Below are 230686 nucleotides of genomic sequence, written 5' to 3'. Positions count from 1 at the left end.
ATAAAGGGAAGAAGTCCCGTCTTCCCAGGGATGTTGCAAGTCCGTACGAATCCAGTCAATCACCGGCATGAAGTTGTAGCATACCGTCCGGATGCCTGCCTTGCCAAGATTGGCAAGGCTTATCTTATAGTTCTCTATCAATCGGTCACGCTCACTCCCCGCATATTTGACAGCCTCGCACACCGGCAGACTTTCTACTACAGACCAGCGCAATCCGAAGGATTCAATATAATCCCTCAAATCTTCAATGGCTTCCAACGTCCATATTTCACCGTTGGGAACTTCATGCAAGGCAGTGACAACGCCTTCCACTCCTATCTGTTGCAACATGGCAAGGGTTATCTTGTCTTTCTTGCCAAACCATCTCCAAGTCTTTTCCATTCTTTATTATTAATTTTCTTGTTTTTCAGGCGTTCAAACGACCCGTTACCTTTTTGCAAAAGTAAGAAAGAATATGAGAACTGTCCATTCTGAATGGATAGATTTGTTTGTTCGCAATGAAAACAATATCTTAGCACTTCATTACATATATTAATTACGCTTATGCAAGACATAACAAACGGACGTTGCGGCTGGTGCGGAACCGACGAGCTGTATATGAAATACCACGATGAAGAGTGGGGAAAAACGGTAACAGACGACAAGACACTATTCGAGTTTCTTGTATTGGAAAGTGCCCAGGCGGGACTGAGCTGGATAACCATCCTCAAAAAGCGGGAAGGCTACCGCAAAGCCTTTTGCAATTTCGATGCCACGCAAGTGGCGCAAATGACCGACGAAGACGTGGAACGGCTGATGCACTTTGACGGCATCGTGAAAAACCGTCTGAAAATCAAGTCGACCATCACCAATGCAAAGCTGTTTCTTGCCATACAGAAAGAATTCGGCAGCTTTTACAACTATACGCTATCCTTCTTCCCCAACCGGAACCCCATTATCAATCATTTTCAGTCATTGAGTGAGATTCCGGTATCATCTCCCGAATCAGATGCCATGAGCAAAGACATGAAAAAACGGGGATTCAAGTTCTTCGGCTCTACCATTTGCTATGCCCATCTGCAAGCTTCGGGGTTTATCAACGACCATCTGACGGATTGCATTTGCCGGAAAGGGTAAGATAAGGCATCCCCTCTTCATCAAACCGGACCGGAATCCAGAGATATCCCGAATACATTAGGCTCTTGGGCCGCCAAATATCGGCCATGAAAAGGTAGCGGTTGCCGGGAAGCTGCAAAATGTAAGTGCTTTGACCGCCGAAAGTCCGCTCACTTCCCTCGCCCTGGCAGGGATTGGGATGCTGTTTCCACGGTCCCCAGATGGAAGGAGCCGAGAACAGACGCGCCGCATTGGGCGCCCAGCCGGTACAACCGGAAGTTATCATCCAGTAAGTGCCGTCTTTCTTGAAGATAGCCGGTGCCTCATTGTGTCCCCCCGGAAAGAGACGGACATATTTTCCGGAATGTCCTTGATAGTCATCTGTCAGTTCGGCTATTTGCAAGGTCAGATTCTCTTCCGAAGAGTAGATATGATAAGCTATCCCATCATCGTCAACATACAATGTCATGTCACGGGACATCTGTCCGCCCTCCAAGTCACGCTTCACGAACAACCCCTTATTTACAGCCTCTCTCCACTCGGGTGTCCACCATTCTTCAAACTGTTCCATATTCCACTGTATGTCCCGTTCTTCCTCCGTCATATTCAGCGGAAATATTCCAGGGCAAACACGACTCGAAGAAACAAAACAATAAGGTCCCGTCGGAGAATCACTGACAGCCACTCCCGCACGGGCAGCCTCATAGCCTTTACCCTTCAGCTCCAAATGAAACCACATGACAAATTTCTTCGTCCTTTTGTTGTAAATCACCTTGGGACGTTCCATAATACAGCCTTTCTCTATTTCATTGCCCGCTTCTTCCGATACAGACAAGGCCACCCCCTCGTATCTCCAGTTACATAAATCGGTAGAAGAGTAGCAAGTTACTCCCACTTCCGTAGAGAATCCCTTTGCCGGACGGTGTTCACCGAACCAATAATATTTACTGTCAAATAACAGTATACCACCACCGTGTGCATTAATATACTCCCCGTTTACATCGTTCCACACTCCGGCCGGAACCATTTCGTCCTTTCCCTTTAAGGTGAAATCATTTTGTGCCTGTAGGCCGGTGATTGACGCTACGATAACCAACCATGCCCCTAAAAACTTGAAATTAAAATTAGTCATACTCTGTCTTGTTTCTATTTATAAAGAAGGGAGCAGGACGCCTTCTCACCGGAAAGTGTATCCTACCCCCTAAATCAAATACCTATTGAAAAATGCCTTTATTTCTCAGCCGGCTGGTCAGCTACCACCGGCCAATAAGGATTCTGGTAAAGAATGGAAGTCGATACATCCGCTCCCGAAGTGGCTGTCAACTGGAATTGCTTGATCATGATAGGATTCAAATAGTGTGCCATTTTCCAAGTACAGCCGTTATAGGCAGACTGGTTGCTGCTTCTCTCGAACGGACGGAGATACTCACTCTTGTCTTTCGATGAGACATTAGCCTTGTCTGTCCCGTCAGCAACCAAAATGGATTTTCCATTATCATCCAGATACCAGTCCTCCATCGGAGTATTCCACAAATGCATACCTTCCAGATGGCTGGGAGCAGTCATCAGTTGGTCCATAGAACGCCAACGGCACAAGTCCATGTAGCGAAGACCTTCAGCCAGGAACTCGCAACGACGTTCACGACGGATATTATACAGAGTCTTGTCAGAGATGACACTTCCACCCGTATAGGCTCCCCAATCATTTTCAGCCTCCTTGCTCATGTCCGTTGCAGCGATAGTCTTGTCAAAATCAGTACTGATGCCGGCACGTTGACGAAGTACAGTCCAATATTCACGAGCCGTAGCATCCAGCGTTCCATTGAGCAGATAACTTGCTTCCATATAATTCAGCAGAGCCTCAGCCGCACGGAAACATACAGCTGCCGTATAACCACCGCCATTGGCATAATACTTACGGTTGAATGAACCACCCTTGCGCAATGCATAGCCGGTAGCATAGCCACGCTCACCGTCACCACTCGTAATGGCCGGATAGGGCTCTTCCATCACAACTTCCGTACCTTCATTATTATCAACTTCAAAAAGGATGTTCTTCTGTCCCGGTTCTTTCAGGAAGATACTGAGACGCGGGTCACGGTTTACACGTACATCAGCAACCGTCTTGTCGCCCATATAATAGCCGTCACCATCCGCATAAGAACCGTGAGCATAAACCGGAGTACCATCCTTCATCAGGAAATTCTGTACGAATCCACGGGTCAGACCGATACGGTAATTACCACGTCCGGCAGCGGCATTGATGTTATGAGTAGAGAGTCCGCGGGCATACTGGCGCCACAACAGTACTTCCTTCACATCCGAAAGGTCTTCTTGTGCAAACATATCAAAGTAAGGATTTGACGGGTCATCAGCTGATTGTTGCAACACACCGGTATTCTCCGTCAAACTCCCTTTGTATTTATCTGCTACAAGTTTGGAAGCCTCTACGGCCTGTTCCAAGAAGTACTTCACTTCATTATCAATGTTTCCGCTCGGATACTGATAATTGTTGTGAAGAGATGCCCCCGGCCAGCCTTCTCCACCAGGTACGAATGCCGTACCCTTGAAATTCTGCAACCAAGTAGCCTCGAACAGTGCCACACGTGACTTAACCAGCATCGCAACATCCTTATTGATACGGGTCGTCGCCATATCGACATCACTCATATAGGCATAAGCCTTGTCAAGATCGGAAATGATGAAACGTGCCACTTCATTACGCGGAAAACGTTTGCTGGCTTCACGGAGAGCTTCCATCTCATCGGCAAGCGGTTGGTTGATAATCGGGAAGTCGCCGAACAACTGGAGCTTCTTAAAGTACTCGTAAGCACGCAGGAAGTACATTTCTCCGATATAGTGCTTGATGGTGGCTACACTCCCGGAAATTGTATTTTGTGAACCGCTCATGTCCTCACCGAATTTGGGAAGTGCTTCAGACAAAAAGAAATTAATACGATAGATGCGTTCGAACTTCCAATTGTCACTTTCGCTATGAGGTACTTTCCAGCGATCCTGGGTATAGCGGTCATTGGCATTCACCTCTATCTGGTTATCGGTTCCTTTGTCTTCACCGAAGATGCCATAAGTCCACTGGCCGAATGACGGAAGGACATTGGGATATTCATCATTCAGATTGGCTTCCAACTGGGCCGCAGTGGAGTAATAGGTTTCGGGAGAAATGCTTGACATCGGCTCTCTGTCCAGAAAATCATCGCAGGAAGTCGTTCCGGCAATCACTGCCATTGCCATGAACGCTTTTACAATATATCTATAATTCGATTTCATAATATTCTTCATTATTTATGGGATTAAAGTGATACGCTAAGTCCAAAAGACCAAGTTCTTGAAAGCGGGTATGCATTACCGGCACTCTTGATAGGTGCAGAAGCATTGCTGTCCGTGTTACCACCGCTGATGGTTTCGGGATCGAACAACTTGCTCAGTTTGGTTCCCGTCCACAGATTCTCGCCCGATACGAAGATGCGGCAGTTGGTGATACCGATTTTGCGAATCATGGAAGCAGGCAATGTGTAGCCAAGCTGGAAGTTCTTCAAACGGATATAAGACGCATCCTGCAGATAGCGGGTTTGGGTTTCCTGGTTCTGGGTACTGTCAAATCTCGGACGCGCATAGTATGAATTGACATTGGCGGCAATCTCATGACCGGCCAGCCCGACGGGTTCATCACGGAAGTAATCTTCGTGTTCCTTCAAACCGGTTGACCACCACATACCCCATTGGCCAACGCCCCAGAAGATATTGGAACCCTGCCAGTAGTCACGCTTCATCACTCCCTGGAAGAAGAGGCGAACATCAAATCCCTTGTAATTGGCATTCAAGTCAAGACCGAAATGATAACGGGGAGTATTGTTGCCTATCACCTTCAAGTCACCGTGGTCCTCCAAAGTCTGTGCACCTTTGGTGATGCCCGGTTTGCCATCCTGGTCGGCATACATGATGTCACCGGCAGTCCAAACGCCGGAACCGATGGCACTTTGTCCGCCCACTTTATTCAGATGCGCCTGCATCTCATCATCTGTCTTGGCAATTCCCACGGTTTCAAAGCCCCAGATTTCACCAATCTCGCGGCCTGCGATATAAGTATTGATTGAGTTTGTCGGGTTACCCGGGTATCTGTCTATATAAGTACGTGCATCAGAAACATTGAACTTAATGCCATAGCCCATACCGAAGTTGGTGCGGTCCTGCCATCCGATGGTAAGTTCCCAACCCTTCGTCTTCAAGTCACAGTTATTGGTCTTGGGAGTCGCAATACCCAATGTAGCGGGCAACTCTACAGACGGACCTACCATATTGTCCGTATAACGGATATAAGCATCGAATGACCCGGTCAGACGGTTGTTGAACAGCCCCCAGTCAAGACCGATATTCCAGGTACGCACTTTCTCCCAAGTCAAGGCTGTACTGATAAGGTCGCCTACATAAGCAGTGTTTGGTTTCAGTCCATTCTGCAGCCAGCTTCCGTTTGCCTGCTTCAATGTCATGGCACGATAAGTAGGATACCAGCCGTTTGTATTCATATTCCCCAGTTCACCATAAGAGAAACGGAACTTCAACTGATTGCAAACATCCGCAAAATCTTCCCAGAAGTTTTCCTGGGCAATGTTCCAACCCAAAGAGAAGGAGGGAGACAACTGCCAACGATTGCCACGGCGGAAGCGGGAGGTACCATCATAGCGCAAATTGGCCTCTGCCAGATAACGACCTTTATAATCATAGTTCAAGCGGCCAAAGAAACCCGCTGTGGCCCACTCATTACGATAGCCACCCACCTCGGGCACCTTATCCTTACCGGCGCCGTCAATATTCGAAATCAAGTCCAGTTCCGGAAGGTCTTCCACCTGCAAACCATATCCTTTGGCACTAAAAAACTTCTGGCGCATTTCTTCGGACTGAAAACCACCCATTACCTTAAAATTATGATCATCATTGATAGCAAGAGAATAAGTGGAGTAAATATTCCAGTTCATGTAGCTCTCTTTCTTGTAGTCTTGATAGAGACTTGAGGTTCCTTGCGTATCCACAATATTTCCACTCACATCGTGGTTATAGTAAGGAAGTCCGGTTTCACGTGTATCTATAGAATTGGTACTATAGTTGAACTCAACATTGGTAATCCAATTCTTCACGGGTTCGAATACCAAGCTTGCTTGATGATAAACCTTATCTGTCTGCACATCGCGCTCACCACCCAATGCAAGTGACATCGCCGGCGTATCGGCATTACCATTAAAATAATAGCCGTTTTCATCATAAACCGGAAGATTAGGCCAAGTCTGACGGCCGATTCTCTCATACAAACCGCCACCAAAATTGGTAGGACGGCCAAGGTCTTGACGGACATAACGCAAGCTGTAATTGAACTTCAACCATTTGGTCAGCTCGGCACCAAATTTGGCAGTAGCATTATAGCGCTTCAAGTCATCGGAACCATGACGGAGCAAACCATTCTGATCCAGATAGCCCAATGAAGCATAATAATTGAACTTGTCACCACCACCGCTTACACTGAAATTATGTTCTTGCGAGAAGGAAGAGCCCTTGTAGATTTCGGAAAACCAGTCAGTATTGGCATACGCCGTAGTAAACGGGTCGCCTGCCGGTTTACCCCATACATTGCCATCAGTAGGCAAACCGCCACGATTAGTACCTCCCGCAGCCTGGAAGTCAAGCATCTGCTGCATCACTGTATCAGAGAACTGGGCATTGTCCTGACCGTTGCGTGCAGCCTCATTGAAGTAGTTGGCAAAGGTATAGGAGTCCATCATCTCCGGCAGATTCACCGGACTGTTGAAGCGGAAGCTGTTGTTGTAGTTGATAGTCGGCTTGCCCGATTTGCCTTTCTTGGTAGTCACCAAGATAACACCGAACGGTGCACGCGACCCATAAATAGAGGAAGCGGCAGCATCCTTCAATACAGAAATATTCTCGATGTCCTGCGGATTCACCGTATTGATGTCACCTTCCATACCGTCAATCAAAATCAGCGGACTTCCGCTTGAGCCGTCACCGATGGTACCGTTGCCACGGATATTGATGGACATATTCTTGTCCAGTTCACCGGTATTGGTCGTAATCTGCAAGCCCGGTACCAAGCCCTGCAATGCCTGCGTGGCATTCGCTACCGGACGTGCTTCAATTTCCTTCGCCGTAGCCAGCCCCACAGAACCTGTCAGGTTCACCTTCTTCTGCGTGCCGAAACCTACCACTACCACCTCGTCCAGCATTTCGCTGTCTTCTTTCAGAGTCACAGTAAAGGATGTTTTTCCAGCCACCGGCAGCTCTACCGTCTTATAACCGATAAAGCTGATTGTCAAAGTGGCATCCGAAGGGACTTTCAAAGAGAAATTACCGTCAATGTCGGTAATTGTTCCATTCGTCGCATTCCCTTTCTCCACTACACTGGCGCCAATCACCGGTCCCATCGCATCATTAACCACACCTTTTACATTGATTGTCGAACTCTGTGCGTTCAAGAACTGAACATTCAACAGAAGGGCCATACAAATGGCCAAAGTGACATACACTTTCAGCCCGAGTCCTTCAAAGAATCTCTGTCTTTTCATTGTATAAACTTTAAGATTAAACATTAATTGTTTCACTTTCACTCTTCATTTTAACCGTGAAAACAATGGCAAATGTAAGCGAATGCTGATAGGAAGACCTCCAATAATGCTTCTACGAGGTAGAATTTTAGTTATTCGACCTAATTGACCTAAATTCCGCAGCATTTTAGTTTAACTTATTTTATAAGTACCTGAGCAACAAAAAGTTGCTCAGGATTTTGCCATGTCAGATTTTTCACCTATCTTAGTGTTGCAAATCAAAATATGTATCAAACCCGACAGACATGGCAAAGGTAGCAATAAAATCTGAGAAACTCTCTCCTTTTGGAGGAATTTTTTCAATAATGGAGCAATTTGACTCCAATCTCTCATCTGTAATCGACTCAACCCTCGGTATGAGATGTAGGCTGTATGGTTATCAATACAGCGAAATCATCCGTTCGCTTATGAGCGTTTATTTCTGTGGCGGCTCATGCATAGAGGATGTCACCACTCATCTGATGTATCACCTCTCGCTTCATCCGACACTTCGCACATGCAGTGCCGACACGATTCTCAGAGCCATAAAGGAACTGACCCAGGATAACATTTCCTACACATCCGACACTGGCAAGACCTACGACTTAAACACGGCAGACATGCTGAATACACTGCTCCTCAATTGCCTATTGTCCACAGGGCAGCTGAAAGATGGCGAGGGGTATGACGTTGACTTCGACCACCAGTTCATAGAGGCTGAGAAGTTTGATGCGAAACCCACATACAAGAAGTTTCTCGGATACCGTCCTGGCGTGGCGGTTATTGGCGACTTGATTGTCGGCATTGAGAACAGCGACGGCAACACAAATGTCCGTTTCCACCAGAAGGACACGCTGAAGAGGTTCTTTGAAAGGTTTGAAAAGAACAAGCTTATGATCAACCGTTTCAGAGCTGATTGCGGCTCGTGTTCTGAAGAGATAGTGGAAGAGATTGCTAAACACTGCAAGACCTTCTATATCCGTGCCAACCGATGCAGTTCGCTCTACAATGACATCTTTGCCCTCAGAGGTTGGAAGAAAGTGGAATTGGGCGGCATTGAGTTTGAGCTGGCCTCCATTCTCATCGAGAAATGGAAAGGGAAGGCATACCGTCTTGTGATTCAAAGACAGAAGCGGATAGACGGCGAACTCGACCTGTGGGAAGGAGAATACACCTACCGCTGCATCCTTACAAATGACTACGAGTCTTCCGAGAAAGAGATTGTCGAATTCTATAACCTCCGTGGAGGGAAGGAACGCATCTTCGATGACATGAATAACGGATTCGGCTGGAACAGGCTTCCAAAATCCTTCATGGGAGAAAACACGGTGTTTCTTCTGCTTACGGCACTCATACGCAACTTCTATAAATTCATCATGGCGAGGCTTGACGTGAAGAGGTTCGGACTCAAAGCAACAAGCCGCATCAAGGCGTTTGTCTTCAAGTTCATCTCTGTGCCAGCCAAATGGGTCAGGACATCAAGGCAGTATGTGCTGAATATCTATTCATGCAACAACGCTTATGCTGATGTGTTCCAGAATGACTTTGGATGACACCGACAACTTATGGTCGTGATTTTGCGTATTGCCTCAAGTCGCATGGTGGGGTAAGGGGATTTAATGCGTCTTTGTGGCGATTTTTGCTGCGTTGCACCCTCTTTTGCCACAGTGTCGCTACCTTTTTGACCTCTGTGTCATCTTATGAGGGCGGTTGCGGATTTGAGGATTATAAAGAAGCAGATAGCTTAGCGATTAAACTAGGTAGTAATCTTCTTAGAATGAGGGTAAATGGAGAGTTTTCAGCATATTATACGCAGTTAGGCATGTATAAAGAGGCTTATAAATGTTTACAATGGGCTTTTCTGCAATTTAATTCGGATGATAGAGCTCCTGCTTATAGTACTGTTGCTCATTATTATTTAAACATCAATCAGTTAGACTCGGCCTTAATCTATTTTACTAAACTTTTGAAGATGGATGATTATCTTTATTTGCAATCAGCTTACAAAGGTTTAGGAGAAATTGCAACTAAGCGTGGTAATTATGCGGAAGCTTGTTCTTATTGGGCTTTGTATGAAATGTATAGAGACTCAGTACAAAGTATAACACAGACTGAAACTGTTCGCAAAATCAATGCACTCTACAATTATCAGTTACGGGAAGAGGAAAACAATCGGTTGCAAATGCAGAACAGGCAACAGAAAAATTATATTGTCTGGATTACAGCAAGCATGGTGGTGGTGGTTGCATTGTTTTTTGCCTATCGGCAGAATCGGAAACGAAAGGAAGAAGGCAGAATCAATCAATTGCAGAAATTAAAAGCCTTGGAAGAACAGAAGTATCGACAGAGTCAGGAGTTTATAGAAGAAAATAAAAAGCGGATAGCCGAACTGGAAAAAGAACTTCAGGCTTCGAAGATCGTGCAAAACCAGCCCCAACAAGAATTGCTCCATGCCCGGAAACAGTCTTTGGAGAAAGACAACGAACAGGTTGAGGCTTATAGAAGGTTGGAAGCGGAAGCTGTAAAAGCACTGGAAACTTCCGACATATTCCGCAAATGTCATGAAGTGGACGGTAATTTATCTGCAGAAGATTGGCAGACCTTAACAGCAGCCATTGACTCTACCTATTCACAATTTACCCATCGTTTGAAAGATTTGTATCCCGTAAGTGAGGTTGAATTGCAGGTTTGCTTATTACTTAAAATAGGAATCTCTTCTACCCGTATCGCCCAGCTTGTACTCCGCAGTAAGCAGGCTGTAACGTCCATTCGTAAACGCCTGTACAAGAAAGTGTTTAGTCAGGAAGGTACACCGGACGAGTGGGATAAATTTATCCGTAATTATTAAGTTTTTTGTGTTGTACGCAGGAGTACGCAGGCATTTGCGTACTCTTTGCGTACTAATTATTTAGGGAAAAATTAATTTGTAGACTTACATTTGCAACAAAAATCAAATAAACGAAAAATATAATGAGACGGTTAATAGTTGCAATTTGTTTATTAGTATTTCCTTTATATCCGGAATTATATGCAAAAAAAATTATTCATTTAAGACATGAATATAAGGTTGTGAAAGATGATTGGCAGCAAAGTGAGCGAATGCCGGTTTCTGCTCTTTTTGTTACTTATGAGAATAGTACAATCTTTATTGAGGCAGAGAAAAGTCTTGGTCTTTTTCAAATATCTGTTATAGATAAGGAAGGAAATGTCGCTTTTTTTACTGTAAATTCTTTAGGGAAAGATGTATTTTCTTTTTCAATAAAAGATATTCCGAAAGGAGAATATTGTATTGAATTATTATCTGATATAGATTATTATTATGGTTATTTCGAAATAGCACAATAATTAGTTTTATTCAAAATTCTACTTAAAAACAATTACTATGAACAAATTCCATTTGGCGATTTCGTTCATCATGTGCAGATCGCCTGTGCTGGGTATATAAATAGCCTCATTTTCATAATAAAATACGGAAATTAATTTATAGAATATTCTTTTTTAACAGCTTGAATGAGTCTCAAAAAAGAATTTCTATATAATATTTTACAGTCATAAGAGTTTAATAATATATTTTTTGAATGTTGTAAATAGTGATAAAATGAATACGAAAATTATTTTTGTTTTTATGTTAGTTTGTTCCATTTGTTTTTTCTCATGCTCTTCAGAAGAAACACAGGAAAATCAGCAAACTGTTGATATACAAACAGCTTATAAAGAATTGAATGAAAGTTTAGCTCGTTATAATACAAGTTTTATGCATGAAACTTGTATTGTTCAGACAAGGAAAGGAAAATTCTTGAAAAAATTGGCTAAGTTTTTGTGTGCTGATGCATCTGGTGCTTTAATTGGTGGCAGTGTTGGTGGTGGCGTTGGTGCTATATTTGGAGCTGTTCTTAATTCTGCTTTGGTCGGTCCAGCTATGGCGGCTGAAACTCGTGCGGTTCTATCTGTTGTAGATGTAAATTCTTTTGTTACTGTTTCAGATGGAGGAATTGGTTATTTGCACAATACTATTTTAAGCGAAATAGAAGCAGAGCACCCTGGAATTTATAATGAAAATGTGGACGCAAATTATTTGGCTAGTTTGATCGTTGAAAAGATGGAGAAATATGGTTACTATATTTCGACATCAGAACAAACAGTGTTAATCAATAAGGCTTTATCAATTGTTCCTAAAGTTGAATTTGAAACAATAGATCAGTTGACTTCGCATTATCAACAAGTATTACCGCAATTCTCTAATGAAATGAATGTTATTCAAGATTTTGTGGTTAATGTGGAAGATATTTCGGATGATATAGAATTAGTAAAGGCATATACAGAAGGTTATCAGAAAGTTGTTGCTGTATCAAATTTACCAGAACCTAAAAAATTAGAGTTAAAATCTAGTTTAGATGTTGCTGCTAATAGTGCAGTTTTATGGGAAGTTGATTAATTTATGAAATAAAAAAGTAGTTGTTCTGGTATATTTATTGAGAATGACTACTTTTGTTTTTAATACTATTAAATTTAATTTATGATGAAACGCTTCATTCTTTTATTCGTTCTGCTCTCAGCAGTCAGCTTTGCTTCTTTTGCACAGTCTTCTTCCGAAGGCAAGTTTACCTTGTCTGCCGAATTTGGTGCGGGGCATTTGTTAGGCAACTCCAACCTGTCGCCCTACGGTGTCAGCTATCGCGATGCTTACGATAAAGCTTTCAGCAGCAACGTCGAAGTTTTCTGGCTTTTGGACGAGCTGTGGCAGGTGGGCTTGAAGTACAACTTCTTCACTGCTTCCGAGAACTACGAGGTAGACGGTGTCGGCATGCTGGCCGAGAATGTGAACCTGAACTACATTGCGCCACAAGTGGGGCTGCGGCGGATGATTACCCCGCGGCTGTGCATGGAGTATACCATCGGAGCAGGTTATATGCACTACCGTGCCGAAGGTTTTGCCGATGACAAGGAACAACCGACTTATTCGACCGGCTTTCTGGGTGCTAACATGGACTTGGGCTTCAGCTACCGCCTGTATAAGGGATTTTACATGGGCGCGGGTGCTTCGTTGATCGGTGGAAACAGTTCGTCGCTGGATGTAGACGACGACGGAGTGGAAGGAACGGTCGATTTGAGCAAATGGAACAAGATACGGGTGTTGCGTGCCGACTTTCATCTGTCGTTCAAAGCAGTGTTCTGAAAGTTGACGTCTTAAGGTAGTGTGCTCGATAAACAGAAGGCTTACAGAGAAGATGGAAAAGAAGATTGCTTGTGCATGACATAAAAATCTTTATCTTTGTAACAGATATTATCTCTGGTTCATTGGTAAGTAAATCCTGATGCATTATGAAAAGAAACTATCCGGTAGGCATACAGAACTTTGAAAAGATACGTAGCGGAAACTACTGCTATATCGATAAAACAGAACTGATTTACAAATTGGTGAAATCAGGGCAGTATTATTTCCTAAGTCGTCCCCGTCGCTTCGGAAAGAGTCTGCTTATTTCGACCCTGGAAGCATACTTTCAGGGGAAAAAGGAACTTTTCGAAGGACTTGCCATGGAGACGTTGGAGACGGAATGGACCGAATATCCCATCTTGCACTTGGATTTGAACGCCCAGAAATATGATACACCGGAAAGTCTGTACAGCATTCTCAACGATGCTTTGTGTGCCTGGGAGGCGATGTACGAAACCCGTCCCAGTGAGACGACTCTGTCCTTACGCTTCCAAGGGGTGATACAGCGTGCGGCAGAGAAGTGGGGGCGCAACGTGGTCATCCTCATTGACGAATATGATAAACCCATGCTTCAGGCCATCGGCAACGAAGCGTTGCTGACCGACTACCGCAACACGCTGAAAGCCTTCTATGGCGTGATGAAGAGTTGCGACCGCTACATTAAGTTCGCTCTGTTGACCGGAGTAACCAAGTTCAGCAAGGTTAGCGTGTTCAGCGATCTGAACAACCTGAGAGATATCTCCATGTCCAACCATTTCGCCAATCTGTGCGGCATCACCGAAGAAGAACTGTACAGTAACTTCCAGGAAGACATCATTGAATTAGGTCGGCAGAACAAGCTGACTGAAGAGGAAACCAAGGCTGCACTGAAAGAAATGTACGATGGTTATCATTTCACCGACGAGAGCGAAGATATTTATAATCCCTTTAGCTTGCTCAATACATTTGCAGAAATGCGGTTCGGAAGCTACTGGTTCGAAACCGGTACACCCACTTTCTTGGTCGAACTGCTGAAGCACAGTCGTTACGACCTGCACCGCCTGACCGAAGAAATGGCTTCTGCCGACTCGTTGGGAGGCATTGATACGATGCACACCAATCCGGTACCCATCCTGTATCAAAGCGGTTACCTGACTATCAAGGGGTACGACCGTGAGTTCCAAGTTTATTATTTAGGATTCCCCAATAAAGAAGTAGAAGAAGGCTTTACCAAATTCCTGCTACCCCGTTATGCCCATTTGGAGACGGGCAACCCGTCGTTCGAGATTATGAGTTTCGTCAAGGACGTGCGTCAGGGCGATGCGGATGCTTTCCTCCGACGGCTTCAGAGTTTCTTTGCCGACAGCCCTTACGAACTGGCACGCGACCTGGAACTGCACTATCAGAATGTGCTTTTCATTGTGTTCAAACTGCTGGGTTTCTATACACAAGCCGAGTATCACACTTCCAGCGGACGCATCGATATGGTGGTAAAGACAGATAAGTACATTTATGTCATGGAGTTCAAGCTGGACGGTACCGCCGAAGAAGCACTACAACAGATTAACGACAAGCAGTATGCCCTGCCCTTTGCCTCCGACTCACGGAAACTGTTTAAGGTAGGCGTGAACTTCAGCAAGGAGATACGGGGGATAGAGGGATGGTTGATAGAAGATTAATATTTAATTCGAGTGCATTATGAAAAGAAACTATCCGGTAGGCATACAGAACTTTGAAGAAATCCGTAAGGGAAATTATCTCTACATTGACAAGACGGCTTTAATCTACAGACTTGTGGAAAGCGGTAAATACTATTTCCTGAGCCGCCCCCGTCGGTTCGGGAAGAGCCTGCTTATCTCTACCTTAGAGGCATATTTCCAGGGACGGAAGGATTTGTTTGAAGGACTTGCCATGGAAACGTTGGAGACGGAATGGACGGAATACCCCATCCTGCATCTCGATCTCAATACCAAGAAATACGAGAACCATTCTTCGCTTAATGAAATCCTGAATCAGCACCTCGAAAAATGGGAAGCTGTCTACGGTGACGAAAAAAAGGAACGTTCGCCCGAGGAGCGTTTTTCTTATATGATAGAAAAAATCAGTACGGTTACGGGGCACAACGTGGTCATCCTCATTGACGAATATGATAAGCCCATGCTTCAGGCCATCGGCAACGAAGCGTTGCTGACCGACTACCGCAACACGCTGAAAGCCTTCTACGGCGTGATGAAGAGCTGCGACCGTTACATCAAGTTCGCCCTACTGACCGGAGTAACCAAGTTCAGCAAGGTGAGCGTGTTCAGCGACCTGAACAACCTGATGGACATCTCCATGTCCAACCGTTTCGCCAATCTGTGCGGCATCACCGAAGAAGAACTGTACAGTAACTTTCAGGAAGACATCATTGAATTAGGTCGGCAGAACAAGCTGACTGAAGAGGAAACCAAGGCTGCACTGAAAGAAATGTACGATGGCTACCACTTCACCGAGGAGAGCGAAGATATTTATAATCCCTTTAGCTTGCTCAACACATTTGCAGAAATGCGGTTCGGAAGCTACTGGTTCGAAACCGGTACACCCACTTTCTTGGTCGAACTGCTGAAGCACAGTCGTTACGACCTGCACCGCCTGACCGAAGAAATGGCTTCTGTCGACTCGTTGGGAGGTATTGATACGATGCACACCAATCCGGTGCCCATCTTGTATCAAAGCGGTTACCTGACTATCAAGGGGTACGATCGCGAGTTTCAAGTATATTATTTAGGATTCCCCAATAAAGAAGTAGAAGAAGGCTTTACCAAATTCCTGCTACCCCGTTATGCCCATTTGGAGACGGGCAACCCGTCGTTCGAGATTATGAGTTTCGTCAAGGACGTGCGTCAGGGCGATGCGGATGCTTTCCTCCGACGGCTTCAGAGTTTCTTTGCCGACAGCCCTTACGAATTGGCGCGCGATCTGGAACTGCATTATCAGAATGTGCTTTTCATCGTCTTCAAGCTGCTGGGCTTCTATACGCAAGCCGAATATCACACAGCCAGCGGACGCATCGACATGGTGGTGAAGACAGACAAATACATTTATGTCATGGAGTTCAAGCTGGACGGTACCGCCGAAGAAGCGTTGCAACAGATTAACGACAAGCAGTATGCCCTGCCCTTTGCCTCCGACTCACGGAAACTGTTTAAGGTAGGCGTGAACTTCAGCAAGGAAACGCGAGGGATAGAGGGGTGGCTGATAGAAGATTAATATTTTATTTTCGATGCGGCTACCAATGTGAAATTCCCGAAGTGAAGGAAGAAAATACTGTAACTGCCAGATTACGCGGAGACTCACGGATATTTTCCGGCGTCTTTCCGTGTAATCCGTGCCTGAAAAATGATTAATATATCCTTTATTTACTTCTTTATCACTGCCCTCACCACGAACCAGGCATGATGAACCACGGTACTTAGCCAGCCGTAATGCTTCGTCATGATGCGGAAACGTTCGTGCAGCGAAGCCTTGTGGTTGCGGGTGGTCATGCCTTCCTCTAAATAATCGATCAGAGTGAGGTGCGTATTGTGCAAAACCTTTGACTTTTTCATGATGCGGATGCACCAGTCGAAGTCGGCCGAAAAGCGGTAGCTGAGGTCGTAGGGCTCGGTCAGCGTGCGCTTGGCGAAGAATGCCTGATGGCACACCAACATCCCATGTCGGAAGCTGCGCCACGTCAGATGTTCGGGCGCTTGAAGACGGCGCATGCGTACAAAGTGTCCTTCGGCATCGACCAGTTCCGTTTCGCCATAGAGTACGTCGGGCAGTTCGGTCAGTTCGCGCAGGGTGTGTACCATCTGTTGCAGGGTGTCGTCCTCGTGGAAGCTGTCGCCCGCGTTGAGGAAGCAGACGTAGTCGCCCGTGGCAAGGCGGAGGCCTTTGTTCATGGCGTCGTACAGTCCCTTGTCAGGTTCGCTTACGACGGTGGCGATGCGGTCGCGATAGCGGTTGATGATGGACAGGGTACGGTCCTTCGAGGCGCCGTCCACGATGATGTACTCCACGTGGTGGTAGGTCTGTGCAATGACGCTTTGGATGGTATCTTCGATGGTAGCCTGGGCGTTGTAGCAGACGGTAATGACGCTGAACTTCGGTGTGAGGTGATTATGCATTGCTTCCGGTGACTTTGTTGTAGAGATCGGTGAACTTCTTGGCGATGACCTGTTCCGAATAGTGTGTCACTACTTTCCGGTAGGCTTCTTCGGACAGGCTGTTGTAGCCCGGGTCGGTCAGGGTCCAGTAGATGCCGTTGGCTAAGTCTTCCGACGATTTGTACTGTGCCACGTAGCCGTTGTGCAGGTGGTCTATCATCTCCGGTATGCCGCCTACGTTGAAGCCTACGCAGGGGATGCCGCATGCCATGGCTTCCATGATGGTGTTGGGCAGATTGTCCTGCAACGAGGGAGTGACGTAGATGTCAACCGAATTGTAGATGTTGACCAACTGGTGCTCGTCGTGTACGAAGTCCAGCGGATAGACTTTGAAGGGCAACAGGTTCTCCAATTGCTTCGACTGGTTGCCGAAAGCCACGATGCCCAGTTCCTTTACCAGTTCGGGATGCTTTCCGGCCAGCAGTTTGCACGATTCAATCAGGTATTGCATGCCTTTGCGTGGGTCGGTGATTTTCACCGAGCCGAACAGTATCAGTTTGATGTCCTGCGGCAGCATGCACCGGCTTCGCGCTTCCTGCTTGCTGCGTGGCTTGAAGAGGTTGGTATTGATGGCGTTGGGGATGCTGATGATGTTCTGTCCCGTCAGCAACGCACTTTTCCGTGCCATGCCTTCGAGCCAGTGGCTGCATGCCACGAACGTGACGGGGTGGTTGCGGTAGAGCTCGCGTTTCTTGCGGAACACGCGGTTGGAAAGGTCTTTACGGCTTCCGCCGCCGTAGAGTTGGGGACAGTGGTGACACTCTTCTTCGTAGAGGCTGCAATCGCCGGCGTAGTGGCAGATGCCGGTTGCGGGCCACATGTCGTGCATGGTCCACACGATGGGCTTCCCCGAATCGAATATCTTTTTCAGGTTCTTCAGCGAGAGCATTCCCTGATTGATCCAATGCAGGTGGATGACGTCGGCCTGCTGGAATTCGGGCAGTGAGGTGATGTCCGTACCGGTGTTGGCAATGTCGATGGCGAACAGGTTGTGCTTCTTGAAGCGGTTGGCCTGCCAGATGCGGATGCGTTCCCACACGAATTTCCATACTAACCGCCAGCTGCGGTCGAGCGACACGACGGTGATCTGTTCGGTCTGCTTGTCGCGCACCAGCATTTTGGCCTTGATGCCGTTGTTCTTCAGGGCTTCCATCAGCCGGCTACAGGCTATGGCGGCACCACCGATACGTTCGGATGTATTGATCAATAGTACTCTCATCTTTTTGAATGGTCAATTGAAAAATAGAGAATAGACAATGAAATGCCCGTTATTTGCTGCAAAAGTAGTGGTTTTCGGCGAGAAACGGTGCAAAGTCACACATATTATTTGTACTTTTGCCCGTGTTATGACTCAACTTTGGCAAGCTTAAGTTGCAGTTGACGAGTTGACAAGTTGACGAGTTGAAAAGGCGTTGGCGACGGGTCGTTTCGAGCAGCACTCTGTCAGGCAGGGCATTCCAGCCTTGTAAACTTGTTGACTGAAGCCTTGTCAACGATTAAGTTGGGCACTTGCGAAACTTAAATTATGACAAAGAACTAAATATATATTCTGTATGAAGAAGGTTGTATTTGTAGGATTGGGGTACATCGGCCTGCCCACCGCGGCTGTAGCAGCCCATCATGGTTATCAGGTGGTGGGAGTAGATGTCAATCCCTCGGTAGTGGAAACCGTCAATCAGGGAAAAGTACATATCGTGGAGCCCGACCTGGAGCGGGTGGTGCGCGAAGCGGTGCAGAGCGGAAGCCTGCGTGCTGTCGCCAAACCCGAAGAGGCCGACGCCTTTTTCATCGTGGTTCCGACGCCCTTCAAGCAGAACCACCGTGCGGACATCACGTACGTAGAGGCGGCTACCCGTTCGGTCATCCCCTGCCTGAAGCCCGGCAACCTGTTTGTCATCGAATCGACTTCGCCCGTGTTCACCACCGAGCGGATGGCCGAACTTATCTTCAGCCAGCGTCCCGAACTGAAGGGACAGATCTTCATCGCTTACTGCCCCGAGCGTGTGTTGCCCGGCAATACCCTCTACGAATTGGTGCACAACGACCGTGTGATAGGCGGCATCGATGAGGCTTCGACCGACAAGGCCATCGAGTTCTACTCCGCCTTCGTGCAGGGCAAGCTGCACCGTACCAATGCCCGTACGGCCGAGATGTGCAAGCTGACGGAGAACTCCAGCCGCGATGCGCAGATAGCTTTTGCCAACGAGCTGTCCATCATCTGCGACCATGCCGGCATCAACGTGTGGGAGCTCATCGAACTGGCCAACAAGCATCCGCGTGTCAACATCCTGCAACCCGGTTGTGGCGTGGGCGGACACTGCATCGCCGTTGACCCGTGGTTCATCGTGTCGGACTATCCCGAGCAGGCACAGTTCATCAAGCGTGCCCGCGAAACCAACGATTACAAGGCCGACTGGTGTGCCAACAAGGTGCTGGAAGCCTGCCGTAAGTTTGTCGAAGAGCAGGGACGCGAGCCGGTAGTAGCCTGCATGGGCCTGGCTTTCAAGCCCAACATCGACGACCTGCGCGAGTCGCCCGCCAAGTATATTGCCTCGCGTGTGGTTTCGGAGAGCCGTGCCGACGTGCTGATTGTGGAGCCCAACATCGAAACCCATCCCAGCTTCCACCTGACCGGCTATGAGGAGGCTTACCGTCGGGCCGACATCGTGGCGTGGTTAGTGCGCCATACGCCCTTCCTCAGCATCCCTAAGGACAACTCGAAGATAGAGCTGGACTTCTGCGGGGTAAGAAAATGAAATAAAAACAGACCGACCCATGAAAAAGATACTGCTTGTTTTCGGTACCCGCCCCGAAGCCATCAAGATGGCACCGTTGGTGAAAGCCCTGCAAGGCGACCGTGAGGCTTTTGAAACCCGTGTTTGCGTCACTGCCCAGCACCGCCAGATGCTGGATCAGGTGCTCGAAGTGTTTGACATCGTGCCCGAGTACGACCTGAACATCATGGCGCCCAATCAGGACCTGTACGACATCACTTCACGTGTGCTGCTGGGCTTGCGCGACGTACTGAAGGACTTCCGTCCCGACGTGGTACTGGTTCACGGCGACACCACGACCTCTATGGCCGCTTCGCTGGCTGCCTTCTACATGCAGATACCCGTAGGACACGTGGAAGCAGGACTGCGCACGTACAACATGCTGTCGCCCTGGCCCGAGGAGATGAACCGTCAGGTGACCGACCGCATCACTTCGCTCTACTTTGCTCCTACCGATCAGTCGCGGCAGAACCTGCTGCGCGAGGGCGTGGCCGACGAAAAGATATTCGTTACCGGAAACACAGTTATCGACGCCCTGCTGATGGCAGTGGACATCATCGACCACAAGCCGGGCATGAAGGAAAAGGTACATGCCGAACTCCTGTCCAAGGGTTACGAGGTGGGCCGTCGTCCCTACATCCTTGTCACCGGACACCGTCGCGAGAACTTCGGCGAAGGCTTCCGGCACATCTGCCGTGCCATCCGCGAGATTGCCTGTCGTCATCCGGAGATGGACATTGTCTATCCCGTCCATCTGAATCCCAACGTGCAGAAGCCTGTCTATGAACTGCTGTCGGGCCTGGACAACGTACGCCTGATTGCCCCGCTGGACTATCTGCCTTTTGTTTACGCCATGCGTCACTCCACCCTGCTGCTGACCGACAGCGGTGGCGTGCAGGAAGAGGCTCCTTCGTTGGGCAAGCCGGTACTGGTGATGCGCGACACCACCGAGCGTCCCGAAGCCGTAGAGGCAGGAACGGTGAAGTTAGTGGGTACGGATGCCGATGCCATCGTGGCCAACGTGTCCGAACTGCTGACGGATGCGGATATGTATCGCCGCATGTCCGAGACTCACAATCCTTACGGCGACGGCCGTGCCTGCGAACGGATTGTAAAGGCGCTGACCGAGGCCGTACGCTGAGGCTTCCGGTTGGCTTTGGGCTGGGACGGCTGTGGCCGCCAGCCTGTTTTCTGATGCTATTTCCCTGGTGATATGGTTGCTGCACGTCCGCTGCACTGTCTGTGCACGCCCGCTGCAGAGTTACTGCACGCCCGCTGCAGAGTTACTGCACGCTCGTTGCAGAGCCACTGCACGCCCGTTGCAGTGTCACTGCACGCTTGTTGCAGTGTCACTGCACGCCTGTTTGCAGCGTCACTGCACACCTGTTTGCAGTGCGACTGCAACCTGTGTGCAGCACGAACGGCACCTGTATTCGGGCCGGCAGACGTCAGCGACGGAGGAAATCGGCGAAGGCTTTCAGGTAGCGTTCGCTGACGGTGTCGATGTTGATTTGCTCGCGGATGATGCGTTCCGACTCCTGTCCCATGCGGCGGCACTCCTGGGGCGAGGCCAGCAGTTGAAGAATCTTTTCGGTCAGACTGTCGGCATCGCCGTCGCGGAAGAAGAGGCCGTTCCGTCCGTCGGTCACCAGGTCGCGCTCGGTACTGTCGCACACGGAGCAGACCACGGGCAGGGCGTAGGTCATGGCGTCGTTGATGGACAGTCCGCCCATGCCGGCCAGCACATAGACGGTTGCCTCGTTCATGTAAGCTCCCAGTTCCTTCGGGTCGTAAACGGCGCCGATGAAGCGCACGCAGCCACGCCCGTCAACCCCGTTCTCTTCCTTGCTGCGGAGGGGCAAGCCTAAGGCAGTGGCTTGCTTCTTCAGGTTGTCCAGTTCGGGACCGTTGCCCACGATGACTAATTCGGCATCGGGATATTGGGTCAGCGTCCGGGCGAAGGCTTCGATGAGCAGGTCCACCCGTTTCCACTTCACCAACCGCCCGATGTGGAGCAGCCGCCTTTCCGACGGAGGCAACAGGGCAGGGGCAGCCAGCACGGCTGCCTTCTCGCGCCACAGGGCTTCGGTGTCTGTCGAGTTATAGGTGACATGAATCTGTTCGCGCTTCACGCCGTACGAAGGCAGGATGTCGTAGGCCGCCGTGGAGTAGTTGAGGGTACCTGCGACGCGGGCATAGCAGTACTTGCGGATGCGGGCCGTCAGCCACTGGCGCAGGTAGAAGGCTTTGCCCGTGCTGAGCAGGCGCATGCCTTCGTCGTACATGGGGTGTTGGCGGAAGTAATCGCGTATCTGTCCGTAGGGCGGTGTCTGGAAGGGAATCTCGCGAATCACCAACCGGGCGCCGCAACGCTTCAGGGCACGGCGCAGCGACGGCTGAAAGAAGACCTGCAGAAAGTAGGGCCAGCCCAGCACAACGATGTCGGGGCGTTCGTCGGCAATGATGTCGGGCAGGGCGGGGAATCCGCTTTTGCCGTAATACATCTTCTTTTCCTGTGTATTGAGGTGGCGGTAAGCACCCTCTTCCACCATCTTGACGCCTTTGCCGATGGTGGCATTTCCTTTCCGGGGGCTGACGACGGTGATGTCGGCTCCCTTGGCCTGGAGTTTCTCTAACATGGCGTTCAGGTAGTGGGGCATTCCGCCGAAGGTGAATAGTACTTTCATGATGGTTAATGATAAATGGTTAATGGTGAAGGGTTCAGGTATAGCTTTTCAGGATGGGGACCAGACGTTGCAGGCTGTGCTGTGCGGCGTAGGCGGCCGGTCCTTCGGGGCGGGGCACACCGTCGCGGCAGAGGCGGACGATGGCTTCGTGGCAGGCCCGGGTATCGTCTTCGGCAATGGCAATGCCTGTGCCGTAGTGTTCTACGCGCCGACCCATGCACTGTCCGCTGCTTACCACGATGGGACGGCCGAAAGCGGCGGCCTTGGTCAGCAGGTTGCTGCTGCCGCTGAAGTGGCGGTAGGCGGCAAAGACTACGTCGCTGGCAGCTATCAGGGCGTTGAAGCAGGCTTCGTCGGGAATGCGTTCCAGGGCAAACAGACAGTTGGCGTGGGCGGCTTCGAAGGCCTTGACCCGGCGGGTCTGCTCTTCGGTCAGCCACGACTTTCCTGCCATCAGGAAGAAGTATTCGTCCGCGGGCAGGGTGGGAATGACGCTCAGCAGCAGGTCGATACCCTTGCGGGTGCCGATGGAACCTGTCAACGAAACGATTTTCCGTCCGGCGGCCCGTTCGTGTAGCGTGTGCAGCAGGGGATAACTCTCGTCGGGTTGCGACAGGTCGGCAAAGTCGGGCAGGCAGTCGATGCGGGTTTGGAATCTCTTCAGACTGTCTGTGGAGAACTCGTTCAGCACACCTATTCCCCGGCAATGACGGCTGCGCAGGAAGGGACGGACGTCGGGCTGTCCCGGACGGTAGGCAGGCAGCATGGACTGTACCAGCAGTCCGCTCCACGGATAGGGCATCAGGCGGTCGAACAGGGCGAGAGGCCCCAGCGTGGGCAGCAGGTCGTCCAAGCAGGGAAAGTAAACTAAGTCGGGATGGAAATCGCCGATTTGTCTGTTGATGGCGGACAGGTTTTGCAGACGGATGCAGGCGTTGTGCAGCACCGTCAGTTTCTTGCGGATGGGTTGGCCGGCGGGCAGCGGACGCAGCGGACGGGTGTCGATGGGCACGAAGGTGGCTGCTTGTTCGGTACCCGATGCCCGTGGGGCGCACAGCAGGACATCGTGTCCCAGACTGGCCCAGGCAAGGGTAAATTCTTTATAGTAAGTCTCGCGGTGACCGGAGACGGAGCAATCGATGACGGCTATCTTCATTTCTTCTTTCTGTTCGTTTCGGTGTTGGGATTGATGGGGTGTTTGTCTGCTGGCGGTCCTCGTCAGGCCTGTCCGGATTTGTCCGAGGCAGAGGTTTGCGGTGCGGTCTGCAGAGCTGCTTCATAGACGGCTTTTAGCTTCTGTCCCGCCAGGCCGAAGTCGAAGCGTTCGGCAATGGAACGGCGGATGGCAGCCTGGTCGAAGGTCTCGTAGCGGTCGTACAGCAGTTTCATCTTCTCGGCCAGCAGTCCGACGTCGCCGGGCGGTATCAGGTAACCGCTTTCGGGCGTGATGATGTCCTCCGGGCCGCCACAGACGGTGCCGATGGCAGGCATTCCGGTGGCCATGGCTTCGATGAACACAATGCCGAAGGTCTCGGCGTGCGAAGCCAGTACAAAGGCATCGCAGCGGGCCAACAGGCGGGCCACTTCTTCGCGGGGCAACCGCCCTGTCAGGGTGACTTGCCGCTCTAGGTGCAGTTGTTGAATCAGGGCTTGCAGATGAGGCTGCTCCTCGCCGTCGCCGGCAATGACGAGCGACACGTGCGGCATCTGGCCAAAGCTGCGGCGGAAGGCTTCAATCAGTTCGGCAAATCCTTTCCGCGGATTCAGGTTGCCCACGCTGACAAAGGTAAAGCTGCGTTCCTTGTCCGTATGGCGGTCGCCGGGGCGGAAGGTGGAGATGTCTACAAAGTTGGGAATCACGGTGGCCTGGTCGGGGCGGACCAGGTAAGGCGTCAGGTTCTTCCGGAGCAATGAACCTACACAGATCACCTTGCGAGCCTGGCTGTAGGCAGTGCGCAACGTGGCGGCCTGGGTAGGCGTCACGTGCCCGTGGTTGATGGACGAAGCGTGCTCGGTGACCACGTAGGGAATGCCGTAGCGGCGGCAGGCCAGACGGGCGGCATAGCCGGCCCAGGTGCCGAAGTGGGCATGTATCAGGTCGGGCTTTCCGTAGTGGCGGATGTAGTTGCGCACGGCCAGCAGGGTCAGGTTGGCCCATATCAGTCCTCCGATGCGGGTAGACAGTTTGGGATTCCAGGCATGAAGGCGCAGGGTGACGAACGTGCCGTTGTCTTCACGGGTAATCTGGAAGTGGCTTTCGTGGCAGAACCGCTTCCAGGTGAAGTCCTTGCGCAGCCGCTGTTCGGTATAGACCAGCCCGACGCGGCATCCGGCACGGGCTATCTGCATGGCCTGTTCGTGGAACATGTATCCGCGATGGGCAGGAGCTCCCGGCTCGGGATAGTACATGGGAAGAATCAGTATGTGCATGAGCTTGGGTTTTGAGGTGAAAGACGGAGGTTGTCGATGGCTTGCGCCAGTGCGTCGGAAGTGCCGCTTATCACTTTCCGGCAGAACATCTTGCCCGATTGAGTCAGCTTCGGCAGGTCGTCGGCGGTCAGTGCCTTGATGGCTTTGCCGTATTCGATGTAGTGCAACGGGGTCAGACCCGACAGGCCGGGATAGTCTCCCCGGTGCAGCAGGGCGTGTGCCCCGAACGGGGAGTTGAAGACGAGGGTCTGGACGCACAGTTCGCTGGGTACGAAGCTGGTGCGGAAGTAGCTTACCAGTTGCTTCTCGGTGCAGAGCCGTTCATATACATAGCGTGCGCAGGGCAGGGTCAGTGCCCAGTAGTCGGAGCCGAAATAGACTTCCGCTTTCTTTCCTTTTATATAGGTATAAGGCGGTTTGCGGACGGGGAGCAGTTTCATCAGGTGGCGCGAGGCTACGATGAACTTGTTTTTCCACCATTGGCTCTTCCACTCCAGGTCGCGGAAGAAGTGGTAGCAGATTATTTTGTTCCGCTGATAGGCAACGTGGCATTGCGACAGGTTCATGCCCATGATGAATTCCGTGTCAGCATATTCGTCGAAGTAGCGGTGAATCTCCACATTGCTCCACAGCGGATAGTCCTGTCCGCTCAGGCATACCACGCGGCCGTAGTCCACTCCGCTGCGGATGACAGCGGCCAGCAGTTCCTTCTGGTATTCCACCTGTTCCCAGCCACCCCAGCTCACCCAGTGTGAGGGGACGAAGGTGACTTTTCCTTCGAGCAACTGTCGGAAGGGGCGGTCGTCGGCTTTGCGGTCGATGTGGACGTAGAAGTCGGCATCGTCGTCCAGCGCGGCTATTAAGCGTGCCAGGTGGGGCGCATCTTTGTAGGCGGAAAGAATATAGGCTATGCGGCTCATACGATCTTTTTCTTTAAGAGGAATTGAATGCTTTCCTTGAAGATGACGGACTTCAACCGCCACAGAATCAGGGCATACAGTGCGGCTACGGTGACTATCTTCGTCCCCATGGACAGGTAGAGGTTGTCGATGTTACGGGTCAGGTAGTGCGTACCGATGGTCAGCAGGGCCGAAAGACCCAGATAGGGCGCGATGTCTTTCAGCATGTCTTTCAGCATAAGGCCGATTTCGAGATGGACGAAGCGGAACCATACGAAGAGCCAGCCGATGTTGATCACCACAAAGGCACGCAGCATCCATTGCATGCCAAAGGGGTACAGGGCGCAGGCGGTGAGCAGTTGCAGCAGGCAGATGCCGATGGTGTTCCACATGTATATGGACGAATGCCCCCGGCTGATGACTAAGTTGGAGAACAGGCTGCTGATGGGAATGAACGCCCCCCAGATGCAGAGCAGTTGCAGGATGTAGGCACTGGACAGCCACTTCTCGGTGATGGTGATGACAATCAGTTCACGGGCTATCAGGCTGAGCCCGAACATGGCGGGGAAAGAGATGAATGCCGTAAAGCGCAGCAACTTGCGGAACACGGCCAGTTGACGCTCGCGGTCGTCGGAGATGCTGGTAAAGACGGGCTGTGCAATGCCGTTTATCATGTTGGTGATGAGCGTATGACCCATGCCGTTCCATTTGTTGGCTTGCGTAAAGTCGCCGACTTCGTGGGCAGAGTAGAACTTACCCAGTATCATCGAGAACAGGTTGTTGTTGACGATGTTGACGATGTTGGTCACAATCAGCTTGCTGCTGAAACCTATCATGCTGCGGATGGGGCGCAGGTCGATGCTCAGGCTGGGACGCCAGCGGGCAAAGTAGAAGTTGAGCAGTGTGACCACGCTGACGAATGACAGCGACTGAACAGCCAGACCCCAGTAGGCGAATCCGTTGGCAGCCAGCGTAATGCCCACAACGCCCGACACGCACAGGGCGGAAATGGAGATGATGGTGGTTTCCTTAATCTTGAGATGCTTGAACAGATAAGCCCGTGGCGCAATGCTCAGGCTGGAAATGACAAACCCCAGAAACAACAGACGCGACAGGGGAATAAGTTCGGGAATCCGGTAGAAATCTGCAATCAGCGGCGCGGCAAAGAACAGAATGAGGTAGAATGTAATGCTGCATAGCGTACTGAACCAGAAGACTGCATTGTAGTCGCGGTGTTCGGCCTGCTTCTTGTTGGTCAGTGCCGAGATGAATCCTCCTTCCTGCAAGGCTGAGGCAACGGCCGAAAAGACCGTAAGCAGTCCCACCATACCGTAGTCGGAACGGTCGAGCAGGCGTGCCAGAAAAATTCCGAAGACAAGGTTCAGCAGCTGTTGTATGCCGTTGCTGAATCCTCCCCAGAACAGGCCGCGGGCGGTTTTCTCTTTCAGTGAAGATTCTTTCATTTTGTTTTCTGCAGGTGTATTCCCTTCTTATTTACTTGTATGTCAAAAACTTAATAGGTTCGTTGCTCTTAAATTGCTCTTAAATTGCTCTTAAATTGCTCTTAAATTGCTCACTCTTTCAAGTACCATTCGGAATGTATGCCTCTTGAACGGTTCACAATCTTGTCTTGTTTCCTTAGCTTGGTTAGCAGATTGCCAATCTTGGAGCGTTTCTGATCTTCATTGAGTATATCAGGCAACTTCTTCCACAATAGTTTGGTTATTTCCTGCTTGCTCAAGGAATGATGTTCGGCCAGTGCTTTTAATATCAGGTCGCAATAGTAACTGTCTTCAAATCCCTTATTGTTGGAATAATCGGCTTTTTGGTTCAACTGCTGTGCCACATGTTTGGCAATGAGCAGATTCGGCTTTCTTCCTTCGATTAGCCGTTTTTTGCGTAGCCAGGCTATTTCTTTGTCACTTACCGGATGCCCCAGTTGAACCCTGTTTAATGCTTCCACTTCCATCAGCGTCAGTTTTTTGTGGTTGGCCAGTATGTTGGCATATTCCATATTGATAATTTTTCCGATAATGGTCACCTGTACGTGGTTGTTTTGCAGATTATAGTCGGGTAAAGGGAATAATCGCTGGCGCTGGAAGTTGAACATTTTCCGAATGCCACTGCCAATTGTGTCGACCATTCGCAAATCTACCATGGCTCTTGCCAGAAAGGCATTGCGATAAACTTCTTCGGGAGCATCATTTTCGAGCACATTGCTGATGCTTTGCGGAATGAAGCTACCTTTATTGGAAAAGACTAATTTATCTTCGTATTCTACCACATTGATTTGTCCTCCCAACGTATAATCCTGATGTGCAATGGCATTATTGAGCGCTTCACGTATGACATAGGGTTCGTACGTATCGACTTCCTCGGGAAACAACGTTCGAAACTCCGGATTGATGTATCTGTATTTCAGATTCCTTATTTTCTTGAAAATTGCTTCCGCATTCAGGATAAAGGGGCATCCCCTTATTTCGTAATCACGTTCATTCCCCTGCGAATCTTTCAGAATCCAGCGTATCTGTGCGACGGCAGGCGAAAGAAGGGCACCACTTTCTTCCTTGCCTAACAAAACAATGGCAGCGTGGGTAATCTTTCCCTTGACAGTTATTTTGGCTTTATTCAGGAAAGTCATGTCGTCCCAGCTTTCTGCTTCCTGCACCTTTTCCTTGTGCTTGGAGGCATACAGTTCCCTGGCTTTCCGGATGGCCAGCGGATCGAGGTCATCGATAGTGGCATTATCTACGATTTGGGCACTCCAGTCGGGGCGGGGAATTCGCCGTTGGAGCAAATCATGATACAGAGGTTGGGGCATGACGGATGTGCAACTTTCAATCCTCCGATATGGTTTTCCGTCGAATAAATAGGGCTTTCGGCCAAGTTGGTCTATAAAATGGATTACGATGACCTGGCGCGAAGAGGAAGGCAACGAGACGTATTGTATGTGAGGAGTATAGGCTGGTTCAAATTTCCGGATGGCTGTTGCAATATCCCGTCGGGTACTGTCCGTCACTTCTTGTCCGCGTATGATACCCTTGTCTGTCACGCCAAACAGAAGATATCCTCCCCCCTCTGAGTTTAGAAAGGCACATCCAGTTTCCATTCCCCGATTCAGTTGCCCGGTTGTTTCTTTAAATTCCAGCGAGTCGGACTCTTCGGCTGATATCAGTTGTTGTATGTCTTCAATCGTAAAGGACATGATAGGTGAAGAATCTTTTGTAGTTGACAAGGAACAAGTTGACAAAGGCATGAAGTCCTTGTCAACTTGTCTGCTTATTCCTTTATTTCACTTCGCTTCCCGGCTTAACCTCGCGCAGTACGGAAGTAACAGCCAAAGAACCGTCGTAGTTCTCGGCAGAGAGAATCATACCTTCGCTGACGAGGCCGTTCTTGAACTGGCGCGGAGCCAGATTGGCGATGAACAATACTTGCTTGCCTACCAGCTCTTCGGGTTTGTAGTGTTGGGCGATGCCGCTTACGATGGTGCGGTTCTCCAGACCGTCGGCAATCTTGAACTGGAGCAGCTTCTTCATCTTGGGTACGGCCGAACATTCGAGTACGGTACCTACACGGATATCGAGCTTCTCGAACTCTTCGAACGAGATGACGGGCTTCACAGGGTTTGCCTTGTAGTTGGCTGCTTCGTTGGCCTTCTTGGTAGCCAGCAGCTTGTCTACCTGTGCCTGAATGGCTTCGTCGTCAATCTTCTCGAACAGCAGTTCGGGTGTGCCCAGTTGATGTCCGGCGGGCAGCAGGTCGGTGCGTCCCAGGTTGGCCCAGTCGAAGCTTTCCATGTTCAGCATGTGGCGCAGGCGTTCGCTGCTGAAGGGCAGGAAGGGTTCGAAGGCAATGGCCAGGTTGGCTGTCAGTTGCAGAGCGATGTGCAGGATGGTCTGTACGCGGTTCATGTCGGTCTTTGCCAGCTTCCACGGTTCGGTGTCGGCCAGGTACTTGTTACCGATGCGGGCCAGGTTCATGGCTTCCTTCTGTGCATCGCGGAACTTGAATACGTCGAGCAGCTTCTCTACTTCGGTCTTCACGTCGGCAAATTCCTTCAGTGTTTCGCGGTCGTAGTCGGTCAGTTCGCCACAGGCGGGCACTATGCCGTCGAAGTATTTCTTGGTAAGCTGCAGGGCACGGTTTACGAAGTTGCCATAGACGGCTACCAGTTCGTTGTTGTTGCGTGCCTGGAAGTCTTTCCAGGTGAAGTCGTTGTCTTTCGTCTCGGGAGCGTTGGCGGTGAGCACGTAGCGCAGTACGTCCTGTTTGCCGGGGAAGTCCTGCAGATATTCGTGCAACCAAACGGCCCAGTTACGCGAAGTGGATATCTTGTCGCCTTCGAGATTGAGGAATTCGTTCGAGGGCACATTGTCAGGCAGAATGTATGAGCCTTCGGCCTTCAGCATGGCAGGGAAGACAATGCAGTGGAACACGATGTTGTCCTTGCCGATGAAGTGGACGAGGCGTGTTTCGGGGTCTTTCCACCACTTCTCCCACGAGTCGGGCAGCAGTTCCTTGGTGTTGCTGATGTAGCCGATGGGAGCGTCGAACCATACGTAGAGCACTTTGCCCTCGGCCCCTTCTACGGGTACGGGGATACCCCAGTCGAGGTCGCGGCTCACGGCACGCGGCTGCAATCCCATGTCGAGCCACGACTTGCACTGACCGTAGACGTTGGGACGCCATTCCTTGTGGTCTTCGAGAATCCATTGGCGCAACCAGCCTTCATGCTTGTCCAGCGGGAGGTACCAGTGTTTGGTTTCCTTCATGACAGGCGCGCTGCCGCTGATAGCACTCTTGGGGTTGATGAGCTCGGTGGGGCTCAGTGTCGAGCCGCACTTCTCGCACTGGTCGCCATAGGCACCTTCGGCATGGCAGCGGGGGCACTCGCCGGTGATGTAGCGGTCGGCCAGGAAAGTCTTGGCTTCCTCATCATAATATTGCATGGAGGTCTTTTCGATGAATTCGCCCTTGTCATAGAGCTTGCGGAAGAAGTCGGAAGCAGTCTTGTGGTGCACTTCCGAAGAGGTACGTCCGTAGACGTCGAACGAGATGCCGAACTCCTTGAACGAGTCGCGTATCAGGGTGTGATAACGGTCAACGATGTCCTGCGGTGTGCAGCCTTCCTTCTTGGCGCGGATGGTGATGGGCACTCCGTGCTCGTCGCTTCCGCCGATAAAGATGACGTCTTCCTTCTTGAGTCGCAGGTAGCGGACGTAGATGTCGGCCGGTACATAGACGCCGGCCAGGTGTCCGATATGAACAGGTCCGTTGGCATAGGGCAGTGCCGATGTCACGGTGGTACGTTTGAATTTCTTTTCCATATCTGTATGTATCTCTTTTGTTATGAACGCTTTTGGAAATAAATATGTGCAAAGATAGCGGTTTTCTGCCAATTTGGTATATACTTCCAGAATCTTTCCAGATTTAGCCCTCATCTTTGCAGCAAACAAATGAGTATGATTAACTAAAAAAGAAAGGAAATGATTATGAAACTGAAGATGTTTTTTATGTTGCTGGCAGCTGGCCTGTTGAGTCTGAACCTGCAAAGTTGTGACGACGATGATGACAAAGGTATTGCCGTATCGGCCGAATTGCAAAATGCCTTTGCCGAGAAATATCCTAATACACAGGTGGTGAAGTGGGAGACGGAAGGTGCCCACTACGTAGCCGAATTCTATAATGACCGGTACGAGGCCGATGCCTGGTTTACCCCCGACGGCATCTGGCAGATGACCGAGACCGACCTGCCTTACGATGCACTGCCTGCAGCGGTGAGAAGCGCTTTCCAAAGCAGCCAGTACGCCCAGTGGAAGGTAGAAGACGTGGACATGGTAGAACGCAGAGCGATGGAGACAGTCTACGTGATTGAAGTAGAGTCGGGTAATCAGGAAATGGATCTGCACTACAACGTTGACGGTATTCTCGTAAAGGAAGTGCCCGATACGGACGGTGGCGCCGGCAGCTACTTGCCTTCCGACCTGACAGATGCCATGCGTACCTTTATCGAAAAGAACTATCCCGGTGCCAGCATTGTAGAGACTGACTACGAGGCCAACTGGGTAGAGGTAGACATCATTCACGAACGCATGGCGAAAGAAGTACGCTTCACTACTGCCGGTGAGTGGGTTTCCACTTCGTGGGACATACGTTTGACCGATGTTCCGCAGGTTGTAAAAGACGCAGCCCTGGCCGCCCATGCCGGTTTCGTGATGGACGATGCCGACTACGTGCAGACTCCTGCCGGCGATTACTACCTGATCGAACTGGAGAAAGGCGAACAGGATGTATATGTAAAGGTGCAGGCGGACGGGACGGTGCTGCAATAAATAAAAAAAAATTTTTAGATAGTAGGGAGAAATCTTTTTCTTCTAAAGTCAGATAATGTAGTTTCTGTACAGAATAAAATTGGGTGTATGGAAATTACATTATCTGTTTTTATATATTGTTGATAATGTGAACCGCAGTTGGTTTATGTAAAAGTTTGTGGAAAGTTTTTATATTTTGACTTGTATGTTCTGTTGATATAGACTTTTGGGTATTGGGGATAAGAAAACTTTGTGTGACAGTGGAATTTATTTTGTATTCAAGGATACCCTGTTCTCGTGCCGATTTTTTGCTTTCGGCTTGAATGGCGTTTATTAGTAAGGGCTCTTTATGAAAGAGCCTTTTTTCGTTCAGTAAGAGATGGCATGTTACAAGTCTATGGGATGTATTTAGTGAAGTAATAGATTGTTTTTGTTTGTTATTCATATTATAAGGTGCTATGAATAATTAGATTAACTCGATATTTAAAAGTTATCGCTGGTTATTGGAATCTTTTTGTTGAGACTATATTTCTATTTATTGAGAAGATTTTCCTGTAAAATACGGGCTATTTAGTATATATTTGAAATCAGATTTTAAGAAAGGTGTGTATGAAAAGGCTTATTCTTGTTTGGATGTGTTTCCTTTCCTCTATTTTGGGGTTTACGAATGAAAAATACTATTTCAGGACGCTCAGTGTACAAGATGGGTTGTCACAAAATAAATAGATGTAAAACCTAATGTACTTTTTATTTGTATTGATGATTTACGACAAGAATTAGGGTGTTATGGATCTGAAGTGAAGACCCCTAATTTGGATAGCTTGGCAAGAGAAGGTAGCCTGTTCTTTCATCACTATGTGCAGGTTCCTACTAGTGGCGCTTCAAGATCTTGTATGTTGACTGGAAAACTGCCTAGAAAAGTCTCTGATTTATCTAATGAGGCTTGCAAACAAAATCTGTCGAATCTGGCAGAATTAGAACATCCAGAGACTCTGTTTCATCAATTGCGACGTAATGGTTACTATACAGTAGGCATTGGAAAGATTAGTCATTATGCTGATGGTTATTTGTATGGTTATGAGAAGCCTAAAAGTACAAAGTTGGAATTGCCTTACAGTTGGGATGAAATGCTTTTTAATCCAGGAAAATGGGGTACCGGATGGAATGCTTTTTTTGGATATTCAGATGGCACTAATCGACAGAGTCGAAATAAACAAGTGCCACCATATGAATGTGCTGATGTACCTGACGAGGGATATCCAGATGGTTTGACTGCTAATTTGGCTATCGATAAATTAAAGGAGTTGTCTCAAAAAGGGAAAAACTTTTGTTTGGCTGTAGGTTTCTTTAAACCTCATTTGCCATTTGTTGCTCCTAAAAAATATTGGGATTTGTATGAAGAAAATGCAATATCTTTGCCTTCAGTTCCTCAGATTCCCAAGGGAACTCATCGTTTTGCTTTGCATAATAGTAATGAATTTAATGGATATTTGAAGGGAGATGAAAAAGTGTCTTTGGATCAAAGCGCTTCTGATGCTTATTCCAGGAAATTGCGTCATGCGTATTTTGCTTGCGTTAGTTATGTAGATGCACAGGTCGGAAAAATATTAAATGAATTAAAAAAACTTGGACAGGCAGATAATACTATTGTTATTGTGTGGGGGGATCATGGTTGGCATTTAGGTGAACATCGGGTGTGGGGTAAACATACTTTGATGGAGGCCTCCTTACATAGTACCTTAATAATAAAAGCTCCGAAAACCAAGAAAAATGTTAAAAATCGGCGTATTGTTAGTTCAATAGATATATACCCTACATTGATGGACTTATGTAATCTGCCTATTCCAGAGGGATTAGATGGTCATAGTTTTGCTGATTTATTAAATCATCCAAATAATAGTTCTTGGACAGATTTAGCATATAGCTATTTTAATAATGGTATTAGTGTAAGGGTGCCTAAATATCGTTTTACATCTTATAAGTATAAGGGAGAAGAATTTAAAGAATTATATCGTTTTCGGAAGAATAGATTTGAAATTCAAAATATCTTTGATCCCAAAGATTATAAGAAAGTAAATAGATTTGCAGATCTTGTTGAAAAAGGGCGTACTTTTATTTATGAATAATACCTGCCGGGAGGGCACCGTTTCTTGCTATTATGACGAGTTCGTGAGCGGTGTTTGTAGGGTTCATGAGCGACACTTGTGTGGCTTATAAGCCCTATTTGTAATACGCATGGGAGTTGCAGGCAATACTCGTGGGTTGTGTATGCAACACCCGATGGGACTGTTTGTGAAATTCGGCGGTATTGCTTGTTATGTTGGCTAACCACCAATGTTACGCGGCTAAAGTCGGTAGTTATGAGCGTCAAGTAGGTAGTTAAGAATGAAAAGCGAATGATTAGAAATGAAAAAACGGGTGAAAGATGGATACATAGACGAATCGGAGGGAACGGACGAACACGGATAAAAAGAAGAAAAAGGGAAATTGAGTTCATGCTTTCAATACGGATTTTTTTCATTGATATACAGTAAGATATGGTGAAAAATAATGCTTCACGTAGGTTCAATGAGAAATTAAATCCGCGTTCATCCACCTCGTCCGTCCGCTGCCACCCACCTGTTTTTTTCTAGTTAGGAAAAAATTTTTTCCTAACTGGGCAGTGATTTTTTCCTAACTGGGAAAAAATCATCACAAGATTAATATCAACTTTCACCCCTTTGTAGAAATCCGTTCCGCTCGTATTTAAAATTAAAAACCGTGTTCGTCCGCCCTCTCCGCGTCGTCCGCATATCCATCTTTCACCACAAACAACTCATCTTCTGAATATTACGATGAAACTTCACTCTGTAAACTGCTAAAAACTCTCTATCCTTGTGTGGTGATTGAAAAAGAAGTTGATTATGGTTGATTATTTCACACCCACCCACTTGACAAAGGGCTTTTGATGTTGTATCTTTGGGGACAAAAACCTAAACCTATGAATCTGATTACAAACCTGAGAAACTGGTTCCTTCCTTGGAACAATGCACACAAGAGTCCCACAACCGGTACGCCGGCAGCCAGCCCCGCTGCTCCGTACGAACAACTGCTTACCGACCTGCAACATGTCTGCCACCGCCTGCCCGGAGGAGAAATCTTCGTAGTGATGGGCGGCGGAGAATTCAGTGTCCGCATGACGTGGACGTCCGATGACCTCGCCAAGAACGAACAAAGACGTATGTTCAGCCTGAACGGCGGGAACGAAATCATCGAATGGGTGGATGCACAACCCGAAGAAGCCGACGAAGCACGCATCCGGACAATGGAGCAACAACCTGTCATTGAAAAGGATACGGTGAAAGATGCGCTAAAAAATACGCCCAAAGAAGAGGGCGCTGCACCTGCTGAAGAATCTTCTGCCCAACCCGAAAAGCCCTCGCGCCAGCAACAGATGATGCAACGCCTGACGCGCTACCTGAAGCTGCACTACGCCTTCCGCTACAACCTGCTGACGGAACGCACGGAGTGCGCCCGTGTGAATAACAACCTCACAAGCGATCCGCACCACCTTATCTATACCCCCGTGGATAGCCGCACGCTGAACGGCATCGCCCTCGACGCCATCGACAACGGCGTGGACTGTTGGGATCGCGATATAAAGCGCTACGTGGAGTCTGACCACGTGCAGGCTTATCACCCGTTCGACCTTTACTTCAAGCACCTTCCCACATGGGACGGCACCGACCGGGTGACAGAACTGGCCAAGCGGGTGTCCGACACCGAACTCTGGACACGTGCTTTCCACCGCTGGATGCTGGCCGTCACCGCCCAGTGGACAGGTCGTGGCGGAGAGGGACGACGTGCCAACAGTGTGGCGCCGCTACTGGTCAGCACGGCACAGGGTTTGGGAAAATCCACTTTCTGCCGCCTACTGCTCCCGCCCCAGCTACGCGACTACTTCACCGAAAGCTTCGACCTGACCAACGCCACGGCGGCGGAGAACAAACTGGCCTCGTACGGACTCATCAACCTGGACGAGTTCGACCGCCTGCCCGCCAGCCGGGTGCCCCAGCTGAAGAACCTGATGCAGATGGAAGCCTTGCGCGTACGCCGTGCCTACCGCCGCACGGCAGAGCCGCTGCCCCGCATCGCCTCGTTCATCGGCACCAGCAACCGCCGAGACTTGTTGACTGACCTTTCGGGCAGCCGTCGTTTCATCTGTGTAGAGGTGGAACGCCCCATTGACTGCAACACGCCGGTGGATTATGAACAGCTCTACGCCCAGCTGCTGCACGAACTGGAGAATGGCGAACGCTGCTGGTTCAGCAAGGAAGAGGAAGTCGAAATCCAGCAGGCCAATCGCCCGTTCTATCGCGTCACGCCTGCCGAAGAACTGGTCAGTACGTGTTTCCGCTTTGCCGAGCCGGGCGAGCAAGGTGCCCGCCTGATGTCTGCTGCCGAAATCTATGCCACAGTGAAGCGCAAGAATCCTGCTGCTCTGAAGGACTGTTCGTGTACGTCGTTCGCCCGCCTGTTGGCGCAGTTGGGGCGCAGGGTGCATACGAAATATGGGAACGGGTACTGGGTGAAAGTGTTGGATGATTGAAGTTTAAAAATATGATTCGTATCAGGAGTTGAAGTTTTGCTTTATATTTATGACCTGAAAGTCTATAACTTTAACATAAAAATGTATAGTAGAATATTTGTGTTGTGCTATAAATATATAAAATGTTGATTACTTCTTTAGGGCGCTTCTATTGTTCCTTTGCATAAAAAGAGTATATTTGTGCAACATAAACGTATTAATCGAGTAGCTATGATTACAACCCAATTACTGCATCCTGCCAGCATCGTCGTGGTGGGGGCTTCGAATAATGTACACAAGCCGGGAGGGGCTATACTGAGAAACTTGATCAGCGGCGGATATGCCGGTGAGTTGCGTGCCGTCAATCCGAAAGAGGCGGAAGTACAGGGCGTCAAGGCTTATGCCGACGTGAAGGACCTTCCCGAAACCAATCTCGCTATACTTGCCATTCCGGCTCCGATGTGTCCCGATGTAGTAGATGTGCTGGCTGCCGAGAAACAGGTCAGGGCATTCATCATTCTGTCGGCGGGCTTCGGTGAGGAGACGCACGAAGGAGCCTTGCTCGAAGACCGCATACTGGCTACGGTGAACCAATACGGTGCCTCCCTTATTGGCCCCAATTGTATCGGCTACATGAATGCATGGCATCACAGTGTTTTCAGCCAGCCCATTCCGCAGTTGCATCCACAGGGTGTGGACCTCATCTCCAGTTCGGGTGCCACGGCTGTCTTCATTCTGGAAAGTGCCGTGACTAAAGGCTTGCAATTTAATTCCGTATGGTCGGTGGGTAATGCCAAGCAGATTGGAGTGGAAGACGTGTTGCAATACATGGACGAGCATTTCGACCCCGACCGTGACTCACACATCAAGCTGCTCTATATCGAAAGCATAGGCGACCCCGACCGTCTGCTTTTCCACGCCTCTTCGCTCATCAAGAAGGGTTGTAAGATAGCTGCCATCAAGGCCGGAAGCAGCGAGAGTGGAAGCCGTGCGGCCAGTTCGCACACGGGGGCCATTGCCAGCAGCGATTCGGCTGTCGAAGCTCTTTTCCGTAAGGCAGGCATCGTGCGCTGCTATTCGCGCGAGGAGCTGACCACCGTAGGCTGTATCTTTACCCTGCCCGAACTCCGTGGAAAGAACTTTGCCATCATCACCCATGCCGGAGGTCCGGGCGTGATGCTGACCGATGCGCTGAGTAAGGGCGGACTGAACGTACCGAAGCTCGAAGGTCCCCTGGCCGAGGAACTGAAAGCGCAACTCTATCCCGGTGCGGCGGTGGGCAACCCCATCGACATCCTGGCTACCGGTACACCCCAGCACCTGAAACTTTGTCTGGACTATTGTGAAAACAAGTTCGACAACATCGACGCCGTGATGGCTATCTTCGGTACGCCGGGTCTGGTGACGATGTTCGAGATGTACGACGTGCTGCACGAAGCCATGCAGACCTGCCGTAAACCGATTTTCCCCATTCTGCCTTCCATCAATACGGCCGGAGCCGAGGTGGCCGACTTCCTGAAGAAAGGCCACGTGAACTTTGCCGACGAGGTGACACTGGGTACTGCCCTGACCCGCATCATGAATGCTCCGCGTCCAGCCGCCAACGAAATCGAATTGTTTGGCGTCGACGTGCCCCGCATCCGTCGCATCATCGACTCCATCGATACCGACGGCTACATTGCCCCCAATCAGGTACAGGCCTTGCTCCATTCGGCAGGCATACCGTTGGTCGACGAGTTTGTGTCGCCCAAGAAAGAAGAAGTACTGGCTTTTGCCCGCCGTGCAGGGTTCCCTGTTGTGGCGAAGGTGGTAGGTCCTGTCCATAAGTCCGATGTAGGTGGCGTGGTGCTCAACATCAAGACCGAGCAGCACCTGGCGCTGGAGTTCGACCGTATGATGCAGCTGCCCGAAGTGACTGCTGTCATGGTACAGCCCATGCTGAAGGGTACGGAACTATTCATCGGTGCCAAGTACGAGGAGAAGTTTGGCCACGTCGTGCTGTGCGGCTTGGGAGGCATCTTTGTCGAAGTGCTGAAAGACGTGTCATCGGGTCTCGCTCCGTTGTCCTACGAAGAAGCTTACTCCATGATCCACTCCCTCCGTGCTTATAAGATAATCAAGGGTACACGTGGCCAGAAGGGCGTCAACGAAGACAAGTTTGCCGAAATTATTGTCCGCCTCTCCACCCTTCTTCGCTTTGCTACGGAGATCAAAGAAATGGACATCAATCCTTTGCTGGCTACCGAAAAGAATGTGATTGCGGTGGATGCGCGCATCCGTATCGAGAAGTAGTCGTCGCAGGCAATCATTTTTTTCTCCAGTTAGGAAAAAATTATTCCCCAGTTGGCCGGAAGAGGGAGGCTAACTGGGGAATAATTTGCAGGTCAGTGGGATAGTTAGAAATTTACAATTTTGCAGTCTTCAATCTTTTTATCTGTTACAGCTTGTTTGACATCTATAGCTTTTGACAGTGGATCAGAAGAAGGTACATAAACATGGGATATAATATGATCTGGTGATGATGCCAATGCTACATTAATGCCTAAAACATGAAGTTCTTCTTTAGAAATCGTTTTCATTTTTAGGTGTTGTATCCGTACAGTTGACATATCTAATGCTTTTTTGTCATAGAGAAATATACCTACTATGGAAAGTAGTTTATAGTTGGGGAGTAGGAATGTGATTCCTTTCCCGTCATAGACAGTGACATTCCCTTTCATGGAAAAACCTGTATCTCGTTTGAAAACATTACCAGGTATGAATTCGATTTCCTGATAACTGCCATTAGCTCGTTGATTGTCAAAAGCTGCAAGGTTGTATTGGCATGGTAAAAGGAAAACCTGTTTTCCTGCTTCAGTCTTGAATGTTACTAAACACCCATTTTCTGTATTTTCGACCTTGCAACTTGTTGGGTGCGTTAAAAGAATAACAGTATTTTCTTCGGCTGTAATACATATAGTTTCAGCTGAATTATCGTTGTTCTCAGAAGAATCAGATTTTGATTTAGAACCATTACCGCAGGCTAAAAGTAGAAATGCTGTGGTGCAGCAAAATAAAAAAGAGTTAATATTTTTCATGCTTGCAAATTTGTTAATAGTGGAACATGTAGTTTTATAAAGAATAGTATGAATCATTTTTTATTAGATAGTTTCAGGCATCCCGTTGCCAACTGGACTGACTGGGAATGCGATAAGTCAATGTTATTTTGAAGATTATAATTCAATTAACATTGATAAATAATTACCCTCTAATAAATCGCCAGGCAATAAGCACTGTTTGTTTATTATAGGTATTACCAAAGTGCTCTCTGTATCCGCTAACGTTACCCCTTCTTTCTTATAAACAAAGTAAACCAATTCTGTGCAGTACATTTGAGTTGTATCAGATAGGTCATATTGATGGTCGAACAGGGTATTCTGCTGAAATATATTTAAGGCATGGGTTGCTGCCCGAGCGGCTTTGGCAGAATCTACGTTCACTCGCATTACAGCTCCGCATATGGCTTTCCCATTTCCGAAAAAATTATCTATATGTTCCAGTTTTACCCTGTCGACATCCCCTTTGAAATCAGGCTCACCGGGTACTGCGTGGATGACCAGACAATCTCCGTTCTTATCACGTAACACAATTCCCACATGCGAATATATCCCATTTTTGTCTGCCTTTTGTACAATGCGGCTTGTCAGTCCTGAGCCTTGCCGGAAAACAATATCGCCCGAACGCAAAGTTTCTTTGGGTATTGTGGGTAAAAAGCCGGTTTTGTTATGGGGAGTGGAGGAACATCCCCATAACAAAACTGCCACAATAATAAATTCTAAGAGCAAATGAGTATTTATTATTGTATTCTTTCTTTTCATTTCATGCGGCTGATTATAAAGTTGCTGCGATAATAAGAATTATATCTTTTATAATCTTCTGATATAAAGAGTTTGTATATATACTATTTTCTCATGTCAATAAACCATTTATCATCTTTCTTGATCATCTTTTGGCTTTGTTTTTCTTCTTCTCCGTTGCCGAAGGTTTGTTTATATTCCACGACTGCAGATTTGCCGTCTTCCGAAATGGTTTCTGATAAAATCTCGATGCTCTTCACTCCTCCTTTTTTCTCATATTCTTTGGCTCCTTTCTCTTTGATTATTGCTAACAGCTGAGCTTCATCCTTCTTTTTACGTTGTTCATCCATATCTTCTGGGAAATATACGCCTTTTATAAAAGACTCATAATTCTCATTTTTCAGATCTGTCAAATAGGATTTCAATGCCTTTCCAGGACTACTTGGTGAACACGAAATAAAGCTCAAAACGGCTACTACAAGGAAACCTAAAGTGATTAATTTTTTCATGACATTTTGTTTTTATTGATTGTTGTTATTATTTTCTGTCGGAGAAAGGATAAAGCTATACCCTTCTTGTTTTACAGTTATCGTATGTTCATTGGAATTATAAAGCAAAACACGATCATTTTTGTCTTCAGGACTTCCATAACGCCAACTGTATACTTTTACATTGGCAGAATCTTTTGTAATATTCGTTACTTCATCAATAATCCAATAATCGGCGGCAAATTCGTTTTCGGTTTGCAGATATCCGAAGCAGGAACCGCTTTCGTCAGGTAGCTTTACCGTTTTCTCATACAGGTCTATTCTCAGTAAATTGAGTTCTTCGGCTGTTTCTTGTTTCCATTCACCTTTAAATGGTGATGATTGCTTGGAAGTGGAGGTACAGCCCACTACCACACAGAGTAGAATGAATAAAAGTTTCTTCATAATTTTTAGTTTTACAAATTAGTTTGTGATCATAACATTCTTTACACTCATCTTCCATGACTTGAATTCGTGAGGAGGCGCCGGACGGCAATATCCAAAATTGATACGAGGTAGAAGAGATACTTTTTCTTCCACTCCTGGGATAAATAAACTGAAGCGGATTGGAACTTCCGAAGGCAATAATGCCTTTGGGGTCATGTTGGCGGTATTATTGTCATTTCCGAAACGTCCAACAATACCTTTAGAATATTGATTGCCAAATTCGTCGTATACTGATATACGGTCTGCATTTACTAAGCTGAAACTCAGTGTATAGTCTTTCTTCGATACATTGCAAAGTAGCATATCCACCACTACATAGTCACCCTCCCGGTATGCTTTAATGACTTTAGCTTCTAATGATTTGTCCGGAGTTGTCACTTGTGTCCTTTGTTGTAGTTCTTCAGCCATTAAGGGCAAGGAAAAACAACAGATACACATCCATAGAATACTCCAATAATAAGCATTTTTTTTCATGAGTATATAATCTTCTTATTTTGTTGAATTTGAATAATATGTAACAAATTCCAAAGATTGGTGAGCGTTAATGTTTGGTGAAAAGAGCTAAACCTATCATTCATGTTTTTGTATGAAAATTGGTTTAGCTCTTTTTAGTTTAATACCAGCAAAGTTTTGTTTAGTTAAAATTGAGAGCTTGCATAATTGATATACATCAGGCTATATCCTCAAATGCGTCCTCATCCGCATCTTTTGCATTGGCATTTTCTTGCTTTGCTTTTTCAAGTTCTTGTGCTAATTCTTCGGAGGGTTTTGTGATAGTAGGTACATCATTCAGATTGACACCTTCCAAATTAGAAACATCTGCTTGAGGATCGATTAATTCACCGGATTCTGTAAAACTGTTTTTGTAAGCACGAATAGCTTTTGCTTGTGTTCTACATTTACTTACGATTTCTTTTATTTCTACAGCACCATCTTTGGCCATAATGGGACCTGCCTTCAGATACTTCCCGTAAGAAAGTGCTTTCAGACCTAATGAAGGAAGGGCTGTAGTGGCGGTTGCTGTAAGTACAGTTATGTTTGCCATGTCTAAAATGATACTTGTGCCACTCAGAATCATATCCGCATACTGGAATATCGCTTCTTTTGAACCCCGAATGTGATTTTCATTATCTACTACGGCATAAATTTCTTTGGGTTTTCCGTTTTCGTCCATTATGACATTGCCATTAGCATCTGTCTCTTGGATTTTCTTCACTTCATAAAAGACAATGCTGTCACAATATGCGCGAATTCGGTTGTTTAGCGTATCGCAGGTAAGGAGATATTTGTCGAAATCCTTGTTTTTAGTAAGTTCTGGCAGTTCCCAGACAAACTCTTTCTTTGCCTTTTTTTCTTTTTTTTCTTTTTTCTTTTGGGCTTGCATAGAAGTAGGTGCAGCCACTGCTATTGCAAGAACCAATAGCATTAAATTAATTAAACGTTTCATTTTTGTAGATATTTAGTTAGACAATTGTTATTCTTTTATTCTTACTTTTGTTTTCAGGTGTTTTCGTTCATGAAGTGAAACCCAAGTATTATTTTTACCATCATCAGGCACAAATAGGAGGCCGGCATAAACATATCGGTCTACTTGTACGTGGAAATTTCCTTTTGCGTCCACTCTACCTATATATGTTCCGTGTTTTCCTTTTCTCATGTCTTTATTAAACCCGCTTGTGCATGCGTAAATGGATACGTCCGTAGCTGGTTCTTCAAGCAAACGCCCTTGTTTCATGTCGGTTTTGACAACGTTACCTTCTATAACTAACCCAAGTCTGTCTAATGCATTTTTCAATACGGTGGCTCGTCTTTGGAATTCTTCATCGTTTCGTATTTTGTATAGAGATTCATAGTTAGCTATGGCTACTTCATAACATTCTTCAATCATTCCATAATCGGCTCTACCTCCCTGTCCTTGAAGTTCTTTAAGTTTCTTCAAGACTTGGTTGGCCATGTTCCAATAACCTGCACATTCTTTCATTTCCAAGGCTTTGGCTCGACATGCAGACTTTTCTTCTTCGGTTGCATCAGTGGCATTTGCTCCTTGTTCGTAAAATTCCTGTGCTGTGTTGAATTTTCGGCTTTTCTCAGCTTGTTGTGCGCTGCCTACATATTGATCATAACTACGGTTATAGATTTCAACTTTTTCGAGCAATGGAAGAATACCGTATAATAATTTCTGCTTTACAGATAAATCTCTGATTGATACGGTTAGGTAGTTAGAATTATCAGTGTATACTGTGAGTGAGGAGATTGAATTGAAAGCAACATCGGCCGCATCTGCTTTTTTCTGTAGCTCATCAAGCTTTTGCCATTCTGTTTCGGGAATTTCTATTCCTTTTTCTCCCATTTTTTGGATCTTTTCATCTTGTGTGTTATATTCTTCAGTTGCTTTGTTCATGGCATTGCGGAGCTTATCAAAAACGACCATGTCTATAATAACCGATGTAACATAAGCACCAGCTTCCGATTTAGAATGTTGGATGGTGCAAGGTAGTCCTTGAGGATGTTTCACCTTTAAATTTTCTATTGCTGTTGTAAACTCTACGCATGCTTTGCCATCAACCAGATAAGCTTCTGCTCTACCACCCTGCTCATTCAAAATGATAGGATTGGCTACGGCTTCAACCTTAAAATAATAGCGTTGGTTCTTTTTAGTAAATATTTTCTTTACTTCTGCAGTTAATGCAGTATTTTTACGCATAACCTTGAAAGTTCTATCACCATCTGAAATATCAATCTGAGTTTCGTATTCATACATTTGGCCGTTTTTCTTTTGTGTAAACTTATCTTCCTTTTTGTTTGATACGATGACCAAGTCCTCCATAGAAGATACGAATACAGCAGATGCTTTGCCTCCAAGGTCTATGTAACGTTGCAATTCAGTTTGCTCATCTATTGTCATGAACACATTTTGAGCTTGAATGGTGGGAAGTGAAAAAAGAACAAGCCCCCAAATGATCAATATTAGTTTATTTTTCATTATTATTTGCATTGTTGTTATAAATCGAAATCACTTAAAGAAAATATATCGTTTTCTGGGAGTTTCTGTCCGCCTACCCATTCTGGTTGCCAAGTGCGGACATGGATAACCGGTGCATCTTCATCTGTGAAATCCCATAGCAAGAACACGTAACCTTCGTCGCTATAATTGCTTGAACGCCATTCCTGACGTAGGCGCACTCCGTACATATTGGGATTTTCGGTAGAGCGTGTAATGGCATCCGGTCCACCGGTCTCTCCTTTTTCTCCAATTTGGAAGAATTTGACATCTATCCATTTGTTGCGTAGGAAAGCTCGTTTAAGATTGGCCAGATATTGCTGTTTGTTCTGTTTCTTGTACAGGACTTTTTCTCCTCCAATTCCCATTTCGTTCGGTTTGGTTTTTACTACTGTTCCTGTAATGATCAATGCATCATCACTGAAAATCTGGTTCAGGAAGTTCAAGTCTTTAGTGTTATAAGCTGTTCGGAAGCGTTCGCAATAACTGAGAATCTTCATTCGTCTTTCGGTTTCTACTACACCGTTTCCACCTTTTTCCATACTTTCACCCAATTGTGCATCCAAAGCAAAACGGAAGTCGGAGATGGTTCCTGACGGTGTGAATTCTACGATTGCCTCCTGATAAGTACCGCTTCCGAATTCTTCACCTTCGGGGGTGATGATGAGTGGGATACGGCGAAGCAAGTAGCCATTAGTTAATGGCCAGCATCTTTCTACAACTTCCTCGTCATCGCAATAGAAATGGATGTTTGCCCAAAGCATAGATAATGAGTTGGCTGCAAATTCATTTAGAGGCATTCCTACTAAGTTCAGTGGGCGATTTTCTTTTTGTGCACGATTGATTTCAGTTAAAACTCGACCTAAATTGTTTTCCAACTTTTCAATCATTGCTGGGTTATCAAAGCTTGAGTCTGTAGTAAGAGTAACTGTTACTGTTTGGGCATCTATTTGGATGCCGCAGTACAAGCAGAGTAAATAGAATAGTATTAAAAACTTCTTCATGTACTAAATTGATATAATAGTTGAATATTAAAATTTAAATCCAATGGCACCTCTTCCTTTGTAATTGCTAATACTGTCGGTACCTTTAGTTTTCAGATTTGTACGGGTATCCTTTCCTGGTGCCAAAACTGCCTCTATTATTCCTTGTCGGTTATATATGATAAGGTAATAGTTAGCAGGTTGCGTGAGGGAGGAGTATTTTCCGTACTCTTTTATTTTCCCTTCTCGTTTTAAAGAAGTCAGGCAATCTTTTAATTGGTTAAAATCTGTTAGCTTTAGAATAATTTCCAAAGCCGTTTCCTGAGTTGATGTCAGTTCGCTTTTTGAGGGAACTTTGTTGGTATTGGGAGTACTGGCTTCTGTGTGTGAATTGTTAGGAGTATTTTCAGTAGCTACCACCGTTACATTATCCGATGGGATGATATCACTCTTTTTCACGTAAACAAAAGCACGGTGCATGTTTCCTCTGGGCAGTGTCATCTGCTGGGAAACTTCGTTGATATTTTTAATTACAACATTATTGGATTCGCGGAGTTTTTTCTTTTCTTGAATCCAAGCGTCGATTTCTTCTCTTAATATTTCATTGGCCAATTTTATGGCATCTTCCGTGGATGCCAACGTTGCTTCTCCATACAGGTATGAAGAACTTTTTTTTATTTTATTGATTTGAGCCTTTGCTTCTGCATTGCTTGTTTGTGCAATGCACGGAAAGGCAATCAATAATGACCACAAAAAGCAAAATACATATTTCATTCTTTTACAGTTATTTTAGAGTGTCAACATTAGGTACTTTTGTGTAGAACTGGAAATAATCGTCCGATACATTGTGTAAAGGAATATAGGCATACAAGCGCGAATGAATATCTCCTTTACGATGAGCGATGATATCTTTGTCCAATTCGATTGTGAGCATGTGGTTATACCCCATTTTCTCATTAACCATAAATACTGTACCGGTTATCTTTTTATCTTGATGAGACTTAATCCCTACATATGCTTTACATCCTTGTTCAAGGCAGAAAGCAATCCATTTCTTTAAAGGTATAGTCAATCCTGTCTGGTGGTACCCGTACAGGTCGACTACCATATCAAGGTTGCATTGGTGCTCAATGTTTGTAGATAACATCAGGTTGAACGTGCTCCATATGGGATGAGAAATATCGCAAACTAAGCTCCATGCTTCCTTTTCCTTTCTTTCGTAATACAATGTATGGCGAATCTCGTCCAAAATATAGCTTCCTTTGTCTACTTGCCAAAACTTGTTTCCGGTTGCATCTGCTTCCGGCAGATCGACAGTTGGATCATGTATCTCTTGCTGGCGATAGCGTCGGAGTTCGCGTATCAATTTCTTCTCAGCTTCAATCGCATTACATCCTGATAGAAGCTGATAGTCCATATCAAAAGTAATCGTTAATATATTGCGATCATCTTTCAACCATGATACCTGATACCTTTTCAAACTGAGCATATCCACTTGCAGTTTCTCCGTTCCGTCAAGCGTGTGGATGATTTCCGGAGTCTTTACATTCAGCTGTACTTTGTCAAGTGCCAGACGCATGGATTTGTCAATATCCTTTAGCAAGTCAAGTTCAAGGAAGTATCTTTCCAGAAAGTCGTAAACGGGAGAAGGACTGCTTTTGCGAATGTCTGTCGGGAACAGCTTATATCCGATGTGCGTTACTTCATTCCATTCATTTACGTAAATTGTCAATGGATGGCCTGAATACGTAAAACCATTGTTTTCCCCATAGACCAATTTGCTCCAGTCAACAGGCAGTAGTTGCGCCATTGATTGCAAGCGTGCGGTTGCATACTGTACTTGTCCCCATGCTACTGTATGTAGTATGAGGAACAAGTATATGAAACAAAAACCAGTCTTTCTCATCGTATCGTTGATAAATAATCTCTTATTTATGTTTTACGACTACTCGGTTGCCGTTCTTCTGGTACAAAGTGCCCATATTGATTTCGCCGTCACGGAAAGCACCGATGACCTGCTCGCCTGCTTCGGCATAGCTGTCTTTGGTGCCGGGGATGAGGTGCCTGGACTTGAACATCAGGGTACCATTGCCATGCGGCTTCCCGTTTTTCGTGTCGCCCTGGTAAGAAGCGTAGCCTAAGTTGATACCTGTCGATGTGGTACCTCCTCCTTCGCCATCTTTTCCTTCGTCAGAATCTTTTTCCTTTTTGGTGACTGTATAGGTACAAACGTCAGTCAGCCCCTCTGCGCCTGTCACTTGTACACTTACTTGGGCTTTACCCTCAGCAAGTGCTTTCACTACACCGTTCTCGACACTTACGATGTTTACGTCGCTCGATGTCCATTCCAGTTGTGCTGTTGCTTCTTCGGGAGTCACTGTCGCTTGCAAGGTGTCTGCTTGACCTACATTTAGTTCCGATGCCGACTTCGTTAGCGTAATTTGTTCCGGCTGTGGAGTGGTGTCGCCAGAAGACAGGAAATAGTAGGCTCCACCTCCTCCGATAACAGCTAAGCCCGCGATGGCTGCCAGAATAATTTTGATGGGTGGTGGCGGTGGTGTCTTACCACATTCTGTTAACGGTTTTCCACACTCTTCGCACACAAAGTTCGTGCTGTCAGCCTCTTGTACTACAGGCGGTTTGGTGTCAGCTATATCACATTCACCGTAGTTTTTGCATATGCCTTTTTTAATTGCCATATTGTTTCGTTTTAAGTGAGTTAATTATAGATCTTGTAATTTTTCCGTAATGATTTCCATTGCCAAGTTGCGGAACTTCGTATAGTTCGGGTTGAACTGGTTGTTCTCGCAAAGCGAACTTGGCAGAATCTTGGTCTGGACAACCTGACCGATGGCCTTGCGAAGAACGGCCTTCTGGTCGTTGCTGCGTGCCTGCTTCGTCAGTTCGATATCTACCTGCTTTTTCAACAATTGTGCCAACTTGAAATCTTGTCCTAATGCGTTCCACGATTCCACGAATCCTTTCCCCATGGGTTTCCAAGTGTCTCCAAAGGTCTCGTCGGGAATGCGGATGGCATCAAACTTGGCTTGTGTGACAGGATCCTGTTGCTCGGCAACGATACCTAAGGCATAGGCTAACATAAGAGGTTTTACCATCTTATTCCGACGTGGTTCGGGACCTTCTTCATAGAGGTCGGGCAGCTCTTCTTTGAAACTTTCCGTGTGCAGAACCATCGTATTCAGCTGATGTTTCTCGTTCTGTCTGGTTACCAAAGCATCGTATTTTTCCTTGGCAGTCTTGACATTGGCCAAAAAGCGAAGTGGGAAACCGGAGTTGGCAGAAACGACTACAATTTGATTGTCTTTGTAGTTGACTGCTACATCTTGTTTGGGGTCAAATCCTGTTACTTCTTTTCTGAAAGCATCAATCAGTTTCTGGCGGAAATCACTTGTACGTTCATCAGCTTCCGGCAAAGCTAACTGGACCATTGGCATCATGGCTCCAACGTTTCCAGGTATAACCATGGCGCGTTCGGTGGGATCGAACTGGACGTATGTACGCGATGTCTGGGTGACGAGTTTGACAAACTGCTCCATCTTTTCCTCTGTGTTCAGCTCCGATTTCAGTTTCTCCAAGATGTTGACTCCCACCATTTTGTTGAGTGGGTCGCTCTTGGCAGCATTCTCCATGTTGCGTAGTGCATTTTCTTGGCAAACATCCAACACAATGTCAATGGCTGATTCATAATCGGTTTTGTCGTAAAGATTGGCAAATGTACGCTCTCCATCTTCTCCCAGATTAGCTACCATACGTGTACGGATAGTAGCCGCATTCGAAGACATTTCTTCTTTATTGCTGATAAATTGACGGCAAATATTGCGGACGGTTTCCGGATTGTATTTCTTAATATCTGTATCTTTCTGTTCTTCGTTTGTCTGACATTTGCTGGATGCCTGTTTCAACACTTCTTCGTTGATAGCGTTTAGTTCATCTTTGAAAGCTAAAATGCCGTCCAGCATTCGTTCCAGCTCCTCTATGATGTCTTGAAGTAATTCTTTGGCGTAGCCGTATGCAACTACTCGGGTGGCAGCTGCATAATATTCGCTCTTGGTTGCTTTGTATTGTGAAAAGACTTCCTGGTGTTTGTTCATCAGACCTCTTAAGAATCCTATACCGCCCCAGTTTTGATTAATCTCGTTGATTTGCTGACTCAGGTTTTCCTGCTCTTCTTCTAATCTTGCCTTTTGTGTGTCAAATTCGGCTACACGGCTGCTACAGTTTTCTATTAAGAGACGGGTGTATTTTTCAATTTCCAGGATACTTTTACTGTTTTCCGCACCGCTGATCCATTCGTCGAACAGTTTTTTTTCAATGTGGCGACGGATGGTGCGGGCATAACCTTTACGTTCTTGTTGCTGTATCTTGTAGAACTCAATTACTCCATGTTGGCGGAATTGGTGGTTAAAGAATTCTTCGCAACGGGTTGAAAAATTGGTCAGCCATTGTTTTTTGTCCACAGTGGCCATAACATCATCGGCTTCAGCCTGGGTACGTGCTTCCCAAGTTTCGTCAAACAGCTTCCATTTTTTTGTTGCCGGGCTTTCCACAATCGGTTTGGCTAAAGTCAAGTAATTGTTGCTTAGCATCAGGCCTTCCCGGTTTTTCTTGTTTTGAATTTCATCTGCAAAGCCTATACCGACTTCTTCCATGGTGCGTTCTCCGTAGCCGATTCCATCTTGCCACATGTTATATGTAAGCTGGCGTGCGGCTTGCAGTGCATAGCTATAGGTCATGAATTCACGAATTTCCGCTTCGGGAAATTCTACCCGTGTGATGCCGAATGAAAGGAACCTACGGCTGTGGGCTATTTCGCCTGCCTGGTTTTTTTCGGGACCTGCACCATCATTCTCGCAGCGCACCAAACGGGTCAGTTGTCCGTTAGTTCCACCCATTTCGCTGGCAATGGTGGTCTGAAAGATAAAGTCTGCTACTGCGGCAGGCAGTCCTTGCGACAAATCCAATACCTTTCCCTGCTCATTGACATTGGTGTAAATATAGGCTACTTCGAAAGCTTCCTGGTTTTCGAGTAACCGGCGAATTTCACCGGAAAAGAGATCTTTTTCTCCTTTGACATCCGTGGGATGATATTTGCCGATGCTCAACGCATTCAGCTCTGTCAGGGCCGCATAACCGTTGGCCTGATAGAAACCCGCATCATGCTTGGCACTGACTAAGGTTCGTTCCGGTGTGTAAAGGAACAGACGGATTTTGAACGCATGTGTATCTTGCTGGTAAGGGAACCATGTTCTTATTTGGGCGATTGCGTCGATAATGGAGCCGGATCCCGTTCCTCCTGCCAGACCTGCACAAATGTGGAAAGTGGTGTCTTCGTTGCCGCTGGCTTGCTGGATCCGCTGTACGGCACCACGGACTACTTGTTCGAAATTGCCAGGATTGTTTTTGTCGAATATGTTATTCGCCATCAGCGTTCGTCCCAATCGGCGGCGTTGTCCACCTATGCCCGCACTGATCAAGGCTCCCATCTCTTGTTGCATCAATTGCAGGTCGGTAGGGTTGAGGAATCCCTTCAACCCCGGATACAGGTTGATATTGCCAAGCACGCTTGTACCGATACCGTTGATGTTGACTTTCTGTGCCGTGCCTAAATGTACGCTTTTACCTAATACGCTCCAGCCGGTGCGGTCTTCCAAATCCGATGGAGAAGAGTCTACATATACATAGTCCAAAAAGACTCCATTACCGGGGTCATTGCCGTGGAACTCTTCATACACTCGTTTTCTTAACTCACGCAGCACTTTGCCTCCGGTGCCGCCAAGTCCGATGATAAGATGGTTTGCCATATTTGTTGATTTTTATATTGTTATTTGTTTATCCGATGTATAAATCTGTGCATCGTCAGGATGCTGTTCATTCACTATGCTCTTTGTTTCGTCCGATACCAAGGCTTCATATTTTTCCTTGGCGAACTTGACATCAGTCAGAAAGCGGGGCGGGAAGCCATACTTGGCAGAAATGACCATAATCTGATCGTCCTTGTAATTGACTGTTACATCCGACTTGGGGTCAAATTCTGGAACTTCTTTCCTAAAGGTGTCAATTAGTCTTTGGCGGAAATTGTTTGTCCGTTCATCTGCTTCCGGCAAGACCAACTGTACCATCGGCATCATGGGTTCAATGTTTCCCGGTATGACCTTGGCATATTCGGTAGGGTTGAACCGGACGTATGTACGCGATGCCTGAACCATGTATTTGACAAATTGTTCCAGCTTCTCCTTCGTGTCCAACTCCGATTCCAGCTTTTCTAAGATATTGACTCCTATCATTTTGTTGCGAGGATCGTTTTTAGCGACATTTTCCATGTCACGCAATGCATTTTCCTGACAAATGTCCAGTATGGTATGGAGGGTCAATTCATAATTGCTCTTGTTGCAAAGATTGGCAAATGTACGTTCTCCATCTTCTACCAGATTAGCTACCATACGTGTACGGATAGTAGCCGCATTCATGTCCATTTTATCTTTGTTGCTGACCAACTGTTGGCAAATATTTTGCACTACCCACGGATCGTATATTTTGATATACCACTTCCGTTGAGCTTCATCCGTTGGCCATCTGTCTGTGACTTGTTGCTGCAACTGATTATCGATTCCCCGAAACATGACTTCAAAGGTTATAATGTCACCTAACATGTGTTCCAGTTCCTCTATGGTGTCTTGAAGCAATTCTTGGGCATATCCATAAGCTACGATAAGGGTAGCTGCCGTATAGTATTCGCTCGTCATAGTCCGGAACAACCAGAACATCTTTTGTGGCTTATTCATTACCATATCCAAGAAGCCCATCTTCGACCAATCATAGTTGATATCGTCAATTTTGCAGCGCAGGTTTGCCTTTTTTTCTTCTTGTTTTGCCTTTAAAACATCGAATCCTGCCATGCGGCTTTTACTATCTTCTATCAATAGCCGGGTGTAGCTTTCGATTTCTAATATGCTTTGGCTATTTCCCGTTTCATAAAGCCATTTATCGAACAGTTTTTTTTCGATGTGGCGACGGATGGTATGCGCATAGCTTTTACGTTGCACCTGTTGTGACTTGTAGAACTCGGCTACTCCGCATTGGCGGAAGTGATGGTTAAAGCACTCTTCGCATCGAGCAGAGAAGTTTGTTAACCATTGTTTTTTGTCAACAGTAGCCATCATATCGTCAGCTTCTGCTTGTGTACACGTTTCCCATGTCTCTTCAAACAGTCGCCATTTTTGGGTTGCCGGACTGTCAATGATTGGACGTTCCAAAGTCAAATACCTGTCGCTTAGCATCAGCCATTCCTGATTCTTCTTATCCCGGATTTCATCTGCAAAGCTTACGCCAGCCTTTTCAAGGGGCCATATGATATATCCGATGTCCTCTTGCCATTTGTTGCAGAGGAGTTGATGTACGGCCTGCAAAGCATAACTGTACGTTATGAATTCCCGGATTTCCATTTCAGGAAATGCGACCTTTGCGATACCGAACGATCCGAAGTTACGACTGTGAACGATTATACCATCCTGCTTTTCGGGGATATTAGGCCAGCAAATTTCTGTCATTCGAGCCTGCTTACACCAAATCTCCCTATTAGCGATGGTCACTAGGAAAATGAATTCAGCTACTGCGGCAGGTAATTCGTGTATCTCATCCAGTACGATTTCCTGTTCGTTTATGTTGGTATAAATATAGGTATAAATAAGGCTTGAATCAAAAGCATCTTCAACCTCCGTTGGGTGGTACAGGCCTATAAGTAATGCGTTCAATTCTAACAAAGCGGCATAACTCCTGGCTTGGGCAATTGTTCCGGCATCGCTCGGCATCTGTCCGGGCAGATGAAGGTAAAGGTAGATTCTTCTATATATACCCATCTGGGGTAATGAAGGAAACCGCTTCCTTATTTGGGTTATGGCATCAATGATACAACCAGCACCTTCTGACAGACTGGTACAAATATGAAACGATACTTCCTCATCACCATGTAACTTTAGCATGACTTCATGCAAGGTCTGCACGAAATCATCCGAGGTACACTCTTGCAAGATAACGTGTTCAAGGTCATTGATGCGAAATTCTTCGTATATTCGTTTCCTTAGATTACGCAGAACTTTGCTTCCGTTATCTTCAAGTCCGATGATGAGTTGATTTGTCATATCTTTAATTTTATTATTGTTCTCTCTCTTTCATTTATGTCAGTTAAGAATATCAGAAATCGTCGAAATTCTTCCGGGGATTTGTTCGGACTCCTTTAGTTCCCCTTTTGCTTTTACCATTGCTACGGTTACCTTCTCCTTTGTCGAAATACAAGGCTATAAGCATGGCGGCTACGATGAATCCTAATGACCAAAGCAATCTGTTCCATATCATGCTGTTCATTTCTTCATTAATTACCTCGTAAAATACCTGTGGTAATTCTTCTATTGGGTGTCCACTCATGTCGAATAGGTTGAGGAAGCATCCGGATAAAGGGAATTGTTCGTTCAGCATGTCGCCCACTTGTTGACTGGATTGAAGATCAGCTGTTCCGTGGATGCCGTCAAGTCGCTGCGTCAGCCACAGGCGCATGGATTCTGTTTCACTCTTTACTGTAAAGGCTCCAACCGAAAGGGTCATATTGACCATGAGTAGTAATGCCAAAATAGGTCCGGTTACAAAAAACGGGATGGAACGGACAGTACCTTTGCTCAAAGTGGAAAGGATGAAATAGAGCGTGGCCATGATGAAAGCTGTGATTACAATGCCATAGAAAAGGCAGGTGATGCCTTCGCTCAAAATAGAAAAGAAAATGCCCATTGCTGTGAAACTATTTTAGAAGGTTCACACTATTCTTTCTTACAAGGGCTTTGGCGTAGTGGCTGATATTGGACGAATATCCAAATTCTACAGGATTCACATTACAAGGTGTGTTCATATCTTATTCATTTTTAGTACCGTAAAAAGGTTAAATACGGACATAAAAAAGCGTGGAATCGTCCTGTTGTCCATTCCACGTATCGAGGCTCTCGCATTGCCTATTGTAGTCGAACAGACAACGTCAGAGCCCACGCCGATATGAATATACGTTAGCCACACGGTACAATCATATATAAACACACTTGCATGCCAAAAGGATGCAATACATGCTTATACGATATACCATGGGCCGTGATATAATCACACCCGGGGCATCTACCGTTGCTAAGTTCAAGACTACAATACCGTAATTTGCGAGATTTCGATACGTCAAGAACAGAGCGTCAAGTAAACGCCTTCATATGTCTGTTCTCATTGACCCTCCCAATACCGCATCACATAGATTTTCGCTTCTCTATATGTTGCTTCGGCGTGGGGGTCATTCCTTTGCTATTTTAACAAAAGCAAAAGGAATTTCACATGAGAACATGGCAAATGTAATGATTCTTTTTTTATTAGTATAAAATCATGAAAGATTAAGTCTTTTATTAACATTATTTAGCGCTACTATTCTGCAGCTGTTTCATCTTAACTATTTTTCCTAACGAAACATTATTCTTTAATTGATTTCTTGTGATATGTATTGTATGTATTATTAGTTAAATATAATGAGGTAATATTTTGCTCTTTCTCTCTTTTTTAGATAGCTTCTTGCATAACTTAATATTTCACGTTTTAGATAGTGTGAACCTTCATCCTCTATAACTCTTCTCCGTGACGTTTCACAGTAAGTACTTAATAAATAGCGAGTTGCTGTGAAACGTGAATCTTAAATCTTTTTGTTGAAACGTGTTTGTGCGTGGATTTTGTGTTTCACGTATTGGTCGGTAGGGAGATGATGGGGTAAGGGAAGTATCGAAGAATTGTTGTATAAGGGCTAGTTGTCGTCAAAATGAATTGGGGCGTTTGGCGCTGGAAAAAGTTGCCTTTTCGTAAAGTCCTTTTGGGGACGGTTGTCAATCATTGCTTGCACCATTTTCTGGATCGCAAGTGTCGTTCATGAGCCATGCAAGTGTGGCTCGTGAACGGCACAAGTGTCTCTCGCGAGCCGCACTTGTACGGCTCGAAGGAGGCGGAAATCAAAGCTGTTTCACCTCACCAAGTCCTTCCAGGAAAGCCCAGGTGGTGCGGAACGAACGCTCGGCCATCGTGGCCCAGAAGTCGCGGTACTGCGAGAAGTTGTCGTCGTGTGCGCCCGGCGTGTCGCTGATGATGCGGAAGCTAAGGAAAGGCACACCATAGACGAAGCACGTCTGTGCAATGGCGGCCGACTCCATGTCAACGGCCAGCCCTTCGGGGAAGTGGCTCTTGATGTCAGCCAGTTCGGCGGCGGCTTCCACAAAACGGTCGCCCGTACAGATAAGTCCGCCGTGTATGCGGCTTTCCAGTCCGGCGCCGTCGTTCAGGTTCAGGGCGTGTTGCAGCAGCGGGGCGCTGGCTTCGTAGTACAGGGGCATGCCCTGCACCTGTCCGTAACTGGTTCCGTCGTTGCCGCAATAGACGTCGTGATACACCAGACGGTCGCTGGCCACCACGTCGCCCACCCGCAGGCGGGTATCGATGCCTCCCGCCACACCGGTGCTGACAATGCAGTCGGGACGATGGCGACGTATCAGTTCGGCCGCCCCCACAGCGGCGTTCACCTTGCCGATGCCGCACTGCGTCAGTACCACGTCGTTCTGGCCCAGCAGGCCTTCTACATAACGGAAACGGCCCTCGCCGCTCTCTTTCTTCTCCGACAGACGGTCCGCCAGCTGGCGGTGCTCGCTGTCCATTGCGCTGATAATACCTATTTTCATTGTTTCTATACAGTCTTTATGGGTAAGCAATTCTTTGCATAAGCCAAGCCTCAGCCCCACAGCTCATCGCTTGCCGCCCGCGGCTTGTGGCTCATCGCTCCGGCAAAAGTACGACATTTCAGCGAAATACGTCGGCACGATATGTGGAAAATACGAGGGGATGCGTTATCTTTGCACGGATTATCAATCAAGAAGAAGATTATGACACTGAAGAAAATTCTACCCGACGTGATTGCCATCGTGGCCTTCATCCTGATATCGTTTGCCTACTTCTTTCCGGCCGACGTAGAAGACCGCGTGCTTTTCCAACACGACACCGTGGCCGGAGTAGGCGCAAGCCAGGAAGCCACCGAGTATTATAACCAGACCGGCGAACGCACCCGCTGGACCAACTCCATCTTCGGCGGTATGCCTACCTACCAGATAACGCCTGCCTACGACTCGGCACAGCCGCTGCAATGGATTCAGAAAGTCTATCGGCTGTTTCTGCCCAACTACGTCTATCTGACGTTCATCCTGATGCTGGGCTTCTATATTCTGCTACGAGCCTTCGGCATCCCCGTCTGGCTGGCCGGCTTAGGGGGCGTGATGTGGGCTTTCTCGTCCTATTTCTTCATTCTTATTTCGGCGGGGCACATCTGGAAGTTTGTCACGTTGGCCTATATTCCGCCCACGCTGGCGGGCATCGTGCTGGCCTATCGGGGCCGGTTGCTGGCCGGAGGCATCCTGGCTGCCATCTTTGTGGCACTGCAGGTATCGTCCAACCACGTACAGATGTCCTACTACTTCCTGTTCGTCATCCTGTTCATCGTAGGCGCTTACTTCGAGAAGGCGTGGCGCGAAAAGACCCTGCCCCAGTTCTTCAAGGCAAGCGCCGTGCTGGTAGTGGCCGCACTGATAGGCGTCGCCACCAACCTGTCGAACCTGTATCATACCTATACTTATAGTAAAGAAACCATGCGCGGCAAGAGCGAGCTGGTGCAGACGGGCGATGCCGCCAAGCAGACCAGCAGCGGATTGGACCGCGACTACATCACGCAATGGAGCTACGGCATCGGTGAGACGTGGACGTTGCTTGTCCCCAACTTCAAAGGCGGCGCTTCGGTACCCCTGTCGATGAGTGAGACAGCCATGTCGAAAGCCAACCCCATGTACAGTGGCCTCTATGGCAGCCTGACGCAGTACTTCGGCGACCAGCCCATGACGTCGGGTCCTGTCTATGTAGGCGCTTTCGTGCTGTTCCTCTTCCTGTTGGGTTGCTTCATCGTGAAAGGCCCACTGAAGTGGGCGCTCATCGGAGCCACCCTGTTCTCCATCGTGCTGTCGTGGGGTAAGAACTTCATGCCGCTGACCGACTTCTTCATCGACTACATACCGATGTACAACAAGTTCCGCGCCGTGTCGTCCATCCTCGTCATAGCCGAATTCACCATTCCTCTGCTGGCCGTCTTCGCCCTGAAGAAGATACTGGAAGAGCCCACCGTGCTGCGCGCCAACCTGAAGGCCCTGGGCATCAGCCTGCTGCTGACGGCCGGCGTGGCCCTGTGGTATGCCATACCCTCGTCGGGCGGTTCCTACGTGCCTGCCCAGGAGGCGCAGATGCTGCAACAGGCCGTCGACGGAGGCATGATTCCGGCCAGTGAGCTGAACGGCATCCTGGCCAATCTGGGCGAGATGCGCGCCGCCCTGGTACAGGCCGACGCCCTGCGCAGCTTCCTCATCATCGCCATCGGCCTGCTGCTGCTCATGCTCTACACCACGGGCAAGCTGCGGCAGTCGTTCACCGTGGCCGGCATCGCCGTGCTCTGCCTGGTGGACATGTGGAGCGTCAACAAGCGCTACCTGAACGACGAACAGTTCGTGTCCCGCTCCATCCGCACCGAGAGCTTCAGCAAGACGCCGGCCGACGAACAGATCCTGCAGGACAAGGACGCCGACTACCGCGTGCTGAACCTCGCCTCGAACACCTTCAACGAGAACAACACCTCCTACTGGCACAAGAGCGTGGGCGGATACCACGCTGCCAAGCTTCGCCGCTATCAGGAAATGATAGACCACCACATCAGCGGTGAAATGCAGGCCGCCTACCGCGAGTTTGCCACTTCGGCCGGAGAGGTAGACAGCATCGACCCAAGCAAATTCCGCGTACTGAACATGCTGAACACCCGTTACTTCATCTTCCCCGCCGGACAGAAAGGCGAAACTATGCCCATGCGCAACCCCTTTGCCTACGGAAATGCCTGGTTTGTGAACAACGTACAGTATGTGGACAATGCCAATCAGGAAATAGATGCCTTGCACGACATTTTGCCCACCGAAACAGCCGTTGTGGACAAACGCTTCAAGGACGCACTGAAAGGCATGACCGATGCCCATAAGGACAGCCTGTCCGCCATCCGCCTGACTAGCTACGCGCCCAACCGCCTGACGTACGAAACCGAAAACAGCGGCGACGGCATCGCAGTATTCTCCGAAATATACTATCCCGACGGCTGGCAGGTGACCATCGACGGCCAGAAAGCCGAACTGAGCCGTGCCGACTACATCCTGCGTACCCTGTACGTGCCCGCCGGCAAGCACACCATCGAGATGCGCTTCGACCCGCAGAGCCTGCACGTGACCGAAGGCATCGCCTACGGAGCCTTCATCCTGCTGCTGATAGGAGTGATCGTCGTCGTATGGATGGAACGTAGAAAGTGCGTAAAGGAAGCTTAAATCATAATAGACAGAAAACCGCCCCTACCTTCACAGGTAAGGGCGGCCGAAGTCAATAATACATGAAAAAACGCTATTTAGAGAGAGTCTCTTCTTTTTGTTTCAAATAGATTACAAGATTCAGATTTTATCTTTCTGAGGAGCCTCAGCATTGTTGTGCGGTCTACGAGGCGGTTTCTGTTCATCCCGCATTCTCTGCCACTTGGCAAACTGCTCTTCAGTCAGAATTTTCTTCAGTTTCTTTTCTTTGCTGGCAGCAGCTTTCTGCAATTCTTCAGCAGAATCTTTAGCCATGTGAGGCATTCTCGGACCGCCCATCGGTGGACGGCCACCACCCATACCAGGCATCATTCCACCTTCGCCCATCGGCATTGGCGGACGTTCGCCGTTCATATCGGGCATAGCTCCCATTGGCGGACGCATTCCTGCCAGCCGGGTCGAAAAGATTTTTTTCTGCTCCTTCAGGTTCAGTTTATACACCTTCTTATATTGTTTGTCGGTCAGTTGCAGTTCTTTCTGCATTTGATCTGTAATCCGTTGAGCAGCCTTTTCAGGTGAGGGAACTTCGCGCGGAAGTTCTTTTTGTTCTGCTCTCGGTTCGGGCTCTTGTGCCTGTAACTGAACTGCACCGCATGTTAGGCAAACAGTCAGTAACCATAATGAAGCATATCTTTTCATAAGCTTTTCGTTTTAATCCGATGCAAATGTAAATGATTCAACGAGACTGCAAAAATCGAATCTACTAATTGGCGAGTTTTATCGACTAATTGAATAATCTTGTGTCCTGAAACAACATTCGTATGAAGAGAAATTTCTGATTCTACACCTTCTTATATTAAGAAACACACAGCCTGTCACTACAAACATGAACCTGCTTTCCCGACGAAGGCCGGCTGCTATCAGAGCAATATTAAGGAAATCCGCAGTTTATCTTAAGGTTATTCCATGAAAATTCCGTAACTTTGCTTTCTAATCTACAAAAAAGAATCAATCGTAAAGAATACATATATGGAAACTACTCGTCAGAATAAAATAGCCCGACTGCTGCAAAAGGAACTGAGTGATATCTTCCTGTTGCAGACCAAGTCTATGCACGGTACGCTGGTTTCGGTCAGCACCGTACGTATCAGCCCGGATATGAGCGTGGCACGTGCCTACCTCAGCGTATTTCCTTCGGAAAAGGCCGATGAAATAGTCAAGAACATCAATGCAAATATGAAGTCCATCCGCTATGAACTGGGTACACGTGTGCGCCACCAGCTACGTATCATTCCGGAACTGAAGTTCTTCATTGACGATTCATTGGACTATCTGGAAAGAATAGACGAACTCCTGAAACAGTGAACCTGCCCTTCTACATAGCCCGTCGCTACCTCTTCTCGAAGAAGAAGCACAATGCCATCAACATCATTTCTGCTGTGTCGGTATGTGGAGTGGCATTGGCCACTTTGGCATTGGTATGCACCCTGTCCGTCTTCAATGGGTTTCAGGACATGGTAGCGGGATTCTTCACCGCTTTCGATCCGGAACTGAAAATTACCGTCCGCGAAGGCAAAGTGTTCGATCCGCATGAATCGCGTGTGGCACAGATACATGCTATGCCCGAAATAGAAGTATGGACCGAAACACTGGAAGAGAATGCCATGGTGCAATACAAGGACCGGCAGACAATGGCCGTCATCAAGGGAGTGGAAGACAACTTCGAGCAACTGACTGCTATTGACAGTCTGTTGTATGGTACCGGAAAATTCGTACTGAACGATTCGGTGGTCGATTATGGCATTCTGGGTGTGGAACTGATGTCCGAACTGGGTACCGGCATCCAGTTTGTAGACCCGTTGCAAGTATATGCTCCCAAACGGAATGCACGAGTCAACATGGCCAATCCTGCCGCCTCGTTCAACAGCGACTATCTGTTCTCGCCGGGAGCTGTGTTTATAGTCAACCAGCAGAAATACGATGCACGCTACATACTTACATCGCTTGGCTTTGCCCGCCGTCTGTTTGACTATGATACCGAAGTGTCGGCCATCGAAATCAAGCTGAAGCCCGGCAGCAATATCGATGCCGTCGAAAAGAAAATGGAAGAGATACTCGGCGAACGGTTTGTAGTGCAGAACCGTTACGAGCAGCAGGCCGATGTTTTCCGCATCATGGAAATCGAGAAATTCATATCCTATCTGTTCCTGACTTTTATTCTGGCCATTGCCTGTTTCAATGTCATCGGTTCTCTGTCGATGCTGATACTGGACAAGCGTGACGATGTGGAAACACTGCGCAATCTGGGTGCCGGTGACCAGTTGATAACACGCATATTCCTGTTCGAAGGACGAATGATATCTGTCTTCGGTGCAAGTATAGGAATTGTTTTAGGATTGCTGCTTTGCTTTCTGCAACAAAAGTTCGGACTCATTTCATTGGGTGGAGGAAACGGTAGCTTTGTAGTCGATGCTTATCCAGTTAGTGTACATCTGACGGATGTATTGCTTGTTTTCGTTACCGTCATTGCGGTTGGTTTCCTGTCGGTATGGTATCCGGTGAAGTATCTTAGCCGTCGGTTGTTGTCGACTACTTCTTCCGAATGATAGTCAACCCGTCACGCAACGGGAGAATTACCTTTTCTACACGGCTGTCGGCTGCTACCAAATCATTGAACTCCTTGATGCGGATGGTCTGCAAGTCGGAAGCATGCGGATGCTCTTCGAGTACATGTCCGTCCCACAACGTATTGTCGGCTATGATGTAACCACCGTCGGAAAGGCGCGGAAGCACCATTTCATAATAGTCGATGTATTTGCGCTTGTCCCCATCGATAAAAGCCAGATCGAATGTTATATCTAATTCAGGTACCAGCTTCAACGCATCGCCTATATAGAATTTTATTTTGTCAGCATACGGCGATCCTTCCAGCCAGGGACGTGTAAAGTCCTCCTGTTCGTCGTTGATTTCGAAGGTATGAAGCATTCCTCCTTCGGGCAGGCCTTCGGCCATACAAAGAGCGGAGTAACCGCTATATGTTCCTATCTCCAGTACTTGTCGGGGACGTATCATCCGTACAAACATCTTCAGCATTCTGCCCTGCAGATGGCCCGATGCCATGCGCGGATAAAGCAGTTTCAGATGCGTATCCCGATAGAGAGCGCGAAGATAATCGCCTTCATCATCAATGTGCTGTAGGATGTATTCGTCTAACGACATGGACATAGAAATGAAAAATTAATAGTTAATAATTAAAGTTTCGGAGTCAGCCTTTCCTTGGAATGTAAGAAAGCTATAGAAGTTATCACTCCGCTGTATTCCGTTAGAAGTTAAAGCCAATAGACTTGTAAAAAGAAAAGTGGAATAACAGATCTATTGGCTTTTAACTCCTAAGCTCGCTCAAAGCGGGTGATAACTTCTTTAACTTCTGTGAGTTTAACTTCGTCGATTTTCAATTCGGTAAAACCGAAACTTTAGAAGTTTATAAATACCGGTTGCAATTAGGCAATACGCTTTCGTTGGCGTGCTTCAAGGCGTCTTCTACTACGTTGATTTCCAAGAAGGAAGTCTGCGTACCGGCCTTTCCGCTGCTCAGATATCCCACCATGTCGGTAGGTTGCAGACGGCCCTCCTGCAACAGGCGACGCAAAGCGGCAAAATAATATTCCTGACCGTTGGCCAGCTCGGGCATATAGATCGCTTCTACACCGTAGGACAGAGCCAGATGGCGCATGGTCTTCTCCTTATAGCAGATGGCCAGTACCGGATACTTACCACGGAAAGCAGCCAGATTGCGTGCTGTACGTCCGCTGTAGCTGTCGGTAATGATGGCGCGGATTTTCAGTTTTGTAGTGGCTTTTACCGCCTGCTTGGCAAGGAATGCTGTCACGTCGTTGCTGTTTTCGTCGAGCGGTATACGGATGTCGTTATCAGGCAGTTTGTCTTTTTCGGCCTGCGCAGCAACTTTCGTCATGGTCTTTACAGCTTCTACCGGATATTTGCCGTATGCTGTCTCGCCACTCAGCATCAAGGCATCGGTGCGGTAGTAGATGGCATTGGCGATGTCTGTTACCTCGGCACGTGTAGGACGTGGATTATTGATCATGGTGTGAAGCATCTGAGTTGCTACAATTACCGGTTTCTTGGCCAGGATACACTTGCGTATCAATATGCGCTGGATACCCGGTATACGTTCCTGCGGTACTTCGATGCCCAAGTCGCCACGGGCAATCATCACACCATCGGCTACTTCCAGAATCTCATCAATGTTGTCGACACCTTCCTGGTTCTCTATTTTGGCAATGATCCGAATGTCGCTGCCGTGAGCATCCAGAATTTCTTTGATGTCAAGTACATCCTGTTTGTTGCGGACGAAAGAGTGAGCAATGAAATCTATATCTTTCTCGATGGCATAGAGAATGTTATTGCGGTCCTTTTCTGTCAACGAAGGCAGGTTGATGCGTACACCCGGTACATTGACGCTCTTACGGCTTCCTAAACTTGCCTCGTTTTGCACTTCACACAGCAGATAGTCGTCACATTTTTCGATAACAGCCAGTTCCAGATCACCGTCGTCAATCAGTATTTGTCCGCCTACGTTCAGATCACGGACGAAATCGGGATAAGAAACGGAAATGCACTCGCGTGTAGTTTCCTGTTCGGGGCGGCCTACTACCTTCACACGGTCACCTACCTTGAATGAAATTGGTTCGGCCAATACAGTAGTACGCACTTCGGGGCCTTTTGTGTCCATCAAAATGGCGATTCGGTTAGACACTGTCCGTACATTGTTTATCAGCTTTTCAGCTCCTTCACGACCCAGGTGAGCTGTATTCATACGCACCACGTTCATGCCGGCTTCGAACAACTGTTTTATAAAATCTACTTCACAACGCTGGTCCGAAATGGTTGCTACGATTTTAGTCTGCTTCAATAACATAATCTATATACCTATTTATTAGTAATGATTTAAATTCGTAATTTGTCTTTTAATTCAGTTCTTCCACCTCTTCGAGAGTGCTCATGGATTCTCGGCTCTTCTTTTTTCAAGAGGAGTCGGAGGGGATGAATCAATGGTTTAGCAAGGCTTCTAATGCCAGACGATAGGAATCGAGGCCAAAGCCCAGAATGACTCCTTTACATGCACAAGAGATCATGGACGTATGACGGAAAGTCTCACGGGCATGTACGTTGGATATATGTACCTCGATGACTGGAGAAGTAACCGCACGAATAGCGTCCTGCAGAGCAATCGACGTATGAGTATAGGCACCTGCGTTCAGAATAATGCCATCTACATCGAATCCAGTTTCCTGAATCTTATCAATCAACTCTCCCTCAATGTTCGACTGGAAATAGTCAATCTGCACATCCGCATATCGGGAACGAAGTCCGGCAAGGTAATCTTCAAAAGTAACGCTACCGTAGATAGTCGGTTCGCGCTTGCCCAAAAGATTTATATTCGGGCCATTAATTATTTGTATCCTCATAACACAATTTTTTATACCTTTGTCTCCACAATGATTGTTCATTCTGAGTGCAAAGGTAGGAAAAAGAAATGAAATCGGAAGTAAAATCAGCGAATAAGGACAGGCAAACGCTGATAATCAGCAAATATAAGCAATACTTGAGACTGGAGAAATCGCTTTCGGCCAACACTTATGATGCTTATCTGAGTGATTTGGAAAAGTTGCTGCATTTCACTGAAAGTGAACAGATTGGAATAGATGACATTACGCTGGACGACCTGCAGAGATTTGCAGCCGGACTGCACGACATCGGCATCCATCCCCGCTCGCAGGCGCGCATCATTTCGGGCATCCGTTCGTTTTTTCACTTTCTGGCGTTGTCCGACTTCCGCAAAGATGATCCCAGCGAACTGCTGGAGGGACCGAAAATAGGATTCAAACTGCCCGAAGTGCTGTCGGTCGAAGAAATCGATGCCATTATCGGCGCCATCGACCTCAGTAAGGACGAAGGACAACGCAATCGCGCCATACTGGAAACACTCTACAGTTGCGGACTTCGTGTATCGGAACTGTGTAACCTGAAGTTGTCGGATCTCTATTTCAAGGAAGGCTTCATCAAAGTAGAAGGGAAAGGCGACAAGCAACGGCTGGTACCCATTTCGTCACGCGCCATCAAAGAAATTGAAAATTGGTTTATCGACCGCAACACCCGCTGGAGAATCAAAAAGGATTTTGAAGATTATGTATTTCTGGCGCGGTGGGGAAAAAACATATCACGTATCATGATTTTTCATCTGATCAAAGAGCTGGCCGAGAAAGCCGGTATCACCAAAAACATCAGTCCGCACACCTTCCGGCATTCGTTTGCAACTCATCTGCTGGAAGGCGGAGCAAACTTGCGCGCCATCCAATGCATGTTGGGGCACGAGTCAATCGCAACAACAGAAATCTACACTCATATCGACCGCAATATGCTAAGAAGTGAAATCATAGAGCATCATCCACGCAATATCAAGTACCGAGAGAGCAAGAATTTCATTAAATTATAATAAATCTGCCCATTCTATTAACAAAATGTCTTAAGAATTAATATCTTTGCCTTGTATATGCCCGTGGGAGCAGAGTACAATAACAAAAGAATAGACAAATTTCAATTACAAACAATTAATTTATACCTAAAATGACTAAGAAACTGTATTTGCCGCTGTTAGTGGCATTAGTTGCTGTCCTCACATCGTGTGGAAGCAAAATGGGAGAGTTGTCATCAGATTACTTTACCGTAACACCTCAAGTTTTGGAAGCTGTAGGAGGCAAAGTACCTGCTACCATTAACGGTAAGTTCCCCGAGAAGTATTTCAACAAGAAAGCCGTTGTAGAAGTAACTCCGGTTTTGAAATGGGAAGGTGGCGAGGCTAAAGGCCAGTCTGCCGTATTCCAAGGTGAAAAAGTTGAAGGTAACGAACAGACTATTTCCTACAAGATGGGTGGTAGCTACACAATGAAGACTTCTTTCGACTATGTTCCCGAAATGGCTAAATCAGAACTTTATCTGGAATTCAAAGCTACTATCGGTAAAAAGACAGTTGAAATCCCTGCCGTTAAGATTGCCGACGGTGTAATCTCTACTTCTGAAATAGTTGAGCAGACTTTGGGTAGCGCCACTCCGGCTTTGGGTGCTGACGCATTCCAACGTGTTATCAAAGAAAAGCACGATGCACAGATCATGTTCTTGATCCAACAAGCTAACGTACGTGCCAGCGAGCTGAAGACTGCCAAGGAATTCAACGAAGAAGTTAAGAATGTCAGCGAAGCTGCTAACAAGAAGATCAGCAACATCGAAATCTCTGCTTATGCTTCTCCCGATGGTGGTTACGATCTGAATAAGGGTCTGGCCGAAAACCGTCAGGACAACACTGCTAAGGTTATCAACAAGAACCTGAAGAAAGACAAAATTGAAGCTACTGTAGATACTAAGTATACTGCACAGGACTGGGAAGGTTTCCAGGAACTGGTTTCTAAATCCAACATCCAGGATAAGGAACTGATTCTCCGCGTTCTGTCTATGTATCAGGATCCTGAACAAAGAGAGCAGGAAATCAAGAACATCTCTTCTGTTTACAAGACTTTGGCTGACGAAGTTCTTCCGCAACTGCGTCGTTCTCGTCTGACTTTGAACTACGAAGTTATCGGTAAGTCTGACGAAGAAATCTCTAAGCTGGCTGAAAGCGATGCTAAACAGCTGAACCTCGAAGAACTGCTGTACGCTGCTACACTGACTAACGATGCTGCAAAGAAAGAAGCTATCTATACAAAAGCTACTCAGAACTTCCCGAATGACTACCGCGCATACAACAACCTCGGTAAGCTGGCTTACCAGGCAGGCAACCTTGACAAGGCTGAAAACTACTTCAAGAAAGCCGCTTCTATCAAGGACGCTCCTGAAGTGAACATGAACCTTGGTCTGATCGCTCTGAACAAGGGTGACAAGGCTGCTGCTGAATCTTATCTGGGCAAGGCTGCCGGTGCTGAAGAACTGAACGAAGCTCTGGGTAACCTTTACATCGCTCAAGGTCAGTATGACAAGGCTGTTAACGCATTCGGCGATATCAAGACTAACAGCGCCGCTCTGGCACAGATCCTGGCTAAAGACTACAACAAAGCTAAGAACACACTGGCTGGCGTAGCTACTCCGGATGCTTACACTGACTACCTGATGGCAGTACTGGGTGCAAGAACCAACAATACTTCTATGGTAACAAGCAGCTTGAAGAACGCTGTAGCAAAGAACCCGGCATTGGCTAAGAAAGCCGCTTCTGACCTGGAGTTTGCTAAGTACTTCACAAACGCTGACTTCATGAACATTATCAAATAAGAAAGGTTTAGCTGGTGAGTTTATGAGTTTGCTGGTTAAGGCAAAACTCAATAACTCCAAACTAAATAACAATAAAGAAGTTGCCCGGCATACGAAATTATGTCGGGCAACTTTTTTTTATATCCGGCAAAAGAAGTACATTCGCAGCAAGTATCAGAAGAAACATCATAATGAAGAAAATCAACCTCGTATACACACTGCTTTTCATCCTCGCGGCTTGCGGCGGAAAACCAACCGTAACGACCAGCATCAGTGGCGAAATCAAGGGACTGGGCAATGACACCCTTTACCTCTTTGGTGCCGATCCCATTTACGACGGGATGGACACGCTGCCCGTAAAGGAGGGCAAGTTTTCGGCCGAACTGTCGGTCGACACACTGGTAACAGCTTATCTGCTCTTTGACGACGGAACCAGATACCCGATATTCATTGGCAAAGGCAATTCCATACTAATAAAAGGAAACGTCTCCGACCCAACTTTGCTGGAAGTGACCGGCAACACCGCCAACGATGAACTGACCGCCTACCAGAAAGATCTGAAAGGACTGGGCAAACCGTCTGAAAGGGCGTTGCAGGAAAAGGCGGAAGCCTTCATTACGACGCATCCGTCATCGCTGGTCAGTGTCTACCTGCTGGAAAAGTATTTCGTAAAGACAGCGCAGCCCGATCTGCGACGCATCGAACGTCTGATAAACAGCCTGACCGGTGAGCTGAAAGACCGTTCTACGGTGGACCAGCTGGCTAAGCAAATCCTGGAGGAAGAGAAAACCGATGTCGGTAAAACAATTCCTTACTTCAAGCTGCCCGACACCGAAGGGAAAGAAACCACCCGTACCGACTTCAAGGATCAGTACATCCTGATACACTTCTGGGCATCGTGGGATTCGCTCAGCATGAAGCAGAACGAGATGTACAAGCGTATCTATAAGAAAGAACAGAAAAACAAGAACTTCGCCCTACTGGGCATCTCGCTCGACACCGACCGGAAGGCATGGCTGGACGCCATCAAGCAGGATACGCTGAAGTGGAAACAAGTATGCGACCTCGACGGATGGCACTCTACATTCATCGGCCAGGTATCGCTACACAGCCTGCCCGCCAACATCCTTGTCAGCCCCTCGGCACGAATCGAAGGAAAAGACCTTGACGAAGACGCCATCAAGCAAAAGCTGGAGGACATCGAACAGGAAGCCAAAGAAAAGAAAGCCCGGGAGCGGAGAAGGAGATAATCCGCTACCGCAATCTGGCAACCCTTGGGGAAAGTTCCCCTTATAACCATTACCTTACTCTAATACCGAACAAGCACCATGCTAATTAAAGTCTACGGAGCAGCCGTACAAGGCATCGACGCTACCCTTATCACCATCGAAGTAAACAGTTCGCGAGGCTGCATGCTCTACCTCGTCGGACTGCCCGACTCTGCCGTCAAGGAGAGTCAGCAACGCATCCGTTCGGCCTTGCAGGTCAACGGTTACCGCATGCCCACGTCCACCATCACCATCAACATGGCCCCTGCCGACATACGCAAAGAAGGGTCAGCCTACGACCTCCCGCTGGCCATCGGCATGCTGGGAGCTACCGAAGTTGTACACTCCGACAAGCTGGAAGAGTATCTGCTGATGGGTGAACTCAGTCTCGACGGAAGTCTGCAACCCATCAAGGGCGCACTGCCCATCGCCATCAAGGCGCGCGAACTGGGCTTCAAAGGCTTGATTCTGCCTCGCCAGAACGCACGCGAAGCAGCTGTGGTGAACAAGCTCAACGTGTACGGCGTGGAAAACATCAAGGAAGTGGTGGAATTCTTCAACGGGGAGCGCGAGCTTGAAGCCACCATCGTAAACACCCGTGAGGAGTTTTATGCCCAGCAGACTATGACCGACCTCGATTTTGCCGACGTCAAAGGGCAGGAGAACGTGAAGCGTGCCCTCGAAGTGGCAGCGGCTGGCGGGCACAACATTCTTCTGATCGGTGCTCCCGGCAGTGGAAAGTCCATGCTGGCCAAGCGACTGCCGTCCATCTTGCCTCCGTTGTCGCTGGGCGAGAGTCTGGAAACTACCAAGATACATTCCGTAGCGGGAAAGTTGGGCAAGGACGGTGGACTGATAACCAAACGTCCCTTCCGCGACCCGCACCATACCATTTCGACCGTGGCTATGACGGGTGGCGGTACTTTCCCCCAGCCAGGCGAAATCAGTCTGGCGCATAACGGTGTCCTCTTCCTCGACGAGTTGCCCGAGTTCAATCGCAACGTGCTCGAAGTGTTGCGCCAGCCGCTCGAAGACCGTAAAATCAGTATCTCGCGCGTGAAGTGCAACATCGACTATCCCGCCAGCTTCATGCTTGTGGCCAGTATGAACCCTTGCCCGTGCGGCTACTACAACCATCCCACCAAAGCCTGCGTATGTACGCCCGGCCAGGTGCAGAAATACCTGAACCGTATCTCGGGTCCGCTGCTCGACCGCATCGACCTGCAGATTGAAGTCATCCCCGTACCCTTCGAAAAGATGTCCGACGCCCGCCCCGGCGAAGCCAGCGCCGTCATTCGCGAACGGGTGATACGTGCCCGTCAGATTCAGGAACAGCGCTACGCCTCCATCCCCGGTGTCTACTGCAACGCCCAGATGACCAGTCGTCTGCTTTCGCTCTATGCCCGCCCAGACGATCGTGGTCTGGCTTTGCTGAAGAACGCCATGAATCGCCTTAATCTTTCGGCCCGCGCTTACGACCGCATCCTAAAGGTATCGCGTACCATTGCCGACCTCGAAGGCAGCGAGCATATCCAACCCGCTCATTTGGCCGAGGCCATCGGCTATCGTAACCTGGATCGTGAGGACTGGGCAGGCTGAGATACAGGACACTTGCATTTCATTTATACGACACAAGTGTGGCTCGCGAGAGACACTTGCACGGCTCGCGAGCCATACAAGTGTTGTTCAGCGGGGTTGTTAATGAAAACCTGTGGGGTTGTCAGTGAGAACCTCAGGGGTTGTTGGTGGAAACCTGTGGAGTTGTTCGTGAAAACCTGTGGGGTTGTTGGTGAAAACCCGTGGGGTTGTTTGCGAAAACTCGTGGAGTTATTCGTTACCCCTTTCGGCTAAAGAGGATGTTTGCGTGCGTAAAGTGTTACTTGACGGACGTAAAGTGCCACTTTACAGACGCTGAAACCTATGTTGGCAGTGTAGAAGTCTACTGTTTGGGAGATGTTTTCCCGTTTTTTGCCTTCACGCTTTCACCTTTCTCTTTTTCCGACTGAAAAACAGGTAGATAGGGTGAAAGATGAGGCTTCACGCCCGGTTCACCGTTCATTTCCAGATAACCCCAATAGCCAAAACCAGAATTATGTCATTATCAAAGAATGAAATAATATGAAAATAGCCAAAGTCTTTGCCCGTCCAAGGATTTTGGCTATTATTGAAACTTGCCTTTCGTCAGTTCCTCTTTCAGGAAAGCGAACACATAGTAGTAGCTTTGATGATAGAAATGTGTCCGTTCATCCATTATTTTCCGATAAGTTTCCGAATTGAATACTGTGGCAAGTGCCTCTTCCATTGTTATTCTGCTGTCCTGCTCAGTTAGCAGGATGGCAAGGTTCTTTACCATATCCACCATCATTTCCGTTTTCTCGCTCATATTCTCTTCAACAGTTTAATGGCACGTTCCGTACCGAAGAAATATTGGAAAGTTACTCCTTTCATGTACTGCAGGTTGCGCACAAGCGTAGGAAGGTTTATCGAACGGTTCTCGTATCGCCACAACTGCACGCCTACCCGGTCGTTGGCTATGGGGCCGATTACCACGTCATATTCATGTACAGGCTTTTCAGTCGGATTGTTCCGATTTAGCAGGATAAATCTTGCCCATTCTTCAGAATAACCGTCAAAGCGGAGTACATTCAGATCATTCAAGACATCGTCCTCAACAAGGTAGCTTTGTACAATTGGGCTGCCAATCTCCAACTGTTCAACTTTCACTTGTGCCATGTTCAAAGCCTGCTCATAGTCCGCAGATAGGTAAAATCCACGTCCGAAATCTTTATTCGGTTTCGATTTCAGCAAATCTATTCTATCGAAATCCTTGTTTGTTCCATGATAAAGTTTCATACCAATGCCCCTCCATGACGATGACAATATTCCGCGATGTCGTCCACCATTGAGGCAAACGACTGTGTATGCACATATCCGAAATTGCGGTCGATGAAATCTATTCCTTTATAGCGACTCAGGTAGTTGAAGGCCTGTTTCATCGTCAGTCCGTACTTGCGTCCGAACTCCAGGATGAAGATGACCGTCCATTCCAGTTTGTCCTTTACATTATATTCCATTGTGATATTCCTTAGACCTTTTGGACAAAGGTAGCAAAAGGTTCGGCATAAAGAACAAGCTCATTTGATTTTTTTATGTTGAATCGAATTTATCTTATTTCATTGAGTCCACTTTAAAAAGTCTGTTTCCCATGAGTCTCTTTATAGTTACTATCACTTTGACACACCCGTTTCGAAGGAGATCCTTCACTGTGTTCAGGATGACAGAATGACAACTACGTTATGCTCTAAGGCAAAAAGTGTACTTTTTAAAGTGGACTCATAAACCTGAATAAGATAGGTTCGGCATAGTCAAAAACTGAAAACTTTGTTTTCTTTTTGCCTCTGCGCTCACCTTTCGCTATCTTTGCCCCCAAATAATATCTATCATTAAGGTTTTAAAATATAAGCAGCAATGAAGAAGATACCCAGTTTTACTATCGACCACATCCGCCTGTTGCGTGGCATCTACGTATCGCGCAAGGACGAGGTGAACGGTGAAGTGATCACCACTTTCGATATCCGTATGAAGGAACCCAACCGCGAGCCGGCTCTCGGTCAGGGTGCCCTGCACACCATCGAGCATCTGGCAGCCACCTACCTGCGCAACAATCCGCAGTGGCAGGACCGCATCATCTATTGGGGACCTATGGGATGCCTGACCGGAAACTATCTGTTGATGCGTGGCGACCTGCAACCCGAGGACATCGTGCCGCTGATGCAGGAAACCTTCCGCTTTGTAGCCGAATACGAAGGCGAAGTGCCCGGTGCTGCTCCGCAGGATTGTGGCAACTATCTGCTGCACGACCTGCCCATGGCCCGTTGGGAGTCGGCCAAATATCTGCATGAGGTACTGGAGCACATGACCGAAGCCAACATGCGCTATCCCGAGAAAGACTGATCGGGACAGCAGAGAGAACGGCATAAGAAAACGACCACCAACTGTTGCCGCAGGATGTAAAATCCGGGCGGGGCAGTTGGTGGCCGTTGTTTTTATAATATAAATGTCAGACAGGCTTCGTGTATGCTTCTTATTCGATGTAGTTCGGTGTGAACTGGAAGTCGGAAGCACCCTTCGTAGCCGTGAAGTCTGTACCGGTATAGTCTTTCGGCCCCGGCATGAACAAGGCGTGTTGCAGGATGTATCTTACACGTTCCTTCTGCTGCTCGCTGAAGCTGTTGGCATCGGAGATGGCATAGTCCATGATGTTGGTAGAGCGGAACTCTTCACCGGTCTGACTGTTGGTACGCATCACGTACGTCTGATAGGCTTCGGACGACTTGGATGTGATGGCAGGGTTGAAGGTCAGATAGTTTGTGAGACGTATGTCGTACTGGTACTTGTTGTAAGGCGGTGTGTCCGTACAATAATCCGTATCCTGGCTGGTGTTCGTATTGCCGTTATTCAACTGGTTGAAGGCATGATACAGACCCAGGAAGTGTCCCAGCTCGTGTGCCAGCGTTACGCCTATGTCCGAAACAGAGTATGCTTCGTCATCATTGGTCAAGTCGTAGATGTACTTGTTGTTGATGCATACGCATTGCGGATAAGGGTTATCTGCTAAATTGGCTCCTTTTTTGGCAATGCTGATGCCTTCTAATTCATATGGCTCGGGCAACCAGGGGAATTGCGAGATACCCAAAATCTGACTGTCGGAGAAATTGTAGAGCATGATGTTGACATATTTGCTTGTGTCCCATAACAGCGACTTGTATTTGGCGTCGCCACTACCCATGAACGAGGAGCAATCCATTGTGGTATATTGCCACTTCTCGCGGCTAACACCCGGTTCCTCCAGGCGGTTGCCTTCGGGATCTTCCGTAGCCATAACAAACTCCAGATTCAGGTCCACACCGCATTCACGATAGTATTGGTTGACGCGATCCATCACTTTCTGCAGGTGTCCTGCCTCTACGTAGTGCTGGGTGTTGTTAGCGTTCCAGTAGAGTACGTGGAAGACGACAGGCAGTTTGTAGTGGTGGTTGGCACTATAGGTGTAGGCTTCTTGCTCAATAAGGATGGACTGATTGATACCCTCTTCGTTGGTCAGGGTGATCGTACCCGTACGTTTGTCCTGATTCAGGTTTTCGTCCACGGTCAGCGTCAGCAGGGTTTGCGATTCGTTTACCTGCCATTCTACCCATGCAGGTGCGGCCGATACGGTCCATGCGCTGGTACTTGTTACGGTTATTTCGAACTGACTGCCTTCGATTTCGGCAGTCAGTTCGGTTTCATCTATTGTTAGCGCCGGCGTTACATCGTCGTCGGAGCAGCTGAAGCACAAGGTCATTGTGAGCAGCAGGAACAGATATTTCAGTTTCATGTTTCGTCAGTTTGTTGGTTTATTCATATTCGAATGCTACAGACTTGTTTACACCGCAACTGATAACGTTGTCCACAGTGTAACGCGAACCGCTTGCGTTGCGCGATACGATGATGAGTACACGTACGTTGGACAGATTTTCGATGTCCATACTGTTCAGGTCGAACTCGTGTACGAACATCTGTGTTTCGCCTGCCTGGCACTCTTCTTTACCGCCCAGGTTGCCACCTGTGATGGGGCTGGTTGATGAGATGCAGCGCAGTACGTTGCTGTGATGGGTGAAGTCGTAGGTTTCTTCCAACGACGGGTAACCGTTCATCTGTCCTTTGGCATAGATGTCGTCTTCTACCACCCAGGCAGATACACGGTATTTTCCGGTTTGGCCTACCTTGACAGAAGCTGTAACGCTGAGGCTGCCCGATGCTTCTGTGCCCGATACGGCAGCACTGATGCCAGTGTTGGCAGTGGCTTTTAGTTGTTCCTGAGCTTCTGACTGAATACGTCCGCATACGCTGGCTGGAGAATCAGAGCCAAAGATACCCATGATTTCGCTACTTGATTGCAGGTTGAAGAGCAGTGCCGGGATGCCGGAGTTGGAGATACCTGTTTCTTTCAGTACAGAGTTGCTATAAGTGGAAATCATATCGTCGCCCGACATAACGCCGTGTGCGGCAGCCACTACAGTACTTTTGTATTCCTCGGTTTTCTCGTATTCAGTCAGTCCGGCAATCATCATCGGACAGTAAGTACAGCCAAGGCTTGTGCCTTGCAGGGCAAGGATGCGGTGTTTGAATCCGTCGAACTTGGCAGGTTGCGGATCGGCAGGTAGTTCAAGCATCCCTCCGATTACGGTCACAGTGATTGTGGTCGACATTTCGCCGTTGTAGCTGGCAAAGAAAGAGTATTCACCAGTAGTGGTCGAAGTAAATGTTGTGCCGCTGAACTGTTCGAAGGAGCTTCCTTTCTTCTGGTAGATGGCAGCCTGGTCTGTAACATCTTTGTCACCTTTCAATACGGTGAAGACGGCGGCATCTGTTCCGTTGTTCTCGATGTAGGCGGCGGATGCCTTGAGCGTCAGTGTGCCCTCGCCATTGCCTTCGTCTGTTGGATCGTCCGATCCCGAGTTGCCTGTACATGCGGCGGTGAATGCCAGAATGAACAGACAGGTCAGTAAATTCCAGTATTTTTTCATAATGTTCTTTTGCTTTTAATTAAAATGAAGTGGTTAATGTCAAGTTGGCTCCTGTATAGGCAGGGGTATATCGGCATACACCTCCCGAGCATACATATCCGGCGCGGTTGCGTCCGTAGCTCAGTTGCAGGCGTGTGTTCTTTTGCGTGTAGCTGACGGAGCCGCTGTAGTAGTGCACTTTGGTAGTGCCCAGGTTGTACATGTCGCTCACCGAAAAACTCCAGCGGGGCGCAAGGCTGAACTCAACCAGTCCGGCCACCCAATCTTTCTCGTAATCCTGTGAGTAGAGGTATTGCACTTCGGCACGGAGCGACTTTTTGCGGTCGAACTTGTAGAGACCGTCCAGTACAACGATGTTCGATGCGTAAGTTACGTCATCCATTCCGTGTGTGGGGCTCCATTCCTGTACCGAGACAAGCAGGGTGGTCTTGAACTGTTTGTTCCACTGACGTTCAACGTCGCCGTTGATGTCGCGCCACAGCAGTCTCGATTTTTTGGTAACAGCTTTGTCCGAGTAGAACATGGAAGCGTTGGCGTGGAAGTTCCAGTACTGGCTGCGGTTTTTCTTGTTGCGCAGGGAGTAGTAGATGTCCACCTGTCCGCCCCGTTCGCCTTCGCCGTTACTCTGGTAGGGATTCAGGTTGGCCAGCATGTAAGTATATTGACGGGTCAGTGCGGGCAGATAGTTCAGAATGTTTCCTGTACCGTTACCGGTGTACGACAGTTTAGTGCTCATGTATTTCAGTTCGCGATAGGTGGCCAGTACGGAAAATCCCTTATGGCTGTAACCCAGTTCGGCAAGCAGTCCGTGTCCCTGGTCGGTGGTACCTATCAATGCGGGCGAAATATCGTTGCTTTTGCCTACGTATTCTACGCGGGCGTTGAGGCCTTTCCAGTCGAAGTTGGCACGTGCTGAATACATGTTTACGTTGGGGCGTGCGACGCCGGCCATTTCATCGGGCACTTCTTCGTTGCGGTTTACCAAGCTACCTTCGATGCTGAAGAATGTTTCTGTCCAGCCGGCCAGGTTGTCGATGGACAAGCTCAAGTCACCGCCTCGTACCCAGGAGTCGGCGTAGTCGGTATACAGGCGCGGACGTCCGTAGAGTCCCTTTACGGTGATATAGTTCTTATAGTTGTACGAACCATACACACCCTCGATGGAGTTGTTGATACCCAGTGTGCGGTCTTCGAAGCTACGGAATACCATTCCCGAACCAAACTGTTCGAAAATGTCTCCGGCCCGGAAGGAAAAGTTATCGTCTTGCCAGTTTACATATTTGATACCTAGAATAGCTTTCTTGTCACCATAGACACCAATGTCGTATCCCTGTAAGGCTGGCAGATAGCCTTCCAACTGAACCCCAGCACTGAATTTGCCTTGAGTATAGTCCAGCTTCAGGTAATTGTTGCTTCCGAAGTGGTCTTCCGGATAAACGCTGTTTTCCGATCCGAGTTTGTTGTCTTTTACGTAGTAGATGCTGTTTGATTCGAGGCTTCCGCTCAGGTGTCCTTTGCTTTGGGCAGACAGTTCGGGCGTGGCAGCACAGGCTGACAGCAGTAGAAATAGCAGATGTTTTTTCATTGTTTGGCGATTGCTTTAAGTTGCTCTAACAATTCGTATTCACTACCCGGTGTATAGCCAGTGTGCGAATAAACGATTTTTCCGTTACCGTCGATAACGAAGGTATGTGGTGTGAGGGTTACGTTCATGGCACGCTTCAGATCCTGATTCTTGTCGAACAGGCAGATGAAATTCCAGTCGTAGCCCTGAGCCATGGAGCGGGCACGTGCTGTGAAGCGGCTGTCGTCGATGGAGACGGCAATGACGTTGAAGTCTACTTCCTCTCTCCATTCGTCCAGAAGTTCGTTCAGGGTGTTCAGTTCGGTCAGACAGGGTTTGCAGGTGACACCCCAGAAGGAAACGATGGCAGGCTTGCCACCAAGAATCTTTTGTGTATTGACTTGTTCCCCTTTTTCGTTTTCTACTTTGACGTCGGGCCATACAGATTGTGCAGAAGCTGAAACGGCCAGCAACAAGAAGAGGAATAATGAGCAGATAAATGATTTATTCATAGTTGGAAATATTAAAAACTTCTATGGAAGATCATCCTTCCATAGAAGTTTTTATGGGTTTAAAAATTGAATTATTTTTTTAAGTCCTTTTTCAGGTTGTCTAGGGAGAATGTCTCACATTTGACACTCTTCTTGGCAACGTAATCATAAGGAGCACGTGTTCTGCGGAAGTGGTTGCCACTGCGAGCTGATACCTTCGGTGTCTTGATCTCGGAAACGCTGCGGCTGGTAGCAGTCTGCATGTTCTCATCAGTAGCACGTGTCAGCACAATACCTGATTGAGTGGTGGGGAAGTTCCATGACGGATAGCCAGGCATGTATTCGATGGCGAATCCGGGGCAATAGTACAAACCTTCCTGTTCCACTGGTTTGATGGTGATAGTATTCATATCTTCGGATATTTCAACAGGGAATTCAGTGGTGTAATAGTTACCAGAGTTTTCCTGATTGTAAGCGCAGAGTACCAATGTTCTGTACCAATCGGATACGGGATCTACATAGCGCAGATAATCATAACCGTTTTCAGCATAACGGGTCGTGATGACGGATACACTGTCGTTACCGTTCTGGTCTTTGGCAATCTTGAAGAACAATTTAGGACCATAGTCGCGGAAGAGTTCGTCGGTGCTGTAAGCCGAATATTCGGTAGAGTGGAACAGATCCCAAGAGCTGGCGAAAGGAGCATTCCATTCGTCGTATGAGAATCCGGTAGCAACCAGGCAGTTTTGGTCTTTGTTCTTTTGGGTGTAGTAAGCGGCTCTGTCTTTATATTCGTTGAAGCTACTTTCTACCATTTCTTCAGCTTGCTCCTGCGTTTTACCAGAAGCGATGAAGTAGTTCACCAGTTCTTCTTTCACGTCGCTGGGGAGTGTAGACACTTGTTCGGGGCCTGCTGCGATAGTGACAGGCATTGTTACTGTACCGTTGCCATATGCACTTTCCATAGTAGCTGTCCAGTTACCAAGGAGTTTGTTAAACAGCTGGCTGTTGACGGGTTCTTCGGGAGTCAGAGCAGCCGATGTCGTACGGCAACCTTCTTCCTGATAGAAGAGTTTCGTTTTTTCGTCTACGTTGTAAGACTCCAGAACCAACCATGTTTCTGTTTCATCTATAGAGGTGAAATACAGGTCGTAACCTTCCGGACTATTGATTCCTGTCATTACCTCTGCATCGCTAACCATTACTCCATACATGGAAACCATGCTGGCAACATTCTCTTCCAGATCGGTACCTGTCAGACCGTTCAAAGTCGGATACCAGTCTTTTGTGTAGTTACACAGGTATTTGAATGCAGCACAATCTCCGTTGGGAGCCTTAATATTGAAGCATACCTGATACGGGTTGCTGACTTGCTTCGGAGTGATTTCCAGTTCTACCGCAGGTTTGTCTGATTCAATGGCTTTAATGCCTTCCAGTGTATGGAATGACTGTACGGTACCTTCTTGGTTGTAGATAGCTGTGATGTAAAGTGTATAGCTTTTGCCTTTTTCGATCGGATAAGGGAGTTGCTGTACGCCGTCATAAATACTACCGTAAATTATCAGTGAGGCTTGTAAGCCATCTTCACCACCAAATAAGTCGAGATATAACTGCTTGTCATCGTCAGAAATCAGTACGACTGCATATTGCATGACATCTTCTGTCGGGGTCAGGGTAAGGAGGGCGGTCTGCTCTGTGATACGGTCGATGTTAACCATCACTTCACCTGCGCCTTTATCAGCTTGTTTGGTGAAGAACATGGTTTTGGCGTAAAGTCCGTTGAATGATAAACTTTCGCTTGAAGGTTTCTCTTCTGTATATTGTTTTACGTTGGGCAGTGTAGAAAGAAGGATACCGGGGTCACCGCCTTCTCCTTCGCTATATTCTACATAATTGTCAGTCGAACCGTTTTCGTCGCATTGGCTTACAAAAAGTACATAGCCAGTACCGGGATAAATAGAATAGGTATAAGCATCTGCAGGATAATCAGCTTCGTTCAAGGCTCCTTCGTAGGCATTGCCACCGTTCTTTACGGTAATAGTTTGAGGTCCTTTGAAACGTGGACTTTGCATGCCGAATCCGGCAACTGTCCAGTCTACGTCGTTACGACCGAATTGCATCTGGTAGTTAATGTATGTTTCATAATCAACGAAATTGATCATGTAATATACATCCTCAGGAACCTCTACATGGAAAGTTGTAGAAAACATGTCTGTTTTGACAATAGTCACCATCTGAGAATAGTTGGGGGTGGTGATTGTTTGTGAGAGGATTCTGTATTCGTTACCTACTTTGAAAATGAAGAATACAGTATACGTTTTGTTACCTTCCAGACCAGTTACAGTCTCTTGTGCAGTGTCTCCGGTTACGGTGACAATCGTACCATTTTCTTGAGCTTCTGCGTATGCAATTACAGGATCCGGTTCGGCGGCATTGCTACCTTCTATTACTTTATATACATATGATTCTGCTCCTTTTGTTTTTAGGTTGAAAGTAGCAGAGGTGGCGAATATAGCATCAGAAGCTGGAGTTTCTACTTCGATTACTGTAGTGTCGCCATTGTTGGAGTCGTCATCAGAGCAACTCCACATTCCGCAGGCCAGCGCAAAAAAGCCTATCAGGAATGAACATAGATACAATTTTCTCATAAAATTAAGTTTGTTAGTTTAATTTGTAAATAAATATGGTCAGGGTAAAAACGCATACTATTTGGCAGGAATGCAAAATCCTGTAATAGCTGCGATGTATGTACAGACGTTTTCTCTTGCTATGTATTTAGTAAATAGCAATTGTCTGAAAGCCTTTTTGAAATACACAAAGAATTTAAAAAAATACTTTTTTAAAATTTGGTATCTGTTGAATTAAAAAGGAGGAACAGGTGACAACATGAAGTTGTTAGGAAGGATGGGATTGCGGTATAAATTTTCTCCTGCTTCTTTGTGCATTACCTGCCGTTTGTTGAAGGTATAATTGGCTGTTGCTAATGTATAACAACATATAGCTTGCGACAGGATTTCTTTTGCAGTCCACATTTTTTTTAATTTATCCTCAAATCCGCAACCGCCCTCATAAGATGACACAGAGGTCAAAAAGGTAGCGACACTGTGGCAAAAGAGGGTGCAACGCAGCAAAAATCGCCACAAAGACGCATTAAATCCCCTTACCCCACCATGCGACTTGAGGCAATACGCAAAATCACGACCATAAGTTGTCGGTGTCATCCAAAGTCATTCTGGAACACATCAGCATAAGCGTTGTTGCATGAATAGATATTCAGCACATACTGCCTTGATGTCCTGACCCATTTGGCTGGCACAGAGATGAACTTGAAGACAAACGCCTTGATGCGGCTTGTTGCTTTGAGTCCGAACCTCTTCACGTCAAGCCTCGCCATGATGAATTTATAGAAGTTGCGTATGAGTGCCGTAAGCAGAAGAAACACCGTGTTTTCTCCCATGAAGGATTTTGGAAGCCTGTTCCAGCCGAATCCGTTATTCATGTCATCGAAGATGCGTTCCTTCCCTCCACGGAGGTTATAGAATTCGACAATCTCTTTCTCGGAAGACTCGTAGTCATTTGTAAGGATGCAGCGGTAGGTGTATTCTCCTTCCCACAGGTCGAGTTCGCCGTCTATCCGCTTCTGTCTTTGAATCACAAGACGGTATGCCTTCCCTTTCCATTTCTCGATGAGAATGGAGGCCAGCTCAAACTCAATGCCGCCCAATTCCACTTTCTTCCAACCTCTGAGGGCAAAGATGTCATTGTAGAGCGAACTGCATCGGTTGGCACGGATATAGAAGGTCTTGCAGTGTTTAGCAATCTCTTCCACTATCTCTTCAGAACACGAGCCGCAATCAGCTCTGAAACGGTTGATCATAAGCTTGTTCTTTTCAAACCTTTCAAAGAACCTCTTCAGCGTGTCCTTCTGGTGGAAACGGACATTTGTGTTGCCGTCGCTGTTCTCAATGCCGACAATCAAGTCGCCAATAACCGCCACGCCAGGACGGTATCCGAGAAACTTCTTGTATGTGGGTTTCGCATCAAACTTCTCAGCCTCTATGAACTGGTGGTCGAAGTCAACGTCATACCCCTCGCCATCTTTCAGCTGCCCTGTGGACAATAGGCAATTGAGGAGCAGTGTATTCAGCATGTCTGCCGTGTTTAAGTCGTAGGTCTTGCCAGTGTCGGATGTGTAGGAAATGTTATCCTGGGTCAGTTCCTTTATGGCTCTGAGAATCGTGTCGGCACTGCATGTGCGAAGTGTCGGATGAAGCGAGAGGTGATACATCAGATGAGTGGTGACATCCTCTATGCATGAGCCGCCACAGAAATAAACGCTCATAAGCGAACGGATGATTTCGCTGTATTGATAACCATACAGCCTACATCTCATACCGAGGGTTGAGTCGATTACAGATGAGAGATTGGAGTCAAATTGCTCCATTATTGAAAAAATTCCTCCAAAAGGAGAGAGTTTCTCAGATTTTATTGCTACCTTTGCCATGTCTGTCGGGTTTGATACATATTTTGATTTGCAACACTAAGATAGGTGAAAAATCTGACATGGCAAAATCCTGAGCAACTTTTTGTTGCTCAGGTACTTATAAAATAAGTTAAACTAAAATGCTGCGGAATTTAGGTTTATTGTTAATTTTATGCTTGTTTCTGATTTTGTCGGCAAATATAGGTATTATTTTTGATTAGTGATGATAAATCAGAACTTATTTTAATATAAACTGCATTTTTTGCTTATAGAACGTTATTTGATTCGCGTAAATAATATGATTTCGTATATTTTTTGCAGATTTATTGAATAAATGGAAATATGGGAATGATTATCCCTATGAACTTCGCTCTGAATCTAGACAATACATTTTTATATTTTATATTGTTGGTAATTAGTAGATTGATCTGCTATTAATCTTGATGCTATATATAATAAAGGATTGTATGGGATATACTAATTATTGTTAATAGAAAAGCCGGTGTGGATAGGTTGTATACTAGCTTGTATTAGAAGAAGGAGAAAATCCGAAGCACGTTTTTTATGATGTTTCGAATTCCCTCCTGATAATTGTAAAAGTAATATGTTTTAGATAATTTCGATACCCTGTTCCTTACAGAGCTGGAGTCCCAGGTCTTTTAATTTGAATTTCTGGATTTTACCACTGCCGGTCATGGGGAACTCCTTGACGAAGAAGATGTATTTAGGAATCTTGTAACGCGAGATTTTGCCGATACAGAAGTCGCGTACATCGCTTTCGTGCAAGTCTGCTCCTTCGTGCAGAATGATGAAAGCTCCTACGGCTTCACCGTATTTCTTCGAGGGGATACCTGCTACCTGTACGTCTTTCACACCCGGAAGCTGGAAAAGGAATTCTTCGATTTCGCGCGGATAGATGTTTTCGCCACCGCGGATAATCATGTCTTTGATGCGGCCCGTGATGCGGTAGTTCCCGTCTTCGTCTTTCACACCCAAATCGCCCGAGTGTAAGAAACCGTTCTTGTCTATTACTTCGGCCGTTGCTTCTGGGTTCTTATAATATCCTTTCATGGTGTTATAACCACGGTTACACATTTCGCCTTGTACGCCTACGGGGCACTCTTCGCCTGTTTCGGGGTCGATGACACGCACTTCAGTGTGTTCGAAGTCGCGGCCTACGGTGTTGCAGCGTACTTCGAACGAGTCGTCGATGCGGGTGGCGGTCATGCCGGGCGCTGCTTCTGTCAGTCCGTATACGCTGGTTACCTTCATAAACATCTTTTCTTCTACCTGTTTCATCAGTTCTACAGGGCAGAGAGAGCCGGCCATGATGCCCGTACGCAGACTTGACATGTCGAACAGGTTGAACATCGGATGATTCAGTTCGGCAATGAACATGGTAGGCACGCCGTAAAGGGCCGTACAGCGCTCTTTATGAATGGAAGCCAGTACGACAAGCGGATCGAAACGTTCTACCATCACTTCGGTACATCCGTGCGTAAGACAGTTCATGGTGGCCAGTACCACACCGAAACAATGGAACAGAGGTACGCAGACACAAAGTTTATCATCGGCAGTAAACTTCATGTGCTCTCCTGTCAGGAAACCGTTGTTGGTTATGTTGTAATGGGTCAGCATTACGCCTTTTGGGAAACCGGTGGTTCCACTGGTGTATTGCATGTTTACGACATCGTGGCAGGTTACCTGTGCCTTTAACTCATTGAGTCGGTCGTCGGCCACGTTGTTGCCCAACAACAGAATTTCAGATGTGTTGTACATACCCCGGTGCTTTTCCTGCCCTACATAGATAACGTTTTTCATGTGTGGGAAGCGTTCGCTTTTCAGGTGGCCCCGCTGGCAGGTTCTCAGTTCGGGGAGCATCTGATAAGTCATCTGCACGAAATCGCTGTCTTTCTCGCCGTTGACAATGCACAGGGTATGCATGTCCGAGTTCTGGCAGAGGTATTCCAATTCGGCTTGTTTATAATTGGTATTTACGGTAACGTAGACGGCTCCTATCTTGGCACAAGCATATAACAATGTGAGCCAGTCGGGCACATTGGCGGCCCAGATGCCCACGTGAGTACCACGTTCTACACCGATGGCGATGAGACCTTTGGCCATGTCGTCAACACGGCGGTTGAACTGGCTCCAGGTGAAGCGGAGATTTCGGTCGGAATAAACGATGTATTCTTTGTCGGGTGTTTTTTCGGCCCAATGTTCCAGCCATTGGCCGAGGGTACGTTCGTATAACATAAGCGTTTTTCTTTATTCGTTTTTCATTTATAAGTATTTCGTTTTTTCATTATTGAGCTTATAAACATCCGTTTATAGACTTAAAGATTACTTATTTGATATGTATCTGTCAGTATGAGTTGTTTTTTCCCAATGTGCAATTCTGCTTGTGTATGTTGTCGGGAGGGTGAAGTCCATAAAGCGGTGTAGTTCCCGTTTTTGCTTGGAGCTATTTTGTAGATACCAGGAGTAAGGACTTCTACGATTGTTTCGTCCGGCAACTTCAGAGTGGCAGGGCGACTGGTTGCCATCCAGCAGGTTCCGTTTTCGAGTATAACAGCCTGCAATGAGCGGTCGTTATGCAGCACACGGATGGAATGGCGATCGAAAAGGACAGTTTGCCGACGGTCGGAATCGGGTAATATCAGGTATTGGTAAGAAGCATTCTTCGGCGCTGTTCCGTGATTCAGGCAGAGTTGCATTACTTCGCCGCTTACGTTTTCGCGAGGATACATCTGCATGATATCATGCCACTGTCCTGTACGCTTTTCGGTTGTAGCTGTTACATTCAGTTCTTCGTTCCAGGCGATGTAGCCTGTGTGATGATGGAAATAGCGTACTTCGCTGGTCTGATTTTGGGTATCGCTTCCTGTTAAGACTTGCCAATTGCCATCGGGGCTCAAGAAATATAAGTTATCGCGTTTGTAGCATTGCTCAATAGCGGTAGTTACGGCCAAAGTGCTGTCGGCCTCTATCCCTGCTCCGAGGCATAGTATATAGTTGTCGGTGAAAATCCATGCTTTTCGCCCTTGTAGTCCGGCACGGTTCAAATCCATGACAGTCATTCCCTGTTGTCCGTCTGATAGACCGCCTACAAAGTCTGCGTTATTGCGCGGGCGGTTGCCTTTGACCACTGGTATAGGAGCATCGCTTTCGAAGGCGGTGACACCTGGCAGCTTCCGCCAATCCCACAAAGGAAAAATGTCGAGGTATTCGTGTCCGTCGGTGTACACATAAGTGGCTCCGTCGGCCGAATAGAAACCTTTCATATTGTCACCGTTCAGTGTTTCTGTGCCGATGACTTTGTTCGAAGCCATTTTTACGGTGGCCATCCATGTAGGGCGGCGGTGTACGGTATAGTTGGAACAGAAAAAGTGTTTATTCCCAATCAGATCATTTCTTGAATGAAGTTGGAAATTCTCATTGCACAAAGCGCGGGCAGTATTGTTACATGATTCGGACATGCCTCCTCCCAGTTCGGTTGCAGCAAAAGCGGTAGAAAGACCTTTGTGGGTTTGTCCTTCACGGAAAAATTGTCTGCCCAGTGCGCTGATGTCCATTTGGCCTTTCCACAATATCCAGCGATATCCTTTATCAATAAGCTGACGGAGGATTTCCAGTTGTTCATCGCTGAAGGCCATTGAAGTTCCGGCAAAAACGCCTGAGTAAAAACTCATACTTGCCAGAAAAGCCAGTCCGTAATTGCCGAACTGCTGTTGCGTGCCATGCTGGTGAAAACTCCAGTCGGGCTGTATGCCTTCGGTTTGCCCCGTTACGATTTCGGATACGATGGTGTCGCGTGCCTGTCGTACCAGTTCTTTGTCTTCCTGAAGCAGGGCACGCACCAGCACATTGCCGGCCAGCCATACTTTGTTTTGTCCTGTCATGCCGAAACGCGCGTTTTCCATTACTTGAATGGCGCTTTGACGTTCTTCAGCTGTCAGTTGTGGCTCGAATAACAGGAAAGCATTACCCAGTGTTTTGGGAACTCCGATCTGATTGTACCACCAGTTCGGGCAGACGGGTTTGGCTGTGAACCAATAATGGAGTGCTTTGTGGATACAAGCCTCGACCTTATCGGAATGGTAATAAGGGCTTTCTGGCGAGGTGTATTGTTTGGTCAGTTCCAGAATGCGTTCGGTGTGGACGCGCGGTTCCCATCCCGAACGTTTTTGGTCCTGATAGTTAATGTCTGGCCAGGTGCCGTTTTCTGTCTGTTCGGATATATATTTTTGGATGGATGCCGCTTGTGAAGACTGGCGTTGAAAAAGTTCCACTACCATCTGGTCAGAAGCGCTTTCTTCTCGTGGCAGTTTTTCCAGCACTGCGTTCAGCTGCTTTTGTCCGGTGTTTCCCAATAATTGGATGAAGTTCTTTTTGGTACGGATTAGGTCGGAGTCTTGAGCAGAAATACGGCCGCTGATAACAACCAAACATAATAGTAGTATACCTGATGTAATTTTGTGTAGATGCATATGTAATGAGTGGCTAGAGGTTAACGTGAAAAAGGAAGGCAGAAAAGGCTCAATAAACTTTTAGGTACGGATTACAAGTTGGGGGGATAAGTTTATCCGCAGATACCCATGTAATCCGTACCTGAAAATATGAATATATCCGTTCTTTTCTGTTCCGATACATCCTTCCGTACATCTTATACCGGAGTATAGATGACGGCCAGAATCTTGGCAGCCTGTCCCTGATAGGCATGTACGTGATGCGGCACAATGGAATCATAATAGATTGTGTCACCTTCTTCCAGCAGATAGGTGTTTTTCCCGTAGCTGATTTCCATAGTTCCTTCCATGACCATGATGAATTCTTCACCTTCGTGTGAGGAAAGTACAAAGTCGCTGTCTTCGGTAGGTGCTACGTCAATGATGAAAGGTTCCATATGACGGTCGGCTTTCGATTTCGACAGTGAATGATATTCCATATGTTTACGGCTCTGTATGGCGTTGTTCGAGAAGCTGATGCAGTCGGTAGCTTCCGATTTGCGGCATACTACAGGACCCATTTCGTCCTGATCGTCAAGGAATGTGCCAAGACGTACGCCTAATACACGTGCAATTTTGATGAGTGGCGCCAGCGAAGGCAGATCGATGTTGTTTTCAATTCGCTCAATTTGTTCTACGGCAAGGCCAGAACGTTCAGCCAGTTCTTCTACACTGATAGACTGATTCTCGCGGAGTGATTTGATCTTTTCTCCTACAATCTTGCTTGTATCCATAATTATATTTTGGTTTAAAAGTTATTTATCTGAATTAGAAATCCAAGAAGAAAGAAAATAAAAGAACTATCATATTCTTACTTTTCCCCAAGCAGGAAGTTACAATATTCCTTCTTTTTTCTTTCTTCTGAATTACATTGTTAATGTAGTTAAAACGCAAAAATAAGATAAACTTTTGCTTATTACAACTATTTGTGCGAAAAAGGTGAATATTTATTTCAGCCATGTAGCACGTTTCCACAGATACTCCATCGGGCCGTGCGAATGGTGTGCCATCCACCAGCGGCAGAAGCTGAACTGAAGAATAAACAGCAGGATTCCTGTCAGGAAGCTGGCTGTGATGCCCAGATCATCGTGCAGTCCGAATCCCCAGTTATAGAACAACAGGGAACCGAAGATACTTTGAGTAATGTAGTTGGTCAGACTCATGCGTCCGTAAGGGACAATCTGTGCGAGACGCCGTTGCAGGCGGGTGCGATAGTAGGCGAAAAGTATAGCCGACACCAGCAGAAGCATGAAGGCAAACTTATATAAAGAAGAAATGATAAGCAGCAGCGGAGTACGGATAGAAGGGTTGTCGATGAAACCGGGTAACATGTTTCCTAATCCGTAGAGGGGGAAGAAGGCTAAAAGCGAACCACAGAGGACTTTATTCCAGATTTTCAGGTTCTCTTTCAGGAACAGACCGCGTTTTCCTGCCAGAAATCCGAGTAGGAAGAGGGCAGCTGTTTGGAATACACGTCCATTGTCCCATGCCCAGGCAAGGCTGGCAAGTTGCCCTTCCCACAGATTGACACGTACTGTTTCCCAGAAAGTGCCATGGCTTTGTACTTCGAATGTGGCTCCCCACAAATCACCCGTAGGCAGTGCTGGAGTTACAAAAGCCGGATCGAAGCAGGCACGCAGGGTATAATAAAGAGGTAGAGGTTGTATGAGCAGGATGCAGGCCAGGATAAAAATCCATTTGTCTTTCATCTTGCAGGTCAGAGGTAGAATGAATCCTACTAACGAGTAAAGCACCAGTACTTCGGCAGTGAAGAACATAGCGTTCAGGTTGCCGATGAGGAAAAGCAATATCAGTCGCCAGCAGAAGCGCAGACGGAAGTCATGACCGCGCATTCGCTGGTTGTCGTATTGAATGAAATAACTGAATCCGAAGAGTAGTGCAAAAACGGCATAAGCCTTTCCGCCCAGCAGAAAGAAAAGCCCGTCCCAGACAGCCTTGTCGGTAAAGGTGAGCCAGGCACTTTGTCCGGTGGTGTCGGGGAATGAATAAAAATTGAAATGTTCGATGCTGTGCAGCAAGATGATGCCCATAACGGCCAGTCCGCGCAATACGTCGGCCACTTCTACCCGGGCGTGTTTTCCTGTCGGTTGTTCCATAATTTGTTGTTTCGATAAAAGTTAAACAGGCTTTTAGCCCGGATTTTAATTCAATTGGCGGCAAAGATACGGAAAAAAGTTTCATAAACCGATGTTTATGTGTAGGTTTGCAAAAGAGAAGTTTCGAGCCGGAAACTGATGGAGTGTTGGCGGGACAAATAGTCCTGTATAGTTTGCTTTCGGATGAAAAGAAAACCTTATGGATATTAACCTATAAAAGAAGTCTACAGATGAAATTCAAGAAGATTGTAGGAGTTGACGAAACACTGTTGAATACGGCGGCTATTGAACGGTTGCATGAACTGGGAGAGGAAGTAGTGATGTATCACGATTTCCCTTCGGAAGAGGAAGAGGTAATACGCCGGATCGGAGATGCCGACTGCCTGTTGGTGTCGTTTCGGACACCGGTGAGAAAGAACGTGCTTGATGCTTGTCCTGGTCTGCGCTACATAGGAATGTGCTGCACTCTTTATGATCCGGCAAGTTGCAATGTCGATGTGGTCGAAGCACGCAAGAGGGGCATTACGGTATTGGGTGTGAAGGATTATGGCGACGAAGGAGTGGTGGAATACGTTATCAGCGAACTGGTTCGTTTGCTGCATGGTTTCGGAGGAGTATTCTGGCTGGATCAGAGTACAGAACTTACCGGCCGCAAAATCGGTATTATCGGGCTTGGAAAGACCGGCCGTATGGTGGCTGATGCTTTACGTTTTCTGGGAGCTGACATATGTTATTACAGTCGTACCCGTAAGCCTGATGCAGAGGCTGTAGGCATGACTTATTTGTCGCTTGACGAACTGTTGCAGCAAGCAGAGATTGTATGCACTTGCCTTCCCCGCAACAATTATCTGTTGGGCGAACGTGAATTCAATCTGTTGGGAAACCGTAAGATTCTGGTGAATACTTCCGTCGGGCCGACTTTTCAGGCAGAGGCTCTTTGCCATTGGCTCAAGGCATGTCCTAACAGTTTTTATTTGTGCGATGCTACAGGTATGGGCCAGTTGAAAGATTTGCTGACACCCTATGCCAATGTGCTTTATACACCCTACATTTCGGGAAAATCGATGCAGAGTGTGGAACGTTTGTCTAAAAAAGCTATAGCGAATGTAGAAACAGTTCTTGCACAATTGTAATTTCAGATTTTTTCCAAAATTGCCCTGTATGTTTGCAATCTGTAAAGGGAAAACAATGTTTTAGATAAGTAAGTGAACACACCATAATGGAAAACAATAGCAAATATGGCATAGGGCTTATTGCCTTTCTCTTATTGCAGGTGCTGACAATACGGATTGCTGCACAGGATGTGGACAATACCACTTGGGCAAAGTTGGGAGTGAAATACGAGGTTTTGCCGAAGCTGACGTTGTCAAGTAATCTGGAGTGGCGTACCGAAGACGATTTGAGTATGACTGACCGTTGGGGACTCGACGTAGGTGGTTCATACAAGCTGCTGCCCTTCTTGAAGGTAGGTGCCGGTTACGAAGTGCATTACCGCAATCTGGAGGAAGCCGGCTGGAAGTTTCGTCACCGCTATCATGTAGACGGCACACTTTCACATCGGATACAGCGCGTCAAGCTGTCGTTGCGTGAGCGTTTTCAGCATACATTCAGTGCCGAAGAGAAAGAATTTCGTCTGCGTTCTCGACTGAAAGTGGCTTACGACATAGCCCGTTGCCGGTTGGAACCTTATGTCTCGGTCGAGATGTATAACGGATTGGGACGCGGCGAGCATTTTGATGTGGCGCGTATGCGCTATCGCACTGGTCTGAGCTTTCCTCTGGCAGAGCGATGGGAGGCAGAGGCTTTCTATTGTCGGCAGTGGGAACGGGACGGCAGCAAAAATATTTTTGGAGTAGAGTGTATCTATCGGTTCTGACACTGTAGCAAATATTATGTAGATCAGAAACGATATCCCAGACTTACCGATACCGAGTGCATCAACTTGTGCTTGGGTAAGTCTATTTTTCTTCCTTCGATGACGATGTTCCGGCTTCCGCCGAAGAGGTCGAAGTCGGAGCAGGTATATCCGACCGAGAAGATGAGTCCGTTGTCCACTTCCAGCGAGAAAGCCGTACGCAGGTGGTAGTAGACGGTACGGGCACCTTTGTTGCTGACGTGCTCGCGACGAACGGCCGTCCATACGCCTGTCTGATTGGGATAGTAGTCGATGTTGAACTCGTTGTTGGCAGATAAGGGCAGGGTGAGTCCGGGAGATATGGAGAGGTAAAGGGCATAGTCTTTGTCACGTCCCACCCATAGTTTGGGAGTATTCAGTTGGAGGCTGGGACGCAGAGCTAGAAAGTAGCTGGCAGCGTGCTCTGTTGTGCTGCTCCAAAGAAATTGCTGGTTTTGCGAGAATCCACTGATGCTTTCATCATGATAAGGTTGTGTAAACAGCAATCCCAGGCTGATGCCAGCATATTGTATGGGCAGAAATGTGATGGAGGGTTCCACTTCCCAAGCATCGTAATTGTTGAGTGCGCCTTCCAGCTCTACCTTCCAGAACGGACGTTTTTCCCGTTGCTGAGCAGGCAGAGCAAGGCACACACAGTTGAAGAGTATGAAAAAGAAAAGTTTATTTTTCATTGTTAAGGGTGGTTATGAATCGCTATTATAGTTGTAACTTCTTTCTGTGTTAGCTTTGGCTTTTCGTTTGCAAAATTAGCGGATATCGTTCGTCGGAACAAAAAAACAGATGTACATCTTTGAAATACATATTGCTGATAATCAATAGAATATTTGTTTTGCTTGATGTACATCTGTTTCTAGAATGAAGCGTATTGGCTATTCTTCAAGTTCTATTTGTCCACTAAAGGAGATTGGTTGACGTCGAATGGGTTGTACGTGTATGTATGCCGAACCGTTTGAAGAGATTGTTACAGAATAGGTATAACTGTCTTCTTCGTTGCTCGTAGTAATCTTGACTTCTTTACGGCCCCGTTTCTTCTCTTTTGTTTCGTACGTCTGGATGGGGGCATTGAAGTTTAGTGCTTTCCCTCCTCCGTAAGGGATGCTGTAGGCCTCGCCCGTATAAGGCAGGTAAGAAAATAAAGAGTCGTTGCGTACTTCCAGACTATAGCTATCCGTTAGTGCACGGCTTCGCCCTCGTGTAGGGGTCATGTAGTTGACATCAATGCGAAAATGGCGTTCATCAATGGCTTTCTTGACCGCTTGTTCATTGCGTACCTTTTCGGTTTGTTTGTCCTTTTGTGCGGATAAATGAAGCGGAAAGCAAACGGCCGCAGTAAAAAGAATGATGCAGAAGGATTTTTTCATAAGGCTTTCTTTTTTATATCGTTTGTTATTACTGATGAGTTCGGCAAACCAAAGATAACGATTCGCCTTGAAAATACAAGCAGATACAGGTTTGTATTGGAATGTTTTAGCAATAGAATACGCTATAAAAAGGATATTAACTATCAGCCTGTTACATGAATCGTGAGCAACCACTCTTGCAATTATTTTTCCCCAGTTAGGAAAAAATAATTCTCCAGTTAGAAAAAAATATTTTCCTAACTGGGAAAAAATGACGAGTGGGCAAATGAAAAAATACCTGTCGTGGTACTTCAGATGAAACACGGCGAATTTCGGATGGTTATGACTCACGGGCGGTATTAGCGCGATGCTGTTGCGGTGCAGGCAGCTTGCAGGCGGGTGTCGGCCAGCGAGTAGCTGAGGATGTAGCAGTGGCCCGGCTCTACGCTTTGCCCGTCGTTGTTTCCATAAGTCTGGGGTGTTGTCGTGAAGGTTTCCCCGTCGGTGTTGGTGGCGGTCAGTGTATAGGTGAAGGTCATGTTGTCCGTATGGTCGAAGTAGGTGGTTTGGCCGGGATCAAGCGTTTTTGTAGCGCCGGAGTCTGTCGTATATACGGTAAGCTTAGGGTTGGAGAATAAGGCAGTCAGTTCGTTACTGAACGGTGCCAGGCTGATGCCAACGTTGATCATCGGTACCTGCAAGTCGATGTAGCTTACTTTCTCGGGCTCGATGCTGAAGGTTGTCCGGGCATAATAGCGTGGGTCGTCGGCTCCTGTTGTAAGGTAAGCTTCGTTGTAGGCTTCGAGGGTATAGGAGCCGGCATTCAGTTCCACCTTGGCTTGGGGAAACTCTCCCGGCGCATAGACTTTGTCCGCATCAGTTCCGTTGGATATCTTGATGTACAGGTCTTCCTCAACGGCACGGGTGACGATGTTTTCCGCGGTGACGGAACCGAGGGTAAGGCTTTCTAATTGCAGATAGCCTTTTCCCGTTTCGGTTAGTACGTCTTCCTGCTGACAGCTTATCAGCAGGAGGAGCGAAATGAGTGTATATAATGTTCGTTTCATATGTCTGTTATTTGTCGTAGATGAGGGAGATGTCGTCGATGGTGAGGATGCTGCCTATGTGTGGTTCTTTATATGAGATTTGTTCATCATCCTTCCAAAGATCATAGGAACTTTTGAACCATTCAAACGGCATGTTTTCTCCTTCTGTTATGGTTGATTGGAATATAATATAAATATACTTGCAAACAGGGTAGGATTGTTGCTCATTATAGTTTAGTTTTATTTCAGCTTCTACATAATTATTTTGTGAAGTTGAGGATTGAAAGTCTTGCTGTATAATTATATTTTTATTTTCATCCCATAATTCAATATGGGCTTTCCATGTATCGTTTGTATAAGGGAGATATTTATACCAGAATTTTAATGCTGTAGGTCTGGTATAAAATTCCTTACCATTTGTTTTAGTATAAGAATAGTTTGTTGCGCTCATTCCTGTACTACATTCAAAATCTCCAATGAATAATATTCCTGCAACTCTGTTTCTATTGTCTATTTTTGCATCTGTAAAAATTGTTTCGGTAGTGTTTCCTGCGCCGGATGCAGTATTTCTTAATTCTGCCGCTTTGCCTCCATTTCTGCCCGGAACATAAGATACTGCTGGAAAACAATTATACGGATAACCAAAAGTTCCTTGACGATATCGTGTTGTATAATCATTATTAGTGTTCCAATAGCATTTATCATTTTCAGAATATGGATAATAGCTATATACATTGTGGCTGAATGGGCCTGAACAATGCCATTCCTCCATCCCCGAATTCGGTAATTGTTCCGGAGTTTCCAATGTCGCTTCGGCTTCTGTTGAGGCTATGGCTCCCCGATACAAAGCACGTACTCGATAGCTCTTTTGGGATATGTCTTCTGCAGCTTCATCAAATTGTTGGACGCGTCCTTTTTGATTGTCTCGTGTGCTGCATTCTATCCAGTCCGTTCCATTATAATATTGATATATTAAATTGTTTTTGATGGTTTCTGCATTTCCCGTTGTTACCGTGATGTCGTTTATTGTAAATTCTCTGGACCAACAGTTGCTGGCATCTACGGATACGCTGAACTCCGGCTTATTGCAATTCAATGTATAGCTACGATTAGCTTCTGCGTCTTCATGGCTCCATCGGCCGTTAGCCTGTGCATCCAGCTCAATGGTGTTGGCAGTCGCTTCACCGGCATTGGTTTGTAGTCTGGCTATCAGATTGTCCAACTGTATGCTGGGGGAACTATCGCCTATGGCAGGTAGTGTGATGCCCAGTTTTTCTTCTAAATCCTTTCGGGTGTCTTCAGAGAGTGTGGAAAGCTGGTATTCCTGATTGAATGCTGTAAATTGCGGATCGGCAAAATTGAACTTGATTTTCAGGTCTTGCAATGCTGTTGCTGTGTTCAGCTTGACAGTTGCGGCTTTGCTTTCGGTCTCGGCAAACGACAACGAATTCCCTTCAAAGCCTTCGGCTTCTATCTTGGGTTTGGGCAACCACTCCACAGGTATCGTCTCCGAGATGGTCACATTCTCCACCTCTACCTTTGCTACGGTAAGGATAACTCCGGAGGCGGCGGGTTTCACTTTCAGCGTCAGTTTGCAATGCTTGCCAGCGCCAAAGGTGTCGGCATTCTTCAGCTTGTCATCTTCCAATGTCATGGATACTGCCTGACCGTTGTCTTTCAGGGTACCGACAAACTGAAAGGTCGGAATGGTACCTGCACGGTAGTAGGCACTTTTCTTTGCATTGTCTTTGCTGATGGTGACGGATTGATTGCCCACAGAAACCTTCAGACCGTACGAGGAGAACAAGGCATCGAACTTCTCGGGCTCGTCGTACGTCACGCTGGTCAGTGCATTGGCCACTTTGCAGCTCAGGTTTACTGTCCGGGTCTCTCCTTCGGTTACTTCCACTCCTGCCTCTTCTCCTTTATAATAAGGAGTGTCCAATCCTAATAAAGGATTTTCGCCACAGGTGGCCGTCACGGTGTAAAGTCCGGCCGAAGCAGGAATCTGGTCCGAAGTAAAGGTTCCATCGTACAATGTGCTGCCGGTGCTTTCTTTCACAATCTTCAGCGAGAATTGTTCTTTAACAGGTTTGCCCAGTTCGGCGGGAGTGCTTTTGGTGGTTACGGTCACGTCTTCTCCCAACGATATCAGGAAACCACCCTCCATGCCTTCCCACTGCTCCGTCTGGCAGGCTGCCAGCAGCAAGCCGATGAAGCCCGCATATAAAGCCTTGATATATTTCATTGTGATGGTTCTTCTATTCTCTTTTGTCATACTTACTCGTAAATCAGTTCAAAATTATCTAACCACAGTTTGCTGCCTACTCCGCCGGTGAAGTAATCGCCATATTTGCTGGCGCTGGCCACCACGACGATGTACTTCGGTGTGCGGTTGGTGTATCGGTAGTCGAGCACAAGGTCCTTCTGCTGGTAATCTGATGTGCTGGAACCTTGTATCAGTTCGGCGTATGCGATGATGTGCGAGTCGGCTTTGTCGAACAGCTGGCGTTCGCTGGGGCGCGTACGGATTTCGAGCGGTTCGTCCCAGTCGGTCAGTGCGATGTAGATGTGGCACGAGTCGGGACGTCCTTTCAGATAAGAAAGGGCATCTTCTCCCACCTTGTCGATGGTGGCCGAAGTGTATTTATAGTTGATGCGCAGTTTGCTGGGGAACGACGAGAAAGACCGTCCGAAGCTCAGCACACCGTTGGTTCCTACCGTTTTCACATAACTGCCCGTAAAGATGTTGCCTGCCGCAAACTTCAGGACAAGGTATTTCGATTCGAGCGAGGCGGCAAGTCCGCTTCCGTTGCAGGTTTCGCTGGTGGGGATGGAGTTGCTGTCGCTGATGGTGACGGCTCCTTTATTGCCGGTGTCCCAGAAAGAAGTTCCGCCCTGGCTCCACGGGTTCCACAGTTTATCTTCCTGATGCCAGTTGTCGAAACTGCCGTCGGTCAGTGGAGTTGCGGGTGCAGTAGTGAACGTCTGCGTGCCTGCTACGGTGCCGTCGATGCTGACACGGCATTCGTATGCAGTGCCGGGGCTGAGTTGCTGCAGGTCGGTCGTATAGTTGGTACCGCTGATGGCGATGTTGGCCAAAGGCTGTGAAGTCCAGTTGCTGTCGGTCGATTTGCGGTATTCCACCACAGGCTGCTTGCCGCTTTGTATGCTGCCTTTCAGTGTGGCACTTGTGGCTCTTGAGAAGACGTCTATCTGCCCCGATGCGTTTTCGTCGGTCTGATAGACATAGACGGTCCACTGGTGGCTCACCTCTTCCCAACCATACGAAACAAAGAAGGTCCGCGGCTCGGAGAAGTCGAAGTAGGCATCGGCAGTCGGGTCGGGATATACCGTGCCGTGCTGGCCGGCGAGGTTGAACGAAGTCACTTTGATGTGGTCGAGCCGTTGTTCGTGCGACACGTAGATGATAACATTCCGGTTGATGTCATCCACAATGGCGTTGCCTACCTGGTTTTCCAGAACGATGTCGCGCTTTATCACCTGCTCGATGCTGATGCTCCAGGCATAGTCCTGATAAGTGCGCAGGACGATCGTGGCGGAGTTCGAAAAGTCCATGCGGGTATCCGACGAGATGGGAATATCGTCCAGCGAACTGAAGCCTACGGTCGGAAACTTGGCATAGTTGTGGCAGAGGGTAGAGTCGGGCACCAGCGTGGCATTGTTGCTGACGGTCAGTTTGGTAATGCGCAGCTCTGACAAGTCAACCGAGTCGTCCACATACAGTTTCACCGTACGTGCATTTTTATCAATGGTAGCTTGCTGGCTTCCACTGCCGTCGGGACCGCATTGTCCTTCTACCTCAAAGTCCTGGATGCTTCCGTCAACGATGGGGTAGGGAATGTCGTTCTCAATGGCACAGGCAGTTAATGCCAGTACGCAGCATATATAACAGAAGAGTCTTTTTATCATAGTTCGTTCGTTTCTTGATCGTTGGTTTACAGGTAGAAGGTCATGCCGATGTTAATCGAGAAGAGGTTGATCTTGAAGTTTCCCGAAGACGTTCTTCTCATGCCGCTTTCTATCTGATTGGTTGTCTGTTTCTGCCATTTGAAGTTGTAGCCCATCACGCCTACCGATACTTCGACTGCCGACCAGTCGGTGACGAAGGCCGTCATGCCCGGTGCTATACCGATTTGCAGGTTGTGTGTCCGTTCAAAAGTACCGTCGTATTCGGTATTCGAACCGGTCGAATTCTTTCCTACTCCGTAGGCGTACGTCAGGCGCACTTCGTTGAACAGTCCGAAAATCTTGCTTTTGCCGATGGGCATGTAGGTACGCAGAAAACCCGATACCTGGTATTCGTGCTCCAGGTAATAGAGGTCCTTAAGGCTGATGTTGAAGTCCTCACCCAGATTCAGTTCGAAGTTGGCCATATCTAAATAGGTACGGTTGTAGCCGAAGCGTAAGCCTGCCGCTACGTTGTCCTTGAAGAAATAGCCGACGTACGGACTGACGTTGAACGTATATCCCAAACCTTCTACGTTCTTTATGACCAGAAAGTTCAGGTTATCTTCCTCGTGTTCGGAATAAGAAACCGTACCTCCTGTCATCCACTGCCCCTTGGGAATGAAGACCGATTGCATGATGCCGCGGTCGATGCGCTGGGGCCGTTGGGCTTTTTTCCGTTTCTTTTTGGTTGGAGCTTTTATCTTGTAAACATGTCCTGTTGAATCGGCTATGATGATGCTGTCGCCATTGAGGGTGGTTTCGATGCGGATAGACTTCTGCGCCTGTAGCGTCTGGAATGCACTACCGATAGCGAACAATAGGATGAGTGACAGTATTCTGAACATAAATGTTTTAAAACGTGTATAAGAGGGGGCATCAAAACCGCAGTTTGCCACGGATTACACAGAGGAACACAGATATATTATAAGTAATCTCTGTGCCTGTCTGTGTAATCAGTGGTGAGTTATGACGCACCCTCTTTTTTTAATTAATAATTGTATATGGCTTTACTTGGTGGAAGGAACTCCGTAAAGTAACTCCAAGTCGTCGATGTACATGATACTACCGGTACTTCCAGTGAAGTAATCGCCATATTTACTTGAAGAGCAGACGATAATCAAGTAATATGCAGTTTGTGGCGTGATATCTTTATACTTCAGTTCGACATTGAATTCTTTCCATTCATTATTGGTGGATACAGCTTCCGCATCGGGTAATTCGCCATACGCAATGATATTATCATCGTTTTCGAAATCGAAGAATGTAGAAGTATCAGTATTGTTCAACTGATGAGGAGCTTTAGCTAATGCCATATAGATGGAACATAAGTCGTCAGTTCCTTTCTCGCCAAGTCCTGCAGGAGTATTATCACCCCGATAGTCTATTTTCCCACTTGTATAGCGGAACCAACCATGCAGACCTGTTGGGCGAGATGCAAATTTCTGTCCAAAATCAATTTTGGCTCCGTTAGTACCTACTAAGCTGTTGAATTTGCCTGAGTAAAGGCTGGCTGCAGCAAACTTACCAATACCGAATGCAGAAGCATACTGTGATTTTAATTCTGCAGATTTACCTCCGCTGGTGTGTACGATAGAGCTATTGCCTTGTGTTGGGTTTACATTAACTAATGCTCCGGCACCTGTTGTAGTTCCCGGGTTACTTGAATCCCAGAAAGAGCCCGAAGTGGAATAGTCACTTTCTGATACCGGATACCAAGTTTTGCCGCTCTTGTACCAATCATCCATATTGCCATTTGGCAATGTTGTGGCTTCTTCTGTTGTGAATGTTACTGGATCGCTGGCATAAGCTTCTCCACTCTTTTCATAAGCGAGGCGATAAGTATATTGCGTGGCAGGTGTCAATCCTGTAAGTGTCGCTGTGAATTTCTGGTTTCCGCTATTATAATTGGCTGAGATAGTTTGCCATTCTTCTGCATCGGCCTTTTTATACTCAAAGTGCATGCTGGCCGGATCAAGTTCTTCGGATGAAGAAAGAATACTTCCTTCTAAATAAGCAAAGTTACTCCAAGCGTTGGCCGCTTCAGCTCCTAATTTTGTGCTGGCTTCAGTAGAAACATTGAAAGTAAATGTATATACGGTTTCTGTTCCATCTACACTGACGCTGACTCCTCCTATATCGCCGGTCTCAGCAACTTTAAAGTTCAGAATGTAGTGTTTGCGGGCTTTCACGTTAGTGATAGGTGTATCTTGCGAGAACTGTTGTCCGGAATGGTTGGTTACAGAAATAGTAGCGGTGAGGTCTGCAACCGGGAAATAAGCTGGTTTCAGTTCATCGCCCATTCTGAAGGTGAGTTCGTTAACACCCTCCATAGCCGATTTGACAGTGGCTGTAGCCGATTGGAAAGCGTCTATAAAAGACTGATCATAATTTACGGTAACTTTTACGTTAGCCAATGTACAGGTAATGTTGGCGGTAACCTCTTTGCCTGTTTGTACCGTTATCTGCTGGCTACCGGCATAGTAAGGTATGTCAAATCCCGATTCGGAACCATCGAACCCGTTGGAAGAGGCTTTTACGGTATAGGTACCTGCTGCCAAACGAATTTGTTGTCCCGACAGAGTTTCCCAATCGTCGGTGCTTTCTACGATTCCTCCTTTGCTATCGAGTATTTGCAAAGCAATTTGTTTAGGGTTATAATCTGCAGCGATACGGGTATCTACGTAGGCATTGGTTCCTACTTCAATACGGAGATAACCGATGTTGTCATTTAAGTCATCTTGCTGGCATGAAGTTATGCTCAGTGTGGATAATATTACAAAAAGAAATAAATATATCTTTTTCATTTTCTTACTCGTTTATGGTTACTTTAAATACACCGGTTGCTTTTTGTCCATTTTTATCGGTTACAGTAATATGGAACTCATGTGATTTGCCTGCATCGGTTGCTCCTGTCATATCAAGGAAGGTGAAGAATGCTCCGATTGGGAACGTGTATTCTTTTGTTCCATCTGTAGGGGCTGTACTTCCTACAGTAGCAACTAAATTCCCAAAATCGCTATTATCAATCAGGTTTACTCCTCCATTCTCAGCAAGGAAGCTTTGTCCGTCCATCTTTAAATCGACCAAGATCGCTTGAAAGGCGTCGTTTCCTGCAGTTATGGTTACGATGATTTTATCCAATCCTGCTTCAGAGGCTATATATGCATCAGCACTGGCCGGTGCATCGCCTGCCGATATTGAGTAAGTGACATCTGCGGGTAAGTTAAGAGTTACATCACCTCCTATTGGTGGTTCAGTTCCAGAGTCTCCACCCTCGTCCGGATTTGTTGTCGGAATCTCTACCGACTCGCTTTCATTTTCAAATGTGATGTTAGCAGTAATGGTAATTCCTGTCAGTTCTCCTGTGGAAGATTCCACGGTACCCATGTTGATTTCTAAAGCGTCGCCACCGGTGAATGCATCGCCCACTTCTTCATACTGTTCGGCGGCGTCTTTCTTTTGGAATACTCGTCTTTCGGTTACAGTGTTCCCTTTAGTTGTCACAGCCTTGATATTGACAGTGATGGCTGTGATGTTATCGCCGAAATGCCAATAGATGGGAGCCGGATTCTGGTCACTTTCGGTGTATGCAAGTACAGTTTCTGTGCCATCGTCTATGGTAATCGTCCATGAGCTGAATGCTTCTTTGAAATCGTTTCCGTATTTCATCTGAATACGACTGTTGGCCATACGGCAAATGACATCGACTTCGCTTGTAATGCCTTTGCTTACAGTAATATTTGTACTTCCCGAATAATAGGGGTTTCCCATTTTCTTCTCCAGTGTTCCGGGGGTATGCGACGTTACGGTATATTGTCCTACAGGCACTGTGATGCTGGACGGGACTTCATCTACAGTGGCATATTCCTTCGCTACGTCAGTAACTTCGGCACTTGTACCTTGTATGGTTACAGGGAAGTCATTGGTTGCCACTTCCGTGGCACGTGTCTGTGAAACGGGTTGTTTTACACTGACTCCAAGCTCCAAAGCGCCCATATCTTCTTTGTTCACAAGGCTGCCGGTCAGCTCATTCTTCATTTCGCACGAAGCCAGGCTTAGAATGGCTGCTGTGCTTAAGGCTATGATATTGATTAATTTCATAAAATTCTTCTTTATAAATAAGGTCTTATACTTTAAATCCATTCAGAGGGAACTTCGATGTCGATGTTTTCATCATCGGTCGATTCGTCGATGGTGACAACGATGCCCAAGCTGCCGTTATTGTCTTGTGGTGCGATGTTCAGTGTCCACGATTTACCCGGAGCCAGTGTATAAGTCTTTTCCACAGTGGCAGACTTGTTGTCACTGATGCGAGTAAAGTTGATGGAGGCTTTTACGCTTTCTCCTGCTGCATTAACTTTCAAGTACCATGGTTCAGTATCGTTTTTTTGCCAAATGGCGCTACTTCCGGTCTCTTTTAATGCAGCCGTTTCATATACCACAGAATAGTTGCTGAAGTATTGAGACATATTGTTGGCGAAACTTACTTTTACCTTTCCGCAGGTAGGTTTGCATTCGACTGCTACTTCCTGAAGTTCTTCTCCGTTTACGGTGAATCCCGTTTCTCCTTCTACATAGAATTCGTCGCGTGAAGCATCACTTTCTGTACCATAAAATGCTTTCAGTGTGTAATTCCCATTATTTAAGCTGATTCGTTCCGGCTTTTCACTATAGATAAATTCTTCAACAGTTGTTCCTTTGTCATTTAGAATCTGCACAGAGTATTTATTAATATCTCCGTAATCGCTCTCGTTTACCGCTTTCGTAAATACGGTGCTGGTAGTAAGTCCTAATCGGATACTGCCGCTTCCGGCATTTTCTGCAGGATCCTCGCTTGAGGTGCAGGATGTGATCGTCAGGGATGCCATGCAGCCCATCAGGAATAGTTTAATTTTGTTGACTTTCATATTTTTTTGTTTAATGCCTCCTGTAAAAACGCTTTTTAGGAGATGACTGGTTTTTATGCTTTTTTCGGGCTGCAAAGTAACGTATTTATGACCACTTGAGCAAGGTCTGTTTTTACTTTTTATGTTCTTTTTTTCATCTGATCCTTTGGGTTAGGCCTCTTGTATCGTTATAAATGCGTAATAAATAGGGGTTGGCGTTGATAAGCTGGTCAGAATCATTTGTCTGTTTTTCAAATAAGCTTATCTTTGTGACTCGATATAATTATACGGATATGATGGAACATAATCAAGAAAAAGACATGCCCAAAATCGATTTGCCGGAAGATTGGTTGGCAGGTACAGATATCGATCCCGCTCTGCTCAATCTTTATACGGATTTTCCGGTAAGGTTGAAGTGTGAGATGTTTATATATTGTCAGAGTGGCGAGGTGGAAGCTTCAGTCAATTTAAATCGGTTTTGCGTACATCAGGATGAAGCGGTATTGCTGGTGCCCGGGACTATTTTTCAGATCCACAAAGTGAGTAATGAATTGAAGATTTATTTTCTGGGCTTTTCATCCGGGTATATTAAAAGTAATCCCTCGCAGCATATGATTGATGCATGTTACATGTTGTCAGAATCTCCGGTTATCTCTCTTCATAAAAAGGCATCGGATTTGCTTCGCGACTTTTTTGGCCTTCTTATACGTTTGTACGAGTTTCTCGATGAGAAGGGGCGGAAGGCGGCTGCCAACAATTTGTTTGCCGATGTTCATCTGGCTATTCATCAGATCTGTTCGGATCGAAACAGTCAGCATCGGTTGCTGACCAAAAACGAACAGTTGTTCCGCAGCTTTACGCGGCTTGTCATGCGCCATTATTCACAAATCAGGCAAGTAGTGTGGTATGCCGAGCAGTTGCGGGTGAGTCATGCTTATCTGTGTAGCGTGGTCAGGGAAGTGACCGGTAGTACCTGTACCGACGTTATTTCGTCAATGGTTATTATGGATGCCAAGTCGCGGCTGAAGCTGACGGATGCTTCTGTTCAGGAAATATCGGATGCGCTGAATTTTGCCAATATTTCGTTCTTTGGAAAATACTTCAAACGTTATGTCGGTATGAGTCCGTTGGAATACAGAATAAAAGGATGAAGATACAATAAAAAGCCATCGAGGAAAAAGAAAAGGAGATGCGTCGTTTGGTGGACACATCTCCTTTAACTTTCATTTTGTTGCCGCAAGTGCGATTACTTACGCAAGCCAAGCTCTTTAACGATGGCACGATAGCGATTGATGTCGCGGTTGTACAGGTAGTTGAGCAGCGCACGGCGTTTACCTACCAACATCGTCAAGGCTCTTTCAGTACTATAATCCTTTCTGTTGAGCTTCATGTGCTCAGTCAGACGGGCAATACGGTAGGAAAACAAAGCTATCTGAGACTCAGCTGATCCAGTATCAGAGTTAGACTTTCCGTACTTGCCGAAGATTTCTTGCTTTTTAGCAGCGTCTAAATACATAAAATGTTTAATTAAAAAAGTTATTAATATTCCCTTTCGGGGCTGCAAAGGTAGGGATTATCTTTGATATGGCAATGACTTTCAGGCGAAAAAGTGTATGCTGACGCTGTTTTTTGCAGAAAAGTTCCTTCATGGTAAACAAGCAAAAGTTTTCGAGGTGTCTGGGGGCGATACATTTCGTTTGTGTGTATGTGCAATGGTTCAGATGCTTGTTCTATCGGTGCGGAAAGGCAAATATGGAGTCAATGTGCGTCAGAACAGAGGGATAAGAAAGCGACTTTTTGACAAATACCAGTCGGTAATCGTAAAAAATACACTATCTTTGCACCTCGAAAATAATAGGTATTATATGCAAAACATCAGAAACATTGCAATTATTGCCCATGTCGATCATGGGAAGACGACGCTTGTAGACAAGATGCTGCTGGCCGGACATCTTTTCCGGAACAACCAGAGCACGGGTGAATTGATGCTGGATAACAATGATTTGGAACGTGAGCGAGGAATAACGATTCTCTCGAAGAACGTATCCATTAACTATAAAGGCACCAAGATTAATATTATCGACACTCCGGGACACAGTGACTTTGGCGGCGAGGTAGAGCGTGTGCTCAATATGGCCGACGGTTGTCTTCTGCTGGTCGATGCGTTCGAAGGCCCGATGCCTCAGACGCGCTTTGTGCTTCAAAAGGCTTTGCAGATTGGTTTGAAGCCCATTGTGGTTGTCAATAAGGTGGATAAGCCCAACTGTCGCCCCGAAGAAGTGTATGAAATGGTGTTCGATCTGATGTTCAGCCTTAACGCAACTGAAGATCAACTTGACTTCCCCGTCATTTACGGATCGGCCAAGAACAACTGGATGAGTACCGACTGGCAGAAGCCGACCGATAACATCACTCCTTTGCTCGACTGCATCCTGGAGAACATACCTGCTCCCGAGCAGCTGGAGGGTACGCCCCAGATGCTGATTACTTCGCTCGATTATTCATCTTATACCGGCCGTATTGCGGTGGGACGTGTTCATCGCGGTACGTTGCGCGAGGGTATGAATGTATCGTTGGCAAAGCGTGACGGCAGTATCATCAAGACTAAGATTAAAGAACTGCATACATTCGAAGGCATGGGGCGTGTCAGAGTGCCCGAAGTTTCATCGGGTGACATTTGCGCCCTGGTAGGTATCGATGGTTTCGAGATTGGCGATACCATCTGCGATTACGAGAACCCCGAAGCATTGCCGCCTATTGCCATCGACGAACCGACCATGAGCATGTTGTTCACCATCAACGATTCGCCTTTCTTTGGAAGAGAAGGTAAATTCGTTACTTCGCGTCACATTCACGACCGACTGATGAAGGAGCTGGACAAGAACCTGGCTTTGCGTGTGAAGAAGAGCGAAGAAGACGGAAAATGGATCGTTTCGGGTCGTGGTGTGCTTCACTTGTCTGTACTGATCGAGACCATGCGTCGTGAAGGCTATGAGTTGCAGGTTGGTCAGCCACAGGTTATCTTCAAGGAGATAGACGGTGTGAAGTGCGAACCTATCGAGGAGTTGACTGTAAATGTTCCTGAGGAATATGCCAGCAAGATTATCGATATGGTGACCCGTCGTAAGGGCGAAATGGTGAAGATGGAAAATGCGGGCGACCGTGTGAACCTGGAGTTCGACATGCCGTCGCGCGGTATCATCGGCTTGCGTACCAATGTGTTGACAGCCAGTGCCGGTGAAGCCATCATGGCACATCGCTTCAAGGAGTATCAGCCTTATAAGGGCGAGATAGAGCGTCGTACCAACGGATCCATGATTGCCATGGAGAGTGGAACGGCTTTTGCTTATGCCATCGACAAACTGCAGGACCGTGGCAAATTCTTCATCTTCCCGCAAGAGGAAGTCTATGCAGGTCAGGTGGTAGGTGAACATTCACACGAAAACGATTTGGTAGTGAACGTGACCAAGTCGAAGAAACTGACCAATATGCGTGCCAGCGGTTCGGACGAGAAAGCCCGTCTGATTCCTCCCGTACAGTTCTCGTTGGAAGAAGCATTGGAATACATCAAGGAAGACGAGTATGTAGAGGTTACTCCGAAGTCTATGCGTATGCGTAAAGTTATCCTCGATGAGACGGAACGCAAGCGTGCCAATAAGAACTCATAACATACATATAATATATATTAGACGAAAGGAGGTGTGTAGGGATGCACACCTCCTTTTTTTGCACAGGAAGGGTTGTCAAACTCTTTTTTTAGTCGATGAACTTTACTTTCTCGGCATTACGCGGTTTGGCGTCAGGTGCCTCATCGGGATAGCCGAAGGCTATGCAGTACAGCAATTCGTAGCCTTCGCTGAAGTTCAGTTTCTTCAGATACTCGGCTGCTTCGGCCGACTTCATAAAACGGGCCGGTCCGCCCAGACAGCACGATCCGATGCCCATGGATTGTGCCGTAAGTATCATGTTGCCGCCCAGCAGACCGCAGTCTATCTGAGAGCAGTCGTACGACGGGTCGTTGGCGATAAACACTACCGTGGGGGCATTGCGAAACATGTTCTTGAACGACGGATCTTCAGTTGCTTTCGGATTTGCTTTCTTGTAGAGCTCTGTTACCCCGTTGATAAACTCTGGATTGTCCACTACGCGTACTTCCCACGACTGTTTATTCATGCCATTGGGAGCATTGATGCCACATTTCAGGATGGTTTGCATGGTGTCGCGGTTCACCGGTTGTGGTTTGTACTTGCGGATGCTGCGGCGATCCATAATGGTTTTGATGACTGCTTCCGACTGGCTGAGGCCTTTAGGAGCGGCAGTGCTTTCTTTTTGCGATGCAGGGGCGGTGCATCCGATGGCTGCACACAGGCAGAGTCCGCCCACGATACCTTTCAATAGTTTCATATATACGTTTTTATTTGGGTTGATGTCATTGGTAATGAAAATGAGCCGATGGTGTATGTGTGGAGCGGATTATTCCTGTTCCTTGTCTTCCAGTCCTTCATCTACTCCTTCAAGGAAACCGCCGAGTGCGGCACCGGCTTTTTCCATCTGCTCCATGATGGCTTTTCCACAGTTCTTGAATACAGTGGCGGCATATTGACCTTGCAGTTTGGCTACTTCTTCCAGTTCTTCCTCGGTCAGGTCGTCGTACGAGTTGATTTTCTCCAGGAGTTCGCTGAACTTCTTGTTCGCCTTTTCCCATTGATCGGCGGAATAGTCCTTGCCGTCCTCGCTGATTTCTTCCACAAAGTTCTTCAGGTCGTCGATGCGTCCTTGTTTCGATTGGCATGATTGAAAGCCCATGATGCCGATGGCTAACAGGGCAAGCAGGATGTACTTTTTCATAAGCTTTTTGCAGATAAATTGTTAGAGGCAAAGCTAATGAAATATTTTCAATAAATGTTCCTGGCTATACTGCTTTTTTCTTTTTTTCAGCCCTTCGTGCCTTCATTCTGTTACTTTTCTGGTACGGAAGAAGTTACAGAATGAAGGTCGAGGGATGAAGAATCGATCAGCTTTCGGCCAGCCCCGGATGTGTCATGGCAATGCCTAAAGCCTGAGCGATGCCGCGGCCATAGTTCTCGTCGGCTTTCAGGCAGTTACGGATGTGGCGGAGTTTGATTTCTTCGGGAATATCACCCATTGAGCGGGCGGTATTTTCGAACAGAACCTGTTGCTGTGCGGGTGTCATCAGACGGAACAGGTCGCCGGCTTGCGAATAGTAATCCGAGTCGTCTTCGCGGTAATCCCATTGGTAGGCGGCTCCATCCAGTTCGAGGGGCGGTTCCTTGTATTCGCCTTGTTGTTGCCATTCGCCATAGCCATTAGGCTCGTATCCCAGTGTTGAGCCGTAATTGCCGTCAACTCTCATTTGCCCGTCACGATGGTACATGTTGAGGAACGGACAACGGCTGCGGTTCACGGGAATCTGATGGTGGTTCACGCCCAGGCGATAGCGTTGCGTGTCGCCGTACGAGAAAAGACGTCCCTGCAACATGCGGTCGGGCGAGAAGCTGATGCCTGGCACTACGTTGGCCGGGTTGAAAGCTGCCTGCTCTACGTCGGCGAAGTAGTTTTCGGGGTTGCGGTTCAGTTCCAGTACACCTACTTCGATGAGCGGATATTCCTTTTGCGACCATACTTTGGTGAGGTCGAAGGGGTTGAACGGACAGTTGGCTGCCTGTTCTTCCGTCATCAGCTGGATGAACATGGTCCAGCGTGGAAAGTCGCCTTTCTCGATGCTTTCGTACAGGTCGCGTTGGTGGCTTTCGCGGTCTTTGGCTATGATGGCTTCGGCTTCCTGATCGGTCAGATTCTTGATGCCCTGCTGGGTACGTAAATGGAATTTAACCCATGTGCGTTTGCCTTCGGCATTGATGAAGGAGAAGGTGTGACTGCCGTAGCCGTGCATGTGCCGGTACGAAGCCGGGATGCCGCGGTCGCTCATGGTGATGGTTACCTGGTGGAGTGCTTCGGGCAGCAGTGTCCAGAAGTCCCAGTTATTGCGTGCGCTGCGCATGTTGGTACGCGGATCGCGTTTGACGGCATGATTCAGATCGGGAAACTTCAGCGGGTCGCGCAAGAAGAAGACGGGGGTGTTGTTTCCAACCAAGTCCCAGTTGCCTTCGTCTGTATAGAACTTGATGGCAAATCCGCGGATATCGCGTTCGGCATCGGCGGCTCCACGTTCTCCGGCTACGGTCGAGAAGCGTACAAATACTTCCGTCTCCTTGCCTATCTGCGAGAAGATGGCGGCTTTGCTGTAGGGGGTAATGTCATGGGTTACGGTAAACTTGCCGAAAGCTCCCGATCCTTTGGCGTGCATGCGGCGTTCGGGAATGACTTCGCGGTCGAAGTGTGCCAGTTTCTCCAGAAACCATACATCTTGTAAGAGCATCGGCCCCCGGCGTCCTGCGGTGGCTACATTCTGGTTGTCGGCTACAGGTGCTCCTGCAGCGGTAGTCAGTTTCTTAGTTTTCATACCATGTTACGTTTATAGTTAGTGAATAAAGGAAATGTCGATGAAGTGATCCAATTGTGCCTTGTCCTCGTCGGTGAGGCGTCCGGTTTTCGATTTCAGAAAGGGTACAGGGCATGCTCGTGGAATGCTCAGTGCACGTTTCATGCGCATGTACATGCTGCCTGTCCTGAACCGGTAAGTGGTAAAAAGAAGCGTGCGGTCGGCCTGTACCAGCTGTTGTATCTGTCGGCTGAAGTCCTGCCACTGCCTGTGCGGATGTTGTCCGATGACGAACCAACCGCAAGTCCAGCAGCCCGAAATCAGGAAGTCACATTCTGCCAGCTTCTCCGGTGTGGCATCTGACACGGCACTCAGACTGACACTCAGGCCTTTCGACCAAAGGTACATGGCTATTTCGCGGGCATAGGCGGCCGTTTTCCCTTTGTGGCTGTAATAGAGGACGACGGCTTTTCGGTTGTTCGTAAAGTGACCGTTTATCTTTTTCATCTTGCACATTATTATTGTTGCTGAACAAATATATGGGGGAGCGGGTTATTTCTTTATATTTGCAAGATTCATTTTTTCGATAAACCTTATAGGCTAAAACGATTGAAACATGGAATTACGCCAACTGAAGTATTTCAAGGAGGCTTGCGAGCGGCAGAATTTTTCGGAAGCGGCCCGCGTGCTTCATATTTCGCAAAGTACGCTTTCGCAGCAGATCAAACAGTTAGAGGATGAACTGGATGTATTGCTTTTCGACCGCATTGGCAAGCGCATTGTTCCTACCGAGGCCGGTCATGCCTTTCTGCCTTATGCCGTCCGGGCCATTCACGATGCGGAAGACGGACGACAGATTATTCATGACTTGAAGGGAATTGAAACAGGGGTACTGCGTATCGGTGTGACTTACAGCATGAGTCCGCTACTGATTGCAGCACTGAAGCTTTTTTCGCAAGCCCATCCCAAAGTACGGGTAGAAGTTACTTTTGCTACTTCCGAAGAACTGTTGAAGCGGCTGGACGGTAGTGGCCCCGACTTTGTACTTTCGTTCAAACCGGAAGGAGTGGAAGATGAGTTTGAAACGCTGCCGCTTTTCTCTTCGCGTCTTAACTTCATTGTTCATCGTTCGCACCCGTTGGCCGAGCTTTCGTCGGTCACGTTGAAGCGCCTGTCGCAGACGCCGTTGATATTGCCGGCTTGTGGATTTGCTACGAGAAAGAAAGTGGAAGAACTGTTCCGTCGGCATCATATGGAACTTACGGCTTCTGTCGAAATGGACGATGTCCATACCATCATTCATGCGTTGAGGAGTGGGCAGTGGGGAACCATACTGACACAGGCCGCTGTTCGTGGTGAGCCCGACCTGATGCAGATTCCGATTCTTTGCAATGACCATCTCACTTCGCGTGGCTTTCTGTTTTGGCCACAGGGTACTTATCGGAAAAAGTCGGCTCTGGCTTTTGCTGATTTTCTGCTGAAGGTGACGGGTGGACGGTGAGGTTCTTGTTTTGTCTGCTGAAGAACTAGAAAAGAAAGAGGGTACATCCGCACCGGATGTACCCTCTCTTTTATTGATTGCTTATAGTCTTTTCGATTAGAGCTTCGGACCAGCAGCAACCAGCTTCTTACCTGCTTCGTTGCCAGTGAACTTAGCGAAGTTCTTGATGAAGCGGCCAGCCAGGTCTTTGGCTTTTTCTTCCCATTGGCATGCGCATTCGTAAGTGTCGCGAGGATCGAGGATCTTCGGATCAACACCCGGCAATTCTGTCGGAACTACGAAGTCGAAGTACGGGATAACCTTTGTAGGAGCCTTGTCGATAGAACCGTCCAGGATAGCGTCGATGATACCACGAGTATCGCGGATAGAAATACGCTTGCCAGTACCGTTCCAACCAGTGTTAACCAAGTATGCCTTAGCACCTACTTTTTCCATCTTCTTAACCAACTCTTCTGCATATTTAGTCGGGTGCAAGCTCAGGAAGGCTGCGCCGAAGCAAGCAGAGAATGTCGGAGTCGGTTCAGTGATACCACGTTCTGTACCAGCCAACTTAGCAGTGAAACCAGACAGGAAGTAGTACTGAGCCTGTTCGGGGTTCAGGATAGATACCGGAGGCAATACACCGAAGGCATCAGCTGACAGGAAGATTACCTGGTGAGCGTGAGGACCTTTAGATACCGGCTTAACGATGTTTTCGATGTGGTAGATAGGATAAGAAACACGAGTGTTCTCAGTTACGCTCTTATCAGCGAAGTCGATCTTACCGTTGGCGTCAACTGTTACGTTCTCCAACAGAGCGTCGCGCTTGATGGCAGCGTAGATATCGGGTTCGCTTTCCTTGTCGAGGTTGATAACCTTAGCATAGCAACCACCTTCGTAGTTGAATACGCCTTCGTCGTCCCATCCGTGCTCGTCGTCACCGATCAGTTTACGTTTCGGGTCAGTAGACAAAGTAGTCTTACCTGTACCAGACAGACCGAAGAAGATAGCAGTGTCAGTGCCTTCCATATTAGTGTTGGCAGAGCAGTGCATAGAAGCGATACCACGCAACGGGTTCAGGTAGTTCATGATAGAGAAGATACCTTTCTTCATTTCACCACCGTACCAAGTGTTCAGGATAACCTGTTCGTTAGTCTTCAGGTTGAATACAGTAGCTGTTTCAGAGTTCAGACCCAGTTCCTTGTAGTTGTCAACCTTAGCCTTGGCTGCGTTGAATGATACGAAATCGGGTTCACCGTAGTTGGCCAGTTCTTCTTCTGTCGGACGGATGAACATGTTCTTTACGAAGTGAGCCTGCCAAGCAACTTCCATGATGAAACGTACTTTCAGACGAGTTGCAGGGTTGGCACCGCAGAATGTATCCATAACGAACAGACGCTTGCCGCTCAGCTGTTTAACAGCTTTAGCCTTCAGGTCAGCCCAAGCTTCTTCAGAGCAAGGTTTGTTGTCGTTCTTGTATTCGTCAGAAGTCCACCATACAGTGTTTTCGCTGGCTTCATTCTTAACGAAGAATTTATCTTTAGGAGAACGTCCGGTATAGATACCAGTCATTACGTTCACAGCGTTCAGTTCTGTTACCTGACCTTTTTCGTAGCCTTCCAGACCAGCTTTGGTCTCTTCTTCGAACAATACTTCATAAGACGGGTTGTGGAGAATCTCCTTTACGTCTTGAATACCGTACTTGCTTAAATCTAAATTTGCCATTTCTTTTTAAGATTTTAAAAATTGGTATTTTTGTGAATAATCTCTTTTTACCTTTATCTTTACAAGGGGAGGGGAGTCCTCGTCAGAATCCGTTGTCCGTCGCAGGGCGGTTTCGGATAAGTCCCTTGTTTTTCGACTACAAAAGTACGATTTTCTTTCGAAAGAAAAGTCCTATTGGAGAAATTTTTCTTTAATTGGACTTCTTTTATAAATCCATAACAATATCTGCTAACTGAATGTTGCAAAACGGATAAAACTGAGACGGTTTTTGCTGTGTGTACATTGCAGACTGTTGGTGTCCAGCGTGTAAATTGGTTTCAGGTGGGGTGAAACGTCGGTTGCTATCGGGTGAAGGAAGGTTGGAATGTATGATGTTTCACCACAATTACCTCAGATACAGTAGCTTGCGTTGAAACGTGCAGAAAAGATATGAAATGGCTGTGAAACGTTACCTTTCACCGCATCTTCCTATGTATCAGCTTTGAAGAAGCCGGGTGAAAGGATGAAGGATGTGAAGCAGGAAACAGAAAACGTGCTGTGAAGGGTATACAGACGGGGTTGAGCGGTGCAAGTGTGGCTCGTGAGCGGTACAAGTGTGGCTCGCGAGCCGTGCAAGTGTTCTAGCCGAGCCATGCAAGTGTGGCAGTCGTACTATGTAGGCATGGTTGGCATATATTATATATATGAACATATTTTCACATCGGACGGGTGTTTTCGGGAGGAAAGTTTTATATTTGCATCGAATTGCCTTCTTCCGTTTGTACGGCTTCGAAGGCCGAAAATAGAATCGTATGAAAGTTATAGATTTTGCAGAAACCAATTCGGTTATCAATCAGTATGTGGCCGAAATCCGCGATGTGGATATACAGAAAGAACGTTTGCGCTTTCGCCGTAATATCGAACGCATCGGCGAACTGATGGCTTATGAAATGAGTAAGGAGTTGACCTACTCCGTGAAACAGGTGCAGACACCGCTGGGTGTGGCTCAGGTCAGTACACCCGACGATGAGCTGGTGGTTGCTACGGTGTTCCGTGCCGGGCTGCCTTTACATCAGGGTTTTCTGAACGTGTTCGACCGTGCCGGCAATGCCTTCGTATCGGCGTACCGTTATTATAAGGATAAGGAGTGTCGCGAGCTTGATGTGCACATCGAATACATCGCTTCGCCCAACCTGACAGGGAAGACGCTGCTGCTGGTCGACCCCATGCTGGCCACTGGCGAGAGTATGGAGCTGGCCTGGAAAGCTTTTCTGTCGAAGGGGACTCCCAAGCGGTTGCTGATAGCCAGCGTGATAGCCAGCCGTCAGGGAGTGGAACACTTACAGCAGGTATTTCCGAACGATGACGTTGCGTTGTGGTGCGCAGCCATCGATCCTGAACTGAACGAGCGTTCCTACATTGTGCCGGGGCTGGGCGATGCCGGTGACTTGGCTTACGGCGAGAAGCTGTAACAGAGAAGGGCAGTACGTGGGTACAGGTTATCTGTTCCTTCCTATAGATACGAATGACGCGGATTGCACGGATTTATCTTTTATATGATATCCGTTCAGTCCGCGTCATTTGGTTTTAAGAGATTGTTAGTCTCGTTTTGTAGGTTGCAAACTTTTCAGCACAATCCTAGGTTGGGTGGCTGTGGTTCGTATACCGGTGTGTCTTGCGGCTCATTTCGCCCAGAACAGTTTGGTGTAGTAGGTGTCTTCAGCCTGTACGTCCTTATAGTAGGGATTGTAATTCACTTCGGTGGTCGGGTAGCGCCAACGATTGGGAACGTTGGGGATGGTGCCGGCTACTTCGGGGAAAACGAGTCCCGACGGATAGCCCGTGCGGCGCAGGTCGCTCCAGGCTTCGCGGCTGACGAGGAAGGCAAAGTGTACCCACTTCTGGGTGATAATGGCATCCAGTTTATCGGTATAGTCGCTGCTCTTCCAGCGGGCGTCGGCAAAGGCGGCTATGGCTTCGTCGGTTGGAGCCTCGTAGCGGCGGGTGTTTTCGCCGGTACCGATGGAGTCGTAATAGTACCACAGGCGGATGGACTGGCTGACGGCTGTTTTAAACTCTTCTTCGGCACGGGTCATGTCCTGTGCTACTCCGTAGCCCATGGCGTATGCTTCTGCTTTGATGAAGTGGATTTCGGGCGATGCCATGATGAGCATGTCGAACTTGTCGTTCTGCCAGAAGAAACCGTTTTGGGTGATTTGCGAGAAACCCTTGTTGGTTGTTATCAGTTCGTCCTCGGCCTGTGAGTTGTAGTATTCGGTCAGCTCGTCGCTTACACTGACATCCGTACCCAGGTAGCGGTGTTCGTCAGTCTGTCCAGTATTGCGGTTTACTATTTTTACAGGGTTGTAGTAGAGCAGGATGCGCGGGTCGTCTGTACCCTCGACATAAGTACCAGTCAGTGGATCGCTGCTCTCCATGTTGTAATTGCCGTGGCTCAGCATTCGATCGATGACGGGACCCGATGCCAGACGGTTGGTCACCCAGTCGCCCAGTCCGCTACCGGCAGTGAAGTTCAGCTGTCCGGACTTCTGGTTAGTGATGAATACGTTATTCGCTTGTTCCTCGATGAGAGGGTATTCGGTCGGGTTCTCCAGTATCTCTTTGATGATGGCTCGTCCTTCTTCTGCCAGTTCGCCTTGCGAGGCTACACGCATGGCCAGACGTAGGCGCAGGGAGTTGGCGTAACGCTCCCACTTATCCATGTCGCCCCAGTTGATGAAGTCCTGTGTACTGAAGTTACGCGGAACGGGGATGGTGCGGAAGCGTGGAGCCATCTCCTTCAGTTCGGACAGGATGGTACGGTAGATGTCTTCTGCTTTGTCGTAAGGAGCATACGACTGTTGCACGTCATTGGTCAGCGGCAAGGTACAAGCCTTGCTGAAAGGCATGTCGCCAAAGACGTCGACAGTAGCGGCAAAGAAATCGTATACTTGTAGCCGTGCTGCCAGCAGAAAAACTTCGTCCTGCTCTTGCTGTCCGGTGCTTTCTTCGTTATAGAGTGATTCGAGTTTGCGTAGTTGGGTCAGAGCCGAGTAAAGGTTGTCCCACTGGCTGTCGATGAATGGAGTATAACCGGGTGTATACATGCTGCTGGAGTAAGTATAACCGAAAGTCTGTGCATATTTCCCTACGAACTGCGAGTCGAAGCCGAAAAAACGGTTATACTCGTAGAGGTCGTAGTCTTTCACTCTTTGAAAAACACCTACCATCAGGTTGCTGATAGAGACGGTGGTCACTTTCGAAGGGTCTTCGTATTTACTGTCGAAATCATATTCCGAGCAGGCGCCGAGGGTGAGTAGTACACCCAAAGCCAATGATATGGATAGTTTTTTCATAATGCCTTTTTATATGTTTTTTGTTGCGGTTGCCCGTTTTTTACCTTGATTGTACGAGGTGGTTGTTATTGCTCAGAAGCTGGCTCTGACGGAGAATCCGAAGTTTCGGGTAGCTGCCGTCGAATTGCCGACAACAGCCTGATTTGCCCATGACGTTCCTACCGACGACTCGGCATCGTAGTTCTTCAATGCTTTGTAGAAGTAGAAGAGGTTTCGTCCGAACACCGACAGGCTCAGGCCCGACATACCCAGTTTGGCAGTCACTTTCTGTGGGAACCGATAGCTCAGCGCCAGTTCGCGCAGCTTCACGTACGAATTGTCGAATACGGAGTTCATATAAGTGAGCTGTTCGCTGTTGGTACCCCAGTTGTAGGTCATGTTGTAATAGTAGGCAGCAGGGATGATACGTGTATTCTGCTCGCCTGTCGAAGCTACTATACCCGGCAGGATGAGGCCGTCGTGGTAGATGTGCTCACCGTTGGGACCTGCCGCGGTGGTTGGGGCTACCTGTACGGGGATAGCTGTTGAGTTGTTGTCGCCCGGGTAATAGTAGGAAAGGCCTCCATGTTCGGTATCGCGGTATTTCAGCGATTCAGGTGTCAGACCCAGTCCGGTGGCGTATTGGTTCATTTCATTGATAACGTCACCTCCGATGCGGTAGTCAATGCTGATGTCGAGGGTGAAGTTCTTATACGAGAACGAGTTGAACAGACCACCTACACCGTCGGGATTGATGTTGCCCACTTTTTGCAGTTCGCTCTGGTTGAGGTAGAGGCCGTTATCTGACACAAGGTACTCGCCTTTTTCGTTCATTTGCGGCACTTGTGCATAGATGTCGCCCATGGCTTGTCCTTCTACGGCCTGTATTTTGATACCACTTCCGCCGGAGTTTACGATTTCAAGGTAAGGTACTCCGTCGGCCAGCCGTACGACTTTGTTTTTATACACACCGTAGGTAGCGGTCAGATCCCAGCGGAAGTCGCGTGTCAGTACCGGTGTGGCATTGATGGCTACATCCCAACCTTGGTTGGCTACCTCGCCCACGTTCATCAGCATATATTTGGCACCCGAACTGGATGGTTGAGGAGTAGACAGTATCTGGTCTTTTACACGGTTATTGTAGTAGGACACGTCGAATCCCAGACGGTTATTGAAGAACTTGCTTTCGAGTCCGAACTCATATTCGTATTTTTTTTCGGGACGGATGTGCGAGTTGCCTAATGAAGAAGGAACGGTGTTCCACGTGAAGCCGTTGTCTGAGCCTTGCTCGTAAACAATGTTGGCGGCATAGGTTTCGGGAGCGTTACCCACAACGCCGTAAGAGAGGCGTAGCTTACCGTAGCTCCACTAGCGCGGCATACGGAAGGCATCGGTGAACAGGAAACTCATGTTGGCCGAAGGGTAGAAGAAACTTTGGTCCTTCAGTGTAGAAGAGCGCTCCTGACGTCCGGTCAGTTCCAAAAAGAGGTAATTGTCCCAGCCCAGGCTGAGGGTACCCATATAACCGGTTTTCAGCAATTCCATGCGTTGCAGGCTGCTGCTGGCTGTATAGCGGCTGGCATTCAGGTCGAACCAGTTTTCGGTGGAAAGTCCGCCGTTGGTTGCCACGCTGATGTTGTGCATGTTTTCGTATCGTCCTGTCCATCCGGCAGTAGCTGCGATGTCGAAACGGCCGATGTTATAGTTGAAGTTCAGCATTACGTCGCCATATATGATGTCGTAGCGGCGGTTGATAGCTTGGAAGCTGCCGCTGGGGTCGTACAGTGAATTAGGTCGTTCGGTTTCTTTCTTCAACGTCTGCTTGGCATCGGTGATGTCGGTTGCCACTTGGGCACGCAGGCTGAGCCAGTTGGTTATTTGCCATGTGGGGCGTATCATTCCCATCAGTCGGTTTTCGGTTTCTTCACTTGTCTGGTGGTACATGTTCCACAGCATGTCGCGTACACCTGTCAGGTAGCTAGGATCGTAAGCCCAGGCTTCGTCGGGAGTCAGTGTAGCATCGCCACCTGCAAATGTATTTTTATAACCTAAGCTGGTGGCATAGGTGCTTTTCAGGTAGGGAATGTCGAGGAATGTCGAGAAAGCGTTGCTGAAACTTCCATACAGGCTGAGTGAGGTTTGCGGACGGTTCTTGACATTCTGGATGATGTAGTTGATGGAGTACTCCAATGTCAGAGGTTTGAAGAGTTTGTATGAACCGGTCAGTTTGAAGTTGTGTTTTTTGAAACTGCCTACCAATGCATTGGGTATTTCGTCGGTATAGGTATACGAGAAGCGGTTGCTGGCAGTCTCCGTACCGTGCGAGATAGCCAGTGTATAGTTCTGCGTCCATCCGGTACGGAACAGTTCGTTCCACGGATTATCTGTCTGTGCTACGTAAGGACGCACCATTCCGTCCCAATAGAGCACGTCACTACCGTCGTATCGTGGACCGAACGACTGTGTGGTGCTGCGCAGACTTTTGTAGGTCTGTCCGTTGAAGGTTCGTTGATAGAATCCTCCGGTCTGCTTTTCGTAATCGCTGTAGTTGATGTTGTAGGTTCCCGGTCCGTACAGGTTTTGCACTTCGGGTAGGTAGGCGGGTAGGTTGGCCATGACTTGTGCAGTGAAGTCTACACTTACTTTTCCCGTTTTAGCACGTTTGCTGGTGATGACTACGGCGCCGTTGGCTGCTTCCGAGCCGTATAGGGCTGTGGCTGAAGCGCCTTTCAGAATGCTGATGCTCTCAATGTCTTCGGGATTGATGTCGACCAGACCGTTCGAACGGATACGGCCGTCGTTACCGAATTCAGCGAAGTCTGTACTCTTTCCGGTTCCTCCGTTACGGATAGGTACACCATCGAGGATGATGATAGGTTGGTTGTTTCCGGTGATAGACGTCAATCCGCGCACGTTGATGGAGACGGCTCCGGCCGATCCGCCTTGCGTCTGTGTGATGCGGATACCCGGTGCCTTGCCGTACATGGCCGAAGCGATGTTGGTTGCTCCGGCTTTTACTATCTCGTCGGCGTTGATGGTGCTGACAGCGTAACCCAGTTTCTTAGTATCTTTCTTGATACCAAGTGCGGTGACTACTACTTCGCTCAGCTGTTGGGAGTCTTCGCGCAGCAGGATGTTGAGTTTGGTTTTTCCTCCTTTTCGTAGTTTGATTTCCCGTGTGGCATAGCCCATGTAGGCTACCACAAGAGTGGCGTTTCCGGGTACGGTCAGGGTAAAGCGTCCGTCAACGTCGGCTATTACGCCGTTGCTTGTATTGCCTTTTTCTACGATACTGGCTTCCGGCAGAGGCTCTCCACTCATATCCTTCACAATACCAGTTACAGTTTTGGGCTGCTGGTCGGTGACGAGATCTTCGGTTGTGTCGAGGAAGACAGAATCGGGTTGGTTCTTACTCTCATAGGCCCATGTGGAAAGGTTTCCTGTCAGCAGGAAGATAAGTCCGCATAAGATAGCCGGATACTTTTTCAGGCAAGTTTTTACTTGTCTCTTTCTAGTTAGACTTTTCATATTTTATTGCTTTATAAAATGCTCTCTCAGTTGGATGTGGGAAAACTTCATCTTGAATAAAATTGCAATTTATATGACAGTCTTGCTATGATCTGTATGGAATTTCTGTAAGTCGCTGAATGATAGTGTGCTGCTGGCTTGCCGGATGGAAAATTTTTAATGAGGAAAGGTGTGAAAAAGTGTGGAGTGTAGAATTTTTCCACAGATGGATGTTCTGTTTTCTACAAAAAAAGTCTGCCTGGCTTTATTAAGCTGCAGGCAGACTTGAGATTACCTTACAAAGAAAAAGTGTTATTGAGGTAATAATTCTGTGATACAGTTATTACCTAGGTATTTCAGTGTTCTTCCATTTGGTTTAAGCTGCGTATGGAGTTAGTCCTCCCGTGTGGCAACTTCTTCTCCCAAAATGTGGAGATCTTCTACGCCCGATACTTCTGTAGAACATTCGCCTAACCAGCCGTTTTCCTGGTTCACACCGCAATATATCTTGATGAAGTCTACACCCGGCAGGTTGACCTTTTGTCCTTTGGAGTTGACAGCCCAGTCGATGTCGATGCAGGCATCGTCTTTGGTGTTTTGTTCGTTATCGGCATAGCCGTAACCGAATTTGTAGAGTACGAAGTAAGTACCTTTACCGCTTTCATCGATACCGTTCTGTGGCAGACATGTGCCGTTGAAAGTCAGCTTTTCGCCTTCGAACCACTGCGGGAAGTAAGGTTGGTTGTGGAAACTGTTTTTCACCTTATATCCAGAGTTTCCTTGATTATCTTCCCAGCGGATGTACTGTTCTTTTTCTTCGGCAGTGGTTGGTTCCTTTTCGGGGCGGTAGTAGGTTATCTGATAGTCCTTATAAGTGTTGACATCGTTTCCGGCATTAATGGCCATCTGATACCAGGCTTCGCCTTCAGGATTGTTATGGGCGCTTCCGGCTATTTCGTACCACTCGTCATCATCGGGCACGCCGTTCTTGTTCTTGTCGTAGGCCACCATGATGATGCCCGGTTCGCAGCTACCGCCTACGGGAGCATCCGGATTGGGATTGGCGGCCGAATAGAAAGCGTTGCCAAGTACGCGGAAGTCGCGCAGGCCGGCTTTGTTTTCGATAGTGTGGTCGAAGCCTACCGTTACATAACCACCGTATCCACCAAGCGAAATCATGCTACGGTTGCCATTTCCGATGGCGTCGAGCACTTTCTGGTTCATGTTTTCCTGCGTGTCGCCTTCTTCGTATGAGGGCAGGACATTGGTGTACTGTCCTACGGCAGGCATAAAGTCGATTACCTTTGTAATATAAGCTTTGGCTCCTTCGGGAGTTGTGATAGAGTCATCGAAACCTACGGTTACCTGGAAAGTATAGCTGAAACAGCTTGTTCCTTGGGTTGCAGTCAGTATCAGTTCGTATGCGCCTGCACTGGGGAAGATGTATTCCAGCTGTTTGCTGTTGGACAGTGTTTCGCCGTCCAAAGTCCAGGTGTAGGTAACACCCTCGTCGGACACGCTGTTCACTTCAATCTTGAACAATTGGTCGACAACTGCTTTGAATCCAGATTCCGGAACATTGACGGTAATGTCTGCCTGCTGGAGCACATAGGGTTCCGAGTTGTCGTCGCTGCACGATGTAAGGCTGCCTGATATAAGGACAGTCGATAAAGCGATCCCCCACAGGGATTTGCTCAATACTTCTTTTTTCATAATACAATTGTTTTTAGGTGAATATATGAGTTTATTGTTTATTCAAATGGCTCGGTTGTAAAGGCGAAGTGGGCGGGTATGTCACCGGTCATCACTTTCCATTTCTTTTTTCCGTCGGGGCTAAAGCAGTACAGATAGCCCGGAGTAACGTAATTGGTGGCATCGGTCACAAAAATTTCCTTTGTTTCCGGATTTACGGCTACACCGTAGGGGATTTCTATTTCCTTGTCCGTGCCGTCGGTGATGAAGTTGTGCGAAACGATCTTCTGCCACAGCACGTCGTAGATGGCGTATCCGATACTGTTGCTTTCCGTCACGTAGCTCCACTCTACGCTGGTCATGTAGATGGAGTCGCCGCACAGGTGCATTTCGCTGGCTGCTATGCCCAAGTTGCCGATGACCTGGTCGGTATGGCTGTCGATGACAAACACGTCCGACCCCGTTCCGTAGTAGTCGCCGCGCGAGCTGACGTATATCCGTCCGAAGCGGTCCAGCTCCATACGGTGCAGATTGATGGCTACGTCGATGGACTTGATGACCTGAAATGACTGAAGGTCGACCACGGATACCGTACGGTCGTAGTTGGGATAACGGTAGCCGCCCGAATTGGCCACATACAGTTTTCCGTCGGTGATGACCATTTCTTCGGGTTGATAACCGACGATAACTTCGTGTGTAATACTCAGGCTGGCAGTATCTATTTCGACTACCTTTCCGGGACGGGCGTCAGGATCGATCTGAACGGGGCCGGCATAAGAACTGACATAGGCTTTTCCGTCGTTGAATACGATGTTGCGACAATTCAGCACGTCGATGCTGGCAATGTGTTCGGCCGTATGTACGTCCATCACTTCCACGTAGTGCGAACAGTTGATGACGGCATACAACTTACTGCCGTAGACGGCTATGTCGTTGCCCACGTCGCCCAGTTCCTTGACAATGGAGGGGTTTCGTTGGGGATAGATGTTGCGGTTGTACTTCCCGGTAGTGTAGTCGAAGAAGTCGATGCTGGCTTTATTGTTGCCCATGTTGCCTTCGTTCAGCAGAAAAAAGCCTTTGATGGGGCTTCCTGTATAAGGAGGAGTAATCCATTCTTCTTCCGTGTGCATCATGGGGATGTCGCCGCGGCAGGCTGACAGACTCAGTATCAGCCAGAGGCTACCCAGTATCAGCTGGATGTTTATCTGTTTATTATTTGCCATACATAGATGATTATTTAGTTTTCTTTTCCTTTAAAATGTATATTGCACGATGGCTTTGAAGTTGATGCCTGGCATGGGATAGCACGACACTACTTCGTATTGCTGGTTCAGCAGGTTGTTGACTTCCAGCGTTAGTTTCATGTCGCCCGTGCGCAGCGGCAGGTTACGCGAGACGGAGAAGTCGCTGGTGTACCACGGTAATTGGTAATTGACCGGCAGGTTGGCTTGCGAAGAATAGCGTTCGCCGGTGTAGATGAAGCTGTAGCTGGCTTCCCACTGCTTCCAGTTCAGGTTGACGGCTGCCGAACCGCTGTGCCAGGGTATGTAGGGTATCTGTCCGCCGTAGTACAGTTTCGACGGATCGGTAAAGTCCTGTGCTTTCTGATATGTATAGTTCATGCGCGTGGTCAGTGTCAGGTCCTGTGCCGGTTGCCAGTTGGTCTGTAGGGCGACGTCTATTCCTCTGATTTCCACTTTTCCCAGGTTGACCATGGTCCAGCGGAAGAAGTTAGATGTAGGAGTCGCTACAATCTTGTTTTCTACTTCGTTGTAGTAAACGTCGGCCTGGGCTTCGATGTGCCGTAGCCAGGTATGGCGAAAGTCTTTTCCATACGTGATACCTATATTATATTGGTTGGTATATTCCGGCTTCAGGTTGATGTTGCCTATAAAGGTGTAATACAGGTCGTTCAGCGTCGGCATGCGGAAGATGCGCTTGTAGAAGGCGCGCAGGTGCAGGTCGTGCTGCCTGAAAGGCTGCCACGAGGCAATGGCTGTGGGGGTCCATTCCATCTTGTTAGCAGCAGCGGTTGTGTCCGAGGCCACGTTGTCGTGGACGAAGGTAGCCAGAATACTGGCCTGCATCTTCACCCGTCCCAGGTGCAAGGAAGTAGCGGCAGCAGCCAGCACTGTATGGCGGCGCGGGTAGACAAAGTCTTTCAGGTCGGCATTCAGCAAGTTGAACTGATAGTCGGCCGACAGACTGACGTCCCACGACGGCAGCAGTGTATAACGCTGCGCCAGCGATACGTAGGCTTCCTGTTGACGGTAGTGGTTGTTGATGTACATCAGGGCCTCGTCCTGTCGCGGATCGGCCAGGTAGTGCAGGTAGTCGTAGGCATACTTGGCGTTCAGCATCAGGCTGTAGCGTTCGGAGAAGTCCTTGCGGAGCGAGCCTTGTACAAATACGTTGGTATCCCACTGACGATCTTCGTGTGAGAACTTGTTGCGCACCACGGCACCTGGATAGCCCCGTTCGGAGCGGTAGAAGTAGGCCTTGGCCTTCCACTGCCCTTGCGGTAGCTTGCCAAACCAACCATTCTCCAGTCGCAGAGCATTGACGTCGCCATTGCGCCGGACAGCTGTGGTGTCGTAGCCTTCTTCCACGCGGTAGGTGAATTTATAGCGACCGGTGGTGTACATGTATTCGCCGCTGAGCGACATATTGACTTTTTCACTCACTTTCTGCTCCCAAAGCAAGGCCGGATTGACAGTGCCGAAAGAGCCGGTCTTGAAGGTTGCTTTAACCCGATGAGTTTCGTTTTCGTCGAATTTCGGTGTCCGCGATTGCAAATAGATGGAACCTGCCGATCCGAAGTCCTTGGCTGGTTGGAAGATGGCGCTTTTCTGCCCGTTGTACAAGGTGACACTCTCCATGTTGTCCAGCGAGAAGCGTCCCAGGTCCACTGTTCCGTTCTGTGCATTGCCCAATTCGATGCCGTCGTAGAATACGCCGACATGATTGGTGCCCATGCTGCGTATGTTTACGGTCTTCAGGCCGCCCACACCGCCGTAATCTTTGATCTGTATACCCGAAAAGTAGCGCAATGCATCGGCCACGCTGTGCGAGGCGAGCCGTTGCAGCTGTTCGCCCTGAAGTTGCTGTACGGGTATGACTTCCTTTTGAATGGAACGTGCCGTGATGACGACTTCGTCCAAACGCTGCAAACTGTCTAACTTGCTTTGTGCGTATAGGGATACAGTGCTTCCTATCAAGGCACAGACAAGCATGACAGGTCGAAAAGTACATCTGACCATGTCTTTTAGTTTTCTGAATTGTTGTTTTTACTTGTTCGTATTGGCCTCCCTAACCCTGGAGGTCGACCAAACATGAATGATGGCAGGTCTTCTGACTGACTCCCTTACCGGAACCTTCCCAATGTATGTAACATCAGTGGCATAAAAGTCTTTTTCGATAAGTTGAAACTGGAGCTTCACAGCAGCGGGACTGTTCGGGACTTTCACCCGATTCCCTTTTAATCCGCTCGTCCGGTTGGACAAGACGGAACCAATTCGGGGGGCAAAGATAGTGAAAGGTGAGAGCAATACAAAAAAGAAGCTCGCTTATTTTTGTATTGGCGAGCCGCATCCTTTCTTATCTAAAGATAGCGAAAGGTGAGTGGAGAGGCGAAGATGAAGGAAAAAGAAAAAAGTGTCGGGATTCATCACAGATTTACCATTTGCAACGGATAAATAAGAGAGATCGGGGTGATTGTGCAACCCCTTATCCGGAGAAACTGGTCTCATCTGTGCCGAATCCCGACACGTCTTTTATAGTTATAACGAGGGCGAAGAAGCCGACAGGCTTACTTCACTTCCCATGTATCGTTAGTCATCAGCAGTTCTTCGAAGTTGTGATACTTCTTCTTGGCCGAAACTTCTTCAATCTGCTGGTGTACGGCTTCGTCGTAGGTCGGAGCTTCCACGTCGCGGATCACGCCAAGTGCGATGGGGAAGTCGGGGCCTTCCATCAGCGCCAGTTTCAGTTGCAGGGTGTTGTCCATGCAGTGCGCGTCGTGCACCAAGATGTCTTTTTCCGTGATGTCGTTTTCGCCCAGCTTCACTACTTTCAGGCCGAAGCCTTCCTGCATCAGTCCGTATTCGTTGTTCTCACCAAACAGCATGGGTTTGCCGTGCTCCAAGTAGATGGCGTTCTTGGCGCGGTCTTCCTTCTTGGCTACAGCATCGTGCGTACCGTTGTTGAAGATGACACAGTTCTGCAGAATCTCGCAGACGGCAGCACCTTTATGATTGTAGGCTGCTTTCAGAATCTCTACCGTACCGGCAGCATCGGTGGCCACGGCGCGGGCAAAAAAGCGTCCGCGTGCGCCGAAGCACAGTTCGGCCGGATGGAAGGGATCTTCTACGGTGCCGTAAGGCGACGACTTGCTGACGAAGCCACGGGGCGAGGTAGGCGAGTACTGTCCTTTGGTTAGACCATAGATGCGGTTGTTCAGCAGAATCATGTTCAGGTCGATGTTGCGGCGTACGGCGTGGATAAAGTGGTTTCCACCGATGGCCAGTCCGTCACCGTCGCCCGAGATCTGCCATACCGTCAGACGAGGATTGGCAACCTTGGCTCCTGTAGAGATGGCGGCCGCACGTCCGTGAATGGTCTGCATGGCGTATGTATTCATATAATAAGGTAAGCGGCTGGAGCAACCGATTCCGGAGATAACCGCAGTTTCCCACGGAGCTACGCCTATTTCTGCCATTGCTTTGTGCAGTGAAGCCAGGAAGAAGTGGTCACCGCAACCCGGACACCAGCGGGGTTGTCCTTTCTTAAAGTCTTTTGCTGTATATTGGTCCATGATATTTTCTCCTCTGTGATTATTGGTTTAAGATGTTAGTGAAGGCTTCTACCAGCTCGGCTACAACGAACGGCTGTCCTTTTACTTCGTTGTACTGGTACGGAGTGAAGTTGTCTATCTTCATGCGCAGGTAGGCAGCAAACTGTCCCAAGTTCTGTTCGGCCACTACTACTTTCTTGTAGCGTTTCAGCACGGCTTCCGTATTCTTGGGCAGCGGGTTCAGATAGCTGAAGTGGGCCAGTGCCACTTTCTTTCCGTTCTTTATCAGCTCTTCCATGGCCGAATAGAGGTGGCCGTAAGTACCTCCGAAGCCCACGATCAGCAGGTCGGCATCTTCAGCGCAGCCTTGTACTTCCACGTCGGGTACGGGTATTTTGGCAACCTTTTCAGCACGCAGATGGCACATCAGGTTGTGGTTTTCGGGATCGGTCGAGATGGCTCCCGTGTTGCTGTCCTTCTCCAGTCCGCCCAAGATGTGCATGTAGCCTTCCTGTCCGGGGATAGCCCAGTAGCGTACGCCCGTTTCGGGGTTGCGGCGGTAGGGAGTATAGTTGTCTTTCATTTCGGCGGGTGCATAGGGCGGATTGATGGCGGGATATTCGGCCAGCTTGGGCAGCTTCCAGGCACCGGAGCCGTTGGCTACATATCCGTCGGTCAGCAACACGACGGGCGTCATGTGTTCGAGGGCTATCTTGCTGGCCATGTAGGCAGCGTCGAAGCAGTTGGTCGGCGATGTAGCGGCAATAACCGGCATGGGGCTTTCGCCGTTGCGTCCGAAGAGAGCCTGCAGCAGGTCGGTCTGTTCCGACTTGGTGGGCAGACCTGTAGACGGACCACCACGCTGTACGTCGAGCACTACGAGCGGCAGCTCGGTGATGACAGCCAGGTTCATGGCTTCCGACTTCAGGCAGACACCGGGACCCGAGGTAGAGGTAACGGCCAGTGCACCGGCAAACGAAGCTCCGATGGCAGTGGCGCATCCCGAAATCTCGTCCTCGCACTGTACGGTCATCACGCCCAGTGATTTGTGCTTGGACAGTTCGTGCAGCACGTCGGTTGCGGGAGTAATGGGGTAGGATCCGAGGAACAGCTTCAGGCCGGCCTTTTCGGCAGCGGCAATGAATCCGTAAGCTGTAGCCTTGTTTCCGGTGATGTCCATGTATCTGCCCGGAACGGCGGCTTTGCTTTCAATCTTATATGTATGGGCTACGGAAGCATGGGTGTTGTGTCCGTAGTCGTATCCTGCATGAATGACTTTGATGTTGGCTTCGGCCACTTCGGGCTTTTTGGCGAATTTCTCGCGGATGAAGTCCTCGGCAATCTTCAAGTCGCGGTTGAAGAGCCAGCATACGAGGCCCACGGCGAACATGTTGCGGCATTTCAGTATCGACTTGTTGTCCATGCCGGTGTCGGCCAGGCAGTCTTTTACCATCTTCGAGATGGGGGCGGCGATGACATCTTGTTTGATGCCCATTTCTTCGATCGGGTTATCGGTCTTGAAGGCGGCTTTTTCCAGGTCGGACTTCTGGAAAGCATCGGTATCGATAATGATACAGGCGGTCGGTTTAGCAAACTTGTATTGGGTTTTCAGTGCGGCGGCGTTCATGGCTACCAGTACGTCGCATTTATCTCCAGGGGTATAGACTTTGTCCGCTCCGATATGCACCTGGAATCCGGATACGCCGGTCAGCGAACCTTGCGGGGCTCGGATGTCTGCCGGATAGTCGGGGAAAGTGCTGATGTCGTTTCCCACCGTAGCCGAAACTGTAGAAAAGATGTTGCCGGCGAGCTGCATACCGTCGCCGGAGTCTCCGGAGAAGCGGACTACCACTTGCTCCAGTTCTTTGACCATCATGTCGTTTGCCATAACTTACGATTTACTTAATCTGTTATTACTAAAAAAAGTCCCTTTTTTGAATTTGCAGGAACGCAAATTTCGCAAAGTTAATCGGATTAACAAAACTTTTTTCGAAAAATCGGCGGAAAGCATTATCTTTGCGCCTACATTTTTCCGCTATATGCAGAATCTATGCAAAAGGTCTTGTAGTTCAACGGATAGAATAGAAGTTTCCTAAACTTTAGATCCGGGTTCGATTCCCGGCGAGACTACTTGAACGATGATTTTTCCCCAGTTAGGAAAAAAATATTCCCCAGTTGGGAAAAAATTATTTCCTAACTGGGGAATTTTTGTAGTGCTGCTGGCCTATTCCTGCTGCTCTCCATCCGTTATCAACTTGTAGCCTATCCGGGGGATGGTGACCAGTTCTATCCGGCGGTCGTCGGCCAGATATTTCCTGATTCGGGCAATGTAGTTGTTCAGGCTTTGTTCGCTGCTCTCCGTTGTGTATTCGCCCCACAGTTCCTGTGCTATCTCTTCGCGGGTGATCACCCGGTTGGGATTCTGTGCCAGCATCTTCAGCAGTTTGCTTTCGAGCAGGCTCAGCTTCCTTACTTTTTCGTCGCCTTTCAGCAGCAGGTTTTCGTCTGCTTTGAGGCGGAACATGCCTATTTCGGTTCCTTTCGGACGGTAGGGGTGGGCAAAACGCTGTATGTAGGCCAGCAGTTCGGTCATTTCGAAGGGTTTCTTCAGGTAGGTAAGGGCTCCTACCTTCAGGGCTTTTACTACGTTGTCGCTTTCCACGTGCGACGATATCACCAGCACAGGCACTTCCGGCGCTATCTGTTTCAGTTCGGGGATGGCGTCGATGCCGTTTTTCGCACCTATCTCCACGTCCAGCACTACGATGTCCGGCTGCATTTCCGCCGTTACGGTTCGGATGCCTGCCAGCGAAGTCTGGTAGTGTACTTCGTATCCCGCATCTTCTAATGCCAGAGTGACGATGCTGCCCAAGGCAAGGTCATCGTCCACAAACAATACTTTGATTTTGCTCATATAGATAGGAGTTTTGAGTTTATAAGTTTAGTTGACGAGGGAACGAGGCTTCAGGCTACGAGGGGTGGGTGAGTTTTTGAGTTTTTAAGTTTTTGAGTTCTTAAGTTCTAATTTGACAAGGTCTGAAGCCCCTTGTTCCCTTGTTAACTCGTCCCCTCGTCAACTCAACTTAAGAACTCAAAAACTTAAACCCTCACCGGTATGGTAAACGAAAACTCGCTGCCTTTTCCTTCGGCGCTCTTTACGGAAAGCTTTCCTTTGTGCGCGTCGATGATGTATTTCGACTGTGCCAGGCCGATGCCGTATCCTTTGCGGATTCGGTCCGCACCGCGGGGCACCTGATAGAACTGGCGGAACAGCTTTTTCTGATACCGCGGTGCGATGCCCCATCCGTCGTCCTGCACTGCTACTTGCAGCATGCCGTTCGCTGTCTGCAGCGTTACTTTTACGTTCACTCCGTCGTCCGAGTACTTCAGGGCATTCTCCACCAAGTTACGGATGACGTTTTCTATATACATGCCGTCGGCCACGACCTTCATGTTCTCCGGCAGTCGGTTTTCTATCTCAATGGTGTGCGGCTTGGTGCGGTAGAGGGCATCCATGCTGTTTTTCACTATTTCTGCCAGATGTGGGATGTCCGTTTCCTCCTTTTTCAGTATCAGCCGCTTCCTGTCCTTGCGTACGGTGACTAAGAGCGATTCGATGTTGCACACCAAGTGTCTCACTTCCGCCCGGCTGATTTCCACTGCTTTCTTTTTCGCCGCATTGGCTTCGGTAGATTCCAGCCAACTCAAGGTGGTTACTACGCTGTTCAGCGGAGCTTTCAGGTCGTGTATGGTGCCGTTGATGGTGTCTTCACGCTGTTGCAGCAATGTGTCTTTGCGGCGGATGACGAGGAGGTGATAAGCCATGCACAGAATGACGAAAATCATCAGGATGGCCGAAAGAAGCAATGCCCAAACTTGCTCTTTGATGAAAGGCAATAGTGGAATATCCGCTTTCACCTGCAAGTATTGCAATCCTTTAGTACCTATCGGAATCAGTTTTGAAACATAGTCAGAACTACTGTTTTTCAACGTTCCTACAGAGTCGAGTATCTCTTTGTCTTCATTATAAAGTATAAAGGCATGCGGATAGGCGTAAGCTGTCTCTTTGACAAATATGCTGTCTAAAGCAGTCAAATCCAGCGGGAATCCTTCTGCCAGAAAACTGTCTTGTATCACCTGAGCCACGAGTTCTGTAGAAGTCTTTGCAATGCCCTTTTCCCTGGCTGCGTCAATATTGTATAATTCCTTCGATGGCAAAGGACATATCCGTGTCAAGCTGTCTATTTCCTGAGGTGACATGTCTTCCATACGCCTCACCGATATGTATTGTTGCTGCCTGGGCTTTTTCTTGTTTTTACGGAGAGAGCGTAAATGCAATTCCTTATCTACTGATATAACCACTATTCTGTCAATGTCCGTTATATTTTGTTTGATATAACGGTTATGCAGATTTGCGATATATAACGCTTGCAACAAGCATATTGCACAAACGGCAAGAGTCGTTATATAATAATACCTTCTCATACTTATAATCAAAAAACAATGCAAAGATAACAGAAAGCCGAAAAAATATTATGGAAAGATTATCTTTTTGTTATAAAGCCTTTTAGGATAGTGTACTATTTTTGCTGCATCAAAAATAAATGATATAGTATATGAATAATACATGCTGAATTCAACTTGCAAATGCAACAGAATTCTGATTAATAATTTGTTTAAATTTTTCGTTTGGCGTGAGGTATCCAAGTCTTTTACGAGGTCGATTATTGAGTTTATTTTCAATCCACTTAATCTGTTTGTTGGTTACTTCACTAAAGTCCTTACCCTTTGGGATATACTGCCTGATAAGCCCGTTGGTGTTTTCATTGGCACCACGTTCCCATGAGTGGTATGGTTTGCAAAAATAGAATTTTATTTCCAATTTTTGCGCAATTTCCTCGTGCTTTGCAAACTCCTTTCCATTGTCAGCCGTAATTGTGTGTATTAAGTTTTTCACTTTCCGCAGTGCCCATACTGCAATCTTAGCTACCGGGATGGCTTCTTTTCCCGACAACTTGCGTATCCAGACCCTGCTTGTTGCTCTGTCGTTAATGGTAAGAATGGCACCTTTGTGGTTCTTACCAATAATTGTATCTATCTCTAAATCACCAAATCTCTCCTTCAGTTCCACTATCTCGGGACGCTCATCAATATCCACCCTGCCTGGGATAAATCCTCGCCCTGCATTTTTAGAACCACGTTTGGCATACCTGCGACCTTGTCTGCGAAGATATTTGTGCAGTTTGCCACCCCGCCGCTTATCCTCCCAAATCCAGCGATATATCGTTTCGTGAGATACCATCGCAATTCCCTCCAAGCGGCTCCTGCCGACAATCTGCTCCGGGCTGAATCCTTTCTTCAACAGCTTTATTATCCGTTTTCTCATTGCCGGTGTAAGCACTTCCTTGCGATGTTTTTGCTGCTTGCGCCTGTCTGCTTTTCGCTGGGCAAGCTCCATGCTATAGCTACCACTTCGGGCGTCGCAATTGCGCTTTATCTCCCTGTAAACAGTGCTTTTATCTACTCCGATAGCTTCCGCTATTGCTTTTTTGCTCATCGGTATTTGCAACATCATAGAAATTGCATACCTTTGTTCCTCGGTTATATGTTTGCTCATCTGCAACTTTTTTTTCTTTGGACGGACAATTAAAGCAAAGATAGCAAACTTTATCCATTCAGAGTGAGAGAAAGGGGGACATTGTCTCTCTTTCCTCTCTGAAAAATAAATGTTTTTATTGCTTATTATCCGCACCCAAAAAGTTGCATTTATAAGTTGAACTCAAGCATTTGAATTAGAAATTCTTTCAGAAAATGAGATATTGAATATAAAAGGTTTACATAAAATAAACGGAAGTTTGAATACCCATTGTTGATATTATGAGAAAGATTCTTAAAGTTTTCAGCTGGAGTATATTGGGTTTATTATCCTTAGCTGTATTTATCTTGTTGTTAGTACGTTATGTATTTAACAAGCAATTCCAGGAATATGCTTATGAATACTTGCAAAAGGATAAGATAGAACTTTTAAAGAATGCCGGTAAGTATGAGCCAGATACCTTGTCCTACACTTTTGTTTATCAGCAGGATACTGCTAAAGCACAACAAATCCGCAAATATTTTAGATTGGATACCCTTGTGAAACCTGCAGAAACCACATGGAACAAAGCTATCGCACTGGCACGTTTTGTAGCCAAGAACATTCCTCATGCCAATCAGAAAATATATCCAGAGAAGTGTAACGCAATAGGACTTTGGGAATATACCCGTACGGTAGAGCCGGCTTTTAACTGCCGCCTCCATTCAATCCTTTTGCATGAACTATTGCTGTCGGAAGGGATAGTGAACCGTTTTGTCACTTGTCTTCCCGCTGATTCGCTGGATTCAGACTGCCATGTGGTAAATCAGATATGGCTGCCCGAAATACAGAAATGGGCTATGCTTGATTCCGACATGAGAGCTTGGGCAGAAGATGAAAACGGAATACCTCTTTCTCTCGCAGAAATGCGTGAACGTTATATAAACGGTCAGGAAATTATATACCGTCCCTTATTGGATTCAGAGAAGAATTTCAATTATTACAAGATGTATTGGGCCAAAAACCTTTATTGGTTTATGTCTTGGGAGATAACCGGTTATAGTCGTGAAGAAAATAATCCTGCACTTTGCAAACATAGTCGTATTATAATACTTGTTCCTAAAGGCTTCGGTGGCTTTAATTTAAGCGACAATTCTGTAATGACTACGGATGAATCTCGTTTTTGGGCCGTACCGGATAGTCTGACGACAGTTTTACGTTAACGATATGCCTATGAGTACTAAACTTGGTTTCTATACTGAGATAAAAAAAGATATCTGTTGATAGAAATCAATTAATGTTCTGTTGGAAGAATTATAAAAGATTTCTGCATATTACTTTTTCCCATTATTATAGTTCACAGATATTGGAATGAATGCGTATATATGCATGCCTCTTTATTGCTTGATGTTGTGACTTTGCTTTATGCCTGTTTTGTAATAATACCTCTTCATAGTTATAATCAAGATTGTGCGCAAAGATAATCAGTTTGCCCAGAATTTGTTATAAAATGATTATCCATTTGTTATTTGTGGACTTATGAAAAACCATTTACTTTGCAACGTCAGAATCAATGAAATATAGAATTCTTTATGATGTCGTTGGAAATAGATAATTCATATCGGTTGTTTTTTGAATGGACTGTAATTCTGGTATGCTATTTTTTAATGATAGCCAAACTGATTATTGCGCTTAAGCGTCGTAAATATGGTGCTGCAAAGGTACAATTACTATTGTTGCTGATTGCAACTGTAATTGTAGCAGGTATTTTTTATTCATATCCCTAATCCTATCTGCAATGAACAAGTTATTTTTTACATCCCTGTTTTTGTTGTTTTCGTCTTTATCATTCTTCGGACAGAAAAGAGACTATCTGGCTGAAATGTATGCAAACCATCATGGAATAGCTCAAAAAGCAGGTACAAACAATCTGCTGAAAGAATTTATAAAACCTTACGGAAAAAAAGGAGAGGTCTTTGCTATCCTTTTTGCGCCTCAAGCCTGTCCGCGATGTGAAGTGGACATACCTTATGTGTTGGAAAATCTTCCGAAAATAAAACCTCAGGCCGAACTTGTGATTATAGCAGCCTACCACGACTCCATTTTGGCCAAACAATACATCGAAAAGAAGTTTAAAGCTCCTAATGTCATTATAGACACTGAAGGTATGCATGAAAAAATATTCCACTACCGCACCGGTCGGCTTGCCGTGACTTATATGTTGCAGATTGATGCCGAACAGGGCCGATTGATGTGTGGAGGCGATACACCCAACATGAGTGAGGGCTTTTTGTCTCAGTTTTGCAACAATACATCGTATTGTCCTTATTCCGAGATTGCCTCCGGGGGAGTTGAAGAAGTTGATTCTGAACCGGCACAGCGACTGGCTAACGGTACTTATGCTTCCGTGTTGATAGAAACGGACAATAGTTTCAATGTATCCAGCATTACGGAATTGCCTGATTGGTATGGAAACTCGTTCATCTATTCCGATGAACTGTCTTCTTCGGTACTACTGTTCAGTGTCGATAAGGATACGGCTCGCCTGAGTAGGAAGATCATTCCGACTGAAGTTCAGAAAACAGCATTTGTGGACATACCCCGGAAACAGTATGAAGAAATGGAGAGGCAGGGGCAGGTGTTTATCATGGCCAATTGTTGTGCCCTTAACCCTTCGGGCAAACAAGCCATAGCCTCTTTCTCTTTGCCCGACCTGTCTATGGAGAACGACACGACTATCGCTTATTACAACAAGGCCGTGCTGCTCTATGCAGATGCCGGTTCCGACACCTGTCAAATGTCTGCTTTCGACTTCGAACATGAAGCGTCTCCACTATACATGTACACACATGCCAGCCGTATCATGCCTGTAAGTAAAACGCTCGTTATGTTTGGATGCAGGAAAGGATTTCCAACCTGTAGCACCGGCGAAGAGTGTAAAAACGATAAAGAACAAGATATCTTCATGCGGGAGTTTTATGACAATTCACCATTCCTGGCCATTTTCAACAGGACAAGCGGCAAACGAACCAAACGCTTTGGACGATTACCGGACGTTTTCCGTAAAAGTATGACCGGTTACTATTTTACGCTACCCATCGCCGCTACCTATCAAGACTTGTTGGCATACAGTGACGGTTGTTCAGGGAAATTGTGGCTGACCGATAAGTTTGGGGAAGGTCGTCAGCAGGAATTTGATTTGTTTCATGTGGATATTCCCGATTCGGTTTTAGCAATAGCAGCTCCCTTGCGATATACAGACAGTTATTTCGAACCCTTTATAGCTATATTCCATCAGTATATAGAGATGATAAAGCTCGACAAGCAAGGAATACATTGCCTGATACGAAATGGGAAGTCGGCGGTCAAAAAAGAGAATGATCAGTACGAGTATCGTTTATTGGACTACAATGGTAAGATGGAAAAAAGTTTCAATATAAAGCTGGAGGAAGGAGATGAAATGCTTGCTATCAGTTTAGGCAAAGACAAGGAAGGAAATGTTTTTCCGTATTATGTATGTAAAAACAATGCCCGTTTTTATCTGAAATTGCCGGAACGGAAATGAAAAATTGGCTGAAATCCTGGATGTCAAACGGATAAAGGTACGTTGTTTTGACGATATGGGACTGTAGGGATTTTACGATTGAATCATTAACCTCTATGAATATCTGGTCGGACGGAGAAAGGCAGAGATGCCTGTTGTGAAACACTTGCACGGCTCGCGAGCCACACTTGTACCGCTCGCGAGCCGTGCAAGCATTCCACAGGAGCCATGCAAGTGTTGCTCCCTGCGAGCGCGTCCCCCTCTATCCTCCTCCTTCTCTCCATAAAAAACGCTGTGAAACTCTGTGTCTTCTGTGGTTCCCATCTTTCACCTTTCAACGTAACAGTCTGTCCATCATTGGTTTGCGTTGAAACGTGAAGTTGAAAACGATTTGTTGAACGCGTTTGGCCGAAACGGTTTGGCAGGCCGGATATTTGTCGTATCTTTGCCTGCGTACAAACACATAAAAACACAAAATAGACAATGAAAACAGCAAAGAATCTGATCAGCCGTGTCCGGAACCTGCTGACGGACGTACACCGTTCCGCCCCCTCCCGCCGTCGGACACAATCGTACGAACACGTATTGGAATACCTGCAACACTTCTGCTCCACGCTGCCCGCCGGAACGGAAATTGTCTTCCTGCTGGATGGCCGGAACGGAGAAGTGCGCTGGAGAGAACGTACGGCAAGGCTTGAACCGACCCCAAACGAAGCTGAGTATACGGAACAACCTGCCGCCGCCGAAGCGGTGCATACCGCTGCCGCCGAAGTTCCTTCCGCCTCCGTTACCACGGACGGGAAGCCTTCGAAGCAGCAACAGACCATGCAGAAACTGCTGCGTTTCCTGCGCCTGCGCTATGCCTTCCGCTACAACCGCCTGACGGAGCAGACCGAATGCGCCCTGCGCGACGCCTCTGCAGCCGGCGAACACCACCTTATATATAAGCCTGTGGACAACCGCCTGCTGAACGGCATTGCGCTGGCGGCCATCGCCGAAGGCATCGACTGCTGGGACCGCGACGTGCGCCGCTACGTGGAGTCGGACAACATGCCCGGTTACCATCCCTTTGCCCGCTACTTCGACACGTTGCCCGCCTGGGACGGTCGCGACCGGGTGACGCCTCTGGCTGCCCGGGTATCGGACAATCCGCTGTGGGTGCGCTCGTTCCACCGCTGGATGCTGGCTCTGACTGCAGGCTGGGTGGGGCACGACACGGGCGGCAAACGTGCCAACAGCGTGGCGCCCATCCTGGTAAGCCCCGTGCAGGGAATGGGCAAATCGACCTTTTGTCGTCTGCTGATGCCCGCCGAGCTGCGCCGCTACTTCACCGAAAGCTTCGACCTGAGCAATCCCACAGCCGCCGAGAACAAGCTGGCTGCCTTTGGACTCATCAATCTGGACGAGTTCGACAAGCTGCCTGCCACCCGCATGCCGCAACTGAAGAACCTGATGCAGATGGAGAACCTGAATCTGCGCCGTGCTTACCGCCGCAGCACCGAGCCGTTGGAGCGCATCGCTTCGTTCATCGGTACGAGCAACCGCCGCGACTTGCTGACGGACGCTTCGGGCAGCCGACGCTTCATCTGTGTGGAGGTGGAGCACGAAATAGACTGCACCACGCCCGTGGAGCATGCCCAACTCTACGCTCAGCTGAAGCACGAACTGCAGCAAGGCGAACGCTGCTGGTTCAGTAAGCGCGAGGAAGTGGAGATACAGGCAGTGAATCAGGCCTTCTATCGTGTGACACCTGCCGAAGAGGTGCTGGGCGCCAACTTCCAGTTTGCCCGGCCGGGCGAGCAGGGAGCGCGCGTCATGTCCGCCGCCGCCCTTTACGCCGCCCTGAAGCAGCAGAACCCGTCTGCCCTGACGGGCTACAGTTGTCTGGCCTTTAGCCGCTTGCTGGCACAGTTGGGTCGCCGCGTGCATACACGTTACGGCAACGGCTATTGGGTGAAGGAAAGCCGGATGCAGGAGGGGGAAGGAATGGATAAATAAAATGGTATAAAGGTTAATAGAGGAACATTGAGTTGTTCTTTTCGTTAGTTATTCTTTGGTCAAGAATTGGTCACAGAATTCGTTTAGTTTCTCCTGCATACGCTCTTGTGGAATGAGAATGCGTTTGTATTCGGCTATCATTGTCAGTTAGTTTGTCCAATTATTGGCTGGACAAATTCAGAGTTCAGATACTTCTTGACTGTTGCGGAGAATCTTTCCGAAGAATATTCGTCATAGAACATGACCATATTGTAAATGCTGCTTCGCCCGAAACCTTTGATGTCCGGTCGTTGAGAGCGGATATACTCGGACAGCTGGGTTACTACTTTACTTCCCCATTCTTCGCTTTTCAGTTTTGAAGAAACATAACCTCCCACATGCCAGGCAGTAAGTAACAATTCTTCGTTTACTGTTCTTGATGCTCGGGCTTGATGCAAGAGAATAATATCTATAACTTCTCCAAACTGTTGTTCTCTTGATGCGATTATACTATCCTGTTTCATATTTTTCGTTCTTTTTCTTTATTTGCTAACAACATTTTGAGCTTTTGTTACAGCGGAGTTTGTAGCCCGCACCTCTCTTTTTAACTCACAATGCTACAGGTCTATTATATTGCAAATGTAGAGATTTATATTAACGTGAGTTCGATATAAAATCAAAAAAAAGAAAGTTGTCTGTCATTGACAAAATTTATATCAATAGCTGGCTTCTTTTCAAAAAAGCAGTATGCTGCGATAGCCGACAAAGAGTTAGCTATAAAGTTATTGAATGAACGATGTCTGGAGTGCTCTATCTGTGCAATGTTCTTCAATTCGTCATTGACCGTTTCGATCAGGGCTCTTTTTCTGAGCAAGATCTTGTCGGCAATACTCATCAGTGAGTTCTTCATATTGTTCTTGACCTTGGTGACAAGTTGTATGCCATTAAGAAAAAGATTCTCGAACAGGGCCTGACCAATATATCCTTTGTCTGCACATAGTTTTCCTTTAATGTTCTTCAGGAACTTGCCCAGCTTCAAAGGCTCCCGGTCATCCACGTTTCCGGGAGTAAACATGAAATTGAGAATTTCCCCTTTGTCATTGATTATCAGATGCAACTTGAATCCGAAGAACCATCCCATTGAACATTTTCCACGCTCGGCAAGTCCTTCAAATGTCTTATGAATAAGGATTCTTTGGTTACGGCATACACGTAAGGGAGTGGAGTCCACAAAACTGATGCCGGTACAGGTTCCCAGCAGTACTTTTTTGATAAAGATGGTCAGGGGAAGTAGTACTTCCTTTTCCAATTCTACAAAACGGTTATAGGAAACTTGGCGCGGAAAAAGGTGTTTCAGATGTTTACAGACATACTCCTTGTAGTAATGCTTGAAACAGCGAAAACCACCGGAGTGAAACAGGATAAGAATAACCATAATCTCAGCATCACTCATACGGTTGGGTTTATTGCGATGCTTGGTCTTCTTATCATCAATCATATATTTTTCCTGTTGAAATGTAAATTCCTTGCAAAAATCATCGGCCATACAATAAATCTCTGTAACTTTAGACTCTGGAAACATAGTGATAATCGTTTAAATGTTATAATTGTTCACTATAAATTTAATACTTTTATCGCTATGTTCCTAATTTTCAGTGAAATATTTATTTGCTTATATCGAACTCACGTTATATTAGATTATTGGGATGGTTTTGCATTTTGTTTAGTAATTATTTTATTCTCTTTTACGAAACCTCTTTCTGCTGTAATGGAAGCCATATTTTTCCGTACTTTTCAAGGAATAGAGCAGCAGTTTTGCATAAAAGATAAAAAAAGAGGATGCATCCATTTGCGGATACATCCTCTGTATAGGGAACTTAATCTTTTGTTTTTAGCCCTTAAGCTGAAGAGTCTTTTGCAACTCATCAACTTAAGAACTTAAAAACTCAGAAACTTATTTTTCTGCGACTACTTCTTCGTTTTTCTTCTTCAACAACATGAAGGCGATAGGAGAAGCGACGAAGAGTGAAGACAGTGTACCGAATACAACACCCAGAATCATGGCGAAGGCGAAGCTGCGGATAGAGTCACCACCGAGGATGAAGATACACAGCAACACGATCAAGGTACTCAGTGACGTATTGATGGTACGTGCCAGTGTCGTGTTCAGTGAGTCGTTGAACAGAGTCAGCTTGTCACGCTTCGGATAGAGACCGAGGAACTCACGTACACGGTCGAAGATAACCACCTTATCGTTGATAGAGTAACCGATAGCCGTCAGGATGGCACCGATAAATGTCTGGTCGATTTCGAGCGAGAACGGCAGGATGCCCCAGAAGATGGAGTATGCACCCAAGATGACGATGGTATCGCAAGCCAGAGCTGCTACAGAACCGATACTATAAGCGATGTTACGGAAGCGGAGCAGGATGTACAGACCGATAGCGATCAGAGCCAGTACAACAGACCAGATAGCTGATACCTTGATGTCGTCGGCGATGCTCGGACCTACCTTCTGCGAACTGATGATACTTCCGCCGGTGTGGTTCTCGCGGTCGATGAATGTTTCCAGCGAAATGTTCTGAGTGAGCAGCGGCTTCAGAGTCTCGTACAGATAAGCTTCGATTTCAGAGTCAACGTTGCTGCCTTCTTCCTGAATGCGGTAGTTGGTACTGATACGTACAGTCTTACCGTCGGTACCGATGGCGATAACGCTTACGTTAGCATCACCAAACTTGCTGGAGATGAGCTCACGTACCTGTTCAGGTTCAACTTCTTTCTCGAACTGTACCTTGAAGTTACGTCCACCGGTGAAGTCGATACTTTGGCTCAGACCGCGTGTAAACAGGAAGCCGAGGCAAACTACGACAACGATGAGTGTAGTAGTCATCCATACTTTTCTGCGACCCATGAAGTCGAAGTGAGTATTGGCCATCAGGTTCTTGGAGATACCGGTGCAGAATGTCAGGTTCAGCAGCTTGTCCTTACCCATGAAGTGTTCGTAGAACAGACGAGTCATGAACACGGCTGTAAAGAATGAAATCAGGATACCGATGATCAAGGTAGTAGCAAAACCACGGATAGGACCTGTACCGAAGTTGAACAGGATGATACCGGTGATGATAGATGTCAAGTTAGAGTCGAAGATGGCCGAGAAGGCGTTCGAATAACCATCAGCCAAGGCTTTCTTCACACCCTTGCCTGCGCGAAGCTCTTCCTTGGTACGTTCGTAGATCAACACGTTGGCATCCACAGCCATACCCAGTGACAGCACCATACCGGCGATACCGGACATTGTCAGTGCAGCCTGGAAGGAAGAAAGAATACCCAGTGTGAAGAACAAGTTCAGGATAAGGGCGCCGTTGGCAACCATACCGGGGATGAAACCATACATGGAGCACATGTAGATCATCAACAGCACGAGAGCCACGATGAATGAAATGATACCGGCGTTGATAGAAGCCTGACCGAGTGACGGACCTACGATGTCTTCCTGTACGATGTGGGCAGGAGCCGGCATCTTACCAGATTTCAATACGTTGGCCAAGTCTTTCGTTTCGTCGGGGGTGAAGTGACCGGTGATGACAGAGTTACCGCCAGTAATTTCGTTCATTACATTCGGAGCAGAATATACGTAGCCATCCAATACGATAGCGATGCTGCGGTTGATGTTCTGCTTGGTCAGCTGTGCCCAGCGGCGTGCACCGTCAGTATTCATAGACATGCTTACGCACGGTTTGCCATATTGGTCGTAGTCGTCCTTGGCGTCTACGATTACGTCACCTTCCATAGCGGCACGGCCGTTACGCTCGGTCGACTTGATGGCGTAGAGTTCGAAAGTCTGTGCTTTCGGGTCGAAAGCTACGGCAGAAACACCCCACTTCAGACGCAGGTCTTTCGGCAGTTCAGACAGAACTTCGGGCATTGACAGATATCTGTTGATTTCTGCTGTATCCTTATAGCTGGCATAGCCTACTACCGGACCACCATTGGGGTTCACCTGCAGAATGGCCAGCAACGGATGTTCTTTCTTGATTTGTTCCAGATCGACAGCCTGTGATTTGCTTTCGCCTTTCAGAGCGGCTGCAAGACTGTCGGTAGTGCTGGTAGCCTGAGCTACAACGGGAGCTTCGGTAGCAACTGTATCAACGGCAGTGCTGTCGGCTGCAGTCTGTGTGCTCTGCAGAACGCGCAACTTGTTGTCGGCTGATTGCAGGTAAGGAGCTACTTCGTTTGCATTGTAAGTTTCCCAGAATTCGAGGTTGGCAGAACCTTGCAACAATTTTCTTACACGTTCGGGCTCTTTGATACCAGGCAGTTCGACCATGATGCGGCCCATCTTGTCTTCCAGACTCTGGATGTTGGGCTGAACGACACCGAAACGGTCGATACGTGTACGGAGCACGTTGTATGAGTTGTCGACTGCGGCTTTAACTTCTTCGCGCAGAACCTTCTCAACTTCTGCATCCGAAGATTTCTGGTTTACTTTGTCTTTCAACTGTTGGGTAGCGAACAATTGTGCAAGAGGTTGGTCCGGAGCAAGTCTGTGGTACTCGCGAACGAACAGTGTGATAACGTCGTCCTGACTTGTTGTAGCTTGTTTAGCGGCTGTTGACAATGCCTGGTTGAACGCTTCGTCGGTTTTGTTGTCCGCCAATGTCTTGATGACATCGGGTACAGAAACTTCGAGGATGACGTTCATACCACCCTTCAAGTCCAAACCAAGACTGATTTCCATCTCACGACAATCTTTCAGAGTCCAGTTGCCAAACCACACTTTCTCGTTCGCCAGAGAATCCAGGTAGTCCTGCTCCACTTTCTCGTCTCCTTTTGCATACTCCTTAGCCTTGTTGGTATAGTAGCGAGTTACAAAAGAAAAGGACAAGTAGAACACGCAGACCAGTGTGAGCAAGATGGCAAAAACTCTTACAAATCCTTTGTTTTGCATGTTACTTTTAGTTTATTATGATTACTTTATTTAATTAATTCTGATGTATATAGGGCTGCAAATATAGCTTTTTTTTCACATTTGGAAGTAAAAGGAACTCAAATATTTGCATATTATTTCATTCCGCGGTTTTTTAACATCGGTTCCAGTTGGGGCTCGGCGCCGCGGAAATTCCTGTAAAGAGTCATGGCGTCTTCGCTGTCGCCTTTCTCCAGTACGTTGCGTCGGAACAGGTCGGCTGTGTGGCGGTCGAAGATGCCGTTTTCCTTGAAGGCTTCGAAAGCGTCGTTGTCGAGCACGTTGGCCCAAAGATAGCTGTAATAACCTGCTGCATAACCGCCGATGATGTGGCTGAAGTAGGTGGTACGGTAACGCGGAGCTATTTCGGGAATCAGTCCCAGACGGTCCATGGCTTCTTTCTCGAAGGCTACTACGTCCAGACCAGTCGTATCGGTCAGGTTATGCAGGTTCATATCCAAAAAGGCGGCTGCCATCAGTTCGGTCGTGATGAATCCCTGATTGAAAGTCTTCTGATTGAGGATCTTTTCGATCAGTTCGTCGGGAATTGTTTCGCCGGTCTGGTAATGCTTAGCATACATCTTCAGCACTTCGGGTTCAGTAGCCCAGTGCTCGTTGATCTGTGAGGGCAGCTCTACAAAGTCGCGTACGACGTTCGTGCCTGATGTTCCCTTATATTGGCACTTGGTTAACAGACCGTGCAAGGCATGACCGAATTCGTGGAACAGGGTTTCTACTTCGTCGATGGTAAGCAGAGAGGGAGTGTCGCCTACAGGTTTGGTAAAGCTAGCCACATTGCATACCAGCGGACGGATATCACCTTGCTGCTCGCGGTAATTGCTCATCCAGGCACCGCCGCTTTTGCCTGCACGTGGGAAGTAGTCGGTATAGAAGATTCCCAGTTGCGAGCCGTCGGCATCTTTCACTTCGAATACTTGTACGTCGGGATTGTAGACGGGAATGCTGTCCATTGGTGTAAGGGTGATGCCGTACAGCTTGTTGGCTACGGCGAAAGCGCCTTCGCGTACGTTTTCGAGTTTGAAGTAGGGTTTGATTTGCTCTTCTTCGAGGTTGTACTTCTCTTTACGCAGTTTCTCGGTGTAGTACCACCAGTCCCAGGCTTCCAGCTTTTCGCCTTTGTTTTCGCGGTCCATCAGTTTTTGTAACTCGGCTGCTTCGGCCTTGGCTTTGGGCAGGGCGTACTGCCACAGGTTGTTCAGGAAGTCCATGACGGTCTTTGAATCCTTCGCCATGGTATTGTCGAGTACAAAGTTGGAGTAGCAGTCGAATCCCAGCAGGCGGGCTTTTTCGAGGCGCAGGCTGACGATTTCGGTGATGATTTTCTTGTTATCGTTCTTGTCGTTGTTATTACCGCGCTGGATGTAGGCTTTGTATACCTTCTCGCGCAGCGGACGGTTGGCCGAATATTGCAGGAAAGGCAAGCGGCTGGAGTTGTGCAGGGTAAACAGCCATTTACCTTCCTGTCCGGCTGCTTTGGCTTCGGCTGCGGCGCTCTGACGGAACCATTCGGGCAGTCCGGTCAAGTCTTCTTCCTTGTCGACAAACAGTTTGAATTCGTTGTTTTCGTTCAGGATGTTCTTGTCGAAACGAATGCCGAGGGTAGAGAGTTGTTTGTTGATCTCGCGCAGGCGGGCTTGCTTGTCGGCAGGGAGGTTGGCACCCGAGCGAACGAAGCTTTTGTAAGTCTTCTCCAACAGACGGCGCTGTTCGGTGGTCAGTTGCAGGCTGTCTTTCTGCTGATAGACGTCTTTTATCTTGGCGAACAGTGCTTCGTTAAGGAGGATATTGTCATTGTGCTCGGACATGACAGGAGCCAGCTTCATGGACAGTGCTGTGAGCTCGTCGGTAGTTTCGGCTTCGGTCAGGTTATAGAATACACCTCCTACACGGTCCAGAATGGGTGAGCTGTTGTCGAAGGCTACAATGACGTTATCGAATGTAGGTGCTTCGGCATTGGAAGTGATGGCCTGGATGTTGGCGTTTTGTTCGTCGATGCCTTTCATGAAGGCTGGTTCGTAGTGTTCCAGTTTGATCTGGTCGAACGGCGGAACACCGTACGGGGTTTGGAACTCGGTAAGGAACGGATTGGTTTCCGTCTGAGTAGTACAAGAGTACATCATACAACTTGCTGCTAAAATTAGAATACTTTTCTTTATCATGGTATTAAGGATTTATGTTTCGTAAATCAGTTGATAGATTCCGGTTGTCACTTTCTCGGGGCAATGTAGCACCAGATGGGGTAATGGTCGGACTCTTTTATGGAGCGGTCTACCGTACAGTTAAAACTCTGCAGGTTCGGGCTGACCAGTATGTTGTCTATCCGGAAATAGAATTTGTTCTGGTTGTACGAAATGCCCAGCCCGCATCCCGACTGGGTGAAGGCATCATCCATGTCCTGACTGATGACGCGGTGGGCATAAGAGATAGGGGTATCGTTGAAGTCGCCGCATACTATGATGTAGGGATGTTTGGAGCGGGCAATGGCTTTGGCTATACTGTCGGCTTGTGGAGCACGTATGGCGGAGGCTTCGGCCAATTTGCGGACAAGCAGGCGGGCACCGCTTTTTACTTTTTCTTTTTGCGGGTCTTTCAGCATGCTTTCGTATACCACTTTGTCTTCTTTGGTCAGTTTGTTCGATTCCAGGTGATTGTTGATAAGAGTCAGAGTGTCTTCTCCAATCTTTATTTCGTAGACGACGGAACCGTTGTAGTCGCTTTTGTAGTTCAGGGTATGTGCCGAAAGGATGGGGAACTTGGAGTAACAGGCCATTTTATTGGTCGATCCTTTCCCTTCGCCTACCGTATGGATGCGGTGGTAAGGGTAGTCTTTCAATGCTTCTTCTACATCTTTCTGCATCAGGAACTTCTTGGCTGTAGACGTTGCATACTCCTGCAGGCACAGAATGTCGGCTTCGCTGTCTTTAAGATAATTCAGAATGGGGTTCTGTCCGTCTTTCTTCATGGTTCCGTCAAACCCCATGATGTTGTACGACAATACTTTGAAACTGCCTTCGGGCAGGTTGTCCGTATGCCAGTTAATAGGACAATACGTATGCAGCTGTGGAAAGCACAGCAGGAAGCCTGCCAGTGGTACCAGTGCCTGCTTGAAGCGCTGTATGATGAGCCAGAAAATCAGAAAGCCACCATTGACAAGTGCAAATATCGGAAAAGTCAGCCCGAAACAGGACTGTACGGGGTGTAACTCCGGATTGATGTACGGACTGTAGGCAGCAAACAGCAGGAGCCCGGTAAAGAGCACGTTGGCTGCCAGAATCAGAAATACTACAAAGTAACCGAGATGTTTCACTTGCTTTCGTCAATAATGGATGTTCTTTTTGCTGTCGAAGAGAACGGCTACCGTTTGCTGGCGTCGAACAGACTCTTCTTTTCGTCGGCTGTCAGACTTTCGTAACCCGACTTTTTCAGTTTGTCGAGTATGCGGTCTATTTCTTCCGACTGTGCCTTTTTACGGGCATTGTATTCGTAGTCGCTTTTCCGGTTGGCGCTGTAGTGCACCTTCATTTTGGGCTTGCGCGGCTTGAAACTGAACAACGAACTGACAGCATCGATCAGTTTGTTGATCCAGGCTGTTGCGTCCGTTCCTTTACTGAGTCCGGCTGCAAACCAAAGTCCGGCCAAGGCGCCACCCAGGTGTGCGATGTGTCCGCCGGCATTGCTCGAAGTAATGAACAGCAAATCGGTTCCGATGACAATCAGTGCCAGATATTTCAGACGGATGGTACCGAAAAGCAGCAGGCGGATAGGGTAGTTGGGTTCGCGGTAGGCTGTGGCCGTCACAATGGCCAGTACCGAAGCCGAAGCACCCAGCATGAAAGAGTAGTCGACCATGGGGCGGAAGTAGGGGAAGACGTTATAGGCAGCCATGTAGAGGATACCGCCGCAGATGCCGCCCAGCAGGTAGACACCCCGCAGGTGTTTGGACGTGAAGAACTGCAGAAACAAAGCCCCGAACCAGTAAAGCCACAGCATATTGAACAGGATGTGCAACAATCCACCATGCATGAACATGTACGTCAGGATGGACCACGGCTGCACGATGAAACGTGCAGGGGAAGCCGGCAGTTCGAACCACTCGTAGAGTCCGGAAAGGCTGCGGTTGAAAAGCTGTACGATGACTCCGCACAAGGTAGTCAGTACAAATACGGCCACATTGATGTAGATCAGCCGGATATAAATATTACCTCTACGGAAGGTCTCTCTCAATTCATTGATAATAGTAGCCATTTCTTCTGTTCTTTCTTCTCCAATACATTATTAATATAAAGCCGAATATCATACCGCCCAGGTGTGCAAAGTGAGCCACGTTGTCGCTGGGGTTGTTGGCGAAGCCCGACCACAGCTCAATCAGGGCATATCCCATGACAAAGTATTTGGCCTTGATGGGGAAAGGCAGGGGGAAGATGAACATCGGCTGGTTGGGGAACAGCATGCCAAATCCCAACAGGATAGCATAAACAGCTCCCGAGGCACCTACGGTCGAGGCGTTCAATGTTAGGTTCAGATTGGCCATGGCCGGATCGACGAAATTCATGTTACGACTCAGGGCTTTGGCTCCTTCGTTGAATACGCCTTCGATGGCTTCGGGCGACATACCCGACTCCAGCGTGATGTAGCGTATACCGGTCACCAGCTCCTGAATGAGTCCGGCTCCGATGCCGCACAGCAGATAGTAGAACAGGAAGCGTCGCGGTCCCCATACCTGCTCCAGAATGCGACCAAACATCCATACGGCAAACATATTGAAGAACAGGTGCGTGAATCCACCGTGCATAAACATGTAAGTGATGAGCTGGGCCGCGTTGAAATTGTCGGCCAGAATAAAGTGCAGTCCCAAGTATTCATTCAGATCGATGCCATAGCTTTGGGCAACGATGGTACCAAGAAACATCAGTACGTTGATGATTAAAAGGTTCTTGGTGACAGTAGGTATATTGTTCATAATCTGTTTTTTCGTTCTGTGAGTTGCAAAAATACGAATAATTTCTGTTCTATAACAGAAAATGGGCTGACTATTCTTTGTTTTTATCAGAAATCCAATCTTTTTTTAGTGTTTTTATTTGATATTCAGAAATATTACTCTATTTTTGTAGATACCTGATTTAGTGGAGGTAATCACTATTGTATAACATAATTTATTAATTCGTCCATTATGAATAAAGCAGAACTTATCAGTGCAATGGCTGCTGAGTCGGGATTGACAAAAGCCGATTGCCAAAAGGCGCTGGATGCATTTACTGCATCGGTGATCAAGACTTTGAAGGAAGGTGGAAAAGTGTCCTTGGTGGGGTTCGGTACCTTTTCGGTGATAGAAAGAGCTGAACGTTCGGGAATCAACCCTACGACGAAGGAAAAGATTGTTATTCCAGCTAGGAAAGCTGCGAAATTCAAACCCGGTAATGAGCTGACCTTCGAATAAAAAGGAAATACGGGTCGGCAGACAATACGACGAGGAGACGTGTCGAAGGAAAATGAGGTGACGGCATCCGGTAGGGCGGATGAAGCGTGCCGAGAGGTTTCTTCTGACACGTCTCCTCGTTTTGGTTACTGCCTTTCGGAGTGCTGTGTTGCAGCCGAAAACGTTTCGCAGGCCGGCATCCGCTTTGTTTACAGGTGAAAATCGTCTTTCAGTGAAAGAGAAGCTTGTACCTTTCCGTGCTTTTATGTACTTTTGCACCAGGAAAATACATTATAAGTCATGAATATAGAACAGAAACTGGTTTCGTCCGTAGTCAACGGACTGAAAGCACTGTACGGACAGGACGTTCCTGCCGCACAGGTGCAACTGCAAAAGACCAAGAAAGAATTTGAAGGCCACTTTACACTTGTGGTGTTCCCCTTCCTGCGCATGTCGAAGAAAGGACCGGAACAGACCGCACAGGAAATCGGTGAATACCTGAAGGCAAACGAACCTTCGGTAGCGGCATTCAACGTAATCAAGGGTTTCCTGAACCTGACCATCGCATCGTCGGCATGGATCGAGTTGCTGAACGGCATTCATACAGACAAGCAGTATGGTATTACGGCTGCCGGCGAACAGTCGCCGCTGGTGATGATCGAGTATTCGTCGCCCAACACCAACAAGCCTCTTCACCTGGGACACGTGCGCAATAACCTGCTGGGTAATGCGCTGGCCAATATCATTGCCGCCAACGGTAACCGTGTAGTGAAGACTAACATCGTGAACGACCGTGGTATACACATCTGCAAGTCGATGCTGGCCTGGTTGAAGTACGGAAACGGCGAGACTCCCGAGTCGAGTGGCAAGAAAGGCGACCATCTGATTGGTGATTACTACGTAGCTTTCGACAAGCACTTCAAAGCCGAAGTGAAGGAACTGATGGCCCAATATATGGCCGAAGGCATGGGCGAAGAAGAAGCTAAGGCAAAGGCCGAAGCCGAATCACCTTTGATGAAGGAAGCCCGCGAAATGTTGGTGAAATGGGAAGCTGGCGACCCCGAAGTACGTGCCCTTTGGCAAAAGATGAACGACTGGGTATATGCCGGATTTGACGAGACTTACAAGCTGATGGGTGTCAGCTTCGACAAGATATATTACGAGTCGAATACCTATCTGGAAGGCAAGAAGAAAGTGCTCGAAGGACTGGAGAAAGGACTTTTCTACCGCAAGGAAGACGGTTCCGTATGGGCCGACCTGACAGGCGAAGGCCTCGACCACAAGCTGCTGCTCCGTGCCGACGGTACATCGGTCTACATGACGCAGGACATCGGTACTGCCGAACAACGTTTTTCTGACTATCCCATCGACAAGATGATCTATGTAGTGGGTAACGAACAGAACTACCACTTTCAGGTACTGTCCATCCTGCTCGACCGTCTGGGCTTTGAGTGGGGTAAGAGCCTGGTGCACTTCTCTTACGGTATGGTGGAACTGCCCGAAGGCAAGATGAAGAGCCGCGAAGGTACCGTAGTTGATGCCGACGACCTGATGGAAGAAATGATCAATACAGCCAAGGAAACGAGCAACGAACTGGGCAAGCTTGACGGACTGACACAGGAAGAGGCCGATGACATTGCCCGCATTGTCGGTCTGGGTGCGTTGAAGTATTTTATTCTGAAGGTGGATGCCCGTAAGAACATGACGTTCAATCCGAAAGAATCAATCGACTTCAACGGTAATACCGGTCCGTTTATCCAATATACGTATGCCCGTATTCAGTCGGTACTGCGCAAGGCAAAGGAAGCCGGTATCACGGTTCCCGAACAGCTTCATGCCGGCATCGAGCTGAGCGAGAAGGAAGAAGGCTTGATTAAGATGGTAGCCGATTTTGCTGCGGTTGTGAAGCAAGCTGGTACGGACTACAGTCCTTCTATCATTGCTAATTACTGTTATGATCTGGTGAAGGAATACAATCAGTTCTACCACGACTTCAGCATCTTGCGCGAAGAGAATATCGATGTCAAGGTGTTCCGTCTGGCATTGTCAGAGAATGTAGCCAAGGTCGTTCGCCTGGGTATGGGACTGCTGGGCATCGAGGTGCCAGAACGCATGTAAGCCAAAGCCTATAAAGACTAAAAACGCATTAGCATATATGCCTTGATTTTTCCCCAGTTAGGAAAAAATATTTTCCTAACTGGGGAAATTTTTTTGCATACTTGGCCTTAAAAATCCATGGAGGTGATGCCGGTGTGTAATGCAAGTACGGCTCATGAGCCACACTTGCACGGTTCGCGAGCCGTACAAGTGTTGTTCATGAGCCGTGCAAGTGTTCTGCAAAGCTGCTATTTTCAGTTCAGTTTTTAGCGTTTGCCTGTGCTTTTGGCTTTTGCTTTTCCGCGTTTGGGCTTGTCGCCATCTTTGTCTTCCTGCAACTTGACGAGTTCCAGACATGATTGCAGGCTGAGGTCTTGCGGAACAATGTCTTTGGGTATCTTATAATTGTTGCCTTTGTAGGAAATGTAGGGGCCGTAGCGTCCGTTCATGATTTCCAGTTCGGGTTCTTCGTCAAACTTCTTCAGGTGGCGTTTGGCTTCTTCGGCTTCTTTTTCTTTGATCAGTTCCAAAGCTTCCTCCAGCGTAATAGCCAGCGGGTCGACACCCTTGGGCAGGGAAACATACATGCCATTGTAGTGGACGTAAGGACCAAAGCGTCCGGCACCGATGGTGATGGCCTTTCCTTCGTGATCGCCCAGTGTACGGGGCAACTTGAAGAGGTCGAGCACTTCTTCCAGGGTAACAGTTTCGATGGACATGTCTTTCTTCAGCTGGGCGAAGCGGGGCTTGTCCTTGTCGTCGGCTGTGCCAATCTGGGCAACCGGACCGAAACGACCGATTTTGACCGATACTTGCCGGCCGCTTGCAGGGTCTGTGCCCAAGATACGTTCACCGGCTTTGTGGGCGCTCTTGGTGGCAAGAGTCGATTCTACCGAAGGATGGAAATCCTTGTAGAACGTTTTCAGGATGGATGTCCATTGCTTCTCTCCCTCGGCAATTTCATCGAACTGCTTCTCGACATTGGCTGTGAAGTTGTAGTCGAGGATGTTGGGGAAGTATTCCAGCAGAAAATCGTTCACAACCGTTCCGGTATCGGTCGGAATCAGCTTGGCCTTCTCGGCACCGGTGATTTCCGTCCGGTTGGTGTCGGCGATGGTGCCGTTCTGCAGTGTAAGTACATTGTAAGTACGTTCTTCTCCTGCCTTGTCTCCTTTCTCTACATATTCGCGTTGCTGGATGGTAGAAATGGTGGGGGCGTAGGTTGACGGACGTCCGATGCCCAGTTCTTCGAGCTTGCGCACCAGGCTGGCCTCAGTGTAGCGTGGAGGATGCTGGGTGAAGCGCTCGGTAGCTACGATGTCCTGATATTCCAGCTTCTGTCCTTTTTTCAAAGGCGGCAGCAGGCGTGCTTCGTCTTCCTGCTCCATATCGTCGTCGTAAGATTCGCGGTAAACGCGCAGGAAACCGTCGAACTTGACCACTTCGCCAGTAGCTGTAAAGGCATCCGCTTCGTTGCTGATGCTGACGGTAACGGTGGTCTTTTCTACTTCGGCGTCGGCCATCTGTGAGGCGATGGTGCGTTTCCATATCAGGTCGTACAGACGTTTCTCCTGCGGAGTAGCGTCTATTTTCGATTTCTGCATATCGGTGGGGCGGATGGCTTCGTGCGCTTCCTGTGCACCCTTGGTCTTGGTGGCATAGTGGCGCGGGCTGACGTAGCGTTCGCCCATCAGGTTAAGGATGGCTTCTTTGCTGCCATTGATGGCGTATTCGGACAGGTTGACTGAGTCGGTACGCATGTAGGTGATGTTTCCCGATTCGTACAGCCGTTGTGCCACCATCATGGTCTGTGCCACGGTGAATCCCAATTTGCGGGCGGCTTCCTGTTGCAGGGTCGAGGTGGTGAAGGGGGCGGCAGGCGACTTCTTCAGCGGACGGGTAGTGATGTCGCTGATGGTGAACGTAGCTGTGCGGCAACCTTCCAGAAACTTCTGCGCTTCGGCCTTGGTCTTGAAGCGGCGAGGCAGTTCGGCTTTCATTTCGACTGTTTTTCCGTCGGCATCGGGCACCAGGAAAACTGCTGTCACACGGTAGGCGGCTTCGGTACGGAAAGCTTGTATCTCGCGTTCGCGCTCTACGATGAGGCGTACGGCTACCGACTGTACACGACCGGCCGAGAGGGCAGGCTTTACTTTCTTCCACAGTACGGGCGAGAGCTCGAAACCTACGATGCGATCCAGTACACGGCGTGCCTGCTGGGCATCAACCAGGTTGATGTCGATGTTGCGCGGGTGCTCGATAGCTTTCAGGATGGCGCTTTTCGTAATCTCGTGGAAGACGATGCGCTTCGTATGTTCGGGATTGAGTTTCAGTACTTCGTACAGATGCCATGCAATGGCTTCTCCTTCGCGGTCCTCATCGGAAGCCAACCATACGGTTTCGGCGTTGGCAGCCTCTTCCTTCAGTTCAGATACCACTTTCTTTTTGTCGGCCGGTATTTCATAGTGCGGCTCAAAGTTGTTTTCAATGTCGATACTGAATTCTTTTTTCTTCAAGTCGCGTATATGGCCATAGCTGGAAAGTACCTTGAAATCTTTTCCAAGGAATTTTTCGATGGTTTTAGCTTTGGCCGGAGACTCAACTATAACAAGGTTTTTTTGCATAAATTTTTGTTTTGTAGCGACTCCTGTCACTGAGTTTGCCCGCAAAAGTAGGAAAAAACATATTTCCCACCTTATAATATAAGAGATTTTAGCAAAAAAGACCTTTTTTTGTAGGAAGAGTTCTGCCCTTTAGAAGCAGAAACTTACTCCTCCTACGAAATTGATGCCTTCTGCCGGATATCCCAGGTAGTATTGATACTTCTGGTTCAGCAGGTTGTTGGCACGGGCATAGATCGAAATTCCCTTGAACAGCTTGTACTCCAGTCCGGCATAGAGGTTGCTGACGGCGTCGATTGTTTGGCCTTCCACTTCCTGACGGGCAATGTGCTGGTAGCCTAGCTTCAGCAGGAATGGAGAGACGGGGCGGATGTCGACATGCAGATCAGCTTCGAGAGCGGGCTTGAAGAGGAGGGCTGCTTCGGCATAGGGATTTGTTTCGTCTTTCTTTGTATCCCAGTTGCGGTACGTACCCGAGGCGGCGATGGCGAAAATATCCTTGTAAGAGTAGCTGACTTCGGCTCCGAAGTAGACGTTGCTGGTGTTCTGTCCGTACAGCAGCAGAGCATCGTCGCCGAAACCCTGTACCAGGTCATTCTTCAGGTTCTGGTAGCCGCCGTAAATGTTCATCCACAATCCGGTGACGGGACTGGCTTTGAAGCCGAGGGCAGCATTCAGCTGTTCGTAAGTGGCGTCGGCCTGGCTGGCCAACTGGCCGTAGGGGCATATCGTCTCCAGTCGGCGGAAGTCGTTTTGCTGTTTGCCGCCTTTGGCCTGTACGTAGAGCAGATAGCTGTCGGCAAAGTTGTATTGGGCATAAACGTCGGGGGCTGCGCGGAACGTCTTACCGAATCCGAATGCCAGGTCGACGTGTGCACCCAGACGGAGTGTCCAGTCGTCGTTCTGCAGGAGGTAATACGGATTCATGTCGAGCGATGTGTAGTTTTCAAAGTCCGTATGCTGATAGAGGACGTTGTCCATGGCAAGAGCGACGCTGATGGACTGTCCGTCGCTGATGTCGCCTGTTACTTCGGCTTTGGTGCGTATCAGGGTTTCCTGCAGGTCGTCGTAAGGCAGATCGTGCTGGCGCTGATAGAGCATGAGGTTGGTCTCGGCACTGAAGCGGAAAGGCATTTCTTCGTCGGTCGACCGAACACCTACATGGAAGTCGCCCGAAGTGAACTTTTGCTTATTGCTGGGCAGGGCAGGCAGCAGGTTGAAGTTGCTCAGTCCGAAGCGGCCGGCTACATTCAGATCTACTTTATTAAAGGCGTGCAGATAGTCGATGGCTGCACGGGTGCGGTAGTAGAAGGCATCCCATTCTCCGTTTTCGCCGGGCAGGTTGAGACTTCCGTTCATGCCATCCATACCGAAATTCAGGTTCAGGCGGTCGCGCGACGAGAGGCTGAACAGGTAGTTGGCCTGAGCGTCCAGATTGCCATAATTACCATAACCCAGCCGGACGTAGCCCGGAGCGGCTTTGGGTTGTGTTTCTTGTCCAGTATAGGCCTGCATGGTAGTTGCCGGAATCTGTGCGGCCGGAACCATTCGTGCATCGTACTCTACAGCTTTCTTGCTGACGGTAGGTGGAGTCACCTGAGGCACTACATTGATTTTGGTTGCATCGTTGATGTCGGGGGCGTATTCTTGTTCCACTACGACTGTACGGTTCACAGTGGTATCTTTGGCTTGTTCCTGTGCTTGGGCTTGCATTGGGAAGACGCAAGCCGATAAAGCGGTAGCTATCAGAATGGATTGTATCGTTTTCATTGTCTATTATTTCAATTTTTCTAGTCGTTCTTCAATCATGGTCTCTATGTCGTCGTCGGCCTGATAATTCTGTTGCAGGCTGAGCAGGTATTGGCGCGCGTCTACTTTCTTGTCCAAGGCCACGTAAACATCGGACAGAAGGATGAAGCTGCGTGCCAGCCAATAGGCATGCGGTGTGCTCTGGTCGATGAAGTTCAGTATTTCTTTTTCGGCCTTGGCATATTCGCCTTGGTTATAGAGCTGTTGTGCCAGCAGGTATTTGGCTTCGGCACCATAGAGAGTGCGGGTATCCTTGGCCAGTACTTCCAGGTCGGCCATGGCTTTTTGCGTGGCTTTCTGGTTCAGGTAGGCCTTGGCACGGAAGTACAGGGCTTCGTTGTGCAGCTCGGGCGAAAGTTTGGCTTCGCTCAGCAGGCTGGTAGCGGCATGTATGACTTCGGTGTCGTCTTTCAGCAGGGCGGCACAGCGCAATATTCCGGTCGTACCCAGCTGTCGGCGTTCGGCTGTCGAGGCTTTGGCTTGCAGCTGTTTGTAGTCGGCCATGGCCTGGTCATACTGCTGACGGTTGAACAGAATTTCGCTGTGCATCAGCAGAGCTTCTTCAGAGTAAGGATTGTCGGGATATTCCAACAACTTCTCGGCATGTTCGAGTACGGCATTGTCGTCCTGTTGCTTTTTGGCAATGACGCAGAGGTAGTAGCGTGCATTCAGAATGAAAGCACCGTTCGGGAAGCTTTGCAGGTAGCGGCTGAAGCTTTCCTTGGCAGGGGCGATTTCTCCCTTCATGTACACCTTTTCGGCTGCGATGTAGGTCAGCGAGTCTTGTTCGCTGGGTTCGAAGCTGATATTGCCGGGCAGTTGTGCGGCAAGGGCTGCGAACTCGTCTACGCGGTTGGCATCGACATAGATTGACTTCAGGTCGCGCATGGCCAGACGGGCTTCTTCACTACCAGGGTATTGGGTGACTACGTGCTTATAAGCTTCGATGGCACGGTTGTAGTCGTTATTCTGATAATAGAGCAATCCGATTTCGGCTGCAGCCTTGCGGCTGACTGGGCTTTCGGGGTATTTCTTCAGCAGTTCGCCGAAGGTAGCAATGGCTTGGCTGCTGTTGCCTGTCTGTACGTAGGAACGTCCTTTTTCGTAGAGGGCGTTGACGGCATAGGGCGAACTGGGGTATTTGGCCGCCAGCTGGTTCAGTAATTGCACCTTGCCGGAGTAGTCTTTCTGCAATCCGGCTACCAGAGCCAGCTGATAATAGGAGTAATCGCCCGACGGCGTATTCAGGTTCTCTGCACGGGTATAGTATTGACGGGCTTCGTCGAAGTAGCGGTTGTGCAGATAGCTGTCGCCGATACGGTTGTAGGCATCGGCCAGCAGTGCGGGGTTATTCCCTTTTTGCAGCTGAATGAACTTCTGGAAGTTGTTTTGTGCCGTACCGTAATCTTTACGATGGAAGGCAATGTAACCCAAGTTATAGTAGGCCAGGGCAAACATGTCTGAGTTTCGCTGGGGGGTAAGAGCCAGATAATCGTTGAAGTTGCGTGCGGCTTCCTGCATGCGGTTCAGACGATAGTAAGATTCGCCGCGCCAGTAGTAGGATTCGGCTTTGGTCTGTAGGTTATACTGCCCCAAGCTGATGCTTTGGCTGAAGTAGCCGATGGCCTGTTCGAACTGGGTGTTGGTAAATGCCTGTGTACCTAATTGGAAGAGGATCTTTTGTTTGGCTTCCAGTATGGCTGTGCCCGGATGGGCGATGCGTTCGATGGACTGCAGGGCAGCATCGTAGCTGCGGGTATTCATATAGACTTCTACCAGGTAGTTGCTTGCCTTGTCAGCGTAAACCGAATTGGGGAAGTCGTTCAGGAACTTCTCGAAAACGGTGACTGATTCGCCGAAAGCCGAGTACGAGGTTTCGTGTATGCAGAGGGCATGGTTGTAGGCAGCCTGTTCCTTTACACTGAGGTCGGCGTTGGAAGTGGCAGCCTGTTCGAAAGCCATGCGTGCCTTATTTTTGTCGTCCAGTTGCAGGTAAGCCAGACCCATGTGCAGCCATGCGTTCTGAGCCAGAGCGTCTTGTCCGTCGGCTACTTCGTTCAGCAGTTCGGGGACACGGGTGTAGACTTTGCAATGATAGCAGGCAAGGCCTTGCATGTAGCGGGCATCGCGTCGCAGAGGATGCGAGTTGCTCTCGCTGGCATATTGGTCGAAGGACTTCATGGCTTCGAGGTATTTGCCCGTATGGTATTCGGCCGTACCGAGTACGTGGTACATTTCAGCTTCATCGGGCTGGCCGGAGTAGGCCGACAGGTAGTTTTGTGCTACGATTTCGGCCTTGTCGAAATTCTTCTTGATAAGGTAGATTTCGGCTATATAATAAGGAACCAGTGATTGGTATTTCTTGTCATCCTGCAAGGAAAGGAACCCTTTGAGAGCATCGTCATACTGTTGTTGTGTATAGCGGATGTACGACAGATAATAAGTACAGTCGGCAGCATACTTCTCGCTGACGATGCGCAGTGTCTCGAACCAGGTAGCAGCTTCACGGGTATTCCCTGTTTTCAGATAGCTGACGGCGAGGCGGTAAGTCATGTCGTCGCGTTCGGCGTTACTGAGCAAGTCGAGCTGTGAACCGTTGAACATGGCCAGTGCTGCGTCGTAATCGCCTTTGAAGAAGTAAGTCGAGGCGATAAGTGCCTGCAGGCGGTTGGCGTGAGGCGTGTCGGGGTGTTTCTCCAGAAAGGCTTGCAATAGTTCGGTGCTGCGAGGGTTGCGCAGTTCGTATTCGGCACATACCAGCATATATTCGGCTTCCAGCCGTTCAGCGGTTTCGGAAAGGGGTTGTCCGTCTCGGTCGGTTTGCTGGATGAAGGCCTGCAAGGGCGGGATGGCTGCCGAATAGGCTTTCTGCTGAAACAGGTTTACTCCCTCCTGATAAAGCCGTTGGGGAGAGGTGCTTTGCCCGTTGGTCTGTGCCGTGGCGAGCAGGGGTGCACAGCAAAGGGCTGTGCAGAGTATCCGGGAGATTTTATTCTTCATTTTCTTGATTTTAGAATGTGTATCTGACAAAAATACGCTTTTCGGGTTGATTTTGTTGCATTTGTTTGGCTTTTTTATAGATTCGCGCGGAGTCTGCGGCTTTCCAGAAACTTTTGCAGGCCTTTGCGGATGGAAGTCAGGCCGAAGTCTTCAGGCCGGATGTCTTTTATTGGAAGGAAAAAGGCATCGGCGGCATCGTCCATGGCTTTGAAGTGAAGCAAGTCTTTCACAGTGCAGTGGAAAAACATGTCCAGCGTATGTACGGGGAAGCCCGAATAGATGTAAATGTTGGGTATCGAGAAAAGATACTCGGCACGGGTCACTTCCATACCGGTTTCTTCCTTTACTTCACGGCACACACCTTCTTCTCCGGTTTCGAACATATCGACAAAACCGCCTGGAAGGTCAAGAGTGCCTTTAGCCGGTTCCTTACCGCGCCGGCAGACCAGCAGTTCGTCCTGTTCATTGACGATGAGTGCTACGGTTGCCGACGAAGGGTTGAAATAGTAGACGAAACCGCAGTCGGGACATTGCTTGGATTTTTCGTTATGAATCTCGAAGCGGTGTGAACCACACTTTGGGCAATATTGAAATTGTGATAAAGGATGTTCCATGTTCTTTGTCTTTTTGCTTTGTCGGCAAAGATAATGCAATTTGGAGGGATAACTTTCAAATGCAAAAGATTTATTTTCACGCTATTTTGCTACATTTGTCACTTGAATAATTGTATGGATGCAGAATTTAGTAAACAGACATATATATGGAAAAGATATTAGATCTGGAGAAGCTGACGGCAGACGTCTGCCGCATAGCCCGCGAAGCGGGTGCATTTCTGAAAAGCGAACGGCTGAACTTCCGTCGTGAAATGGCACAGGAGAAACATGCGCACGATTATGTATCATACGTGGACAAGGAGTCGGAACGCCGGTTGGTGATGGCATTGCGTGACTTGTTGCCCGAGGCAGGTTTTATCACCGAAGAGGGATCGGCCGAATATCACGACGAACCTTACTGTTGGGTGGTCGATCCGCTGGACGGAACGACGAATTATATTCATGACAATGCTCCGTATTGTGTCAGCATAGCCTTGCGCAACAAGCAGTCGCTTTTGTCGGGTGTGGTTTATGATCCGTGTCGGGATGAGTGTTTCTATGCCTGGCAGGGTGGAGGTGCTTATGTGAACGGGCAGCCGATGCGGGTATCTGCAGTAAAACGTGTCGAAGATTCGTTTTTGGTAGTAGAACTTCCTTATAACTCGGACAGTTATGCCCGTACCGGCGAGCATTTGATACACGAACTTTATGGTAAGGTAGGCGGTATTCGTATGAATGGTTCGGCAGCATTGGCTATCTGTTATGTGGCTGCCGGTCGGTTCGATGGCTGGCTGGAGGCTTTTATTGGTAAGTGGGATTTCTCTGCAGCAGCCCTTATGGTGCAGGAAGCCGGCGGACGAGTAACCGATTTCTATGGAAATGAGAATTTTCTGGAAGGTCATCACGTTGTGGCCACTAACGGTTATCTGCATCCGCTGTTACTGGAACTGGTGGCTCAAGTTCCGCCGAAAATGTAACCCGGTGGTTTATGTGGGAGGTTGTAAAACTCTGGCTTCATTCGTTACTGCACTTGCTTTTTCCTTATCGTTGTGCGGTGTGTGGCGAAGTCCTGATGGAGGGTGAAGAGGGAATCTGCATCTCCTGCAATATCGATATGCCCCGTACGAATTATCATTTGAAGAAAGATAATCCGGTGGAACGCATGTTCTGGGGGAAGTTTCCGATAGAGCGTGCTTCGGCATACTTTTTCTATCGGAAAGGAAGTGCCTATCACAGTATTCTGCATTTGCTGAAGTACGAGGAGCGGAAAGACTTGGGAGATGTGATGGGGCGTTTCATGGCAGCCGAATTGAAGATGAGCGGTTTCTTTGACGGGATCGATGTCATTGTGCCTGTGCCTCTGCATCCGCGTAAAGAACGTGCACGTGGGTATAATCAAAGTGCCTGTCTGGCAAAAGGTATTTCACGTGTGACAGGCATTCCGGTTGACCTTACCTCGGTTGTACGCGAAAAATATACGGAATCGCAAACGCAAAAGTCGGCGTACGAACGTTGGGAAAATATGAACGGTGTCTTCAGGCTTCTTTGTCCCGAACGGTTTATGGGGAAGCACATCTTGCTGGTAGATGATGTGCTGACTACCGGTGCTACGACCACAGCCTGTGCCGATGCGTTCGAGTCTGTGGACGACATACGTATTAGTGTGCTGGCATTGGCGCTGGCCGGTGACTGACAGATATGAAAAAAGAAGGTGTGTCAAAAAGCACACCTTCTTTTTTTTAGCACAAAGCCCCGACTTTCACAAGCTGGGGCTTTGTTATTACCTAAAGATTTTGTATCTTTAAGCATAAAGAATTATACATATGGCAAAGATACATTTTCGTCCATACACACCCAACCAAACGGTACTTTTTCCGCAAAGAATCGATGAAGATATTGCAGAAAACGATCCTGTACGCATGGTTGACGCTTTGGTTGAAAGCCTGAATCTTGAAAGTTTCAGGAAGTTATACAAAGAATGCGGCCGTAGTCCTTACCATCCCAAGATGATGCTAAAGGTTATCTTGTATGCCTATATGAACAATATATACTCCTGCCGGAAAATAGAAAAGCTTCTTCATCGTGATATCCATTACATTTGGTTAGCCGGTTATGAGAAACCGGACTTCATTACTATCAACCGTTTCCGTAATCGGGTGAAGAAGGAGATTAACGAAGTGTTTACCCAAACCGTACTTCTGCTTTCATCCAAAGGTTTCGTCAGTCTGAATGTGGAATATATTGACGGAACAAAGATTGAGTCCAAGGCCAACAAATATACTTTTGTATGGCGGAAGACTGTTGAACATAATCGTGAACGCCTGATGAAGAAAATCAGGGTTCTGTTAAGCCAAATAGATGACGTCATCGCTCAGGAAAAAGCTTCGGAAAACAACGATGGAATTGAGTTTACCCCTTCCATATTGACAGAAATGGCTGGGGAATTACGCAATGCCCTTGAACAGGCTGCAGAGCCTTCCACGAAAGAGCAGAAATCAGAGCTGAAAAAGAAACACAAACAGCTGAAAGAACTGGAAGCTCACAGGGATAAGCTTCAGGAATACAACACCCATTTGGGCAATCTTCAGGACCGTAACTCTTATTCCAAGACAGACAAAGAAGCCACCTTTATGAGAATGAAAGAGGATGCCATGCGTAACGGTCAGACAAAACCCGGATATAATCTTCAGATTGCTACGGAAAATCAATTCATTATCGATTATTCTCTTTTCCCGAATCCGACTGACACCTTGACGATGATTCCCTTTCTGAAGTCCTTTGCCGACAGATACGGGCAGTTGGCTCATACGGTGGTTGCTGATTCCGGTTACGGATCAGAAGAGAATTACCACTTTATGTCGGAAAACGGGATGGAAGCATACGTCAAATACAATTATTTCCACATGGAGCAGCGGCCAAGATTTAAACCGGATCCTTTTAAGGCCGAAAACTTTTTCTACAATGAAGAACAGGATTACTGCGTCTGTCCAATGGGGCAAAAGATGCAGAGGGTAGGTACCAGGCATACGAAAACCGAATCCGGATATGTAGTCGAATATGTCAGGTATAGGGCTGTCAGATGCGAAGGATGTCCGTTAAGATGTCTGTGTTTTAAAGCTAAAGGAAACAGGACGATAGAACTGAATCACCGACTCAGGATATACAAACAGAAAGCCCGGGAACTTCTCTGTTCCGAAGAAGGGTTGAAATACAGAGGGCAAAGGTGTATAGAGCCGGAAGCTGTATTTGGACAGATAAAATTCAACATGAACTACAAGCGCTTCCGTCATTTTGGGAAGGACAAGGTTCTTATGGACTTTTCCTTCCTGGCCATCGCCTTCAATATAAAAAAGATGTGTACCAAGATGAATAAAGAGGGTATAAATTGGCCAATTAAACACCTTTACGGCCTTATTACCGCTCATTTAAGCTATTGGGAACAAAATAATCGAGATTATCTTCAGAATATCGCTGCCTGAAAGAGTTAACTACGCTCTTATCGCTGATAAAGAAAAGAGGGTGAATCGCGTATTACGACACACCCTCTTTCTGCTCTTCGTCTTGGACTTGAACCAAGGACCCTCTGATTAACAGTCAGATGCTCTAACCGACTGAGCTAACGAAGAATGTTGCATTTGAGTTTCGCTCTTCGTCTTGGACTTGAACCAAGGACCCTCTGATTAACAGTCAGATGCTCTAACCGACTGAGCTAACGAAGAATGTTGTTTTTTCTCAAATGCGCTGCAAAAGTAATAGGATATTTTGAAATATGCAATATCTTTGCAGAAAATTTTTCGAAAAATGGATAAAATACTTGGTTTAGGAAATGCTTTGGTCGATGTACTGGTGACTCTCGAAGACGATAATGTGCTGAAAGAAATGGGTCTTACCAAAGGAGCCATGACATTGATTGATGAAGATAAGCTGCTGAAAATAAACGATTTCTTTAGTAAGAAGGAAACGCATTTGGCTACGGGAGGCTCTGCGGGAAATGCTATAAATGCGCTTGCTTCGCTGGGAGCGGCTACCGGACTGATAGGAAAGATAGGAAATGACCGTTACGGCGATTTTTTCAGGGAAAAGTTTCAGAAGCGTGGTACGGAAACGTTTTTGCTTACTTCGGATACCTTGCCGTCGGGGGTTGCCTCTACTTTTATTTCTGCTGATGGCGAACGTACATTTGCCACTCATTTGGGGGCGGCCGCTGCTTTGAAAGCCGAAGAGCTTACATTAGATATGTTCCGTGGATATGCTTATCTGTTCGTTGAAGGGTATCTGGTGCAGGATCACGATGTGATTTTGCATGCTATTGAACTTGCCAAGGAGGCAGGTTTGCAAGTATGTCTGGATATGGCCAGCTTCAATATTGTTGCTGGTGATCAGGATTTCTTTTTGCTGTTAGTAAATAAATACGTAGATATAGTATTTGCCAATGAAGAAGAGGCTAAAGCCTTTACTGGTAAGGAAGGAAAAGAAGCGTTGGATGTGATTGCAGGAATGTGTAGTATTGCTGTGGTGAAGATGGGAGCACGCGGATCGCTGGTACGTAAAGGTACTGAAACGATAGTAGTTGATGCTTGCAAGGTGGACCGTGTTGTCGATACGACCGGAGCGGGCGACTACTTTGCTGCAGGTTTTCTGTACGGACTGACAAGCGGTTATGCTTTGGAACGCTGTGCACGGATTGCCAGTCTTGTTTCCGGTGAGGTGATTCAGGTGATCGGTGCAGAATTGCCCGAAGAAAAATGGGATGTGATAAAAGGAAAACTCGAACTTAATAACTGATTGACGTGAAAAAGATTTTTAAGTTACGCTGGCTGGTAGCCATGATGCTGGTGCTGGGCGCGGTAGCCTTTTGGGGCTTTAAGAGCGGTGATAGCCGTAGTTTTCAGATTGCAAAGAATCTGGATGTATTCAACTCGATAGTCAAGGAATTGGATTTGTTTTATGTAGATACCATCAATCCGGACAAAACCATTCGCGAAGGTATTGATGCCATGCTTTATTCGCTCGATCCTTATACGGAATATTATCCCGAAGACGACCAAAGCGAACTGGAACAAATGCTGAAGAACTCTTATGGTGGTATTGGTTCTATCATTACCTGGGATGCCAAGCTGAAGCATTCGGTGATTGCCGAACCTTATGAAGGAATGCCGGCTGCTACTTCGGGACTGAAAGCAGGTGATGTACTAATGGCTATTGACGGGAAAGATTTGGCTGGGAAAAATAATCAGGAAGTAAGCGAAATGCTTCGTGGACAGGTGGGCACTGGATTCAAGCTGACTGTACAGCGTCCGGGAACGGAAAAAACATTGGATTTTGATATCGTGCGCCGTTCCATCCAGTTACCTATTATACCTTACTATACAGTGCTGGATGATCAGATCGGGTATATCAATCTGAGTACGTTCTCCGGCAATCCTTCGAAAGAATTCAAACAGGCCTTTCTTGATTTGAAGAAGAAAGGAATCACTTCACTGGTTATCGATTTGCGCAACAATGGAGGAGGTTTATTGGACGAAGCTATCGAGATTGCAAATTTCTTTCTTCCTCGTGGAAAGGTATTGGTAACTACCAAAGGAAAGATAAAGCAGGCCAGCAATACATACAAAACCTTGCGTGAACCGTTGGATCTTGATATTCCTTTGGCGGTGCTGGTGAACAGTTCTACGGCTTCTTCGTCGGAAATTCTGGCGGGCTCATTACAGGATCTTGACCGTGCAGTAATTGTTGGAAACCGTACTTTCGGTAAGGGATTGGTACAGACTACCCGTATGCTTCCTTATGGAGGAACGATGAAGCTGACCACATCCAAATACTATATCCCAAGCGGTCGTTGTGTGCAGGCCATTGACTATAAGCATCGCAACGAGGATGGCAGTGTGGGACGTATTCCTGACAGTCTGACTACTGTGTTCCATACGGCTGCCGGTCGAGAGGTACGCGACGGTGGTGGTGTGACTCCTGATATTGAGGTAAAACAGGACAAACTTCCCAATATTCTGTTCTATCTGGTCAACGACAATCTGATTTTCAATTATGCTACCCAGTACTGTCTGAAGCATGCTACCATAGCCGAACCGGAGAAATTTGTGATAACCGACGCAGACTATGCCGATTTTAAGGAAATGGTGAAGAAAGCCGATTTCAAGTATGACCAGCAGACGGAAAAGATTCTGAAAAGCTTGAAGGAAATGGCTGAGTTCGAGGGCTATCTGACAGATGCTTCTAAAGAATTCGATGCTTTGGAGAAGAAACTGACTCATAATCTGGACCGTGATTTGGATTACTTCTCAAAGGATATCAAAAACATGATAGCTTTGGAGATCGTGAAACGTTATTATTATCAGCGAGGAGCCATTATCGAGCAGCTGAAAGATGATGATGATTTGAAGAAAGCAGTCGAAATACTGACTAGTCCGGAGGAATATCGCAAGATGCTGAGCTCACCGGAAGTGAAAGAATAATAAATCCGTTTAATCTTTATTTTAGCCCGAATAGTACAACTGTTCGGGCTTTTATGTTCTATTTCTCCTTTTTGTGGCTTGTAAGTCCTATTCGTATTGCCTATATTTGCAAAAAAGAATAAACGGACGTTAAGAAGTAATTCTTTGTGGTTCCTGCGTCTTTTTTGTTTCCTTATATGCTGAATGAGGGAATCCATCGGCAATTGTAAAACGGACAAAATTATGAAGAACGTTAAAATTTGGCAAGTATTGTTGTGTGTTGTGCTGCTCGGTTCTGTTCCTGCTCAGGCACAGTTTCTTCGTACTTCTTATTTTATGGAGGGTAGTCATTACCGTATGCAATTAAATCCTGCTTTGACTCCTGGACGCGGATATCTTAATCTTCCTGTAATAGGTTCGTTCAACGCTACTGTCAATACATCTTCGTTGGGTTATCAAGATGTGATAGACATTATAGATAACAGTAGCGATGGTGATTACTTCATGAGTAGTGATTTTATCAACCGTTTGGATGCAACAAACGAACTGAATGTTAACCTGAGTACCGATATCATCTCTGCCGGTTGGTATAAGGGGAAGAATTTCTGGTCATTTAATATTGGTTTGCGTAACGATATCGGTGCTTCTGTTCCAAGAACCATGTTTGAATTCATGCGTGAGATGAATGGTGTGGATATTAATTCGATTGATTGGTCGAATTATAACCGTACAGTAGATAAGGAAAGTCTGAATATCAATTCGTATGCCGAGATTGGTGTAGGTTTTGCACGTGATATTAATGCTCGTTTGACGGTAGGTGGACGTGTGAAAGCCTTGTTGGGTATTGGTAATATGAAGCTGGATATAAACAAAATTGCAGTTAATACGAATTTGCAAGGTATTGCAGATGTTGAAAATCTGGACTGGAGTCGTGTAGCAGATGATCAGGAGTATGCCAATGAACTGGCAGAGAAAATCGGTGGTACAGGACGTATTGATGTGGAAGCTCGTTTGGAAAGCTCGTTCAAAGGATTGGAACTTCAGGAAAATGAAGATGGTTATATTGATGAGTTTAAGTTTGAAGGCGATAAACTTGGTATTGCCGGCTATGGTGCAGCAATTGACTTGGGAGCCTCTTATAAACTGCTCGATCGATTGACGCTTTCTGCTTCTATCCTCGACTTGGGCTTTATGAAGTGGAGTAAGAACGGTACGTCGGTTGCAACTTCCAGAAGTTCTGAAAACTTAAGTTTTGACTTTAACCAACCTACGCTGCAAGGAAAGGTGGACGAAGTGCAACGCTTTGCCAATGTAGTAGGTAGCGGCGAGGTACTGAACTTTGATATGTTGCAGATGCAGGTCGATGAAAATGAAGCTAAGTCGCGTTCAACCAGTCTGACATCTACGCTGGTAATCGGTGCCGAATATGCTCTGCTGGGCAATTGGTTGACAGTAGGAGCGCTTTATACCAGCCGTTTTGCTAAGCCAAAGACGTTGAATGAGTTGACGTTCTCGGCTAATCTCCGTCCTGCAAACAGTTTGAATCTGGCTGCCAGCTATTCTGTTCTGCAAGGATCGGGTAAAACATTTGGTGTAGCAGTGAAGTTAGGTCCGCTTTTCGTAGGAACAGACTATATGTATTTAGGCGAGAATTCGAAGAATGTAAACGCCTATATCGGAATCTCTCTTCCTTTAAGCAAGCAGAAGAAGCCTGCTGATATTTGAGAAAGCGTTAACCTGTAATTGTAAGTTAGGTAAGTTTTTTTATTCTGCTTTAAGCAGATTAAACCCTCAGTTTATTTTTAGTAAACAGGAATAGACTTATATTTATTGGTTTTCAGTGAATTAGGTTTGTTGCTGGATGGTTAAGCATGTAAATTCAGGCATATAAAAAGAATGAGCGGGAATGTTTATTTTGCATACATTCTCGCTCATTCTTTCTTTAAGAGAGGGGGTTAAGCCTTCGGATTGTCCTCTTTCCAGTCTCCGTTGGCTTTTATCAGTTCTATTAGTTTTTCTACGGCTTCTTCCTCGGGGATATTCTTTTCGATGCACTCTTTCTTTTTGTACAGGCTGATTTTACCTCGTCCGGCACCTACATAGCCATAGTCGGCATCGGCCATTTCGCCGGGACCATTCACTATACAGCCCATGATTCCGATTTTCAGTCCTTTCAGGTGGCTTGTAGCCGCTTTGATGCGGGCTATTGTCTGGGTAAGGTCGTAAAGTGTGCGTCCACAACCGGGGCAGGAGATGTATTCGGTTTTGCTGGTACGTAACCGTCCGGCCTGTAGAATGTTGAAGGCAGTAGCATCGATCAGTTTATCATCGATGTGCAGGCCCTTTTGCGGGTTGTTCTGGTTGAAGAGGAAGATTCCGTCGCAGAATCCGTCGAATATCAGTGCTCCCATATCGGTGGCAGCCTTGAGCTGGAAATCCTCGGTTTCAGCCTCGGCGTAGTGCTGGAAGAAAATGACAGGATTCTTCAAGCCTTCACTCATCAACTGGTGCACCAGTGCGCGTTGTTCGCCTAAACGGTTAGGATGATTGCTTTGCGCGATAAGTACCATTTCCGGATGGTATTTCAGGCAGGCTATAGCTTCGTCGTTCAGTCCCATATAAGTTATGAAGAGGAACTTCAGCGGAGAGTTGCAGGCGCTGAGGAACGGAAGCTGGTCGCTTTTGAAGGCAGGCCACGTATTCGGTTGGTTTTGCCAGACATCGGCATCGACAATGAATTGTACTTCGGATGCCTCTTTCCCTTCTGTTGTATACGTTTCGGGTTGTTTGTGCCCGATATATACATAGTCGGGCATGAATTGCGGATTGAAGTCCAGTTTGCCTTCCAGTCGTGCGGCAATTACTACGGGCTGCTGCTCACCGCCTATGTTACGCACAGCATGAGTGGTACGGCGCGCAGGATTCAGGTAAGAGAATGCTGGGGCCGTTGCTCCGGGGATGTAAGGATGGTCGTTGCGTTGTCCGATGTAGTCAACCAATTTACGTGCTACGGGGATTTCCGCTTCGGGTGCTTCACTCAGCGAAACCCGGATGGTGTCTCCAAGTCCGTCGGCAAGCAACGCTCCTATGCCAAGAGCCGACTTGATGCGTCCATCTTCTCCGTCACCGGCTTCGGTCACTCCGAGGTGGAGAGGGAAATGCATTCCTTCTTTTTCCATGACTTCTGCCAAAAGGCGTACGGTACGTACCATTACTACCGTATTGGAGGCTTTAATGGAGATGACAACATCGGTGAAGTGTTCTTCTACGCAGATGCGGAGAAACTCCATACACGATTCGACCATACCTTCGGGGGTGTCGCCGTAGCGGGACATGATGCGGTCGGACAGTGAGCCGTGGTTCACGCCGATACGGATGGCTGTGTGGTTTTCCTTGCAGATGTTCAGGAACGGAACAAAACGGTCACGAATCTTTTGCAGCTCTTTGGCATATTCTTCATCGGTATATTCCAGATGCTTGAATGTTCGTGCGGCATCTACATAGTTACCTGGATTAATGCGGACCTTCTCTGCGTAAAGAGCAGCTACATCTGCAACTTTGGGGTTGAAGTGGACATCGGCCACCAAGGGAACAGTATAGCCATCCTGGCGCAATGCGGCATTGATGTTCCGTAGGTTTTCCGCTTCCTTGACTCCCTGAGTGGTGAGGCGTACATATTCTCCTCCGGCATCTACAATACGCTTGGCTTGTGCAACGCATGCTTCGGTGTCCTGCGTTGCTGTATTAGTCATACTTTGTATACGAATGGGGTTGGAACCACCCATTGGGGTAGCACCTATGTTTACTTCCGAAGTTTCTCGGCGAGAATAATTGAATAAGTCCACGTAGATAATTGATTAAAGATTGGTGTTTTGGAATTATAAGAATATGGGTGTGCCAAATTAGGGAATATTTTTCTTTAGGCATGAATTACGCGGAAAAACACGAGAAAAATAATCCGTGAAAATCCGTGTAATCCGTGCCCGAAAATAACAATATGCAGTTGCTCTTAATGTTGACACACCCCATACTGTTCTAAGATACAGCCACTTCTTTTAAGAAAATATGGCTTAGTTGGTCTTATATTCGTATTTAATTTCTTTCAGATCCTCGTTTGCCTTGACTATTTTTTTCTTCAGTCCTTCTTTATAGGAGGCGAAGTTCTCGGCTAATATAGGATCGCTCAGGGCCAGAATCTGTACAGCTAAGATGGCCGCATTCATGGCGCCGTCGATGGCAACGGTAGCTACCGGTATGCCGGGAGGCATTTGAATGATAGAATACAAGGCATCCATTCCACTCAGTGAGGAACCCTTGATGGGAATACCGATGACGGGCAGCGTAGTATTGGCTGCAATCACTCCAGGCAGGGCTGCAGCCATTCCGGCAGCGGCAATGATGACCTTGATGCCTCGTTTGCTGGCATTCTTGGCAAAGCTTTCAACGGCTTCCGGTGTGCGGTGAGCCGATAAAGCATTCATTTCGAACGGTACATGCAAGTCATTGAGCAGTTGTGCGGCCTTCTCTACTACAGGGAGGTCGGACGTGCTGCCCATGATGATGCTGACGATAGGTGAATACATATTCGTTACTTTATTTATTATTTCAGTTGATAGGGAAGACTACAATCACAATGAAGATGTGCCTATAAGGCTAGTAAATGCTATCAGGCATTTACCAGTGCTTTATAAGCCTCTGCATCGAGCAATTCATCAAAGTTTGCGTCATCGGCAGGTTTGATTTTGATGATCCAGCCTTCGCCGTAAGGATCTTGGTTGACAAGTTCCGGCTGGTCGGCCAATGCCTCGTTCTGTTCCAGGATGGTTCCAGCTACCGGCAAGAACAGGTCTGAAATGGTTTTTACTACTTCGATGGTGCCAAATGTCTCACCGGCTGCCAATGTTTCGTCTACTGTGGGAATATCAACAAAAACGATATCACCTAATTGCTCTTGTGCGTAATCGGTAATTCCTACATAAGCTATATCACCTTCCACGCGGATCCATTCATGTTCTTTAGTGTACTTTACATCTGTTGGAAAATTCATAATTTTTAGTTTTAAGGGATTAATATTCTTGTTAATTATCTAATTGTTATTTTCTTTTTTGTTACGTAAGATCTTATCCATATTCCTTTATTCCTGCCCGACAGTTGTCAGAGCATCAAGATGCGGAACGTTATATTGCTCAAAGGGTGTAGCACCAGCAGTGAGCATAGCAGGCCTACGGCAAACCCTCCGACAACCTCGCCCAGTGTATGGTGACTTAAAATAAGGCGTGCCGTTCCCAATACCCCGGATATCAGAATGAACAGGCACAACCACCATACAGGATTGTAGCCGAACAAAGCACTGAAAGCGACCAGCCCTCCTACAATAGCTCCGGAACCGGCCATGTGTTCGCTCAGTTTCCAGCGCAAGTTCACTACTACACAGATGATCATCATAATCAGTGCTGCCAGAATGATACCGCTCATATACCAAGGAATGTTGAGCCGATACATCATTAGCAGGCAGAATATGTAGGAAGTAATGGTCAGGATGAACGGAACATAACGTTTTTTGCGATCAGCCAAATCCTCGGGAGTGAAACCGTTGATTTTCCGGAAGATGAAAATGGTAAGCATAGGCATCAGTATGGTGAAACAATACACCACTCCCAGCACTATCAGCTTGTATTGCAGCGGCATGATGCGCAGATAAGAAAAAATGAGTAGAATCAAGAATGCCAAAAACGGGATAGAAAACGGTGTGAATAGAACCGAAATCACTTTGGCGATCCTTATCAGGGTTTTGTCTGCAATGATATGTTCTTCAGTCATGATTCTATTTGTTTTTTGGGGACAACTTGAAAGTTTTATGATTACTGTACTATAAGAAAACTTACCGTCTTAACCGTGCCACAGGTATGTTCATCTGCTGGCGGTATTTGGCTACTGTTCGCCGTGCTATCGGGTAACCTTTTTCTTTCAGTATTTCAGTCAGTTCATCGTCGGTATAGGGCTTCTTTTTGTCCTCGTTGTCGATGCATTCTTTCAAGATCTTGCGTATTTCGCGGACAGACATTTCTTCGCCTCCCTCGGTGGTATATCCATCGTTGAAGAAGAATTTCAGCGGATAAATACCATAATTGGTCTGTACGTATTTGCTGTTGCTGACGCGCGATATGGTTGAAATGTCCAGTCCTGTGCGTTCGGCCACGTCTTTCAGTATCATGGGACGTAGCAGCGACTCATCGCCTTCAAGAAAGAAGGGACGTTGCAGGTCGATAATGGCTTGCATGGTAGTCATCAGCGTATTCTGCCGTTGTTTGACAGCATCGATAAATCCCTGGGCAGCATCCATTTTCTGCTTCAGAAACATCATAGCTTCTTTGGACTCTTTCGACTGATTGGCTTTGTTTTTGGTATGTTCTTCAACCATCTCGGTAAAGTCGCGGCTCATGCGCAGTTCGGGCATGTTGCGGTTGTTCAACGTGAGGTTGATGGTACCGTCGTCGTATGTGTCGACAATAAAGTCGGGTATGATTTGCTGCATGTTCTTGCCGATGGCTTCGCCTAGTGATGCTCCAGGGCGTGGGTTCAGCTTGCAGATTTCTTTGACGGCTTGCTGAAATATGCTGTCGTCAAGGTTCAGTTTCTGCTGTATCTTGTCCCAGTGTTTACGGGTGAACTCCTCGTAACATTCGGCGATGATTTTTTCTTCGACATACAATAAGGAGTCGGGGGCAGGATGCTGTTGCTCAATTTTCCGTTGTATCTGGATGAGCAGACATTCTTGCAGGTTACGGGCGCCTAATCCTGCGGGATCGAAGTCCTGGATAATTTTCAGTGCCTTTTCCAGTTCCTCGGTGCTGGCATTGATGCCCGAATAGATGGCGAGTTCGTCGCTGATGCTGTCCAATGACTTGCGTAGCAGGCCATCATCATCCAGAGAACCTATCAGATATTCGGCCAGTTCGCGTTGGTGCTCAGTCAGATCGCGCTCTCCTAATTGCTCTTTCAATGTTTCATAAAACGAAGTGGCATCCGAGAAAGGTATTTCTTCGGGTTGTTCACCTTTCGTGCGGTTGTTTTCCTGAAGCTTATAGTCGGGGATATCATCTTCGTTCAAGTAGTCGCTCAGCGAGTCATAGCTGGTATCTCCTTCGTCGTTTTCAGTACCGTTTTCAGAGTTTTCGGTATATTCGTCGTTAGAGGTCTCTTCCTTTCCTTCTTCCAGTGCGGGATTTTCCAGAAGTTCGGCACGCACCCTATCCTCCAGTTCCACAGCCGGAAGTTCGAGCAGTTTCACTACCAGAATTTGCTGTGGCGACAGCGTTTGTATCTGTTGCTGCGCCTGAGTCTGTATCTGTCGGGATCCTTGTGCCATATTTTAGTTCAGTTATGATTCTCACCGCAAAAATAGTGAATAGTTCGATAATGTGAAATCTTCGCCCGTTATATTTTCGAGTTAGCCAGGCTGGCTTCACTTGTATCTGCAGCTTTGCCAGGTAGGTATGGCTGGGGATATATTACTTCCCGTTTGTGTTCTATATTGGAAAAATATATTCTCATCACTGTGAGAATAGTTTTCTCATACTTATGAGAATGGTCTTCTCATTATTGTGAGAATAGACTTCTCATAGTTATGAGAAACTGATGAGACAAGTAGGTACGGAATGGAAACATTCCGTATTTTTAGATAAGAAGGATGCGTCTCGGCAAAAAAATTAAGCAAGCTTATTTTTTTACTTTCGACTTTCACTATCTTTGGATAAGATAGGATACGGTTCGGCATAATCAAATTGAAAATTTTATTTTCATTTGCTTCTGCTCTCACCTTTCACTATCTTTGTTGCAAATCAACTTATAAAAAATAGAAACACCATGTTTGCTAAAGAAACTTATGTACAGCGCAGAGCCCAGCTGAAAAAAAATATGGGTTCGGGGGTGTTATTGTTTTTGGGTAACGACGAGCAAGGCCTGAATTACGAGGACAATACTTTCCGTTACCGTCAGGACTCCACCTTTCTCTATTACTTTGGCTTGTCGTTTGCAGGTCTTTCTGCCATTATCGATGTAGATGAAGACAAGGAAATTATATTTGGAGACGAACTGACCATTGACCACATTGTCTGGATGGGTACACAACCGACACTGCACGAGAAAGCTGCAGCAGTTGGAATTACCGAAACCCGTCCGTATGCCGAGATAGCCGGTTATTTGCAGAAGGCCGTAGCACAGGGACGTACGGTTCATTATCTGCCGCCTTACCGTGCCGAGCATAAGCTGAAGCTGATGGACTGGCTGGGAATAGCACCTGCCTGTCAGGAAGGGTCCGTTCCTTTTATCCGGGCCGTAGTGTCACAGCGTAATTATAAGTCGGCCGAAGAAATTGCCGAAATAGAAAAAGCCTGCAACGTGACAGCCGATATGCATATTACGGCCATGAAGGTGCTTCGTCCGGGCATGTACGAATATGAGGTAGTAGCTGAAATGAATCACGTAGCCCAGCGCAACAATTGCGACCTTTCGTTTGCTACCATTGCTACCATCAACGGACAGACCCTGCACAACCATTACTATGGCAATAAGGTAAAACCAGGAGACTTGTTCCTGATTGATGCCGGTGCTGAACTTCCTTCAGGCTATTGCGGTGATATGTCGTCTACCATTCCTGCCGACAAGACCTTCACACCGCGCCAACGTGCTGTTTACGAAATACAGAATGCCATGCATCTGGAGTCGGTTAAGGCACTTCGTCCGGGCATCCCTTATATGGAAGTGTACGACCTTTCTGCCCGTGTTATGGTCGAGGGTCTGAAAGACCTGGGACTGATGAAAGGCAATGCCGAAGATGCCGTACGCGAGGGAGCACATGCTTTGTTCTATCCTCACGGACTGGGACACATGATGGGCCTTGATGTACATGATATGGAAAACCTTGGAGAACAGTGGGTAGGCTATAACGGACAGCCCAAGAGTACCCAGTTTGGCCGTAAGAGCCAGCGCTTGGCCATTCCGTTGGAACCGGGCTTCGTACATACGGTAGAGCCGGGCATTTATTTCATTCCCGAACTGATAGACCTGTGGAAAGCAGAGAAGAAGTTTGCCGATTTCATTAATTACGATAAGGTAGAGGAATACCGTCATTTCGGAGGTATCCGCAACGAAGAAGATTACCTTATTACCGAGACGGGCGCACGCCGTTTGGGTAAGAAGATTCCGTTGACTCCTGATGAAGTAGAAGCACTGCGCTGATTACGTTAATCAAGGGCTATTAAAAAAAGAACTGCGGGTAACAAGAGGCTGAATGGCATAAGCCGTATCGTCTTCTGTTACCCGCAGTCGTTTTTTCAGTTTGTCAGGCATGTAGTTCCAAAATGAATCGTGCCCCCTTTGTATAACTTTCGTCCAGTGTCAGCGAACCGTTCATTCGGGTTGCTATCAGTGCACAGATGGGCAATCCCAGTCCGTCGCCTTTGGTCAGGTCTTTTACCTCGGCAAACGGTTTGAAGATATTAGCCCGTTTTTCTTCGGCAATGCCACATCCCGTATCGCTTACGATAAACTGGTGAGTGTGTGCGCCACGTTTCTTGAAATCCAGCCATATTTTACCGCCGGCCGGCGTGTATTCGGCAGCGTTCTGTAGCAGATGTAGCAGGATATGCTCCAACTGTTCCGAATTGATTTTTACGGTCAGCTTGGGAGCGTTGACAGCCAGGGTTACATCGGATTTTGTTTTGTCTTTGATCTTCTCCATTACGCTTTCACAGAAGGTTGATATGTTCTTTTCCTCCATCTCGTAAGGTTCGTCCAGGCTGTTTTCCAGTTCCGACAGTTCCTGTATGTGGGCGTTGAATGCATGCAGTGCTTTCACTCCGGGCAGTTTGGCATCCAGTGTATCCAATGTCGGCTCCATTTGGGCAGAAATGTTTTGTATGAACTTTGTTTTCAGCTCATTGTGCTCGTTGGCAATGCTGATGGCTTTCTTCTGCTTACGCGTCAGCATGATGAAGCGCAACAGGACGATTGCTCCGAATACCAACACTGCTGCCAGTATCGCAGCCAATACGCATAGTCCGATGATAATATACTGTTTGGCACTTAACGAGTCATCTTTTTCCTGAATGGTGTTCAGGCTTTCATCGTATTTGCGTTTCAAGGCGCTCAGTTCGTCTTGAGCGTTCAAGGCTTTTACAGAGTCGTTCCATACGATGTATTGGTCGTATGTGCGTGCCACTAGTGCCGAGTTGTTGGCTTTGCGGGCAATGTCGATCAGGGTCTTGTAGCAGTCGTTTACTTTGGCATAATTCTTTTGGGCTTTGTATTTTCCTATCAGCCGGTTGATGGCTTCATCGCCTTGGGCATTCATGCCGAAAGTGTAATAATAGGTAGCCTGTGTATATAGCAAATCGTTGCTGAGTGAATCATTCCGGGCTGCTTTGGCTGTCTCTTCCAGCCGGTCAAGCTGTTCTTTGGCCCGTGAAGGGTTCTTCAGTTTGATGTACATCTGCAATCTTTCCTTGATAATGGGAAAACGAAGTTCGGGGAATGCTTTTTTCTCTTTCTGTTCTCCGGTGTAAACCACAGCTTCGGTATTTCTCAGCATGTCGAAAGCTTCTTTATAATAGTTTTCCTGATGATAAAGTGAGCTGACTTTGACTCCACATTCCACAACTTTACTGTATGCTCCCTGTGAAGCATAGGCATTGTAGGCTTGCAGGAAAAGATAACGCGACTTGATGTATTCCTTCTGTGCCAGATTCTGTTGCGCCTGTTTTAGCAGGTCGTCGGCGTTGTTTTGAGCGTATGCCCCTCCCAAGAAGCACCAGACTGTCAGGAGGAGCATGATTACTGTTCTTTTCATTATGATAATTTTAGTTTTTTGAGAAACAAGTTGTATTTTGTATTATGTATGGCTTGTATGTCTTGCTGTATCGACGGTTATTCCCAGTTGTCTGTCCTGAACGGATAAAGCGGGAGTTCCCGAATGTTGGCAACGTTACCCGGTTTGAAGTCACGGAAGCCGTAGCGTACAGCGGCAGGGGTAGGCACTTTGTCGGAGCTGACTTTGATTTGTCCTCCGTTGAGTTCTGCTTTTGCCGGATAGAAAACTTTGTCTTCGCCGGCTATCTCAAATCCTTGTATGTCGGTCATACGGTTGAAGCCTCCGCCGGCATTGTCGAACGAAAGCAGGGCTACTCCGTCTTTTATCTCCATTGATTTGTACACAGGGCCTACAGCCTCAATTCCCTTTATCTGATAGGTTTTGCTCAGTGCCATGTAGGCAAGCCGTTTCCCGACATTGCTTTTGTCTTTCGGATGAATGTTGTATTGTTCGTAGTTCTCTACAAGGTCGTTGGTCGAGATCATTCCGCTGTTGGGTATTATCTTTTGGGCATTGAACTGTGCTTCGCGTAGCAATGCGCTATAGTAGTTTTCGCTGGAACCGTATGGGGCTATCTCTACATAGTAGAATGGCAGTTCTCCCAGTCCCCATTCTTTTCGCCAGAGTTCGACCATCGTTTTCAGGCGCTCGGCGTATGTCTTGTGCTTACCTACGTTCGATTCACCCTGATACCACAGAAATCCTTTGATGGTATAGTTTTGCAAGGGTTTGATCATGCCGTTGTACATCAGGGTCGGGCTCATGTAGTGCCACCAGTCATGTCCTTCTTCCTTGCGGATGTCACGTTCCAGATTGATATCCGGATATTGTGCTACGATGTCGCGCGGAAGCCATCCTTCGACAGTAGAACCTCCCCAGCTGCTGTTTATGATACCGATGGGAATATCGAGAACCTGATTCATCATCATGGCAAAGTGGAAGCCGGTGGCACTGAATGCCGGAGCATTTTCCGGACAGCTGACTTTCCAGCTTCCTTTGCAGTTGTCCACAGGTTGAACCTGACCGTTCTTTTCGATGGTAGCTACCCGTATGCCTTTCCACTGGGCAGAGGTGGCAATAGTCTCGTTGGCACCTGCTACCGGACAATTCCAGAATCCGGCCAGAGGCATTTCCATATTCGATTGCCCTGAGCAGAACCACACCTCACCTATCAGGATGTTGTTGAGTTGCGTTGTCTCGCCGTCCGAGAATGTAATGCTGTAAGCATTGTAACTTGCTTGGGGCGTCTGTACTTTGGCAATCCATTTTCCGTCTTTATCGGACGTAGCCGTGTAAGTGCGGTTGTCCCACGATGGGCGGATGCTTACTTGTGCATTGGCTTTTGCCTTTCCCCACAACTTAACTTCGGTTTGCTGTTGCAGTACCATGTTGTCGCTCAGTATTTCGGGCAGTACGACTTTGCCCCAACTTGCTGTCTGCATCATGAGCAGGCAGGCTGCTACTATCTGTTTTTTCATTGTGTTATAATGTTTTTGAGTCCTTTTTCCGATTGTATTTGCTTTGCAGTGTCAGTACTTAAAGCTGCTTCCTCCCAGGAATTCACGCAACAGGGAAGTAGGTGGAATTTCCTTGTCCTGTACGGGTATGAAGTATTTGATGAACTTCAGCAGGCGGTATGCTTCGGCATATTCCGGACAGTTGCGTGGTACGCTGTTCAATATCGGTTCGGCATGTGAACGAAGCACGGCAAACTCGAACAGCAGGGCCGAATTGAACATGACGTCAGCATTTTCCTGATAAGGGAAAATCCATTTGTCCTCACCGGCGCGTACGCTCGGCCAGCGTGAGATGGTCTCCTGTGCCGAATAGCCTCTGTAGTTGAAGTCGCGGATGATGCGGCGCAGCAGACGGTTGTCGGTTGTCGGAATCCAGTTGTGGTCGTCCAGTGAAATGGTGGTCAGCGCCGAGACATAAATTTTGTATTTGCTTTCGGTCGGAATTTGTGGTGTCAGTTCCGGATTCAGAGCATGAATGCCTTCCAGAATCAGGATGGTGTGCTCGTCAATGCGTAGCTTGTCACCTTTGAATTCCTTTTTCCCTAATGTGAAGTTGAAGCGCGGAAGTTCCACTTCTTCTCCTCTCAGCAAGGCCTGTAACTGCTCGTTGAAAAGCTTGAGGTCGAGTGCGTAGAGTGATTCATAATCATAATTGCCGTTTGCGTCGCGTGGTGTATCTTCGCGGTCTACAAAATAATTATCCAACGATATGGGATAGGGACGCAATCCGTTGGTCATCAGCTGTACGGAGAGCCTTTTGCTGAAAGTCGTCTTACCGGAGGAGGACGGTCCGGAAATCAATACAAGTTTTACCCGGTTTCCGTTTTCGCCACGATGATAGATATCGTCGGCAATCTGGGCGATTTTTTTCTCTTGCAGTGCTTCGGCTACGTTGATGAGGTCGGTAGCATGCCCGTTCTCACAGGCCAGGTTGAAGTCGCCGACGTTACTCAATCCCATGATGTGGTTCCAGCGGAGATGTTCTTTGAATACGTCGAGCATCTTTTCCTGTTTCACCACGTCTTCCAGTGTGTTGGGATTTTCTTTGTTGGGGATGCGCAACAGCAGGCCATCATAATATTTGATGATGTCGAACAGCTTAATGAATCCTGTGCTGGGTAACAGATTACCGTAGTAATAATCTACGGTATCGCCCAACGTATAATAATAGGTATAGAGCGAGCCCGATGTTTCCAGCAACTTTACTTTGTCGTCCATACCCCGTTCGCTAAATACGCGGACGGCTTCGGAGGTATGGCATTCGGTACGATGGAAAGGAATGTCTTCGGCTATGATTTCCTGCATTCGCTTTTTTATAGCCTGTACGTCTTCCAGTTCGATGGGGCGTCCGATGCGCAGGTTGCAGAAGTAACCTTTGGATACCGGATGCTCTACATACAGCTTTCCGGTAGGAAACAGTTCACTGACAGCTTTATAGAGTATAAAGCATAAGGAACGCACATACGTGCGCATGCCCGATTGGTCGCGTATGTCGAGGAACTCTACGTCTTTATTGTTGTATACCCTGAAGTTCAGTCCTTCAGAGCGGTTATTTACCTTTGCGCTAACTACCTGATAAGGAAAATTAAGATTAAATCCGTAATAAATATCCAAAAGTGAGCTCCCGATAGGAAATTCTTTATAAATATTATTATTTTTGCAACATATTTGTAACATGTGTTTCATAAAGTCCTTTTTAATGGTAAATATACGCTAAATATAGGACTTAATAATGCATGAAGCAATGAAACCTCTTAATTAATTATAGATGGAATATTCTTTTTATGATTTTTTAAAGCTGCTGGGTTCATTGGCTTTATTCCTGTATGGAATGAAAATCATGAGCGAGGGGCTTCAAAAGTTTGCGGGCGACAGGTTGCGTAAGATTCTGACCGCCATGACGACAAACCGAGTGACAGGTGTTCTTACGGGTATGCTGATCACAGCACTTATCCAGTCTTCTTCTGCTACAACCGTAATGGTGGTTAGTTTTGTTAATGCCGGTTTGTTGACCTTGTCGCAGTCCATCGGCGTCATTATGGGAGCCAATATCGGTACCACGGTCACGGCCTGGATCATATCGGCCTTGGGCTTTAAGGTGGATATAGCAGCGTTTGCCCTTCCTTTGTTAGCTTTTGGTATTCCTCTACTGTTTTCCCAAAAAAGTTCCCGAAAGTCGGTTGGTGAGTTTATTTTCGGCTTTTCGTTCCTGTTTATGGGACTTTCCTATCTTCAGAGCAATGCTCCCGACCTGAAAGATAATCCCCAGATGTTGGCATTTGTGCAGAACTATACGGATATGGGATTTGTGTCCATTCTGTTGTTTGTGCTTATCGGTACTGTTCTGACCATGATTGTGCAGGCATCGGCGGCAACGATGGCCATTACACTGATTATGTGTGCCAACGGCTGGATCAGCTTTGAGTTGGGTGCGGCTCTTGTGTTGGGCGAGAATATTGGAACCACGATAACGGCCAATCTGGCGGCATTGACGGGAAATACGCAGGCACGAAGGGCAGCATTGGCCCATTTGGTGTTCAACGTGTTTGGTGTGATATGGGTGTTATGTCTGTTTGTGCCTTTCACCAACGCCGTATCCTGGTTTGTGGACAATGTGATGGGTACCAACAGTCCTGCGGTAGCTGTTTCGTTCAAACTTTCGGCATTCCATACGGCTTTCAACATCTGTAATGTGCTGGTGCTGATTTGGTTTGTCAAGTTCATCGAGCGTACGGTATGTGCCATCATTCCTTTAAAGGAGCAGGACGAGGAATATCGCTTGCGTTTCATTTCGGGCGGTATGCTGTCCACGGCAGAACTCTCCATTCTGCAGGCCAGCAAGGAGATACACCTGTTTGCCGAGCGTACTCACCGCATGTTTGGCATGGTGCGCGATTTGCTTCATACCGAGAAGGATGACGACTTTATGAAACTGTTCAGTCGGATTGAAAAATACGAAAACATCAGCGACAGCATGGAGCTGGAAATCGCCAACTATCTGAATTCGGTTTCTGAGGGGCGGTTGAGCTCGGAAAGTAAGCTGCAGATACGGGCCATGTTGCGCGAGGTGACCGAGATCGAGAGTATCGGCGACAGTTGTTACAATCTGGCTCGTACCATCAACCGCAAGCGGCAGTCGAATCAGGACTTTACCGAAAGCCAGTACGAACACATTCACACGATGATGAATCTGACGAACGAGGCTCTGGAGCGGATGATTGTGATTATCGAGCATACCGATCACCAGAGCAGCGACGTGAACCAGTCATACAACCTGGAGAACGAAATCAACAACTATCGCAACCAGTTGAAGAATCAGAATATAGTAGATGTCAACAACAAGGAGTATAGCTACCAGATGGGTGTACACTACATGGATATCATAGCCGAATGCGAGAAGCTGGGCGACTATGTGGTGAATGTGGTAGAGGCCAGTTGTGATATCAAAGAAAAGAAGGCTTCGTAACGACGAAGCCTTCTTCCTTGACTTTTGCGGTTATTTCAATCTGGTTTAGTGAGTTACCTCAAAATCTTCTTTACCGACGCCACACAGCGGGCATACCCAGTCGTCGGGGAGGTCTTCGAATGCGGTACCGGGCGCAATGCCGTTTTCCGGATCACCCAGTTCAGGGTCATAAATGTATTCGCATACGGTGCAGATGTATTTATCCATATTTCTATTCGTTTTTAAGTGGTAAATAATTTAATTTATTAATCTCAGTTTATAAACACAGAAAACTGTCTGATTGTTCACTGACAGTTGCATATCTCTTTCCTAAAAAAGATTTAATAGCATTAACAGTCTGAATTATTGTTGTATTTTTGTGCTCGGTTAATTAAAAACATGAACAATCTGCATGAGCGCAATGAAAGAAAATGTCAATCACATCGGGCTGACTGATGAAGAGGTACGCAAAAGCCGTGCCGAACATGGGGTGAATTTGCTGACCCCTCCCAAACGCCCTTCTCTTTTCAAACTCTATTTGGAGAAATTTCAGGATCCTGTCGTAAAAGTGCTACTTGTAGCTGCCTTGTTCTCGCTGATCATTTCGATAGTCGAGAACGAGTATGCCGAAACCATTGGTATCATAGCTGCTATCTTGCTGGCTACTGGTATCGGTTTCTTCTTCGAATACGATGCCAACAAGAAGTTCGACCTGCTGAATGCCGTCAACGAAGAGACGCTGGTCAAGGTGATACGTAACGGTCACGTGCAGGAAGTACCCCGCAAGGATGTAGTGGTAGGCGATGTCGTACTGTTGGAAACCGGTGAAGAAATACCTGCCGACGGCGAACTGCTGGAGTCTGTTTCCTTGCAGGTCAACGAATCCAACCTGACCGGTGAGCCGGTAGTTTCGAAAACAACTGTCGAAGCCGATTTCGATGAAGAAGCTACGTATGCTTCCAACCGCGTGTTGCGAGGTACGACGGTGGTCGACGGCCACGGCATGATGCGTGTCGAGGCAGTAGGCGATGCAACCGAGATCGGTAAAGTGGCCCGTCAGAGCACCGAACAGAGCACCGAACCTACACCTCTTAATATACAGCTCACCAAGCTGGCCAACCTGATCGGAAAGATCGGTTTTACGGCTGCCGGATTGGCTTTTGCCATTTTCTTTGTGAAGGATGTCATCCTTTTCTACGACTTTTCTTCGTTGCACACCTTTGCCGACTGGCTGCCCGCCCTGCAGGCCACGCTGAAATACTTCATGATGGCCGTTACGCTGATTGTGGTGGCTGTACCCGAAGGTCTTCCGATGAGTGTCACGCTGAGCCTGGCACTGAACATGCGCCGTATGCTTTCTACCAACAATCTGGTGCGTAAGATGCATGCCTGCGAGACGATGGGTGCCATCACCGTTATCTGTACCGACAAGACCGGTACGCTGACGCAGAACCAGATGCAGGTATACGAAGCCAGCTTCTATGGACTGAACAACCGCAGCGACCTGGCCGACGACGAGTTGAGCCGTGTGGTGATGGAAGGCATCAGTGCCAATTCAACTGCCTTTCTGGAAGAAGTCGTACCCGGCGAGAAGGTGAAAGGTGTGGGCAATCCTACCGAAGTGGCCTTGTTGCTCTGGCTCAATGCGCAGGGGAAAGACTATCTGCAGTTGCGCGAAGCGGCTCAGGTGGTCGATCAGCTGACTTTCTCGACCGAACGTAAATTTATGGCTACGCTGGTGCAGTCGCCTCTGTTGGGTAAGAAAGTACTGTATATGAAAGGAGCGCCCGAAATCGTATTAGGCAAGTGCAAGGACGTAGTGCTGGACAGCGGACGTACCGATGCCGTAGCCTATCGTCCGACTGTTGAGGCTCAGTTGCTGGGCTATCAGAATATGGCCATGCGTACGTTGGGATTTGCTTATAAGGTCGTGGCCGATGACGATACGCGCGACTGCGCTACTCTGGCTGCCGATGGCGACCTTTCCTTCGTGGGTGTGGTAGCTATCAGCGACCCCATCCGCCCCGATGTACCTGCCGCTGTGCAGAAGTGCCAGTCTGCTGGTATCGGTGTGAAGATTGTAACAGGTGACACGCCGGGCACCGCTACCGAAATTGCCCGTCAGATAGGACTCTGGAAACCGGAAGATACCGAACGTAACCGCATCACCGGAGCCGACTTTGCCGCTCTGACCGACGAAGAAGCGCTGGAACGTGTGATGGATCTGAAAATCATGTCGCGTGCACGGCCTACGGATAAGCAACGCCTCGTGCAACTGCTTCAGCAAAAGGGGGCTGTGGTGGCTGTGACGGGCGACGGTACGAACGATGCTCCCGCCCTGAACCATGCACAGGTAGGCCTTTCGATGGGTACGGGTACATCCGTGGCCAAGGAAGCTAGCGATATCACCTTGCTCGACGATTCGTTCAACAGTATCGGCACTGCCGTTATGTGGGGTCGTTCGCTCTATAAAAATATACAACGTTTCATTGTCTTCCAGCTGACCATCAACTTCGTTGCATTGTTCATCGTGTTGCTGGGTTCGCTGGTGGGTACCGACCTGCCGCTCACCGTGACGCAGATGTTGTGGGTGAACCTCATCATGGACACCTTTGCCGCTTTGGCATTGGCTTCCATTCCGCCCAGTGAAAGCGTAATGAAGGAGAAACCCCGTAAGCCGACCGACTTTATCATCACTCCGGGAATGCAGCGGATGATCTTCGGTGTGGGACTGGCTTTTGCCTGCCTGCTGATGGGTATGCTGCTCTATTTCGAACGGCAGGGCATGACGGTGCGCGAACTGACCATCTTCTTCACCTTCTTTGTGATGCTCCAATTCTGGAACCTCTTCAACGCCCGTGTGTTCGGTACAACCGATTCGGCCTTTAAGGGTATCTCCAAGTCCTACGGCATGGAGTTCATCGTACTGGCCATTCTGGTAGGACAGTTCCTGATTGTACAGTTTGGTGGGCCGGTATTCCGTACCGAACCGCTCGACGGAATGACGTGGCTGGCAATCATTGCTTCGTCATCGCTGGTATTGTGGGTGGGCGAGATTGTACGTCTGGTTCGCCGTTTAATGCAGAAAAAACAATGATACAGAAAGAAATAAAGAACCTGATTTTCGACTTCGGCGGTGTGCTGATTGATCTTGACCGCGGACGTTGTGTCGAACGCTTCGCACAGTTGGGATTGGAGCGGGTCGAAGAGATGCTGGGCCTGTACTATCAGCAGGACTTCTTCCAGCAGTACGAGAAAGGGCTGATCAGCAGTGCCGCGTTTCGTGACGAAATCCGTGCGAAGTCCAGCCGCCCGCTGACCGATGCCGAGATAGATGATGCCTGGAACAGTTTCCTCGTCAGCATTCCTTCTTATAAACTCGACATGTTGCTGGAGCTGCGCCGTCATTATCGGGTATGCTTGCTGAGCAACACCAACGAGATTCACTGGCTGTGGTCGTGCGCCAACGCGTTCCGCTACAAGGACTACGGAGTAGACGATTACTTCGAACGCATCTATCTGTCCTACGAAATGCGTCTGGCAAAACCCGATGCCGAGATTTTCCGCCGTGTGCTGGCCGATGCCGGTATGCGTGCCGAAGAAACCCTGTTTATCGACGACTCGGCAGAGAATTGCCAGTCGGCCGCATCGCTGGGACTATCTACTTATACTCCGAAACCTCATGAAGATTGGAGACCACTTTTCAGATAATTGCCCGAAAGTAGCTACCATCGGCTTCTTCGACGGGGTGCATCGGGGACACCGGTTCCTGATCGAACAGGTGTGTGCTATGGCCGCTGAGCGTCGTTGTGCGTCGGCCGTGGTGACGTTTCCAGTGCATCCGCGCAAGGTGATGCAGCCCGAATACTGTCCGCAGCTGCTGACTACCTGTCGCGAAAAGGAAGAACTGCTGGCTGCTACAGGTGTCGATTATTGCCTGATGCTCGATTTCACTTCCGAACTGGCCTGCTGTTCGGCGCACGACTTCATGGCCCTATTGAAAAAACGGTATCAGATTCAGGCTTTGGTGATAGGCTACGATCATCGGTTTGGGCACAACCGCAGCGAAGGTTTCGACGACTATGTGCGCTACGGTGCCGAACTGGGCATGGAGGTACTTCCGGCTTCGGCCTACTACTGCGAAGATGGCGGCGAGGTCAGTTCTTCCTGCATTCGCCGTCTGCTCAGCGTTGGCGACGTGTCAGAGGCAGCGCGTGGTTTGGGGTACGATTATTTTCTGCAAGGTACGGTGGTAAGCGGCTATCGGGTGGGGCATACGCTGGGTTTCCCTACTGCCAACCTTCGGGTGGACGAGGCCGACAAGCTGGTTCCTGCCGACGGGGTGTATGCCGTTCGGGTGACGGTTGACGGCTGTCAGTATGGCGGTATGCTGAGCATAGGCTATCGCCCTACGCTGGACAACGGTCCCGACCGCAGTATTGAGGTCTACATCTTCGATTTTCAAGCCGATATTTACAACCATCCGCTCCGCCTTTCCTTTGTACGCCGCATTCGCGACGAATTGAAGTTTACTTCGGTAGACGAGCTCGTGGCTCAGCTTCACAAGGACGAAGCTGTGGCACGGCAGTTGCTTTTCGCGTAAAGCGTGAAGCGGAAATCACTTATATTACCTGCATTTTACCCCCTCAGAAAAGGGCTTTCCAGGACACTTGCACGGCTCGCGAGCAACACTTGCACGGCTTGCGAGCCGTGCAAGTGTCGAACAAATGGATTGCAAGTGTCGCTCACGAGGGGAGCAAGCGTCTGAAAAAAGTCTTTCGGAAGAGAGCTTCGGAAGGCTCGTTTCACCCTTCACACAGCCGTTAATTACTATGTTCCATGTTTCACCTTTCACTGTAATACGCAACAGAACAGCAGTTTGCGGTGAAACATTACCAAAAAGGTTCCGGATGTGAAACGTTATTCGAAGAAATCTCCTATATTTGCGGTAGACGAATGTGGGGACTTGAATAACTTAATTATAATACACATGAACAAGAAAAACTACTCAATCCGTACGATTGTACTGGCTCTGTTAGGAGCCTTGTCCTGGTTTCAGACCGATGTGGTGCTGGCAGCCAATCCTTACCTTCCTTTGTGGGAATACATTCCCGATGGTGAACCTTATGTATTCGAAGATCCCGATCATCCGGGCAAGTATCGTGTTTATGTTTATGGTTCGCACGACTCCATGAAGACGGAGTACTGCGGACGCGAGCAGGTGGTGTGGTCGGCTCCGGTGGACGATCTGAACAACTGGCGCTACGACGGTATCATCTTCGAGTCGAAGACCGATGCCCGTGGTGAATGGCTGAATGCCGGTGGTGTGGGCGACGTGCTCTATGCTCCCGACGTGGTGGAAGTGAAAGACAAAAACGGGAAGAAGACGTATTATCTCTATCCGAACAATCAGGCAGGCGGACGCAACGGCATGGTGGCCAAGGCAGACCGTCCTGACGGTCCTTTCCGGGTATGCAACTGGAGTAAAGAGTCGCCCAAAGCGGCAACTGGCGTGCTGGCTTTCGACCCTGCGGTAATGGTCGATGACGACGGTCGTGTGTACGGCTACTGGGGTTTCGAAGAGTCGTGGGGTGCAGAGCTGGATCCTGCCACAATGGCTACCGTGAAGCCCGGTACTCAACCCGTGAAAGACATGGTATCGAGCCGCAAGCAGGACGGCGTGTTCCGCTTCTTCGAGGCATCGTCCATCCGTAAAATCAAGGATAAATATGTATTTGTTTATAGCCGTTGGACAGCCGAAGGCGAGTTTGGTTTTCCCGGTACCAACTATACGCTAGCCTATGCTTACAGCGACAATCCGCTGGGGCCTTTCACTTACGGTGGCACGCTGATCGACGGCCGCGGTCGCGATGTGGATGCTGATGGCAAGTCCATTCTGACAGCTACGCCGGGCGGAAACACGCATGGCAGTATCGTCGAAATCAATGGCCGCTGGTACGTGTTCTACCATCGTCAGTGTGGTACCAACGAGTATGCCCGCCAGGCCATGGTGGCCCCCATTGAGGTGAAGGTGACCGAAGGAGCGGGTGGCAAGGTGGAGATCACGGAAGGGGAATATACGTCCGAAGGTTTCGAGACGGACGGGCTGAATCCTTACAAACGCTATTCGGCCGGTATTGCCTGTTACTACACGGGGCCGCGTCCGGTTTATCACGAATGGCCCAACTTCTATTTCTCAGGTTCGTACGTGCAGCCCACTTATGGCGATGCCACGAACTTCGACGATCCTTATAACCTGCGTGTCAACAGCAATCCGGTGGTGAACAATACGGCAGGTTCCATCGTAGGCTACAAGTACTTCAACTTCGACCTTCTCGATCCCGACAAGGATGCGGAACTGTTGCTCAGCCTTAAGCCGCTGGGCGTGGAGGGTACCATTGATGTCATGGTAGGCAGTCCCTGGACGAGTCGTGGCGGAGTGAAAGTAGGTACGTTGCGTCTCAGCAAAGATACCCCGCAGCAGATTGCCGAGATGCGTATCAGTGTCTCCAAGGCTAAGGAGTTCAAGGGCAAACAGGCTTTGTTCTTCGCCTTTTCGTCGCCCACGGCCGACCGTTCTCTCTGTGAACTTCACAACCTGGTGTTTGCTAAACGTTGATGATTGGTTATCAGGAGTTCATCCCTATGTGAAGCAAAGGTATCAGAAACTCTCCTCTTTCTGGAAGGTTGTTCTCCCCCGATAACGGGGGAGTTAAAAGGGGGTGAGTACCCGAAGGGGGAGGTGGTAGGTGAAAACATAAAGTGTTAATATACAGAGTGTCGTAAAACCTACCACCCCGCCCGTTGGGCACCCCTCCTTCTATAAGGAGGGGAGTTAGATACTATACTAAGTTTCGACACACCATCCTTTACGCAGCCTTTCTATTGCTGTGTTTGTAGCTGTAGCGTGTTGGGGAGACGCAAAATTTTGCGTCTCTACCTGAGAGATGGGGCTGTGATTGCACTGGTATATTCCTGCTTGTTTTCTCTCTTTTCAGCTTTGTATTATTGCAAAACAGATTAAATTTATTGTTTTTCGATAAATTTTTTCTGTTTTTCTTTTGTTTTCTCCTAAAATAGTATTTCATTTGCATATCGAAAAACGATAAATGATTATCGAAAAACGGAATTGAAAACAAAAAACAGTATTCATTTAAACAGATAGTAATATGAAGGCTTTGGTTATGACAGCGATTATAGCAGTAGCAGGACTGGTCAATGTAATTGCCATAAATGCATGGCAGCAAGGCAGAGGCCATACGGGTGTAAAAATAGGGCAGAGTAAAGGTTGCGTCCAACTGTTGGTTGTAAAGTAAATGCTTCGTAGCAGGCCAAAATAATATATCATTTAAAAAAAGAAGAACGACGATGAAGACAGCGATAAAATTGGCATTGATTTATTTCCTGATGCAGATATTGGGTGCACTGACCGCAGGCCCGTTCTGTATGCTTTATGTCTATATCACAACCGGCAGCATGGATGCGGAAGTGGCGCAGAAGCTGACTATAGCTCCGACCCTGTTGTTGGGAATCGTTTACATGATGCTTTATTTGTGGAGAAAAGGCCATTTAGCCGATGACGGACTGATGTATTCGCTTACTACTCCGTCATGCCTGATGTGGAGCCTGCTGGCCGGTGTGGCTGGTCTTTTCCTGACCGACGCGCTGGTGTCGCAAATGGGTTTTCTGCCCGACCTGATGAAACAGACGTTCGACGCGCTGCAGTCCGGCTGGTTGGGCATTCTTTGCATTGCCGTGTTAGGGCCGATATTGGAAGAACTGCTCTACCGTGGAGCCATTACGAAAGCCCTGTTACAGAAGTATGCTCCGACCAAGGCGATTCTGATTTCAGGTTTGCTTTTCGGCATTGTCCATATCAATCCTGTTCAGGTGGTCAGTGCAGCGCTGATAGGCATTCTGCTGGCTTGGCTTTACTGGCGTACGCGGAGTCTGGTGGCCTGCATTCTGATTCATATTCTGAACAACAGCCTCTCGGTTTTCCTCAGTCTGAACTATCCCGAGGTCGGAAGCATGACCGAATTGTTAGGTACACCACTGGTGGTGATTATGACGGTTGTGGCGCTTGCCTTGTTCCTTCTTTCGGTGAAGAAACTGAGTGCTTATCAACTTTTTGCAACGAATACAACAACAGATAACAAGCTATGAAAAGAAGATTGAACATCCTTTGCGCCATCGTCCTGCTGGTGATGGGCTGGTCGGTAGGCGTGTCGCTCTACTACATGGGGCTGGGCATGACGAAGGGCGTCCAGATGGGAATGGATGCCGCCCGGGAGATGATGGAAGAAGGAAACAGCGTCAAGCTGGATGAGGTGAGCAACATGCAGGCGGTCTCTTTGTTCCCCAAGTTCCTGGGCGAGTGGGAAAGGGAACTTTTCACCGACTCGATACGCAACGAGAAGACGGGCCGTTACGTCCCGATGGCCTACTCGAACCTGATGGTCAGCGTGCCGGTGGAGACGCCCGCCTGGCAGAAGGTGGCTTCGAGCGTGATGGGCTTCCTGGTGCTGGTGGCCAACGTCTGGGCGCTGGTGTTGTTCATCCGCATCGTGGTGTCGGTCAACCGTTCGGACATCTTCAACTGGCGCAACGTCCGTCGCCTGCGCCGCCTGGGCATTCTGCTCATCGTAGGTTTTGTTTGCGTCCTGCTGTCCGAATACATGGCGCTGTGCAACCTGCGCGAGGCATTCGCGCTGGAGGCCTACGATCTGGCGCTTCCCGATTCGGTCAAGGTGACGAACCTGCTGCTGGGACTGATATCCCTCATTGTGGCCGAGGTCTTTGCCATCGGGCTGAAGATGAAGGAGGAACAGGATTTGACAATCTGATAGAAAGGAGACTGAGATATGAAAAGTATATTGGGAAAGAAGGGCTCGAAAGAGGAATTGGAAACCGTGATGTTTTGCCTGATGATAGTGTGTGTCAGTTGTCTGCTTTTCGTCTTTTTCCGCAATCTGAATTTATGCTACGATTTGGGGAAGGATGATACTGACGACCTGATTGCGAAGCTGCTGCCCGAGAATGTGACGCTGATAGCGATGGCTGTATGCAGCGTGCTTATTTACCTGATGCTGCGTAACGTGAAGAAAGGGCAGGTCTTTACCAAACGAAATTCGGATTTGATTATGACCATTGGGGTAGTGCTGGAATGTAATGGTATCTTGCAGATGGCCTTCAATGCTTTTTTGTCCGACTCAATGGGCGGAAACACCATTCCGATGGTTTATCTGTTACTGGGTGTCTTCTTCCTGTTCATTGCCTGCCTGTTCAAAGTTGGCATACGGATGCAGGAGGAGCAGGATTTGACAATCTGATGAGTTGACGAGGAGACGGAGGATGAGTTGACAAGGAGACAAGTTGACAAGACCACAAGGCCTCGTGGTCTGAAGTCTTTTCAACTCGTCAACTAAATTTAAATTGAAGAAATATGAGTACTATTTTTCATACCGACCGCAAATGGGTGGCAGGTGTCTGCTACATCGGTTTTCTTGTGTTGACGTTGATGTTAGCATCGTTCGTGTTTTTTCTGGTGATGAACCTGTGGGTAGATAAAGACGCTAAGTTTATCCGTATTTACGGAGGAATAGTTTGGATTTATGGTTGGTCGTATCTGTATCACCGTTGGGTGAAGCATTGCACTACATGGTTGACATGATAAAGGGAGGATTATAGATATGAAAATATTTAAGAAGTTGTATCAGCGCTACAAGGATATGGGGACACTGCTTTGGGTAGTATGTGTTTTTCTGGTAGCCATCATTGTATATTACACTCTTCCGGTGATTGACATGATACAGGCAGGCGGCGATGAACGTTTGCTGGGTTGGGCGTATGTCTGCAACCTGCTGGCCTTGGTGGTGCTTTGTGTGAACATCTTGCGGTTGGATTGTCGGAACCTGTTGAGCCATAAGACGGCCAATTTGTTGGATTTCAGCGGTTATCTCATCATTCTGCTGATGCTGATACGCAATAGGATTGTACGCGAGAGTGATAGTTTGAGCGACAGCTGGGACTATTCGTTGGATTGGATGACCATTATGCTGTTCGGTTTCCTGTTGCAGTTTGTCGGTAAGATTGTCCGCCGTGCTGTGAAACTGAAAGAGGAACAGGACTTAACCATTTAAACCTTTGCCTATGCCGATAGTAGTGAATTTAGATATAATGATGGCCCGCCGGAAGATTTCTTTGGGCGAGCTGGCCGAGAAGATAGACATCACTCCCGCTAACCTTTCTATCCTGAAGACGGGTAAGGCAAAAGCCATCCGCTTCTCTACCCTCGAAGCCATCTGCAAGGTGCTCGACTGCCAACCGGGAGATATTCTGGAATACAGAGAGGAGGAATAGATGATGGGAACGGCCGATGGAGAAAAGATGCTTTACTTCCGTCATCGTTCGGCGACGGATAAGGAGGAACTGTTGTCTGACAAAACTTGGGACGACCTGAACGGTGAAGCGCTCTTTGTTCGTGTGGATAGGACTTCGTCGGCCATTGGCAGACAGTATCTTTACAGCCTGTTGCGCTACGACCGTGTGTCCGGCGTCAGTCGCTGCGAAGAGGTGGTGGACAGCTTCACGGCAGATAAAACTTTGCGCGAGGAGGTAAGGCAGTTGTTACGTAAATTGGATACTTCCGATGCTTATCGCGTGATTGAACTGATTGACGAAAAAAAAGTGTTGCCTTTTGGCTGGCCGGTGGGTTGGCTTTATGTGATGCAACTGCTTCCCATTCTGTTTTTAGGTTTGCTTTATGCGACTTCATCTGCCTGGTTTGTAGGATTGTTGACGGTTTCGCTCATGGGGAATCTGTGGCTGCACTATCGCAACAAGTCGTGGCTGCAGATTTATTTCTTTTCTATTCCTTGCCTTTGGCGTTTGTTGAAGCAGAGCGAAAAGTTGTTGAAGTATCCCTTTGCCCGGGTGATTGACGGAAAGATAGCCGGTACGTTGCAGGCGTTGCGCCCGTTGCAGGAGAAATTGTCAGCTTTCCGTTTTCAAGTCCGGTTGGAGAGCGATGCGGCTCTGCTGGCATGGCTGCTGGCCGAGGTGCTGAATATCGTATTCCTGCGTGAAGTCATTTCCGTTACAAAGGTTTTCCGTTTGCTGGAGGGCAGACGCGAGGCACTTCATTCTGTTTTCTGTTTCTGGGGGATGGTCGATGTGCTTTGTTCGGTGTCAGTGTTACGCGATGAGCTTCCTTATCATACTCGTCTGAAGACTTGCCAAGGAGGAGAAACGTTCCGTGCCGACGGACTGTATCATCCGCTGTTGGAAGATTGCGTGTCCAACAGTCTGACACTTTGCGGGCAATCGGTATTGATTACAGGCTCTAACATGTCGGGGAAGACCACCTTTATCCGTGCTGTTGGTGTCAGTGTGCTGTGTGGTAAGGCATTGGATACCTGCTTTGCCGAGGCTTTCTGCCTGTTACCTGATACGAAACTTCATTCGGCTATCCATGTGGAAGACGACCTGATGGCCGGACGCAGCCTGTTCCTCCAAGAAGTACAGACGATGAAAGAGATGTTGGAACAGAGCAAACAAGGCAGCTGCCTTTTCCTGTTGGACGAACTTTTCAAGGGAACCAATACCACCGAAAGAATTGCCATCGCAAAGGCTGTACTTGCTGCGCTGGCTACCCAAAGAAACGTCGTTTTTGCATCTACGCATGACATCGAACTGGCCAGCCTGCTTGCCGGACAATACAGCCTTTACCATTTCTGCGAAACCATTTCCGACGATAAGTTATCTTTCGACTATCTGCTGAAACCCGGTCCTGTGACCGAACGCAATGCCATACGTATCATCGAGCTGTACGGTTATCCTGCGGAAGTAGTGGAGGAGGCGCGCCGGTGGGCGGAAGAAGATGACTAAGGGTATATTATTTCTTTAGGTACGGATTACACGGAAATTCGCGGATTGTTTTTATTCTTTTCCTCCGTGTTTTTCCGTGTAATCCGTGCCTAAAAAGACATGTACTTCATTTGAAATCCGCAAGGCCTTATCCTTCCTTCGCCTTAAACGCCAACGCATACATCCGCATCTGCTTCACCATGGCCAGCAGGCCGTTGCTGCGGGTGGGGGAAAGATGCTCTTGCAGGCCGATCTGAGGGATGAAGTAGAGGTCGGCTTCCAGTATCTCGTCGGGGGTGTGGCCGGAAAGCACTTTGATGAGCAGGGCAATGATGCCTTTCACAATCAGGGCATCGCTTTCGGCCTGGAAGATGATTTTGCCGTCCTGTTCGTCGGCTTGCAGCCATACGCGGCTTTGGCAACCTTCAATCAGGTTTTGGTCGGTCTTGTACTTTTCGTCAAGGGGTTGCTGTTCGTTGCCCAAGTCGATGAGCAACTGGTAGCGGTCCATCCAATCGTCGAAATCGCTGAATTCGGCGATTACTTCGTCTTGCATTTCGTTGATGGTCATATTGTGAGGTTTTTAGTTTTTAAGTTCTTTGGTTTTTAGTTTAGTTGATAAGTTGACGAGTTAACGAGGCTACGAGGAGGGGGGAGTTTTGTTGACGAGGGGATGAGGTTTCAGACTACGAGGGGTGGGCTTGTCCTCTGTTTCCTTATTCCCTCGTTAACTTGTCTCCTCGTCAACTTGTCCCTTGTTAACTCGTCAACTTGTCCCCTCGTCCCTTAAGTTTACTTCTCGTTATAAATCACCTCCAGCACTGTCTGGCCAACGGCGTTGAGCGTACCTTTGTCTATCACGTCCATATTGTCGTCGGTGGTGTGCCAGAAGTCGCCGAAGCCGGTGTCGCAGTTGGGGTCGTAGTTGATGATGTCCACGCAGGGAATCTTACGCAGGTTGTAGACGTACATGTGGTCGTCGGTCACTTCGGTGCCGTCCTGCTTGGGGAAGAAACTTTCGAAGCCCAGACGGTGGGCAGCGTCCCAGATCTTCTTTACCTGCTTGCTGGCTGTGCGCTTGGAGAAGAGTTCCTGATAGAAGGTAGCGTTCTTGCCGCCTACCATGTCCAGCAGGATGCCGTAGCGGGCGTTGTAGTTCTCTACGTGAGGCATGCGTCCCCAGTATTGCGAGCCCAGGCACCAGGTGTCGGCCTTGTACTGACCTTTGTAGAAGGTAGGAATGCCGTAGTCTTCGGCATCGAAGAAGATGATGTCGATACCGATGGTGGGTGCCTGCCGTTGCAGCTGGCGCGCTACTTCCAGCAGTACGCCTACACCACTGGCTCCGTCGTTGGCTCCTATGATGGGCGTCTGATGCTTCTTGGCGTCATCGTCTTCGTCGGCATAGGGGCGACTGTCCCAGTGGGCACAGAGCAGTACGCGCCGACGGCTGTCGGGGTTGTAGGCACCGATGATGTTGCGCGACTTCAGCAGGGTGCCGTCGTAGGCCACGAGGTCGGCGTATTGGTTGTAGACTTTGGCTCCGAACTGCTCCAGCTTGGAAGCCAGGTATTCGCCGCAGGCTTTGTGGGCAGTGGTGTTGGGCACGCGGGGACCGAAGTCGGCCTGTGTCTTCACGTACTGGTAAGCACTGTCGGCATTGAAGGTCGGCACGTTGACCTTTTCTTTGGCGACATCTTCTGTCTGGTCGGCGGCCGATTTCTTATTGCTGCTGCATGCTACGGTTGCGAACACCAGCAGCAGGCAGCATGAAAGTAAGGTGTAGTGACGTTTCATTGTTGATAAATTGGGAAATTGACAATTAAAAATGAACAATTTAAGTTTCTCAAGTTTATTAATCGGTTGTAGTTAAGGAGTTAAGAAGTTAAGGAGTTAAGCCGATACATTGTGAGCTGTTTGCTTCTCTATTGGCTTTTAACTCCTAAGCCCGTCCAAGACGGGCGATAACTCCTTTTAACTTCTTTAACTCCTGAAAGTTTCGCAAGTGCGAAACTTGAGTTAATAGTTAAGGGTTAAAAGTTCAGCCTGACTTCTTTCCGGCCCACTTCCAGCCTGACACCGGCGCCGTTTATCAGCGGCAGGTTCATGGTGACGTGGCCTACGGGGAAGTTGAAGCAGATGGGATAGTCGTACTCCTTCACCACGTCGGCCAGTGCGCCGTACAGGTCTTTGCCGAGCGACTTGTTTTCCTCGTATTCGGTGAACTGTCCGATGATGAGGCCCGAAAGCCGTTCGAGCACGCCTCCCAGTTTCAGGTTGTACATCATCCGCTCCACGGCGTGCGGCCGTTCGCCCACATCTTCTATAAAGAGGACGGTGCCTTCGGGCGGAATGTCGTAGGGCGTGCCGCGCAGTCCGTAGAAGACGGCCAGATTGCCGCCGCGTAGTGTGCCTTGGCAGGTGCCCGTATGGTTCAGCTTATGGGCAGGACATACGTAGTCGAAAGCGGTGCCGTCGTTGTCCTCGGTCCGGAGGGCGGCATTTCGTCCGAAGAGGATGTCGCGCAGGGCTTGTGTGCAGAAGTCGTCTTCGGGCTCCACGGTCAGATGGCGTGCCATGGGAGCATGAAGCGAGGCGAATCCGTTGGCCTGAAACACGTTGTGCAGGGCAGTAATGTCGCTGAAGCCGACGAGCCACTTCGGGTGCTGGCGGAAGCGGCCGAAGTCGAGCTTGTCCACCAGGTGCACGGCTCCGTATCCGCCGCGGCTGCAAAAGATGACTTTGGCCGTCTCGTCGTCCATCGCTTCCTGCAGGTCGTCGAGCCGTTGCTGTATGGTGCCGGCATAGGTGCCGTTCGAGCCGCCTGCATGTCGGGCCATGACCACTTCCAGCCCCCAGGATTCGAGCCGTTTTCGGGCTCCTTTCAGGAAGGCCTTGTCTATTTTGCCCGAGGGGGAGAGGATGATTACGCGGTCGCCCTCGTGCAGATAGGGTGGGAAAATAAGGCTGTTCATATCTTTTTCGTCTACTTTTCCGCAAAAGTACACAATTTCGCCACAGGGCAAACAAGGTGGGGTTAGTTTTTTTGTGGCGGCTGTGTATCAGTCGGTTTTCTTCTCCCGTAACGAGAAGAATCTTTTCTCCAGCAGAGAAAACAGTTCTCACAGTGAAAGAAAAGTATTCTCACGCCTATGAGAAGACTATTCTCATAACTGTGAGAAAACTATTCTCATGCCTATGAGAACATCCTTCTCATACTTGTGAGAATAAACCGGGCATACTGGAGTGTTGCGGACAGCGAACCTTTTGGCTGGCTTGCCTGTTTTTCATAAAAAATGTTTGTTTTATCGTTATTCTGTCAAAATGATATTGCCGAGACGAAATTTTACCCTGTCGTATGCTTTGATTTTCGACATTTTTTCAGATATTTGCTAAAAATCTAACGTTATGGAACCTATTCGGAATTTTGATCAGTTGACCGCCCACTTGAAAACCTTGAATAAAAGGAAACGCATTGCCGTTGTTTGTGCCAATGACCCCAATACGGAATATGCCATCAGCCGCGCTTTGGAAGAAGGCATAGCCGAGTTTCTGATGATTGGCGATTCGGCTATTCTGGAGAAATATCCCAGTCTGAAGAACTATCCCGACTATGTGCACACGCTGCACGTTGAAGACCCCGACGAGGCTGCCCGCGAGGCGGTGCGCATTGTGCGCGAAGGCGGGGCGGACATTCTGATGAAAGGCATCATCAATACCGACAACCTGCTGCATGCCATTCTGGATAAGGAAAAAGGCCTGCTGCCCAAGGGCAAGATACTGACCCACCTGGCCGTGATGCAGATTCCTACGTACGATAAGCTGCTGTTCTTCTCCGATGCCGCCGTCATCCCGCGGCCTACGTTGCAGCAGCGCATTGAGATGATCTGGTACGCCATCCGCGCCTGCCGCCACTTCGGTATCGAGCAGCCACGCATTGCCCTGATACACTGCACGGAGAAGGTGAGCGCCAAGTTCCCCCATTCGCTGGACTATGTGAACATCGTCGAACTGGCCGAAGCCGGCGAATTCGGCAACGTCATCATCGACGGTCCGCTGGACGTGAAGACTGCTTGCGAGAAGACCAGCGGCGACATCAAAGGCATCGTTTCGCCCATCAACGGCGAGGCCGACGTACTCATCTTCCCCAACATCGAGTCGGGCAACGCTTTCTACAAAGCCGTCTCCCTGTTCTCGCACGCCGACATGGCCGGATTGCTGCAAGGCCCCATCTGTCCGGTGGTGCTGCCCTCGCGCAGCGACAGCGGACTGTCGAAGTACTACAGCATCGCCATGGCCTGCCTGACGAGCAACGGACAGGACATGAACGAATAAAGCAGGAAGCAAGTCGTTTAACCATTCACCATTTATCATTCATCATTCACCATTTCCATGAAGATATTAGTCATCAATCCCGGCTCTACTTCGACGAAGATTGCCGTTTACGAAGATAACGTCCCCCGTCTGGTGCGCAGCATCCGGCATTCGGTGGACGATTTGTCCGCATTTCCCCGCATCATCGACCAGTTCGAGTTCCGCAAGAATCTGGTGCTCGAAGAGCTGAAGGCCGACGGCATCCCCTTCGAGTTCGATGCCATCGTGGGTCGGGGCGGATTGCTGAAGCCCATTCCCGGCGGCGTGTACGAGGTGAACGATGCCATGCTCGACGACATTGCCCATGCCATGCGCAGCCATGCCTGCAACCTGGGCTGCCTGATAGCGCACGAACTGGCCGTGATGCTTCCCGGCTGCCGCGCGTTCATTGCCGACCCCGGCGTGGTGGACGAGCTTGAAGAAATAGCCCGCATCACCGGTTCGCCCCAGATGCCTCGTGTGGTGATATGGCATGCGCTGAACCAGCGGGCCATTGCCCGGCGCTATGCTGCCGAGTGTATGGCGCTCCACCCTGAACATCCCGTGCGTTACGAAGACCTCAATCTGATTGTCTGCCACCTGGGAGGCGGCATTTCCGTCGGAGTGCACCGTCACGGGCGTGCCATCGACGTGCCCAACGCGCTCGACGGCTCGGGACCTTTCTCGCCCGAACGTGCAGGCACGCTTCCTGCCGGCCAGCTGATAGACCTCTGCCACTCGGGACGTTACACCACCGAGGAACTGAAGAAGCGCATTTCGGGAAAAGCCGGACTGGCCGCCCACTTGGGCACTACGGACATCCCGGCCATTGAAAAGCGCATTGCCGAAGGCGACCGTCATGCCGAGCTGATACTGAATGCCATGATCTATCAGATAGCCAAGGAGATAGGCGGTGCGGCAGTAGTGCTCTACGGCAAGGTCGATGCCATTCTGCTGACGGGCGGCATGGCGCATTCGGAGTACATCACCTCGCGCCTGTGCGAGCGGGTGTCTTTCCTGGCACCTGTGCACATCTATCCGGGCGAGGACGAAATGGAGGCGCTGGCCTTGAATGCGCTGGGCGCGTTGCGGGGAGAATTGCCGGTGCAGGAATATCGTTGACGATTGGATCGGCCGAGAGACACTTGCATTTCATTTATCAATCACTTGCACGGCTCGCGAGCAACACTTGTACGGCTCGCGAGCCGTGCAAGTGTCGTTCAAAGGGTATTCTTGCCGACGTTTGTTTCCTCTCCTGACCGGTCTTTCTCTCTTCCGATTTGGAAATATTTTTCATTCTTTGGTGAAGCCGTCTGCCGTTTCTGTGCTGAATGCTCCGAGAACTGTGTGTTTCAGGTTTCTCAAGGTGAAGTTTCAACGCAATCGGTTGTGTGTTAGTGAGTTGCTGTGAAACGTCTTTCCAGCTTTCAACAGACGTGAAAGATGTGGTGAAACGTTATGTTTCACCGTAAGAGGTTTGTGGTCAGATGTTTATATTCCGGGTGAAGGCGTGACGGAAGATTCTCGAAACTTTGTTCCAAATGGGGCGTGGGGAGCGTGAAACGTCTTTCACAAGCTTTGGATGTGGTGTGGTTTGTTGGGATGTTTGATGAATAATGTCGGGGACACGGGGAGAGTGATTAGCCGGAGCGGAAAGCCATGACAGGAAGAAGGAAGTTGGTGTTGAGAGGAAGAAAGATAAAGATTGGAAGTGCCAAGTCCCTCTTTGGCATAGTAAAGAGGAACTTGAGGAAGTCAGGGAAATTTTATATCTTCTTCGTTTGTCAGCGATAGGCAGGAATAGAATGTTAGGATCCGTTTTTTCAGTAAGTATGTGTATTTGGCTTGCGATTGCTTAGAAAGTGTGTCGGCCAGTTTCATCTTGATTTCGTTATATTCAAATACCGTGGATTTCCCTGCCGCATATTTCTCCAACGCATATCGATGCGCTTCCTGATTGGCCACGACTGCCTTTGTGGTCGATTTGTATTTCTCATAAGCCGAAACCGCATCGGTATAAGCCTGCTCGATGTCCTTATATAGCTGCTTCTTCTCATTCTCCAACGCCAGCCTCGCATTGTCCTCCTCGATGCGTGCCGCCCTTACTTGATTCCGTGTAGAAAACCGATCAAACAGAGGGATGCTGATGGTAAAGCACAAACTTTTCTGCATGTTGTTGCTGAACTGCCTACGGAAGGTCTCGCTTAATCTGCTTCCATCGTTGTAATACCCGGTATTAATGCCTGCGGCAAAAGAAATGGTCGGATAATACCCAGACTTTGCAATCTTGACCCCCTTAGCCTTACTCTGCAAGGAATAAAAAGCCTGCTGGATCTGCGGCATACAAGTCAAGGCATCCTGATAAATATGCAACGGACTGAGCGTATCAGACACGGCCACATTGCCCCCCAACGAATCAATATCAAAGTTGTCATATCCTTTCAGCTCCATCAATTGAGCTAAGTCCAGGAAAGCCAACCGAAGTGAATTTTTCGCCTCGGTAGCTGTCAACTCATCATCGGCCAATTGCGCCCGTACATCATACAACTGCGATTCAGCAGCCTTCCCATTTTCTATCAGCAGCAAAGTCCGTTCCTCCTGTTCCTTGGTCAGTTGAATCTGCTCCAAGGCTATACGGTAGATTTCCTTATTCAGCAATATCTGAAAATAGGCACCTGTTACATTCAGCGAAAGATTATTCTCTATCAGTTCCCGGTTCGCTTCTGCGGCCAACAAATCAAACTTGTTTTGCGAAAGCGATGCCGTCCGTTTGAACCCTGCAAATATCGGCAACTCCGTACTGACGGAAAAAGAAGAATTTTTAATGTTGCTGTTCTCATACGTATTATTCTGATTCAAAGAACGCCCATAAGTAAAGTTCTGCGAAGCCCCGGCATTTAAGTCCGGAAGGAAACTGTTCCGCATGCTATTCTTCTGCACCTTCAAACTTAGAACCTGATTCCGGCTTTGCTTCACCTCAATGTTATGCTCAACGGCATACTCAATACATTCAGCCAGCGTCCACTTGTTTTGCGCATGCATTTTGGAAGCAAAAATTAATACAATGAATAAAAACTTATACATAGGCTATTATCAATGATTCTCATGCTGCAAAAATAGACTTCCATCATCATTAAAGATGTTATGCTAATGTTATCAATATATTAATGTTTCAATATCCAATCCCAACATAAATCAATGCCATTCAAATACTCGTCTAATGAATTCTGCAACAACACATCTGGAAACAATGTCGTTTCAGTATTATTTTTATTAGGTCTCTCAAAATAGCCAAAACTAACATAGCCTTTTGTCTTCGAAAATGGCCAAATTACAGGTAATACATTTCCATAACAGGTAGGCTTTTGAGATGTAGGAGTTCCTATTATTGGAAATAAAGCATTATCTTTGATAGTTGTAAGCAGATAATTAGCACTGCTAAATGAATTTTGTCCTTGTATAAAATATACATCGCCATCATATTTTAATTTTATATCAGGAATTTCATTTACGGATCTAATAACATCACATTGTTCAATCAACCTTTCAGGCTTAGCATATGAGCATTTTAATCTTATGAATCCAGGGTAACAACTCATCAAGAAATCAGAATATCTTATATAAGAACTATATTTTCTAATACCTCCCATATCTATCCCTAAAAAATTCAATAGCAAATCACCCAACAAACTATTTCCACCGCCATTATATCGCAAATCTATAATCAATTTATGAACATTATTTCTATGTATGTTACTTAGCATTTCTTCCAAAAATTCGGTAAACAGTGGCAATGACCTTATCAATTCTATATTTGGAGTATTACCCATTAGATGACAGATTTGCATATAAGAAAACCTATCATACATTTCATTAAACTGGAAATAACATTTATCTTCAACAATCTTATACCAGAATGGATATGAAAGTTTTCTTGTTATATAATGTGATTTTATCTGCAGTATATGATTTTCCGATAACGATGTACATGATTGTTTTCGGATGCATAACTCACTCCCATCCGAAAACGAAAAAAGCAATCCACCATCAAAAGGAATACCCAATGAACTTAAAAAACTGTGACTGTTCATAAAATAGCTACCTGTTATACATGCTTTTATAATATTTTCTGATGGAACTATCCGCATTAGATTGTTGATGATTTCTTTTATGGATATTCCGTTTATCGAATTAATAGGCTTTCCTGTACAATTGGGATAAAGTGAAGATATGGAATAAAAATAAAAATCGCCATTATAATAACGCAATGTATAAGGATATAACTCATTATCATCAAGCATTACATAAGAATGTGCATCGTTAAATAATCTAAGCCATTTATTAAAAAGAACTTGAAAATAAACAAGCCCAATTGTTCTATTGTTATATATCTCAAAACATAATTTTTTTGTTTCATCTTTGATTTGTTCAAATCTTTCAGCATCTACTAAAGGAAGAGGATGGAACACCTCAAGAAATGCGAGTGAATTTAACAACTCATTTTGATATACAGTATACCCATCGTTATAATCAAATAGAACTGGAATACAAAAAAAATCATTCATAGAATTACATTGTATATATTACACTTTGTTCACTAAAAATTTATACCTCATATTCAGAAACGATGTCATCGCATATTTAAATATTGAACAATTATCATTGTTATTCTGCGTTTTTAAATCAGCACAACCACCTCCACACACAGGAAAATATTTACAATCCATACATTTTTTATTATCAATATAATCATTCTCTTTCATTAATCTAGCAAACATATCTATATCTGTGAGAATTCTTTTATCCATCAAATTTCCGACTACTTTATTATTATTACCCAAGTGATGCCAACATTTATATATTTCTCCCATTGGACCTATTAAAAACGAATTCATACAACGAGCCATACAAGATGATAACACAATATTTGGTATCATTTCTGGAATATAAATATTATAATCATTGTATAACATTGAGTAGAACTTTATGCGCTCCACATTATCATCTATGCAAACAGACGATTTACAAGACGCATCATGAACAAAACCCGGATATACATGTATGTTGGGATTAATTTTCTTTATCTGTCTATATACATTCACAAACTCATACATATTTGTTTTATCTACATTAATTCTAATGCTTAAAAGTACATCTTTGTTGGAAACTGACAATTCTTTGATATTATTCATAATAACATCAAAACTATCTACATTATTATTATGTGGTCTTCTTTTATTATGAGTTTGTTTATCCCCATCAATGGTTATTTGAACAGTCTTCAGTTTCAAATCATTCATCTTGTGTATAAACTCCCTGTCTAACAAATACCCATTTGTAACAATAGACGCATCGTACTCTTTTCCTAATGAAATGATCTTTTCAGATATTCTATATATGCTTTCTTTGGCTAGCAATGGCTCTCCTCCATACCAGCATACATGAATACGATTAGGATTATTTTTTACTATAAAATCCAAAATAGCATCTTCAACTTTTTTAGTCATATAGATAGCAGGTCTGTCTTTTTCAAAACAATATACACACTTAAAGTTGCAATCACATGTTGGAGCAATTGTTAATTTCATTGTTTGCATATCATGTTGGTATTGACTAAAAATGCTACCTTTTTACCACGTTTTCCAACTATTTCTTCTTTAGCCATTGCCACAACCTCGTGTAGAAAAGATTTGTGTAGCAAAGGTTCTCCTCCAAAGAAGTAAATCGTATATTGATTGCTTGCAGGGTTGGCCTCCAGCATGTTTTCTATTGCTTTTTGGGCAACGGACATGGGCATTACTTCTTTCCTGTCTTGTGTAGTGGATGCGAAACAATACTTGCAGGCCATGTTGCACCCATGTGTTACGTTCAACGTCAGCATATCTTGCCGGGGTTCGGTTGACGGACGTTCAGGCGGTGTACAAAGAACGTTCAGCGAAGCCGTTATTTGCGCAATTTCACTGCCGGACATCGTGTCGGATGTTTCATTTCCGGTGCAGAGGGTGAAATAGGCATCCATAAGCGGACTGCTGATTTCTAAGATCCGTTGGCTTCCGGAAAAGAATACATATTTCTTGTTTCCGAACGAGAATCGGTAAAAACTATTCTGTTTTAGTAAATTGCTCATAATTTAAAGATTAATATTCCTTTTTTCTTATTCTGTTGCAAAGGTAAATCTTGTTGAAATGTAATAAAGTTAGCTTTATGTTAGCGTTATGTTATCAAATCAAGGTTTATTCTTATACGTTTCTATATACTGCTATCCAAACTCCATCAACTTCTTTCCATCCCACTAAGATTATTTCACCGCCACTAATTTTTATGCATTCTTCAATAGACAAATTGGTTACTAATTTTTTGTTATTTCTCATATTATTTTGTTTTTTAATTACCTTTGCAAAGTTATGGATGTTGAATGTTATTGATTGTTAGTGCTCTGTTATCATAATGTTACTAATTTACAATGAAGCATATTTATTTTAGAAGTATAACTGTTATATGTATATTGCTAGTTTTTACATTGCAGTGTATTTGGCTTAAGAACTCATTTGATTTATTAAAGAATCAGTTTGAAAAAACTGTTAAGGAATTATTTGAAGAAGCTTCTTTTAAAGAAGCCACGTTACATTTCTCTGAACTTCCTAAAGATGTAGATTTTCTTGGTGCTCCAAGGACTGAAAATGAGAGGGTTTTCCCTGAGACTACTTACTTATTGGAAAGTTTAGGAAAATATAGTATTACCTGTAATATTAGTAAATTGGATTCCGTGTATAGGAAAATGCTTCTACAACACAATATAAATACTTATTTTTATATAGATAAGATGGAGTATGGAAGTATTATAGAAACTACTAAAAGAAAGGATATTAAGCATTTTGGAATTATTAAAACTCAATTAATTCCAATAAAGTTGGATGGCTCATTGAAGATACAAGCAATTTTAGTTAATCCTTATAGTGCCATTTTTAAGCAGATGGGATTGCTTATTATAGCGACTGCAATAATGATGATTATTATAATAGGATGCATCATTTATCAACTTAGAATAATATCCCACATGAATAAAATATTCAAAATCCGCGAAGATTTCTCCTATGCCATGATACACGATATGAAAACTCCGCTTACCACGATTGTTATGACGCTTAACTTTCTACATACCGGCAGGTTAGACGATAAACCGGAAAAGAAAGAGAAGTATTTTCAAATAGCAGAAGGTGAGGCCGACCATTTGTTGACATTGACCAACAAAGTATTGACTATCTCCAAGTTGGAACAGCATAAGCTGGATATGCAGAAAGAGGAAATCGAATTAATTCCTATTGTAGATAAGTTAGTCGATAAGTTTACTGCCAAAGCGGATAAACCGATACGTTTTATTAAAGACTTGCAGGCAACAGAGGTATATGCGGATGTGGAATACTTGGAAGAAGTGTTGGATAACCTGATAGACAATGCCGTTAAGTATTCGAAAGAGAATGTAGAAATCACCCTCAGTTCGTCGTGCAATGACAAGCACACTGTCCTCAGGGTGTACGACAACGGAATAGGCATTTCGGATAAAGACCAGAAAGTGATATTCAACAAATACGAGCGTGGTGCCGCCGGACGTCGGAAACGGAAACAGGGGGCTTCCGGTTTCGGTCTGGGGCTGAACTTCGTGCAACAAGTAGTGGAGGCGCACGGTGGGAATATATTCGTAAACAGCATTGAGGGCGAATTTACCGAATTTGTTATATCTTTGCCGTTACTGATGCAAGATTTGGATTAAAAAACAGTTTGTATGATTAAATTGCTATTAGTGGAAGATGACGCCAACCTTCGCTATGTAGTACAAGGCGGGTTGGAGGATATTATTGGAGGTTACGATGTACGTGCAGCTGCCAGTGGTGAAGAAGGACTTAGGGTTTGGGAAGAATTCAAACCTGACATTATCATCAGCGACATTGACATGCCCGGAATGGACGGTTTTGAGATGGTGAAGCGCATTCGGGAAACAGATCGTGATACTCCGATACTGTTCGCTTCGGCACTGACCTCGCCCAAAGACGTGCGGAAAGGTTACGAAATGGGTGTGAACAATTACATCAAAAAGCCATTCATCGCCGATGAACTGGATGCCCACATCCAAGCCATTCTGAAAATGAAAGAAGGTGCCAAAAGTCGCACGGAAACCGGATTCTGCAAGTTCGGCAACTACACTTTGGACACTGAGCACGCCAATCTGCGTGACGACCGTACCGGTCGGCAGCGAGTATTGACGCTGATGGAGGCTAAAATTTTGCAAATACTGGCTCAGAACAAAAACGAGACTATCCGTCGCGAAGCTATTCTGAGCCGCTGCTGGAACACGGAAGACGATTACTTTGCCTCCCGTAGTCTGGATGTGTTTATCGTCAAGTTGCGTAAACTTTTTGAAGATGACCCGGATATTGAAATCAAGACCATTCGAAAAGTAGGCTTAGCATTGCATGTTCACGACGGTACTGCGATGTGACGGGATGCAGTAAGGAGGCATGTTGCCTCCTGAGTCAGGAAGACTTTATCACCGAAATAAGGTACGAGGCGGCCGTGACAAGCAGTACGATACCTACAAAAACGAGCAGATTGCTGAGGAAACTTTTCTGGTTCAGCTCCGCTACCAGTTTCTTCTTGAAGAAAACGAGCAGGAAAGCTGCACCGGCAATTAAGAAGGCTCTACCAATGAAGCCGTAAGGGATAAAGAATGCCGATGCTATCAAGGCAAGGGCCAGCGGACGGAAAATGTTTTCTTGATGTTTCATGGTTACTTTATTTGATAATATTGTTTACTACGGTGTTTATTTCTGATAAATTTCGTGCATCGTATAAAGGTATTTTTTTCTCTTTGGATAATTGGGGTAGTAGATTTTTTCTCATTTCGTCACCAGCATCAGCCCCACCCCACGGACAGTTTTGATTTCGATATCGTCATCGGCTTCGAAAAGCTTGCGGAGCTTAGAGACGAAGACGTCGAGGCTGCGCGAGGCGAAGTAATCGTCTTCCGTGTTCCAGCAGCGGCTCAGGATGGCTTCGCGGCGGACGGTTTCGTTCTTGTTCTGGGCCAGAATCTGTAGTAGTTTGGTTTCGGTGGCGGTCAGTGTTTGGCGCTGACTGGTACGGTCGTTGCGCAAGGTGCCGTGTTCGGTGTCCAGGGTATAGGAACCGAATTTGCAGAAACCGGTCTCTGTGCGGGTATGTGTGCCCTGCGTCATCTTCAGCACAGCCTTCATGTGCGCGTCCAGTTCGTCGGCAATGAAGGGTTTCTTCACGTAGTTGTTCACGCCCAGTTCGTAGCCATGCTTCACGTCCTTGGGCGAGGTGAGGGCCGAGGCGAAGAGGATAGGCGTGTCGGCATCGGTTTCGCGGATGCGCCGTACCATCTCGAAGCCGTCCATCACGGGCATGTCGATGTCGCTGATGATGATGTCGGGTCTGAACGTTTCCCATACTTTCAGTCCTTCTTCGCCGTTGGCAGCCGTCTGTACTTCATAGCCGCCGATGATGTCTTCCAGTCCGCATTGCACCACGTAGCGCAGGTTCGGGTCGTCTTCTACCAGGAGTAACTTGATCATGGTTTCTGTGTATTTTCTGGCAAATATACGTATTTTGTAAACATCTTAACGAATAAGCCGCCAACTAATTAACCTGTTTCTAACTGGGCATATTGAAAAAAAGAAGAGGGTGCGTCGCCGTAGCAATGCACCCTCTTACGCTATATATAGAATTGATTACGTCCGTTAGTCTTTGTTGTTGGACTTCTTTTCTCTTCTCGGTCTTTCGGGACGTTCCGTATAGCCTTCGGGCTTCGGAATCAGTACCTTGTGAGACAGTTTGAACTTACCTGTCTTCGGATCGATTTCGAGCAGTTTCACGTCGATGTCGTCGCCTTCCTTGATTCCGGCTTCTTCTACGGTTTCCAGACGCTTCCAATCGATTTCGGAGATGTGGAGCAAACCGTCCTTGCCCGGCAGGAACTCAACAAACGCACCGTAAGGCATGATGGAGCGAACCTTGCCTTTGTATACTTCGCCTACTTCGGGGATAGCTACAATGGCCTTGATCAGGCGGATAGCATCGTCGATGCTCTGCTTGTTGTTGCCGGCAATCTCGATGCGGCCCACGTTGTCCACTTCTTCGATTGTGATGGTAGCACCGGTTTCTTCCTGCATACCCTGAATGATCTTTCCGCCCGGGCCAATGACAGCACCGATAAATTCTTTCGGAATGGTCATTGTTTCGATGCGCGGAGCGTGCGGTTTCAGGTCGGCACGCGGTTCGGCGATGCACTCGGTCAGTTTGCCCAGAATGTATTCGCGACCTTCTTTAGCCTGCAACAAGGCTTTTTCCAGAATATCGTACGACAGACCGTCTACCTTGATATCCATCTGAGTGGCGGTGATACCGTCTTTGGTTCCGGTTACCTTGAAGTCCATATCGCCCAAGTGGTCTTCGTCGCCCAAGATGTCGGACAGAACGGCATATTTCTCTTCACCCGGATTCTTGATAAGACCCATGGCGATACCTGAAACTGGTTTCTTGATCTTCACACCAGCATCCATCAGTGCCAATGTACCGGCACATACGGTAGCCATGGAAGAAGAACCGTTGGATTCGAGGATATCGGAAACAACGCGCACTACGTACGGATAGTCTTCAGGAATTTGTCCTTTCAGCGCACGCCATGCCAAGTGACCGTGACCGATTTCGCGGCGACCTACACCGCGCTGTGCTTTAGCTTCACCGGTAGAGAACGGGGGGAAGTTGTAGTGCAACAGGAAGCGTTCTTTATCTTGGTTGAGAACATCGTCTACAATCTTTTCGTCCAGCTTGGTACCCAGTGTGACGGTAGACAATGACTGTGTTTCACCACGGGTGAAGATAGCTGATCCGTGAGGGCCAGGCAGGTAGCCAACCTCGCACCAGATGGGGCGTATCTCGGTTGTCTTACGTCCGTCCAGACGCTTGCCTTCGTCGAGGATGCAGCGGCGCATAGCCTCTTTCTCGACATCGTGATAGTAGCGGTCGATGAGCGGAGCTTTTTCTTCGAGTTCCTCTTCAGTGAACTGTGCTTTGAATTCTTCGCGGATGGCATCGAAAGCGTCCTGACGTGCGTGCTTGTCACGGTTGCCTTCGCTGGCGATGGCGTATGCCTTGGCGTAGCAAGCGTCGTGAACGGCCTGACGAAGTTCTTCGTCGTTCACTTCGTGGCAATATTCGCGTTTTACAGTCGAACCTACTTCTTCGGCCAGTTCCATCTGTGCCTTACACTGAATCTTGATAGCTTCGTGGGCTGCCTTGAGGGCGGCGAGCAGTTCTTGCTCGGAAACTTCTTTCATTTCGCCTTCCACCATCATGATGTTTTCGTAAGTGGCACCTACCATGAGGTCCATATCGGCCTTTTCAAGTTGTTCGAAAGTCGGGTTGATAACGAACTGTCCGTCGATACGTGCAACACGTACTTCAGAAATAGGACCGTTGAAGGGGATATCTGAAACGGCAAGAGCGGCTGAAGCGGCTAATCCGGCCAGAGAATCCGGCATGTCTACACCGTCTGCCGAAAAGAGGATGATATTGACATATACCTCTGCGTGGAAATTGTCGGGGAATAAGGGGCGGAGAGCACGGTCTACAAGGCGGCAAGTCAGAATTTCGTAGTCGGAAGCACGTCCTTCACGCTTTGTGAAACCTCCGGGAAAACGTCCGAAAGCGGAGTATTTCTCTTTGTATTCTACCTGTAAAGGCATAAAATCTGTTCCGGGAACTGCGTCTTTTGCGGCACAAACAGTAGCCAGCAGCATGGTGTTTCCCATGCGGAGCATTACAGAACCGTCTGCCTGTTTTGCCAGCTTTCCCGTTTCGAGAGTGATGGTTCTTCCATCGGGCATCTCGATCGTCTTAACAATTGGGTTAATCATAAAAAATGTTTTATATCTAATTTTCTTTCAAAATTCGCGCAAAGATACATATTTTATTCTTCTAATATGGTGTGAATGAGATAAAAAGTTTTGGTTTTGCCGTTTTTTTGCTTTTCGAAGCGGAAGAAGTGTTGAAAATGCTTTGACTAAACTCGAAAAGAAGTATATTTGCACGGTTTCTACGACCGTTCTGGTGTTGCGGCGCCTGTTATCCGGCAGCAGAAACAAGGATTTAAAAAATAAAAATTAGAATGAAGCATATGAAGAAAATCTTTTTAGCCGTACTCGTGGCGGCTGGTTTGGGGGCATGTAATTCGGAACCGAAATTTGAGGTGGAAGGAAAGATTGCTGATGCGGCAGGCAAAATGCTGTATCTGGAAGCATCGGCCTTGGAGGGTATCACACCGCTGGATTCGGTAAAGTTGGGCGAAAGCGGAACTTATTCTTTCAAGCAACCCCGTCCCGAGTCTCCCGAATTCTATCGTTTGCGGGTAGAAGACAAGGTGATTAACTTCTCAATCGATTCGACCGAGACGGTTCAGATTGATGCACCTTTTACCGATTTTGCCACTACTTACGAAGTGAAGGGATCGGCCAACAGCCAGAAAATAAAGGAACTGACGTTGAAGCAGGCAAAATTGCAGAGTGATGTAGATGCTTTGGCACAGGCTATGCGCTCTCATCAGATTGGAGTCGATGTGTTTGAAGACAGTCTGGGCGTGTTGCTGAAGAACTATAAGGATGATGTGAAGATCAATTATATCTTTGCAGCTCCCAATACGGCAGCGGCTTATTTTGCTTTATTTCAAAAGTTGAACAATTACCTGATTTTCGACCCGTTGAACAACAAGGACGATGTGAAGTGTTTTGCTGCTGTAGCCACAAGTCTGAACAACTTCTATCCTCATGCCGACCGTTCGAAGAATCTGTATAACATCGTTATAAAGGGTATGAAGAATACCCATGCATCACAACCGAAGGCTTTGGATATTCCTCAGGAGGTGATTCAAGAAACGGGTGTAATTGATATCAGCCTGCGCGACATGAAGGGCGACATGCGCAAACTGACCGATCTGAAAGGAAAGGCTGTGATTCTGGATTTTACGATTTATCAGACTGCCGTATCGGCTACGCACAACTATCTGCTGCTTGACTTGTATAAGAAGTATGCTGACCAGGGGTTGGAAATCTATCAGGTTTCTTTGGATGCCGACGAACATTACTGGAAGACGACAGCCGATAATTTGCCGTGGATTTGCGTACGCGATGCCAATGGCATTTACTCTTCAGTAGCAGCTTCGTACAATGTAAAAACGGTGCCGACACTGTTCCTGATCAACAAAAATAATGAGTTGAGCGCGCGTGGCGAAACAATAAAAGACTTGGAAGCGGCAGTAAAAGCATTGCTGTAACTTGTTATAAATTAGAATATTTCATTTAAATATGTTACAAAGCACTCCTTTTTGCTTGACACGCATGATTTAAAAGATTATCTTTGCCCAACAATACGGAAAGAGGGTTCCAGCATGATGACCATGTTGGAATTCTTTTTTGTTTATAAGAACATTAATAAATTAAAATAATAAGGAGGAAAAAAGTATGGCTTACATGTCAGAAGAAGGCTACAACAAATTGTTAGCCGAATTGAAACAACTGGAATCGGTGGAGCGTCCTAAGATTGTAGCCGCTATTGCGGAAGCCCGTGATAAGGGTGACTTGTCGGAAAATGCCGAATATGATGCTGCAAAAGAGGCACAGGGTTTGCTCGAAAGCAAAATCAACAAACTGAAAATGGTGATTGCCGATGCAAAAATCATTGATGAGTCCAAACTGAAAACCGATACGGTGCAGATATTGAATAAGGTAGAACTGAAGAATGTGAAGAATGGTATGAAGATGACTTATACCATCGTTTCGGAAAGCGAAGCCAACCTGAAGGAAGGAAAGATCTCGGTCAATACGCCGATTGCCCAAGGATTGCTTGGCAAGAAAGTGGGCGATGTTGCCGAAATCAAAGTACCCCAAGGTATCATCAATCTGGAAGTAGTAAACATTTCATTTTAAACGGAAGGCAGGTCCCTGTATGGGGCTTGCCTTATTTTATCTTTATAGTTATGGCAACAATATTCAGTAGAATCATTGCAGGTGAGATACCCTGTTACAAAGTAGCGGAAGATGACAAGTATTTTGCTTTTCTCGACATCAATCCGCTGGTGAAAGGTCATACGCTGGTAGTTCCTAAACAGGAAGTGGACTACATTTTCGACTTGAACGATGAAGATCTGGCTGGTATGCAGGTTTTTGCCAAGAAAGTGGCACTTGCTATCGGTAAGGCTTTCCCTTGCAAGAAGGTGGGAATGGCTGTGCTGGGACTGGAAGTTCCTCATGCGCACATTCATCTGATTCCTATGCAAAGCGAGAAAGATATGCTTTTTTCCAATCCTAAATTGAAACTGACAGACGAAGAGTTCCGGGCTGTGGCCGAAGCTATTCGTTCTGCGTTCTGAAAAAGCCAAATTCTCCTTCTTTATACATAAAAAAACAGCAAGAGGGTATGCCGGTTGACATACCCTCTTTTTATTATATTATAGTCTTAAATTTCGCGCTCTGGTAGGCAATTTCATAAAACGGTTGCTTTCGATTGGTAATACTGAACAGACCATTGTTCTTTTTATCATTTATGCTCGGCCATTGAGACTGTTTTGTCCACCGTTTGGCACACAACGGGAGTATTGTCTTCATCCAGTGCGTAAACACTCTGTTGCATGTCCTTGCTATAACTATGGTTCGATTCATTCCAACGGGCATAATTCATGATGATTTCACCAGCTTCGTAGCGATAAGTCATTTGGAAATAAGGTTCCCATTTGTCCGATGTGCCATCCCATTTGTTGGCTGTCTTACAGATAAGGCGATTCTGTTCATCGTAAGCAAACTCGTAGCGTATGTGATTATGCAGATAATTGCCGTCTAATTTATAGATGGTACGAGAAACGACCAGATTGTTCTTTACTTCATCGTTTGTTATAAAGTTGTCCTGGGCCTTTGCTTCAGTGTTAAGAGCGCTCACTAATGTCAATACTGAAAATGCCAATGCTTTGAATAAATTTGTTGCTTTCATAATCGATATTCTTTTAAGTTATTATTTCTATTTCTTTTCTCTTTGGACTTGCTCCGCCTATGATAATTCAAAAGACGTGCCAATGAATCAAATATCTGATTATCAGTTTACAATAAATTTATAAGGCTGTTCGGAATCGGACACGTGTTCGCTTTTAGCGTACAGTAGACGTTTGTTGCTCTTTACTTTTTGTTTTCCGAATAAACGGCTGGTTATGGGGGTATTGATATTGTTGACCGCATAACTGATTTTCTGGAAACAAGAAGAGGATGCATTGTTTAGAAATGCACCCTCTTATCTTTTGAAATTAGTTGCTTTGGGCTGAAAAGCTAAGCATTCTGCATACTTCCGTCGGTTATAATCTGTTAAGCTTATATCAGATGTAATCTTCACCTAATTTGATTTGCGCATCGTTGACGTATTTCCGGATGGCATGTTCTTCGTCTTTCTTACAGATTAGCAGTACATTGTCCGATTCGGCAATCAGATACCCTTCTAAGCCTTCAATAACCGCAAGTTTGTCTTTGGGCAATACAACGATGTTGTCTTTGCTGCCGTAGAACATCGACTGACACTTTAAAGTTACGTTATTGTTTTCGTCTTTAGGTGACAAATCGTAGAGCGAACCCCAGGTTCCAAGGTCGGACCATCCAAAGTCGCCTAATGAAACATATACATTGTCGGCTTTCTCCATAATGCCGAAGTCGATCGATACGTTGGGGCATGCGGGGAAGTTCTCATCGATAAACTTCTTTTCGTCCGGCGTACCATAGACGTCTTTACCTGGTTCCAGTTTAGCAGCCAGTTCGGGGAGCAGTAATTCTCCGGCTTTGATGATAGTATTGACATTCCAAACAAAAAGTCCTGAATTCCAATAGAATTCTCCGCTTTCTACAAAGACTTTTGCGAGCTCCAATTCCGGCTTTTCGGTGAATGTTTTTACTTTATAGAAATTGTCACCCTTCTGTTCGGCGATTTGTATATAGCCATATCCTGTTTCCGGTCTGTTGGGCTTGATACCCAGTGTAAGCAGAATTTCCGATTTGGCAACGAATTCCAATCCTTTTGTGATGATATCGAGAAACTCATTTTCTTTCAGTATCAGGTGGTCGGAGGGGGCTACTACAATGTTGGCATTTGGATTGATGGCTCGGATATGGTAAGATGCCCATGCAATACAAGGCGCTGTATTTCTGCGTGTAGGCTCCAGCAAAATCTGTTCGCTGGTTAGCTCAGGCAGTTGCTCTTTTACAAGGGCGGCATACATATCATTGGTCACAATAAAAATGTTCTCAGTCGGTATAATCTTTTTAAACCGGTCAAAAGTCTGTTGTAACAACGAGCGTCCTGTTCCGAAGAAATCCAGGAATTGTTTAGGGAGCGTCTTGCGGCTGAATGGCCAGAATCGGCTTCCGATTCCTCCACCCATGATTACACAGAAGTTGTCCTTATTTGTCATCATTTTGTTTTTTGTTTAAAGTTTCTGCTAAAGTACAGTATTTTCTGTAAATGCGGAATGCTTACGGTGTGTTTTATTATTTTTTTCTTGTTTTTCCCTTGTTTTTTTATGAATCGCTTGCAGGTTTAGAAAAAAGCCGTATCTTTGCACCGCAATTGAGAAATCAATGCAATGCCCAGATGGCGGAATCGGTAGACGCGCTGGTCTCAAACACCAGTGGATTCACTTCCATCCCGGTTCGACCCCGGGTCTGGGTACTTCAAACCCTTGATAATCGACTGATTATCAAGGGTTTTTCTTTTTATCGGGCGTACTAAAAGTGTACTTCCTGACGAAAAGAAAAAGAAAGAGTACTTTCGCCGTTTTATCAACCTTATATTTATACTTTATTAACAAAAATGCTGCATATTTCTTCCTTTCTCCTGCTTTTGTTTGCTTTGAAAACGGTATCCATCACTTATCTTTGTAACCCAAACCGATTTTAATGCACAACGTATATGGAAGATTTCAGAGAAACCAACTTCAAAAAGATACAGCAGTTACTTGATAAATGTGTTGCCCATGAATACGGGATGAAAACTAATGCGCTTGCCTTAAAGCGTGAATACCTGACGGAAGCGCAAATGAATGACTACATCCGGCAAGAAATTTTCAACGTGACCGAGAACCTTGTATCCCTATGCCAAAAGAACCGTGCCCTGCACAATATACGTTTTGACATACTGATGCCGGACTTCCTTTGGGAAAGCGGTTTCTTCGAGAATCTCTCTTTTGACGAGCGGAAAAAATATATTTCGTTCCAATGTTCTTCTTTTGATATGGACAAATACCTGCAATCTTCCACTTGCTATGATGAGCAGCTTCCGTTCTTTTCTTCCATTGTGCGCCTTGTCATGCAGACCCAATATCTGGAATACCTCCAACAATCGGAGGACGCCAGTCATGCCTCTGTTCCTTTGGATGAGAAATCAGAAGAACAGCCAAAAGAAGAAGAGAAGGCACAGCCTGAGCCGACCAAGATAGTCGGGAAATCCAATCCATTCAAATCAGTCCTTACAACGCAACAAATCAAACTGTTTGTCGAATGTATCAACGAAGCGCACATATTCACCACGACAATCACCCCGAAAATCCTTTAGGACTTCTTCGCCTGCAAACTGAACGGGGTATTGAAGTCCAACAACAACCGCTTGCTGGCTTATCTGATGATGCAGCTTAGCTGCTACAACTATATCGCTTATGAGTGGCAGTCCGTCATAGCCAACAACAAGCTGGTACTTGCCAAGATAAAAGACAAATACCTCACACGCAGCGACTTGTCGAGCGCGACAGACAACGTGAAGTGCATCTACCCGAAAGGATACGAAATCATAGACAAATACATCAAGCAACTGCAAAAAGGTTGAGCATAGTCTGAGCGGTCAAACAAAGCTCAATTAGACTTCATTTCCAAGCCTTTAACTTTGCCCCCGTTAACAAAACGATGCGGCATGTCGGCATAGGTCAAAACAAAAATATTTCACGTGAGTTACCCGTAACTTATGTGTTGATGTTTTGGAGGATGCCGATTTTTGCCCCATCAAAAATAAAACGAGGGTGCGCACCTTCATATTGTTTCACCAAAAAGTTTCAAGCAATATGGAAAAAACTTTGGAAATGCGAGTGGAAGAACTCGAAAGAATGTTGTTCCTAACCAAGAACGTGCTTAGCTTTGATGAAGCGAGCACATTCCTCAACCTGTCCAAAAGTTACCTTTACAAGCTGACTTCGGGCAATCTGATTCCCCATTACAAGCCGCAGGGGAAGATGCTTTATTTTGAGAAGTCCGAACTGGAAGCATGGCTCCGCCAGAATCCGGTAAAGACCAAAACGCAGATAGAGCAAGAAGCGCAGAAGTATGTTCTCAACCATCCCTTAAAGAAGTAAAGCCCATGGAAAACAAGAAAAGCACGGAGGCTAAAGAGGACACCATCATGAATAAGGAAGATTTTGCTGCCCTTTGGAAAAGCATCCGCCTGAAAGTGACGGACACTTACGATGTGCCGCCTGAAATCCTTTGGGTGAACGGCTCCACCATCGGGACGCTGGGCAACTTCAGCGCCTCCACAGGCAAGGCGAAAAGCAAGAAGACGTTCAACATCTCCGCCATCGTTGCAGCGGCACTGACCAATGACGAGGTGCTGCACTATTCGGCGTGCCTGCCTCCGGACAAACGGAAAATCCTTTATGTGGACACCGAACAGAGCAGATACCATTGCCACAAGGTGATGGAACGCATCCTGCGGCTTGCCGGGCTGCCGACCGACCAAGACAGGGACGACTTTGTTTTCATCGTACTTCGGGAACAGACCCCTGACATGCGGAAGCGGATTATCGAGTATATGCTGGAGAACATGCCCGATGTGGGGCTGCTCATCATTGACGGCATCCGCGACCTGATGTATGACATCAACAGCCCCAGCGAATCGACCGACCTGATAAACCTGCTCATGCGCTGGTCAAGCGGATACAACCTGCACATTCATACCGTGCTGCATCTGAACAAGGGGGATGACAATACGAGGGGACATATCGGCACGGAACTGAACAACAAGGCGGAAACCGTCCTGCAAATCACCAAGAGCACGCAGGACGGGAACATCAGCGAGGTAAAGGCGGCACATATACGCGACCGGGACTTCGAGCCTTTCGCCTTCCGCATCAACGACAGCGCATTGCCCGAAGTCGTGGACGGCTATGTATTCCAGCAGCCCAAGCAGGAAAAAAGTTTCCCGCTTACGGAACTGACTGAACAGCAGCACCGCACGGCGTTGGAAAACGGTTTCGGCAAGCGCACCGTGCAGGGCTATTCCAACGCCATACAGGCGTTGAAGCAGGGCTATGCAAGCATCGGCTACGAGCGGGGACGCAATGTCCTCGTGGCATTGAACACGTTCCTCGTGAACAAGCGTATGATTGTAAAGGAAGGAAAGGGATACCGTTACAATCCCGATTTTCACTACTAAAACAGGTTTGGTTTAGTTCGGACATATATAAGGGGAACAGACTTCCCGTTTCCCGTCACTCCCGGCAATCAAGTCCGGCACAGTACGGGCGTATATATGAAGGTCTAAACCGGACTGGTACACTTCCCAATTATTCATCATCCACTAAAAAGTTTGCATTATGAACATTGAAGAAGCAAAGAAAATACCCATCACCGATTACCTGCACAGTCTGGGATATTCACCCGTCAAGCAGCAGGGAGCGAATCTATGGTACAAATCGCCACTGAGGGAGGAACATGAAGCATCCTTTAAAGTAAACACAGAACGGGAACAATGGTATGACTTCGGGGCTGGCAAAGGCGGCAACATCATCGCACTGGCACAGGAACTTTACTGTTCCGACCATCTGCCGTACCTCTTAAACCGGATAGCAGAACAGGCACAGCATGTCCGCCCGGTCAGTTTTTCTTTTCGGCAGCAAAGGTCGGCACCGAGTTTTCAACATTTGGAAGTCCGTGACCTCACCCATCCGGCATTGCTCCGTTACTTGCAGGGGCGTGGCATTGACCTTACACTGGCAAAAAGAGAATGCAGGGAACTGCGTTTCACTCATGACGGCAAGCCCTACTTCGCCATCGGTTTCCCGAATGTGGCTGGCGGCTACGAGGTGCGCAACTCCTTTTTCAAAGGCTGCATCGCCCCGAAAGACATCACCCATATCCGGCAACAGGGCGAACCGAGGGAGAAGTGCCTGGTGTTCGAAGGCTTCATGGATTATCTTTCATTCTTCACGCTAAGGACAAAGAACTGCCCTGTCATGCCCAACCTTGACAGGCAGGATTACGTCATACTCAACTCCACCGCCAATGTACAGAAAGCCATTGACGCATTGGGGCAGTATGAACGCATCCACTGCCTGCTCGACAATGACGGGGCAGGCATCCGGGCAACGCAAGCCATCACAGCGGAATACTCCTATCGGGTACGGGATTTCTCGCACAATTACCGGGAATATTCCGACCTGAACGATTACCTGTGCGGCAGGAAGCAGGAACAGAAAAACGGACAGAAACTGCTGCTAAGGCAGAAGAAAGGCAGGGGAATCTAACCCGGCGGAGATAGACACTGTGAGCAACGGGCAGACGTTTCTTAGGGGAAGCAAGGTTATGTTTCGGTAGACCGAAACCGCCTTGCTTTGCTCCCCGCAAAGGAAACCGCTCCCGTCGGTCGCAATTTTCAAGACAACTTCCAAAGACAAAAATGTATGACAGATACAAGGAACAAATCAGGCGGTCGTCCGGCAAAGAACCGGATAGACAAGCAAAGACGTGTGGTCAGCACGAAGCTGACCGAGTTGCAGTATTACGCCGTTAGGAAGCGGGCATCAGAAGCCGGGCTGCGTGTCAGCGAGTATGTGCGGCAGGCTGTCGTGTCGGCAGAGATAACGCCCCGGCTGAACAGGCAGGATACGGACATCCTCCGCAAACGGGCAGGCGAAGCGAACAACATCAACCAGCTGGCGCACCGGGCAAATGCCGGAGGCTTTGCGAAAGTGGCGGTCGAACTGGTGAAACTTAAGAACAGGATAGTGGAAATCATAAGCCATTTGTCGGATGATTGGAAAAATAAGGAAAGGAAGCGGGTTTAAGGGCTGTGTGGACTACGTGCTGGGCAAGCAGCAGGCGGTCTTGCTCCATGCAGACGGAGTACTGGCGGAAAGCAGGCAGGACATCATCCGCTGCTTCTGCGCACAAGCCTCCATGAATCCCCGTCTGGGCAAGCCAGTCGGACATATCGCGCTGAGCTATTCGGTAAACGATGCGCCCAAGCTGACGGACGAGAAGATGATACAACTTGCGCAAGAGTATATGCGAGAGATGAAAATCACCGATACGCAGTACATCATCGTGCGCCACCAAGACAGGGAGCATCCGCATGTGCATATCGTGTTCAATCGCATAGACAACAACGGCAAGACCATCTCGGACAGGAACGACATGTACCGCAACGAGCAGGTGTGCAAGAAGCTGAAAGCCAAGCACGGGCTATACTTCGCCAAAGGCAAGGAACTGGTTAAGCGACATCGCCTGAAAGAGCCGGACAAGTCGAAATACGAGATTTACACGGCTGTGAGGAATGAAATCGGCAAGTCCAAAAGTTGGCGGCAGTTACAGGAGCGGCTGGCAGAAAAGGGCATCGGCATCCGCTTCAAGTATAAAGGGCGTACAGACGAGGTGCAGGGCATCTCCTTCACCAAAGGTGCCTATACGTTCAAAGGTTCGGAAATAGACCGCAATTTCAGCTTCTCCAAACTGGATAAGCATTTCGGGAACGCAGGAATGGATACCGTAGAAAATAGCCAGCAGATAGTTTCCGCACCTATTTTGGAGCCTGAGCAAACACCGCAAAGGAACGACAGCCCTTCAATGGGCGGCTTGTTCAGCTTGTTCGATGTTTCGCCGTCTGCTCCATCGGACGAAGAAATTGACTGGAGTCTGAGAAAAAAGAAGAAGAAAAAGAAAAGACAACTTAAACTGTAAACGGATATGGAAGAAAATTTGATTTTAGAGGGGCTTCTCTCCATGGTCACGGAACTGAAGGAGAAGCAGGAAGCGCAGGTGACGCCAGCCGGACGCGAGGAAACCCTTTCCCGACTGGAGGCTATAGAACGGGCATTGTCTGAGTTACGCAGGAACCCGGCGGTTCCCGAAAAAGAGTTGCAAGACATCCTGACCCGGCTTGCCGAACTGCGGAAATCAGGACAGGAACAACGGCAATCTTTCGGGGAGGTCAAGAATTATGTAGTAGCCACTTTCGGCTGTCTCAAGGAAATGCTGGAAACAATGAAGCGGTACCATGATGAGCGCATGGCAGAAAAAGAAGAAGCCAAACCCGTACCGTTTCATCGGCGGATTTACAACAAAGTAACTTCTTTGGTACGCCCGAAGCTATTCCTCTTTTCGGCAGGTCTGATTGTCTGTGCCACGTCCCTGTTCCTGAATGTCCGTCTGGCTGAACGGATGGGGCAGTTGCAGGACAACGACATGAAATACCGTTATCTGCTGATGCAGGGACAAGCGGACGGCAATACCCTTGAAAGACTGGAGAATAAGTTCAAGTGGCAGCGGGACGAGCGTTTTATCCGCAACCTGACGGATTCGGTACTAGATTTTGAGGAACGTTGCCGCAGGCAGGCGGAAGCCTTGGAACGGGCAAAGCTGCTTAATGAGCAGGCTGAGCAGTTGAAAAAGGAAGCTGATAGGTTAGGAAATCAGTAAATAGCAAAAAGCCGAGGTGAAGGATAAGTCCCATAACTTCGGCTTTTGAGTTTAATAGTTATACGTAATTCACACAGACTATTTTTTTTAGACAAGCCTTGACCATCGTCAAGGTTTATATGATATTTTTCACGAAAAAAGAAAAGTGAAATCTTATTGTTAAGATTTTATTTTATATTTGCGCCGCTTGAAAGGAAAACAAATATATGTAGAACAAAAAACTACTTTTTATGGCAAACCTATCAAAAGAAGGCAATATTCAACATAAACTTGGATTTGCCGGGTTACTCATCACATTGGGTATTGTTTTTGGTGACATTGGAACATCGCCACTCTATGTTATGAAAGCCATCATTCATACTGGAGAAGCTCTTGATGAAAATTATGTTTTAGGCGCATTGTCTTGTATCATATGGACGCTTACTCTTCAGACTACGGTGAAATATGTGCTGGTGGCTCTCCGTGCCGACAATAACGGGGAGGGTGGCATACTTGCGCTTTATGCCCTTTTACGCCGCCACAGAAGAAGGTGGATTTACATCATTGCCATTATCGGTGCGAGCACTTTGCTTGCTGATGGTATTATCACTCCAGCCATTACGGTCACAACTGCCATAGAAGGACTTGAAAGTATCAGTCCGCATCTGCCTGTGATTCCTATTACACTGACCATTATTACCATTATATTTTTCGTTCAGCGTTTTGGTACAGAAAATATAGGACGGTCATTTGGCATATTTATGCTACTTTGGTTCCTGCTTCTTGGAATCGCCGGAGCTATCAGTCTGACTTCCTATCCTCAAGTATTCAAGGCATTCAATCCTTACTATGCCATACGGTTATTAGTGGAATCCCCCCACTGGTTTCTGATATTGGGTGCCGTTTTCTTGTGTACCACTGGTGCAGAAGCCTTATACTCTGATTTAGGGCACTGTGGCAGACGAAATATTACGGTCAGTTGGATATTTGTAAAGGTGATGCTTATTCTAAATTATTTGGGGCAAGGAGCGTGGGTATTGCATCATCCGGAAAGTGCAGAAGGTACAGTGAACCCATTTTATTCAATCATGCCACAAGAAATACTGTTGTTTTCCATAGCAATGGCTACCGGGGCAGCTATTGTTGCGAGCCAAGCTCTAATAAGCGGTTCATTTTCCATATTGAGTGAAGCTATGAACTTGAATTTCTGGCCTCGTATGCGTATTAAGCACCCTACCAACGTAAAAGGTCAGTCATTTATTCCAATGGTAAACCTTGTAATGTATATTGGAGTAATATTTACTATATTGTTGTTTCGAGATTCCACCCACATGGAAGCCGCTTATGGACTTGCCATAACTATTACAATGTTGATGACAACATTGTTGTTGGGATTCTATTTGCATATGCATAACATTCCACGCATTCTATCAATACTGTTTGTCGGCGGATATTGTGTTATTGAAGGTATTTTCCTTGCTGCAAACCTGTCCAAATTTATGGTCGGAGGTTGGTTTACGCTGTTAATAGGTGGATTATTATGTTTTATCATGTTTGTATGGGTAAGTGCCAACAAAATTCGTCGAAAACATATGTCTTCCAAACGGTTAAGTGAATACTACAACATTATTTCTGATATTAAGGCGGACGAAAGCATATCCAAATATGCTTCTAATCTTGTCTATGTGAATCATGCAGACAAAGAAGGTTGTGTGGACGATAAATTGTTGTATTCCATAATTAATAAGCAGCCTAAACGGGCAGATCATTATTGGCTTATTAACCTTGAATTTGTGGATACACCAGACACACTTGAATATAATTGTTCCACATTAATAAAAGGGACATTGTTTAGTATAACCATGCGTATAGGTTTTCGTATAGAACCGCGCGTGAGCCTTTATTTACGACAAGTAGTTGATGACCTTGTTGCGGATGGTGAAGTAGAACTAACAAGCTCTTATCCTTCATTGCATAAGAATGGCATACCGGGTGATTTTCGCTTTATTATTATCCACCGGATATATTATCCTGAAGATTCCCGTAACCGCCGACAAAATTTGCTGATGAGCCTTTATGCCTTAATTAGAAAGATAGGCATTGGAGAACCGAGTGCGTTGGGGCTTGACACATCGGTTGTTGTTGTCGAGCGTGTACCGTTAATTATAGCTAATAGGGCAAAACATATTCGTCGTATAGAGCGGATTAAGCCTGAAAAATGCGATAATGATGCTAATATAGTCTTGGAAGAACAGAATGTATCATAAGTGACTTGCTATAATTATCGTCTGCATTTACGGTTTAGTTCTGTCTTTTGTATATACATCCAAACTAACCTAAACCTATTCTTGTTGGCAGTAATAAACGTGCTGGCGAAAAGAGAAAGAATGGCTTTCCTTCTTTTCGCCAGTAGTGTTTTTTATTGCTAATAGTTTGCAGTTGAAATGAACTTCTTAATTTCCTCTTCAGTGGGAAGTTCTATCATATACTTTTGCACGAAGATGTTCGGGTCTAATCCGGCAGTGGCGTATTTTACCAACGTGTCGCCCTTCTCGGTGCAAAGCAGGATGCCGACAGGCGGATTGTCGTCGGGTTGCATCACTTCCGCCTTGAAGTAGTTAAGATATAGGTTCAGTTGCGAAGCGTATTCGTGGCGGAACTTGTCTATCTTCAATTCCACGATGACATGGCATTTCAAAATGCGGTGGTAAAACACGAGGTCGGCAAAGAAATAATCCCCGTCTATCAGGATTCTCTTTTGGCGTGCTTCGAAGCAGAAGCCATGTCCCATTTCCAACAGGAAGCGTTGCAGGTTGTCCAGAATGGATTGCTCCAAGTCGTTTTCCGTTACCAAAGCACGGTCGTTCAATCCCAAGAACTCCAACGTAACGGGCGTGTTAATAATGTCTTTGGGCTGCAGCGGCATGGCTTGCCGTTGCACCAAAGCAGATAAGGCTTCTTTGTTTTTCGACAATCCGCTGCGCTCGTAATAGAGGGAATTGATTTGTCGCTCCAGTTCTCTTGCTGACCAACAACCCCTTATTGCTTCCATTTCATAGAAAGCACGTTTGACCGGATTTTCTATTTTAGAAATAAACTTTAAATGAGAATACGGTAATCTTTCAAATAATCTATCAGCTTGTGTATTCCATTCACTTGGTTGATTATTAACGGATTGTAATTCGGCACTCACCGTGTGCCGAATTGGGTCTGTGAATTCGGCGGACAGTGTGTGCCGAATTTCGCTTCCTGCCAATATGTATTGTGCGATAGGCTCTTTCAGTTGCGGATAAACAAGGTATAGCCGCCGGAACTCACGAAACCTGCGCTCGTTCAGTCCTTTGACATTCAACCGCTGTTCCAGTTTCTTCAACAGTTGTTCGCCGTATGCGGCACGGTCTTCACCGTTTTGCTCAAACTCCACGATATAGCAGCCCATGAGCCAATTGCGGGCAGTCAGGGCGAGGTTTACAGCGTGTGCGGCTTGCGCCTGCAACGTGCTTTGTATCGTGCTGATATGTTTTACTAATGCTTCAAAGTCCATAATTGCAAAGGTAAGTCTTTTATGGTTAAAACTTTAATTCCGGCAGGCTGTTTATCGCCTCCTCTTTCAATTTATCCACCGCACGGGTGTATTTCTCCGTATGTTTCAGTCCGCTATGCCCGAGCAGGCTGGCAACCGTCTTGATGTTCGCCCCATTGTTGAGGATATTCACGGCGAATGAGTGACGGGCGCAATGCCAGCTTATGTGCTTATCTATCCCGGCTCTTTTCACCCAACGCTTGACGGATTTGCAGCAACTTTCATACGAAGGCAGGTTGAAGATGAGAGCGTCTTTGTTACCGTCTGCCGGCGGTTCTCCCACAAGCGAAAGAAGACCGTCATTGAGCGGAATGACCACACCGCTACTGGCGGAATGACCTTTGGTCTTGTTCTGCTCAAATTTTAGCAGCTTATTAGCGTAGTCGATATTCTTATAGGTAAGGTCTTTCACATCACAGAAGCGCAAGCCACAATACAGGCAAAAGATAAACGCACGCCTTACGTTGGGGTTCTCGTTGTCATAATGGCACGCAATCAACCGCTGGATTTCTTCCGGCGAAAGCACGTCCTTGCGTAGTATCTGGCTATCCGCCTTGCAGGTAACGCCTTTGCAGGGGTCTTTCAGCATCACATCGTGGTCAATCGCATAGTGGATAACCTTCTTGAAACGCTGGAAGATGCTTTTAGCCCCTTCGCCCACGCTCCGGGATTGCAGATAAGCTACGAACTGTTCCATCATGTCCTTCGTGATAAGTTCCGGCTTGATGCCGAACTCGTGCATCGGGTAATGCTCCTTCAAAAAGTCCTTGAAACGGCTTAGGGCGATTTGCACCATCCGAATGTCTTTCTTGGTATAGTCATTGATATAGGCTTGAAAATAATCCAAGAAATTCACGTTCCGGTCTTTTTTCAGGCGATAGCCCAACATACTTTCCTTAAACTCCTGTTCACGTTCAGCACGTATTTTTACAGCAAGCTCCAGTGTTTCCTTGTTCTGCTGGTGTTCCGCAGGGGTACGTGGCTTCTCTATCAGATACAGGCTGAGGTTCTCTTTTCGCCTGTGATGCTTGATAGCGAACTTCGGCTTTCCCCGCATCTTACCGCTTTCATAATACACCTGATTACCGTTTTCATCCAATACAGGCTTTTCCTCTCTACCCAAATAATACTCCAGATACAAACTAATTCTGCCGTCCGACAGCCTGTTTTGCTCCAATTTAGGGTTTTCTTTCGTTTTATTTTCTAACTTTGCCATTGTTTAGAGGTTTTATCCCGATTTAGGTACCATAACCGGGTGATTACGCTAAATAATTGATTTTCTTTTGTTTCCCGATATTGCAAAGGTACAAAAGAAAATGGAATTTCAAAGTGTACTAAAAGTGTACTTAATGACGAAAAATGGGCAAAATATGGCAAAAATAGAGAAAATAAGAAAGATGCAAATAATTGATAATAAGGAAGATAAATTCTTTTATTTTCCTATAATTTCTATGCCTTGTACCGGGTCTGGGTACAAGAAAAAGAGCTAAGTATTTGCAAATCAAATATTTATCTCTTTCCTTTTTATATTAATGTTCCCAAATTGTTCCCGAATATCCTCTTACAAGTTACTAAAGAAAGTTCTAAGCTATAAATATCGGGAACTTACTGTTTTTTGTATTTAAGGACTTGCGAAGAGCAGACAATCGCTTTATAATGTGCCCGATAGCTATGATTATCATTATGATACCTATTTTATAATGCCACAGTCCAAGTGGAGAGTTTGCTCCGCTTACTCCAAGTAATACGATACCTGTAACGGACAGCAATAAAAATATGATAGACAGAACTGCTGTAACCTTGCTTTTCCTGCCTATTCCGTTTTTTATGATTCCCTTATACCACCCCCAGTGTGTTGTCACATGGAATATGATGGCAACAAGGAACAATACACTGCTCACGACATGAACCACTGCCCAGTTATGCCATACTTCGTGGCTGTTCCCATGTCCGGCTATGTGCAGACCAATTCCTGAAATGGCAGACACGATGAATACAACGATTAAAATCCAGTCGATTACAAAAACTTTTTTCATACATTTCCAAATTTAATGGTGCAAAGGTCACTACTTTATCGGAAACGGACGATAACAATTGTAAAGAAATGGAGCTTAGCGACGGTTTCTGATGCGGGAGAGCGAAACAGGAGTAATGCCAAGATAGGAAGCTATGTAATGTTGCGGCACTCGTTGGATGATATTTGGATATTCCTTCAACAGTTCTTCGTACCTTTGCTGTGGTGTATTCTTGATACGGGACAGGAACAGGTGCTGGTAGAAGCTGAACCTCTCTATAATTTTCTCTTCATATAGCTTTCTTAATGAAGAATTGCCTTCTATCTTATTGTAGAAGTCTTCTTTCTTTATAAACAGGACTTCTGACGGCTCGATACTTTCCAGTGAGAACAGGCTCGGTGTACCTTTGTACAGACTGTCAAATGAAGCCACGAAATCTCCCTCGAAGAAAAACTGGAAGGTTATATCCTTTCCCTCATTGTAGAAAAACAATCTCAGACAACCTTTGCGGATAAGGTATATCCTATCCGCAATCTTACCTTCCTCCAGCAATATGGTCTTAGGTGGAATGGGCAAGGTTTCTGCTGTATTATGATTAAAAATATGATTGATTAAATTGTCTTTTGTCATAATCCAAAGTTATGAATAATTTGGCATTCGCTAAAGGTTAGAACAATATCATTATTCCCTAATCCGCAAGAAACCGTGCTGAAAGACGCGGATATTATGGCATAAATACCGATGAAAGTCAGGAACGAGCATGACCTGATTATGAACTTTCATCTTTTATTAAATGAAATTGGTTCTTAGCCTTGGTTCGTATGTTGGCTTTTCTATTCCTGCTTTCTTGCCGCTTTCAATGCATTTCAGTAGCCATGCCATGTTTTGCCCCAAGACTCTCATGGTTTGTAGCCCTTCTTTGTCTTGGTTAACATCATCAGGTGTGAAGCCATGTACAGAATTCCAATATTGAGATGATACAATAGGCATGTTGCAAATCGTGAAATATTGATTGAGTTGCTCAAAGGTTGCAGAGGCTCCTCCCCGTCGGCAAGAAACTACAGATGCTCCCAGTTTGCCAGCCATACGTTTTTCTGTGGCAAAAAATAATCTGTTCAAAAACGAAATCAGTTGACCTGTCGGTGCGCTATAATAGACGGGGGAACCTATGACGATTCCGTTAAATTCATCCAACCTCATCTGGATATCTCGTACGATATCTTTTTGGAAACAAAAACCTGTCGTCATGCAATTCATACAAGCAATACAACCAGAAACAGGCGCTTTACCCAAATGAAGCATTTCAGTCTCTATTCCATTTTGTTGTAATGTTGTTTCCACTTCGTGTAATGCCGTATAAGTGCAGCCCTTTTTATGAGGGCTGCCATTTATAAGTAATACTTTCATTTGTTGTCAAAATTTATAAGCCAGTTCTGCCGCCTGTTTACAGCCATCAGTATTCTTTATCTCTCCCTCATTCAGTACACCTGGTATGAGCACTTCTCCTGCCAGTTCCCATTTCAGCAAAGCTGCAGTTCTTTCCATAGAAATACGAACACCATCCATGACGGTCGGATCGTCTTCTTCACAGCATGTTATCAGTCCCCATTTCTTTCCGGCAACTTCCTTTCCGCCTACCACAAGTGAAAACATACAATCAATAACTCCCTTTATCTGTGCCGGTATTGAATACCAATAAACGGGCATGGTAAATACAATGGCATCGGAGTCAACTATTGAAGATGCGATAATGTCAAATTCTTCATTGAAAGAACAGGCTTTCCCAGTCTTGTAACATGTCATACAGGCATGGCAGCCTCCAATCTTCATAAATGCTGCATCAAAACGTTTTATTTCATGCCCACAATGTTCTGCTTCCTTTATAAAAGTTTCTGTCATGGCGAAACTGTTGCCATGTTTGCGTGGACTACCTGTGATAACTGTTATTCTCATGATATTTCCACCTTTTATTTTTGAATAGTATCTGAGTTCTGATTATATGCTTTTGCTACGCATTTCCATTCGTTGTTTATCTTTAACAGGAGCAAATAATCTGTAAAATCAATTCTGTCGCCCCATTTTTCTTCTAATACACGCACAACTGCTACAGTTTCTTCCACAGAAACGATGTCTATACGTGCCTTAAAGTTATTACCAGCACTTACCGTATCAACATTATGGTAGAATTGCTCGATGGAACCGTGTTCTAATTTGCCATCCAAATAGCCGAATAAGACTGCTTCATCGACAAATAGATCTTTTGCATAACTACTGTTTCCTTCTGCTACACTTTTAACAAATTTCATGGCAGCGTTTTCCACTGCTTTGTATTCTTCAATATTAGCTCTCATAATTTTATATTTTATGTGTTATTAATTCTATTGCAAAGTTAGGCGGTAGCCTCTGTTTATACAAGTACCGTAAAATTATTCATATACCGAAAATTTATTCGGTATACTTATTCTTCTGTATATTATTAGTAATTTTACCACAAAAACAGAATAATATGTACGAACGAAAAATACCTATAGACTTGGATTGCCCGTTACGATTGACCATGAGTCTTATAGACTCTAAATGGAAATCGTGTATATTGGATGAGTTGCGTTATCGCTCGATGCGGCCCAGTGAGCTTCATAAGGCATTACCAGAAGCTACTCCAAGAGTGTTAGACATACAATTGAAAGAATTGGTAGAAGATGGTCTGGTAAAGAAAACCATATTCCCCGAGCTTCCACCTCGCTCGGAATATTCAATAACGTCTCTTGGACTTACTCTTATCCCAATTATTGATGCTATGCTCGAATGGGGAAAAAAGAATAAGGATTTATTTGAGAGAAAATATGGTAAGTAAGTTCTATCTCTTTGCCCCCGTTGTAAAGGAAATCATAAAGACATACGTTGAAAACGGACAGAGCCTTATTATGGAAGGCTGCTATATACCGTTCGGCAGAGAAAAGGATTTTGCGGATGATTATCAGTGTGATATAAAATACATTTGTTTGATATTCAGTGAAGAATATATAAGGCAGCATTTTGCAGACATTGTAAAAAATGAAAGCGTAATAGAGACAAGACTATCTACGGATATTACTGCTGATGATATGATTAAGTCCAATGGATATAATCTGGAACAATGTAAATTGAGAAACTACAACTATATTTTTATTGACCATGTATATCAAATAAATCATGATATTATAGAAACACTCCAGTAACCTACTTACTAGAGTGTTTTTATTTTACTATTACAGCTTGAGCCCTTTGCTTTTTTTCTCTTCCTGTTGCGGCAGTATTGTTCCGTATCTAAGCCTGTACCATTGTTCCCTGAACCATTCGGTAATCGGCTTCCTGTTTATAGTCAGGTTCAGCCTGCTTTCATCGTCAGGGTCATTTTCCACCCTTAAAATATCATCCTTTATATCAAAGTTCCGTCTGTGCTGTTCTGAATAGATTTTACCGCTGCATTTCAAGGCTTCTTTCTTGACCAAAAGACTTTCTGTCATTTCTTTAGAGAATCCCAGCATGGCACAGAACTTTTCCATGCGCAGCATTTCCCTGAACATCGGAAACCATCTGAAAGCCTTGTCTATGATTCTGGCGAGCCGTGATAGTTCTTTTTCTTTCATGTCAAGTTCCTGCCTGTGCATTTCTCTGAGATTGTGGATTTGCGTATCATGCTGTTTCTGCATCTGCTGTATTTGGCTCTGCAATTTTTCAATATTGGTGTTCCGTTTTGAAACCTCGTCTTGCAGTTTTTCGTTGGCATGTTCCAGCTCTTTCAGTTTTCCGCTTCCGAAAAGAGAAGCAACTCCGCTTGTTATGGCTGTCGCTGCCGTGGTGGCTGTCTTCTTTAGCTTGTCAGTGCGAATTTCTGATTTTACCTGTTTAAGTTCCTGCTCGGCAAGATTTATCTGTTCTTCTTTGTGCCGTTTGGCAGCATCCATGCGTTGCAGTTCGGCTTTCTGTTTCTCGATGATAAAGTCGTTACGTTCCAGATGTTCCTTGCCTGTAACAGCCTTTGACTGCCCACGCTCCATCAGCAGGATGTCAGATGCCAAGGTCTGCATCTGCATCATGTCATCGTCATTGAGCTTTCGGCTCTTTCCGGTTTCGTGGTTCATCCAGTCGAAAACGATATGGGCATGATAGTTCGGCTTGAACCATCTTTCACCTACTTTGAAACTCTCCCTGTCTTCCACTTCCGGTTGACCGTTCAGCCAATGCCCTTCGTCCTTGTGCAGGAAGATTTGCAGCGGTGTGATTCCCCAGCGTCTCTGGCACTCCTCACCGAATTTGCGCACATCTGCCAGTGTCGTGTCCGACCTGACAAGCAGCACTCCTTCGCGTATGGGGGAGCATCCCGCAATCTTGACTGTCTTGCCGTTCTTGCCTTTGCGCTCCCGTTCTTTTTCCTGCATGGCACGTCCGGTCTTTTCCTTTACCATCTGTCTGATATTGTCATAATGCGTCCGCAAATCCGGACTGCCGAAGTCGGGATTTATCCACTGCTCGTTATCGGTGGAGAGTTCAGGAACTACATAGATTCTGGACTCTCCGATGTGGCGCATATATTCGGCAGTCCTTCTGTTGTGAGCCTCGCTCGATGCGATGTTGCAGGGCTTGATATGTATGCTTGATTTTGTTGCCATAGATACTTGTTCTTGGGTTTGTACTTTATTGTTTGCTTTTCTGCTGTCCGTAAACGCATGGGGTTCTTAGGGGTGCAACCCATAAGCGGAGATTGCAAAGAGAGGGTCACTCTTTGCTCTGGGTTCTCAGGGGAGAAACGCCCTGAGTGGGTTATTAGGGTAAAACCCTAATCCCCTCGGGAGAGCCCACAACTACGTAAGCGAAGCGTGTAGTTATAGTGGGCTATAACCGAAAGCCTCCCGGTTTATTGGGCGGTGTCTTCACTCTGATGGATTGGGCCTGTTTCTTTGTCTCTGCCCGTTTTTGCAGGTATTCGTTCAAATCCTTGCATCCGCTGTATATGTGTGAAGCGTCACGTATAACGTATATGTCTGGTATTGTCATACTCCTTTCTGATTTGCTGCAGGGCTTCCATTCCTGCACGGTCATTGTCAAGGAAACAGTGGATGCGTTCATAGCTGCCCAGCGGATAGAGAGCCTTGGAAACATTGGCTACAGAGTTCAGGACCATGTAGTCCTGTCTGTCGAAATCGGGGGATTGCGGACAGCTTTCAAGCCTTAGTGTCAGAAAGGAAAGGTAGTCCATGAACCCCTCAAAAACGTAACATGCTTTTCTCGGCTCTCCCGATTGTCTGATATGTGATATTTCCTTAGGTGCGATGCAGCCCTTGAAATATCGGTTGCGGATTTCATATCCGCCCGATATGTTCGGAAAGGCAATGGCGAAATACCGTTTACCGTTGTTGGTGAAGTGTGCCTCACGGCATTCTCTTTTCGCCAGTGCCGTATTTATTCCCCTTTCCTGCAGGTAAGAGAGCAGGGCAGGAGAAGACAACTGTACGATGTCAAGCTGCTGGAAACTCGGCTCGGTGGCAGACTGCCTGTGAAAAGAGAAAGATACGGGACGGACATGCGGTGTCTGTTCCTCTATGCGTTTCAGGATATACGGAACACTCTCCGTTGCGTAGAGGTGTGCCGCCAGTGCGATGATGTTGCCGCCCTTTCCCAGACCGAAGTCGAACCATTGTTCACGTTCGGTGTTTACCTTGAACGAAGGTTCGTTCTCTTCCCTGAACGGGGATTTGTACCAGAGGTTTACCCCCTGCTGCTTTACGGGGGAATACCCCAGACTGTGCAGATAGTCTGCGATTCTTATCTTTTTTGCTTCTTCTGTTGTCATTTTCGTACGGTTTAGTGATGAATGAAAAAATGATGATTTGATGAATTTTGCTTGTAATAAGCTGTTATACAGAATGGTAACGTTTCATCTTTTTCTCATCAGACTGCTTGCCAAAAAAGAAATGATGATTTCTCTTTTCATCAGCATTATATTCCGATGAATGAATGATGAACTTGTATTATACTATAATACAGTGTATTATATACTGTATTCATCATTTCATCAAAATAATCATATAGCGGTCAGCTGTTCCTTGGTTATCGTGTAGAACCTTCCTGTCTTCCTTTTCGTTTCGTAGTGGCAGTCACGGTGGGGAGCAATCTCATAGGCGGTGTAGGAAAGCGAGTTCGGTGCGGAAGTCAGCTTCCATACTTCCTGAACCACTTTCCGCACCTGATGTTTCTCTGCCTTTACCTGCGAATATATGAGCAGTGTCATGAGGTCGTTCAGACAGAATGAAACACTTTCCACATTCATGTTTGACATGATGTCAAGGAACAGTTCAGCCATTTCTATCTCCAGACGGTTTCGGTTGCTCCGGATGATTTTCTGCAGGGCTGCCGTATGTGTCAGCTTCGGATTGAACCACATACGGCTTTCCTTCTCCGTTGAAAGCTCCCTTTGCGTCAGGAAGAACAGGAAGGCTGGAATTTCCTCTTTCAGCTTTTGCAGGAAATTAGTGTCATCGTCCTTCAGCGGATTTATCTTCCTTACCCAGTATCGTGTTTCCCCTGCGTCTATGATTACAGGCAGGTACTCGTTGTTTGAACACAGTACGAACTTGGCGAAGAAGGCTATTTCCGTGCGGTCTTTTCCTTTGGCTTCCACCTTGTAATTGAAGGTAGTGCTCAGGTTCTTCAACCGCTCGCTGTCCTCCCTGCGGTTGAGCAGCACCTCGTCCACGACAATGAGCAGCTTTCCGGCCCAGTCGGAATTGAACTGGCTCCGGAAATCCTCGTTGGTGTTGAATGTCACGTTATCCCCGAATACGGCTTTCAGGAAATTAAGGAACGTACTCTTGCCCGTGTTCCTCTCTTCCGATACCAGCAGGAGTATGGGAAGTTTCTGCAACGGCTGCAGGAACAGCAGTTGCAGATAGTCCAGTCCCAGATTGTACTGCTCACCGAAAATGTGAAGCACCAGAGAACGTATGTTCGGGAAATCCCCTATCTGCGGAGTATGCTCTATCGGTTCGTACAGATTCAGGAAACCGTCAATCTCCTTCCGGTAGTTCAGATGGTCGGGAACGGTACAGAATCCGTCATACTTCGGGACGGTCGCAAGATAGTTCTTCCCGTAGTCCTGCCTGAGTGTGCAGTTGTTCCATATCACACGTCTTTTCTCATACCCTCCGCTGGCGCAGGGCTGGTTTACGACCTTGTACAGTGTCGTTCCCACACGCATGTATTCTTCCTCTTTCATAGGCTCAGATTGAAGGATTGCGTTCACCCAGGATTTTCTGTATGTCCGACTGTCGGTATCTGACCTTGTTCCCCACCTTTACGGGTTTCAGATAGTTCTTCTTTGCCCAGTGCCAAAGGGTGGTGTCGCACACGTCGCACATTTTCTTCACTTCCTCCTTTGTGAGGTACTTTTCCTTTCTCGCTTCCGCAATGGCGGTGGAGAGTTCATGCTTGGCACGGCTTATCAGCTGGTTTGAAAACATGAGCAGGTCTTCGCCTGTCACTTCCAGTTTGATGTTGCCGTTTCCGCTTTGGATAATTGCCATCAGGTCTGTCATAGGCTTGTTGAAACTGCCGGTTGTAAGACTTCCCGTTTCGGCAGTATTATAAACGAAAAGAGGGTGTGTCGTAATACGCGATTCACCCTCTTTTCTTTATCAGCGATAAGAGCGTAGTTAACTCTTTCAGGCAGCGATATTCTGAAGATAATCTCGATTATTTTGTTCCCAATAGCTTAAAT

General features: G+C 47.2%; 181 protein-coding genes, 4 tRNA genes, 4 pseudogenes and 1 riboswitch (1 of these 190 cut by a window edge). Of the genes and pseudogenes, 72 read left to right on the top strand and 117 right to left on the bottom strand.

Features of this window, described 5'->3' with window-relative positions; all coding sequences use genetic code 11:
* Positions 1 to 381 carry the 5' end (the start) of a mannonate dehydratase gene (gene uxuA, locus BQ5591_RS01260; RefSeq protein ID WP_071148131.1) on the bottom strand. The gene continues 801 nt to the left of window position 1, outside the view, so only the first 381 of its 1182 coding nucleotides appear in the window; it begins with the start codon at positions 379 to 381; its stop codon lies beyond the left edge, outside the window.
* Positions 382 to 543: 162 nt separating this feature from the next.
* Here uxuA and BQ5591_RS01255 point away from each other — a divergent pair, with 162 nt between their 5' ends.
* Positions 544 to 1116, top strand: coding sequence for a DNA-3-methyladenine glycosylase I (locus tag BQ5591_RS01255; RefSeq protein ID WP_005837491.1), 573 nt, complete (start codon positions 544 to 546; stop codon positions 1114 to 1116).
* On the opposite strand, the gene BQ5591_RS01250 is transcribed toward BQ5591_RS01255, so the two are convergent.
* The 3 genes from BQ5591_RS01250 to BQ5591_RS01240 all read right to left on the bottom strand — a co-directional run bounded on the left by BQ5591_RS01250 (position 1076) and on the right by BQ5591_RS01240 (position 7685).
* Positions 1076 to 2227 carry a glycoside hydrolase family 43 protein gene (locus BQ5591_RS01250; RefSeq protein ID WP_061411572.1) on the bottom strand — a complete coding sequence of 384 codons (1152 nt, stop codon included), beginning with the start codon at positions 2225 to 2227 and terminating at the stop codon, positions 1076 to 1078. The genes BQ5591_RS01255 and BQ5591_RS01250 overlap by 41 nt on opposite strands.
* A 98-nt stretch (positions 2228 to 2325) precedes the next feature.
* Positions 2326 to 4383: a RagB/SusD family nutrient uptake outer membrane protein gene (locus tag BQ5591_RS01245; RefSeq protein WP_005833256.1), complete on the bottom strand. Its 2058-nt coding sequence runs from the start codon at positions 4381 to 4383 to the stop codon at positions 2326 to 2328.
* A 23-nt stretch (positions 4384 to 4406) separates the two neighbouring features.
* Positions 4407 to 7685 (bottom strand): SusC/RagA family TonB-linked outer membrane protein, encoded by a 3279-nt coding sequence (locus BQ5591_RS01240; RefSeq protein WP_005833257.1) that lies wholly within the window; start codon positions 7683 to 7685, stop codon positions 4407 to 4409.
* Between the two features lie 284 nt (positions 7686 to 7969).
* On the opposite strand from BQ5591_RS01240, the gene BQ5591_RS01235 reads away from it, so the two are divergent.
* The 7 genes from BQ5591_RS01235 (at position 7970) to BQ5591_RS01205 (ending at position 16146) form a co-directional block, all read left to right on the top strand.
* Positions 7970 to 9256, top strand: a complete 1287-nt coding sequence (locus BQ5591_RS01235; protein ID WP_071147970.1) for an IS1380 family transposase — start codon at positions 7970 to 7972, stop codon at positions 9254 to 9256.
* Positions 9253 to 10551: a cell envelope integrity TolA family protein gene (locus BQ5591_RS01230; protein WP_071148130.1), complete on the top strand. Its 1299-nt coding sequence runs from the start codon at positions 9253 to 9255 to the stop codon at positions 10549 to 10551. The genes BQ5591_RS01235 and BQ5591_RS01230 overlap by 4 nt, the downstream gene beginning before the upstream one ends.
* A 122-nt stretch (positions 10552 to 10673) precedes the next feature.
* Positions 10674 to 11048, top strand: a complete 375-nt coding sequence (locus BQ5591_RS01225; RefSeq protein WP_071148129.1) for a DUF3244 domain-containing protein — start codon at positions 10674 to 10676, stop codon at positions 11046 to 11048.
* A 253-nt stretch (positions 11049 to 11301) separates the two neighbouring features.
* A complete protein-coding gene (locus tag BQ5591_RS01220; protein WP_071148128.1) occupies positions 11302 to 12138 on the top strand; it encodes a hypothetical protein in 837 nt (278 codons plus the stop codon).
* A gap of 81 nt (positions 12139 to 12219) precedes the next feature.
* On the top strand, positions 12220 to 12879 hold the full coding sequence (locus BQ5591_RS01215) for a hypothetical protein (protein ID WP_071148127.1): 660 nt from the start codon (positions 12220 to 12222) through the stop codon (positions 12877 to 12879).
* 146 nt (positions 12880 to 13025) lie between these two features.
* Complete coding sequence (locus tag BQ5591_RS01210; RefSeq protein ID WP_071148126.1) at positions 13026 to 14576, top strand: ATP-binding protein; 1551 nt, start codon at positions 13026 to 13028, stop codon at positions 14574 to 14576.
* A 19-nt stretch (positions 14577 to 14595) separates the two neighbouring features.
* Positions 14596 to 16146 (top strand): ATP-binding protein, encoded by a 1551-nt coding sequence (locus BQ5591_RS01205; protein ID WP_071148125.1) that lies wholly within the window; start codon positions 14596 to 14598, stop codon positions 16144 to 16146.
* A gap of 149 nt (positions 16147 to 16295) precedes the next feature.
* Here the strand turns inward: BQ5591_RS01205 and BQ5591_RS01200 are convergent, their stop codons facing one another.
* Complete coding sequence (locus BQ5591_RS01200) at positions 16296 to 17045, bottom strand: glycosyltransferase family 2 protein (RefSeq protein ID WP_071148124.1); 750 nt, start codon at positions 17043 to 17045, stop codon at positions 16296 to 16298.
* The gene (locus tag BQ5591_RS01195) at positions 17038 to 18303 is read right to left on the bottom strand and encodes a glycosyltransferase family 4 protein (RefSeq protein ID WP_071148123.1); all 1266 of its coding nucleotides are present in this window, start codon (positions 18301 to 18303) and stop codon (positions 17038 to 17040) included. Before BQ5591_RS01195 ends, BQ5591_RS01200 begins: the two co-directional genes overlap by 8 nt.
* A 334-nt stretch (positions 18304 to 18637) precedes the next feature.
* Here BQ5591_RS01195 and wecC point away from each other — a divergent pair, with 334 nt between their 5' ends.
* Together wecC and wecB are read left to right on the top strand one after the other, a co-directional pair.
* Complete coding sequence (gene wecC, locus BQ5591_RS01190) at positions 18638 to 19840, top strand: UDP-N-acetyl-D-mannosamine dehydrogenase (RefSeq protein WP_071148122.1); 1203 nt, start codon at positions 18638 to 18640, stop codon at positions 19838 to 19840.
* Positions 19841 to 19859: 19 nt separating this feature from the next.
* Positions 19860 to 20999: a non-hydrolyzing UDP-N-acetylglucosamine 2-epimerase gene (gene wecB / locus BQ5591_RS01185; protein WP_071148121.1), complete on the top strand. Its 1140-nt coding sequence runs from the start codon at positions 19860 to 19862 to the stop codon at positions 20997 to 20999.
* A 307-nt stretch (positions 21000 to 21306) separates the two neighbouring features.
* Here wecB and BQ5591_RS01180 read toward each other — a convergent pair whose 3' ends face one another.
* From BQ5591_RS01180 to metG, 7 genes are all read right to left on the bottom strand, one after another.
* Positions 21307 to 22545, bottom strand: coding sequence for a glycosyltransferase family 4 protein (locus BQ5591_RS01180; RefSeq protein ID WP_071148120.1), 1239 nt, complete (start codon positions 22543 to 22545; stop codon positions 21307 to 21309).
* A gap of 34 nt (positions 22546 to 22579) precedes the next feature.
* Positions 22580 to 23701, bottom strand: a complete 1122-nt coding sequence (locus BQ5591_RS01175; protein ID WP_071148119.1) for a glycosyltransferase — start codon at positions 23699 to 23701, stop codon at positions 22580 to 22582.
* A 62-nt stretch (positions 23702 to 23763) separates the two neighbouring features.
* The gene (locus BQ5591_RS01170) at positions 23764 to 24975 is read right to left on the bottom strand and encodes a glycosyltransferase family 4 protein (protein ID WP_071148118.1); all 1212 of its coding nucleotides are present in this window, start codon (positions 24973 to 24975) and stop codon (positions 23764 to 23766) included.
* Positions 24963 to 25895, bottom strand: coding sequence for a beta-1,6-N-acetylglucosaminyltransferase (locus tag BQ5591_RS01165; RefSeq protein WP_071148117.1), 933 nt, complete (start codon positions 25893 to 25895; stop codon positions 24963 to 24965). The genes BQ5591_RS01170 and BQ5591_RS01165 overlap by 13 nt, the downstream gene beginning before the upstream one ends.
* The gene (locus BQ5591_RS01160) at positions 25892 to 27337 is read right to left on the bottom strand and encodes a lipopolysaccharide biosynthesis protein (RefSeq protein WP_071148116.1); all 1446 of its coding nucleotides are present in this window, start codon (positions 27335 to 27337) and stop codon (positions 25892 to 25894) included. The genes BQ5591_RS01165 and BQ5591_RS01160 overlap by 4 nt, the downstream gene beginning before the upstream one ends.
* A 110-nt stretch (positions 27338 to 27447) precedes the next feature.
* Positions 27448 to 29079, bottom strand: coding sequence for an RNA-binding domain-containing protein (locus tag BQ5591_RS01155; protein WP_071148115.1), 1632 nt, complete (start codon positions 29077 to 29079; stop codon positions 27448 to 27450).
* Positions 29080 to 29161: 82 nt separating this feature from the next.
* Positions 29162 to 31204 carry a methionine--tRNA ligase gene (gene metG, locus BQ5591_RS01150; protein ID WP_071148546.1) on the bottom strand — a complete coding sequence of 681 codons (2043 nt, stop codon included), beginning with the start codon at positions 31202 to 31204 and terminating at the stop codon, positions 29162 to 29164.
* Positions 31205 to 31369: 165 nt separating this feature from the next.
* On the opposite strand from metG, the gene BQ5591_RS01145 reads away from it, so the two are divergent.
* The 4 genes from BQ5591_RS01145 to BQ5591_RS01130 all read left to right on the top strand — a co-directional run bounded on the left by BQ5591_RS01145 (position 31370) and on the right by BQ5591_RS01130 (position 39047).
* Positions 31370 to 32209 carry a PepSY-like domain-containing protein gene (locus tag BQ5591_RS01145; protein WP_071148545.1) on the top strand — a complete coding sequence of 280 codons (840 nt, stop codon included), beginning with the start codon at positions 31370 to 31372 and terminating at the stop codon, positions 32207 to 32209.
* 701 nt (positions 32210 to 32910) lie between these two features.
* Positions 32911 to 34314, top strand: a complete 1404-nt coding sequence (locus tag BQ5591_RS01140; protein WP_083380838.1) for a sulfatase — start codon at positions 32911 to 32913, stop codon at positions 34312 to 34314.
* 854 nt (positions 34315 to 35168) lie between these two features.
* On the top strand, positions 35169 to 36776 hold the full coding sequence (locus BQ5591_RS01135) for a VapE domain-containing protein (protein WP_071148114.1): 1608 nt from the start codon (positions 35169 to 35171) through the stop codon (positions 36774 to 36776).
* Positions 36777 to 36986: 210 nt separating this feature from the next.
* Positions 36987 to 39047, top strand: coding sequence for an acetate--CoA ligase family protein (locus BQ5591_RS01130; protein WP_071148113.1), 2061 nt, complete (start codon positions 36987 to 36989; stop codon positions 39045 to 39047).
* A gap of 104 nt (positions 39048 to 39151) precedes the next feature.
* Here the strand turns inward: BQ5591_RS01130 and BQ5591_RS01125 are convergent, their stop codons facing one another.
* The 15 genes from BQ5591_RS01125 to BQ5591_RS01055 form a co-directional block, all read right to left on the bottom strand.
* Complete coding sequence (locus BQ5591_RS01125) at positions 39152 to 39832, bottom strand: hypothetical protein (RefSeq protein ID WP_159434403.1); 681 nt, start codon at positions 39830 to 39832, stop codon at positions 39152 to 39154.
* A 135-nt stretch (positions 39833 to 39967) separates the two neighbouring features.
* Positions 39968 to 40612 carry a YiiX/YebB-like N1pC/P60 family cysteine hydrolase gene (locus tag BQ5591_RS01120; RefSeq protein ID WP_071148111.1) on the bottom strand — a complete coding sequence of 215 codons (645 nt, stop codon included), beginning with the start codon at positions 40610 to 40612 and terminating at the stop codon, positions 39968 to 39970.
* 83 nt (positions 40613 to 40695) lie between these two features.
* Complete coding sequence (locus BQ5591_RS01115) at positions 40696 to 41100, bottom strand: DUF4878 domain-containing protein (protein WP_071148110.1); 405 nt, start codon at positions 41098 to 41100, stop codon at positions 40696 to 40698.
* Positions 41101 to 41112: 12 nt separating this feature from the next.
* On the bottom strand, positions 41113 to 41523 hold the full coding sequence (locus tag BQ5591_RS01110) for a hypothetical protein (protein WP_071148109.1): 411 nt from the start codon (positions 41521 to 41523) through the stop codon (positions 41113 to 41115).
* Positions 41524 to 41541: 18 nt separating this feature from the next.
* A complete protein-coding gene (locus tag BQ5591_RS01105) occupies positions 41542 to 42039 on the bottom strand; it encodes a hypothetical protein (protein ID WP_159434402.1) in 498 nt (165 codons plus the stop codon).
* A gap of 196 nt (positions 42040 to 42235) precedes the next feature.
* Positions 42236 to 43012, bottom strand: coding sequence for a hypothetical protein (locus BQ5591_RS01100; protein ID WP_071148107.1), 777 nt, complete (start codon positions 43010 to 43012; stop codon positions 42236 to 42238).
* A gap of 27 nt (positions 43013 to 43039) precedes the next feature.
* Positions 43040 to 44548, bottom strand: a complete 1509-nt coding sequence (locus BQ5591_RS01095) for a hypothetical protein (RefSeq protein WP_159434401.1) — start codon at positions 44546 to 44548, stop codon at positions 43040 to 43042.
* Between the two features lie 17 nt (positions 44549 to 44565).
* Positions 44566 to 45570, bottom strand: a complete 1005-nt coding sequence (locus BQ5591_RS01090; RefSeq protein WP_071148105.1) for a nuclear transport factor 2 family protein — start codon at positions 45568 to 45570, stop codon at positions 44566 to 44568.
* A 27-nt stretch (positions 45571 to 45597) separates the two neighbouring features.
* Positions 45598 to 46323: a hypothetical protein gene (locus BQ5591_RS01085; protein ID WP_071148104.1), complete on the bottom strand. Its 726-nt coding sequence runs from the start codon at positions 46321 to 46323 to the stop codon at positions 45598 to 45600.
* Positions 46324 to 46333: 10 nt separating this feature from the next.
* Positions 46334 to 47455 carry a hypothetical protein gene (locus BQ5591_RS01080; protein ID WP_071148103.1) on the bottom strand — a complete coding sequence of 374 codons (1122 nt, stop codon included), beginning with the start codon at positions 47453 to 47455 and terminating at the stop codon, positions 46334 to 46336.
* Between the two features lie 22 nt (positions 47456 to 47477).
* Complete coding sequence (locus BQ5591_RS01075; protein ID WP_071148102.1) at positions 47478 to 48248, bottom strand: Ig-like domain-containing protein; 771 nt, start codon at positions 48246 to 48248, stop codon at positions 47478 to 47480.
* Positions 48249 to 48272: 24 nt separating this feature from the next.
* Positions 48273 to 51371 carry a tubulin-like doman-containing protein gene (locus tag BQ5591_RS01070; protein ID WP_071148101.1) on the bottom strand — a complete coding sequence of 1033 codons (3099 nt, stop codon included), beginning with the start codon at positions 51369 to 51371 and terminating at the stop codon, positions 48273 to 48275.
* A 12-nt stretch (positions 51372 to 51383) separates the two neighbouring features.
* A complete protein-coding gene (locus BQ5591_RS01065; protein ID WP_071148100.1) occupies positions 51384 to 53708 on the bottom strand; it encodes a tubulin-like doman-containing protein in 2325 nt (774 codons plus the stop codon).
* Positions 53709 to 53760: 52 nt separating this feature from the next.
* Positions 53761 to 54348 (bottom strand): hypothetical protein, encoded by a 588-nt coding sequence (locus tag BQ5591_RS01060; RefSeq protein WP_071148099.1) that lies wholly within the window; start codon positions 54346 to 54348, stop codon positions 53761 to 53763.
* Positions 54349 to 55586: 1238 nt separating this feature from the next.
* A complete protein-coding gene (locus tag BQ5591_RS01055; RefSeq protein ID WP_071148098.1) occupies positions 55587 to 56306 on the bottom strand; it encodes a 5'-methylthioadenosine/adenosylhomocysteine nucleosidase in 720 nt (239 codons plus the stop codon).
* A gap of 201 nt (positions 56307 to 56507) precedes the next feature.
* Between BQ5591_RS01055 and BQ5591_RS01050 the strand changes: the two genes are divergently transcribed.
* Positions 56508 to 59021: a YfhO family protein gene (locus tag BQ5591_RS01050; protein WP_071148097.1), complete on the top strand. Its 2514-nt coding sequence runs from the start codon at positions 56508 to 56510 to the stop codon at positions 59019 to 59021.
* Between the two features lie 120 nt (positions 59022 to 59141).
* Here BQ5591_RS01050 and BQ5591_RS01045 read toward each other — a convergent pair whose 3' ends face one another.
* A complete protein-coding gene (locus BQ5591_RS01045; RefSeq protein ID WP_071148096.1) occupies positions 59142 to 59699 on the bottom strand; it encodes a DUF4890 domain-containing protein in 558 nt (185 codons plus the stop codon).
* Between the two features lie 330 nt (positions 59700 to 60029).
* Here BQ5591_RS01045 and rbfA point away from each other — a divergent pair, with 330 nt between their 5' ends.
* Both rbfA and BQ5591_RS01035 read left to right on the top strand, forming a co-directional pair.
* On the top strand, positions 60030 to 60365 hold the full coding sequence (gene rbfA, locus BQ5591_RS01040; protein ID WP_022163826.1) for a 30S ribosome-binding factor RbfA: 336 nt from the start codon (positions 60030 to 60032) through the stop codon (positions 60363 to 60365).
* Positions 60362 to 61606, top strand: coding sequence for an FtsX-like permease family protein (locus tag BQ5591_RS01035; protein WP_071148095.1), 1245 nt, complete (start codon positions 60362 to 60364; stop codon positions 61604 to 61606). The genes rbfA and BQ5591_RS01035 overlap by 4 nt, the downstream gene beginning before the upstream one ends.
* Here BQ5591_RS01035 and BQ5591_RS01030 read toward each other — a convergent pair.
* The 3 genes from BQ5591_RS01030 to aroQ all read right to left on the bottom strand — a co-directional run bounded on the left by BQ5591_RS01030 (position 61590) and on the right by aroQ (position 64489).
* A complete protein-coding gene (locus BQ5591_RS01030; RefSeq protein ID WP_071148544.1) occupies positions 61590 to 62219 on the bottom strand; it encodes an O-methyltransferase in 630 nt (209 codons plus the stop codon). The genes BQ5591_RS01035 and BQ5591_RS01030 overlap by 17 nt on opposite strands.
* Before the next feature lie 262 nt (positions 62220 to 62481).
* Positions 62482 to 63939, bottom strand: coding sequence for a pyruvate kinase (pyk, locus tag BQ5591_RS01025; RefSeq protein WP_022163829.1), 1458 nt, complete (start codon positions 63937 to 63939; stop codon positions 62482 to 62484).
* Between the two features lie 130 nt (positions 63940 to 64069).
* Positions 64070 to 64489 carry a type II 3-dehydroquinate dehydratase gene (gene aroQ / locus BQ5591_RS01020; RefSeq protein WP_022163830.1) on the bottom strand — a complete coding sequence of 140 codons (420 nt, stop codon included), beginning with the start codon at positions 64487 to 64489 and terminating at the stop codon, positions 64070 to 64072.
* A gap of 68 nt (positions 64490 to 64557) precedes the next feature.
* On the opposite strand from aroQ, the gene xerD reads away from it, so the two are divergent.
* From xerD to BQ5591_RS01000, 4 genes are all read left to right on the top strand, one after another.
* Positions 64558 to 65517, top strand: a complete 960-nt coding sequence (gene xerD, locus BQ5591_RS01015; RefSeq protein ID WP_071148094.1) for a site-specific tyrosine recombinase XerD — start codon at positions 64558 to 64560, stop codon at positions 65515 to 65517.
* Positions 65518 to 65648: 131 nt separating this feature from the next.
* Positions 65649 to 67340 (top strand): tetratricopeptide repeat protein, encoded by a 1692-nt coding sequence (locus tag BQ5591_RS01010; protein WP_071148093.1) that lies wholly within the window; start codon positions 65649 to 65651, stop codon positions 67338 to 67340.
* A 170-nt stretch (positions 67341 to 67510) separates the two neighbouring features.
* Positions 67511 to 68569, top strand: coding sequence for a DUF4369 domain-containing protein (locus tag BQ5591_RS01005; RefSeq protein WP_071148092.1), 1059 nt, complete (start codon positions 67511 to 67513; stop codon positions 68567 to 68569).
* Between the two features lie 78 nt (positions 68570 to 68647).
* On the top strand, positions 68648 to 70186 hold the full coding sequence (locus BQ5591_RS01000) for a YifB family Mg chelatase-like AAA ATPase (protein WP_071148091.1): 1539 nt from the start codon (positions 68648 to 68650) through the stop codon (positions 70184 to 70186).
* A gap of 562 nt (positions 70187 to 70748) precedes the next feature.
* Here BQ5591_RS01000 and BQ5591_RS00995 read toward each other — a convergent pair.
* The 3 genes from BQ5591_RS00995 to BQ5591_RS00985 are packed head-to-tail and all read right to left on the bottom strand — an operon-like array spanning position 70749 to position 71661.
* Positions 70749 to 70970: a hypothetical protein gene (locus BQ5591_RS00995; RefSeq protein ID WP_071148090.1), complete on the bottom strand. Its 222-nt coding sequence runs from the start codon at positions 70968 to 70970 to the stop codon at positions 70749 to 70751.
* Positions 70967 to 71440: a DUF3990 domain-containing protein gene (locus BQ5591_RS00990; RefSeq protein WP_071148089.1), complete on the bottom strand. Its 474-nt coding sequence runs from the start codon at positions 71438 to 71440 to the stop codon at positions 70967 to 70969. The genes BQ5591_RS00995 and BQ5591_RS00990 overlap by 4 nt, the downstream gene beginning before the upstream one ends.
* A complete protein-coding gene (locus BQ5591_RS00985; RefSeq protein ID WP_071148088.1) occupies positions 71437 to 71661 on the bottom strand; it encodes a DUF3791 domain-containing protein in 225 nt (74 codons plus the stop codon). Before BQ5591_RS00985 ends, BQ5591_RS00990 begins: the two co-directional genes overlap by 4 nt.
* Before the next feature lie 394 nt (positions 71662 to 72055).
* On the opposite strand from BQ5591_RS00985, the gene BQ5591_RS00980 reads away from it, so the two are divergent.
* Complete coding sequence (locus BQ5591_RS00980; RefSeq protein ID WP_022163836.1) at positions 72056 to 72541, top strand: S-ribosylhomocysteine lyase; 486 nt, start codon at positions 72056 to 72058, stop codon at positions 72539 to 72541.
* Positions 72542 to 72671: 130 nt separating this feature from the next.
* On the opposite strand, the gene BQ5591_RS00975 is transcribed toward BQ5591_RS00980, so the two are convergent.
* The 11 genes from BQ5591_RS00975 to BQ5591_RS00925 all read right to left on the bottom strand — a co-directional run bounded on the left by BQ5591_RS00975 (position 72672) and on the right by BQ5591_RS00925 (position 88319).
* Positions 72672 to 73964, bottom strand: coding sequence for a zinc-dependent metalloproteinase lipoprotein (locus tag BQ5591_RS00975; RefSeq protein ID WP_071148087.1), 1293 nt, complete (start codon positions 73962 to 73964; stop codon positions 72672 to 72674).
* 19 nt (positions 73965 to 73983) lie between these two features.
* Positions 73984 to 75156: an Omp28-related outer membrane protein gene (locus tag BQ5591_RS00970; RefSeq protein ID WP_071148086.1), complete on the bottom strand. Its 1173-nt coding sequence runs from the start codon at positions 75154 to 75156 to the stop codon at positions 73984 to 73986.
* Positions 75157 to 75175: 19 nt separating this feature from the next.
* Positions 75176 to 76741, bottom strand: a complete 1566-nt coding sequence (locus BQ5591_RS00965) for a DUF6029 family protein (protein WP_071148085.1) — start codon at positions 76739 to 76741, stop codon at positions 75176 to 75178.
* Positions 76738 to 77232 carry a TlpA family protein disulfide reductase gene (locus BQ5591_RS00960; protein WP_071148084.1) on the bottom strand — a complete coding sequence of 165 codons (495 nt, stop codon included), beginning with the start codon at positions 77230 to 77232 and terminating at the stop codon, positions 76738 to 76740. The genes BQ5591_RS00965 and BQ5591_RS00960 overlap by 4 nt, the downstream gene beginning before the upstream one ends.
* A 71-nt stretch (positions 77233 to 77303) precedes the next feature.
* Positions 77304 to 79859: a hypothetical protein gene (locus BQ5591_RS00955; RefSeq protein WP_071148083.1), complete on the bottom strand. Its 2556-nt coding sequence runs from the start codon at positions 79857 to 79859 to the stop codon at positions 77304 to 77306.
* 213 nt (positions 79860 to 80072) lie between these two features.
* Positions 80073 to 80432, bottom strand: coding sequence for a hypothetical protein (locus BQ5591_RS21260; protein ID WP_159434400.1), 360 nt, complete (start codon positions 80430 to 80432; stop codon positions 80073 to 80075).
* Complete coding sequence (locus tag BQ5591_RS00950) at positions 80429 to 81715, bottom strand: IS1380 family transposase (RefSeq protein WP_071147970.1); 1287 nt, start codon at positions 81713 to 81715, stop codon at positions 80429 to 80431. Before BQ5591_RS00950 ends, BQ5591_RS21260 begins: the two co-directional genes overlap by 4 nt.
* Before the next feature lie 588 nt (positions 81716 to 82303).
* Positions 82304 to 83950: an AMP-binding protein gene (locus BQ5591_RS00945; RefSeq protein ID WP_071148082.1), complete on the bottom strand. Its 1647-nt coding sequence runs from the start codon at positions 83948 to 83950 to the stop codon at positions 82304 to 82306.
* Between the two features lie 80 nt (positions 83951 to 84030).
* Positions 84031 to 86142, bottom strand: coding sequence for a polysaccharide lyase 8 family protein (locus BQ5591_RS00940; RefSeq protein ID WP_235817015.1), 2112 nt, complete (start codon positions 86140 to 86142; stop codon positions 84031 to 84033).
* A 218-nt stretch (positions 86143 to 86360) separates the two neighbouring features.
* Positions 86361 to 86936 (bottom strand): helix-turn-helix domain-containing protein, encoded by a 576-nt coding sequence (locus tag BQ5591_RS00935; RefSeq protein WP_022163845.1) that lies wholly within the window; start codon positions 86934 to 86936, stop codon positions 86361 to 86363.
* A gap of 213 nt (positions 86937 to 87149) precedes the next feature.
* Positions 87150 to 88319 (bottom strand): DUF418 domain-containing protein, encoded by a 1170-nt coding sequence (locus tag BQ5591_RS00925; protein ID WP_071148079.1) that lies wholly within the window; start codon positions 88317 to 88319, stop codon positions 87150 to 87152.
* A 230-nt stretch (positions 88320 to 88549) separates the two neighbouring features.
* Between BQ5591_RS00925 and BQ5591_RS00920 the strand changes: the two genes are divergently transcribed.
* On the top strand, positions 88550 to 89452 hold the full coding sequence (locus BQ5591_RS00920) for an NAD(P)-dependent oxidoreductase (RefSeq protein ID WP_022163847.1): 903 nt from the start codon (positions 88550 to 88552) through the stop codon (positions 89450 to 89452).
* 86 nt (positions 89453 to 89538) lie between these two features.
* Positions 89539 to 90195, top strand: coding sequence for a DUF2490 domain-containing protein (locus tag BQ5591_RS00915; protein WP_071148078.1), 657 nt, complete (start codon positions 89539 to 89541; stop codon positions 90193 to 90195).
* Positions 90196 to 90218: 23 nt separating this feature from the next.
* Here BQ5591_RS00915 and BQ5591_RS00910 read toward each other — a convergent pair whose 3' ends face one another.
* The 9 genes from BQ5591_RS00910 to BQ5591_RS00870 all read right to left on the bottom strand — a co-directional run bounded on the left by BQ5591_RS00910 (position 90219) and on the right by BQ5591_RS00870 (position 101499).
* A complete protein-coding gene (locus BQ5591_RS00910; RefSeq protein WP_071148077.1) occupies positions 90219 to 90905 on the bottom strand; it encodes a hypothetical protein in 687 nt (228 codons plus the stop codon).
* Between the two features lie 198 nt (positions 90906 to 91103).
* A complete protein-coding gene (locus BQ5591_RS00905) occupies positions 91104 to 91595 on the bottom strand; it encodes a DUF4251 domain-containing protein (protein ID WP_071148076.1) in 492 nt (163 codons plus the stop codon).
* A gap of 338 nt (positions 91596 to 91933) precedes the next feature.
* The gene (locus tag BQ5591_RS00900; RefSeq protein ID WP_071148075.1) at positions 91934 to 92641 is read right to left on the bottom strand and encodes a DUF4493 domain-containing protein; all 708 of its coding nucleotides are present in this window, start codon (positions 92639 to 92641) and stop codon (positions 91934 to 91936) included.
* 7 nt (positions 92642 to 92648) lie between these two features.
* Entirely contained in the window at positions 92649 to 94868 is a 2220-nt protein-coding gene (locus tag BQ5591_RS00895) for a DUF4493 domain-containing protein (protein WP_071148074.1), read from the bottom strand.
* Positions 94869 to 94900: 32 nt separating this feature from the next.
* Complete coding sequence (locus tag BQ5591_RS00890) at positions 94901 to 96553, bottom strand: PCMD domain-containing protein (RefSeq protein ID WP_071148073.1); 1653 nt, start codon at positions 96551 to 96553, stop codon at positions 94901 to 94903.
* Positions 96554 to 96579: 26 nt separating this feature from the next.
* Positions 96580 to 97437, bottom strand: coding sequence for a hypothetical protein (locus BQ5591_RS00885; RefSeq protein WP_235817014.1), 858 nt, complete (start codon positions 97435 to 97437; stop codon positions 96580 to 96582).
* 162 nt (positions 97438 to 97599) lie between these two features.
* On the bottom strand, positions 97600 to 99396 hold the full coding sequence (locus tag BQ5591_RS00880) for a DUF4493 domain-containing protein (RefSeq protein ID WP_071148072.1): 1797 nt from the start codon (positions 99394 to 99396) through the stop codon (positions 97600 to 97602).
* Positions 99397 to 99400: 4 nt separating this feature from the next.
* Complete coding sequence (locus tag BQ5591_RS00875) at positions 99401 to 100693, bottom strand: DUF4493 domain-containing protein (RefSeq protein ID WP_159434399.1); 1293 nt, start codon at positions 100691 to 100693, stop codon at positions 99401 to 99403.
* Positions 100694 to 100725: 32 nt separating this feature from the next.
* The gene (locus BQ5591_RS00870; RefSeq protein WP_071148070.1) at positions 100726 to 101499 is read right to left on the bottom strand and encodes a DUF4493 domain-containing protein; all 774 of its coding nucleotides are present in this window, start codon (positions 101497 to 101499) and stop codon (positions 100726 to 100728) included.
* Between the two features lie 272 nt (positions 101500 to 101771).
* Here BQ5591_RS00870 and BQ5591_RS00865 point away from each other — a divergent pair, with 272 nt between their 5' ends.
* Positions 101772 to 102629: an AraC family transcriptional regulator gene (locus BQ5591_RS00865; RefSeq protein WP_235817013.1), complete on the top strand. Its 858-nt coding sequence runs from the start codon at positions 101772 to 101774 to the stop codon at positions 102627 to 102629.
* A gap of 95 nt (positions 102630 to 102724) precedes the next feature.
* Here the strand turns inward: BQ5591_RS00865 and rpsO are convergent, their stop codons facing one another.
* Positions 102725 to 102994 carry a 30S ribosomal protein S15 gene (gene rpsO / locus BQ5591_RS00860; protein WP_022161550.1) on the bottom strand — a complete coding sequence of 90 codons (270 nt, stop codon included), beginning with the start codon at positions 102992 to 102994 and terminating at the stop codon, positions 102725 to 102727.
* A 349-nt stretch (positions 102995 to 103343) separates the two neighbouring features.
* Here rpsO and typA point away from each other — a divergent pair, with 349 nt between their 5' ends.
* On the top strand, positions 103344 to 105146 hold the full coding sequence (gene typA, locus BQ5591_RS00855; protein ID WP_071148541.1) for a translational GTPase TypA: 1803 nt from the start codon (positions 103344 to 103346) through the stop codon (positions 105144 to 105146).
* Positions 105147 to 105234: 88 nt separating this feature from the next.
* Here the strand turns inward: typA and BQ5591_RS00850 are convergent, their stop codons facing one another.
* The 4 genes from BQ5591_RS00850 to BQ5591_RS00835 all read right to left on the bottom strand — a co-directional run bounded on the left by BQ5591_RS00850 (position 105235) and on the right by BQ5591_RS00835 (position 108448).
* On the bottom strand, positions 105235 to 105882 hold the full coding sequence (locus BQ5591_RS00850) for a nitroreductase family protein (RefSeq protein WP_071148069.1): 648 nt from the start codon (positions 105880 to 105882) through the stop codon (positions 105235 to 105237).
* A gap of 69 nt (positions 105883 to 105951) precedes the next feature.
* Entirely contained in the window at positions 105952 to 106326 is a 375-nt protein-coding gene (locus BQ5591_RS00845) for a DUF6565 domain-containing protein (protein WP_071148068.1), read from the bottom strand.
* Positions 106327 to 106492: 166 nt separating this feature from the next.
* Positions 106493 to 107962: a catalase gene (locus BQ5591_RS00840; protein WP_071148067.1), complete on the bottom strand. Its 1470-nt coding sequence runs from the start codon at positions 107960 to 107962 to the stop codon at positions 106493 to 106495.
* Positions 107963 to 107980: 18 nt separating this feature from the next.
* A complete protein-coding gene (locus tag BQ5591_RS00835; protein WP_113740841.1) occupies positions 107981 to 108448 on the bottom strand; it encodes an NADPH-dependent FMN reductase family protein in 468 nt (155 codons plus the stop codon).
* Between the two features lie 109 nt (positions 108449 to 108557).
* On the opposite strand from BQ5591_RS00835, the gene BQ5591_RS00830 reads away from it, so the two are divergent.
* Complete coding sequence (locus BQ5591_RS00830) at positions 108558 to 109442, top strand: LysR substrate-binding domain-containing protein (protein WP_071148065.1); 885 nt, start codon at positions 108558 to 108560, stop codon at positions 109440 to 109442.
* Positions 109443 to 109538: 96 nt separating this feature from the next.
* On the opposite strand, the gene pckA is transcribed toward BQ5591_RS00830, so the two are convergent.
* Positions 109539 to 111146, bottom strand: coding sequence for a phosphoenolpyruvate carboxykinase (ATP) (pckA, locus tag BQ5591_RS00825; RefSeq protein WP_071148064.1), 1608 nt, complete (start codon positions 111144 to 111146; stop codon positions 109539 to 109541).
* Positions 111147 to 111937: 791 nt separating this feature from the next.
* Between pckA and upp the strand changes: the two genes are divergently transcribed.
* Positions 111938 to 112597 carry a uracil phosphoribosyltransferase gene (upp, locus tag BQ5591_RS00820; protein ID WP_071148063.1) on the top strand — a complete coding sequence of 220 codons (660 nt, stop codon included), beginning with the start codon at positions 111938 to 111940 and terminating at the stop codon, positions 112595 to 112597.
* A gap of 210 nt (positions 112598 to 112807) precedes the next feature.
* On the opposite strand, the gene BQ5591_RS00815 is transcribed toward upp, so the two are convergent.
* The 7 genes and pseudogenes from BQ5591_RS00815 to BQ5591_RS00785 form a co-directional block, all read right to left on the bottom strand.
* Positions 112808 to 114481, bottom strand: a complete 1674-nt coding sequence (locus BQ5591_RS00815) for a SusD/RagB family nutrient-binding outer membrane lipoprotein (protein WP_071148062.1) — start codon at positions 114479 to 114481, stop codon at positions 112808 to 112810.
* A gap of 72 nt (positions 114482 to 114553) precedes the next feature.
* Positions 114554 to 117817, bottom strand: a pseudogene (locus tag BQ5591_RS00810) (SusC/RagA family TonB-linked outer membrane protein); the annotation flags it as partial.
* Positions 117818 to 118360: 543 nt separating this feature from the next.
* Positions 118361 to 119680, bottom strand: a complete 1320-nt coding sequence (locus tag BQ5591_RS00805; RefSeq protein ID WP_071148061.1) for a PKD domain-containing protein — start codon at positions 119678 to 119680, stop codon at positions 118361 to 118363.
* A gap of 38 nt (positions 119681 to 119718) precedes the next feature.
* Positions 119719 to 120882, bottom strand: a complete 1164-nt coding sequence (locus tag BQ5591_RS00800) for a YncE family protein (protein WP_071148060.1) — start codon at positions 120880 to 120882, stop codon at positions 119719 to 119721.
* A gap of 30 nt (positions 120883 to 120912) precedes the next feature.
* Positions 120913 to 122892, bottom strand: a complete 1980-nt coding sequence (locus tag BQ5591_RS00795; protein ID WP_071148059.1) for a TonB-dependent receptor — start codon at positions 122890 to 122892, stop codon at positions 120913 to 120915.
* Positions 122893 to 122983: 91 nt separating this feature from the next.
* Positions 122984 to 123189, bottom strand: a riboswitch (cobalamin riboswitch).
* A 278-nt stretch (positions 123190 to 123467) separates the two neighbouring features.
* Entirely contained in the window at positions 123468 to 124472 is a 1005-nt protein-coding gene (locus BQ5591_RS00790) for a 2-oxoacid:ferredoxin oxidoreductase subunit beta (protein WP_071148058.1), read from the bottom strand.
* Between the two features lie 19 nt (positions 124473 to 124491).
* Positions 124492 to 126339: a 2-oxoacid:acceptor oxidoreductase subunit alpha gene (locus BQ5591_RS00785; protein WP_022162744.1), complete on the bottom strand. Its 1848-nt coding sequence runs from the start codon at positions 126337 to 126339 to the stop codon at positions 124492 to 124494.
* 170 nt (positions 126340 to 126509) lie between these two features.
* Here BQ5591_RS00785 and BQ5591_RS00780 point away from each other — a divergent pair.
* Positions 126510 to 126581 (top strand) — tRNA-Arg (locus BQ5591_RS00780).
* A gap of 94 nt (positions 126582 to 126675) precedes the next feature.
* Here BQ5591_RS00780 and BQ5591_RS00775 read toward each other — a convergent pair.
* The 3 genes from BQ5591_RS00775 to BQ5591_RS00765 form a co-directional block, all read right to left on the bottom strand.
* Positions 126676 to 127365 (bottom strand): response regulator transcription factor, encoded by a 690-nt coding sequence (locus BQ5591_RS00775; protein WP_071148057.1) that lies wholly within the window; start codon positions 127363 to 127365, stop codon positions 126676 to 126678.
* A gap of 185 nt (positions 127366 to 127550) precedes the next feature.
* A complete protein-coding gene (locus BQ5591_RS00770; protein WP_235817012.1) occupies positions 127551 to 128720 on the bottom strand; it encodes a sensor histidine kinase in 1170 nt (389 codons plus the stop codon).
* A gap of 367 nt (positions 128721 to 129087) precedes the next feature.
* The gene (locus BQ5591_RS00765; RefSeq protein WP_005794072.1) at positions 129088 to 130068 is read right to left on the bottom strand and encodes an IS30-like element IS4351 family transposase; all 981 of its coding nucleotides are present in this window, start codon (positions 130066 to 130068) and stop codon (positions 129088 to 129090) included.
* A gap of 260 nt (positions 130069 to 130328) precedes the next feature.
* On the opposite strand from BQ5591_RS00765, the gene BQ5591_RS00760 reads away from it, so the two are divergent.
* The 3 genes from BQ5591_RS00760 (at position 130329) to BQ5591_RS00750 (ending at position 135568) form a co-directional block, all read left to right on the top strand.
* Positions 130329 to 131249: a transglutaminase-like domain-containing protein gene (locus BQ5591_RS00760; RefSeq protein ID WP_071148055.1), complete on the top strand. Its 921-nt coding sequence runs from the start codon at positions 130329 to 130331 to the stop codon at positions 131247 to 131249.
* 575 nt (positions 131250 to 131824) lie between these two features.
* The gene (locus tag BQ5591_RS00755; RefSeq protein ID WP_159434398.1) at positions 131825 to 133591 is read left to right on the top strand and encodes a hypothetical protein; all 1767 of its coding nucleotides are present in this window, start codon (positions 131825 to 131827) and stop codon (positions 133589 to 133591) included.
* Between the two features lie 462 nt (positions 133592 to 134053).
* Positions 134054 to 135568: a VapE domain-containing protein gene (locus BQ5591_RS00750; RefSeq protein WP_083380834.1), complete on the top strand. Its 1515-nt coding sequence runs from the start codon at positions 134054 to 134056 to the stop codon at positions 135566 to 135568.
* A 152-nt stretch (positions 135569 to 135720) separates the two neighbouring features.
* On the opposite strand, the pseudogene BQ5591_RS00745 reads toward BQ5591_RS00750, so the two are convergent.
* From BQ5591_RS00745 to BQ5591_RS00715, 7 genes and pseudogenes are all read right to left on the bottom strand, one after another.
* Positions 135721 to 136071 (bottom strand): annotated as a pseudogene (locus tag BQ5591_RS00745) (DUF1016 N-terminal domain-containing protein); the annotation flags it as partial.
* A 152-nt stretch (positions 136072 to 136223) separates the two neighbouring features.
* A complete protein-coding gene (locus tag BQ5591_RS00740) occupies positions 136224 to 137129 on the bottom strand; it encodes an IS982 family transposase (protein ID WP_071148053.1) in 906 nt (301 codons plus the stop codon).
* 372 nt (positions 137130 to 137501) lie between these two features.
* Positions 137502 to 140495, bottom strand: coding sequence for a protein translocase subunit SecDF (gene secDF, locus BQ5591_RS00735; RefSeq protein ID WP_071148052.1), 2994 nt, complete (start codon positions 140493 to 140495; stop codon positions 137502 to 137504).
* A gap of 113 nt (positions 140496 to 140608) precedes the next feature.
* The gene (locus tag BQ5591_RS00730) at positions 140609 to 142693 is read right to left on the bottom strand and encodes a M3 family metallopeptidase (protein WP_071148051.1); all 2085 of its coding nucleotides are present in this window, start codon (positions 142691 to 142693) and stop codon (positions 140609 to 140611) included.
* Positions 142694 to 142740: 47 nt separating this feature from the next.
* Positions 142741 to 143841, bottom strand: coding sequence for an endonuclease/exonuclease/phosphatase family protein (locus tag BQ5591_RS00725; protein ID WP_071148050.1), 1101 nt, complete (start codon positions 143839 to 143841; stop codon positions 142741 to 142743).
* Between the two features lie 47 nt (positions 143842 to 143888).
* Complete coding sequence (locus BQ5591_RS00720; protein WP_022162929.1) at positions 143889 to 144779, bottom strand: rhomboid family protein; 891 nt, start codon at positions 144777 to 144779, stop codon at positions 143889 to 143891.
* Positions 144760 to 145293, bottom strand: a complete 534-nt coding sequence (locus BQ5591_RS00715; RefSeq protein WP_394331792.1) for a rhomboid family intramembrane serine protease — start codon at positions 145291 to 145293, stop codon at positions 144760 to 144762. Before BQ5591_RS00715 ends, BQ5591_RS00720 begins: the two co-directional genes overlap by 20 nt.
* 411 nt (positions 145294 to 145704) lie before the next feature.
* Between BQ5591_RS00715 and BQ5591_RS00710 the strand changes: the two genes are divergently transcribed.
* A complete protein-coding gene (locus BQ5591_RS00710; protein ID WP_022162927.1) occupies positions 145705 to 145971 on the top strand; it encodes an HU family DNA-binding protein in 267 nt (88 codons plus the stop codon).
* A 279-nt stretch (positions 145972 to 146250) separates the two neighbouring features.
* Positions 146251 to 148068, top strand: a complete 1818-nt coding sequence (argS, locus tag BQ5591_RS00700; protein ID WP_071148047.1) for an arginine--tRNA ligase — start codon at positions 146251 to 146253, stop codon at positions 148066 to 148068.
* A gap of 245 nt (positions 148069 to 148313) precedes the next feature.
* Here the strand turns inward: argS and topA are convergent, their stop codons facing one another.
* From topA to BQ5591_RS00680, 4 genes are all read right to left on the bottom strand, one after another.
* Complete coding sequence (topA, locus tag BQ5591_RS00695; protein WP_071148046.1) at positions 148314 to 150671, bottom strand: type I DNA topoisomerase; 2358 nt, start codon at positions 150669 to 150671, stop codon at positions 148314 to 148316.
* A gap of 129 nt (positions 150672 to 150800) precedes the next feature.
* The gene (locus tag BQ5591_RS00690) at positions 150801 to 152438 is read right to left on the bottom strand and encodes a TonB-dependent receptor (RefSeq protein ID WP_071148045.1); all 1638 of its coding nucleotides are present in this window, start codon (positions 152436 to 152438) and stop codon (positions 150801 to 150803) included.
* A 6-nt stretch (positions 152439 to 152444) separates the two neighbouring features.
* Entirely contained in the window at positions 152445 to 155477 is a 3033-nt protein-coding gene (locus tag BQ5591_RS00685; protein ID WP_071148539.1) for a tetratricopeptide repeat protein, read from the bottom strand.
* A gap of 74 nt (positions 155478 to 155551) precedes the next feature.
* Entirely contained in the window at positions 155552 to 156091 is a 540-nt protein-coding gene (locus BQ5591_RS00680; RefSeq protein WP_071148044.1) for an NUDIX domain-containing protein, read from the bottom strand.
* A gap of 146 nt (positions 156092 to 156237) precedes the next feature.
* Between BQ5591_RS00680 and BQ5591_RS00675 the strand changes: the two genes are divergently transcribed.
* From BQ5591_RS00675 to BQ5591_RS00665, 3 genes are all read left to right on the top strand, one after another.
* The gene (locus tag BQ5591_RS00675; protein ID WP_022162920.1) at positions 156238 to 157047 is read left to right on the top strand and encodes an inositol monophosphatase family protein; all 810 of its coding nucleotides are present in this window, start codon (positions 156238 to 156240) and stop codon (positions 157045 to 157047) included.
* 11 nt (positions 157048 to 157058) lie between these two features.
* On the top strand, positions 157059 to 157763 hold the full coding sequence (locus tag BQ5591_RS00670; RefSeq protein WP_071148043.1) for a ComF family protein: 705 nt from the start codon (positions 157059 to 157061) through the stop codon (positions 157761 to 157763).
* 130 nt (positions 157764 to 157893) lie between these two features.
* Positions 157894 to 159549, top strand: coding sequence for an IS1182 family transposase (locus tag BQ5591_RS00665; protein ID WP_071148042.1), 1656 nt, complete (start codon positions 157894 to 157896; stop codon positions 159547 to 159549).
* 73 nt (positions 159550 to 159622) lie between these two features.
* Here the strand turns inward: BQ5591_RS00665 and BQ5591_RS00660 are convergent.
* Together BQ5591_RS00660 and BQ5591_RS00655 are read right to left on the bottom strand one after the other, a co-directional pair.
* Positions 159623 to 159696, bottom strand: a tRNA-Asn gene (locus BQ5591_RS00660).
* Positions 159697 to 159715: 19 nt separating this feature from the next.
* Positions 159716 to 159789, bottom strand: a tRNA-Asn gene (locus BQ5591_RS00655).
* 82 nt (positions 159790 to 159871) lie between these two features.
* Between BQ5591_RS00655 and BQ5591_RS00650 the strand changes: the two genes are divergently transcribed.
* The 3 genes from BQ5591_RS00650 to BQ5591_RS00640 all read left to right on the top strand — a co-directional run bounded on the left by BQ5591_RS00650 (position 159872) and on the right by BQ5591_RS00640 (position 164244).
* Complete coding sequence (locus BQ5591_RS00650) at positions 159872 to 160855, top strand: adenosine kinase (protein ID WP_071148041.1); 984 nt, start codon at positions 159872 to 159874, stop codon at positions 160853 to 160855.
* Between the two features lie 41 nt (positions 160856 to 160896).
* Positions 160897 to 162540 carry a S41 family peptidase gene (locus BQ5591_RS00645; RefSeq protein ID WP_205410619.1) on the top strand — a complete coding sequence of 548 codons (1644 nt, stop codon included), beginning with the start codon at positions 160897 to 160899 and terminating at the stop codon, positions 162538 to 162540.
* A gap of 222 nt (positions 162541 to 162762) precedes the next feature.
* On the top strand, positions 162763 to 164244 hold the full coding sequence (locus BQ5591_RS00640; RefSeq protein ID WP_071148039.1) for a DUF5723 family protein: 1482 nt from the start codon (positions 162763 to 162765) through the stop codon (positions 164242 to 164244).
* 230 nt (positions 164245 to 164474) lie between these two features.
* Here the strand turns inward: BQ5591_RS00640 and BQ5591_RS00635 are convergent, their stop codons facing one another.
* The 5 genes from BQ5591_RS00635 to rpoN form a co-directional block, all read right to left on the bottom strand.
* A complete protein-coding gene (locus tag BQ5591_RS00635) occupies positions 164475 to 166364 on the bottom strand; it encodes a 4-hydroxy-3-methylbut-2-en-1-yl diphosphate synthase (protein WP_083380833.1) in 1890 nt (629 codons plus the stop codon).
* A 225-nt stretch (positions 166365 to 166589) separates the two neighbouring features.
* Complete coding sequence (purE, locus tag BQ5591_RS00630; RefSeq protein ID WP_022162913.1) at positions 166590 to 167102, bottom strand: 5-(carboxyamino)imidazole ribonucleotide mutase; 513 nt, start codon at positions 167100 to 167102, stop codon at positions 166590 to 166592.
* Positions 167103 to 167185: 83 nt separating this feature from the next.
* Positions 167186 to 167566 (bottom strand): glycine cleavage system protein GcvH, encoded by a 381-nt coding sequence (gene gcvH, locus BQ5591_RS00625; protein ID WP_022162912.1) that lies wholly within the window; start codon positions 167564 to 167566, stop codon positions 167186 to 167188.
* A gap of 107 nt (positions 167567 to 167673) precedes the next feature.
* Positions 167674 to 168339 carry a hypothetical protein gene (locus tag BQ5591_RS00620; protein WP_071148037.1) on the bottom strand — a complete coding sequence of 222 codons (666 nt, stop codon included), beginning with the start codon at positions 168337 to 168339 and terminating at the stop codon, positions 167674 to 167676.
* Between the two features lie 61 nt (positions 168340 to 168400).
* Positions 168401 to 169888, bottom strand: a complete 1488-nt coding sequence (gene rpoN / locus BQ5591_RS00615; RefSeq protein WP_022162910.1) for an RNA polymerase factor sigma-54 — start codon at positions 169886 to 169888, stop codon at positions 168401 to 168403.
* Between the two features lie 497 nt (positions 169889 to 170385).
* Here rpoN and BQ5591_RS00610 point away from each other — a divergent pair, with 497 nt between their 5' ends.
* Positions 170386 to 171759: an aminopeptidase P family protein gene (locus tag BQ5591_RS00610; protein WP_071148036.1), complete on the top strand. Its 1374-nt coding sequence runs from the start codon at positions 170386 to 170388 to the stop codon at positions 171757 to 171759.
* 103 nt (positions 171760 to 171862) lie between these two features.
* Here BQ5591_RS00610 and BQ5591_RS00605 read toward each other — a convergent pair whose 3' ends face one another.
* The 3 genes from BQ5591_RS00605 to BQ5591_RS00595 all read right to left on the bottom strand — a co-directional run bounded on the left by BQ5591_RS00605 (position 171863) and on the right by BQ5591_RS00595 (position 176592).
* The gene (locus tag BQ5591_RS00605; protein WP_071148035.1) at positions 171863 to 173368 is read right to left on the bottom strand and encodes a sensor histidine kinase; all 1506 of its coding nucleotides are present in this window, start codon (positions 173366 to 173368) and stop codon (positions 171863 to 171865) included.
* Between the two features lie 77 nt (positions 173369 to 173445).
* The gene (locus BQ5591_RS00600; RefSeq protein WP_071148034.1) at positions 173446 to 174867 is read right to left on the bottom strand and encodes a sialate O-acetylesterase; all 1422 of its coding nucleotides are present in this window, start codon (positions 174865 to 174867) and stop codon (positions 173446 to 173448) included.
* Positions 174868 to 174918: 51 nt separating this feature from the next.
* Complete coding sequence (locus BQ5591_RS00595) at positions 174919 to 176592, bottom strand: nucleoside kinase (RefSeq protein ID WP_071148033.1); 1674 nt, start codon at positions 176590 to 176592, stop codon at positions 174919 to 174921.
* Between the two features lie 82 nt (positions 176593 to 176674).
* Here BQ5591_RS00595 and BQ5591_RS00590 point away from each other — a divergent pair, with 82 nt between their 5' ends.
* The gene (locus BQ5591_RS00590; protein WP_071148032.1) at positions 176675 to 178372 is read left to right on the top strand and encodes a Na/Pi cotransporter family protein; all 1698 of its coding nucleotides are present in this window, start codon (positions 176675 to 176677) and stop codon (positions 178370 to 178372) included.
* 45 nt (positions 178373 to 178417) lie between these two features.
* Here the strand turns inward: BQ5591_RS00590 and rd are convergent, their stop codons facing one another.
* A complete protein-coding gene (gene rd, locus BQ5591_RS00585) occupies positions 178418 to 178579 on the bottom strand; it encodes a rubredoxin (protein ID WP_071148031.1) in 162 nt (53 codons plus the stop codon).
* 184 nt (positions 178580 to 178763) lie between these two features.
* Here rd and BQ5591_RS00580 point away from each other — a divergent pair, with 184 nt between their 5' ends.
* The 12 genes from BQ5591_RS00580 (at position 178764) to BQ5591_RS00530 (ending at position 190240) form a co-directional block, all read left to right on the top strand.
* A complete protein-coding gene (locus BQ5591_RS00580; RefSeq protein ID WP_071148030.1) occupies positions 178764 to 181448 on the top strand; it encodes a calcium-translocating P-type ATPase, PMCA-type in 2685 nt (894 codons plus the stop codon).
* Positions 181445 to 182062 (top strand): HAD family hydrolase, encoded by a 618-nt coding sequence (locus tag BQ5591_RS00575; protein ID WP_071148029.1) that lies wholly within the window; start codon positions 181445 to 181447, stop codon positions 182060 to 182062. The genes BQ5591_RS00580 and BQ5591_RS00575 overlap by 4 nt, the downstream gene beginning before the upstream one ends.
* Positions 182034 to 182954, top strand: a complete 921-nt coding sequence (locus BQ5591_RS00570) for a bifunctional riboflavin kinase/FAD synthetase (RefSeq protein WP_071148028.1) — start codon at positions 182034 to 182036, stop codon at positions 182952 to 182954. Before BQ5591_RS00575 ends, BQ5591_RS00570 begins: the two co-directional genes overlap by 29 nt.
* 387 nt (positions 182955 to 183341) lie before the next feature.
* A complete protein-coding gene (locus tag BQ5591_RS00565; protein WP_071148027.1) occupies positions 183342 to 184970 on the top strand; it encodes a family 43 glycosylhydrolase in 1629 nt (542 codons plus the stop codon).
* Positions 184971 to 185535: 565 nt separating this feature from the next.
* On the top strand, positions 185536 to 185667 hold the full coding sequence (locus BQ5591_RS21975) for a hypothetical protein (RefSeq protein WP_262483103.1): 132 nt from the start codon (positions 185536 to 185538) through the stop codon (positions 185665 to 185667).
* Positions 185668 to 185719: 52 nt separating this feature from the next.
* Complete coding sequence (locus BQ5591_RS00560; RefSeq protein ID WP_071148026.1) at positions 185720 to 186517, top strand: CPBP family intramembrane glutamic endopeptidase; 798 nt, start codon at positions 185720 to 185722, stop codon at positions 186515 to 186517.
* A complete protein-coding gene (locus BQ5591_RS00555) occupies positions 186514 to 187197 on the top strand; it encodes a DUF2975 domain-containing protein (RefSeq protein WP_071148025.1) in 684 nt (227 codons plus the stop codon). The genes BQ5591_RS00560 and BQ5591_RS00555 overlap by 4 nt, the downstream gene beginning before the upstream one ends.
* Before the next feature lie 18 nt (positions 187198 to 187215).
* A complete protein-coding gene (locus BQ5591_RS00550) occupies positions 187216 to 187683 on the top strand; it encodes a DUF2975 domain-containing protein (RefSeq protein WP_071148024.1) in 468 nt (155 codons plus the stop codon).
* 113 nt (positions 187684 to 187796) lie between these two features.
* Positions 187797 to 188024, top strand: a complete 228-nt coding sequence (locus BQ5591_RS00545; protein ID WP_071148023.1) for a hypothetical protein — start codon at positions 187797 to 187799, stop codon at positions 188022 to 188024.
* A gap of 19 nt (positions 188025 to 188043) precedes the next feature.
* Positions 188044 to 188493, top strand: coding sequence for a hypothetical protein (locus BQ5591_RS00540; protein WP_071148022.1), 450 nt, complete (start codon positions 188044 to 188046; stop codon positions 188491 to 188493).
* A 10-nt stretch (positions 188494 to 188503) separates the two neighbouring features.
* The gene (locus BQ5591_RS00535; protein WP_022162894.1) at positions 188504 to 188713 is read left to right on the top strand and encodes a helix-turn-helix domain-containing protein; all 210 of its coding nucleotides are present in this window, start codon (positions 188504 to 188506) and stop codon (positions 188711 to 188713) included.
* Complete coding sequence (locus BQ5591_RS00530; RefSeq protein ID WP_235817011.1) at positions 188714 to 190240, top strand: MutS-related protein; 1527 nt, start codon at positions 188714 to 188716, stop codon at positions 190238 to 190240.
* Between the two features lie 127 nt (positions 190241 to 190367).
* On the opposite strand, the gene BQ5591_RS00525 is transcribed toward BQ5591_RS00530, so the two are convergent.
* The 3 genes from BQ5591_RS00525 to BQ5591_RS00515 all read right to left on the bottom strand — a co-directional run bounded on the left by BQ5591_RS00525 (position 190368) and on the right by BQ5591_RS00515 (position 193194).
* On the bottom strand, positions 190368 to 190790 hold the full coding sequence (locus BQ5591_RS00525; protein WP_071148021.1) for a SufE family protein: 423 nt from the start codon (positions 190788 to 190790) through the stop codon (positions 190368 to 190370).
* 221 nt (positions 190791 to 191011) lie between these two features.
* Complete coding sequence (locus tag BQ5591_RS00520; protein ID WP_071148020.1) at positions 191012 to 192016, bottom strand: M20 family metallopeptidase; 1005 nt, start codon at positions 192014 to 192016, stop codon at positions 191012 to 191014.
* A 236-nt stretch (positions 192017 to 192252) separates the two neighbouring features.
* Positions 192253 to 193194: a S66 peptidase family protein gene (locus tag BQ5591_RS00515; RefSeq protein ID WP_071148536.1), complete on the bottom strand. Its 942-nt coding sequence runs from the start codon at positions 193192 to 193194 to the stop codon at positions 192253 to 192255.
* Between the two features lie 433 nt (positions 193195 to 193627).
* Here BQ5591_RS00515 and BQ5591_RS00510 point away from each other — a divergent pair, with 433 nt between their 5' ends.
* Together BQ5591_RS00510 and buk are read left to right on the top strand one after the other, a co-directional pair.
* Complete coding sequence (locus tag BQ5591_RS00510) at positions 193628 to 194554, top strand: phosphate acyltransferase (protein WP_071148019.1); 927 nt, start codon at positions 193628 to 193630, stop codon at positions 194552 to 194554.
* A gap of 57 nt (positions 194555 to 194611) precedes the next feature.
* Entirely contained in the window at positions 194612 to 195694 is a 1083-nt protein-coding gene (gene buk / locus BQ5591_RS00505) for a butyrate kinase (RefSeq protein WP_071148018.1), read from the top strand.
* A gap of 633 nt (positions 195695 to 196327) precedes the next feature.
* On the opposite strand, the gene BQ5591_RS00500 is transcribed toward buk, so the two are convergent.
* The 5 genes from BQ5591_RS00500 to BQ5591_RS21970 form a co-directional block, all read right to left on the bottom strand.
* Positions 196328 to 197656: a TolC family protein gene (locus BQ5591_RS00500; RefSeq protein ID WP_071148017.1), complete on the bottom strand. Its 1329-nt coding sequence runs from the start codon at positions 197654 to 197656 to the stop codon at positions 196328 to 196330.
* A gap of 80 nt (positions 197657 to 197736) precedes the next feature.
* Positions 197737 to 199137, bottom strand: coding sequence for a S41 family peptidase (locus tag BQ5591_RS00495; protein WP_071148016.1), 1401 nt, complete (start codon positions 199135 to 199137; stop codon positions 197737 to 197739).
* 18 nt (positions 199138 to 199155) lie between these two features.
* Positions 199156 to 200169 carry a radical SAM/SPASM domain-containing protein gene (locus tag BQ5591_RS00490; protein WP_083380832.1) on the bottom strand — a complete coding sequence of 338 codons (1014 nt, stop codon included), beginning with the start codon at positions 200167 to 200169 and terminating at the stop codon, positions 199156 to 199158.
* Complete coding sequence (locus BQ5591_RS00485) at positions 200157 to 200699, bottom strand: radical SAM protein (protein WP_071148014.1); 543 nt, start codon at positions 200697 to 200699, stop codon at positions 200157 to 200159. Before BQ5591_RS00485 ends, BQ5591_RS00490 begins: the two co-directional genes overlap by 13 nt.
* A 112-nt stretch (positions 200700 to 200811) precedes the next feature.
* A complete protein-coding gene (locus BQ5591_RS21970) occupies positions 200812 to 200943 on the bottom strand; it encodes a hypothetical protein (protein WP_262483102.1) in 132 nt (43 codons plus the stop codon).
* Positions 200944 to 201629: 686 nt separating this feature from the next.
* Between BQ5591_RS21970 and BQ5591_RS21725 the strand changes: the two genes are divergently transcribed.
* Positions 201630 to 202343 (top strand): sensor histidine kinase, encoded by a 714-nt coding sequence (locus BQ5591_RS21725; RefSeq protein ID WP_235817010.1) that lies wholly within the window; start codon positions 201630 to 201632, stop codon positions 202341 to 202343.
* 12 nt (positions 202344 to 202355) lie between these two features.
* Positions 202356 to 203069, top strand: a complete 714-nt coding sequence (locus BQ5591_RS00475) for a response regulator transcription factor (RefSeq protein ID WP_071148012.1) — start codon at positions 202356 to 202358, stop codon at positions 203067 to 203069.
* A 34-nt stretch (positions 203070 to 203103) separates the two neighbouring features.
* Here BQ5591_RS00475 and BQ5591_RS00470 read toward each other — a convergent pair whose 3' ends face one another.
* The 3 genes from BQ5591_RS00470 to pnp form a co-directional block, all read right to left on the bottom strand.
* Entirely contained in the window at positions 203104 to 203355 is a 252-nt protein-coding gene (locus BQ5591_RS00470) for a hypothetical protein (protein ID WP_071148011.1), read from the bottom strand.
* Between the two features lie 111 nt (positions 203356 to 203466).
* Positions 203467 to 204165 (bottom strand): response regulator transcription factor, encoded by a 699-nt coding sequence (locus BQ5591_RS00465; protein ID WP_071148010.1) that lies wholly within the window; start codon positions 204163 to 204165, stop codon positions 203467 to 203469.
* Between the two features lie 165 nt (positions 204166 to 204330).
* The gene (pnp, locus tag BQ5591_RS00460) at positions 204331 to 206508 is read right to left on the bottom strand and encodes a polyribonucleotide nucleotidyltransferase (RefSeq protein ID WP_022161589.1); all 2178 of its coding nucleotides are present in this window, start codon (positions 206506 to 206508) and stop codon (positions 204331 to 204333) included.
* 260 nt (positions 206509 to 206768) lie between these two features.
* Here pnp and BQ5591_RS00455 point away from each other — a divergent pair, with 260 nt between their 5' ends.
* The 3 genes from BQ5591_RS00455 (at position 206769) to BQ5591_RS00445 (ending at position 209015) form a co-directional block, all read left to right on the top strand.
* Positions 206769 to 207920, top strand: coding sequence for a thioredoxin-like domain-containing protein (locus BQ5591_RS00455; protein WP_071148535.1), 1152 nt, complete (start codon positions 206769 to 206771; stop codon positions 207918 to 207920).
* A gap of 187 nt (positions 207921 to 208107) precedes the next feature.
* A complete protein-coding gene (gene greA / locus BQ5591_RS00450; RefSeq protein WP_071148009.1) occupies positions 208108 to 208572 on the top strand; it encodes a transcription elongation factor GreA in 465 nt (154 codons plus the stop codon).
* Between the two features lie 50 nt (positions 208573 to 208622).
* Positions 208623 to 209015 carry an HIT family protein gene (locus tag BQ5591_RS00445; protein WP_022161586.1) on the top strand — a complete coding sequence of 131 codons (393 nt, stop codon included), beginning with the start codon at positions 208623 to 208625 and terminating at the stop codon, positions 209013 to 209015.
* A 167-nt stretch (positions 209016 to 209182) separates the two neighbouring features.
* Here the strand turns inward: BQ5591_RS00445 and BQ5591_RS00440 are convergent, their stop codons facing one another.
* Positions 209183 to 209629 (bottom strand): DUF3836 domain-containing protein, encoded by a 447-nt coding sequence (locus BQ5591_RS00440; RefSeq protein ID WP_022161585.1) that lies wholly within the window; start codon positions 209627 to 209629, stop codon positions 209183 to 209185.
* Positions 209630 to 210005: 376 nt separating this feature from the next.
* Positions 210006 to 211091: a mannose-1-phosphate guanylyltransferase gene (locus tag BQ5591_RS00435; RefSeq protein WP_022161584.1), complete on the bottom strand. Its 1086-nt coding sequence runs from the start codon at positions 211089 to 211091 to the stop codon at positions 210006 to 210008.
* Between the two features lie 170 nt (positions 211092 to 211261).
* On the opposite strand from BQ5591_RS00435, the gene BQ5591_RS00430 reads away from it, so the two are divergent.
* The 9 genes and pseudogenes from BQ5591_RS00430 (at position 211262) to BQ5591_RS00390 (ending at position 219599) form a co-directional block, all read left to right on the top strand.
* Positions 211262 to 211345 (top strand) — tRNA-Leu (locus BQ5591_RS00430).
* A 240-nt stretch (positions 211346 to 211585) separates the two neighbouring features.
* Positions 211586 to 212494, top strand: a pseudogene (locus tag BQ5591_RS00425) (hypothetical protein).
* A 232-nt stretch (positions 212495 to 212726) separates the two neighbouring features.
* Entirely contained in the window at positions 212727 to 213014 is a 288-nt protein-coding gene (locus BQ5591_RS00420) for a helix-turn-helix domain-containing protein (RefSeq protein ID WP_013618444.1), read from the top strand.
* Positions 213015 to 213019: 5 nt separating this feature from the next.
* The gene (locus BQ5591_RS00415) at positions 213020 to 214093 is read left to right on the top strand and encodes an AAA family ATPase (protein WP_071148008.1); all 1074 of its coding nucleotides are present in this window, start codon (positions 213020 to 213022) and stop codon (positions 214091 to 214093) included.
* Positions 214094 to 214253: 160 nt separating this feature from the next.
* Positions 214254 to 215183, top strand: a complete 930-nt coding sequence (locus tag BQ5591_RS00410) for a toprim domain-containing protein (RefSeq protein ID WP_071148007.1) — start codon at positions 214254 to 214256, stop codon at positions 215181 to 215183.
* A 156-nt stretch (positions 215184 to 215339) separates the two neighbouring features.
* Positions 215340 to 215723 (top strand): MobC family plasmid mobilization relaxosome protein, encoded by a 384-nt coding sequence (locus BQ5591_RS00405; protein ID WP_071148006.1) that lies wholly within the window; start codon positions 215340 to 215342, stop codon positions 215721 to 215723.
* Entirely contained in the window at positions 215689 to 216615 is a 927-nt protein-coding gene (locus tag BQ5591_RS00400; RefSeq protein WP_071148005.1) for a relaxase/mobilization nuclease domain-containing protein, read from the top strand. The genes BQ5591_RS00405 and BQ5591_RS00400 overlap by 35 nt, the downstream gene beginning before the upstream one ends.
* 6 nt (positions 216616 to 216621) lie before the next feature.
* Positions 216622 to 217353, top strand: coding sequence for a hypothetical protein (locus tag BQ5591_RS00395; protein ID WP_071148004.1), 732 nt, complete (start codon positions 216622 to 216624; stop codon positions 217351 to 217353).
* A gap of 230 nt (positions 217354 to 217583) precedes the next feature.
* Positions 217584 to 219599 carry a KUP/HAK/KT family potassium transporter gene (locus BQ5591_RS00390; protein WP_018710110.1) on the top strand — a complete coding sequence of 672 codons (2016 nt, stop codon included), beginning with the start codon at positions 217584 to 217586 and terminating at the stop codon, positions 219597 to 219599.
* A 158-nt stretch (positions 219600 to 219757) separates the two neighbouring features.
* On the opposite strand, the gene BQ5591_RS00385 is transcribed toward BQ5591_RS00390, so the two are convergent.
* From BQ5591_RS00385 to BQ5591_RS00350, 7 genes are all read right to left on the bottom strand, one after another.
* Entirely contained in the window at positions 219758 to 220876 is a 1119-nt protein-coding gene (locus BQ5591_RS00385) for a PDDEXK nuclease domain-containing protein (protein WP_071148003.1), read from the bottom strand.
* A gap of 25 nt (positions 220877 to 220901) precedes the next feature.
* Positions 220902 to 222131 (bottom strand): site-specific integrase, encoded by a 1230-nt coding sequence (locus tag BQ5591_RS00380; RefSeq protein WP_071148002.1) that lies wholly within the window; start codon positions 222129 to 222131, stop codon positions 220902 to 220904.
* Positions 222132 to 222498: 367 nt separating this feature from the next.
* Positions 222499 to 222951, bottom strand: coding sequence for a DUF4405 domain-containing protein (locus BQ5591_RS00370; protein WP_071148000.1), 453 nt, complete (start codon positions 222949 to 222951; stop codon positions 222499 to 222501).
* Positions 222952 to 223026: 75 nt separating this feature from the next.
* Positions 223027 to 223560: a Crp/Fnr family transcriptional regulator gene (locus BQ5591_RS00365; protein WP_071147999.1), complete on the bottom strand. Its 534-nt coding sequence runs from the start codon at positions 223558 to 223560 to the stop codon at positions 223027 to 223029.
* Between the two features lie 159 nt (positions 223561 to 223719).
* Entirely contained in the window at positions 223720 to 224337 is a 618-nt protein-coding gene (locus BQ5591_RS00360; RefSeq protein WP_022053087.1) for a flavodoxin family protein, read from the bottom strand.
* 6 nt (positions 224338 to 224343) lie between these two features.
* Positions 224344 to 224883 (bottom strand): flavodoxin family protein, encoded by a 540-nt coding sequence (locus BQ5591_RS00355; RefSeq protein WP_071147998.1) that lies wholly within the window; start codon positions 224881 to 224883, stop codon positions 224344 to 224346.
* Between the two features lie 14 nt (positions 224884 to 224897).
* Positions 224898 to 225281, bottom strand: coding sequence for a nuclear transport factor 2 family protein (locus BQ5591_RS00350; protein WP_022053089.1), 384 nt, complete (start codon positions 225279 to 225281; stop codon positions 224898 to 224900).
* 155 nt (positions 225282 to 225436) lie between these two features.
* On the opposite strand from BQ5591_RS00350, the gene BQ5591_RS00345 reads away from it, so the two are divergent.
* Both BQ5591_RS00345 and BQ5591_RS00340 read left to right on the top strand, forming a co-directional pair.
* Positions 225437 to 225784 carry a winged helix-turn-helix transcriptional regulator gene (locus BQ5591_RS00345; protein WP_022053090.1) on the top strand — a complete coding sequence of 116 codons (348 nt, stop codon included), beginning with the start codon at positions 225437 to 225439 and terminating at the stop codon, positions 225782 to 225784.
* Positions 225762 to 226148, top strand: a complete 387-nt coding sequence (locus BQ5591_RS00340) for a hypothetical protein (protein WP_159434397.1) — start codon at positions 225762 to 225764, stop codon at positions 226146 to 226148. Before BQ5591_RS00345 ends, BQ5591_RS00340 begins: the two co-directional genes overlap by 23 nt.
* 30 nt (positions 226149 to 226178) lie before the next feature.
* Here the strand turns inward: BQ5591_RS00340 and BQ5591_RS00335 are convergent, their stop codons facing one another.
* From BQ5591_RS00335 to BQ5591_RS00320, 4 genes and pseudogenes are all read right to left on the bottom strand, one after another.
* Positions 226179 to 227582 carry a mobilization protein gene (locus tag BQ5591_RS00335; RefSeq protein ID WP_071147996.1) on the bottom strand — a complete coding sequence of 468 codons (1404 nt, stop codon included), beginning with the start codon at positions 227580 to 227582 and terminating at the stop codon, positions 226179 to 226181.
* A 223-nt stretch (positions 227583 to 227805) separates the two neighbouring features.
* A pseudogene (locus BQ5591_RS00330) lies at positions 227806 to 228763 on the bottom strand (toprim domain-containing protein).
* A 231-nt stretch (positions 228764 to 228994) separates the two neighbouring features.
* Positions 228995 to 230185 carry a primase-helicase family protein gene (locus BQ5591_RS00325; RefSeq protein ID WP_071147995.1) on the bottom strand — a complete coding sequence of 397 codons (1191 nt, stop codon included), beginning with the start codon at positions 230183 to 230185 and terminating at the stop codon, positions 228995 to 228997.
* 4 nt (positions 230186 to 230189) lie between these two features.
* Positions 230190 to 230504 carry a helix-turn-helix domain-containing protein gene (locus BQ5591_RS00320; protein ID WP_005797547.1) on the bottom strand — a complete coding sequence of 105 codons (315 nt, stop codon included), beginning with the start codon at positions 230502 to 230504 and terminating at the stop codon, positions 230190 to 230192.
* Positions 230505 to 230686: the final 182 nt, after the last annotated feature.

Origin of the sequence: Bacteroides ndongoniae (assembly GCF_900108345.1) — a bacterium.
In the GTDB taxonomy this organism is placed as follows: domain Bacteria; phylum Bacteroidota; class Bacteroidia; order Bacteroidales; family Bacteroidaceae; genus Bacteroides; species Bacteroides ndongoniae.
Note: the sequence above shows the minus strand (reverse complement) of the source record. Positions and strands in the feature narration are given on the sequence as shown.

Bases quoted from the DNA above. Each gene is read 5' to 3' on its own strand.
- BQ5591_RS01255 (WP_005837491.1), top strand. From the start codon at position 544: ATGCAAGACATAACAAACGGACGTTGCGGCTGGTGCGGAACCGACGAG.
- BQ5591_RS01250 (WP_061411572.1), bottom strand. From the start codon at position 2,227: ATGACTAATTTTAATTTCAAGTTTTTAGGGGCATGGTTGGTTATCGTA.
- BQ5591_RS01245 (WP_005833256.1), bottom strand. From the start codon at position 4,383: ATGAAATCGAATTATAGATATATTGTAAAAGCGTTCATGGCAATGGCA.
- BQ5591_RS01240 (WP_005833257.1), bottom strand. From the start codon at position 7,685: ATGAAAAGACAGAGATTCTTTGAAGGACTCGGGCTGAAAGTGTATGTC.
- BQ5591_RS01235 (WP_071147970.1), top strand. From the start codon at position 7,970: ATGGCAAAGGTAGCAATAAAATCTGAGAAACTCTCTCCTTTTGGAGGA.
- BQ5591_RS01230 (WP_071148130.1), top strand. From the start codon at position 9,253: ATGACACCGACAACTTATGGTCGTGATTTTGCGTATTGCCTCAAGTCG.
- BQ5591_RS01225 (WP_071148129.1), top strand. From the start codon at position 10,674: ATGAGACGGTTAATAGTTGCAATTTGTTTATTAGTATTTCCTTTATAT.
- BQ5591_RS01220 (WP_071148128.1), top strand. From the start codon at position 11,302: ATGAATACGAAAATTATTTTTGTTTTTATGTTAGTTTGTTCCATTTGT.
- BQ5591_RS01215 (WP_071148127.1), top strand. From the start codon at position 12,220: ATGATGAAACGCTTCATTCTTTTATTCGTTCTGCTCTCAGCAGTCAGC.
- BQ5591_RS01210 (WP_071148126.1), top strand. From the start codon at position 13,026: ATGAAAAGAAACTATCCGGTAGGCATACAGAACTTTGAAAAGATACGT.
- BQ5591_RS01205 (WP_071148125.1), top strand. From the start codon at position 14,596: ATGAAAAGAAACTATCCGGTAGGCATACAGAACTTTGAAGAAATCCGT.
- BQ5591_RS01200 (WP_071148124.1), bottom strand. From the start codon at position 17,045: ATGCATAATCACCTCACACCGAAGTTCAGCGTCATTACCGTCTGCTAC.
- BQ5591_RS01195 (WP_071148123.1), bottom strand. From the start codon at position 18,303: ATGAGAGTACTATTGATCAATACATCCGAACGTATCGGTGGTGCCGCC.
- wecC (WP_071148122.1), top strand. From the start codon at position 18,638: ATGAAGAAGGTTGTATTTGTAGGATTGGGGTACATCGGCCTGCCCACC.
- wecB (WP_071148121.1), top strand. From the start codon at position 19,860: ATGAAAAAGATACTGCTTGTTTTCGGTACCCGCCCCGAAGCCATCAAG.
- BQ5591_RS01180 (WP_071148120.1), bottom strand. From the start codon at position 22,545: ATGAAAGTACTATTCACCTTCGGCGGAATGCCCCACTACCTGAACGCC.
- BQ5591_RS01175 (WP_071148119.1), bottom strand. From the start codon at position 23,701: ATGAAGATAGCCGTCATCGATTGCTCCGTCTCCGGTCACCGCGAGACT.
- BQ5591_RS01170 (WP_071148118.1), bottom strand. From the start codon at position 24,975: ATGCACATACTGATTCTTCCCATGTACTATCCCGAGCCGGGAGCTCCT.
- BQ5591_RS01165 (WP_071148117.1), bottom strand. From the start codon at position 25,895: ATGAGCCGCATAGCCTATATTCTTTCCGCCTACAAAGATGCGCCCCAC.
- BQ5591_RS01160 (WP_071148116.1), bottom strand. From the start codon at position 27,337: ATGAAAGAATCTTCACTGAAAGAGAAAACCGCCCGCGGCCTGTTCTGG.
- BQ5591_RS01155 (WP_071148115.1), bottom strand. From the start codon at position 29,079: ATGTCCTTTACGATTGAAGACATACAACAACTGATATCAGCCGAAGAG.
- metG (WP_071148546.1), bottom strand. From the start codon at position 31,204: ATGGAAAAGAAATTCAAACGTACCACCGTGACATCGGCACTGCCCTAT.
- BQ5591_RS01145 (WP_071148545.1), top strand. From the start codon at position 31,370: ATGAAACTGAAGATGTTTTTTATGTTGCTGGCAGCTGGCCTGTTGAGT.
- BQ5591_RS01135 (WP_071148114.1), top strand. From the start codon at position 35,169: ATGAATCTGATTACAAACCTGAGAAACTGGTTCCTTCCTTGGAACAAT.
- BQ5591_RS01130 (WP_071148113.1), top strand. From the start codon at position 36,987: ATGATTACAACCCAATTACTGCATCCTGCCAGCATCGTCGTGGTGGGG.
- BQ5591_RS01125 (WP_159434403.1), bottom strand. From the start codon at position 39,832: ATGAAAAATATTAACTCTTTTTTATTTTGCTGCACCACAGCATTTCTA.
- BQ5591_RS01120 (WP_071148111.1), bottom strand. From the start codon at position 40,612: ATGAAAAGAAAGAATACAATAATAAATACTCATTTGCTCTTAGAATTT.
- BQ5591_RS01115 (WP_071148110.1), bottom strand. From the start codon at position 41,100: ATGAAAAAATTAATCACTTTAGGTTTCCTTGTAGTAGCCGTTTTGAGC.
- BQ5591_RS01110 (WP_071148109.1), bottom strand. From the start codon at position 41,523: ATGAAGAAACTTTTATTCATTCTACTCTGTGTGGTAGTGGGCTGTACC.
- BQ5591_RS01105 (WP_159434402.1), bottom strand. From the start codon at position 42,039: ATGAAAAAAAATGCTTATTATTGGAGTATTCTATGGATGTGTATCTGT.
- BQ5591_RS01100 (WP_071148107.1), bottom strand. From the start codon at position 43,012: ATGAAACGTTTAATTAATTTAATGCTATTGGTTCTTGCAATAGCAGTG.
- BQ5591_RS01095 (WP_159434401.1), bottom strand. From the start codon at position 44,548: ATGAAAAATAAACTAATATTGATCATTTGGGGGCTTGTTCTTTTTTCA.
- BQ5591_RS01090 (WP_071148105.1), bottom strand. From the start codon at position 45,570: ATGAAGAAGTTTTTAATACTATTCTATTTACTCTGCTTGTACTGCGGC.
- BQ5591_RS01085 (WP_071148104.1), bottom strand. From the start codon at position 46,323: ATGAAATATGTATTTTGCTTTTTGTGGTCATTATTGATTGCCTTTCCG.
- BQ5591_RS01080 (WP_071148103.1), bottom strand. From the start codon at position 47,455: ATGAGAAAGACTGGTTTTTGTTTCATATACTTGTTCCTCATACTACAT.
- BQ5591_RS01075 (WP_071148102.1), bottom strand. From the start codon at position 48,248: ATGGCAATTAAAAAAGGCATATGCAAAAACTACGGTGAATGTGATATA.
- BQ5591_RS01070 (WP_071148101.1), bottom strand. From the start codon at position 51,371: ATGGCAAACCATCTTATCATCGGACTTGGCGGCACCGGAGGCAAAGTG.
- BQ5591_RS01065 (WP_071148100.1), bottom strand. From the start codon at position 53,708: ATGACAAATCAACTCATCATCGGACTTGAAGATAACGGAAGCAAAGTT.
- BQ5591_RS01060 (WP_071148099.1), bottom strand. From the start codon at position 54,348: ATGGGCATTTTCTTTTCTATTTTGAGCGAAGGCATCACCTGCCTTTTC.
- BQ5591_RS01055 (WP_071148098.1), bottom strand. From the start codon at position 56,306: ATGAAAATAGGTATTATCAGCGCAATGGACAGCGAGCACCGCCAGCTG.
- BQ5591_RS01050 (WP_071148097.1), top strand. From the start codon at position 56,508: ATGACACTGAAGAAAATTCTACCCGACGTGATTGCCATCGTGGCCTTC.
- BQ5591_RS01045 (WP_071148096.1), bottom strand. From the start codon at position 59,699: ATGAAAAGATATGCTTCATTATGGTTACTGACTGTTTGCCTAACATGC.
- rbfA (WP_022163826.1), top strand. From the start codon at position 60,030: ATGGAAACTACTCGTCAGAATAAAATAGCCCGACTGCTGCAAAAGGAA.
- BQ5591_RS01030 (WP_071148544.1), bottom strand. From the start codon at position 62,219: ATGTCGTTAGACGAATACATCCTACAGCACATTGATGATGAAGGCGAT.
- pyk (WP_022163829.1), bottom strand. From the start codon at position 63,939: ATGTTATTGAAGCAGACTAAAATCGTAGCAACCATTTCGGACCAGCGT.
- aroQ (WP_022163830.1), bottom strand. From the start codon at position 64,489: ATGAGGATACAAATAATTAATGGCCCGAATATAAATCTTTTGGGCAAG.
- xerD (WP_071148094.1), top strand. From the start codon at position 64,558: ATGAAATCGGAAGTAAAATCAGCGAATAAGGACAGGCAAACGCTGATA.
- BQ5591_RS01010 (WP_071148093.1), top strand. From the start codon at position 65,649: ATGACTAAGAAACTGTATTTGCCGCTGTTAGTGGCATTAGTTGCTGTC.
- BQ5591_RS01005 (WP_071148092.1), top strand. From the start codon at position 67,511: ATGAAGAAAATCAACCTCGTATACACACTGCTTTTCATCCTCGCGGCT.
- BQ5591_RS01000 (WP_071148091.1), top strand. From the start codon at position 68,648: ATGCTAATTAAAGTCTACGGAGCAGCCGTACAAGGCATCGACGCTACC.
- BQ5591_RS00995 (WP_071148090.1), bottom strand. From the start codon at position 70,970: ATGAGCGAGAAAACGGAAATGATGGTGGATATGGTAAAGAACCTTGCC.
- BQ5591_RS00990 (WP_071148089.1), bottom strand. From the start codon at position 71,440: ATGAAACTTTATCATGGAACAAACAAGGATTTCGATAGAATAGATTTG.
- BQ5591_RS00985 (WP_071148088.1), bottom strand. From the start codon at position 71,661: ATGGAATATAATGTAAAGGACAAACTGGAATGGACGGTCATCTTCATC.
- BQ5591_RS00980 (WP_022163836.1), top strand. From the start codon at position 72,056: ATGAAGAAGATACCCAGTTTTACTATCGACCACATCCGCCTGTTGCGT.
- BQ5591_RS00975 (WP_071148087.1), bottom strand. From the start codon at position 73,964: ATGAAACTGAAATATCTGTTCCTGCTGCTCACAATGACCTTGTGCTTC.
- BQ5591_RS00970 (WP_071148086.1), bottom strand. From the start codon at position 75,156: ATGAAAAAATACTGGAATTTACTGACCTGTCTGTTCATTCTGGCATTC.
- BQ5591_RS00965 (WP_071148085.1), bottom strand. From the start codon at position 76,741: ATGAAAAAACATCTGCTATTTCTACTGCTGTCAGCCTGTGCTGCCACG.
- BQ5591_RS00960 (WP_071148084.1), bottom strand. From the start codon at position 77,232: ATGAATAAATCATTTATCTGCTCATTATTCCTCTTCTTGTTGCTGGCC.
- BQ5591_RS00955 (WP_071148083.1), bottom strand. From the start codon at position 79,859: ATGAGAAAATTGTATCTATGTTCATTCCTGATAGGCTTTTTTGCGCTG.
- BQ5591_RS21260 (WP_159434400.1), bottom strand. From the start codon at position 80,432: ATGACACCGACAACTTATGGTCGTGATTTTGCGTATTGCCTCAAGTCG.
- BQ5591_RS00950 (WP_071147970.1), bottom strand. From the start codon at position 81,715: ATGGCAAAGGTAGCAATAAAATCTGAGAAACTCTCTCCTTTTGGAGGA.
- BQ5591_RS00945 (WP_071148082.1), bottom strand. From the start codon at position 83,950: ATGTTATACGAACGTACCCTCGGCCAATGGCTGGAACATTGGGCCGAA.
- BQ5591_RS00935 (WP_022163845.1), bottom strand. From the start codon at position 86,936: ATGGATACAAGCAAGATTGTAGGAGAAAAGATCAAATCACTCCGCGAG.
- BQ5591_RS00925 (WP_071148079.1), bottom strand. From the start codon at position 88,319: ATGGAACAACCGACAGGAAAACACGCCCGGGTAGAAGTGGCCGACGTA.
- BQ5591_RS00920 (WP_022163847.1), top strand. From the start codon at position 88,550: ATGAAATTCAAGAAGATTGTAGGAGTTGACGAAACACTGTTGAATACG.
- BQ5591_RS00915 (WP_071148078.1), top strand. From the start codon at position 89,539: ATGGAAAACAATAGCAAATATGGCATAGGGCTTATTGCCTTTCTCTTA.
- BQ5591_RS00910 (WP_071148077.1), bottom strand. From the start codon at position 90,905: ATGAAAAATAAACTTTTCTTTTTCATACTCTTCAACTGTGTGTGCCTT.
- BQ5591_RS00905 (WP_071148076.1), bottom strand. From the start codon at position 91,595: ATGAAAAAATCCTTCTGCATCATTCTTTTTACTGCGGCCGTTTGCTTT.
- BQ5591_RS00900 (WP_071148075.1), bottom strand. From the start codon at position 92,641: ATGAAACGAACATTATATACACTCATTTCGCTCCTCCTGCTGATAAGC.
- BQ5591_RS00895 (WP_071148074.1), bottom strand. From the start codon at position 94,868: ATGAAATATATCAAGGCTTTATATGCGGGCTTCATCGGCTTGCTGCTG.
- BQ5591_RS00890 (WP_071148073.1), bottom strand. From the start codon at position 96,553: ATGATAAAAAGACTCTTCTGTTATATATGCTGCGTACTGGCATTAACT.
- BQ5591_RS00885 (WP_235817014.1), bottom strand. From the start codon at position 97,437: ATGTTCAGAATACTGTCACTCATCCTATTGTTCGCTATCGGTAGTGCA.
- BQ5591_RS00880 (WP_071148072.1), bottom strand. From the start codon at position 99,396: ATGAAAAAGATATATTTATTTCTTTTTGTAATATTATCCACACTGAGC.
- BQ5591_RS00875 (WP_159434399.1), bottom strand. From the start codon at position 100,693: ATGAAATTAATCAATATCATAGCCTTAAGCACAGCAGCCATTCTAAGC.
- BQ5591_RS00870 (WP_071148070.1), bottom strand. From the start codon at position 101,499: ATGAAAGTCAACAAAATTAAACTATTCCTGATGGGCTGCATGGCATCC.
- BQ5591_RS00865 (WP_235817013.1), top strand. From the start codon at position 101,772: ATGATGGAACATAATCAAGAAAAAGACATGCCCAAAATCGATTTGCCG.
- rpsO (WP_022161550.1), bottom strand. From the start codon at position 102,994: ATGTATTTAGACGCTGCTAAAAAGCAAGAAATCTTCGGCAAGTACGGA.
- typA (WP_071148541.1), top strand. From the start codon at position 103,344: ATGCAAAACATCAGAAACATTGCAATTATTGCCCATGTCGATCATGGG.
- BQ5591_RS00850 (WP_071148069.1), bottom strand. From the start codon at position 105,882: ATGAAACTATTGAAAGGTATCGTGGGCGGACTCTGCCTGTGTGCAGCC.
- BQ5591_RS00845 (WP_071148068.1), bottom strand. From the start codon at position 106,326: ATGAAAAAGTACATCCTGCTTGCCCTGTTAGCCATCGGCATCATGGGC.
- BQ5591_RS00840 (WP_071148067.1), bottom strand. From the start codon at position 107,962: ATGAAAACTAAGAAACTGACTACCGCTGCAGGAGCACCTGTAGCCGAC.
- BQ5591_RS00835 (WP_113740841.1), bottom strand. From the start codon at position 108,448: ATGAAAAAGATAAACGGTCACTTTACGAACAACCGAAAAGCCGTCGTC.
- BQ5591_RS00830 (WP_071148065.1), top strand. From the start codon at position 108,558: ATGGAATTACGCCAACTGAAGTATTTCAAGGAGGCTTGCGAGCGGCAG.
- pckA (WP_071148064.1), bottom strand. From the start codon at position 111,146: ATGGCAAATTTAGATTTAAGCAAGTACGGTATTCAAGACGTAAAGGAG.
- upp (WP_071148063.1), top strand. From the start codon at position 111,938: ATGAAAGTTATAGATTTTGCAGAAACCAATTCGGTTATCAATCAGTAT.
- BQ5591_RS00815 (WP_071148062.1), bottom strand. From the start codon at position 114,481: ATGAAAAAACTATCCATATCATTGGCTTTGGGTGTACTACTCACCCTC.
- BQ5591_RS00805 (WP_071148061.1), bottom strand. From the start codon at position 119,680: ATGAAAAAAGAAGTATTGAGCAAATCCCTGTGGGGGATCGCTTTATCG.
- BQ5591_RS00800 (WP_071148060.1), bottom strand. From the start codon at position 120,882: ATGGCAAATAATAAACAGATAAACATCCAGCTGATACTGGGTAGCCTC.
- BQ5591_RS00795 (WP_071148059.1), bottom strand. From the start codon at position 122,892: ATGCTTGTCTGTGCCTTGATAGGAAGCACTGTATCCCTATACGCACAA.
- BQ5591_RS00790 (WP_071148058.1), bottom strand. From the start codon at position 124,472: ATGGACCAATATACAGCAAAAGACTTTAAGAAAGGACAACCCCGCTGG.
- BQ5591_RS00785 (WP_022162744.1), bottom strand. From the start codon at position 126,339: ATGGCAAACGACATGATGGTCAAAGAACTGGAGCAAGTGGTAGTCCGC.
- BQ5591_RS00775 (WP_071148057.1), bottom strand. From the start codon at position 127,365: ATGAGCAAAATCAAAGTATTGTTTGTGGACGATGACCTTGCCTTGGGC.
- BQ5591_RS00770 (WP_235817012.1), bottom strand. From the start codon at position 128,720: ATGGAAGACATGTCACCTCAGGAAATAGACAGCTTGACACGGATATGT.
- BQ5591_RS00765 (WP_005794072.1), bottom strand. From the start codon at position 130,068: ATGAGCAAACATATAACCGAGGAACAAAGGTATGCAATTTCTATGATG.
- BQ5591_RS00760 (WP_071148055.1), top strand. From the start codon at position 130,329: ATGAGAAAGATTCTTAAAGTTTTCAGCTGGAGTATATTGGGTTTATTA.
- BQ5591_RS00755 (WP_159434398.1), top strand. From the start codon at position 131,825: ATGAACAAGTTATTTTTTACATCCCTGTTTTTGTTGTTTTCGTCTTTA.
- BQ5591_RS00750 (WP_083380834.1), top strand. From the start codon at position 134,054: ATGAAAACAGCAAAGAATCTGATCAGCCGTGTCCGGAACCTGCTGACG.
- BQ5591_RS00740 (WP_071148053.1), bottom strand. From the start codon at position 137,129: ATGTTTCCAGAGTCTAAAGTTACAGAGATTTATTGTATGGCCGATGAT.
- secDF (WP_071148052.1), bottom strand. From the start codon at position 140,495: ATGCAAAACAAAGGATTTGTAAGAGTTTTTGCCATCTTGCTCACACTG.
- BQ5591_RS00730 (WP_071148051.1), bottom strand. From the start codon at position 142,693: ATGATAAAGAAAAGTATTCTAATTTTAGCAGCAAGTTGTATGATGTAC.
- BQ5591_RS00720 (WP_022162929.1), bottom strand. From the start codon at position 144,779: ATGGCTACTATTATCAATGAATTGAGAGAGACCTTCCGTAGAGGTAAT.
- BQ5591_RS00715 (WP_394331792.1), bottom strand. From the start codon at position 145,293: ATGTTTGCCGTATGGATGTTTGGTCGCATTCTGGAGCAGGTATGGGGA.
- BQ5591_RS00710 (WP_022162927.1), top strand. From the start codon at position 145,705: ATGAATAAAGCAGAACTTATCAGTGCAATGGCTGCTGAGTCGGGATTG.
- argS (WP_071148047.1), top strand. From the start codon at position 146,251: ATGAATATAGAACAGAAACTGGTTTCGTCCGTAGTCAACGGACTGAAA.
- topA (WP_071148046.1), bottom strand. From the start codon at position 150,671: ATGCAAAAAAACCTTGTTATAGTTGAGTCTCCGGCCAAAGCTAAAACC.
- BQ5591_RS00690 (WP_071148045.1), bottom strand. From the start codon at position 152,438: ATGAAAACGATACAATCCATTCTGATAGCTACCGCTTTATCGGCTTGC.
- BQ5591_RS00685 (WP_071148539.1), bottom strand. From the start codon at position 155,477: ATGAAGAATAAAATCTCCCGGATACTCTGCACAGCCCTTTGCTGTGCA.
- BQ5591_RS00680 (WP_071148044.1), bottom strand. From the start codon at position 156,091: ATGGAACATCCTTTATCACAATTTCAATATTGCCCAAAGTGTGGTTCA.
- BQ5591_RS00675 (WP_022162920.1), top strand. From the start codon at position 156,238: ATGGAAAAGATATTAGATCTGGAGAAGCTGACGGCAGACGTCTGCCGC.
- BQ5591_RS00670 (WP_071148043.1), top strand. From the start codon at position 157,059: ATGTGGGAGGTTGTAAAACTCTGGCTTCATTCGTTACTGCACTTGCTT.
- BQ5591_RS00665 (WP_071148042.1), top strand. From the start codon at position 157,894: ATGGCAAAGATACATTTTCGTCCATACACACCCAACCAAACGGTACTT.
- BQ5591_RS00650 (WP_071148041.1), top strand. From the start codon at position 159,872: ATGGATAAAATACTTGGTTTAGGAAATGCTTTGGTCGATGTACTGGTG.
- BQ5591_RS00645 (WP_205410619.1), top strand. From the start codon at position 160,897: ATGATGCTGGTGCTGGGCGCGGTAGCCTTTTGGGGCTTTAAGAGCGGT.
- BQ5591_RS00640 (WP_071148039.1), top strand. From the start codon at position 162,763: ATGAAGAACGTTAAAATTTGGCAAGTATTGTTGTGTGTTGTGCTGCTC.
- purE (WP_022162913.1), bottom strand. From the start codon at position 167,102: ATGTATTCACCTATCGTCAGCATCATCATGGGCAGCACGTCCGACCTC.
- gcvH (WP_022162912.1), bottom strand. From the start codon at position 167,566: ATGAATTTTCCAACAGATGTAAAGTACACTAAAGAACATGAATGGATC.
- BQ5591_RS00620 (WP_071148037.1), bottom strand. From the start codon at position 168,339: ATGACTGAAGAACATATCATTGCAGACAAAACCCTGATAAGGATCGCC.
- rpoN (WP_022162910.1), bottom strand. From the start codon at position 169,888: ATGGCACAAGGATCCCGACAGATACAGACTCAGGCGCAGCAACAGATA.
- BQ5591_RS00610 (WP_071148036.1), top strand. From the start codon at position 170,386: ATGTTTGCTAAAGAAACTTATGTACAGCGCAGAGCCCAGCTGAAAAAA.
- BQ5591_RS00605 (WP_071148035.1), bottom strand. From the start codon at position 173,368: ATGAAAAGAACAGTAATCATGCTCCTCCTGACAGTCTGGTGCTTCTTG.
- BQ5591_RS00600 (WP_071148034.1), bottom strand. From the start codon at position 174,867: ATGAAAAAACAGATAGTAGCAGCCTGCCTGCTCATGATGCAGACAGCA.
- BQ5591_RS00595 (WP_071148033.1), bottom strand. From the start codon at position 176,592: ATGAAACACATGTTACAAATATGTTGCAAAAATAATAATATTTATAAA.
- BQ5591_RS00590 (WP_071148032.1), top strand. From the start codon at position 176,675: ATGGAATATTCTTTTTATGATTTTTTAAAGCTGCTGGGTTCATTGGCT.
- rd (WP_071148031.1), bottom strand. From the start codon at position 178,579: ATGGATAAATACATCTGCACCGTATGCGAATACATTTATGACCCTGAA.
- BQ5591_RS00580 (WP_071148030.1), top strand. From the start codon at position 178,764: ATGAGCGCAATGAAAGAAAATGTCAATCACATCGGGCTGACTGATGAA.
- BQ5591_RS00575 (WP_071148029.1), top strand. From the start codon at position 181,445: ATGATACAGAAAGAAATAAAGAACCTGATTTTCGACTTCGGCGGTGTG.
- BQ5591_RS00570 (WP_071148028.1), top strand. From the start codon at position 182,034: ATGAAGATTGGAGACCACTTTTCAGATAATTGCCCGAAAGTAGCTACC.
- BQ5591_RS00565 (WP_071148027.1), top strand. From the start codon at position 183,342: ATGAACAAGAAAAACTACTCAATCCGTACGATTGTACTGGCTCTGTTA.
- BQ5591_RS21975 (WP_262483103.1), top strand. From the start codon at position 185,536: ATGACAGCGATTATAGCAGTAGCAGGACTGGTCAATGTAATTGCCATA.
- BQ5591_RS00560 (WP_071148026.1), top strand. From the start codon at position 185,720: ATGAAGACAGCGATAAAATTGGCATTGATTTATTTCCTGATGCAGATA.
- BQ5591_RS00555 (WP_071148025.1), top strand. From the start codon at position 186,514: ATGAAAAGAAGATTGAACATCCTTTGCGCCATCGTCCTGCTGGTGATG.
- BQ5591_RS00550 (WP_071148024.1), top strand. From the start codon at position 187,216: ATGAAAAGTATATTGGGAAAGAAGGGCTCGAAAGAGGAATTGGAAACC.
- BQ5591_RS00545 (WP_071148023.1), top strand. From the start codon at position 187,797: ATGAGTACTATTTTTCATACCGACCGCAAATGGGTGGCAGGTGTCTGC.
- BQ5591_RS00540 (WP_071148022.1), top strand. From the start codon at position 188,044: ATGAAAATATTTAAGAAGTTGTATCAGCGCTACAAGGATATGGGGACA.
- BQ5591_RS00535 (WP_022162894.1), top strand. From the start codon at position 188,504: ATGCCGATAGTAGTGAATTTAGATATAATGATGGCCCGCCGGAAGATT.
- BQ5591_RS00530 (WP_235817011.1), top strand. From the start codon at position 188,714: ATGATGGGAACGGCCGATGGAGAAAAGATGCTTTACTTCCGTCATCGT.
- BQ5591_RS00525 (WP_071148021.1), bottom strand. From the start codon at position 190,790: ATGACCATCAACGAAATGCAAGACGAAGTAATCGCCGAATTCAGCGAT.
- BQ5591_RS00520 (WP_071148020.1), bottom strand. From the start codon at position 192,016: ATGAAACGTCACTACACCTTACTTTCATGCTGCCTGCTGCTGGTGTTC.
- BQ5591_RS00515 (WP_071148536.1), bottom strand. From the start codon at position 193,194: ATGAACAGCCTTATTTTCCCACCCTATCTGCACGAGGGCGACCGCGTA.
- BQ5591_RS00510 (WP_071148019.1), top strand. From the start codon at position 193,628: ATGGAACCTATTCGGAATTTTGATCAGTTGACCGCCCACTTGAAAACC.
- buk (WP_071148018.1), top strand. From the start codon at position 194,612: ATGAAGATATTAGTCATCAATCCCGGCTCTACTTCGACGAAGATTGCC.
- BQ5591_RS00500 (WP_071148017.1), bottom strand. From the start codon at position 197,656: ATGTATAAGTTTTTATTCATTGTATTAATTTTTGCTTCCAAAATGCAT.
- BQ5591_RS00495 (WP_071148016.1), bottom strand. From the start codon at position 199,137: ATGAATGATTTTTTTTGTATTCCAGTTCTATTTGATTATAACGATGGG.
- BQ5591_RS00490 (WP_083380832.1), bottom strand. From the start codon at position 200,169: ATGCAAACAATGAAATTAACAATTGCTCCAACATGTGATTGCAACTTT.
- BQ5591_RS00485 (WP_071148014.1), bottom strand. From the start codon at position 200,699: ATGAGCAATTTACTAAAACAGAATAGTTTTTACCGATTCTCGTTCGGA.
- BQ5591_RS21970 (WP_262483102.1), bottom strand. From the start codon at position 200,943: ATGAGAAATAACAAAAAATTAGTAACCAATTTGTCTATTGAAGAATGC.
- BQ5591_RS21725 (WP_235817010.1), top strand. From the start codon at position 201,630: ATGAATAAAATATTCAAAATCCGCGAAGATTTCTCCTATGCCATGATA.
- BQ5591_RS00475 (WP_071148012.1), top strand. From the start codon at position 202,356: ATGATTAAATTGCTATTAGTGGAAGATGACGCCAACCTTCGCTATGTA.
- BQ5591_RS00470 (WP_071148011.1), bottom strand. From the start codon at position 203,355: ATGAAACATCAAGAAAACATTTTCCGTCCGCTGGCCCTTGCCTTGATA.
- BQ5591_RS00465 (WP_071148010.1), bottom strand. From the start codon at position 204,165: ATGATCAAGTTACTCCTGGTAGAAGACGACCCGAACCTGCGCTACGTG.
- pnp (WP_022161589.1), bottom strand. From the start codon at position 206,508: ATGATTAACCCAATTGTTAAGACGATCGAGATGCCCGATGGAAGAACC.
- BQ5591_RS00455 (WP_071148535.1), top strand. From the start codon at position 206,769: ATGAAGAAAATCTTTTTAGCCGTACTCGTGGCGGCTGGTTTGGGGGCA.
- greA (WP_071148009.1), top strand. From the start codon at position 208,108: ATGGCTTACATGTCAGAAGAAGGCTACAACAAATTGTTAGCCGAATTG.
- BQ5591_RS00445 (WP_022161586.1), top strand. From the start codon at position 208,623: ATGGCAACAATATTCAGTAGAATCATTGCAGGTGAGATACCCTGTTAC.
- BQ5591_RS00440 (WP_022161585.1), bottom strand. From the start codon at position 209,629: ATGAAAGCAACAAATTTATTCAAAGCATTGGCATTTTCAGTATTGACA.
- BQ5591_RS00435 (WP_022161584.1), bottom strand. From the start codon at position 211,091: ATGATGACAAATAAGGACAACTTCTGTGTAATCATGGGTGGAGGAATC.
- BQ5591_RS00420 (WP_013618444.1), top strand. From the start codon at position 212,727: ATGGAAAAAACTTTGGAAATGCGAGTGGAAGAACTCGAAAGAATGTTG.
- BQ5591_RS00415 (WP_071148008.1), top strand. From the start codon at position 213,020: ATGGAAAACAAGAAAAGCACGGAGGCTAAAGAGGACACCATCATGAAT.
- BQ5591_RS00410 (WP_071148007.1), top strand. From the start codon at position 214,254: ATGAACATTGAAGAAGCAAAGAAAATACCCATCACCGATTACCTGCAC.
- BQ5591_RS00405 (WP_071148006.1), top strand. From the start codon at position 215,340: ATGACAGATACAAGGAACAAATCAGGCGGTCGTCCGGCAAAGAACCGG.
- BQ5591_RS00400 (WP_071148005.1), top strand. From the start codon at position 215,689: ATGATTGGAAAAATAAGGAAAGGAAGCGGGTTTAAGGGCTGTGTGGAC.
- BQ5591_RS00395 (WP_071148004.1), top strand. From the start codon at position 216,622: ATGGAAGAAAATTTGATTTTAGAGGGGCTTCTCTCCATGGTCACGGAA.
- BQ5591_RS00390 (WP_018710110.1), top strand. From the start codon at position 217,584: ATGGCAAACCTATCAAAAGAAGGCAATATTCAACATAAACTTGGATTT.
- BQ5591_RS00385 (WP_071148003.1), bottom strand. From the start codon at position 220,876: ATGGACTTTGAAGCATTAGTAAAACATATCAGCACGATACAAAGCACG.
- BQ5591_RS00380 (WP_071148002.1), bottom strand. From the start codon at position 222,131: ATGGCAAAGTTAGAAAATAAAACGAAAGAAAACCCTAAATTGGAGCAA.
- BQ5591_RS00370 (WP_071148000.1), bottom strand. From the start codon at position 222,951: ATGAAAAAAGTTTTTGTAATCGACTGGATTTTAATCGTTGTATTCATC.
- BQ5591_RS00365 (WP_071147999.1), bottom strand. From the start codon at position 223,560: ATGACAAAAGACAATTTAATCAATCATATTTTTAATCATAATACAGCA.
- BQ5591_RS00360 (WP_022053087.1), bottom strand. From the start codon at position 224,337: ATGAAAGTATTACTTATAAATGGCAGCCCTCATAAAAAGGGCTGCACT.
- BQ5591_RS00355 (WP_071147998.1), bottom strand. From the start codon at position 224,883: ATGAGAATAACAGTTATCACAGGTAGTCCACGCAAACATGGCAACAGT.
- BQ5591_RS00350 (WP_022053089.1), bottom strand. From the start codon at position 225,281: ATGAGAGCTAATATTGAAGAATACAAAGCAGTGGAAAACGCTGCCATG.
- BQ5591_RS00345 (WP_022053090.1), top strand. From the start codon at position 225,437: ATGTACGAACGAAAAATACCTATAGACTTGGATTGCCCGTTACGATTG.
- BQ5591_RS00335 (WP_071147996.1), bottom strand. From the start codon at position 227,582: ATGGCAACAAAATCAAGCATACATATCAAGCCCTGCAACATCGCATCG.
- BQ5591_RS00325 (WP_071147995.1), bottom strand. From the start codon at position 230,185: ATGAAAGAGGAAGAATACATGCGTGTGGGAACGACACTGTACAAGGTC.
- BQ5591_RS00320 (WP_005797547.1), bottom strand. From the start codon at position 230,504: ATGACAGACCTGATGGCAATTATCCAAAGCGGAAACGGCAACATCAAA.